Annotated in this window: 190 protein-coding genes, 1 tRNA gene and 1 pseudogene (1 of these 192 only partly in view); 108 read left to right on the top strand and 84 right to left on the bottom strand. The window is 40.6% G+C overall.

The features are described 5' to 3' along the window. Window positions 1-980: the 5' portion of a S1C family serine protease gene (locus tag QJ048_RS18430; RefSeq protein WP_282335883.1), read on the bottom strand. It extends 109 nt beyond the left edge of the window; 980 of the gene's 1,089 nt are visible here — the first part of the coding sequence; the start codon lies at window positions 978-980; its stop codon lies beyond the left edge, outside the window. Between the two features lie 2 nt (window positions 981-982). Further along, entirely contained in the window at window positions 983-1,549 is a 567-nt protein-coding gene (locus QJ048_RS18425; RefSeq protein WP_282335882.1) for an RNA polymerase sigma factor, read from the bottom strand. Window positions 1,550-1,692: 143 nt separating this feature from the next. Here QJ048_RS18425 and QJ048_RS18420 point away from each other — a divergent pair, with 143 nt between their 5' ends. After that, a complete protein-coding gene (locus QJ048_RS18420; protein WP_282335881.1) occupies window positions 1,693-1,914 on the top strand; it encodes a hypothetical protein in 222 nt (73 codons plus the stop codon). A 268-nt stretch (window positions 1,915-2,182) separates the two neighbouring features. Here the strand turns inward: QJ048_RS18420 and mgtE are convergent, their stop codons facing one another. Continuing rightward, window positions 2,183-3,574, bottom strand: coding sequence for a magnesium transporter (gene mgtE, locus QJ048_RS18415; RefSeq protein WP_282335880.1), 1,392 nt, complete (start codon window positions 3,572-3,574; stop codon window positions 2,183-2,185). Between the two features lie 109 nt (window positions 3,575-3,683). Between mgtE and QJ048_RS18410 the strand changes: the two genes are divergently transcribed. Then, complete coding sequence (locus QJ048_RS18410; protein ID WP_282335879.1) at window positions 3,684-4,067, top strand: SET domain-containing protein; 384 nt, start codon at window positions 3,684-3,686, stop codon at window positions 4,065-4,067. A 158-nt stretch (window positions 4,068-4,225) separates the two neighbouring features. On the opposite strand, the gene fmt is transcribed toward QJ048_RS18410, so the two are convergent. Together fmt and QJ048_RS18400 are read right to left on the bottom strand one after the other, a co-directional pair. After that, complete coding sequence (gene fmt, locus QJ048_RS18405; protein ID WP_282335878.1) at window positions 4,226-5,143, bottom strand: methionyl-tRNA formyltransferase; 918 nt, start codon at window positions 5,141-5,143, stop codon at window positions 4,226-4,228. Window positions 5,144-5,283: 140 nt separating this feature from the next. After that, the gene (locus QJ048_RS18400; protein WP_282335877.1) at window positions 5,284-6,480 is read right to left on the bottom strand and encodes an exo-beta-N-acetylmuramidase NamZ family protein; all 1,197 of its coding nucleotides are present in this window, start codon (window positions 6,478-6,480) and stop codon (window positions 5,284-5,286) included. Between the two features lie 334 nt (window positions 6,481-6,814). Here QJ048_RS18400 and QJ048_RS18395 point away from each other — a divergent pair, with 334 nt between their 5' ends. Both QJ048_RS18395 and QJ048_RS18390 read left to right on the top strand, forming a co-directional pair. Continuing rightward, window positions 6,815-7,270 carry an FKBP-type peptidyl-prolyl cis-trans isomerase gene (locus QJ048_RS18395; RefSeq protein ID WP_282335876.1) on the top strand — a complete coding sequence of 152 codons (456 nt, stop codon included), beginning with the start codon at window positions 6,815-6,817 and terminating at the stop codon, window positions 7,268-7,270. A gap of 99 nt (window positions 7,271-7,369) precedes the next feature. Then, window positions 7,370-7,978, top strand: coding sequence for a hypothetical protein (locus tag QJ048_RS18390; protein WP_282335875.1), 609 nt, complete (start codon window positions 7,370-7,372; stop codon window positions 7,976-7,978). Between the two features lie 83 nt (window positions 7,979-8,061). On the opposite strand, the gene QJ048_RS18385 is transcribed toward QJ048_RS18390, so the two are convergent. Next, a complete protein-coding gene (locus QJ048_RS18385) occupies window positions 8,062-8,970 on the bottom strand; it encodes a CPBP family intramembrane glutamic endopeptidase (protein ID WP_282335874.1) in 909 nt (302 codons plus the stop codon). A 32-nt stretch (window positions 8,971-9,002) separates the two neighbouring features. Here QJ048_RS18385 and pepT point away from each other — a divergent pair, with 32 nt between their 5' ends. Next, a complete protein-coding gene (pepT, locus tag QJ048_RS18380) occupies window positions 9,003-10,250 on the top strand; it encodes a peptidase T (protein ID WP_282335873.1) in 1,248 nt (415 codons plus the stop codon). A 199-nt stretch (window positions 10,251-10,449) separates the two neighbouring features. On the opposite strand, the gene QJ048_RS18375 is transcribed toward pepT, so the two are convergent. Then, on the bottom strand, window positions 10,450-11,439 hold the full coding sequence (locus QJ048_RS18375) for a YpdA family putative bacillithiol disulfide reductase (RefSeq protein ID WP_282335872.1): 990 nt from the start codon (window positions 11,437-11,439) through the stop codon (window positions 10,450-10,452). Between the two features lie 210 nt (window positions 11,440-11,649). Between QJ048_RS18375 and QJ048_RS18370 the strand changes: the two genes are divergently transcribed. From QJ048_RS18370 to QJ048_RS18360, 3 genes are all read left to right on the top strand, one after another. Then, window positions 11,650-12,579, top strand: coding sequence for an SPFH domain-containing protein (locus QJ048_RS18370; RefSeq protein ID WP_282335871.1), 930 nt, complete (start codon window positions 11,650-11,652; stop codon window positions 12,577-12,579). 214 nt (window positions 12,580-12,793) lie between these two features. Further along, window positions 12,794-13,501, top strand: coding sequence for a MotA/TolQ/ExbB proton channel family protein (locus tag QJ048_RS18365; protein WP_282335870.1), 708 nt, complete (start codon window positions 12,794-12,796; stop codon window positions 13,499-13,501). A 63-nt stretch (window positions 13,502-13,564) separates the two neighbouring features. Continuing rightward, window positions 13,565-13,966 carry an ExbD/TolR family protein gene (locus tag QJ048_RS18360; RefSeq protein WP_282335869.1) on the top strand — a complete coding sequence of 134 codons (402 nt, stop codon included), beginning with the start codon at window positions 13,565-13,567 and terminating at the stop codon, window positions 13,964-13,966. 136 nt (window positions 13,967-14,102) lie between these two features. Here QJ048_RS18360 and QJ048_RS18355 read toward each other — a convergent pair whose 3' ends face one another. The 12 genes from QJ048_RS18355 to QJ048_RS18300 form a co-directional block, all read right to left on the bottom strand. Beyond that, complete coding sequence (locus QJ048_RS18355) at window positions 14,103-14,708, bottom strand: thioredoxin family protein (protein WP_282335868.1); 606 nt, start codon at window positions 14,706-14,708, stop codon at window positions 14,103-14,105. 183 nt (window positions 14,709-14,891) lie between these two features. Next, a complete protein-coding gene (locus QJ048_RS18350; RefSeq protein ID WP_282335867.1) occupies window positions 14,892-15,869 on the bottom strand; it encodes a YihY/virulence factor BrkB family protein in 978 nt (325 codons plus the stop codon). A 78-nt stretch (window positions 15,870-15,947) separates the two neighbouring features. Next, entirely contained in the window at window positions 15,948-16,991 is a 1,044-nt protein-coding gene (gene mltG / locus QJ048_RS18345; RefSeq protein ID WP_282335866.1) for an endolytic transglycosylase MltG, read from the bottom strand. 86 nt (window positions 16,992-17,077) lie between these two features. Continuing rightward, on the bottom strand, window positions 17,078-17,413 hold the full coding sequence (secG, locus tag QJ048_RS18340; protein ID WP_282335865.1) for a preprotein translocase subunit SecG: 336 nt from the start codon (window positions 17,411-17,413) through the stop codon (window positions 17,078-17,080). 1 nt (window position 17,414) lies between these two features. Next, complete coding sequence (locus QJ048_RS18335; protein WP_282335864.1) at window positions 17,415-18,278, bottom strand: hypothetical protein; 864 nt, start codon at window positions 18,276-18,278, stop codon at window positions 17,415-17,417. Window positions 18,279-18,304: 26 nt separating this feature from the next. Then, complete coding sequence (gene lptE, locus QJ048_RS18330) at window positions 18,305-18,808, bottom strand: LPS assembly lipoprotein LptE (RefSeq protein ID WP_282335863.1); 504 nt, start codon at window positions 18,806-18,808, stop codon at window positions 18,305-18,307. Window positions 18,809-18,981: 173 nt separating this feature from the next. Next, entirely contained in the window at window positions 18,982-20,262 is a 1,281-nt protein-coding gene (locus QJ048_RS18325; RefSeq protein WP_282335862.1) for a sigma-54 interaction domain-containing protein, read from the bottom strand. Window positions 20,263-20,390: 128 nt separating this feature from the next. After that, window positions 20,391-21,833, bottom strand: a complete 1,443-nt coding sequence (gene miaB, locus QJ048_RS18320) for a tRNA (N6-isopentenyl adenosine(37)-C2)-methylthiotransferase MiaB (protein ID WP_282335861.1) — start codon at window positions 21,831-21,833, stop codon at window positions 20,391-20,393. Window positions 21,834-22,265: 432 nt separating this feature from the next. Further along, entirely contained in the window at window positions 22,266-23,567 is a 1,302-nt protein-coding gene (locus tag QJ048_RS18315) for a hemolysin family protein (RefSeq protein WP_282335860.1), read from the bottom strand. A 112-nt stretch (window positions 23,568-23,679) separates the two neighbouring features. Continuing rightward, entirely contained in the window at window positions 23,680-25,359 is a 1,680-nt protein-coding gene (locus QJ048_RS18310) for an ArnT family glycosyltransferase (protein ID WP_282335859.1), read from the bottom strand. 69 nt (window positions 25,360-25,428) lie between these two features. After that, window positions 25,429-26,031 (bottom strand): phosphatase PAP2 family protein, encoded by a 603-nt coding sequence (locus QJ048_RS18305; protein ID WP_282335858.1) that lies wholly within the window; start codon window positions 26,029-26,031, stop codon window positions 25,429-25,431. Window positions 26,032-26,180: 149 nt separating this feature from the next. Continuing rightward, complete coding sequence (locus QJ048_RS18300; RefSeq protein WP_282335857.1) at window positions 26,181-26,930, bottom strand: class I SAM-dependent methyltransferase; 750 nt, start codon at window positions 26,928-26,930, stop codon at window positions 26,181-26,183. Window positions 26,931-27,399: 469 nt separating this feature from the next. Here QJ048_RS18300 and glmM point away from each other — a divergent pair, with 469 nt between their 5' ends. The 3 genes from glmM to QJ048_RS18285 all read left to right on the top strand — a co-directional run bounded on the left by glmM (window position 27,400) and on the right by QJ048_RS18285 (window position 30,670). Further along, window positions 27,400-28,782 carry a phosphoglucosamine mutase gene (glmM, locus tag QJ048_RS18295; protein WP_282335856.1) on the top strand — a complete coding sequence of 461 codons (1,383 nt, stop codon included), beginning with the start codon at window positions 27,400-27,402 and terminating at the stop codon, window positions 28,780-28,782. A gap of 167 nt (window positions 28,783-28,949) precedes the next feature. After that, complete coding sequence (locus QJ048_RS18290; protein ID WP_282335855.1) at window positions 28,950-30,077, top strand: cysteine desulfurase family protein; 1,128 nt, start codon at window positions 28,950-28,952, stop codon at window positions 30,075-30,077. Between the two features lie 188 nt (window positions 30,078-30,265). Next, on the top strand, window positions 30,266-30,670 hold the full coding sequence (locus QJ048_RS18285) for a hypothetical protein (RefSeq protein WP_282335854.1): 405 nt from the start codon (window positions 30,266-30,268) through the stop codon (window positions 30,668-30,670). A gap of 179 nt (window positions 30,671-30,849) precedes the next feature. Here QJ048_RS18285 and mutS read toward each other — a convergent pair whose 3' ends face one another. Continuing rightward, window positions 30,850-33,453: a DNA mismatch repair protein MutS gene (mutS, locus tag QJ048_RS18280; protein ID WP_282335853.1), complete on the bottom strand. Its 2,604-nt coding sequence runs from the start codon at window positions 33,451-33,453 to the stop codon at window positions 30,850-30,852. A gap of 259 nt (window positions 33,454-33,712) precedes the next feature. On the opposite strand from mutS, the gene QJ048_RS18275 reads away from it, so the two are divergent. The 14 genes from QJ048_RS18275 to QJ048_RS18210 all read left to right on the top strand — a co-directional run bounded on the left by QJ048_RS18275 (window position 33,713) and on the right by QJ048_RS18210 (window position 51,464). After that, on the top strand, window positions 33,713-34,258 hold the full coding sequence (locus QJ048_RS18275) for an RNA methyltransferase (protein ID WP_282335852.1): 546 nt from the start codon (window positions 33,713-33,715) through the stop codon (window positions 34,256-34,258). A gap of 121 nt (window positions 34,259-34,379) precedes the next feature. Then, window positions 34,380-35,312 carry a UbiA-like polyprenyltransferase gene (locus QJ048_RS18270; RefSeq protein ID WP_282335851.1) on the top strand — a complete coding sequence of 311 codons (933 nt, stop codon included), beginning with the start codon at window positions 34,380-34,382 and terminating at the stop codon, window positions 35,310-35,312. A gap of 95 nt (window positions 35,313-35,407) precedes the next feature. Next, window positions 35,408-35,818: a Holliday junction resolvase RuvX gene (ruvX, locus tag QJ048_RS18265; RefSeq protein WP_282335850.1), complete on the top strand. Its 411-nt coding sequence runs from the start codon at window positions 35,408-35,410 to the stop codon at window positions 35,816-35,818. Window positions 35,819-35,982: 164 nt separating this feature from the next. Next, window positions 35,983-36,561, top strand: coding sequence for a peptide deformylase (gene def / locus QJ048_RS18260; RefSeq protein WP_282335849.1), 579 nt, complete (start codon window positions 35,983-35,985; stop codon window positions 36,559-36,561). Window positions 36,562-36,632: 71 nt separating this feature from the next. Next, window positions 36,633-37,577: a hypothetical protein gene (locus QJ048_RS18255; RefSeq protein ID WP_282335848.1), complete on the top strand. Its 945-nt coding sequence runs from the start codon at window positions 36,633-36,635 to the stop codon at window positions 37,575-37,577. Between the two features lie 434 nt (window positions 37,578-38,011). Continuing rightward, on the top strand, window positions 38,012-38,587 hold the full coding sequence (locus QJ048_RS18250) for an RNA polymerase sigma factor (RefSeq protein WP_282335847.1): 576 nt from the start codon (window positions 38,012-38,014) through the stop codon (window positions 38,585-38,587). Between the two features lie 96 nt (window positions 38,588-38,683). Then, entirely contained in the window at window positions 38,684-39,706 is a 1,023-nt protein-coding gene (locus tag QJ048_RS18245) for a FecR family protein (RefSeq protein WP_282335846.1), read from the top strand. A 35-nt stretch (window positions 39,707-39,741) separates the two neighbouring features. After that, complete coding sequence (locus QJ048_RS18240; RefSeq protein WP_282335845.1) at window positions 39,742-43,293, top strand: SusC/RagA family TonB-linked outer membrane protein; 3,552 nt, start codon at window positions 39,742-39,744, stop codon at window positions 43,291-43,293. 35 nt (window positions 43,294-43,328) lie between these two features. Then, a complete protein-coding gene (locus QJ048_RS18235) occupies window positions 43,329-45,029 on the top strand; it encodes a RagB/SusD family nutrient uptake outer membrane protein (RefSeq protein ID WP_282335844.1) in 1,701 nt (566 codons plus the stop codon). Between the two features lie 67 nt (window positions 45,030-45,096). After that, window positions 45,097-46,581 carry a leucine-rich repeat domain-containing protein gene (locus QJ048_RS18230; RefSeq protein ID WP_282335843.1) on the top strand — a complete coding sequence of 495 codons (1,485 nt, stop codon included), beginning with the start codon at window positions 45,097-45,099 and terminating at the stop codon, window positions 46,579-46,581. A gap of 127 nt (window positions 46,582-46,708) precedes the next feature. Further along, window positions 46,709-47,629: a TlpA family protein disulfide reductase gene (locus QJ048_RS18225; RefSeq protein WP_282335842.1), complete on the top strand. Its 921-nt coding sequence runs from the start codon at window positions 46,709-46,711 to the stop codon at window positions 47,627-47,629. 106 nt (window positions 47,630-47,735) lie between these two features. Beyond that, entirely contained in the window at window positions 47,736-48,605 is an 870-nt protein-coding gene (locus QJ048_RS18220; protein WP_282335841.1) for a TlpA family protein disulfide reductase, read from the top strand. 96 nt (window positions 48,606-48,701) lie between these two features. Continuing rightward, window positions 48,702-49,922 (top strand): thioredoxin family protein, encoded by a 1,221-nt coding sequence (locus QJ048_RS18215; RefSeq protein WP_282335840.1) that lies wholly within the window; start codon window positions 48,702-48,704, stop codon window positions 49,920-49,922. A gap of 387 nt (window positions 49,923-50,309) precedes the next feature. Beyond that, window positions 50,310-51,464: an acyl-CoA dehydrogenase family protein gene (locus tag QJ048_RS18210; RefSeq protein WP_282335839.1), complete on the top strand. Its 1,155-nt coding sequence runs from the start codon at window positions 50,310-50,312 to the stop codon at window positions 51,462-51,464. Between the two features lie 153 nt (window positions 51,465-51,617). On the opposite strand, the gene QJ048_RS18205 is transcribed toward QJ048_RS18210, so the two are convergent. Beyond that, window positions 51,618-52,100, bottom strand: a complete 483-nt coding sequence (locus QJ048_RS18205; protein WP_282335838.1) for a YkgJ family cysteine cluster protein — start codon at window positions 52,098-52,100, stop codon at window positions 51,618-51,620. A gap of 125 nt (window positions 52,101-52,225) precedes the next feature. Between QJ048_RS18205 and QJ048_RS18200 the strand changes: the two genes are divergently transcribed. The 5 genes from QJ048_RS18200 to QJ048_RS18180 all read left to right on the top strand — a co-directional run bounded on the left by QJ048_RS18200 (window position 52,226) and on the right by QJ048_RS18180 (window position 58,063). After that, window positions 52,226-53,128 carry a sterol desaturase family protein gene (locus QJ048_RS18200; RefSeq protein WP_282335837.1) on the top strand — a complete coding sequence of 301 codons (903 nt, stop codon included), beginning with the start codon at window positions 52,226-52,228 and terminating at the stop codon, window positions 53,126-53,128. Between the two features lie 128 nt (window positions 53,129-53,256). Next, window positions 53,257-54,135 carry an OmpA family protein gene (locus tag QJ048_RS18195; protein ID WP_282335836.1) on the top strand — a complete coding sequence of 293 codons (879 nt, stop codon included), beginning with the start codon at window positions 53,257-53,259 and terminating at the stop codon, window positions 54,133-54,135. 320 nt (window positions 54,136-54,455) lie between these two features. Beyond that, window positions 54,456-55,667, top strand: a complete 1,212-nt coding sequence (sucC, locus tag QJ048_RS18190) for an ADP-forming succinate--CoA ligase subunit beta (RefSeq protein ID WP_282335835.1) — start codon at window positions 54,456-54,458, stop codon at window positions 55,665-55,667. Window positions 55,668-55,782: 115 nt separating this feature from the next. Next, window positions 55,783-57,030, top strand: a complete 1,248-nt coding sequence (locus tag QJ048_RS18185; RefSeq protein WP_282335834.1) for a serine hydrolase — start codon at window positions 55,783-55,785, stop codon at window positions 57,028-57,030. A 271-nt stretch (window positions 57,031-57,301) separates the two neighbouring features. Next, window positions 57,302-58,063, top strand: a complete 762-nt coding sequence (locus tag QJ048_RS18180) for a hypothetical protein (RefSeq protein ID WP_282335833.1) — start codon at window positions 57,302-57,304, stop codon at window positions 58,061-58,063. Window positions 58,064-58,159: 96 nt separating this feature from the next. On the opposite strand, the gene QJ048_RS18175 is transcribed toward QJ048_RS18180, so the two are convergent. The 5 genes from QJ048_RS18175 to QJ048_RS18155 all read right to left on the bottom strand — a co-directional run bounded on the left by QJ048_RS18175 (window position 58,160) and on the right by QJ048_RS18155 (window position 64,433). Continuing rightward, window positions 58,160-58,774 carry a peptidylprolyl isomerase gene (locus tag QJ048_RS18175; RefSeq protein ID WP_282335832.1) on the bottom strand — a complete coding sequence of 205 codons (615 nt, stop codon included), beginning with the start codon at window positions 58,772-58,774 and terminating at the stop codon, window positions 58,160-58,162. A 255-nt stretch (window positions 58,775-59,029) separates the two neighbouring features. Beyond that, entirely contained in the window at window positions 59,030-60,709 is a 1,680-nt protein-coding gene (locus tag QJ048_RS18170; protein ID WP_282335831.1) for a glutamine--tRNA ligase/YqeY domain fusion protein, read from the bottom strand. Window positions 60,710-60,988: 279 nt separating this feature from the next. Then, the gene (locus QJ048_RS18165) at window positions 60,989-61,654 is read right to left on the bottom strand and encodes a YggS family pyridoxal phosphate-dependent enzyme (protein WP_282335830.1); all 666 of its coding nucleotides are present in this window, start codon (window positions 61,652-61,654) and stop codon (window positions 60,989-60,991) included. Window positions 61,655-61,768: 114 nt separating this feature from the next. After that, window positions 61,769-63,385, bottom strand: coding sequence for a hypothetical protein (locus tag QJ048_RS18160; protein ID WP_282335829.1), 1,617 nt, complete (start codon window positions 63,383-63,385; stop codon window positions 61,769-61,771). Window positions 63,386-63,665: 280 nt separating this feature from the next. Beyond that, the gene (locus tag QJ048_RS18155) at window positions 63,666-64,433 is read right to left on the bottom strand and encodes an ABC transporter ATP-binding protein (RefSeq protein ID WP_282335828.1); all 768 of its coding nucleotides are present in this window, start codon (window positions 64,431-64,433) and stop codon (window positions 63,666-63,668) included. A 267-nt stretch (window positions 64,434-64,700) separates the two neighbouring features. Here QJ048_RS18155 and QJ048_RS18150 point away from each other — a divergent pair, with 267 nt between their 5' ends. Further along, window positions 64,701-66,917 carry a monovalent cation:proton antiporter family protein gene (locus tag QJ048_RS18150; protein WP_282335827.1) on the top strand — a complete coding sequence of 739 codons (2,217 nt, stop codon included), beginning with the start codon at window positions 64,701-64,703 and terminating at the stop codon, window positions 66,915-66,917. 170 nt (window positions 66,918-67,087) lie between these two features. Here the strand turns inward: QJ048_RS18150 and QJ048_RS18145 are convergent, their stop codons facing one another. The 3 genes from QJ048_RS18145 to folK all read right to left on the bottom strand — a co-directional run bounded on the left by QJ048_RS18145 (window position 67,088) and on the right by folK (window position 69,964). Further along, window positions 67,088-68,335, bottom strand: coding sequence for an MFS transporter (locus QJ048_RS18145; RefSeq protein WP_282335826.1), 1,248 nt, complete (start codon window positions 68,333-68,335; stop codon window positions 67,088-67,090). A 339-nt stretch (window positions 68,336-68,674) separates the two neighbouring features. Then, window positions 68,675-69,307 carry a deoxynucleoside kinase gene (locus QJ048_RS18140; RefSeq protein WP_282335825.1) on the bottom strand — a complete coding sequence of 211 codons (633 nt, stop codon included), beginning with the start codon at window positions 69,305-69,307 and terminating at the stop codon, window positions 68,675-68,677. Window positions 69,308-69,481: 174 nt separating this feature from the next. Continuing rightward, the gene (gene folK / locus QJ048_RS18135; RefSeq protein ID WP_282335824.1) at window positions 69,482-69,964 is read right to left on the bottom strand and encodes a 2-amino-4-hydroxy-6-hydroxymethyldihydropteridine diphosphokinase; all 483 of its coding nucleotides are present in this window, start codon (window positions 69,962-69,964) and stop codon (window positions 69,482-69,484) included. Window positions 69,965-70,033: 69 nt separating this feature from the next. On the opposite strand from folK, the gene sppA reads away from it, so the two are divergent. The 4 genes from sppA (at window position 70,034) to QJ048_RS18115 (ending at window position 74,535) form a co-directional block, all read left to right on the top strand. After that, window positions 70,034-71,806, top strand: a complete 1,773-nt coding sequence (gene sppA, locus QJ048_RS18130; RefSeq protein WP_282335823.1) for a signal peptide peptidase SppA — start codon at window positions 70,034-70,036, stop codon at window positions 71,804-71,806. 228 nt (window positions 71,807-72,034) lie between these two features. Continuing rightward, window positions 72,035-73,141, top strand: a complete 1,107-nt coding sequence (locus tag QJ048_RS18125) for an ABC transporter permease (protein WP_282335822.1) — start codon at window positions 72,035-72,037, stop codon at window positions 73,139-73,141. A gap of 132 nt (window positions 73,142-73,273) precedes the next feature. Next, complete coding sequence (locus QJ048_RS18120) at window positions 73,274-73,759, top strand: SRPBCC family protein (RefSeq protein ID WP_282335821.1); 486 nt, start codon at window positions 73,274-73,276, stop codon at window positions 73,757-73,759. A gap of 278 nt (window positions 73,760-74,037) precedes the next feature. After that, window positions 74,038-74,535: a DUF2911 domain-containing protein gene (locus QJ048_RS18115; protein WP_282335820.1), complete on the top strand. Its 498-nt coding sequence runs from the start codon at window positions 74,038-74,040 to the stop codon at window positions 74,533-74,535. Window positions 74,536-74,651: 116 nt separating this feature from the next. Here QJ048_RS18115 and bioA read toward each other — a convergent pair whose 3' ends face one another. The 9 genes from bioA to QJ048_RS18070 all read right to left on the bottom strand — a co-directional run bounded on the left by bioA (window position 74,652) and on the right by QJ048_RS18070 (window position 88,255). After that, complete coding sequence (gene bioA, locus QJ048_RS18110; RefSeq protein ID WP_282335819.1) at window positions 74,652-75,941, bottom strand: adenosylmethionine--8-amino-7-oxononanoate transaminase; 1,290 nt, start codon at window positions 75,939-75,941, stop codon at window positions 74,652-74,654. 165 nt (window positions 75,942-76,106) lie between these two features. Next, window positions 76,107-77,828, bottom strand: coding sequence for an amino acid permease (locus tag QJ048_RS18105; RefSeq protein WP_282335818.1), 1,722 nt, complete (start codon window positions 77,826-77,828; stop codon window positions 76,107-76,109). 382 nt (window positions 77,829-78,210) lie between these two features. Then, complete coding sequence (locus QJ048_RS18100; protein ID WP_282335817.1) at window positions 78,211-79,623, bottom strand: TolC family protein; 1,413 nt, start codon at window positions 79,621-79,623, stop codon at window positions 78,211-78,213. A gap of 31 nt (window positions 79,624-79,654) precedes the next feature. After that, on the bottom strand, window positions 79,655-80,335 hold the full coding sequence (locus QJ048_RS18095) for an ABC transporter ATP-binding protein (protein WP_282335816.1): 681 nt from the start codon (window positions 80,333-80,335) through the stop codon (window positions 79,655-79,657). Between the two features lie 488 nt (window positions 80,336-80,823). Beyond that, window positions 80,824-83,205 (bottom strand): ABC transporter permease, encoded by a 2,382-nt coding sequence (locus QJ048_RS18090; protein WP_282335815.1) that lies wholly within the window; start codon window positions 83,203-83,205, stop codon window positions 80,824-80,826. Between the two features lie 175 nt (window positions 83,206-83,380). Then, window positions 83,381-85,780, bottom strand: coding sequence for an ABC transporter permease (locus QJ048_RS18085; protein WP_282335814.1), 2,400 nt, complete (start codon window positions 85,778-85,780; stop codon window positions 83,381-83,383). A 181-nt stretch (window positions 85,781-85,961) separates the two neighbouring features. Further along, complete coding sequence (locus tag QJ048_RS18080) at window positions 85,962-86,639, bottom strand: ABC transporter ATP-binding protein (protein WP_282335813.1); 678 nt, start codon at window positions 86,637-86,639, stop codon at window positions 85,962-85,964. A gap of 146 nt (window positions 86,640-86,785) precedes the next feature. Further along, window positions 86,786-88,045: an efflux RND transporter periplasmic adaptor subunit gene (locus tag QJ048_RS18075; protein WP_282335812.1), complete on the bottom strand. Its 1,260-nt coding sequence runs from the start codon at window positions 88,043-88,045 to the stop codon at window positions 86,786-86,788. A gap of 12 nt (window positions 88,046-88,057) precedes the next feature. Then, window positions 88,058-88,255, bottom strand: a complete 198-nt coding sequence (locus tag QJ048_RS18070) for a hypothetical protein (RefSeq protein ID WP_282335811.1) — start codon at window positions 88,253-88,255, stop codon at window positions 88,058-88,060. A 352-nt stretch (window positions 88,256-88,607) separates the two neighbouring features. Between QJ048_RS18070 and QJ048_RS18065 the strand changes: the two genes are divergently transcribed. Further along, window positions 88,608-89,969: a sigma-54-dependent transcriptional regulator gene (locus tag QJ048_RS18065; RefSeq protein WP_282335810.1), complete on the top strand. Its 1,362-nt coding sequence runs from the start codon at window positions 88,608-88,610 to the stop codon at window positions 89,967-89,969. After that, entirely contained in the window at window positions 89,959-91,296 is a 1,338-nt protein-coding gene (locus tag QJ048_RS18060; protein ID WP_282335809.1) for a sensor histidine kinase, read from the top strand. The genes QJ048_RS18065 and QJ048_RS18060 overlap by 11 nt, the downstream gene beginning before the upstream one ends. Window positions 91,297-91,377: 81 nt before the next feature. Here QJ048_RS18060 and QJ048_RS18055 read toward each other — a convergent pair whose 3' ends face one another. The 6 genes from QJ048_RS18055 to QJ048_RS18030 form a co-directional block, all read right to left on the bottom strand. Next, window positions 91,378-92,187 (bottom strand): hypothetical protein, encoded by an 810-nt coding sequence (locus QJ048_RS18055; protein ID WP_282335808.1) that lies wholly within the window; start codon window positions 92,185-92,187, stop codon window positions 91,378-91,380. Window positions 92,188-92,235: 48 nt separating this feature from the next. Continuing rightward, window positions 92,236-93,051, bottom strand: coding sequence for a hypothetical protein (locus tag QJ048_RS18050; protein WP_282335807.1), 816 nt, complete (start codon window positions 93,049-93,051; stop codon window positions 92,236-92,238). A 572-nt stretch (window positions 93,052-93,623) separates the two neighbouring features. Next, window positions 93,624-94,133: a hypothetical protein gene (locus QJ048_RS18045; RefSeq protein WP_282335806.1), complete on the bottom strand. Its 510-nt coding sequence runs from the start codon at window positions 94,131-94,133 to the stop codon at window positions 93,624-93,626. 156 nt (window positions 94,134-94,289) lie between these two features. Further along, entirely contained in the window at window positions 94,290-94,925 is a 636-nt protein-coding gene (locus QJ048_RS18040) for an alpha/beta fold hydrolase (protein ID WP_282335805.1), read from the bottom strand. Between the two features lie 156 nt (window positions 94,926-95,081). Further along, window positions 95,082-95,858, bottom strand: coding sequence for a (Fe-S)-binding protein (locus tag QJ048_RS18035; RefSeq protein ID WP_282335804.1), 777 nt, complete (start codon window positions 95,856-95,858; stop codon window positions 95,082-95,084). A 115-nt stretch (window positions 95,859-95,973) separates the two neighbouring features. Continuing rightward, window positions 95,974-96,588: a MiaE family protein gene (locus tag QJ048_RS18030; RefSeq protein WP_282335803.1), complete on the bottom strand. Its 615-nt coding sequence runs from the start codon at window positions 96,586-96,588 to the stop codon at window positions 95,974-95,976. 165 nt (window positions 96,589-96,753) lie between these two features. Between QJ048_RS18030 and QJ048_RS18025 the strand changes: the two genes are divergently transcribed. The 7 genes from QJ048_RS18025 (at window position 96,754) to truB (ending at window position 103,650) form a co-directional block, all read left to right on the top strand. After that, window positions 96,754-97,839 carry an aminotransferase class I/II-fold pyridoxal phosphate-dependent enzyme gene (locus QJ048_RS18025; RefSeq protein WP_282335802.1) on the top strand — a complete coding sequence of 362 codons (1,086 nt, stop codon included), beginning with the start codon at window positions 96,754-96,756 and terminating at the stop codon, window positions 97,837-97,839. 214 nt (window positions 97,840-98,053) lie between these two features. After that, window positions 98,054-100,528, top strand: a complete 2,475-nt coding sequence (locus QJ048_RS18020; protein WP_282335801.1) for a DUF5686 and carboxypeptidase regulatory-like domain-containing protein — start codon at window positions 98,054-98,056, stop codon at window positions 100,526-100,528. Window positions 100,529-100,799: 271 nt separating this feature from the next. Further along, a complete protein-coding gene (locus QJ048_RS18015) occupies window positions 100,800-101,138 on the top strand; it encodes a TM2 domain-containing protein (protein WP_282335800.1) in 339 nt (112 codons plus the stop codon). A gap of 8 nt (window positions 101,139-101,146) precedes the next feature. Continuing rightward, window positions 101,147-101,560: a DUF2752 domain-containing protein gene (locus QJ048_RS18010; RefSeq protein WP_282335799.1), complete on the top strand. Its 414-nt coding sequence runs from the start codon at window positions 101,147-101,149 to the stop codon at window positions 101,558-101,560. Window positions 101,561-101,566: 6 nt separating this feature from the next. Continuing rightward, complete coding sequence (locus QJ048_RS18005) at window positions 101,567-102,013, top strand: magnetosome magnetite crystal formation protein family (RefSeq protein ID WP_282335798.1); 447 nt, start codon at window positions 101,567-101,569, stop codon at window positions 102,011-102,013. Window position 102,014: 1 nt separating this feature from the next. Further along, window positions 102,015-102,803, top strand: coding sequence for a M48 family metallopeptidase (locus tag QJ048_RS18000; protein WP_282335797.1), 789 nt, complete (start codon window positions 102,015-102,017; stop codon window positions 102,801-102,803). Window positions 102,804-102,969: 166 nt separating this feature from the next. Further along, window positions 102,970-103,650, top strand: coding sequence for a tRNA pseudouridine(55) synthase TruB (gene truB, locus QJ048_RS17995; RefSeq protein ID WP_282335796.1), 681 nt, complete (start codon window positions 102,970-102,972; stop codon window positions 103,648-103,650). 145 nt (window positions 103,651-103,795) lie between these two features. On the opposite strand, the gene QJ048_RS17990 is transcribed toward truB, so the two are convergent. Continuing rightward, window positions 103,796-106,162 carry a BamA/TamA family outer membrane protein gene (locus QJ048_RS17990; RefSeq protein WP_282335795.1) on the bottom strand — a complete coding sequence of 789 codons (2,367 nt, stop codon included), beginning with the start codon at window positions 106,160-106,162 and terminating at the stop codon, window positions 103,796-103,798. 24 nt (window positions 106,163-106,186) lie between these two features. On the opposite strand from QJ048_RS17990, the gene QJ048_RS17985 reads away from it, so the two are divergent. Continuing rightward, the gene (locus tag QJ048_RS17985) at window positions 106,187-106,921 is read left to right on the top strand and encodes an RNA methyltransferase (protein ID WP_282335794.1); all 735 of its coding nucleotides are present in this window, start codon (window positions 106,187-106,189) and stop codon (window positions 106,919-106,921) included. Between the two features lie 337 nt (window positions 106,922-107,258). Here QJ048_RS17985 and QJ048_RS17980 read toward each other — a convergent pair whose 3' ends face one another. From QJ048_RS17980 to QJ048_RS17950, 7 genes are all read right to left on the bottom strand, one after another. Then, entirely contained in the window at window positions 107,259-108,947 is a 1,689-nt protein-coding gene (locus QJ048_RS17980) for a DEAD/DEAH box helicase (RefSeq protein WP_282335793.1), read from the bottom strand. A gap of 206 nt (window positions 108,948-109,153) precedes the next feature. Continuing rightward, window positions 109,154-109,372, bottom strand: coding sequence for a hypothetical protein (locus QJ048_RS17975; protein ID WP_282335792.1), 219 nt, complete (start codon window positions 109,370-109,372; stop codon window positions 109,154-109,156). Between the two features lie 86 nt (window positions 109,373-109,458). Continuing rightward, on the bottom strand, window positions 109,459-110,175 hold the full coding sequence (locus tag QJ048_RS17970; protein ID WP_282335791.1) for a head GIN domain-containing protein: 717 nt from the start codon (window positions 110,173-110,175) through the stop codon (window positions 109,459-109,461). Window positions 110,176-110,429: 254 nt separating this feature from the next. Further along, a complete protein-coding gene (locus QJ048_RS17965) occupies window positions 110,430-112,787 on the bottom strand; it encodes a TonB-dependent receptor (RefSeq protein WP_282335790.1) in 2,358 nt (785 codons plus the stop codon). A 295-nt stretch (window positions 112,788-113,082) separates the two neighbouring features. Continuing rightward, window positions 113,083-115,008, bottom strand: a complete 1,926-nt coding sequence (locus QJ048_RS17960; RefSeq protein ID WP_282335789.1) for an STN and carboxypeptidase regulatory-like domain-containing protein — start codon at window positions 115,006-115,008, stop codon at window positions 113,083-113,085. A gap of 73 nt (window positions 115,009-115,081) precedes the next feature. Further along, window positions 115,082-116,068 carry a FecR domain-containing protein gene (locus QJ048_RS17955; protein WP_282335788.1) on the bottom strand — a complete coding sequence of 329 codons (987 nt, stop codon included), beginning with the start codon at window positions 116,066-116,068 and terminating at the stop codon, window positions 115,082-115,084. A 3-nt stretch (window positions 116,069-116,071) separates the two neighbouring features. Then, complete coding sequence (locus QJ048_RS17950; protein ID WP_282335787.1) at window positions 116,072-116,653, bottom strand: RNA polymerase sigma-70 factor; 582 nt, start codon at window positions 116,651-116,653, stop codon at window positions 116,072-116,074. Between the two features lie 285 nt (window positions 116,654-116,938). Between QJ048_RS17950 and QJ048_RS17945 the strand changes: the two genes are divergently transcribed. After that, complete coding sequence (locus QJ048_RS17945) at window positions 116,939-118,159, top strand: LA_2272 family surface repeat-containing protein (RefSeq protein WP_282335786.1); 1,221 nt, start codon at window positions 116,939-116,941, stop codon at window positions 118,157-118,159. Between the two features lie 118 nt (window positions 118,160-118,277). Here QJ048_RS17945 and QJ048_RS17940 read toward each other — a convergent pair whose 3' ends face one another. Next, window positions 118,278-119,150 (bottom strand): AraC family transcriptional regulator, encoded by an 873-nt coding sequence (locus QJ048_RS17940; RefSeq protein WP_282335785.1) that lies wholly within the window; start codon window positions 119,148-119,150, stop codon window positions 118,278-118,280. Between the two features lie 263 nt (window positions 119,151-119,413). On the opposite strand from QJ048_RS17940, the gene fucP reads away from it, so the two are divergent. From fucP to QJ048_RS17910, 6 genes are all read left to right on the top strand, one after another. Continuing rightward, window positions 119,414-120,664: an L-fucose:H+ symporter permease gene (gene fucP / locus QJ048_RS17935; protein WP_282335784.1), complete on the top strand. Its 1,251-nt coding sequence runs from the start codon at window positions 119,414-119,416 to the stop codon at window positions 120,662-120,664. 6 nt (window positions 120,665-120,670) lie between these two features. Further along, window positions 120,671-121,003: an L-rhamnose mutarotase gene (locus tag QJ048_RS17930; RefSeq protein ID WP_282335783.1), complete on the top strand. Its 333-nt coding sequence runs from the start codon at window positions 120,671-120,673 to the stop codon at window positions 121,001-121,003. Window positions 121,004-121,072: 69 nt separating this feature from the next. Next, window positions 121,073-121,906 carry an amidohydrolase family protein gene (locus QJ048_RS17925; protein WP_282335782.1) on the top strand — a complete coding sequence of 278 codons (834 nt, stop codon included), beginning with the start codon at window positions 121,073-121,075 and terminating at the stop codon, window positions 121,904-121,906. A 103-nt stretch (window positions 121,907-122,009) separates the two neighbouring features. Beyond that, complete coding sequence (locus QJ048_RS17920; RefSeq protein ID WP_282335781.1) at window positions 122,010-123,044, top strand: sugar kinase; 1,035 nt, start codon at window positions 122,010-122,012, stop codon at window positions 123,042-123,044. Window positions 123,045-123,149: 105 nt separating this feature from the next. Then, window positions 123,150-123,809, top strand: coding sequence for a beta/alpha barrel domain-containing protein (locus tag QJ048_RS17915; protein WP_282335780.1), 660 nt, complete (start codon window positions 123,150-123,152; stop codon window positions 123,807-123,809). A 154-nt stretch (window positions 123,810-123,963) separates the two neighbouring features. Next, the gene (locus QJ048_RS17910) at window positions 123,964-125,616 is read left to right on the top strand and encodes a UxaA family hydrolase (protein ID WP_282335779.1); all 1,653 of its coding nucleotides are present in this window, start codon (window positions 123,964-123,966) and stop codon (window positions 125,614-125,616) included. Window positions 125,617-125,842: 226 nt separating this feature from the next. On the opposite strand, the gene QJ048_RS17905 is transcribed toward QJ048_RS17910, so the two are convergent. After that, a complete protein-coding gene (locus QJ048_RS17905) occupies window positions 125,843-126,310 on the bottom strand; it encodes a DinB family protein (protein ID WP_282335778.1) in 468 nt (155 codons plus the stop codon). Between the two features lie 241 nt (window positions 126,311-126,551). Between QJ048_RS17905 and QJ048_RS17900 the strand changes: the two genes are divergently transcribed. Next, window positions 126,552-130,220, top strand: a complete 3,669-nt coding sequence (locus QJ048_RS17900) for a cache domain-containing protein (protein WP_282335777.1) — start codon at window positions 126,552-126,554, stop codon at window positions 130,218-130,220. Window positions 130,221-130,416: 196 nt separating this feature from the next. Here QJ048_RS17900 and QJ048_RS17895 read toward each other — a convergent pair whose 3' ends face one another. The 3 genes from QJ048_RS17895 to QJ048_RS17885 all read right to left on the bottom strand — a co-directional run bounded on the left by QJ048_RS17895 (window position 130,417) and on the right by QJ048_RS17885 (window position 133,086). Next, a complete protein-coding gene (locus tag QJ048_RS17895; protein ID WP_282335776.1) occupies window positions 130,417-131,841 on the bottom strand; it encodes an L-serine ammonia-lyase in 1,425 nt (474 codons plus the stop codon). A 144-nt stretch (window positions 131,842-131,985) separates the two neighbouring features. Then, window positions 131,986-132,471: an FKBP-type peptidyl-prolyl cis-trans isomerase gene (locus tag QJ048_RS17890; protein WP_282335775.1), complete on the bottom strand. Its 486-nt coding sequence runs from the start codon at window positions 132,469-132,471 to the stop codon at window positions 131,986-131,988. Window positions 132,472-132,756: 285 nt separating this feature from the next. Then, window positions 132,757-133,086 carry a hypothetical protein gene (locus tag QJ048_RS17885; protein WP_282335774.1) on the bottom strand — a complete coding sequence of 110 codons (330 nt, stop codon included), beginning with the start codon at window positions 133,084-133,086 and terminating at the stop codon, window positions 132,757-132,759. Window positions 133,087-133,341: 255 nt separating this feature from the next. On the opposite strand from QJ048_RS17885, the gene QJ048_RS17880 reads away from it, so the two are divergent. The 3 genes and pseudogenes from QJ048_RS17880 to QJ048_RS17875 all read left to right on the top strand — a co-directional run bounded on the left by QJ048_RS17880 (window position 133,342) and on the right by QJ048_RS17875 (window position 134,821). Further along, a complete protein-coding gene (locus QJ048_RS17880) occupies window positions 133,342-134,307 on the top strand; it encodes a hypothetical protein (protein ID WP_282335773.1) in 966 nt (321 codons plus the stop codon). After that, window positions 134,307-134,384: pseudogene (locus QJ048_RS23480) on the top strand (hypothetical protein); the annotation flags it as partial. The gene QJ048_RS17880 and the pseudogene QJ048_RS23480, both read left to right, overlap by 1 nt. 41 nt (window positions 134,385-134,425) lie before the next feature. Beyond that, complete coding sequence (locus QJ048_RS17875) at window positions 134,426-134,821, top strand: cupin domain-containing protein (RefSeq protein ID WP_282335772.1); 396 nt, start codon at window positions 134,426-134,428, stop codon at window positions 134,819-134,821. Window positions 134,822-135,098: 277 nt separating this feature from the next. On the opposite strand, the gene QJ048_RS17870 is transcribed toward QJ048_RS17875, so the two are convergent. Beyond that, window positions 135,099-135,299 carry a hypothetical protein gene (locus QJ048_RS17870; protein WP_282335771.1) on the bottom strand — a complete coding sequence of 67 codons (201 nt, stop codon included), beginning with the start codon at window positions 135,297-135,299 and terminating at the stop codon, window positions 135,099-135,101. A gap of 261 nt (window positions 135,300-135,560) precedes the next feature. Here QJ048_RS17870 and QJ048_RS17865 point away from each other — a divergent pair, with 261 nt between their 5' ends. The 5 genes from QJ048_RS17865 to dnaK all read left to right on the top strand — a co-directional run bounded on the left by QJ048_RS17865 (window position 135,561) and on the right by dnaK (window position 145,856). After that, window positions 135,561-140,630, top strand: a complete 5,070-nt coding sequence (locus tag QJ048_RS17865) for a translocation/assembly module TamB domain-containing protein (RefSeq protein ID WP_282335770.1) — start codon at window positions 135,561-135,563, stop codon at window positions 140,628-140,630. Between the two features lie 138 nt (window positions 140,631-140,768). Further along, window positions 140,769-143,072 carry a translocation and assembly module lipoprotein TamL gene (tamL, locus tag QJ048_RS17860; RefSeq protein ID WP_282335769.1) on the top strand — a complete coding sequence of 768 codons (2,304 nt, stop codon included), beginning with the start codon at window positions 140,769-140,771 and terminating at the stop codon, window positions 143,070-143,072. Window positions 143,073-143,216: 144 nt separating this feature from the next. Next, window positions 143,217-143,474, top strand: a complete 258-nt coding sequence (locus tag QJ048_RS17855) for an AbrB/MazE/SpoVT family DNA-binding domain-containing protein (RefSeq protein ID WP_282335768.1) — start codon at window positions 143,217-143,219, stop codon at window positions 143,472-143,474. Continuing rightward, the gene (locus QJ048_RS17850) at window positions 143,453-143,773 is read left to right on the top strand and encodes a type II toxin-antitoxin system PemK/MazF family toxin (RefSeq protein ID WP_282335767.1); all 321 of its coding nucleotides are present in this window, start codon (window positions 143,453-143,455) and stop codon (window positions 143,771-143,773) included. The genes QJ048_RS17855 and QJ048_RS17850 overlap by 22 nt, the downstream gene beginning before the upstream one ends. 175 nt (window positions 143,774-143,948) lie before the next feature. Beyond that, entirely contained in the window at window positions 143,949-145,856 is a 1,908-nt protein-coding gene (gene dnaK, locus QJ048_RS17845; RefSeq protein ID WP_282335766.1) for a molecular chaperone DnaK, read from the top strand. A gap of 257 nt (window positions 145,857-146,113) precedes the next feature. Here dnaK and QJ048_RS17840 read toward each other — a convergent pair whose 3' ends face one another. Beyond that, on the bottom strand, window positions 146,114-152,890 hold the full coding sequence (locus QJ048_RS17840; protein ID WP_282335765.1) for an Ig-like domain-containing protein: 6,777 nt from the start codon (window positions 152,888-152,890) through the stop codon (window positions 146,114-146,116). Window positions 152,891-153,181: 291 nt separating this feature from the next. Between QJ048_RS17840 and rfbF the strand changes: the two genes are divergently transcribed. From rfbF to QJ048_RS17795, 9 genes are read left to right on the top strand one after another with little or no spacing between them, the layout of a single operon-like run. Next, on the top strand, window positions 153,182-153,958 hold the full coding sequence (rfbF, locus tag QJ048_RS17835) for a glucose-1-phosphate cytidylyltransferase (protein ID WP_282335764.1): 777 nt from the start codon (window positions 153,182-153,184) through the stop codon (window positions 153,956-153,958). Further along, window positions 153,943-155,031, top strand: a complete 1,089-nt coding sequence (rfbG, locus tag QJ048_RS17830) for a CDP-glucose 4,6-dehydratase (RefSeq protein WP_282335763.1) — start codon at window positions 153,943-153,945, stop codon at window positions 155,029-155,031. Before rfbF ends, rfbG begins: the two co-directional genes overlap by 16 nt. Further along, window positions 155,028-155,573: a dTDP-4-dehydrorhamnose 3,5-epimerase gene (gene rfbC / locus QJ048_RS17825; protein WP_282335762.1), complete on the top strand. Its 546-nt coding sequence runs from the start codon at window positions 155,028-155,030 to the stop codon at window positions 155,571-155,573. Before rfbG ends, rfbC begins: the two co-directional genes overlap by 4 nt. 15 nt (window positions 155,574-155,588) lie before the next feature. Next, the gene (locus tag QJ048_RS17820) at window positions 155,589-156,815 is read left to right on the top strand and encodes a class I SAM-dependent methyltransferase (RefSeq protein ID WP_282335761.1); all 1,227 of its coding nucleotides are present in this window, start codon (window positions 155,589-155,591) and stop codon (window positions 156,813-156,815) included. Between the two features lies 1 nt (window position 156,816). Further along, entirely contained in the window at window positions 156,817-157,677 is an 861-nt protein-coding gene (locus tag QJ048_RS17815; RefSeq protein ID WP_282335760.1) for an NAD-dependent epimerase/dehydratase family protein, read from the top strand. Then, complete coding sequence (locus QJ048_RS17810) at window positions 157,677-158,405, top strand: class I SAM-dependent methyltransferase (protein ID WP_282335759.1); 729 nt, start codon at window positions 157,677-157,679, stop codon at window positions 158,403-158,405. Before QJ048_RS17815 ends, QJ048_RS17810 begins: the two co-directional genes overlap by 1 nt. Window positions 158,406-158,433: 28 nt before the next feature. Beyond that, window positions 158,434-159,303 carry a glycosyltransferase gene (locus QJ048_RS17805; RefSeq protein ID WP_282335758.1) on the top strand — a complete coding sequence of 290 codons (870 nt, stop codon included), beginning with the start codon at window positions 158,434-158,436 and terminating at the stop codon, window positions 159,301-159,303. Window positions 159,304-159,333: 30 nt separating this feature from the next. Further along, a complete protein-coding gene (locus tag QJ048_RS17800) occupies window positions 159,334-160,062 on the top strand; it encodes a class I SAM-dependent methyltransferase (protein WP_282335757.1) in 729 nt (242 codons plus the stop codon). A 24-nt stretch (window positions 160,063-160,086) separates the two neighbouring features. Next, the gene (locus tag QJ048_RS17795) at window positions 160,087-161,097 is read left to right on the top strand and encodes a glycosyltransferase family 2 protein (RefSeq protein WP_282335756.1); all 1,011 of its coding nucleotides are present in this window, start codon (window positions 160,087-160,089) and stop codon (window positions 161,095-161,097) included. 10 nt (window positions 161,098-161,107) lie between these two features. On the opposite strand, the gene QJ048_RS17790 is transcribed toward QJ048_RS17795, so the two are convergent. From QJ048_RS17790 to QJ048_RS17780, 3 genes are read right to left on the bottom strand one after another with little or no spacing between them, the layout of a single operon-like run. Further along, window positions 161,108-161,965 carry a glycosyltransferase family 2 protein gene (locus tag QJ048_RS17790; protein ID WP_282335755.1) on the bottom strand — a complete coding sequence of 286 codons (858 nt, stop codon included), beginning with the start codon at window positions 161,963-161,965 and terminating at the stop codon, window positions 161,108-161,110. After that, window positions 161,965-162,978 (bottom strand): glycosyltransferase family 2 protein, encoded by a 1,014-nt coding sequence (locus QJ048_RS17785; protein WP_282335754.1) that lies wholly within the window; start codon window positions 162,976-162,978, stop codon window positions 161,965-161,967. The genes QJ048_RS17790 and QJ048_RS17785 overlap by 1 nt, the downstream gene beginning before the upstream one ends. Window positions 162,979-162,980: 2 nt before the next feature. Continuing rightward, window positions 162,981-165,629: a YfhO family protein gene (locus QJ048_RS17780; RefSeq protein ID WP_282335753.1), complete on the bottom strand. Its 2,649-nt coding sequence runs from the start codon at window positions 165,627-165,629 to the stop codon at window positions 162,981-162,983. Window positions 165,630-165,789: 160 nt separating this feature from the next. Here QJ048_RS17780 and QJ048_RS17775 point away from each other — a divergent pair, with 160 nt between their 5' ends. Then, complete coding sequence (locus QJ048_RS17775; protein ID WP_282335752.1) at window positions 165,790-166,071, top strand: hypothetical protein; 282 nt, start codon at window positions 165,790-165,792, stop codon at window positions 166,069-166,071. 81 nt (window positions 166,072-166,152) lie between these two features. Further along, entirely contained in the window at window positions 166,153-166,956 is an 804-nt protein-coding gene (locus tag QJ048_RS17770; protein ID WP_282335751.1) for a queuosine precursor transporter, read from the top strand. Between the two features lie 163 nt (window positions 166,957-167,119). On the opposite strand, the gene QJ048_RS17765 is transcribed toward QJ048_RS17770, so the two are convergent. Continuing rightward, a complete protein-coding gene (locus tag QJ048_RS17765; RefSeq protein ID WP_282335750.1) occupies window positions 167,120-167,620 on the bottom strand; it encodes a GNAT family N-acetyltransferase in 501 nt (166 codons plus the stop codon). Between the two features lie 229 nt (window positions 167,621-167,849). Between QJ048_RS17765 and QJ048_RS17760 the strand changes: the two genes are divergently transcribed. Further along, window positions 167,850-170,771 carry a TolB family protein gene (locus tag QJ048_RS17760; RefSeq protein ID WP_282335749.1) on the top strand — a complete coding sequence of 974 codons (2,922 nt, stop codon included), beginning with the start codon at window positions 167,850-167,852 and terminating at the stop codon, window positions 170,769-170,771. Between the two features lie 143 nt (window positions 170,772-170,914). Here the strand turns inward: QJ048_RS17760 and QJ048_RS17755 are convergent, their stop codons facing one another. Further along, window positions 170,915-171,388 carry an META domain-containing protein gene (locus QJ048_RS17755; protein WP_282335748.1) on the bottom strand — a complete coding sequence of 158 codons (474 nt, stop codon included), beginning with the start codon at window positions 171,386-171,388 and terminating at the stop codon, window positions 170,915-170,917. Window positions 171,389-171,606: 218 nt separating this feature from the next. Between QJ048_RS17755 and QJ048_RS17750 the strand changes: the two genes are divergently transcribed. Both QJ048_RS17750 and QJ048_RS17745 read left to right on the top strand, forming a co-directional pair. Next, a complete protein-coding gene (locus QJ048_RS17750; RefSeq protein ID WP_282335747.1) occupies window positions 171,607-173,136 on the top strand; it encodes a T9SS type A sorting domain-containing protein in 1,530 nt (509 codons plus the stop codon). A 48-nt stretch (window positions 173,137-173,184) separates the two neighbouring features. After that, window positions 173,185-175,182: a tail fiber domain-containing protein gene (locus QJ048_RS17745; protein WP_282335746.1), complete on the top strand. Its 1,998-nt coding sequence runs from the start codon at window positions 173,185-173,187 to the stop codon at window positions 175,180-175,182. A gap of 237 nt (window positions 175,183-175,419) precedes the next feature. On the opposite strand, the gene QJ048_RS17740 is transcribed toward QJ048_RS17745, so the two are convergent. The 4 genes from QJ048_RS17740 to QJ048_RS17725 all read right to left on the bottom strand — a co-directional run bounded on the left by QJ048_RS17740 (window position 175,420) and on the right by QJ048_RS17725 (window position 179,349). Continuing rightward, window positions 175,420-176,721: a radical SAM family protein gene (locus QJ048_RS17740; RefSeq protein ID WP_282335745.1), complete on the bottom strand. Its 1,302-nt coding sequence runs from the start codon at window positions 176,719-176,721 to the stop codon at window positions 175,420-175,422. A 112-nt stretch (window positions 176,722-176,833) separates the two neighbouring features. Continuing rightward, window positions 176,834-177,445 carry a hypothetical protein gene (locus QJ048_RS17735; RefSeq protein WP_282335744.1) on the bottom strand — a complete coding sequence of 204 codons (612 nt, stop codon included), beginning with the start codon at window positions 177,443-177,445 and terminating at the stop codon, window positions 176,834-176,836. 186 nt (window positions 177,446-177,631) lie between these two features. After that, window positions 177,632-178,213: a hypothetical protein gene (locus QJ048_RS17730; protein ID WP_282335743.1), complete on the bottom strand. Its 582-nt coding sequence runs from the start codon at window positions 178,211-178,213 to the stop codon at window positions 177,632-177,634. Between the two features lie 95 nt (window positions 178,214-178,308). Next, on the bottom strand, window positions 178,309-179,349 hold the full coding sequence (locus QJ048_RS17725) for an agmatinase family protein (RefSeq protein ID WP_282335742.1): 1,041 nt from the start codon (window positions 179,347-179,349) through the stop codon (window positions 178,309-178,311). A gap of 341 nt (window positions 179,350-179,690) precedes the next feature. On the opposite strand from QJ048_RS17725, the gene QJ048_RS17720 reads away from it, so the two are divergent. The 3 genes from QJ048_RS17720 to QJ048_RS17710 all read left to right on the top strand — a co-directional run bounded on the left by QJ048_RS17720 (window position 179,691) and on the right by QJ048_RS17710 (window position 183,917). Next, entirely contained in the window at window positions 179,691-180,095 is a 405-nt protein-coding gene (locus tag QJ048_RS17720) for a cytochrome c maturation protein CcmE domain-containing protein (RefSeq protein WP_282335741.1), read from the top strand. Between the two features lie 11 nt (window positions 180,096-180,106). Beyond that, entirely contained in the window at window positions 180,107-182,557 is a 2,451-nt protein-coding gene (gene ccsA / locus QJ048_RS17715; RefSeq protein WP_282335740.1) for a cytochrome c biogenesis protein CcsA, read from the top strand. A gap of 178 nt (window positions 182,558-182,735) precedes the next feature. Next, a complete protein-coding gene (locus tag QJ048_RS17710) occupies window positions 182,736-183,917 on the top strand; it encodes an AIR synthase related protein (protein ID WP_282335739.1) in 1,182 nt (393 codons plus the stop codon). Window positions 183,918-184,008: 91 nt separating this feature from the next. Here QJ048_RS17710 and QJ048_RS17705 read toward each other — a convergent pair whose 3' ends face one another. Next, window positions 184,009-184,413: an OsmC family protein gene (locus tag QJ048_RS17705; RefSeq protein WP_282335738.1), complete on the bottom strand. Its 405-nt coding sequence runs from the start codon at window positions 184,411-184,413 to the stop codon at window positions 184,009-184,011. A 214-nt stretch (window positions 184,414-184,627) separates the two neighbouring features. Here QJ048_RS17705 and QJ048_RS17700 point away from each other — a divergent pair, with 214 nt between their 5' ends. From QJ048_RS17700 to QJ048_RS17685, 4 genes are all read left to right on the top strand, one after another. Beyond that, a complete protein-coding gene (locus QJ048_RS17700; RefSeq protein WP_282335737.1) occupies window positions 184,628-185,443 on the top strand; it encodes a hypothetical protein in 816 nt (271 codons plus the stop codon). A gap of 119 nt (window positions 185,444-185,562) precedes the next feature. Next, on the top strand, window positions 185,563-186,516 hold the full coding sequence (gene lipA / locus QJ048_RS17695; protein WP_282335736.1) for a lipoyl synthase: 954 nt from the start codon (window positions 185,563-185,565) through the stop codon (window positions 186,514-186,516). 323 nt (window positions 186,517-186,839) lie between these two features. Further along, window positions 186,840-188,741 (top strand): transglutaminase domain-containing protein, encoded by a 1,902-nt coding sequence (locus QJ048_RS17690; protein WP_282335735.1) that lies wholly within the window; start codon window positions 186,840-186,842, stop codon window positions 188,739-188,741. 4 nt (window positions 188,742-188,745) lie between these two features. Next, a complete protein-coding gene (locus QJ048_RS17685; RefSeq protein WP_282335734.1) occupies window positions 188,746-190,791 on the top strand; it encodes a DUF3857 domain-containing protein in 2,046 nt (681 codons plus the stop codon). A 119-nt stretch (window positions 190,792-190,910) separates the two neighbouring features. Here the strand turns inward: QJ048_RS17685 and QJ048_RS17680 are convergent, their stop codons facing one another. Continuing rightward, the gene (locus QJ048_RS17680; protein WP_282335733.1) at window positions 190,911-191,852 is read right to left on the bottom strand and encodes a bifunctional riboflavin kinase/FAD synthetase; all 942 of its coding nucleotides are present in this window, start codon (window positions 191,850-191,852) and stop codon (window positions 190,911-190,913) included. Between the two features lie 183 nt (window positions 191,853-192,035). Here QJ048_RS17680 and QJ048_RS17675 point away from each other — a divergent pair, with 183 nt between their 5' ends. The 3 genes from QJ048_RS17675 (at window position 192,036) to QJ048_RS17665 (ending at window position 195,074) form a co-directional block, all read left to right on the top strand. Then, a complete protein-coding gene (locus QJ048_RS17675; RefSeq protein WP_282335732.1) occupies window positions 192,036-192,686 on the top strand; it encodes a DUF4294 domain-containing protein in 651 nt (216 codons plus the stop codon). Between the two features lie 302 nt (window positions 192,687-192,988). After that, the gene (locus QJ048_RS17670) at window positions 192,989-194,020 is read left to right on the top strand and encodes a Smr/MutS family protein (protein WP_282335731.1); all 1,032 of its coding nucleotides are present in this window, start codon (window positions 192,989-192,991) and stop codon (window positions 194,018-194,020) included. Between the two features lie 118 nt (window positions 194,021-194,138). Further along, window positions 194,139-195,074 (top strand): NAD(P)H-dependent flavin oxidoreductase, encoded by a 936-nt coding sequence (locus QJ048_RS17665; RefSeq protein WP_282335730.1) that lies wholly within the window; start codon window positions 194,139-194,141, stop codon window positions 195,072-195,074. A gap of 186 nt (window positions 195,075-195,260) precedes the next feature. On the opposite strand, the gene ligD is transcribed toward QJ048_RS17665, so the two are convergent. The 3 genes from ligD to QJ048_RS17650 form a co-directional block, all read right to left on the bottom strand. Further along, window positions 195,261-196,169 carry a non-homologous end-joining DNA ligase gene (gene ligD / locus QJ048_RS17660; RefSeq protein ID WP_282335729.1) on the bottom strand — a complete coding sequence of 303 codons (909 nt, stop codon included), beginning with the start codon at window positions 196,167-196,169 and terminating at the stop codon, window positions 195,261-195,263. A 173-nt stretch (window positions 196,170-196,342) separates the two neighbouring features. Next, window positions 196,343-197,116, bottom strand: coding sequence for a non-homologous end joining protein Ku (ku, locus tag QJ048_RS17655; RefSeq protein ID WP_282335728.1), 774 nt, complete (start codon window positions 197,114-197,116; stop codon window positions 196,343-196,345). A gap of 104 nt (window positions 197,117-197,220) precedes the next feature. Then, a complete protein-coding gene (locus QJ048_RS17650) occupies window positions 197,221-197,418 on the bottom strand; it encodes a hypothetical protein (protein ID WP_282335727.1) in 198 nt (65 codons plus the stop codon). A 165-nt stretch (window positions 197,419-197,583) separates the two neighbouring features. On the opposite strand from QJ048_RS17650, the gene QJ048_RS17645 reads away from it, so the two are divergent. From QJ048_RS17645 to QJ048_RS17620, 6 genes are all read left to right on the top strand, one after another. Beyond that, on the top strand, window positions 197,584-198,129 hold the full coding sequence (locus QJ048_RS17645) for a YceD family protein (RefSeq protein ID WP_282335726.1): 546 nt from the start codon (window positions 197,584-197,586) through the stop codon (window positions 198,127-198,129). 26 nt (window positions 198,130-198,155) lie between these two features. Further along, the gene (gene rpmF, locus QJ048_RS17640; RefSeq protein WP_282335725.1) at window positions 198,156-198,350 is read left to right on the top strand and encodes a 50S ribosomal protein L32; all 195 of its coding nucleotides are present in this window, start codon (window positions 198,156-198,158) and stop codon (window positions 198,348-198,350) included. Window positions 198,351-198,388: 38 nt separating this feature from the next. Continuing rightward, window positions 198,389-199,330 (top strand): phosphate acyltransferase PlsX, encoded by a 942-nt coding sequence (gene plsX / locus QJ048_RS17635; RefSeq protein WP_282335724.1) that lies wholly within the window; start codon window positions 198,389-198,391, stop codon window positions 199,328-199,330. A 224-nt stretch (window positions 199,331-199,554) separates the two neighbouring features. After that, window positions 199,555-200,481: a CPBP family intramembrane glutamic endopeptidase gene (locus QJ048_RS17630; RefSeq protein WP_282335723.1), complete on the top strand. Its 927-nt coding sequence runs from the start codon at window positions 199,555-199,557 to the stop codon at window positions 200,479-200,481. Between the two features lie 117 nt (window positions 200,482-200,598). Continuing rightward, window positions 200,599-201,105 (top strand): hypothetical protein, encoded by a 507-nt coding sequence (locus tag QJ048_RS17625; RefSeq protein WP_282335722.1) that lies wholly within the window; start codon window positions 200,599-200,601, stop codon window positions 201,103-201,105. A 204-nt stretch (window positions 201,106-201,309) separates the two neighbouring features. Then, the gene (locus QJ048_RS17620; protein WP_282335721.1) at window positions 201,310-202,959 is read left to right on the top strand and encodes an ABC-F family ATP-binding cassette domain-containing protein; all 1,650 of its coding nucleotides are present in this window, start codon (window positions 201,310-201,312) and stop codon (window positions 202,957-202,959) included. A gap of 180 nt (window positions 202,960-203,139) precedes the next feature. Here QJ048_RS17620 and QJ048_RS17615 read toward each other — a convergent pair whose 3' ends face one another. The 3 genes from QJ048_RS17615 to QJ048_RS17605 form a co-directional block, all read right to left on the bottom strand. Continuing rightward, entirely contained in the window at window positions 203,140-203,709 is a 570-nt protein-coding gene (locus QJ048_RS17615; protein ID WP_282335720.1) for an FUSC family protein, read from the bottom strand. Window positions 203,710-203,712: 3 nt separating this feature from the next. After that, window positions 203,713-204,747: a hypothetical protein gene (locus tag QJ048_RS17610; RefSeq protein WP_282335719.1), complete on the bottom strand. Its 1,035-nt coding sequence runs from the start codon at window positions 204,745-204,747 to the stop codon at window positions 203,713-203,715. Window positions 204,748-205,126: 379 nt separating this feature from the next. Continuing rightward, window positions 205,127-205,214: transfer RNA gene (locus QJ048_RS17605), tRNA-Ser, on the bottom strand. Between the two features lie 606 nt (window positions 205,215-205,820). Here QJ048_RS17605 and QJ048_RS17600 point away from each other — a divergent pair. Then, window positions 205,821-206,318, top strand: a complete 498-nt coding sequence (locus tag QJ048_RS17600; RefSeq protein ID WP_282335718.1) for an RNA polymerase sigma factor — start codon at window positions 205,821-205,823, stop codon at window positions 206,316-206,318. 226 nt (window positions 206,319-206,544) lie between these two features. Beyond that, window positions 206,545-207,552, top strand: a complete 1,008-nt coding sequence (locus QJ048_RS17595; RefSeq protein WP_282335717.1) for an aldo/keto reductase — start codon at window positions 206,545-206,547, stop codon at window positions 207,550-207,552. A 168-nt stretch (window positions 207,553-207,720) separates the two neighbouring features. Here the strand turns inward: QJ048_RS17595 and QJ048_RS17590 are convergent, their stop codons facing one another. After that, window positions 207,721-208,482 (bottom strand): peptidase associated/transthyretin-like domain-containing protein, encoded by a 762-nt coding sequence (locus QJ048_RS17590; RefSeq protein ID WP_282335716.1) that lies wholly within the window; start codon window positions 208,480-208,482, stop codon window positions 207,721-207,723. Window positions 208,483-208,690: 208 nt separating this feature from the next. Between QJ048_RS17590 and QJ048_RS17585 the strand changes: the two genes are divergently transcribed. After that, window positions 208,691-209,215 (top strand): phosphatase domain-containing putative toxin, encoded by a 525-nt coding sequence (locus QJ048_RS17585; protein WP_282335715.1) that lies wholly within the window; start codon window positions 208,691-208,693, stop codon window positions 209,213-209,215. Between the two features lie 247 nt (window positions 209,216-209,462). On the opposite strand, the gene QJ048_RS17580 is transcribed toward QJ048_RS17585, so the two are convergent. Beyond that, on the bottom strand, window positions 209,463-210,017 hold the full coding sequence (locus QJ048_RS17580) for a dihydrofolate reductase family protein (protein ID WP_282335714.1): 555 nt from the start codon (window positions 210,015-210,017) through the stop codon (window positions 209,463-209,465). 257 nt (window positions 210,018-210,274) lie between these two features. Further along, window positions 210,275-210,694, bottom strand: a complete 420-nt coding sequence (locus tag QJ048_RS17575; protein ID WP_282335713.1) for a CBS domain-containing protein — start codon at window positions 210,692-210,694, stop codon at window positions 210,275-210,277. 155 nt (window positions 210,695-210,849) lie between these two features. Between QJ048_RS17575 and QJ048_RS17570 the strand changes: the two genes are divergently transcribed. The 4 genes from QJ048_RS17570 (at window position 210,850) to QJ048_RS17555 (ending at window position 217,397) form a co-directional block, all read left to right on the top strand. Further along, a complete protein-coding gene (locus tag QJ048_RS17570; protein ID WP_282335712.1) occupies window positions 210,850-212,679 on the top strand; it encodes an ABC transporter ATP-binding protein in 1,830 nt (609 codons plus the stop codon). Between the two features lie 132 nt (window positions 212,680-212,811). Beyond that, window positions 212,812-213,225 (top strand): DUF3276 family protein, encoded by a 414-nt coding sequence (locus tag QJ048_RS17565; protein ID WP_282335711.1) that lies wholly within the window; start codon window positions 212,812-212,814, stop codon window positions 213,223-213,225. A gap of 239 nt (window positions 213,226-213,464) precedes the next feature. Further along, entirely contained in the window at window positions 213,465-215,612 is a 2,148-nt protein-coding gene (locus QJ048_RS17560) for a zinc-dependent metalloprotease (protein WP_282335710.1), read from the top strand. Between the two features lie 300 nt (window positions 215,613-215,912). Beyond that, entirely contained in the window at window positions 215,913-217,397 is a 1,485-nt protein-coding gene (locus tag QJ048_RS17555) for an aldehyde dehydrogenase (NADP(+)) (protein WP_282335709.1), read from the top strand. A gap of 114 nt (window positions 217,398-217,511) precedes the next feature. On the opposite strand, the gene QJ048_RS17550 is transcribed toward QJ048_RS17555, so the two are convergent. The 3 genes from QJ048_RS17550 to QJ048_RS17540 form a co-directional block, all read right to left on the bottom strand. Further along, the gene (locus QJ048_RS17550) at window positions 217,512-220,001 is read right to left on the bottom strand and encodes a TonB-dependent receptor (RefSeq protein WP_282335708.1); all 2,490 of its coding nucleotides are present in this window, start codon (window positions 219,999-220,001) and stop codon (window positions 217,512-217,514) included. Between the two features lie 359 nt (window positions 220,002-220,360). Then, window positions 220,361-221,008: a ribulose-phosphate 3-epimerase gene (gene rpe / locus QJ048_RS17545; protein ID WP_282335707.1), complete on the bottom strand. Its 648-nt coding sequence runs from the start codon at window positions 221,006-221,008 to the stop codon at window positions 220,361-220,363. A 107-nt stretch (window positions 221,009-221,115) separates the two neighbouring features. After that, on the bottom strand, window positions 221,116-222,126 hold the full coding sequence (locus QJ048_RS17540; protein ID WP_282335706.1) for a tetratricopeptide repeat protein: 1,011 nt from the start codon (window positions 222,124-222,126) through the stop codon (window positions 221,116-221,118). A 205-nt stretch (window positions 222,127-222,331) separates the two neighbouring features. Between QJ048_RS17540 and QJ048_RS17535 the strand changes: the two genes are divergently transcribed. Then, window positions 222,332-222,778, top strand: coding sequence for a hypothetical protein (locus QJ048_RS17535; protein WP_282335705.1), 447 nt, complete (start codon window positions 222,332-222,334; stop codon window positions 222,776-222,778). Between the two features lie 152 nt (window positions 222,779-222,930). Here QJ048_RS17535 and QJ048_RS17530 read toward each other — a convergent pair whose 3' ends face one another. Continuing rightward, a complete protein-coding gene (locus QJ048_RS17530; protein ID WP_282335704.1) occupies window positions 222,931-224,034 on the bottom strand; it encodes a pyridoxal phosphate-dependent aminotransferase in 1,104 nt (367 codons plus the stop codon). Window positions 224,035-224,081: 47 nt separating this feature from the next. Continuing rightward, complete coding sequence (locus tag QJ048_RS17525) at window positions 224,082-224,579, bottom strand: metallophosphoesterase family protein (RefSeq protein ID WP_282335703.1); 498 nt, start codon at window positions 224,577-224,579, stop codon at window positions 224,082-224,084. 224 nt (window positions 224,580-224,803) lie between these two features. Between QJ048_RS17525 and QJ048_RS17520 the strand changes: the two genes are divergently transcribed. The 9 genes from QJ048_RS17520 to carA form a co-directional block, all read left to right on the top strand. Then, complete coding sequence (locus tag QJ048_RS17520) at window positions 224,804-225,193, top strand: hypothetical protein (RefSeq protein ID WP_282335702.1); 390 nt, start codon at window positions 224,804-224,806, stop codon at window positions 225,191-225,193. A gap of 276 nt (window positions 225,194-225,469) precedes the next feature. Further along, window positions 225,470-225,688, top strand: a complete 219-nt coding sequence (infA, locus tag QJ048_RS17515) for a translation initiation factor IF-1 (protein ID WP_217793501.1) — start codon at window positions 225,470-225,472, stop codon at window positions 225,686-225,688. 37 nt (window positions 225,689-225,725) lie between these two features. Then, window positions 225,726-225,842, top strand: a complete 117-nt coding sequence (ykgO, locus tag QJ048_RS17510) for a type B 50S ribosomal protein L36 (RefSeq protein ID WP_046369371.1) — start codon at window positions 225,726-225,728, stop codon at window positions 225,840-225,842. A gap of 49 nt (window positions 225,843-225,891) precedes the next feature. Further along, a complete protein-coding gene (gene rpsM, locus QJ048_RS17505) occupies window positions 225,892-226,272 on the top strand; it encodes a 30S ribosomal protein S13 (RefSeq protein WP_282335700.1) in 381 nt (126 codons plus the stop codon). 154 nt (window positions 226,273-226,426) lie between these two features. Further along, a complete protein-coding gene (gene rpsK, locus QJ048_RS17500; protein WP_282335699.1) occupies window positions 226,427-226,831 on the top strand; it encodes a 30S ribosomal protein S11 in 405 nt (134 codons plus the stop codon). 143 nt (window positions 226,832-226,974) lie between these two features. Further along, on the top strand, window positions 226,975-227,580 hold the full coding sequence (gene rpsD / locus QJ048_RS17495) for a 30S ribosomal protein S4 (RefSeq protein WP_282335698.1): 606 nt from the start codon (window positions 226,975-226,977) through the stop codon (window positions 227,578-227,580). Between the two features lie 102 nt (window positions 227,581-227,682). Then, entirely contained in the window at window positions 227,683-228,684 is a 1,002-nt protein-coding gene (locus QJ048_RS17490; protein ID WP_217793492.1) for a DNA-directed RNA polymerase subunit alpha, read from the top strand. A gap of 111 nt (window positions 228,685-228,795) precedes the next feature. Beyond that, window positions 228,796-229,281: a 50S ribosomal protein L17 gene (gene rplQ / locus QJ048_RS17485; RefSeq protein ID WP_282335697.1), complete on the top strand. Its 486-nt coding sequence runs from the start codon at window positions 228,796-228,798 to the stop codon at window positions 229,279-229,281. Window positions 229,282-229,609: 328 nt separating this feature from the next. Beyond that, window positions 229,610-230,686: glutamine-hydrolyzing carbamoyl-phosphate synthase small subunit (gene carA, locus QJ048_RS17480; protein ID WP_282335696.1), on the top strand; the 1,077-nt coding region annotated here is incomplete at its 3' end.

Raw genomic sequence — 230,686 nt, 5'->3', positions numbered from 1 at the left:
TCAGCTTTTTTAGCTTCTTCCAATATTTTGGTAATATTTTTCGCTCTACTGCTGAATACAACACCTTCCGCAGTGGTTTGCTTACCGCTCAATACACCGATTACTTCGCCGGCTTCGTTGAAGATTGGCCCGCCGGAGTTACCAGGGTTTACAGAAATCGTAATCTGGTAAGCAGAAGAATCGCCTTTATAACCGGTCTTTGCACTTAAGTAACCTTGGTTATATACCATTTCAGTTCTTGGGAAACCTAGTGTAAAAATAGATTCACCCAAATCTGAACTTCCTTTGTGAATAGCATAAGGAAGGTTTTTATAAGGCTGGAAACGGCCATCAATGATCTTCAGGATCGCGATATCTGTGTTTTCGTCAGCTATTACGATTGCCGCTTTGTAATAATTGTCCTTGCTAAGAACATACACAGAGTCAGACTTTGCTACAACATGCGCGCTGGTTACGATGTAACCTTTGCCATCAATAAGAAATCCAGTACCACCAAATCCGCTAGCCGGCGGTCTGAAGGAGCCATTTTTAAAACTATTGATCTCGTTCTGGGTTTGTTTTTGAGAAACTTTAACGGAATATAGTTCTCTTTTCAGTTGCTCAATTTCGCTAATCGTTCTTTTTGGAGTTAAGTAAGCTACTAGGCCGCTGATTGATAAGGCTATGACGCCTGCAATACATGCTGCAGCTGCCAATACCTTGCGATATTTCTTTAAGAAACTCACCACTTTTGCTTTTGGCTGCACTTCTTTAATGTCGCCGTTTTGCAATAATTGCTGGTGAATATTATGGAGATTGTGTTTCAGTGATCTATTTTCACCAAAACCGGTAAGCTGATGCAGAAACATTGAGTGCTGCACCACCATTTGATCTACGCTTGGGTCGCTTTTACGGAGTTGCTCAAAGTTTCTCACTTCTTCCGGCGTCATTTCCCCGGAGAGATACCTTTCAACAGCTTCCAATAATTGGAGTTCTTCCATTATTAGTCCTCGTTTTTATATTGTGCAAAAAATATCTTTTTCAAACGCATCAGGCATTTATACTTCTGATTTTTTGCATTGTTTGCATTTGTATATCCAAAGTTTCCTGCTATTTCCTCCATATTTCTCTTTTGGAGATAATACGCTTCAAGTAAACTTTTGCAGGGTTCGCCAAGGCCATTCAGCGCTTTTTCCATCATTTCAAATTCCTGTGCTTTCTGATTGTGTCTTTCGAGTTCATCCTCCACAGGAACTACTTCCGCAACGTGGCTGATCTCGCCGCTGAACCTTTGTTGTGACTGCAATTTTTTTAACCAGAGACGTCTTGTAACAGAATATAAATAGGTTTTTATCTGGCAACTAAGTTCAAAATCGTCTCTTTTTGCCTTTTCATATAATACTATAATGGCTTCCTGGAAAAGGTCCCTTGCGTCATCCACGGAACCGTTATTATTCAGTACAAAAGCCTGGATGGTATTATAATTCTGTTTATAAATCGTTTCAATGGCCGTTTTGTCGTCTTTCGCCAGTCCTTCAAGCAATAATTTTTCGTTGGAATCTGTAATCACACGCTTAACTCAATTTTAATACTCAAAATAACAAATAGTCACCCACAAAAAATCATAAAAAAAAATTTTCCGGTTAGGGGTTACCTTTTTCAAATCCGCGTATAAACATGAAATCATTCATTAAACAAAACAAAGAAACTCACATGAAAAAGTTATTCGTAGTTTTAGCTATCGGTGCATTCGCAGCTTGTAACAACTCCGCTTCTACAGAAACTAAATCTGCTGATTCAACTAAAGTTGATTCTACAGTTGCTGCTACTGCTGCTGCTACTGATTCTACAGTGAAAGCTGCTGATTCTACAGTGAAAGCTGCTGATTCTACAGTAAAAGCTGCTGAAAAGAAAGTTGATTCTTTGAAAAAATAGTATCTGTTTTTTATAAGGCAAGCAATCGTTAGAGGCCATCCTGCTTAAGTCGGATGGCCTTCTCAATAGAAAAGCTCCTTGAAACAGTGATTATTACTATAAGAAACTAAACGCCCAATGCCGGATGTATCAAACATTCTGCATTGGGCGTTCTGATTTTAGGCCTTAACGCTCAACGCCTAATGCTGAACGCTAGTGCACTATAGATTGGAAGGCCTGCACCACAGGACCCACGTTAAGTGTTATGTGTTGATTTTTAAGCGTTTATTTACAAAAGAACGCCTTTTAAGACCATAAAGGCTACTGAGAAATAAATAACTATACCGGTAACGTCGACCAGGGTGGCAACGAACGGTGCCGAAGATGTAGCAGGGTCAAGCCTACATCTTTTTAGAACGATCGGTAGCATGGAGCCCATCAGGCTTCCCCAAAGAACGATGCCTATTAAAGAAAAGAAAATGGTAACTGCCACGAGATGCCAGTGAATGCCATAGTCAAACACGTGAAGGTTTTGCCACAGGATAATACGCAGATAACCAATGCTTCCGAGGACAACTCCGAGCAACAGACCCGAGATAATCTCCCTACGCATTACCCTCCACCAATCTCCAATCGTAATTTCTCCCAGTGCCATTGCCTGAATAATAAGGGTAGAGGCTTGTGAGCCGCTGTTTCCTCCACTACTCATAATCAATGGAATAAACAAAGAAAGAACGAGCGCTTTGCTGATCTCATCTTGAAAATGCTGCATCGCGGTTGCGGTCAACATTTCGCCCAGGAAAAGGATGATCAACCAGCCTGCTCTTTTCTTTACCAGTTTTATAATGGGAATATCGAGGTATGGTTCATCCAACGCTTCTGTACCCCCGATTTTTTGTATATCCTCGCTATACTCTTCGTTGGCCACCCAAAGCATATCATCTATGGTTACGATGCCCAGCAAAACATTATTGTCATCTACTACCGGAAGCGCCACGCGGTTGTTCATTTTAAACACCTGGCTGGCATGCTCTTGGTCATCGGTAGCCTTAAGAGCTACAATACGACCGTCCAATATTTCGTTTACGCGTTGGTCAGGTGTCGCAAGAATGATGTCACGGATCTTAATATCATCAACCAATTCCCCTTTTTCATTGATCACATAAATGACATCGACCGTTTCACTGTTTTTTCCGTGCTTCCTGATGGTCGAAAGAACCTGCTCTACCGTAAAATATTCGTAAATGTAGACGTAGTCCGGTGTCATCAGCCTTCCTACACTGTCTTCAGGATAACCTAATAAGGAAAGAGTGATTTTGATTTCTTCCGGGTCCAGTAGTTTAATCAGGTCGCGGATCGCACTTTTAGGAAGTTCTTCTAAAAAGTCGGTGCGGTCATCGGCGGGTAGCTCGTTCAGCAGTTCGGCTGTCTTTGAAGGAGGAAGTTCTTTAATGATCGTCTTTTGCACACCCAGATCCAGGATTTTGAAAACGCTGGCTGCGCGGTGCACGCTCATGCCCCCGATAATTTTTTCCGAATAGTCCTCATATTCATACACCAGATCAGCTACATCACTAATTTTTTGCTTATTCAGGAAGTCTTTGATCTGCAGTTTATCTTCAGTTTGAATAATTTGCTCAAACTGTTCTCGGATGCTTTGTGTTTCTAGCTCTAAAGACATGCTACTGCTGGTTTATCGTTCTCGTTAATAACTTGGCCCGTACATTTCTCCGGAAAAATACGGGCAAATTTCTGCAAATTGCAGCAGAAAAAATATTTTAATTATAATCATGATCCTTCCTTGTTTATTTATTTCTCTCACTGAAAATATGGGAAAAGGTGTTTTTACTTCTGAGCGGCTTGAAGCGAAAACAATTATTGAAGTGGCGCCCGTGATTGTGATGGATGCAAATGACAGAAAACTACTTGATCAAACCCTGCTGCACGATTATATTTTTGAATGGGGTACGGAAAGAAATCAATGCTGTATGGCGCTTGGCTACGTGCCGATGTACAATCACAGCTTCATAAGCAATTGCGAATATGAAATGGATTTCGACGAGCACCTCATTTACATAAAAACCGTCCGCGACATAGAGCAGGGCGAGGAGCTTTTCATTAATTACAATGGTGATTGGAATGATGAGAAACCGCTGTGGTTTGAAGCCACCTGAAAATGTGGAAATGTGAAAATATGAAAATGTGAAAATTCTTTTAGTATAATTTTCAAAACAACTAATTAAGTCACAGACATTCGAAAAGATTATCTAATCGCTTTTGAAGACAGCCTCTTCATTTCCACATTTCCATATTTTCACATTTCCACATTCTCTTATCTGTAGCCGCGCAAAAAATCTTCCACACCCATCCGCTTTTTTCCTTCTAACTGAATTTCTTGTACGGAAATGTAACCATCTGCGGTGGCGAATTTCAGGAATGTTTTTTTATCGGTGCAAATGGTGCCGGGTGTGTCGGGATGTTTGCTATGTTCTTTTTTTGCTGAATATATTTTCAGAGTTTTGCCATCCAATTGCGTGAAGGCAGCGGGATACGGACACAGGCCGCGGATTTGGTTGTACACGGCGTCCGCAGACTTCGACCAATCTATTTTACATGTTTCGGTAAATATTTTCGGTGCGTGTTTAAGCTCGGTTGTATTGTCCTGCTCAATTTCTTTGAGGCTATCGTTAACAAGGCCATCAACCGTTTTTACCAAAAGCTGAGCACCGATTTCTTTCATGCGGTCATGCACTTCACCCGCAGTATCATTTTCAGCAATAGTAAAACGGTCCTGCAGAAGAATATTGCCGGTATCAATTTCATGCTGCAACTTGAAAGTAGTAACGCCGGTTTCTTTTTCTCCATTGATCACAGCCCAATTGATAGGAGCCGCGCCGCGATACTGAGGCAGTAAGGAACCATGGACATTTATAGTGCCCATTGGTGGCATGTTCCAAACGATTTCAGGCAACATACGAAATGCCACGACGACTTGCAGATCTGCGTTTAGACTACGCAGTTGTTCAAGGAATTCAGGATTTTTCAACTTTTCAGGTTGAAGGATATGTAATCCTTTTTCTACTGCATATTTTTTTACCGCACTTTCTGTTAGTTTCATGCCGCGGCCGGCTGGCTTATCAGGTGCTGTAACAACGCCAACAATATTGTAACCGGCATTAACAAGCGCATCCAAAGAAGCGACTGCAAATTCCGGAGTCCCCATAAAAACGATTCGTATGTTTTTCCGCATGGAACAAAAGTAAATGATAATTGAAAATTGAAAGTTGAAAGTTGAAAGTTGAAAATGAAGGGAACGCAGATTTTCAAGATTTTGATGACAATCATGAAAATCTGCGTTCCCATTTTCAATCTTCAATTTTTAATTCCCTATTATTCGCTATAAAGCAGATATTTTTTTCTTATAGATTTAAACTTGTTCAGTTCCTCCTGCCAGCTTTCGCGAATTTGTTTTTCCGTTTTGCCTTCTTTTATCTGCTGCATCAACACATCGTTGCCGGCGAGTTTGTTGAAGAAATTATTGGCGAGAAAAAAGTTGTCTTTGTCTTTGTACAATGAGTAGGCCTTGAGCAACCATTTCAGTTGAAGTTTGCCGTCAATTTCCTTTAGCGCATCGATTTTGCTAAGATCATACCCATAGCATTTCTGATTTAGCAAAGGCGGATTTTTTGCGCCTTCTACGCTTTGCGGTGTAAATGAAAAAAGATCAGTTGGGAATTCAGGACTGCCGAAAATCTGAAAAGGCTTGTCTGTACCGCGTCCCAGGCTTACCTGCGTGCCTTCGAAAAAACAAAGGGACGGGTAGAGGTAAACAGATTGAGCATTTGGTAAATTAGGCGATGGCTTTACAGGCAAGGTGTAGTGACTTTTATGTGTATAGTTTTTACAAGTGATGATAGTAAGCTTGAATGAAGATATCTTCTGATTGACTGCGGCGTCAAACCATTTTTCTCCCACCAGCATTTTTGCATATTCACCAATGGTCATTCCGTATACTAACGGAACGGATTGCATGCCCACAAATGATTTGAACTTTTTATCAAGCACAGGTCCATCTACGTAAAAGCCATTGGGGTTTGGCCTGTCGAGAACAATCAAAGGTTTGTTGTATACAACAGCACTTTCCATAAGATCCTGCAAAGAAGAAATGAATGTGTAAAATCTTACTCCAACATCCTGTATGTCGAACAAAATAATGTCTACATCCTGTAGCTGATCCGCAGTAGGTTTTGTTTTGCTTCCATATAAAGAAATTACCGGAATGCCTGTTTGCTGATCGACAGAGTTTTGCACTTTCTCGCCTGCATCCGCATTGCCGCGAAAGCCGTGTTCAGGAGCGAATATTTTTTTGATTACCACGCCTTTTGATAATAATGTATCAATCAAATGCGTATGGCCAATAATGGATGTTTGATTCGCAAAAACGGCAACGGACTTGCCCTTCAGCAGCGGAAGATATTCCTCCATTGTTTCCGCGCCGGTAACAATGCTTGTTTTTTGCGCAGCTATAGAAAATGTTATTGTCAAGAACAATAAAAAGAGGAAAATTTTTGAAAAAGGTTTTCTCATAATAATTGTTAGAAAGTGAAGTGTTGATTTGAAGATTTGAAAATATGAAAATTTGAAAATTCTTTCTATGCAACTTTCATTTTTGGAATTTAGCTCACTAAATGGGTTGGGAAATTCAAAAATGACACACCCAAAGAATTTTCAAATTTTCAAATCCTCAAATTTTCAAATTGGACATAAACGCCTTACCTTGCCGATATTTCGCATCCTTTTGTTTTCACTGTTTCGCTGTGTAAGCTCATGAATCTGGAACTTTCCTTGTTTTTAGGGCGCATTGCTATCACGTTGAGAAGAAATGAGAGGCCGATAACTATAAATTTTTAAAAAATATTTTATGCAACAAGTGAAAAGTGGCGATACAGTTAAAGTACATTATCATGGCCGTCTTACAAACGGAGAAACTTTTGATAGCTCAGAAGGACGCGAACCTTTGGAGTTTGAAGTGGGCGGTGGAATGGTGATCAAGGGTTTTGATGATGGCGTAACTGGTATGGCTGTTGGTGAGAAAAAAACGATCAACATTCCCGTTGACAATGCATATGGTCCGAAAAATCCGGAGATGATCATTGAATTTCCACGCAATCAGTTTCCAGAAGGAATGACTCCAGAAAAAGGCATGCGTTTGAATCTGAATAACGCGGAGGGACATGTGTTTCCCGTTGTTATTGCAGAAGTAAAAGATGACGTTGTGATCCTTGATGCGAACCATCCTTTGGCTGGTGAAGATCTTATCTTCGACCTTGAATTGGTGGAGATCGTAGGCAGCAAGTCCCGCATTATTATGCCATAGTTTCTTTTGAACAAATAGATAAATTACTGCTGAAAGTTGAGTGTAAATACTATACTTTTCTTTCAGCAGTTTTTTTATTTTGTGTTCAAATTCGATCCGATGAAAACAATATGTACCCGAGTATTAGTTCTTCTCTTTCTATGCCCTCTTATGTCCAACGCGCAGGAACTCGACAGCGCATTTATTAAGCAGAGAGCTGCGTATTTTGCAGACAGCCTGGACAAAGCTTATCAAAACAAATTGTGGGATCAGTATGTGTCGCTAACTCAACCCGGACTTATAAAGTTCTTAGGCGGTAAAGCCGGCGTTATTGATTATGCAGAACGCCTGTGGATGGTACTTAACCAGGATATTGGCGAAAAAGTTTCCACCCAGCATGTGTTGCAAATTGTTTCCAAGGACAATGCCTGGCAGTGTGTGGTGGAGAAAATAAAAGAAGTGTATTACAATGAACGCAAAGCCTGGGTTACAACGTATGTTGTTGGTAAATCCGAAGACGAAGGTGTCTCCTGGAAGTTTGTTGAAATTTCCGAAGGGATGCTCATTAATGCAAGAGAAGTAATGCGCGATATTTCTGATGAATTAATTATCCCAAAACGTACTGTTGTTTACGAAGATGACTTAAAAAAACAGCAGGAGGCAGAAGCAGCAGCTGCAGTGAAAAAACAGCAGCAACAGCAGTCGAAGAAGCGAGTTGCGAAAAAATAATTTTGGGTTTTGAGTAGTGAGTTATGAGTGATGAGTTGTTTGTTTATAGTTGTTGGCAATTTCAGCCATCCATAACTCATTACTCATAACTCAACACTCACTACTTTCTCAGTTTTCGATACATACAACCACTCCAGCAAAATTGCTGTAATTAGCGTCATTACTGTGCAAAGGGTAGAACCCTCAAATCCAAACTTCCCTCCGGTTAACAATGCAGGTCCCTGTAAATCCTGTTCTAAAATGCTTCCGAAAACTTTGCCGCTCACTTTGTAGCCTAAGACAGGTCCCTGGAAAAAATTCCATGCAAAATGAAAAGCTATTCCAAACCACAGGTTTCGGGTATGACTATAGTTTACACCCAGCAACAATCCTGCAAGAAATACATTTATCAATGGTAATATGTTTGCACCAGGACTTCCCATATGAAAAGTTGCAAATAACAATGCGCTGGTGAGCAAGGCAACACGTCTTTTTTGTGACTGCATCAGATTATTAAGTACGTAACCCCTGAAAATAAGTTCTTCTCCAAATGCTACCAAAAGCATTAAAACTACATTAATAAAAAACAGTGTTCCATCGAAATGAATGTCTGTCCACGTGAGATATTTTGAATAAGACAAGATCAGCGTGCCAATGCCGAGTAAAATAAAAGGTAGTGAAAAGCCTACGCCCGCCTGGCTTGCATAGCCTTGCCATTGAAATCCCAGCGAATAAACGGAACGTTTATCAAAGAATTTGGTGAAGAGCCAAACCAACACGAAGCCGATAATAGTAACGGCAAGCAATGTGAGCGGGCGGAACAATGGGCCTGACAAGGCATCCTGCAAATCGAAGGTTTTATTTTTGATTTCTTCAGCATGCTCAGCCATCACGTAGCTCGCGAAAATAAGCCCAACCACAATATTCATCAATAAAAAAGCAGCCAGTAAACCGATGGCTCTAACCCAGCCCTGCTTAAAGAAACTCCTCTTTTGTTGATTGACAGATTCCATAGATGCGTTAATTTGCCCAAAAATATCCAATTATGTTCCAAAATTATCAATATACAGTTACGGAAAGATTTTTACGGTACGTGCAAATAGACACACAGAGCGATCCGCATTCTAAAACACAACCATCAACTGAAAAGCAGAAAGATCTCAGCCGTATATTGGTAACGGAATTGAAAGCCATTGGTGTTGAGGATGCGCATCTTGATGAGTTTGGATATGTGTACGCAACGATACCTTCTAATACGGACAAAAAGGTTCCTGTTATTTGTTTCTGCTCCCATGTAGATACAGCGCCGGATTGCAGTGGCAAAGATGTAAAGCCAATCGTGCATAAAAATTACGATGGCAGTGATATTATTTTGCCAGACGACAATACACAAGTGATCACCACAAAAGAACATCCTTATTTGAAAACCAAAATAGGAGACGATATCATCACCGCATCCGGAAATACTTTGCTGGGTGCAGATGATAAGGCTGGTGTTGCGATCATCATGGATCTGGCGAATTTCCTGATTACTCATCCGGAAATTAAACACGGAGAAATTAAAATTCTCTTTACACCTGATGAAGAGATAGGTCGTGGTGTTGATAAAGTAGATATGAAAAAACTTGGCGCTGATTTCGGGTACACACTTGATGGCGGCGAGTTGGGATCATTGGAAGATGAAAACTTTTCTGCTGATGGTGTTACGATTAATATCTACGGGATTATTGCACATCCGGGAACAGCGAAAGATAAACTGGTCAATGCTTTAAAAGTTGCATCAAGCTTTTTGGATTCGTTGCCTAAAGATGCGTTGTCTCCTGAAACTACAGACGGTAGATTAGGATTTGTTCATCCAATACATATTGAAGGTATTGCGGAAAAAGTTACCGTAAGTTTCATTATTCGCGATTTTGTTACGGCGAAATTGAAAGAATACGAAAGCTTTTTGCAACAACAATTGGAAGCTACCGTGAAAAAATTTCCTGGCGCAAAAGCAGATTTTGTTGTGAAAGAGCAATACCGAAATATGAAAGAAGTGTTAGATCAAAACCCTCAGGTGACGCAGTTTGCAGAGGATGCAATCAAAAGAGCGGGAATTGACTTTGCAAAACTGATTATACGTGGCGGCACAGATGGCTCACGTTTTTCATACATGGGTTTACCTTGCCCTAATTTGTTTACGGGCGAAATGGCGCTGCACAGCAAACACGAATATGTGAGCATACAAGACATGCAAAAAAGTGTTGAGACTTTGGTGCATTTGGCGAGATTGTGGGAGGAAAGAAGTTAAAAGCTTCGCTTTTGGATTTGCCACAGAAGCACAGATAGTACAGAGTTATTGCTAGCGGAAAAACTATGATACATGAGGACTGAACTATAAACTGTTTATCATTTGACCGATAAACTTCTTTATACCTTTCATAGACATTCTTGGTAAAACTCAGTGCCTTCTGTGCCTCAGTGGCAAAGAAAAATAGGCGCAGCCTCTCTTAAGCGTCCTCCAGCTTGCTGTTCTTCACCACAATATCCTTCACTACCTTCTCTGCGTGCACCCTTGAGTTTTCAATGAACCACACGTGTGTATTCATGCCTCCGCACACAACACCTGCGAGATAAATGCCTGGCAAATTTGTTTCCATTGTATCCGGATTGTAAGTGGGGCACAAATCGGCATCGTCTGATAATTCGATGCCAATATTTTTCAGGAACTCAAAATTTGGTTGATAGCCCGTCATTGCGATGACATAATCATTCGGGACGGTTACAATTCCATCAGTCGTTTGAATGTCCACATCCTTTCCGCGAATAGCCGTGACCGTTGAATTGAAATATGCTTTGATGCTGCCTTCCTTAATCCTGTTTTCAATATCTGGTTTCACCCAATATTTCACCCTTTCGCCAATGGCTGGGCCTTTGACAACCATAGTCACTTCAGCGCCTTTGCGGAAGGTTTCCAATGCAGCATCCACAGCAGAGTTTGCCGCACCTACTACCAGTACTTTTTGCATCGCATAAAAGTGTGGATCCTTATAGTAATGTGCAACTTTAGGTAAATCTTCGCCGGAGATGTTCATTAAGTTGGGAATGTCGTAAAACCCTGTTGCGATGATCACATTCTGGGCGTAGTAGAAATTTTTTGATGTAACAACTTCGTAATTGTGCTTAGCCGTTTGCTTCACTCTTTCTACCTTTTCCTGCAGGTTAATTTTTAATTGATTGGACGTTGCCACGCGTCTGTAATATTCGAGTGCCTCGGGTCTCGTTGGTTTTATATTGTTGGAGACAAAAGGTATTTCTCCAATTTCAATTTTCTCAGAGGTAGAGAAAAAGGTCATGTTCATGGGATAGTTATACAGCGAATTTACCAGGCAACCTTTTTCAATAATAAGGTAATTAAGTCCTGCCTTTTTTGCTTCTAGTGCACAAGCAAGCCCGATCGGGCCGCCGCCAATAATTATGATGTTGTAATGGTTGTTCATTTTTCAAATTTAACACGTGAAAGGTGAATGGTGAAACGTGAATTGGGAGACCCAAGCTGTGGTTTTTTCTTCCCCGTGTTGTAACTTCTTTATTTTTTAGAAAAAAGCACTGCCGGATTTTGTTTTGCTGCTGCACTCAAGATTCATGATTCACGTTTCTCGATTGACCATTCACGCTAAAGCTGTATTTTCAATCCTAAATTCTAAATTATGGTCTCAACCCCCTTAATTATTTTGGCCGTTGTCCTGTTGATTATTCTAATGGGCCTTAAAACGATTGCCCAGGGAACGGTTGGCGTAGTTACCCGTTTTGGTAAATACCAGCGTGTATTACATCCCGGTCTTAACGTTATTATTCCTTTCCTTGATCAGATCTCCAAACGAGTTTCCATACAAAATCGTTCCGTGGAAATGGAGTTCCAGGCAGTAACAGCAGATCAGGCGAATGTTTATTTTAAAAGCATGTTGCTGTATGCTGTTCAAAACGAACAAGACGAAACAATAAAAAAGGTAGCCTTTAAATTTATCAGTGAAAGGGATTTGATGCAGGCGCTTTCCAGAACCATCGAAGGAACGATCCGTTCTTTTGTTGCCACGAAAAGGCAAGCAGAGATCCTTGCATTGAGAAGAGAGATCGTTGAATACGTAAAAGAGCAGATCGATCTTTTATTGGAAGAGTGGGGTTATCACCTGATCGATTTGCAGATAAACGACATCACATTTGATAAAGCGATTCTGGAAAGTATGAGCAAAGTGGTGGCAAGCAACAACCTGAAAGCTGCTGCTGAAAATGAGGGGCAGGCAATGCTGATCACAAAAACCAAAGCTGCAGAAGCAGAAGGTAATGCGATCAAAATTGCTGCAGAAGCAGAACGCGAAGCGGCAAGATTGCGCGGGCAGGGTGTGGCGCTTTTCCGTGAAGAAGTGGCAAAGGGTATGAGCCAGGCCGCTGCTGAAATGAAACAAGCAAATCTTGACACGAACGTAATCCTGTTCAGCATGTGGACAGAAGCTGTCAAAAACTTCGCTGAATACGGCAAAGGAAACGTCATTTTCCTGGATGGTAGTGCAGATGGTATGGAGAAAACGATGAAACAGATACAGGCGATGATGGTGAGGCAAGCGGGAACGGGGAATTAAAAAGTAAAAAGTAAAAAATCAAAAGTCAAAAATTGGGAAAGTTGCAACCAGGAGGCCATTTTTGACTTTTGATTTTTTACTTTTTACTTTGAATTGTTAAAAGCCTGCCAATACACAATTTTATCAACAATTAACCATGTTTTTTCACGTTGAGCATAGAATTGGAGCATCGTTTGCTTAGTTCTTTTATTTTTGTTCAAATAAACAGCCTTACATGAATATTTTCTTATTGCAGATCACAGATTCCGCAAAACGATTGATTGATTCTACACACACAGCCACAACGGCAGCTACTCCTGCGCCTCAGATGAACTTATGGGGCCTGCTAATGCAGGGTGGTATTTTGATGATTCCGCTGTTTTTACTTTTGGTACTGGCTATTTATTTTTTCTTCGAAAGATGGATCGCTATTAATAAAGCAAGCAAAGTAGATCCGAATTTTATTAACATTATTCGCGATAATATTTTGGCGGGAAATATTTCTTCGGCAAGGGCATTGGCAAAAAATACCGATAACCCTGTTGCAAGAATGATCGATAAAGGCTTACAGCGCATAGGCAAACCAATTGACGCTATTGAAAAAAGCATGGAAAATGTTGGGAAACTTGAGATGTACAAAATGGAGAAAAACCTTTCTGCATTGTCTTTGATCGCCGGTATTGCTCCCATGTTTGGGTTTTTGGGAACAATCGTAGGTATGGTGCAATTGTTTTATGGAATTTCGTCCACAGGAGAATATACTTTGAGCACCATCGCCGGTGGTATTTATGTGAAGATGATCACTTCTGCAAGCGGGCTTATCATCGGTTTGATCGCTTATGTTGGCTACAGCTTTTTGAACGCGCAAATCGATAAAAATGCTAACAAAATGGAAGCTGCAAGCGCAGAGTTTATTGATATATTGCAGGAACCGACGAGATAATGATAAATGATGGGTACTGTAGAGACGCATTGAACGCGTCTCCCACTAATCAAAATTTGAATAATGAATTTAAAAAGAAGATTAAGATCGCATGCAGAGGTGCACACAGGTGCGCTCAACGATATATTGTTCATACTCTTGTTGTTCTTCCTTATTGTGTCAACGTTGGCAAATCCCAATGTGATCAAGCTTTCGCAGCCAAAGGCCAAAAGTGATACAAAGGCAAAGCAAACGGTGGTTGTTTCTATTGATGTAAACAATAACTTTTATGTTGGTACAACCAAGGTGACGCTGGAAGAATTAAAACAAAAATTGCAACCAATTCTGGCAAAAGAAACAGATCAACCTTCTATTGTGATCAATGCGGATAAAGTGGTGCCCGTAGAAAACGTAGTGGCTGTAATGCGTGTAGCACGTGAGCTTGGCGCGAGAACGGTACTGGCGGTTGATAAGGCTGGCCAGTAGAAATAATTTGAGAATTTGAAGATTTGAAAATTTGATAATGAAAAAGGGTCGAACATTTTAATAATGTTCGACCCTTTTTCATTATTGAAATTAGTAGAGAAGTTAAGACCCAAAGCTTCTCATTTTCAAATTGGGCTTACCCCTTCCTCTTAATCACACACCCCACAGATCTTGTTTCTTTCACTGTAACCGGTTTGTCGGCGAGGGTTTCGTTCATGGCTTCCTGTAAATGATGACGGCTTACTTTGGTTTCGTCGGAAGGGCTGTCGTCGATGGCGCCGTGATAAACGAGTTTGCCATTTTTATCAAATAAAAAACATTCAGGCGTTCTGTTAGCACCAAATGCATCTGCGAGATCATTGTTGCTGTCCACTGCATAAAACCATTTATAGTTCTGCGCTTTTGCGTATTCTTTCATTGAAGCAAAAGAGTCTTCATTTGCTCTGTTGCCTTCGTTTGCATTCAGAATAATAACACCAATGTTTTTGCTTTTAGCATATTCGCAGATATCTTTTGTGCGTTGTTGATTTTTGATAACGTATGGACAGGTATTGCAGCTGAACATTACAAGTAATCCGTTTGATTCTTTTGCATCGTCAAGGCAAACAACTTTGCCTGATACGTCCTTCATTTTAATTGTTGCTTTTGGCAAAGCAGATCCTATTGCAAGGCCATTTTGCGCATGGACCGATGAGCTAAGGGCAAATATACCGAGCAACAGGGTGATCAATTTTGTTTTCATATAAGTGAATTTTAAGGCTTAATAAAGTTATACAAAAAATAGAATATAAGAGCTGGGATACGGTTTATATGTGTATTATAAATATTTATAAATCAACGCATAAGAGCAAACGCTTATTTCCAATGATAAGACTATTAAATGCATATAAAAGCTGCATGTAAGGTAAGTACGGAGGGAGGAAATTTACCTTGCTTTCTGCAATTCCTGCTCGTGATCTTGCTTTCTATTGGCTGCTATTATCTTCAGGGATTGAATGCTCACATTCAATTCGTATCCGATCAATAGTACAAGAGAATTTAAGAATATAAGCACCATTAGGATAATAATGGTACCAATGGAACCATAGATCTTGTTGTAGTTACCAAACTTGTTAACCCAGTATGAGAAAGCAAGAGTGAGCAAAACCGTTAGAAATGTTGCCAGAATACTGCCCGGTGTATTCAATTTTTGCCTGTTTTTTACTGCAGGGGCATATTTATACATAAACGAAATGCCGTAAAAGAACAATGCCACGATAATAATAAAGCGGATGAATTTAATAAAGAACATCGTCCAGGCATCCGTTCTGTGCATGTGCATTGCTTTCAGGATCCATTTTAGCGCCGCACCTTGGGTTACCAACAGCATAACGGTTGCAATGATCAGGAAAATAAGTAGCACTGTAAGTTTGAGCGCCACCCATCTTTTCTGAAAGAAATTACGTTTCGTTGAGTGCATCAATGATCTGTTGAAGGAACGCATGACACCGATCATTGCATTGGAAGAAGTGAACATCACCAACACGAAACCCAATGACAGCAAGCCTTCCCGCGGGGTGTCAAGGAAGTCGACAAGGAAATCTTTTACCAGCAAATAAGTGTTAAGGTTAGGCGTAATGTCTCTTGTTAGCAGAAGTAACTCACGTGTAATCAGTTTTGACACCGGCATGTAAGGAATAAGCGTGCAAAGGAAAATCGTCGCCGCTGGAATCGCCATCAATAAATTAAAGGAAATTGCTGCTGCTCTTTCACTCAAACCAACTTCTTTAACACGTGTTCCAAAAAACGACACCACATCATACAAACACAAACCCTGAAAGCCCGGTAGTTCCCACACCTTGCTTTTCTCTATTAAATAATTAATAGGGCCAGTTGAAATTAAGATGCGTTGCAACTTTGTCATGCGTTTAGTAGTTGAAAATTGAAAGTTGAAAGTTGAAAATTAACCTAAGAGTGTACTCTCATTTTCAATTTTCAACTTTCAATTAGTTTCCAAGCTGTCCTTCGCAGCTTTTTTCTCCATCCATTTATCCAGTGCCAGCTGGTATTCTTTTGCATACTTTAAATGCTCCTCGTATGTAGCAGCAAAGTTATGATGACCTGAGAAATCACTTTTGGCTACAAAGAACATATAATCAGTTTTCGGGGCATCCAAAACCGCGTCTATCGTTACTTCGGAAGGTGTACAGATTGGGCCGGGAGGCAAGCCATACACGCGGTAAGTATTGTACGGTGATTCTACCGCAAGGTGCTTATTGTAGATTCTCTTCAGTGAAAAATCCTTCAAAGCAAACTTAACAGTCGGGTCCGCACCCAGTCGCATGCCTTTAGCCATTCTGTTCATGTATACACTCGCAATATTTCCTTTTTCGTCGTTTTTGTTGGTTTCCTCTTCGACAATAGAAGCAAGAATAGTTGCCTTTTGCGGGTCCAAGCCTTTTTGTCCGGCCTTCTGTTTTCTTTCAGAGGTCCAAAAGTTCGCATAACTGTCGAATATTTTTGTAAACACTTTTGCCGGCGTAATGTTCCAGTAATAGGTATAAGTGTTTGGCAAAACTGCCGTCATGATGGTATTTGTGTCCAAACCATATTTTTTCAGGGAGTCCTGGTTGTTCAGGAAACTGATAAAAGCAAGAGAATCGCACTCAAACTTTCTTCCTACCAAACCTGCAAAATCTTCCTTGGTTCTCAATTTGGTTATAACAAGATTAACGGGAGACTGTTTTCCGTTTTTCAACATTCTTAAAATGGAAAAAACACTCATTCCTTTTTTAATCTCATAGTGTCCCGCCTTTATTTTTTGCGGATAGTCTATTCTTTTTGCGAGGAAATTAAAAATGGCAGTAGAACTGATGATCTTTTCCGTTTCTATTTGCTTCAACACAGTGGAATAACCGCTGCCGGTTTTGATATTGAGGAAATATCTTTTTTCAGTGAAAGAAGTAGCCGGCCCAAAAACAAGCCAGGCGATGATAGCACCTATTAATACAATAGCTCCAAGGGTGATGAATAACGTTTTGCGCATGGATGTAAAATCTCTTTAAATTAAATAAAAAACCCTGTTCATTAAACAATTTAAAGAACAGGGAAGTATTTGAAATTTAAAAAATGCTATTTCGTAGTACCCGGAGTCACAGGTTGCGCTGCAGGTTGGGTAGGAGCCTGTTGTGTCGGTACAGAGTTGCCCACTTCATTAATCAATCCTTTATTTTTTACAGAGGTTGAAGGAATGAAAACTGCAGAAAAAATGCACAATAATGCGATAACTGTGGCGAAGATCCATGTACCTTTTTCCAAAACATCAGTTGTTTGTTTAACACCCATAAACTGGTTGCTGATGCCACCGATATTTCCGGCAAGGCCACCGCCTTTTGGATTTTGTACCAATACCACGAAACCAAGCACCACACATGCAAGAATGATTAGTATAACGAAAAGAATAACCATATTAATTTTGTTTTAAAGCTTCTATTTTGGCTGCAAAATAATGGGATTTGTCGGGATTAAGCAAACTTAATTTATTGTACATTTCGATCGCTGTTTCTTTTTTTCCCTGTTTCAACAGAACTTCAGCCATTGATTCTGTTAAAGTTTCTTTTTCTTTTATCGAAACCTCCGCCATGGCCTCAACTCGGGCATCTGGCATAGGTAAATGATCTTCGGCTTCCTGGGCTGCTAATGCGCTGTCTGGCAATCGCTTAAGTGTCTTTAACCACTCTGTAAAACTCTTCAGTTGTTTGCCAAGTTTATCGTTCAAAGGCACATTTTTGCCCACTTTTATACCTAAAGAAGCAAAATAGTCAATTGTATGATAAGGCTCAAAAACTAAACTGTCATCCAGAGCAGGTTGTTTTTCCGCTGGCGCAACAGGTTCCAGTTTAATGGCCTCGTTACTATGTGCATCAATTACTTCGCTATCGTCATTTACCGCATCTTTTTGCAAAACTTCTTCTTCCTGGACCGAGGAAGTAATTTCTGGTTTAAACTCAACAACCGGCTCTTTTGCAGCTTCTGGTTGCCCTACAGGAATATGCGCAGACTGAACGTTTCCGTGTTTTATTTCTGCAACCGATTCGGGAATAGCTGGTTGCAAAAGATATTGCAGCCACAAAGGGTTCCCGAAATAAAGGACCGTTTTATGCAATTGGCTTTCAAATCCGGGATCTGCTGTCTCTTGCAACTTTTTCAAGAGCAGGAAATGCCCGGCAGCAAAATAAGGTTCTTCATCAGCAAGCATTTGAAGCTGTTCCAACGAAACGTCTTCAAGTCTTTTCTGGTGAAAAAGTTCTTGTATGATATTAGATATATTCATTTCTGGAATAGCAAGATAGCGGCATTTTACCAGTTTGAAAAAATTCGGTTGAAAATTTCGTCGGTAAGGTTTTTGAGAATGTCAGACATCAATTGAGATTCCGCCTGTTGTAAGCTCAGGTTGGCATTGAAGTCAAAATTGCGGGTTACATCGGCTTCGAAATTTTTCTTTTCGTCCTTCCTGTTTTTAAATATAATGTGAACAGAAACGTTCAGGCGGTTACTTGCTGCCTGTTGATTAGCGATACCGGAAGTTGTTACACTGTAGTCGCTTATAAAACCGCTGATATCGTAATCCGCTTCATCGCCCGTTATGAGTGTTAGCCTTGTTTGGTTGTTGATCTTTTGGCGCAATGCATCCGTTAACTGCGGACTCATCTGCGGGTTAATATAACGGGCGTGGTTTTCCAAATAATTTACACGGGCCGTTTTTATCTCAGGCGGAATTGAAATGTCTTTAAAAGTATAACATGCGCTAAACAAAAAGGCGCACACCAACAGCGAAGTAAGTACCAAGCCTGTTTGTTTCATTATTCCTGCGAGCGATTTATTCATGTAAAATTCGATAGTAAAGTAAATGTATGAAAATAGTTGAGAGTGGAGAGTTGAAAGTTGAGAGAGGAGAATGGTTCACTGTTAGACAAAATGTTAAATCTAAATAACTCTCCATTTTCCATTTTCAATTTTCAACTCTCAATTCTCAATTAATCATCAATGTCGTATTCCTTCAGCTTCCTGTACAAGGTTCTTTCACTGATGCCCAAATCAAGCGCGGCATCTTTACGTTTGCCTTTGTGTTTTTTCAACGCTTTTATGATCAGCTCTTTTTCCTTGTCCATTATGTTCAGCGATTCTTCCACCTCTTCATGTTCGTGGATGTCTTCATGCTCCATGATAACGGGTTGTGCAGCGTGTGCAGCTGGCGCCTGAACCTGTACATATGGTTGAGCCTGGATAGAAGTGTTGGGTTGCAATTCTCCAATAGGAGTATAATCATTCATCAAATTGTCGTGCGCATACGCAGCAGCAACAGCTGCACTGGAAGGATTTTTGATGATTTCCGCAAACATCTTTTTCAGTTCCGTTACATCTTTTTTCATGTCGAAAAACAGCTTGTATAGAATTTCTCTTTCGTTTGAGAAATCATTGCCGTTTGCATTTTGTGTGTTGGATGCCACCAGCATTGGCAAACGGTTGCTATTATTATTCTGCGGAAGAAATATTTGCAGTTCCCTACCGGTAATATTTTTATCAACCGAAAGAACGGAGATTTGTTCAGCGATATTTTTTAGCTCACGCACGTTCCCCGGCCAGCCGTAGTTGACCAGTACATTTCTCGCATCTTCATCCAATTGAACAGGAGCGGTTTTATAGCGCTCGGCAAAATCCACACTGAATTTTCTGAACAATAAAGGAATGTCTTCCTTTCTGTCACGCAAGGCCGGAACGCGGATAGGCACTGTGTTTAAACGATAATATAAGTCCTCACGAAATTTTCCTTTGTAAGTAAATTCCAGCAGATCTTTATTGGTAGCCGCGATTACACGCACATCCGTTTTCTGAACTTTGGAGGAACCCACGCGAATGTATTCGCCGGTTTCCAGGACACGCAACAATCTCGCTTGCGTACCTAACGGCATTTCACCTATTTCATCAAGAAAAATAGTCCCGCCGTTCACCGTTTCAAAATAACCTTTACGACTATCAACTGCACCCGTAAATGAACCTTTTTCGTGACCGAACAATTCAGAATCGATGGTGCCTTCCGGAATAGCGCCGCAGTTTACCGCAATAAAAGGATTGTGTTTTCTTGCAGACAACGCATGAATGATCTGCGAAAAAACTTCTTTACCTACACCACTTTCTCCATTGATCAATACGCTCAAATCGGTATTTGCCACCTGCACAGCCACGTTCAACGCATGGTTAAGTGCCGGTGAATTACCAATGATACCAAACCTGTTTTTTATACTTTGTGTGTCCATTCAGTGTAATTGAAAATTGAAAGTTGAAAATTGAAAATGGGTCGAAAATTGAAAGTTGAAAATAATGTTATGGCATTATGAAAGTCCATTTTTAATAAACAAACTTCTGCCTAGAGAATTTTCAATTTTCAACTTTCAATTTTCAATGATTCAATGATTTGTCCTATCAGCGTACCTCCGGTTGACTCAACTACTTTCACTATCACATAATCGCCTGGTTTATGTTGCCCTTCTCCTTTAGGAACAACCACAACTTTGCTTTGTGTGTTGCGGCCCATCCAGTCTTTGTCGCTGCGTTTGCTATCTCCTTCAATCAATATTTTGAAAATCTTACCAACATCTGCCGCATTGGCTCCTTCTGAGAGACGTCTTTGTACGGCTACAATTTCTGCAAGTCTTCTTTTCTTAATATCTTCAGGAATATCGTCTTCATATCTTCTTGCTGCCAATGTTCCCGGACGTTCACTGTAGTAGAACATGTAAGCAAAATCATACTTGCAGTATTCCATAATCTCTATTGTGTCCTGATGATCTTCTTCAGTTTCTGTGCAAAAACCTGCGATGATATCTGCAGTGATTGCGCAATCGGGCATCACTTCGCGGATGCGGTCAACCTTTGCTTTGTACCATTCACGGGTGTAAGTGCGATTCATCAATTGCAACACACGGTTGGAACCGCTTTGAATAGGAAGGTGAATACATTTGCAAATGTTTTCGTGCTTAGCCATCATTTGCAAAACATCTTCTGTAATATCTTTCGGATGTGATGAGCTAAAGCGTACACGCAGATCTGGCGAAATCAATGCCACCATTTCCAACAAGTCGGCAAATGTCACCACCTTATTTGAACTAATATCGGCTGTATAGTAGTAAGAGTCTACGTTTTGTCCAAGTAGTGTTACTTCCTTGTAACCTCTTTCAAAAAGGTCTCGGCACTCGGCAACAATACTGGCTGCATCTCGGCTTCTTTCACGGCCTCTTGTAAAGGGTACTACACAGAATGAACACATATTGTTACAACCACGCATGATGCTTACAAACGCCATTACGCCGTTGCTGTTTAGGCGGATAGGAGAGATGTCAGCGTAGGTTTCATCGCGGCTAAGCAATACATTTACTGCTTTTTGGCCGCCATCTGCTTCTTCGATCAGGGCAGGAAGGCTTCTGTAAGCGTCTGGTCCCACGACAATATCCACAAGCTTTTCTTCTTCCAGCAATTTTGCTTTCAATCGCTCGGCCATACATCCCAAAACGCCTACCAACATACCGGGTTTTGCTTGTTTCAATTTGCGAAACTCGGTAAGACGTTTTCTTACTGTCTGCTCCGCCTTTTCGCGGATAGAGCAGGTGTTCAGGAAAATGAGGTCGGCTTCTTCGCAGTTGCGGGTGGCTCCAAAACCATCATTGTTCAAAATAGAGGCGACGATCTCGCTATCGGCAAAGTTCATGGCACAGCCATAACTCTCTATGAAGAATTTCTTCTTGTATTGATTGGGGTCCTCAGCGAACGGTGCAAACGCTTCACCCTGCCTTGCTTCATCATGCGCTTTTTCTGCTACAACATCCAGCATTTTTCAATTTTTTGTAAGTGTGCAAAAATAGCTAAAAAGAGGGATATAAATGACAGGATGGCAGGAATAGTTGGGAATTGAAAATTGAAAGTGGAAAGTTGAAAATGGAGGATGATCGTTTGATACTGAATACGAAGTTTCCGCAGACTTGCTCTACCTTTAATGTTCTTTTTTAAACCGAATTCCATGAATACTAGTCCAAAACAGCCGGTTGAAAATATTGGAAATCAAATTGATTTACCCAATGGCAAAAACATTTAATCGACAAACGGGTCGCTGAATTTCAAAAACATCCAGAAAATATTATAGAATGGAGTCAAATTGTGGAAGAATTGGATACAGAAGATAGATCAATTAAAGAAAATGGTTAGTCTGTTAAGTTTTGTACCTTAACAGACTAACCATTTTCCATTTTCAACTTTCCATTTTCAATTATTCTTCTGGTACTTCCGAAGCAGGCGTTTGCGGCCCGGTTACCAAAATTTTGTCAATTCGCAAGGCGTCCATGTCAATAATCTCGAACTTAAAGCCTTGCCAATTAACTGTTTCTCCCGTGTGTGGAATGTGTTCCAGTATGTGAAGGATAAATCCGGCAAGCGTATTGAATTCCTGTTCGCCTTCATTCATTAGGTCGGTCATGTCGAAACGGTGAAGGAAATCGTAGAAAGGAATTTGCCCGTCCACGAGATACGTTCCATCTCCGCGGTCGGTGATTTCATAGTCTTCCATGTCCGGTTGAGGCATGTCGCCGACTATGGCTTCCAGAATATCGTTTAAAGTGATCATTCCCTGAACGCTACCGTACTCATCCACAATGAAACAGCTATGGTTCTTTGATTGCTTGAACTTCTCCAGCACTTTATACGCGGAGTTATTTTCAGGAACAAACATTGCCGGCTGCATAATGTGCTTAAAAAGCACTTTATCATTCGAAGTATAAAGGTCCTTTATGGAAACGATACCTTTCATATTATCCAGCTCACCTTCGCAAATTGGGTAAACAGAGTGCGGTTCTCTTAAAATTTTCTCTTTTATAGATTCCTCATTATCATTAAGATCGAACCAGATGATATCACTTCTATGCGTCATCAGCGACGTAATGGTTCTATCGCCAAGGTGGAAAACTCTTTCGATGATTTCCTGTTCAGCTTCGTCAATGGTACCCTGCTCTGTTCCTTCACTGATGATCGCTTTGATTTCCTCTTCTGTTACCTGGCTGTCACTTGATTGAAGATTGAATATTTTGGTGATAAAGTTGGTGGATTTGGACAATAGCCAGATAAAAGGGTGCGTAATAACGCTTACCGCCCTCATAGGGCGAGCAACGAGTTTGGCAATTCTTTCCGGATTTGCCATGCCAATTCTTTTGGGTACCAGTTCTCCCAGTACCAATGAGAAATAAGTCAAAATGATCAGCACGATTACCGTAGCGACGCCGCTAACAAGGGAGGGCTTAATGAATCCGAGCCCGTTTAGAAAATCTACAAGACCAGATTTTACCTTGTCGCCTGAATAAATACCGGTCAAAATGCCTATTAGTGTGATTCCTATTTGGACAGTAGAAAGAAAAGTATCAGGATTGCTGGAAAGTTTTAAAGCTTCTTTCGCACGGATATCACCTTTGCTCGCCTGAAGCTCAAGTTTTGATTTGCGTGCCGAGACAAGGGCAATTTCTGCCATCGAAAAAAGCCCGTTCAACAAAATCAATCCAAGTATTATTAAAATTTCCGTCATGTCTTATTAAGTTGGATATCAGATGGGTTAGTCTAATTTAGAAGTGAAGATAATGGCAAATAGGCGAATTAATAATTAATAATGAATAATTAATAGGTGCAAATCAGGGAGATTAATTGCCTATTCTTGCTACCACCATTTTCTTCGTTGCTTCGCTTCGTGTTTTATAGTTTACAAATTTTCCCGTTAACATTGCCACCCGAAAATCTTCAAATGGCGCCAATACCTCCGTTTTCAATCCTGCATTGTTAAGAGAATCCAGTTTTGAGCGTTCTGTCAACACCAGTACAGGTTGTTGTTTCACTTCCATTTTCAATTCATCAATACTCCATTGGTAATTCGGTTGGTTCAAATAAAATGCATAGTGGTACGACTGTGTATCAAATTCCCCCGCTTTTAAATGCTGCGGATTATTTTCATTAATATACAATGCAGCTTTCATACCACCCTGGTATTCCATCAGCGGGCCGTAAAAAAAAGCGTTGAGAAAAATATTTATCAGCACACTCGTCGCGAAGCCAATGCCAATTGCAGAGGACATCGATCTTTTCCCAAACCAGTAAACGGACAGAACAACGACAATTGTTATCCAGAAAGCAGCTAAAATATAATGCGGTGGTCGGAAAAAAATCAACAGGATAACCGGCAGCAAAACGGCAATGATCCCTATAACAGCTTGAATGATATAAACAGCTTTGATTGATTTTGGCATTTTTAATGTACAAAGGAAATGAGCCGTTAAAATGCCGAGGAACGGAAAGACGATATTGGAATAATGTGGCAATTGGAATTTGGACAAAGAGAAAAGTAGCAACGTTAAGATAGAGGCGCCCAGCGAAATGTATTCATTCGCATAGTTATCTTTTTTAAAAATGCTCTTGATATTTCTGTATAAAGATGCGTACATGACCAGCGACCAGGGTAAAAAGGCCCAAAGAAGTGTATGCAAAAAAAATGCTTTGTCGCCGCTTCCTTTGATTGGACCGGTATTGAAAAAACGTCCGAATTGGCTGTCCCAAAGGAAAAATTTAATACCTGATTTTACGGAAGGGTCGGGTCTGTCGCCAACAATAATTGTTTTTTCAGGATGCAAATCAACCTGGTGGTACAATGCATATAGTTCCGGTGTTATGAAAATGAAAGTAAGGATGATCGCTAATATCCAGCGGAACTGAAAAAATTGGTTCCATTCTTTTTTAATGATCCAGTGAACGATGAAGCCGCCACCAATTGGCAGCAAAATAAAAAGCCCTTTCGTCATCACTGCAAAGCCTGCCAGCAAAGAACCCAGCATCAAATCAACGCTGAATGTTTTGCCATACGATTTATAAAAATGATAAACACTGCCTATAACCATACCCGTTAGGAATGGCTCTGCACGAACATCATTATTGGATAATACCAAATGTTCCGCTGTTAAGTAAATGATCACCGCCACTTTCGCGGTAGTGTCATTATAAAACAGTTTGGTAAAACTGTATGTATAAAAAATACCAAGCGCCCAGAAAAGCAGTCCCGGCAATTTGTAGGCAAATGAATTGATACCGAAAATTTTGAAAAATATTGCAGTAACCCAAAATGGGAAGTGCGGTTTATCCAGCCAATCTTTTCCCTCAACATATAAATTATTGAAGTTGTTATTCAGTGACATTGTTTTCGCCACATGCGCATATAAAGCGCCGTCTGTGCCGAGGATAGGCAGAAATAAGCCACTTGCATTTACAGCAATTCCTATAATTACAATTACGGGGAACCATTTATTGAGCCAGGATTGTAAATCGGGTTGTTGCATATTGTGAAATTCAAAAGTTAAAATTCAAAATTCAAAAAGTAAAATCCAAAAGCGAATGTAGCACTGAAGCTATTTTTGACTTTTGATTTTTGACTTTTGACGCTCGTCCTGCCGTTTTATAGCGTACTCAAATAATTTACTTACTGCGAAGCCTATGAGTATGCCTAAAGCCGTTCCTGCAATGACATCAAACGGATAGTGCTTGCCCACATACACTTGTGCATACGCCACCAGCGCGGCCCAGAACCAAAGCCAGTACCATTTTCTTCCTCTAAGTTTTTTTATTACTAGAAACCAGAAAGTAGCTAAAGCAAAATGATTGGTCGCATGTGATGATGGCATTGAGTAACCGCCGCAGCCAATTATATGTCGGATATAAGGTGCGAGGCTCTCGGCATCGCAGGGACGCGGACGTGCAACAAGATTTTTGATAATGCCTGAACTGATGTAATCACCCAAGGCGAAAGTGATGAGCGTGCAGGCTATAAAAATAATAGTATACGGCTTTCCAAACTTAATGCACCAAAACAGCATAAAAGCGTACAACGGAATCCACGTATTTGCGTTCCGCATCAAAAGCATAAAATTATCCAGGAATGGAGCACTGGCCGTATTATGAATGAATATGAACACGGTTTCATCTATATGTTGCAGCCATTGAAGGAGAGACATTTGAATAGAAATTAGGAATTAGAAATTAGGAATTAGAGCGCTTGATACAATTAAGAATTAAGAATTGTTTCTGTGCAATATCGTTTGTTTTTGCAAGAGAGATTTATGCTCAGTCGACTAACTCAAAACTCATAACTCGATACTCAAAACTAGCCCACAACTTTCTTTGCAATCATGATCAGTCTGGGTGATTTCCTCACATCGTACGCTCCAAAATGATAATCGCCATACACTTCCTGAATTTGCAGGTTGTAATAAGCAAACATATCATTAAAATCGCCCAGTGTAAACTTTGCAACTTTTTCAGTGTATTCAAGTGGCTCGGTGAGGTCATCGTCTTCTACCACGATCTTTTTATAGAAATGCGTTTCGTCGAACCATTTAGTAATAAAGAAGTTGATGCCGTCAATTTCTTTGTCAGCCTTGTGTATAAGATGATCTTCCGCGTAATGCACATTCAGATAATCTACTATCAACGTCCCGTTTGCTTTGAGCGATTGAGCAATTGATCTGATTGCATTGTAATGCTCACGCTCAGATTTGAAGTAACCGAAGCTTGTAAAAAAGTTAAACGCATAGTCAAAGTAGTTGATCATAAACGGCAGGCGCATGTCCTGTACAAAAAAATGCAGATGTTCATCTTCTGATTCTTTTGCTTCTGCGATGCTGTCAGGAGAAATATCAATGCCGGTAATGTCGAAGCCGTGGTTAGCCAATATTTTCGAATGCCTGCCTTTTCCGCAGGCCACGTCCAGCATAAGGCTATCGGCTGGCGGGTTTAATTTTTCGATTAGCAAGTGGATAAACTCCGCAGCTTCCTTTTCATCTCTCTTAAAATATAACTGATGATAATATTGTGAATTAAACCAATCTTTAAACCAATTAGCCTGTAGGTCCATAATTTTTTGTAATAAACGCTGTAAAAGTAGTCAATACAGATTTGAAATTTATTACTCTACAAAATAAATAAATTCAAATTTGTATTATGTTGATAGATCGGCCGGACAGACTTGAGTGTTAAGTTTAAATTAATTTAATTTGAGCCCAATTGCGTGACCCATTTGTATTAGCAAAGATTTGAAAGCACAGCGACACGAAATAAAAAAAAATAATACTTACGGTATATATTTTGCTACAATAAGCTCCTTGGGGGAAACATATTGCCGACAGATAACATCTACTTAATGATTATTAACAGTTTATTTTCAATGAATTGATTTTTAAAAATGGAATGTTACTAATTAACTGTAGAAATGGTCGGTAGAATTCTTAAATTTGTCCTCCTTGCAATCTCTCATCCTATAAAAGCGCTGGTCATTCGATTGGACTTGAAATTTATTTAGATACAAAATTTAAACCGTTAGATCTGTGGCATTGATTAAAAGTATTTCCGGCATCAGAGGAACTGTTGGGGGCAACCCGTCTGAAAATTTGACTCCACTTGATGTGGTAAAATTTACAGCTGCGTATGGGACCTGGCTAATAGAAAAAAACAATGGTAAGAAAGTGGTTATTGGCCGTGATGGAAGAATAAGCGGAGAAATGGTAAGCCAACTTGCAGTAAACACCTTAATGGGGCTGGGCCTCAACGTTGTAGACCTTGGTCTTTCTACTACACCTACAGTTGAAATGGCTGTAAAATGGGAGGGAGCCGACGGCGGTATTATTATAACTGCAAGTCACAATCCTAGAGAATGGAACGCACTGAAACTGTTGAACAGCGAAGGTGAATTCATCAGTGCTGAGGCAGGCGCTACAATTCTTGAACTGGCTGCAAAAGATTCCTACAAATTTGCTCCTGTAGATAAATTGGGTAGCTATACAGTTAACGATACTTATTTGCAAAAACATATTGAGGCTATTGTAAATTATCCTTTGGTAAATAAAGAAGCCATTGCCGCTAAAGGATACAAAGTTGTTGTTGATGCGATCAACTCGACTGGCGCAACTGCAATACCAAAGCTGCTCGAAGCTTTGGGCGTTCAGGAAGTTGTTGTGATCAATAGTGAGATTACTGGAAAATTTGCTCATAACCCTGAGCCATTACCGGAAAATCTAACCAGCCTTAGCGCTGAAGTTAAAAAACACGGAGCGTCATTTGGTATAGCAGTTGATCCTGATGTTGACCGCCTTTGCTTTGTATGCGAAGATGGCAGCATGTTTGGCGAAGAGTTCACACTCGTTGCTGTTGCAGATTATGTTTTAAGCAAAAAGAAAGGCAACACAGTTTCCAACATGTCTTCTACAAAAGCTTTGAAGGAAATTACGTTGCACCACGGCGGAGAATATTTCCCTTCTGCCGTAGGTGAAGTGAATGTAGTAAACAGAATGAAAGAAATGAATGCAGTTATCGGCGGTGAAGGAAACGGCGGCATTATCGTTCCTGATCTTCACTACGGTCGTGATGCGCTGATTGGCATCGGTTTGTTCCTTAGTTCATTGGCTCAGCACAAAAATGGCATGAAGTCTTTCAGAGCAAAATACCCTGACTATTTCATTTCTAAAAACAAAATGGAACTGAATAATGGTGTAGATGTAAAGGATATTTTCGAGAAAATTAAAGCGAAATACAAAAAGCAACCTGTTAATACAGAAGACGGTTTGAAGATTGAATTTGACCAGGATTGGGTGCATTTACGCACTTCCAACACGGAGCCGATTATTCGTATTTACGCAGAAAGCAATTTCGAAACTACTGCTAATAATATCGCACTGCGCTTGATGCATGATATAAAAGAGTTTATGGCATAGGCCGAAATTTATTTATTTTTCGTAACGCAGATTATGACGATCGTCATGTTTTAAAGAGGGTTTGTAAAAATCTTCTTGTTAACGGCGGTCAGAATAAGCTGCGTTCGTTTTTAATACCCGTTCTTTTGTAAATTTGCACCTTCTTTGAAACCTAAATTAAACAGATCGTGCAAAGAATATATTTCGATAATGCCGCTACCACTTCACTGGACCCTTCGGTTCTTGAAGCAATGATGCCTTACCTGACTGAAAAATTTGGTAACCCATCTTCTATATACTCCTATGGCCGCGAAAGCAGGCTTGCTATTGAAAACGCACGCAAGTCCGTTGCAAAAATCCTGAATGCACATCCCGCTGAAATCTTTTTCACTTCCGGCGGAACGGAAAGCAGCAACACGATTATCACTGCTGCGATCAGAGATCTCGGTTGCAAACACATTATTTCTTCTCCAATAGAGCATCACGCCACATTACATTCTGTAGAATACTTACATCACAACGATGAGATAAAGCTCAGCTTTGTAAAGGTGTTGCCAAGTGGTCACATTGATCTCGAAGATCTGGAAAAATTGTTGGCAGATAGCGAAGAAAGATCGTTGGTGACGTTGATGCATGCCAATAACGAAATTGGTAATTTACTTGATTTGCACGCGGTAGGTGATCTTTGTCAAAAGTATAATGCAATATTCCATTCAGATACGGTACAAACGGTAGGACACTACCCATTTGATTTGCGTAATACACCGGTACACTTTATAACCGGCGCCGGTCACAAATTCCATGGCCCTAAAGGCGTTGGTATTTTGTACATAAATGAAAATGTAAAGATTAAACCTTACATACACGGCGGTTCGCAAGAGCGTAATATGCGTGCCGGTACTGAAAATCTTTACGGCATTGTTGGTTTTGCAAAAGCATTGGAAATCGCAACAGCTAACTACGAAAAAGACAGCGCTTACATCAAAGACCTTAAGACTTACATGAAGGAACAATTGCAAAAGAATTTTTCCGGTCTGAGTTTTAATGGTGATGTGGACGGAAGAAGTTTGTATACAGTTTTGAACGTTTCATTTCCTAAGAATGAAAAGTCTGAAATGATCTTGTTCAATCTGGATATTAATCATATTTGCGTATCAGGCGGAAGTGCCTGTACAAGTGGCGTAGACATTGGCTCGCACGTAATACGCGCCATCAACAACAATCCTAACCAGGTTCCTGTTCGTTTCTCCTTCAGCAAACACAATACGAAGGAAGAGGTGGATGCAGTGGTGGAGAAATTGAAAGGGCTGGTATAAGGCTCAACGCTCAACGCCTAATGCCTAACGCAGTTCTGGTGCAACACCTTGCGTTAAGCGTTAGGCGTTTTGCATTGAGCTTTCAGCATCCTTGGTTCGCTTTTTGCATAATTATTTACGCGACGATTAAACATTTGTCGTTTTAAATCTTCCTATAGATAGATAATTTTTGTAAAAAACATCCAGTTATGAAACTATCGATCATCGCTTTATCACTATTCTCAATATTTGCGTTTAGTGCATGTACGAAAACAGAAGTGCAACAAGTAAAGCAGGCGTATTCCGTTTTATTTACGTTACAGCCTAATGCCTGGACCTTAAGCAGTGACAATAAAACAGCTTCCATTAATATTCCAGTACCCGAGCTTGATGCTTATATGAATACAAACGGCGGAGTGTTAGCTTACATTCAATTTGATGGAACCAACTATGATGCACTACCTGAAACATACGACGCATTTTCATATGTGGTAACGCATAGAACCGGAAATGTTACCATTTCAATATCGGATGTTTTTGGCGGCACATTGACGCCGCCGAATGCACCCCTAAATGCTAAAATTGTCTTAATAGATGCTGATCCATTGCATTAGATAATCAATCATATCAAATAATAAAGAGAAAAGCAGCCAAATAATTAGCTGCTTTTCTCTTTATTTAAAATCATCAACAATTATCAAAATCATAAAAATCCGGGTTCTTTGTTTCTCAATGAGGGCAAATGCGATTCGCCCCTACAATTTTCAAATTTTCAAATTCCCACATTTTCAAATTATTTCACTCTCTCCTTAATCTCTTGCAACTTCAGCAACGCTTCTACCGGAGTCAATCTGTTAATATCAATGTTATTCAGCAAACCGCGAATTTCTTCAAATGTTTGTGAATGTGCATCGAAAATAGAAAGCTGCATTTTAGGCATTGCAATCTGTTTCACCTGATCTTCTATGCTTTCATCGACGTGCTTTGATTCCAGTTGCTTCAACACATCATTTGCACGATCAATAAGCGCAGGCGGCATGCCAGCCATTTTTGCCACATGAATACCGAAGCTGTGCGTACTGCCGCCCGGAGCCAGTTTGCGAAGGAAGATAATTTTATTGCCGACCTCTTTATTGGTAACGTGATAATTTTTTACGCTGTTTAATTTGTTCTCCAGCTCATTCAATTCATGATAGTGGGTGGCAAATAAAGTCTTTGGCTGACAAGGCGACTTTTGTAAAAATTCTACAATGCTCCATGCAATTGAAATACCATCATACGTGGATGTTCCGCGGCCGATTTCATCTAGCAGGATCAGACTTCTGTCTGTAATGTTGTTGATAATGCTGGCAGTTTCATTCATTTCCACCATGAAAGTAGACTCACCACCACTCAAATTATCAGAGGCTCCTACACGTGTGAATATCTTATCTGTCAACGGAACAAATGCATCTGAAGCAGGAACAAAACTTCCGATATGCGCCATCAATGTAATAAGTGCCGTTTGGCGAAGCAACGCACTCTTACCACTCATGTTTGGCCCAGTTAGGATAATGATCTGCTGCTCGGTTTTATTCAGCTCAATATCATTGGCGATGTAAGTTTCACCTGTTCCCAAATTTCGTTCAATCACCGGATGACGCCCCTCTTTAATTACCAGTTCGTGGCCTTCATGCAGCAATGGTTTTTTGTAATTAAAATGATTCGCATTGTATGCAAAACAAAGCAAACAATCGATAATAGCAAGTATGTTACCGTTCGTTTGAATAGGAGCAAGGTAGGTTTGCAATTCATTCAGCAACGCTTCGTACAAAGACATTTCGAGCTGATAAATTTTATCCTCAGCACCTGTAATTTTTTCTTCGTACTCCTTTAGTTCCGGAGTGATGTAGCGCTCAGCATTTGCAAGTGTTTGCTTGCGCGTCCAGGTTGCAGGCACTTTATCTTTGTGAGTATTCGTTACTTCGAGGAAATAGCCAAACACGTTATTGAAGCCGATCTTCAAAGAAGAAATGCTCGTTTCTTCGGCTTCCTTTTGCTGCAGTTGCGTAAGATATTGTTTGCCGTTAGAAGCGATGTTGCGCAAATCATCCAGTTCGTTGCTAATACCACTTGCTATCATGCCACCTTTAACGGCAGTCGCAGGTGGATTCTCAGTAATCTCTTTCTGAATTTTTTCTTCAATATAATGACATGGGTTCAGCGCATCACCCAATCTTTTCAAATAACTATTTTCACTTTCCGCACACAACTTTTTGATCGTATCTACTTGTTGGAGCCCTCTTCCGATCTGAGCCACTTCACGTGGGTTGATCTTCTTCAAAGGAATTTTGCTCACCAATCTTTCAACATCACCGCACTGTTTGATGAGCTGCGAAAGTTTGGTTCTGGCATCTACGTCTTTGATCAAATACTCAACAAGATCAAGACGCTCATTTATTTTGGTAATATCTTTTAAAGGAAAAACAAGCCAGCGTTTCAGCAGCCTTGCGCCCATGGGCGAAACCGTGTTATCGAGCGTACGCAAAAGCGTTTGCCCGTTTTCCACGCCGCTGCCAAGCAATTCAAGATTGCGAATCGTAAAGCGGTCCATCCATAAAAAATCATCACGATCAATGCGTTGCATGCTCGCAATGTGTTGCAGGTTTGGATGCTCCGTATCTCTCAAATAATGCAAAACAGCACCCGCTGCAATCAATCCGCCAGACAGTTCTTCAACGCCAAAACCTTTTAAGGAATGCGTTTGGAAATGTTTTAGCAAAGTTTCCTGCGCATACACGTCCTGGAAGATCCATTCATCGAGCGTGTAGGTATAAAATTTACTTCCAAAAAATTCTTTGAATTGTTTTTGTCTGTGGCGCTGAAAAATGACCTCAGCAGGTTTGAAACTCTGCAGGAGTTTGTCTGCATACTCGCGATCACCTTCTGCAAGAAAAAACTCACCCGTAGAAATATCCAGGAAAGCAATGCCGTATTTATCTTCGTCAACAAAATGAAGTGCGGCCAAAAAGTTATTGCTGTTGTGCTCAAGTAATTTATCGTTTGTCGCCGTACCTGGCGTCACCATTTCAGTAACACCACGTTTTACAATACCTTTTACAGTTTTGGGATCTTCCAGCTGGTCACAAACGGCAACGCGATAGCCGGCTTTCACCAGTTTATGCAAATAGGTATCCATCGCGTGGTGAGGAAAGCCCGCCAATTCGCTGGAAGAAGGCGAACCGTTGTTCCGTTTGGTAAGCGTAATACCGAGCACTTGAGAGGCAATAATGGCATCTCCGCCAAAGGTTTCGTAAAAGTCACCCACACGAAACAACAAAACTGCGTCAGGGTAGCGCTTTTTAATTGCATTGTGCTGTTGCATTAACGGAGTTTCAGTGCCAGTTGCTTTTGCCATAGCTGGCAAATTTAGCAATTGGCGGCAAGTTGCAGGTTGCGAACAGCAGGTTGTCAGGGGCTAATTTTTGACAAGTTATCAACAGGGGAATAGAATTTCACGCGGCGAACGCGGCGAAAAAGCGACACAGCGGTTTGCGAAAGTCGGACTTCTACTGCGTCCTGAAAAGGGTGACGATGGAACGCTGCACCGCTGCTTCGTTGCGTTCGCTGCGTGAAACCTTCGTTGTTTTTACGTGAAACTGCCTAATTTTGCCGCTATGCGTAAACTGAGCATGGACGAACTGAACCGTAAGTCGGTGGAGGAGTTCAAAGAATCTGAGAAAGTTCCCTTAATTGTTGTTTTGGAAAATATTAGGAGCGCTTACAATATCGGAAGCGTTTTCCGTACAGCAGATGCTTTTTTGCTGGAAGCGGTTTATATATGTGGCTATTCCGCAAAACCACCCCATAAAGAAATCAAGAAAACAGCACTTGGCGCAGAAGATTCCGTTCATTGGAAAGGCTTTGCAAATGCAGGTGAAGCAGTAGAAGAACTGAAGCAAAATGGTTACAAAGTTTTTGCGATCGAGCAAGTAGAAAATAGCCGGAAATTACATGAATGCAATTTTGATACAAATGAAAAAATCGCCATTGTTTTGGGAAACGAAGTGACAGGAGTGGAGCAGTCGACCATTGCATTATGCGACGGTACGATTGAAATTCCGCAACTTGGCATGAAGCATTCGCTGAATATCGCAACGGCTGCCGGCGTTGTGATCTGGGAAATAGTAAGGAACTTTGTTCCGAAGTTTATTGAAAAGTAAAAAGTAAAAAATCAAAAGTAAAAAATAGAGCCTGACAATTATAGATTCAAAAGGTGTGATTACAAGCGGTTTGAATTTTAACTTACAACCATCCGCCAACTTCCAACTAACAACAATATTAATGAGTACAGTAAAAAATTACCTAAGCCTAATAAAATTTTCACATACCATTTTCGCAATGCCATTTGCGATGATTGGTTTCTTTCTTGGCATTACAACTACTGATTTCAATCCCGAAATGGGTAATAGTTTGAATAGATCAATAGGCTGGCCAAACGACACTACCAATTTTGCGATATGGCAGATCTATTTGATAAAATTTATCTTAGTAGTTATTTGCATGGTAACAGCACGCAGTGCAGCCATGGCTTTCAACCGCTATTTGGACAGGACTTTTGATGCTAAAAATCCACGCACTGCTATTCGTGAAATTCCTGCTGGAATTATTTCTGCAGACAGTGCGTTACGTTTCACAATTATCTGTTGCGTTATTTTCATGGCAGCTTGTTTTTTCATCAATACACTTTGCTTCTTCCTTTCCCCTGTTGCATTGTTTGTAATTCTGTTTTACAGCTATACAAAAAGATTTACACCGCTTTGCCATTTGGTATTAGGGCTGGGTTTGTCGCTGGCGCCAATCGGAGCATATTTAGCGGTTACCGGAAAATTTGAATTGTTGCCAATTTTATTCTCACTCGCTGTAATCTTCTGGGTGAGCGGGTTTGACGTCATCTATGCTTTGCAGGATGTCGATTTTGATCAATCACAAAATTTGTATTCCATACCTTCTGTTTTAGGCAAAACCAAAGCATTGAGAGTATCGGAATTGTTGCATTTGTGCAGTGCTATTTGCGTGGTAACAGCAGGTGTTTATGGACATTTTCATTGGTTGTACTGGGTCGGAATTGCGGTATTCATTGGTATGCTGTTGTATCAACACTCCATTGTAAAACCCAATGACTTAAGCAAAGTGAATATTGCCTTCATGACGGCGAATGGGATAGCTAGCGTGGTGTTTGCAGTGTTTGTAATCAGCGACTTGTTCATTCGATAATCATTGAATAATTGAATCATTGATAAGAGAACATGACAAATCATGACAATCATGAAAATCTGCGTTCCCTTCTCTCCAAATTTTCAAATTAGCCCATGGCTCGAATCCTCTCCATAGACTACGGCGGTCGCCGCACAGGAATTGCTGTTACAGATCCTCTGCAGATCATTGCAACGGGGTTAACTACCGTTGATACAAAAGAGCTTATGCCATTTCTCAAGAAATATTTTCAGCAGGAGCAGGTGGAACTGGTAATTATTGGTGAACCCAAAAACTGGGACGATTCCGATACGCACGCGACTCCGCTTGTGAATGCATTTGTAAAACAATTTGCCAAGGATTTCCCAGCGCTTCCCTACAAAATGGTGGACGAACGCTATACCTCTAAAATGGCCAAACAAAGTATGATCGACAGCGGCATGAAGAAAAAGGATCGCCGAAACAAGAAACTGGTAGATGAAATTGCCGCGACCATTATGCTGCAAGAGTACTTGCAGCAAATTTGAAAATTTGAAAATGCTCTAGGCGTAACCTTGCTTATATTCTTTCCAACTTACTGAAAGTCAATGATATTATTAGTGTTCTCAGTCATTGAACACAATTTTCAAATTTTCAAATTCCCACATTTTCAAATTGTCCCTACCTTTGCCAATTAATAAATAATCGAAAGATGATACTTCCAATTGTAGCATACGGACATCCGGTATTGAGAAAAGTGGCACAGGATATAACGCCGGATTATCCGAATTTAAAGGAGTTTATTGCGGATATGTGGGAAACAATGTACTACAGCAATGGCGTTGGGATTGCAGCTCCCCAGGTGAATCGAGATGTTAGGCTTTTTGTGGTTGATAGCGAGCAAATTATCAATAACCTTGACGACGATGAGAAGAATGAATATCCAAACGATAAAGGCGTTAAACAGGTTTTTATCAATGCACACGTAACAGAGCTGAACGGTGAAGAATGGGCGTATAATGAAGGTTGTCTAAGCATACCAAAAATCCGCGAAGATGTTTATAGGGCAGAATCTGTTACCATTGAATACCAGGATGAAAACTTTGAACACCACGAAAAAACTTTCAATGGCATCACTGCAAGAGTTATCCTGCACGAATATGATCACATTGAAGGAAAATTGTTCATTGACTACCTGAAGCCGTTGAAAAAGAAATTGTTGAAAGGTAAATTGGACGATATTTCTAAAGGAAAAATCAGAGTGGATTACAAAATGATGTTCGCTAAGTAGAGACGCATGACAATGCGTCTTTTCAAAAACAATGTTCGCAGAATAGAAACGAAACACAAACCCGTCCTTATATGAGAAAGAATAAAAAATATACAATCGTTTTATTCTTTCTCTTTTTTTGTGCCTTCACCGTGCTCGCCCAAGATAGCACGGTCACGATCGACAAAAAAGTGGTTACCCTAAAGGAGGTGATTGTCCGCAGCAACTTCGATGTAGCTTCTTTTATCCGCAGAATTCAAACTGATACTACTTTCTACAAAGCATTCCGTAATTTGAAAGTATTGGGATTTATCTCTCTCAATGACGTTCGCATGCTTGATAAGAACGGTGAGCTCGAAGCTATGCTCGACAGTAAAACTGAGCAGGTTGTAAAGAATGGTTGCCGCAGCATGAACATATTGCAGCAAACCACACACGGGGATATATATGATCGTGATAGCTCCTGGAATTATTACACATTGGAATTGTACGCCGGGCTAATGTTTACGCAAGGAACTGTTTGCGGTGAAACCAATATTGTAAAAGATGTTGACAGGAACTTAAGCGATAAAAAGGGAATTGAAAAACATAAGGAGCAGTTGAAAATGCTTTTCTTCAATCCAGGAAGAAGAATCCCCGGTGTTCCTTTCATTGGCAATAAAGTCGCGCTATTCGATGATGACGTTGCAAAGCTTTACGATTTTACAATTGATATGGAACCATATCTTGGCAAGAATTCTTATGTATTTAAAATAAAAGCCCGTAGCGATCTTAGCAGAAGCGAAAGAAACGATATTGTCATCAATGAAATGACGACATGGTTCGATAACAACACCATGGAAATCGTTGGTCGCAAGTATGATCTCAGTTATGATGCGGGTGTTTATGATTTTGACGTGCATATGGAGGTCCAGCTTACTAAGTTTGGGGAGTATCTTGTGCCTAAGATTATCCGCTATAATGGCAACTGGCATGTCGCATTTAAGAAGCGGGAGCGGGGCGTTTTCACTGCGACTTTGTTTGACTATAAACAGTAGAGGTTAAAAAAAACAAATAAGTATTTATACTTCATTTTGAGCTGCTTCTTTTAACTTTCACTAGCTACAATTATATTTATTCTATAATCTGATGGTAATTTATTTTGTTGTTTAGGTAGTTTTTTTATTTACTTTAATCATATATTTGATTTGCTAAAGACGAAAAAACTAACCTGCTTTTAAGAAAACGATGATGCATTAACAATACCTCAGAGTAATAATTAAACTTTGGGGTGGCCTTCAAAAGAAAGCCCCAATACTTTTAAAAACGGTAATTAACGAAAGTAATCAACCTGAATTGTTAGTGTTTCTATGCAAGATTTGTTATCGCCATATGAAATGTCCGCTCATCTTCACGATCGCACAATTCCAACTTTAACAAGCTACGATAGTAATAAACATATTTTAAGTTCTAATACCGGTGCTCTGAGAAAATGATCAAAGAATTTGAAATATGGTCAGAATTTCAGTCAGGTAATGGTGATGCGTACGCTCAGTTGTACAAATCGTTCGTTTCTCAGCTGTATAGTTATGGTATGAAATTTACCAATGATGTAACATTGGTTGAAGATTGTATTCAGGATCTTTTTTGCACATTGTGGGCCAGCAAAGAGCGCCTGAGTGTTCCCGGTTCGGTTAAAAACTATTTGTTCAAGTCATTAAGAAACAATCTTTATAAAAAAATAAATGCCCTTCCCGTTATAGTGGAAGATGACCATGCTCTCGATTTTCATTTTGAATTGTCGCTGGATGAAAAACTTACCCAAAACGAAAATTTCCAGCAGATCAAACGACAGATAGAGCAGGCATTGGAAAAGCTTACCCCTCGCCAGCGTGAAATCATTTATTACAGATTTTACCAAAACATGGGGTTTGATGAAATCGCCGATATTATGAATATGCAGGTACGTGCCACTTACAAGCTTACCGCAAGGGCGCTTGAAACACTTCGCATGCTGATTCCAACAACACACCTTTTCGTTTTATTGTTCCTTTTACGCACCCGTTAAACTTTTTTACACACCAGGAGAAAATCTTAATAAAAAAATAATTTTTTATGGGGCACTTTATTGAGTCGTCCTCTATTCTATAGTATATACCAACCTATGGACGAAAGAATAGAAAAATATGGACACTATGAACTTCGGGATTTTTTGCTGGATGACGATTTTGTCGCCTGGTGCAAAAATCTGCCTGAAGCAGACAATGAACTATGGGAACGTGTGCTGAAAACTTATCCTGACCTGGCTGATAAAATAGTCAATGCAAAAGAGTTTTTGTTACACAGTGTTACAAGAGATCAACTGCCAACAGACGACCAGATACAGAAAATGTGGCGGGTCATAAATGCCGAAACATTTGAAACGAAGTCATCTGGAATTGTAAGAAAGCTGAGCAGGTTAAGAGTTGCAGCAATTGTATTATTAGTAGTAGGAGCGGGTGTATTTTCTTATCTGGCTTATACGAAGGATACGAAGGTTAGTACCCTATATGCTGAAATAAAGCAATTGGAGTTGCCCGATCATTCAAAGGTTACTCTGAATGCAAATTCTGAAATCAGATATTCTGAAAAATGGAACACCATTAAACCTCGAGAAGTTTGGCTAACGGGTGAAGCGTACTTTGACGTAACTCACTTACACAAAGGAGCGACACCTGCAAAGCCAGGCGAACGGTTTATTGTTCACATAAATGGGCTGGATGTTGAAGTGCTGGGGACCTCGTTTAACGTTAATAATCGCCATGATGCAGCGCAGATCACGCTTACATCGGGCAGTATCGAATTGAGGTTTCCTGATAACAAGCATTCCGCAATGATCATGAAGCCGGGCGAAATAGTAAAATATTCAAAAGGCTCACTAACAATTGAGAATGAGGAAGAGAAGTCATCAGCAGCAAGTGCATGGAAGGAACATCGGTGGGAATTTGATGATGCTTCGCTGAAAGATGTATTGCAATTGCTGAAAGATAATTATGGGCTTGATGCTAAAGTGGAAAATGAAAAGTTGTGGAACAAGAAAATATCCGGAGCCATTTCATCCGACAATAAAGAGATACTGCTTAGCGGACTTTCAATTCTGTTGGATATAAAAATTGAACAAAAAAACGGAACGATTATATTAAAGTAATAACTGCTTAACAACTACACGCTAAACCAAAAAGCATGAGAAAATTGACTGCAGCTTTGGTCCTGCTTCTGGGACTTAATGTATTTTTTTGTCAGGGACAAGAAAGAAGCCTTTCTGATTTGACGTTGCAGAATGAATCAGACACGCCCAGAAAGCAACTGAAAGATATTCTGAAACAAATTCAGGATGTTTACAAGGTAAACCTGTTGTTTGAAACAAAAGTAGAAGGTCTGACTACTTCATATCAGATCAATCCCGCCAAAGATGTCAATCATGTTCTGAAAGAATTGTTGACTCCTTTTCAGTTAACCTATGTGCGGCTGAATAGTAAAAATTACGTGATAAAAGGCGCTCAGGCAGCTTCGGGTTCTTCTTCTGCTTCATTGGTGGCACAAGACGCTGTAGCCGTAGTGGATTCATCAGAACCTCACCCTGCTTTAATTGAAAAAATTGGAACACAGTCTGTCGATCCTCCTACTGAAGTGAAAGGTTTTGTGGTAGATGAAAATGGTAAACCTGTAGTAGGTGCGACAGTAATCATCAAAGGAACCAGCATTGGTTGTCAGACGGATGCTACCGGCGGATTTTCGATTAGAATTGCTGAGGCACATAACCATGTATTAATGGTTAGTTATATTGGCATGAAAGCGCAGGAAATCAATGTAAAAAACAAGGCTTCGATTCGTGTTTACATGGAAAAAGCCGAGCGTCAAACCGATGAAATCGTAATAGTAGGATACGGAAGGCAAGCGAAGAAGGATGTGGTTACCGCAGTTTCAACAATCCAGGCTGATGAGATCATGCAGATGCCTTCAGTAAATGTTGGAGATGCTTTGCAGGGCAAGGTAAACGGAGCAATTATTGCTGCGGTTGGCGGCGCTCCTGGCAGCAGACCTGTTATTATGATTCGCGGTAATGATCCAAATCCAAAGCATTCGCCTTTAATTGTATTGGATGGAGTGCCTCTTTATAGAGATCATCCAAATGCTCCTGATGATATTATTAAAAATTCTAATCAATTTGCTTTAAGTACCGGCGGTAGTGTTGGAATGTCACTAAGTGATATAAACCCCGACGACGTTGAGAGTATTACGGTCCTGAAAGACAATGCGGCAACAGCTGTTTACGGTATGCAGGGTGCTTATGGTGTTCTTGTCATCACCACCAAACGGGGCAAAATGGGTAAGCCTCAGTTTTCTTATACTGCTAATTTTGGTTGGGATAAACCGTCCAAATTCCCCAAAATGCTTAGTGGCGTTGATTATGCTAAAGCATCTAATGAAATGTATCAAAATGATGGTTACGGAACGTACTATTCACCCGGAGCAATCGATTCAATACAAAGTGGGAAGTATCCGTGGGTTTATAGTCCAATAAGCCTTTATGAGAGCGACATTCAACGTACTGCGATGGCCCAGACACACTCACTTGGAGCGTCGGGAGGCACTGAGGCGGTTCGTTACTATGTGAATGGTTCAATAGCTGACCAGAAAGGCATTCTTACTGCGTATGACTATAGACGTTATTCGATCCTTTCTAATTTGGATATTAAGCTTCATCGCGATTTGAAACTGGGATTAAATATGCAATATGTTAGCTCCAACCAGTCAAGTCCAATTACCTCCCAATCGGGTGTATTCCTGGATATCCTGACAGCCAATCCTCTTACGCCTCTTTTCAATAAGGATGGTTCGTTATATGGCAACGGTTCTAATAAATGGGCAAATACACAGCCGGATCTATCAGGATACATACATAACCAAAGTAGCAATATGAATGTACAGGCTAACTTCACTTACACACCTATTGCTATTAAAGGGCTAACGATCAAAATGAATAACAGTCTTAGCTCTAATAATTTACAATACAAAAAGCTGCAAAAATTTTACAAGACGTTTGTGCCTGACACAACATCACCGACAGGCTACAGACAAACCGGTGGATTTCAAAACTCACCTACAAACAGCAATTCACTCACAGAGGATCTTGGAAGTGTTAGTTCTTATAACACAGACTTTGGTTTTGACTACTCCAAATCATTTGCGAGGCATAGTTTGGGCCTGACAGCATTAGGAACATACTACTATTCAACCACTACATATCTGCAGGCTTTCCGCTACGGACTTATTGATGGTGTTGAGATTATTAATGGCGGTATGGCCACTGGACAGACGAATGGAGGAGTGGAAACGCATGATGGTAGAATTGGCGGTGTTTTGCGCTTAAATTACAATTTTGCAAAAAAATACTATCTGGAGTATAGTATGCGTGCTGATGCCTCTAACCATTATGCTCCGGATAAGAGATGGGGTTATTTTCCGGGTGGCGCTGTATCCTGGCGCATAAGCGAAGAAAAGTTTATGAAAAATAACGTGAAGTTTATTAATGACTTGAAACTACGAGCATCTATAGGCCTTACGGGAATTGATCAAACCAATCCCTACAGTTACTACTACAATTACAATATCGTTAATTCCGGTCCTGGCGGCGGTGGCGGTGGCTACGCTTTTGGAGGCAACGGAACGACAAGCAGTGCTTATCAGCCTGGTTTCGTGTTGGCCAATTCTGTATTGCCTAATCCAAATATACTCTGGGCAAAAAGCCTGATGCGCAATATAGGCCTTGATTTCTCATTATGGAGAAACTTCATTAGCGGAACTTTTGATATCTATGATAAACATGTCACCGGGCTTCAGGTAAGTAAATCGTTCAGTACTCCGGCAACATTGGGAATTAGTGCCCCATACACCAATTCAGGGGAACAGCACTTTAACGGATTCGAAGTCTCTCTTACAAATAATGCGAAATTAAACAGGAACATGTCCTTACAAACTATGTTTAATTTCAGTTATACCAATAGCCGTGCTATTGATGCTGGCTACTCCACACTTTATCCCGCTTACGGAAGATACCAGGAACATGGCATCCAATACAAGGCGTATTATAAATCCCTTGGTTTGTTTCAAACGCAGAAAGATATTGACAACTATGCCGTTAATCAGGACGGGTATGGAAACACAATCTTAAAGCCAGGAGATATAAAATACGCAGATCTTAATCACGATGGAAAAATTGATAGAGAAGATATGGTCATATTTAACAATACCAATCTTCCTCCTTATTCTTTCGGATTGAATCTTACGTTCCAATGGAAAAATTTTACTGTTAACACCTTCCTCCAGGGAGCAGGCGGCAATGTGGCACAATTCCAACCGGGAAATCAGACAGAGTATGGCTATGAAAATGCATGGAGACCGGAAAGCAGAGATGCACGCTATCCCCGTTATTCCAATCCCGCTTTTTCAACCAATAACTCAGCGTCTGGTCATCCAAGCACATTCTGGTTGGTTAAAGGAGATTACATAAGATTTAAAAACCTCAAAGTATCGTATCATTTGCCAGCTCATACCGTGAAAAAAATTGGACTAAACAATGTGATGTTCTCTGCAGGAGCAACCAATTTGTGGTCATGGGCCAAATCAGGAATAAATGTTGTCGATCCTGAAATGCTAAATGTGAATTTGGAAAGCGGTGGCTATTATCCAATTCAACGTTCACTGAATTTGGGTCTTAATGTTGGATTTTAACAAATACAAGTAATCTAATTTTAAAAAGAAGAAAGATGAGAGCTAAAGCTTTTTTGACACTAATAATAACCTGGAGTATTTTTCTTTTTGCAAGTTGTCACAAGGTCCTGGACCAGAAACCTCTGGACCAGATCACTGACCCTCAATTATGGGGAAATCAGAGTAACGTAGTTTTATACACTAATAATTTTTATTCTCAGCTAACAACCGGGTTCGGTGGTTCCAATATTATTACAGGAGGTGCATGGTTAATGAGCTGTCTTACGGATGATGCAGTTACCGCAAATGCAAATAGTACTGCTCAGAAATATTATTCTACTTCCTCCTACGATGCCTATTACAGGACGATTTCTCCAATATGGACTTCACGTTATACATACATACGCAGAGCCAACATCTATCTTTCAAAAATTGACGGCGTACCCGGCGATCCACAATTGAATAAAAGATTAAAGGCAGAAGTAAGATTTTTGCGTGCATATTATTATTATGACTTAGTTCAATACTACGGGGCTGTTCCTATTATTACAGTTGCTCAGGATCCACGTGATTCAACTTTATTTCCTGTTCGGAATACACTTGATTCATGCCAAAGGTTTATTGCAAATGAGCTTGATCTGGCAGCAAATGACCTGCCTGCTCAATACTCAACTGCCGATCTTGGCAGGATAACAAAACAAGCTGCGTGGGGTTTAAAGTGTAGGATACAAATGATGAAGGCGTCATCAACGCAGTCACCACAGGATTGGGCAGCAGCAGCAGCTACCGCTAAGGGTATTATGGATTTGAAAGCAAACTCATTATTGACTATTGCCAGCACGGATTCATCAGTTCTTGCAAAAAATTATAGTAGTATTTTCTCTACTCCGAACAATGCAGAAATGATTTTGTCGGTACAACATAATTTTAATAATACAGAATTGGCGACCTATTTTGATTATAATAACCAATCTCCTTACTATGGCGGATTGGGCAGCACTTGCCCCACTCAAAATTTAGTTGATGACTATGAGATGATGAAAACAGGTTTGGCAACTAGCGCTTCCGGTTCAGGTTATAATGCTGCAAATCCTTATGCAGGCAGGGACCCGAGGTTTTATGCAACAATTTTATATGATGGAGTAGCATTTAGAAACCGGAATATGCAAATGTATAGCGGTGGCCAGGACATGGTCAATTCATCAGGACAGGCATACTCTAACGCTACCACTCCAACCGGTTATTATTTAAGGAAGTTTATCAATGAAAGTATTACCCCAAGCGGTTCTGTTGCTGCAAGTGGCTATAATTGGCCATTGATCCGCTATGCTGAGGTGCTGTTGAACTATGCAGAGTCGCAGAATAAAGCAGTTGGCCCGGACGCTTCCGTTCAGGCTGCGATAAACCAGGTTCGCACCCGTGCGGGCATGCCACAGGTAGCAACTAATTTAACACAGGTGGGAATGGATACAGTCATACGACATGAGCGTCGTGTTGAACTGGCGTTCGAAGATCAACGTTACTGGGATGCGAAAAGATGGGGCATGGCAGCTACCTGGTTTAACAGTGCTACCGGATTCACTCCGACCCGGAAAGTAACTATTACTTATAATGCTACAACAGGTGTTAAAACTTACTCCTATGGTACGAATTTCAACAATTCAAAAACTTTTGCAGCAAGAAACTATCTGTTTCCTATTCCTCAATCGGAAATAGATATACCAGGGAATAAATTAACTCAAAACCCAGGATGGTAGAGAGAATTATCATTTAGAGCCAGCAGGCGTTAAATGAAATTTTGTTTAAAAAATAAAATATTAGCAGATGAATAAAATTACATCATTGCTCATAGCTATAATCAGCACATCAATAATTTTTTTCTCTTGTAAAAAGTTTAATATAAACAGTCCACAGGATCCTCCTTATGCTCCGTTGGCGGACCATTCAATAACAATGCAACTTGCACAGCTTGCGCAAGTTGGGTCATTTACCAGCAGTAATAAAGGAGATTTTTCTGTTGCTACTCCAGCATTTAATCTGAACGGAAAAAATATTAAAGTGAGTTGGGGTGACGGAGTCGATTCTTTATACCCGGGAGGATCAGGTGTTACGGTAGTGGCCTATCATACATATCCACGTTTAGGTGATTATACGGTTACAATAACCGGTGATTCTTTAAGTGCCTTAGATTGTACCGGAAATAGAAATATGAACACTTCAACCAGCTGGTATAATCCAAGTAACTCTTTTATGGAAGCTGGCGTTGGACATATTGTTTCATTGTATATTACTAAAGTGCCTGAGATGACATCCCTAAACTGTAGTTACAACGATATACAAGTATTGTCAACCAGTGTAGCTGAACTTCCAAATTTGTCGAACCTCGTATGTTCTCACAACTATAGAGTTGGCTTATTGCCTTTGACAAATTGCACAAAATTGACAAATGTTGATTGCAGCTCCACGAGCATATCTAAATTGGATGTTTCGAATTGTCCACTGTTAACCAACTTAGCTTGCAATGAACCAACAAACGGAGGTAAATCTTTATGGGGAGGAATTAATTTACGGTCATTGAAATTAAACAACCCGGTTTTAACTAAAATAAATTGCTCCAACAATCAGATCGATTCACTGGATGTAACACAATGTCCCGCATTAACATCTTTGGATTGCTCAACCAATTATGCCCTTGTTTATTTGAAATTGAATAATCCGAATTTAACTACATTATCGTGTGGTGGAGGATCCGCTAATTTTGGGGGGCCTTCTAATCTAACCTCAGTTGATTTTTCACAAACTCCGGCTTTGACCTCATTAACATACGCTTATACAAATGCTCAAACATTGCCGGCAAGTATTGCAACACTGACAAATTTAACAACTTTGTCATGCACTAATAACGCACTCACATCACTACCAGACCTTACGGCACTTACAAAGCTGGCTACTTTGAAATTTTCTTTCAATTTTATCACTTCGGTAGATGCTTCAAAACTTCCAAATGCAACGCCTGCCAGTGGAAGCTACTTTTTATATCTTGATAATAATGCCCTGACATCATTTACGCTGCCATGGACGCCAACGGCGGCAACATTCAGGCTATACCTCCTGACTAATCCATTTGATGATGCAGCGGGTATCAGTGGCGCAGCTGTTGATCTTTCGCAATGTAAAAAAACTACTTATACAGTAGACGTTAGTTCCAGCTCTACTTCGGGGTCAAAATTTAAGACGGTAAATGCATCAACGCTTTCCACTGCATTAACGCTTTTTAAAGATGCAGGGGTAAATCTTGTAAAGAAATAATGACAGCATAAAATTTGCATAAATCACTATTAAAAGAAAATTGTTTCGATCCGTTAAATCTTTTATCAGAATACAGGTCAAAACAATAGAGTAAAATGTAACATCACTTTAGTAAAAAAAAATAAAAATGAAAATCTCTCGTAAACAGTTATTGGTTTGTGCGCTGGGCTTGGGCTTATATGCGCAGAGTAGCTTTGCTCAGTCTGCAAAGTTTGTGGACATCGATTCAACAGCTCCGTCCTTCAAAAATGCTGATTCAATTGCAGCGAGAAAGGCGGTCGTGTTGAATGGTTTGACAAATCTGGCCACAGCTACGCCAGAATTTAAGAAGGCACTTAATGAAGCTGCTGCAGATAAGAATTACAAGATGACAGATCAGAAGTATTACACAGCTGAGTTCATTAGTGTGCCATTCGAACAATATAGAAAATTGTTGTTCGATCCCACAGGAATATGGGTTGACGACATGTATGGCGACATCAACTACAGCAGAAAAGCAATTGTACTTCGCAGGGCAACGCCTGAAGAACAGGAGAAGAAAGTAGCTTCACTTAAGGGATTCTACGCACCTAAAAAGGGTACTTCTATTGCTCAAAATGATGTGGAGGTGAGTAAGCTTGTTGGTAATGCAGCTCCTGATTTTACAGTTACCACCCTTGATGGAAAGAAAGTAAGCATTAAAAGTCTAAAAGGAAAAGTGATTGTGCTGAACTTCTGGTTCACGCAATGCCCTCCTTGCAGAGAAGAAATGCCTACACTCAACACATTTGTTGACAAGTATAAAGGCAACAAAAATGTTGTGTTCCTCGCACCGGAGGTGGTTCCTGCAACAACAGCGGCTGACGTACAGAAATTCCTGAAAAGAGTGCCGTTTACTTATCAGGTTGGTTTAGGTGGTAAGGCAGCCGCCGATTTGTACCAGGTAAAAGTGTTCCCAGCCAATTTCGTGATCGACAAAAAAGGTATCGTTCGCATGGGATACGTAGGATACAATCCTTTCAGTCTTGAAGAATTAGGAAAAACGATTCCAAAACTTATTGCAGAATAATAATCGGAAAACGCTAATCGTAAACAGGAAATCGTGAAAGTAGTTCACGCTGTGAATGAAACTCGCGATCGCGGTTGGTGTTTCACGACTTAATAAAAATCAAATCATGTTAGGTAAGAAAGTATTTTGTTTATCGGCTCTGGCTATTTTGTCTTCAATCGGTGTGTTGCGAGCACAGACAGCAGTTGATAGCGTAAGCCAGGTGGAAGCAAGAAAAGTGAAGTATTTGTCAGGATTGCAAAAAGTAAATTCTGTTAAAGAATTGCATTACGCAGATTCGATTACAAATGCAAAAAACGTTTCAGAGGCTGATATTATTTGCCTGTCAAAGGAATACCAAAAAGTGCACCGTTACGAATTTGCGAATCTGATTGATCAAAGTGACTATAAACTGACAACAGATACTTATGTTGACTCCAACTCTGTGATCAGAGTTAAAGTTGCCAGAGCGGCCACAAAAGAAGAGCAAACGAAAGCCATCGAAGAATTTAGAAAAGTGGTATTTGCTGTAACTCCTGAAAGCATCGAGCGTGAGAAAATAATTGCATCGCAAATGAACAAGCCGGCTCCATCGTTTTCAGTAGTAGATGTAGATGGTGTAAAATATGATCTGCAAGAATTGAAAGGAAAAGTAGTGGTGTTGAATTTCTGGTTCATTGGTTGTGCACCTTGCAAAAAAGAAATGCCTGAACTGAATAAACTGGTAGAAAAATACAAATCCAAAAATGTAGTGTTTTTAGCTTTTGAAGTTAACGACAACACACCCGGAAAAATCAAAGCTGTTACAGAGGGTCATTTCAATTATACCATGATACCCGCTAAAAGAAACGGTATTTCGGTTCAGTACAAAATAAAAACATATCCTACTTCATACGTAATTGATCAATCGGGTATAATAAGATTTGGACTGGCTGCTTACAATCCGTTCAGACTACCGGAGATGGATAAAACAATTGAAACACTTTTAAGTCATTAAAGTCGTGAATGGTGAATGGTCATGCGTGAAGAAATTACAGCTATGATCGCTACTTCACGTTTTGACAATTCATCATTCTCGTTTCACAAATAGAACATGAAACATCTTGTTTTTTGCATAATTAGCCTTCTTACCTGTGTAGCATTGCATGCGCAGGACAGGTCCATCGCCTTTGAGCATAACAGTTCCTGGGCCGACATTAAAGCCAAGGCAGCCAAAGAAAAAAAAGCAATTTTTCTCGACTGTTATACCAGCTGGTGCGGTCCATGTAAAAAGCTTGCAAAGGAAGTGTTTACAAGAAATGAAATAGCTGATTACTACAACGCCAATTTCATTAATGCATCAATTGACATGGAAAAAGGCGAAGGTCCGCAATTGGCGAAACAGTATAACGTTCACGCTTATCCAACACTGTTGTTTATTAATGCCGAGGGTAAATTGATTAGTCAGCAGATAGGGGCCGTGGACAGCAAGGTGTTTCTGCGTGTTGGAAAAATGTCGGTGGGAGGACAATCACTTGAATCGTTGATGGCTCAATATAAAAAGGGTGACAGGAGTCCGGGTTTCATGAAAACATTCATGACCCGTATGGAAGGGCTTCATGAAAACACTTCTTCAATTATTGAAGAATATTTCAGCAAAACGCCACAAACAAAATGGCAAACGCAAGAAAACTGGTACTTCATAAATCGCTATGTCAGAAAAGAAGAATCACCAGTTTTTCAATACGTGCGTAAAAATCAAAAAAACTACGAACAAAAATTTTCGGCCGATTCTGTGTCAGATTATTTTGTAGAAGTTTATCGCAATTCAATTCAAAAAGCGGCCAACACTATTTTTCCTGCTGAAGATTTAAAAGATCTGAAAGATAGTCTCAATCAAATGAATTTTGCAGGTAAACACCTGCTCGCACTTGAATGCGATGCCGCCGCAGCAGATCGTAGCAATGATTGGAAGGCCTATGTTGATGCAATGGAAGCTATTCTTACTAAATATCCCAAAAAAGATACAGCAACCCAAATAGAGTGGTTGAATGCAACATGCTGGAAGCTGCTTCAGAAATCTTCTGATCCGTATGTGTTGCAAAAAGCAATAAAACTTGCCGAAACGTCAATGCAGTATAAGAAACCCGTTTTCATGGATACTTACGCAAGCCTCCTTGTTGAGACCGGCAATTTCGATAAAGGAATAGAGATAGAGCAACAAATTATGGCGATGCTGAAAATGAAGGCTGATCCCGATTTTTCAATATCGGATTGCGATACGCAACTTGAAAAATTTAACCGCAGAAAACTGGCGGTGTCAAATAGTAAATAAACCTTAAGACTACCACGAAATGTCACCGTGGTCAGAGCCCTAAAATCTTTTTCTCACGGTGATTTGGTTTTTATTAACCTGAGTCCCTAAAGGTCCTCATTCCTGAGGAGCTGGGGACTCTTTTCTTTTGGGAAGGAACGCAGATTTTCATGATTTTCATGATTGGTCATGATTTTTTGTTTCGTCGGCTTCCTCAACAAAAAACGACCAGAATAGCTGAAGTCTATCTCGATATCCATTCCTCGCCCTGGTTCAAAAATTCTATCTGGATCTTGATAAATCATGACAATCATGAAAATTCGTGTTCCACTCATAAAAAAATACTAACGATCATTAGTTAGTGAAGCAACTTTCCATATATTTGGCAATAAATTTCAAAACGCCTATATGGATTTTCAATTGAACGAAGAGCACCTGATGATACAAAAAGCAGCCAGGGATTTTGCTCAAACGGAGTGTTTACCAGGTGTAATCGAAAGAGATGAATTGCAAAAATTTCCTAAGCAACAAATAGAGAAACTCGCCGACCTCGGTTTCATGGGCATGATGGTGGATCCGAAATACGGCGGCGCCGGCATGGACGCTATCAGTTATGTATTGGCAATGGAAGAAGTGAGTAAAGTGGATGCCAGTGTAAGTGTAGCAATGAGCGTAAACAACAGTCTTGTTTGTTGGGGGTTGGAAACGTATTGCAACGAAGAACAAAAACAACAATACCTCGTTCCTCTTGCACAAGGCAAAAAGGACGGAGAACTATATATCGGCGCCTTTCTTTTAAGTGAGCCCGAAGCGGGAAGCGATGCAACATCGCAGCGTACCACCGCAGAAGACATGGGCGACCATTATCTTTTAAACGGTACCAAGAACTGGATTACAAACGGAAACTCAGCTTCTGTTTACCTCGTAATTGCGCAAACCGATCCTGCTAAAGGAAGTCACGGAATCAACGCATTTATTGTTGAAAAGAATTGGCCGGGCGTTGTCGTAGGTGCAAAAGAAAACAAGATGGGGATACGTGGTAGTGATACTCACAGTATTTTGTTCAACGATGTAAAAGTGCCAAAAGAAAACAGGATTGGTGCAGATGGTTTTGGGTTCACATTCGCGATGAAAACATTGGCCGGTGGCCGGATTGGTATTGCATCCCAGGCGTTAGGTATCGCCAGCGGCGCTTACGAACTGGCATTGAAATATTCTAAAGAAAGAAAAGCTTTCGGTAAAGAGATTATGCATCACCAGGCAATACAATTCAAGCTTGCTGATATGGCTACAAAAGTAGAAGCCGCGAGGCTGCTTTGCCTGAAAGCTGCATGGGAAAAAGATCAGAAGAAAGATTATACACTGAGTTCCTCCATGGCAAAAGTATTCGCTTCAGAAGCGGCCATGTGGATCAGCACCGAAGCCGTTCAGGTACATGGCGGTTACGGCTTTGTAAAAGAATATCACGTAGAGAGATTAATGCGCGACGCAAAAATTACCCAGATCTACGAAGGCACCAGCGAGGTGCAAAGAATAGTGATCAGCAGGGCGATTCTTAAATAAACATGGAGAAAAAAGCAAAAAAAGTGCAACGAAAGTTGCACTTTTTAGTTGAAAATTGAAAGTTGAAAATGATTGATTCAAAATTTGACATTTATTGAGGATAACTTTTAATTCTCAGTTCTCCGGTCAAAACCATTTTCAATTTTCAATTAGCTAACAACTTTTCATCAGTTTCTCCAGAACATAAAAAACCGCCGGACAAAAAGTGGAATTCTTTAGTGTAATGTTCATTCGTTTTAAAATCACATCCTCATCCGTGTAAGGGAAACGTTCACAATCGGAGGGCCGCACTTCATAAATACTGCAATAATTATCGCTGCCAAGAAAAGGACAGGGCGATTGTTTTACCACGTAATCACCGTCACTATCAAGGCGAAGATATTTTTCAATAAAATCCCCTTCCTTTAGTTTCAGGTGTTTGCTAATGCGTTTAATATCAGGCGTTTTGAAACGTGGAGAATAAGTTTTGCAACAATTGGCACATTGAAGGCAATCAACATGCGTAAATGCTTCTTCGTGCAGATCAGGAAGCTGTTTCAGCACTTTGTTCTTATCTGCCCGCTGCAAAAAACTTTTATATTGTTTTTGCTTTTCCGCTGATTTCTTTTCCCAATTATGAAGAAGCTCTTTGCTCATGATAACTATTGAAATACAAGTTATTATAAAATAAATGACTGGTTAATAAGGAGAAATGGTTTGTTTCGTTGGCGATTAAACTGCAAATTTGCAGTTTATTTTCCTAACTATTAAAAACCTCAGTAGTGCATTTTCGGGAACAATTGCTTTTATTGATCAGTACTCCGCTATACATATTCATTATCGGGCTGGAAATTGTATTGAGTAATCTTCGCAAACAGGAAACCTACACTGTAAAGGACACCTTTCAAAATGTTTATATGATGCTGCTGAACGGCGGTATCGACTTGATTTTCAGGGCGGTTTATGTTGGGGTACTTGTATGGTGCTACACCCACAGGATTGTAGAGATTCATCAAGTGGTGGCATACTGGCTCATCCTCGTTTTGTTTGAAGACTTTATGTATTACTGGCTGCACCGTATGGATCATACATTGCGCTTTTTGTGGGCAGTGCATGTAACCCACCACTCATCTCAAAAATATAATTTTACTACAGGTTTCAGATCATCGGTATTTGAGCCGTTATACCGATTCATTTTCTTTTTGCCACTGGCGTTTTGTGGGTTCAAACCTCTTGATATTGTGTTTATCTACTCGGCCACACAGATATGGGGTATTATGGTACACACTGAAAAAGTGGGCAAGCTCGGCTTGCTTGAATATATTCTTGTCACCCCTTCGCATCATAAAGTACACCACGCCTCAAATCCCAAATATCTTGACAAGAACATGGGAATGTTACTCATTTTCTGGGACAAACTTTTTGGAACATTTCAGCAGGAGTTGTCGGTGGAAGAGTATCAGCCGATTCGTTTTGGGTTAACATCCCCGCTTGAGAAACAAAGTCCTTTATACCTTGTTTTTCATGAATGGGTGAGCATTTGGAAAGATGCTACGCAAAAAGACATTTCGCTAAAGGCGCGAATGGGATATTTATTCGGAGCGCCGGGATGGAGCCATGATGGATCACGCCACACCAGTGAAGATATGCGCAAAGAGGAAGACAGGTTACAGTCAAAAAAATAAGGTCACGCATCTTGTGGATCTAAATATTTTATGTCCTTTTTTGATACAGTCAAATAAGGAATACTTATAATTTTGCGATCCGTATAAGTATAAACACTTACGTGTTTTAATTGATGAAGACCAATTGTATGAAAAAAAACCTAACCGTAGCCGCATTAGTATTTGTTGCGCTGACAAGTTGTATAAGTAACAAAAAGGCAAGCAGTCTCCAAAGGCAGATTGAACAACAAAAAAATGAGCAAACAGCTCTCTTGCAAAAGCTCGATTCGATCGATGCCAGGCGAATTTCAAAAAAGAATAATGGAGAAATAGATGAAATGACTGATTCAGTCACGTATCAGTACATCAAACAGTTGCGTGATAGTATTCAAAGTCATATTCAGCAATATGATGCAATCGCCTCTACCGGATATAAGAACAAGAGAAAAAATAGAAGGACACAGGAATATTTCAGTCATGTGAGCTCTTTGTACAAAGCTGATCTTGAAAACGTGCTGTTTTTTGACGAACTCCTTGCCGCAAACACATTTGCCAAATTGAACACAGCAGTGTTCTTCGGTTCAGGTCAATATAAAATTGAAAGCAATGCCGAGGCAGAGAAAATGCTTGGGAGTGTAACCGATGAAGTGTTGAGTTTCGCGGCAAAACATTCTGATCGGGCATTGCACGCTTCGTTTATTGTACTGGGTTATGCCGATGAGGAAAATTTCACGTCAGGAAGCGAGTTGTACAAGGACCTGGCAAAAGATATGCCTGGGTCGTCCCCAGGCAGAATTCAGCTGAATGTTGAAATGTCCAACAGAAGGGCTAACTCTATCACAAACATTTTGCGTAATCAATACAGGCTGCAACGCAGCAAATATCCGGTTACAAATCTTTCTGAGTCATTCTTTTCAATAGGCAAAGGAGAACAACTGCCAGCAGGGAAAATTAATGATTATAAGCCCATCGATGAACGCAGAAGAGTGGTGTTGATCTATTGGAGCGTATTGCCAAGAATGAAATAGATCGTGAATTGAAAATTGAAAATTGAAAGTTGAAAATGACGTAGGGGCGAATCGCATTCGCCCTCCCAAACAGAAATGGAATGCAAATAAAAAATGATTGAAAAGTAGAATCGTGAGCTTTAAAAACGGGTCTCCTTTTTTTTATTCGGTGAGGCTATGCGATATTATTTTAATGTTAATTCAATAGTTCTGTTTACAACTCCTCTTACAAGCAGGTTTTACACTTCACTTCCACCCATTTTCACTTTCTAATTCCTAATTTCTAATTCCTAATTCCTGTTTAATCATTTTACCCTAAATTCGCACTCAAATATTCTGATATGAATCTTCATGAGTATCAAGCCAAAGAACTACTAAAGAAATATAATGTGCCGGTGCAGGAAGGTATTGCCTGCGACACTCCCGGCGAAGCAGAAGAAGCTTACAAACAAATCAAAACTCAGTATGGTGGTCCTTTTGCAGTTGTAAAAGCGCAGATCCATGCGGGTGGCCGTGGCAAAGGAAAAATTCGTGGGACAGAGCAACGTGGTGTAGCGATTGGCAAAAATGCAGAAGCTATTAAGGAGATCGCTCAAAATATTTTGGGTGGCACTTTGGTAACTATTCAAACTGGCGAAGCCGGTAAACTGGTTAACAAAGTATTGGTAGCACAAGACGTATATTATGAAGGCACCAATCCGGTAAAAGAATTTTACCTGAGCATCCTGTTGGATCGTGCAAAAGGACAAAACGTAATCATGTACAGCACCGAAGGTGGTATGGACATTGAAGAAGTTGCACACAACACTCCCGACAAAATCTTCAAAGAATGGGTTCACCCGGGCGGCGGTTTACAAGCGTTCCAGGCTCGCAAAATAGCTTTCAACCTCGGTTTGAGCGGTGAAGCTTTCAAAAATTGCGTGAAATTTGTAACCAATCTTTACAATGCATATGTAGGTTTGGATTGCGGCATGCTTGAGATCAATCCTTTGTTCAAAACAAGTGACGAAAAGATCATAGCAGTTGACTGTAAAATGAACCTGGACGATAACGCTTTGACTCGTCATCCAGACCTGGCTGCAATGCGCGACATCAGCGAAGAAGATCCTACTGAAGTAGAAGCAGGTAAATTCAACCTGAACTTCGTGAAATTGGATGGTAACGTAGGTTGTATGGTAAATGGTGCCGGCCTTGCGATGGCAACTATGGATATGATCAAATTGAGTGGTGGTGAGCCCGCAAACTTCCTTGACGTAGGTGGTACTGCAAATGCTCAAACTGTAGAAGCAGGTTTCCGCATCATTTTGAAAGATCCTAAAGTAAAAGCGATCCTTATCAACATCTTTGGTGGTATCGTACGTTGCGACCGCGTTGCACAAGGTGTTATCGATGCTTACAGCAAAATGGGCAACATTACTGTTCCAATCATCGTTCGTTTGCAAGGTACAAACGCTGAAGAAGCTAAAAAGCTGATCGACGAGAGCGGCCTGAAAGTACAAAGCGCTATCTTGCTGAGTGAAGCGGCAGCACTTGTAAACAAAGCAGTGGCTTAATTAAACAAAGAATCAATTTGTATATAGATCCCCCGTATTTCGGGGGATTTTTTATTATATTAAAGTTGTATTCTATTTAGATTACGATTCTGTTTGTTGTTTAAATGACAAAACAATGAAGTATCTACTGACCGGAATTTTAATTTTCGCTTTTTCTCAATCCCTGCATGCACAAGTTAATGCAGACGACTTCCTCCAAAAACTATTAATAGAAAAAGGCTCTTCGTTACTATTGAATATCCTTGACAAACCTGATAGCTTTCGATACCAAATCATCTATACACAAATTAGCAGAAGCAAACACAACAAACCGACCTTCACCAGCTATTATTTACACGTAGACAAAGAACAATATTTCAACCCTGCGTCAACGGTTAAATTACCGATCGCTTTACTGGCCTTGGAAAAGCTACACAAGCTGCATGTTCCAATGGTTGATAAATACACAACGATGTTGCTCGATAGTTCTTACAACAAGCAGACAGATGCCTGGATCGATTCTACAAGCGAGAATAAATTACCTTCTATTGCACACTATGTTCGCAAGATATTTTTGATAAGCGATAACGAAGCCTACAACAGATTGTACGAGTTTGACGGACAACAATACATCAATGAAACGTTGCAGAAAAAAGGTTACAAGAACACTGTTATAACCCGTTCATTTGCCCAAATGAACGAAGATGAGAACCGCCACACGAGCCAGGTGAGATTTGTAAATGGCGATCACCTGCTTTACACACAGCCGGCTGCTTACAGCAGTTTCAAATTTGATTTTTCTAAACAGATCAAAATCGGCAACGGCCATTTGGATCGAAATGATAGCCTGATCAAGGCGCCAATGGATTTTACCGCGCACAACAAATTTGCATTAGCAGACATGCAACAAATGTTGCAAGCCGTTTTGTTTCCTTCATCGGTAAACAGCGCCAAACGTTTTGATCTTTCAGAAGATGATTATCGGTTTCTGTATAAATACATGTCGCAATATCCTTCCGAAACAAGTTCTCCCAAATACGATACCACAGAATATATCGACAGTTACACAAAGTTCTTTTTCTTCAAAGCGGGCAAACAAAAAATTCCACCTTATATAAGAGTGTTTAACAAGGCAGGATGGAGCTATGGTTTTCTCACCGACGCGGCCTACATTGTCGACTTTTTAAATGGCGTAGAGTTCATGCTTACTGCAACCATTTACACGAACAGCGATGGTATTTTAAACGACGACAAATACGACTACGACACCATCGGCTACCCCTTTTTCGAAGAGGTCGGCAGGATCATTTACAACTACGAATTACAGCGTCAGAGAAAGAATGCGCCGGATCTGAGCAGGTTCGTCATTCAGTATGACAAATGATTGAATAACTGAGTAACTGAATAACTGAAGGTTTGTATTCGATTATTCACTTTGACTTTCAACATTCAATTATTCTTCATTCCCGGCACATGGGAAATGTTTTTTTGCCGCTCACCATGGCTTTAACAGGTACAAAATAAATCGTGGCTTCCAGCTTGCGTTTTTGAGCCGGATAGTCTAGTTTTATACTACTCCGTACAGCCTTCAATGTCCTGTATACAGCTTCCCTTCAAAGGCCTATTTTCAATTGAACATTTTTAAACACTCTATTATGAAAAAGAATTCATTGTTTTCAATGGTGCTTGCTGCGCTATTTCTGACGTTTTTCGTTAGCTGTAAAAAGGATGAGATTGATCTGAAACGCATTCCTGCAGATTTGGCTAACACTAAAATTTACCGGTATTATGGCAACATGTTTACTGATACACTAACGTTAATGGGTACTGTAAATTATAACAAATTTGGAGATCCGGTTTCAATAATAAAGCCGCCGCAGTTTGTAGGGACCGGTAATCCGAACTACACTTTTTGGTATGACAAAAAGGGAAGGCTATCCGATTTTATTGGCCTATACAGTGGTGGAATAGGTTTTGAGGGCTGGCGACATTATTATTATGATAAAAATGACAGAATTGTTCGGGATTCAGCGTACATCTTCGGCAGTATGGTAGACGGAAAGCCAAATGTTGCCGCATCGTATGCAAGTACGTATGAGTACGACGCTTTTGACAGAGTAATAAGGACCACTTTGGTAGACAGGTTTGGCCACAGTCCTTTGGTACAGGATTTTGTGTACGACGAAAGGGGAAATTTAGATGGGAGTACAACAAACTACGATAACAATTTTAACCCTCATTTATTGAACAAAGTGTGGCAATTTATTGAGTTGGATTACAGTATAAATAATGTGATCAGCGGCCCCATACAATACAACAATAAAAGGTTGCCCATCGACATGGCTATTTACGAATATAATCCTTATTTTTTGGGTCAAATAACCGGCTCTCGTGTTAAAATTGAATACAGTAAATAGAATAGTGAGCTACGAATTATAAGTTTTGAATGCCTTAAAATAAAATTCCCGCTTCATCACTAGCGGGAATTTTGTTTTAGCAAATTGTTGCTCTTGTTATCGGCCGTTTGCGCGAAGAATAGTCATTTCTTTTTTAAGATCGTCATCATACGTTTTCTTTACAATGTAGTGCCATTGTTTATCCGGAACATCAACATAAAATACCTCTCCTGTTTTATGTTTGGAAACGGCATCCTGGAACTCCTTAGGCATCATTTCTTCACCAAAGAACCAGCCTGTGTCACCGTGTGTGGTGTTGCCATCCATTGTGTATTGATCCGATAATGCATCGAATGATTGTCCTGCGTCGACCTTTTTTGTAATGATCTTTTTCATGCTGTCAATTTCTGCAGGTGTGAGACTTCCACCATCCAGGAAAATGTAGCTGGCGCGGTATTTAACTGATTCGTTTGATTCCAGCACTTTGTAGGTCGTATAACCGACATTGAACACATTACCCTTTGTTTGACGCAGAAGGCGTTTTGCAATCATAGTAGTGTCCTTACCTGCCACTACATTAAAGATAACAGGCTTAAGCGGTGCATTGGCATCAATGAATTTTTGAGCCTGCTCCATTGTAGTGATCTTTTGAAATTGTTCTGTAACGGTCGCCTGCGCAAAAACCGCAGCGGCAGAAAAAGACAGGAATACGGCGAAAAAGAGTTTTTTCATATATTTTTCTTTTGTTCTGAGATGTAAAAAGGTGCGGTACTAACGGGTAGGCGGTCATCTGAAGATAATGAATTTTTTCTGTTACTGTGTTAGGGTTTTGCTAATTAGCTAACAGATAGTTATAACAAAAAGGGGAAGCAAAAGGTTGAGGAATTTTCTAATAATTGGAGGACTCCGAATGTCAAACGCCTAACGCTAAACGCAGAGACTTTGCGTTAGGCATTAGGCGTTTGGCTTTATGCTACAAAAAGAAGATTATCCTTTCTTTACTTCTTTTGCCCAGGTATCTTTTAGCGTCACTGTTCTGTTGAAAATCAACTTTTCCTCAGACGTATCTTTGTCAAGGCAGAAATAACCTTTTCTCAAAAACTGGTAGCGGTCTTCAAATTTCGAATGTGCCAATGCAGGCTCGGCATAAACGGTTTCGACTACTTCCAAAGAATTCGGGTTGATGTAATCTTTGAAATCGCCTTCTTCGCTGGATGGATCTTCAACTCTGAAAAGCCTGTCGTACAAGCGAACTTCCGCGTGAATAGCGTCAGGCGCACTTACCCAATGCAGGGTGCCCTTCACGTTAATGCCGCTGGTGTCGCTACCACTTTTACTTTCAGGAATATAAGTGCAATGCAGTTCTGTAATATTACCATCGGCATCTTTTACAAAATCGTCGCACTTAATGATGTACGCACTTTTCAGGCGAACCATTTGTCCCGGTGCCAAGCGGAAATACTTTTTTGGAGCTACCTCCATAAAGTCTTCTCTTTCGATATACAACTCACGGGAAAAAGGAATATCGCGGTAAGTTGTATTTGGATCTTCCGGATTGTCTTCGCCTTTTAGTATTTCAGTCTTGCCTTCTTCGTAGTTGGTAATGATCACTTTCAACGGATCAAAAACCACCATTCTGCGGTGCGCCATTTTGTTCAAATCTTCGCGGATGCAGAATTCCAGCAATGATACATCGATCAGGTTCTCACGTTTTGCAACGCCTATTTTTTCTGCAAATGTGCGGATGCTTTGCGGTGTATAGCCACGGCGGCGAAACCCGCTGATGGTTGACATACGCGGATCATCCCATCCGGTAACATGCTTTTCTTCCACCAGTTGTTTCAGTTTGCGCTTACTCATTACCGTATAGGTAAGGTTGAGGCGGGAAAATTCATACTGGTGAGAAGGGAAAATGGCCAGGTTTTCAATGAACCAGTCGTATAGCGGACGGTGCGGAATGAACTCCAGCGTACAAACGGAGTGCGTAATGTTTTCAATGCTATCACTTTGGCCGTGTGCAAAATCATACATCGGGTAGATGCACCATTTGTCGCCAGTGCGGTGGTGATGTGCATGCTTAATTCGATACATAATTGGGTCACGCATATGCATGTTTGGCGAAGCCAGGTCAATTTTTGCACGCAAAACTTTCTCGCCGTCTTTGTACTTGCCGGCACGCATATCCGCAAAAAGTTGAAGGTTTTCTTCGCCGCTTCTTGAGCGGTATTGGTTGGCAACGCCCGGTTCTGTAGGCGTACCTTTTTGTTTGGCTATTTCTTCAGCAGAACTGTCATCCACATAAGCAAACCCTTTTTTGATCAGCTCCACTGCAAAATTGTAAAGCTGTTCGAAATAATCTGACGCATACAACTCATCGGCCCATTCAAAGCCGAGCCAGCGAACGTCATCTTTTATGCTGTCTACGTATTCTGTATCTTCTGTAACAGGGTTGGTATCATCGAAACGAAGATTGGTTTTGCCGCCGTATTTCTGCGCCAGACCGAAGTTCAGGCAAATACTTTTGGCGTGGCCAATGTGCAGATAACCATTGGGTTCCGGAGGAAAACGTGTTAAAATACTTTTGTAACGACCGTTCTTTAGATCCTCTTCCACAATTTCTTCAAGAAAATTGAGTGATTTTTCTTCTTCTTTCTTAATCTCGCTCATATTTAAAAAATGCCTTTTGGGCCTGCGAATTTAAGCAAATGTGAGGAAGTAGCACGCAGATGACACAGATTAGACTGATTTACACGGATTTTGAAGAAAGGACGCATCGATGGCACACAGATGATACTGATCGGACGGATGTGCACGGATTTCTTTGTAAATGTTTTGTCTGCTTGGAACCGATAAATCTTTCTTTGGAAAGGCTCTCTGATAGAGTTTAACTAGATAATCAAAAAAAATCAGTGCAAATCAGTCCAATCAGTGTCATCTGCGTGCTCTCTACTTCCTTGCGCCGAACAACAAACTTCCGATTCTCACCATTGTGCTGCCTTCTTCAACAGCAACCTGGTAATCCCCGCTCATGCCCATGGACAGAATGGAGGGTTGGCAATTGGCAGGTAATTCCTGCGATTTTAATTTATCGAAGATCGATTTCAGGTTGTGAAACTCATTCCGCACTTTTGAAAGATCATCGGAGAAGGAAGCCATTCCCATTAGTCCCGTAACACGCACGCTCGTCAGTGATGAAAGATTGGCAATGATTTCCTGCAACTCATTTTCATCCAATCCAAATTTTGATTCTTCCTGTGCGATATAAACTTGCAAAAGACAATCAATGACGCGATTGTTTTTTGAAGCTTGTTTATTGATTTCCTGCAGCAATTTTAAACTGTCAACTCCGTGAATGAGATAGACGAAAGGAGCGATGTATTTTACTTTATTGCTCTGTAAATGACCGATGAAGTGCCAATGAATGTCTGCTGGTAGAGCCGGTTGTTTTTCAGTGATTTCCTGTACATAATTTTCTCCAAAATCTCTTTGTCCCGCATTGTACAACGCCTTGATATCTTCCATCGGTTTTGTTTTAGAAACCGCAACCAGTTGTACACTTTTAGATTTCAGTTCTTCAATTATGCTATTGTACGCTTCGATGTTTACAGCCATGGAGCGAAATTAATTTGAAAATTTGGGAATTTGAAAATTTGAAAATTCTGCGAATGCGAGCTGTCGTTATCAATAGTTAACAGGCTACACAGAAAGCATTTTAAAATTTTAAAATTAGGCAGCAATTCGCCTCCATGGCAATTTTTGCAGGTTCTTGAGTATGGCGATAATGCCTGCAACAAGAAAAGGAATTACTGCGTAGAAAATTGTTGGGAATTTCAAGAGCACATAATGAATGCCAATCAGTGCGCCGATCATAACCATTTGTACAAGTACGATGACAATTCTGCCCGTTTGTTGCTGTGTGCTTGGCTGCCTCGAAAATGGCAGATAGTGTGGTGTGAGTGCTGCGATGATGAAAAAGGAAAGCAGGTTGTTGCAAAGTCCAAAAAGAAAATCATCAACAATCGGCCAATGCCAGATATACAATGCCAATGCAAACATGATCAGGTAGGCAGGCAAAAAATATTTCATCAACAATGCTTTCAGCGAGCCGGTGAGTAGTTCGCCGGGTTTATTAACCGGCGTGCTGTAAAATATCCATGAGGCCTGGAAGTTTTCATTGAAGGCCATTATCAAAATTCCTGTAGAAATGGTAAATAACGGAACATATATCAGCACGAGAAAATTGGAACTGGATGGCAGGTTTTCCCAGCTTTCGCCGATACTTTGGTTGCTTCTGAAAACAAATACAAACACAAAAATGAGAATATAAGCAAGGCTGGGGTAGAACTGTAAACGAAACTGTTTATCCCGTCCTGTTATTTTCCAGGTCATTTCAAAAGCGCTGCGTTCAAAACCTTTCTTGCAAACGAGAGTAGAAAGTTTCTGTGAAATGGAAGGTTTTTGAATATTGCTTTTTGTTCGCTTTGAGCCTTCAACTGCGTCATTGTTAAGTACCGCCAGTTTTTTGGAAAAATATGGCGCAAGATATTTGTTCAACACCCAAAAAGTGATCACTGGTATTCCGATGGCAAGTGCCGCCATCGCGATGTGTAAGCGATCAACTGAAAGAGTGTGCAGGCCATCCACTAAAAGAGCCATCCATACCGGCGGAAGAAAATAAGCGTACCAATGCAACTCAAACGACCCTGCCAATGATTTCAGATTGATAATACGCGGAATAATTTGATAACCTACAGCAAAGAAGATCGTCATGAATATCTGGAAATACGTAACGATTTCTTTTATTTTTTGCTCATTGCTAAAGCGAAGCATGACGAGGTAAAAAAGATAAGTAGTAAATACCGCAAGCAATACTGTAAGAAAAGTAGTAACGCAAAAGCCAATGCCGGTAAGTATTCCATACTTAAAAAATGTAAAAATAACCGGGAAAAAACTAAGTGCAATGGTGAATTGTAAAAGGTAGATCATGATATGCACCAGTCGCGCCATGAAAATTGTTTTGCTGGAAATTGGACGCGGAAGTATGATTTGGTTATCTGCAGTGTCGAGTAAAACAGTAGAGAAATCGGTGATCAGCGTCATCGCCATCATGAATAGCACATAAGTATGGAATATAATCATGCATAGCAGAAAGGAAGGCAGTGCGAAAACAAGAACGCCAATCATCAACCCGAAGAAACCATAGATCAGCAGCACGGTATTGAGATGATTGCGGTTTTCATTTTGCTTTGCATTCTTATAATTCAAATACACACGACGTGTATCCATCGTAAGTTTTGCATTTACAATGATCATCATTTTGTCGAAGTCTATCTCGGTGGGCATTAGACGACGGAAAAGGTAGACTAGTTTTAAGAGCAGTTTATTCAAGGCTGTTGGTAATTAATAATTAAGAATTAATAGGGGACTCGCTAATGAGATCAATTAAGAATTAAGAATTAGGAATTAAGAATTCATTCTGTGTAACGCTATAACTTTTATTCATGGGCTTACTCTGTTTGTCAGATTTGATAGTGCCTTTCAAAAAAAAATCCGTGTAAATCAGTCTAGTCAGCGTCATCTGCGTGCCCTCATTTTCAAATTTTCAAATCCCCACATTTTCAAATTATTTCAACGCTTCCACGAACTCGCCGGCCGTTAACTGGTGTTGCTCGTTGCCTGTGAGCGAAGTGAAGATCGTTTCCAGCGAACCTTTGTGTGCTTCGGAGCGAAGCGTTTCAAAGCTGCCATCCGCAATCACTTCGCCTTTGTTAATGATAACAATGCGATCGCTTATTTTCTCCACCACATCCATAATATGCGATGAATAAAAAATGGTTTTGCCCGCCAATTTTAATTGCAATAAAATTTCCTTCACCAATATCACGGCGTTTGCATCAAGTCCGCTTAGAGGTTCATCAAGAAAAATAATGTCAGGATTGTGGATGAGTCCGGAGATAAGCAACACTTTCTGGCGCATGCCTTTACTAAAATTATTCATACGCACATTTGCCTTATCATGCAGATCAAATAAACGCAATAATTCAATTGTTTTGCGATCGATAGTAGCTTCATTCAATTGGTACAAACCGCCTACAAAGCGCAAATATTCCACTGGAGTAAGCACTTCATACAGCACAGCATTTTCAGGAATATAACCGATGCGTTGTTTTACATCGATTGCATTTTTACGAATGTCCATGCCGAGCACATTTATATCGCCTTCGAAATCTTGTATAATGCCGGTGAGAATTTTTATGGTTGTGCTTTTTCCTGCGCCATTCGGGCCTATGTAACCAATGATTTGCCCGCTGTCAAAATTAAGATTGATATTTTTCAATACGTAATTGCCACTGTATTCCTTTTTCAAATTGCTGATATGAATAACGCTCATAGCAAAATTTTAGAGCTGAAATTTACCAAATAGATAATTAAGCCGTTTGTTTTTTGTTTATATGGTAAAAATTAAGTTTTATTGCATAAACCGCTTCTGCTTATTCGTGAAAGGTGAATGGTGAATCGTGAATGATTCCCTCAACCTTATTCACGGTTCACTTTTGACGATTCACGATCGCAATTCCAACCTTATCACAGCGCAATCGTAATCCGACACCTTGCTGATATTTTTTACAGACGATAATAATTTAAACTGAGAGGCCAAATGAATCATCTACCGACACTTATTACAGACTTAGCTTTAATACTTGCATCAGCCGGTATGGTTACTTTAATCTTTAAGAAATTAAAGCAACCCGTTGTGCTTGGATATATTATTGCCGGTTTGCTCGTAGGGCCCAAAATGACGCTTTATCCCACCATTGGTGATATGGAAGGCGTAAAGTCGTGGGGGGAAATAGGAGTGGTTTTTTTGCTATTTGCACTTGGTCTTGAATTTAGTTTTAAAAAAATTGCGAAAGGCGGCGGTTCATCGGCAATTGCCGGGATTTTTGAAGTTGCCTGTATGACCATATTAGGCTATGTAACCGGCAGATTTCTTGGCTGGCCGAAAATGGATTGCATGTTTCTGGGCGGCATCATCGCCATTTCGTCTACTACCATTGTCTTCCGTGCATTCGATGAACTTGGTTTAAAGACGAAACGCTTTGCAGGGGTTGTAATGGGAATTCTGATCATCGAAGATCTTGCTGCAGTATTGTTGCTCGTGCTGCTAAGCACGTTGAGCGTGAGCCGTGATTTTCAAGGAACACAACTGCTATTTTCCATAGGTAAATTATTTTTCTTCCTTTGCCTTTGGTTTTTGGCGGGAATATTTTTGTTGCCATCCTTTTTCAAGAGGGTTCGCAATCTGATGACTGATGAAACACTGCTGGTAGTGTCTTGCGGGCTATGTTTGGTAATGGTTGTAATTGCTGCCAGCGTTGGGTTTTCCGCTGCACTTGGTGCTTTCATAATGGGTTCAATATTGGCGGAAACTACCGTGGCAGAGCAGATTGATAAACTTGTTCAATCGGTAAAGAACCTTTTTGGCGCAGTGTTCTTTGTTTCGGTAGGGATGTTGATCGATCCTAAATTATTGGTGCAATATGCGGGACCTGTTTTACTCATAACTGTGGTGGTGATTATTGGCAAAACGTTGAACGTAACAGTCGGTGCATTGTTATCGGGACAGCCATTAAAACAGTCCGTACAAAGTGGCGTTAGCTTATCGCAAATAGGTGAGTTCTCTTTTATTATTGCTACGCTGGGCTTGGATTTGAAAGTGACCAGCAGTTATTTGTATCCCATTGCAGTGGGTGTTTCCGTGATCACTACATTTACAACGCCTTATATGATGAAGCTCGCAAACCCGCTCTACAACTGGCTTGTAAAAGTTTTGCCAAATGGCTGGCTCAGAGCAATTGATCGCTATAGTGCAGGTACACAGACTATCCAGGCTGAGAGCGATTGGAAAAAAGTTTTAAGAGCTTATGGAAGCATCATCATCGTAAATGGTGTAATGACAGTGGCTGTAGTGTTGTTAACCTCATATTATATAGCACCTTTTATAAGTCGCGAAATAAACAATGCAGCGCTTGCTACTGCTATTTCTATCATTATCGCTTTTGCAATCATGTCGCCTTTCTTGTGGGCGTTAATGGTAAAGCAAGTGCGAAGTGAGCACTCGAGATCATTGTGGCTGGATAACAAATACAACCGCGGTCCGCTGCTAATGCTTGAAGTTTCGAGAAATGTAATTGCAGTGCTATTGGTTGGATTTTTGTTCAGACAATTCTTGTCTTTTTGGCTCTCCATCGGCATTGCAGCAGTGATCATGGCCATTGTGTTACTTATTTTTTCGAAGAAATTACAAACATTCTATCAGCGTATTGAAAAGCGTTTTATTACCAACCTGAATGATCGTGAAACGATTGATTACGTGGATGGCAAAGAAGATCTTTCTCCGTGGGATGCACACCTTGCTTATTTTGATGTTAGCCCGAATCTTGATTTCATAGGCAAACGGTTGATTGATCTTGCATGGCGCGAAAAGTACGGCATCAACATCGCTTCTATTGAACGTGGTGACAACTTTATAAGAACACCCACCCGCGAAGAAGTTATTTATCCGTACGATAAAATTGCAGTGATTGGAACCGATCAGCAAATGCAAAATTTCAGACCGGTAATTGAAGCGCATAAATCAGAATTACCTACGCAGGAAGATGAAATGGTGCTCGATAAAATTATTGTAGGCAGCCACAATCACTTAACAGGCAAAACAATACGCAACTCGGGCCTTCGGGAGAAAACAAACGGTCTTGTAGTGGGCATCGAAAGAAACGGCGAACGCATTCTAAACCCTCATTCAGATACAGAATTTGCATGGGATGATATTGTGTGGATAGTGGGAGACAAGAGGAAGATACAGGGATTTTAAAATTCCTGTAATGTGTAAATTTGAAGATTTGAAAATTTGAAAATGCTTCTGGCGCGACTGTCATTTCTTAATTGAAACATCTTGGTTTTTCGAGAGTAGAAGAATTCGGTTAAGAAGTCGCACAGCTCCATTTTCAAATCTTCAAATTTTCAAATTGCCACATTGGCTCTCTAGTACTCCATCTTCCGCAAACTCGGCGCCTTGAACCATGTAAAGATTACAACTCCCAAAGTCATGCAGCCGCCGAAGATTACGGAAGGAACAACTCCTAGTAATTTTGCGGCAACGCCGCTTTCAAACAATCCCAATTCATTACTGGAGCTGATGAACATAGAGCTCACAGAAGATACGCGACCGCGTAATTCATCCGGTGTCTTTAATTGAAGAATAGTTCCCCTTACTACAACGCTGATGCCATCAAGGGTTCCGCTAACTAGCAATGCAGCAAACGACAACCAGAATACCTGCGATAAACCAAACGTGATGATACACAAACCAAAGCCTGCAACAGCAAAGAGCAATATTTTTCCTTGTTTACCTTTCAGCGGGAATATGGTCATTGTAAGAATGCTGGCCACGGAACCTATATCTGTAGCGGCGTTCAGCCAACCGAAGCCTATTGGTCCCACTTTAAGAATATCCGACGCGAAAACTGGAATCAATGCAACTGCGCCGCCAAACAACACCGCAAACAAGTCTAGTGACATGGCGCCCAATAATTCTTTTGTTTTGAAAACATAACGCAACCCTTCCTTCACACTTTCCCATGTACGTTTGTTCACGTCGAGGCTTACAATTGGTTTTGGTTTGATCAATGCCACTGCAATTGATGCAATGGATACATACAAACAAACTATTGAAAGCGTAATGGCAGAACCTACATAAGCAATGAAAAAACCCGCTGAGGCGTGTCCCAAGATGCTAGCAGTGAGGTAAGTACTTTGTCCCATGGTAATGGCGCCTGGCAACTTCTCACGTGGTACGATCTGTGCCACGATAGCGTTGGAGGTAGGGCCGGCAAATGCACGCACCACACCTGTGAAGAAAATGATCACATAAAATAACGAAAGAATAATGTTCTTATGAATATGTGCCTCCGAGAAGCCTGTTGACAAAAAAACAAGGCAGCAAGCCAACGAGAGGTAACTTACGATGCAACGAAGCAGAACCGTTCGCTTATCATTTTTGTCGATATAATGTCCGGCATAAAGTGCAAGACCAACCGCAGGTATTACTTCCGATAAACCGATCAAACCCAGTGCAAAAGGGCTCTTTGTGAGTTGGTACATGTGCCAGCCAACCACCGTGGTGACCATGCGAAGAGCCATGGTGTAAAAAAGACGCTGAACTATATAAAATCTGAACTCTTTAATTGATAAAACTTCAAAAGGAGATGGTTTTCGCTGCTGACTTTCCATTATAGTATTAGAATATTAAACGACGCGAAATTAATTTGAAAATTTGAAGATTTGAAAATTTGAAAATGGAGAGGGCACGCAGATGACGCTGATCTAACTGATTTTCGCTGATTTTTACCCAAAAAATATTAGTCAGTCTTGAGTTGAAACAGATGGCACGCGCCCGCCAAGCTGAAACCGTTCGGACGGGGATGACACTGATTAGACGGATTAACACGGATCCGTTGTTGACAAGGCCATCAACGATACAATTTGATGAACCGAAAAATATCAGCCATCAGTCTAAATGCTACACAGAAAGCATTCTTAATTCCCAATTCTTAATTCTTAATTCGCTGCTTAAGGCAGCGTTAAATAGTGTTGCCCGTCGTCATAATCTTTGCTCAGTGCATCAAGAATGACATTGATGTGAATATCATTACTCAGGAAATCTGCATTGGACGCATCGATGAAAAGCGTTTTAATATCATGCTGTTTGATGTAGTGCGTATAGGTTTCCTGGATATTGAACAGATATTCGTTAGGAATTCCCTGCTCGTAAGGGCGGTTGCGGCGACGGATATTTTCCTGTAGTTTTTTTACAGGCGCATGCAAATAGATGAGAAGGTCCGGTTGAATAAGTTGTTGATGTATAATGTCAAACAAACGCTGATACAAACGGAACTCATCATCTGGCAGGTTTACTTTTGCAAACAGTAAACATTTGGTGAACAGGTAGTCGGAAATGGTAACGGTTTGGAAAAGATCCTTTTGCTGCAGCAGCTCTTTCAGCTGTTTGAATCTTTCCGCCATGAAGAAAAGTTCCAGCGGAAAAGCATACTGCTGAGGGTTTTCATAAAATTTGGGCAAAAATGGATTGTCTGCAAATTCCTCCAAAATGAGCCTTGCATTGAAACGTTTTGCCAATAAATGCGCCAGCGTCGTTTTCCCGGCACCAATATTCCCTTCTATTGTAATAAAGTTGTACTTCATAAAAATTATTTCACGCAAAGGAGCAAAGGCGTAAAACAGTTATAGTTTGAGTTTACGGAGTGTGTAGACTTATGGATGGTTTTTAATAAAAAAATCAGTGTAAATCCGTCCAATCCGAGTCATCTGTGTGCCAATTCCTCGAAGCCGCAAATATATATTTCAGTCTCCGAGATGTTATCCATATTTATTCACATCTAGTTTGTCCGGGCATTCTTCCAATAATTGCTGAATGGTTTTGTGCAAAACCGGATGCATATACGAAGAAGCTATTTCGTTGAGCGGCACCAGGGCAAAGCGCCTTGCGGGCAGTGCCGGATGTGGAACGGTTATGTGTGATGAAGCATGTATCTCGTTGTTGAACAGAAGAATATCCATATCAATAATTCGCGGACCATATTTTTCCATCCGTTTTCTCCCCATTTCTTCCTCGCACCACAGCAGACGGCTCATCAGTTCGGATGCACCAAGGGAAGTCTCCAGTTCCAGCGCCTGGTTCAAAAAAGCCGGCTGATCCTCGATACCCCAGGCCGACGTTTCATAAACCGAAGAAAAACGAGTGATTTTTCCGCAGTTTTCTGCGATGATTTTAGCCGCTCTGGCGAGATTTTGCAACCGGTTTCCGACATTGCCGCCTATCAGCAAATATGCCTTATTCATGTATTGAAAATATTGATCGCTTCAAATATCTTTATTTTTGAATAGTTTCACACAAACACCTGAGTATTAATGAGACAATTTTTGAAATTTTTTCTTGCTTCACTGCTTGCCCTGATCGTTTTTGCAGTTGTAGGAGTTTTTATTTTGGCCGGAGTAGTAGGCAGCGTTACTGCAAAAAAAGATGTTCAGGTTGGCGAAAAGGCAGTTTTATTCATCGATCTCAGCAAACCCATCCGTGAACAAAAACAGGAGAATCCAATCGCAGATCTTTCTTCCGAAGAGCAATATGATGCGCCCGGTTTGTACGACATGGTCCGCCTGATCAAGTATGCAGAAACCGACTCCTCCATAAAAGGCATTTACCTGAAATGTAACGACAATCCCAACGGATTTGCGACATGCGAAGAAGTTAGAAACGCATTGCTCGAGTTTAAGAAAACGAAGAAATTTATTTATGCTTACGGCGACATGATGAGCCAGAAAGCTTACTACGTGGGCAATATAGCGGATAAAATTTATTGCAATCCTAAAGGAGGATTGGAGTGGAAGGGTTTTTCCATTCAGTATATGTTCTTTAAAAATGCACTGGACAAACTGGAAATCGATCCGCAGATATTTTACGCAGGCAAATTTAAAAGTGCCACAGAGCCTTTCAGAGCTGATAAAATGACAGATGCCAACCGCCTGCAATCACAGGAACTATTGAATGATCTTTATGAGCGTTTCCTGCTAAACACTGCAGAGCAAAGAAGCGTTGATACAGCGTCGCTGCATAAACTCGCCAATGATCTGGCTATTCAATCTACCAATGATGCGGTAAAATATAAATTGCTTGATGCAGGAAAATATGACGACGAAGTAAAGGCTGAATTAAAAGAAAAGCTTGGCGTAAAGCAGGAAAATAAAATCAATTTTGTGCCTATCGGCAAATACGAAGCAGCCGTGAATTTCAAAGATGGCAGCGGTTCCGACAGAATTGCTTTGATATATGCACAAGGCGATATTGTGGATGGGAAAGGAGGCGAAGGCCAAATTGGCGGCGAAAAATTTCGTATGTACCTACGCAAAGTTCGTTATGATAATTCGGTAAAAGCTGTGGTTTTTCGCATCAACTCTGGCGGGGGAAGCGCATTGGCGAGTGAAAATATCTGGCGTGAAATTTCGCTGGTGAGAAAAGTAAAGCCAGTGATACTAAGCTTTGGCGATTATGCAGCTTCTGGCGGTTATTACCTTTCATGCGATGCAGATAGCATTTTTGCAGAACCCAATACCATCACGGGTTCTATTGGTGTGTTCAGTATGATGCCTAATCTCTCAGGATTTTTCAAAAACAAACTCGGCGTAACTTTCGACGGCGTAAAAACTGCAGAGCACGCATCGGTCCCAAGCATTTCACAGCCTCTATCAGATATTGAAAGAAGATTCATTCAGAACGATGTCGACAGCATTTATTTTACTTTCCTTACACGTGTCTCTGATGGAAGAGGCTTGTCATTTGCATATACCGACAGCATTGCGCAGGGCCGTGTGTGGACAGGCTCAAAAGGTAAAGAGCTTGGTCTTGTTGACAGACTTGGCAATATTCAGGATGCGGTTGATTGTGCTGCAAGAATGGCGAAACTAAAAGAATACCGGGTGAAAGAGTATCCTGAGCCTGTGAGCTTCCTCGACAAACTATTAAGTGGGTTCCAAAAAGTTACAAAAGCCAACACTGTAAAAGAAGACATGATTAAGGAGGAAGTAGGTGAAGAAGGATACCGTGCCTACAACAGCCTGAAAGGTATAAAAGCTATGATGGGCATGGCACAGGCGAAACTGCCTTTTGAAATGATCGTAGAATAATTTGAAAATGATACAGGAACGCAGATTATCATGATTATCATGATTGTCATGATTTTTTATGATTAATATTTCTGATTTATCAGAAAATATCAGTTTTTATCATAACGGTTACTACGACTTGGGTTCCAAGGGCAAAAAAAATAAAATCTTGTTTAATCATGACAATCATGAAAATCTGCGTTCTGATTTTTCAAAATGCCTAGCTTTGCACGAATTTAACCATACAGAATGCAGCAATCATATAGCCAGGGCAGGGCAATGCTGGCGATTACAAGAGCGAGTTTAAAGGCAATATTAAGAAGTCCGACCTCCGTTGTTTTCAGCATTTTTTTTCCACTCATTTTCATTTTGGTATTTGGTTTCATAGGCAATAGTTCAGGGCCATCATTTAAGATAGTATTGGATAAAAACAGTGATACCAATAATGTTCTGCTTGATTCCATAAAGCACTACCCCAACATAAAATTCATAACAGGCAAAACCGATCAGGAGATTCGCTCAGACCTTGAGAAAGGAAGGATTACCGGGATTCTCTCCATAGAAAAAGTAAACGAGCCAAACAGCAATGTTGAATATCTGGCGAAATTCAAATCAACTACGGCGAGTGCAGATAAGTTCTCGGCGTTTTTGCCCCTACTGGAAAATGTCATTTCCAAGATCGATAAGATAAAATTCTCCGAAAGGCAATCTGTAGCGCATATTGTTCCTGAAATTGAAACCGTACGTGAATACAAACCTATCGACTTTATTTTGCCCGGTCAGTTGGGTTTCTCGTTGTTAAGTGCAGGTGTGTTTGGAGTAGCATTTTTATTCTATAATATGCGCCAGCAATTGGTACTCAAGCGTTTTTTTGCAACGCCAATAAATCGCACTTCGATCATATTGGGTGAGGGCCTGGCGAGAGTAATTTTTCAATTGATCACCGCAGTGGTAATTGTAGCGCTGGGTCACTACGCTTTTGGCTTCACACTGGTTCATGGTCTGTTAACATTCGTTGAGATTTTGATCCTAAGTTTTCTTGCATTACTTGTATTTATGGGATTTGGTTTTATCGTAAGTGGTCTTGCTCCAAACGAGAGCATTATCCCTTTACTCTCTAATATTATTACCTTGCCGCAATTTTTACTGGCAGGAACTTTCTTTTCTATAGACGCTTTTCCAGCGTGGTTGCAACCCCTTTGTCGCATCTTGCCATTAACACATTTCAATGACGCCATGCGTAAAATAGCGTTCGAAGGCGCTCATCTAACAGACTGCTGGCAACAAATCGGCATTCTTGGTATCTGGGGAGTAGTGGTTTATGCGGCTGCCGTGAAAACGTTTAAATGGGAGTAGAGAATGGAACGCAGATTATCATGATTTTGATGATTTGTTAGGATTTTGACATTTGGCGAACGGCTTCATCCATGCGCCTTTCATTTGGATTATTAGCCCAAGACCTTCAGCCCTAAACCTTACTTTTGCAGCATGAAAATTTTAAAACTGGCCATCATCAGTTCCGTGGTGCTTTTCGGATTAGTATTTATCATTTCCTCCTTCATGCCCTCTTCGGTAAAAGTCTCAAGAGCAACGGATATTGATGCTCCTTATGACTCGGTGTATAAATATCTTTCCGACATCCGTAACTGGGAAAAATGGAACTTGTATGTTGATACGTTCACTAACAGGCAATATCCTTCACCAACATCGTTAACTTCTGATCAAGTGAATATCAATATCACGTCCGTTTCAGATAGTACGATTAAAGCCGAATGGCACCAGAAAAATACAGTATTTACTTCCGGTTATTATTTGGTTGCCCATGACAATATTACAACGGTTCAATGGTTCTTTGATTTTAAGGTGAAATGGTACCCGTGGGAAAAACTAGCCAGCATGGTATACGACCAGCAATTAGGCCCGGTGATGGAAAAAAGCCTGGCGAAATTGAAAGAACAAGGTTTGAGAAAATAGAGAAAGAACCCAGATTTTCATGATTGTCACGACTTGCACTGATTTTTTTGTTGGAATGCAAGGTTAGAACTGGTTTCAGCTACTGTTGCGTCGCACACTTCAGCATTTGGAATTCTTATCGGCGAATAGAGAATACAAAATCATAATAAATCGTGACAATCATGAAAATCTGCGTTCTATCTCTTAAACCATTCATCCTTCTTCATTAATAATTCATCAATCATTCTCTGGCATAATTTGTGAATTGATCGTACTTTGGCTTACATAAAATTTATAAAATGAAACACCTGTTATTCTTATTCCTTGCTTCAGCTTTTGTGCTTCCGGTATTTGCTCAGCAAAAACAAAGAGCCAGTCCTCATGACACAGTTAGTGCAAAGAACATTGAGATTACTTATGGCAGACCTTATAAAAAGAACAGAGAGATTTTTGGCAGTCTTGTGAAATACGGCGAAGTATGGAGAACCGGTGCGGATGAAGCAACTCAAATCACCTTCAAAAAAGACGCAACTTTTGGCGGAAAACCTGTTAAAGCCGGCACTTATACATTGTTCACCATTCCTACAGAAGGAGAATGGACAATCATTTTGAACGGCCAGTTGAAACAGTGGGGTGCTTACGATTACGCCAAGAACAAAGACAAAGATGTGCTACAAGTTAAAGTGCCATCTAAAAAGATCGACAGCTCTGTTGAGCAGCTGACTATAAAAGTGGAAGGAAGTGATATTTTGATCACATGGGATAAAACGCAAGTGGCAATTCCGGTGAAAAGTTAATCAATTTGAAAATATAGTAATTTGAAAATTTGAAAATGAAAGGTGCCTCATCTAACACTGGATGCGGCACCTTTCATTTTCAAATTAGCATATTTTCAAATTTTCAAATTGCGCCGTCAGCTCTCAATTAATGAAATCCAACCTAACAACGCACTATACACTTTCTGCAGCTCTTCCGTAGTAATGCAATATGGTGACATGATATAAACGGTATTTCCAAGGGGCCTTAGGTAAACGCCTTGTTGCATCATCAGTCTACTGAAGTCCTTGTTTACGGTATTCAGATATTCATCCTTGCCAATGCTGATTTCAAATGCTATGATAGTGCCTGTTTGACGAATGTTTTTTACGACTGGGCTATGCTTTTGTTCAAGTACTCTCATAAAGTTTGAATGCTGCTCGCAAATGTTTTTTATAGCAGCAAGACATTCTTCTCTTTGCAAAAGATCAAGGCTCGCTAATGCTGCAGAACATGCCAAAGGATTGGCAGTAAAAGAGTGACCGTGAAAGAAAGTTTTCAATCTGTCGTCAGTAGTAAAAGCCTCCACTATTTTGTCGTTGCACGCTGTAATGCCAAGTGCCATAGTGCCTCCCGTCAAGCCTTTGGACATGCAAACGATATCAGGCTTTACCTGCATGTGCTCACTTGCGAAAATTTTTCCCGTGCGTCCAAAGCCTGTCATTACTTCATCGGCGATGCAAATGATATTATGTTGTTGAACCGTTTCCAGCAATATGTTCATCAGTGCAGGATCGTACATGCGCATGCCACCGGAGCCTTGTATCAATGGCTCGTAAATGAAACCTGCAATTTCATGACCGTTGGCTTCAATGAAGGACGTCAGTTGGTCAATGTTATCTGTAGTTGGCGTATCGATAAAAACAACGTCAAACAAATAATTATGAAATGCTTTAGTGAAAATACCGCGTTCGCTCACACTCATGGCGCCGAATGTATCGCCGTGATAGGAGTGCTCAAATGCTAGTATTTTCTTTCTTTGCGTCGCTTCATTGTCGCTTTGGTTCCACCAATATTGAATCGCCATTTTAATAGCAACTTCCGTGGCGGTAGAACCATTGTCTGAATAAAATATTTTAGAAAATTTGCCGGGTAAAATCGGCAATAATCTTTCTGCCAGTTCAACTGCGGGATAATGTGTGAAGCCCGCAAAGATCACATGCTCCAGCTGCAGCGCCTGCTTGTAAATTTTTTCAGCAATATAAGGATGTGCATGCCCATGAATATTTACCCACCAGCTGCTAATGCCATCAATATATTTATTGCCCGACTCGTCAATGATATACACACCTTCACCCTTTACAATAGGTATAGGCTCAGGCATATTCTTAAGCGGAGAAAAAGGATGCCAGATGACGGACTGGTCACGTTTCTGTAGTGTCTGCATGGGAGCAAAGATAAAACTGATGCTTGAATTGAAAATTTGAAAATATGGTAATTGAAAATTCTTTCTGTGCGACGTTCCGCATAAAAAAAGGAGCCATTCTTTTGTGAATGTCTCCTTTCAATTATGAATGTTGAGCTAGCTAGGCATTTTCAAATTACCATATTTTCAAATTTTCAAATTGCCCTGCTGCGAAGCGGCAAGGCGGCTTTTCCTATATCCATAAAAGAAATAAATCACCAGCCCGACAGCCATCCAGATGAAGAACCAAACCCATGAAATGGCTGGGATTTCGATAAGTAAATAGGCGCATGATAACACGCCCAGGATCGGGATCATTGAATAGGAACGGATAAATGTTAATACGGAAAGGATTGTGCCTATCAGCATATAAACAAGGAACAACACTTCCTGCAAATTATCCTTACCAAGATTTTGCGCAGAAGTAATGATCCTGTCTTTCATGAGATAAATGAAAATGATAAACAATACAGGAACGATGAAGCGTCCATTGATATAAGGCAAACGGAAGCCCCCATGTCTGTTTTCATTTTTTGGTAATAACAAAACACCGGCGGATACCAACACAAATGCAAACAAAGTACCGATGCTGGTAAGATCGGTCATCATATCCATAGGCATGAACAGCGTTGGTACGCCTACCACAATACCTGTAATGATTGTTGCGTAAGAAGGCGTTTTATATTTTTTATGAACTTCTGAAAATCTTTTTGGCAGCAAACCATCGCGGCTCATGCTCATCCAAATGCGCGGTTGACCCACCTGGAACACCAGCATAACGCTGGTTGTAGCCACTACTGCACTGATTGAGATAATGTAGCTGATCCACTTTTGATCGATCTTATGAAAAACGTAAGCCAAAGGATCAGGTACTTTTAGTTCCGAATAATTTACCATGCCGGTAAGTACCAAAGCGATGAGAATATATAAAACTGTACAGATAACAAGAGAATAGATCATGCCGCGTGGAAGATCGCGTTGCGGGTTGCGGCATTCTTCTGCGGTTGTTGAAATGGCGTCAAAACCAATATAGGCGTAGAACACTGCCGATACGCCTGCCAGTACGCCGCCAAATCCGTTCGGCAGGAAAGGATGCCAGTTAGCAGGTTTCACGTAAAAGAAACCAAGAATGATCACAAAAATGATCACAAGTATTTTAAAGATCACCATGAAGTTAGTGGTCTTCTTGCTTTCCTTAATGCCAATGTAGGCAAGGGTTGTAATCAATACAACAATAATGAACGCAGGCAAATTGATGAAGAAATGTTTGCCCCCAACAATAGGGGCGTTATTCCATGAGCTAATGTAACTTTGAAACATTTGTCGTGCATCATCTGTCAAAGTTTTACCGGAAGCGAGTTCTGCAGTTGCGTTGGTGAAATTTTTAAAAGCTGTAGAAGGATCGTTCAATAGCCAACCGGGCAGATGAATGCCTAAACCCATCAAAAGATTATTAAAATAACCACTCCATGAAATGGCCACTACGATATTTCCTATGGCATATTCCAGGATCAGGGCCCAACCAATGATCCACGCGATCAGTTCGCCGAATGACACGTAGGCATATGTATAAGCACTTCCCGCGATCGGTACGCGACTCGCAAACTCTGCATAGCAAAGCGCCGAAAATCCGCAGGTGACAGCTGTAATAATAAATAGGAGAGAAATGCCCGGGCCGCCATTAAATGCTGCCGTTCCGATGGTAGAAAAGATACCCGCGCCTACCACAGCGGCGATGCCCATAAACGTTAAATCCCTTACAGTGAGAATCTTTTGCAAACCGCTGGCGTCGTGGCCATCGCCAAAACCTTGTTCGGCATCCTTAACTATTTTAGCTATCGATTTCTTACGGAACAAAGAATTGGACATGCAGTATGTTTAATTTGGCGGTCAAATTATGGAAAAAAAGCGAAAAAGACGTGGATGGCGTAAAGCGGTATTAGGATGCGTCGCGCAAATTGCCGATCCCAGTTCATGAATCCCTGTAGAGACGCCTTGAATGCGTCTCAGTAACACCTGCAACGTGTAACCCAAAATGTGGGGATTTCGTTTTTAATGTATCATGTTTCGGGTGATACGGAGACGCGTTCAACGCGTCTCTACTACGGACGGCTGCATTTCAATGTAGATATACTGCTGAAGGGTGCGACGCAACAGTTGCATAATAGTAGTACAATTGTCCGGCCCATAAAAAAACTTAGACTTTCTTGAAGCACAGGAACCTGACCATCAGTTGTCCGCGATTGATAACCTAATACAACTGTTTGCCCTGATAATAATCCAACACCTTCGTTCTGAAAATATATTCGTACTTCGCAGTGGTCAAATTAATATTTGCTCTGTCAATGTTATTTTTTGCTGTGAGGTAATCAACAGATGTGCCGACGCCAGCATTAAAACGTACTTCAGCTGCTCCGAATGATTCTTTAAACGCAGCTACCTGTTTGGTAGAAATGCCGTAACGATCGTAAGCGGAAGTCATGTTCAGGTGCGCCTGGTCAACGGCCTGGCGCAAAAGCAAAAGTGTATTTTGTTCTTGTAAGCCTGCATTCTTTTCCTGGATCTTTGCAATCTTCACTTTGTTGCGAACAGAAAGATTGTTGAAAATGGGGATGTTCAAACCCAATGTAAACGTACTGCCGTAATTGTTTTTAAGCTGATCAAAATATTGATAATCTTCGTACTGCTGTTGCGGTGAATAGACATTTGATTTGTTGCCATTAACGAAAACATAGTTCGGGGTAGACACATCTACAACCTTGCCCGCAATCGGTTTATAAAAAATGCTTGAGAAGTTTGTTGCATACACACCACTCAGGGACAGCTGCGGATACAAATATCCTTGTGCCACTTTAACTGCTTTGTTATAACTCTGTGTACGCAGGTTCGCGGCTTTCACCATTGGTAAATTGTTTTCGGCTGTTTCATAAACTTGTTGCGCGGTGTAATCGTATTTCGCAGGAACTGTTTCTGTGCCGCTGCGTTCAAGTTCGAGTTTCGAATTGTAAGGAAGGTTCATCAACTGGCACAAATTAAGCTTGGCAGTTTCTACGGAAGTTTTAGCATTTACAATTGTAAGCTCATCGTTTGCGAGTTGTCCCTTCAAATCAGTAAGTAGAGAAGGAGCGATGGCGCCATCGTTGTTTAATATTTCCAATCGATCAACCTGGCTCTTAGTAAGCGATGCCTGGTTTTGTGCGATCACATACAAGTCTTCATTTGCGAGCACCTGCAGGTAGGAGGTTACAACATTTAGCGCCGTGTTGTCTTTCTTTTGTTGCAAGTCTTTTTTGCTCGCATCAAACAACAAATTGTTTTGCTTAACAGAATTCAACAATGACAAGCCATTGAACAAAATCAAATTACCATTCAAACTGTAATTTGCAGAAGTGAATTGTTGATCGATGTAACTGTTTGTACCCGGATCAATGCTGCGGCCTTTGTTGTTGCTATGCCCAACGTATCCTGAAATAGAAGGCAGCAAATTCATTTTTGCCTGTTGATGATAAACATCTGCAGTTTGTACATCCAGTTCAGACTGTTGAACCTCTATGTTGTTCTTAATTGCGGTTTCAATGCATTGCTGCAATGTCATAACCTGTGCGTGTGTTGTAAACGATCCGATTACCAAAGCCAGTCCGCAAATAATTTTTTTGTATCGCATTGCTCTTTGCTCTTTTGAAATATGAATTTTGCTAGTGTACACTTGCCGGTTGAACTTCTATCCTCCCATCCAGCAGATTGATGATCCTGCTTCCATATGCGGCATTTTTTTCTGAGTGTGTAACCTGTATGATGGTGACGCCTTCTTTATTAAGTTCTGTGAACAACTTCATGATTTCTTCACCTTGTTTAGAGTTCAGGTTGCCAGTAGGTTCATCTGCCAAAATCAATTGTGGATTGCTGATCAGGGCTCTTGCAATACCCACAAGTTGCTGCTGACCCCCTGATAATTGTGTAGGGAAAAGGTCCTTCTTGCCAACTATATTAAAGCGATCAAGTATATCCGATACCCGCGCTTTTCTTTCGGAGTTTTTTATGTCCTGGTAAATAAGCGGTGTCTCGATGTTTTCATAAATAGTAAGCTCGTCAATCAGGTGGTATGCCTGAAACACGAAGCCAATATGCCTCTTGTACAATGCTGAGCGCTGTTTTTCTTTCAGTGCATTCATCGGTTGGTCCATAAAAATGTAATCTCCTTCAGATGGTTCGTCCAGCATGCCAATAACATTGAGCAGCGTTGATTTACCCGAACCCGATGGCCCCATAATTGAAACGAACTCACCCGCATTGATCTGCAAATCGATATCCTTTAGAACGAAGGCTCTTATTCCGCCAACGTTGTACCACTTGGAAATATGTCGAAGTGTAATCATTTCTTTAATTGAAAATTGAAAGTTGAAAATTGAAAATGAGTCGATAATTAGAAATTGAAAGTAAGATTTGACAAAAAGAAACGCGATATTTTTACTTTGCCAGACCGCTAAAGCATTTTCAATTTTCAACTTTCAATTTTCAATTAACCAGCTCCATGCCAGTTCAACCAAATATGCCGCCAAAAGCGTTTGTGCTTGAAAGACAGATTGTTGTGAAGTGGTCGTATTAAGTGCTGTTCGTTTTTGATACAATTGATGTACGATTTTCTTTAATTGAAAATTGAAAGTTGAAAATGGTTTTTATTAAGTTATACGCTGTTGGTTTATCTTTTATTTTGAACTGAGCTGTATTACTACTATCGACATCGTTGCGTCGCACACTTCAGCATTTGTTCTTTATTGAACAATGAATGATTAACGTTTTTAAACAAACTTCAATCCAATGCATTTTCAATTTTCAATTAACATCACTATTCTTAATTGAGCATCTACTCTGTTCTCAAACTTTTAACCGGATTCGCCACCGCAGCTTTGATCGCCTGAAAGCTAACCGTAAACAACGCAATGAATATCGCGGTTATTGCTGCCAGTAAAAATACCCACCAGCTTACGGATGTTCGATAAGCAAAACCTTCCAGCCATTTGTGCATGCCAATGTAAGCGAGAGGCGATGCAATAAGAATGGATATCAAAACAAGTTTGATAAAGTCGCTTGAAAGTAAAGTGGTGATGTTTGCAACAGATGCGCCCAAAACTTTTCTCACACCAATTTCTTTGGTGCGCTGCATTGTGCTGTAAGATGCAAGCCCCAAAAGGCCGAGGCAGGAAATGAAGATCGCAAGAATCGCAAAGTTCAGGAAAAGATTGCCAAATCGCTCTTCCCCGCGATATTGCCTGTCGAAAAATTCATCCATGAAGAAATAGCTGAACGGACGATTGGGAATCATTTCTTTCCACTTCTTCTCAATGCTTGCCAATGTAGCAGGAACGTTGCCCCCTGTGATGTTTACTGACAGCAGATCACAGCCATCTGGTTCAATACGCATCGTGAGTGGTTTGATTGGTTGCTGCAATGAGCGGAAATGGAAATCCTGCATTACGCCGATGATCTTTCCTTCGCGCCCCCATTGTTTGAATTTTCTGCCCACTGCTTCCTGCGGGTTTGAGTAGCCCAGTAATTTCGTAACCGATTCATTTACGACCATCGCCTGGGTGGTATCGGTGCCAAACTCTTTAGAGAAAGATCGTCCAGCCACCATTTTAATTTTGTATTGCGGAATGTAATTCCAATCAACAAAGTAAAGGTCGAGATTGGCAATCTGCAGGTCGCCTTTTTTGTTTTCTATTTCAGAATATGCCCCCGGATTTCCACTTCCCGGAACGCTTGATGACAAAGCAGTTGACTTTACATTGGGCAAACCACCTACTGCATTTTGCAGAGCAAATCTAGCAGGATCGCCCTGCGTACTCACTACCACCATTTGATCTTTTGAAAAGCCGAGATCACGTTTGCGCATGTAATTCATTTGCAAATACACCACAAGTGTTGCAATAATAAGCACCACCGAAATAGAGAACTGAGCTACTACCAAACCCTTGCGTAATAAAATGCCTTTTGTGCCGGTTGCAAATCTTCCTTTCAAAACAACGACAGGTTTGAATGATGATAATATTAATGCAGGATATGCTCCGGCCAATACACCAATACTAATAGCTGCGCTAAACAATAGTAAAAGATATTGCCAGTTCGTGAAGATGCCATGGCTCACAACTTTCCCCGCAAGTTTATTAAAAAGAGGCAACAACAATACTGATAACAATACCGTAAGCATGAATGCAATGATGCAAAGTATTACAGACTCTCCGATGAATTGCCTTGCTACTTGTGATTTTGCGGCACCCACCACTTTTCTGATGCCTACTTCTTTCGCTCTTTCGGATGAACGTGCTGTTGTTAAATTAATGAAGTTGATGCAGGCAATTAATAGAATGAATACAGCAATGATCGAGAAAATATAAACGTTGTTCATATTGCCTGACTTATTACCATCTCTTGTGGAGTATAAGTAAATGTCTTTTAAAGGTTGGAGCGTAAAGGTGTAAAACATCTGGCTCTCTTTTCTTTCCTTGCCATTGTTGCGCTCAATAAAGTCCGGGAATTTCTTTTCCATCGCACGGGGATCAGCGCCGGGTTTCAGCAGCAAAAATGATGTAGCACCAAAGTTGCCCCATTGCTGGTCGATATTTTTGTTCAGGCGTTGTGTAAATGTGGTCATCGATACCAGCATGTCGCCTTTAAGAATAGAGTTTTCGGGAATGTTTTGAATAATGCCGGTAACCGTTGCAGGAATTCCGTCACCCGTTAGAAGCACTTGCTTGCCAATCGGATTTTCGTTGCCGAAATATTTTTTCGCAGCGTCTTCTGTAAACACAACGCTGAACATGTCTTTCAATGCGGTCTTGGGATCTCCCTTGAGCATTTTAATATCGAAGACGTCGAAGAAAGTTGAATCTGCAAAGAGTGTGTTGTCTTCCTGAAATTTTGCATCTCCTTTTCTTACCAGGAAACTTCCGTTGTTAACTCTTGTAAATGTCTCCACTTCAGGAAACTCACGTTTAATGTTTGGTGCAAACGGCCACGCAGTAACGCTCGTGTTGATCGTTTCACTTGGTGTTTTGATATCCGTATTTAGTCGATAAATATTTGCAGCCTTTGAATTGAATTTGTCATAGCTCAACTCAAATTTTACATACAGGAAAATAAGAAAGCACGCAGTCATGCCCACTGTTAATCCCAGTATATTTATAAATGAAAAAACGCGATGCCGCCATAAGTTGCGGAAAGCGATTTTGAGATAGTTTTTTATCATGGTGTGGTTGTTAGTTGATTGTTGGTAGTTGTTAGGTTTTCAATTAAGAATTAGGAATTAAGAATTAAGAATGCTTTGTGTGCAGCATTTCTTATTTTTTACAGACTTCTTGTGTTCAACATTAGTAGCGCATAGTCGCTGATTAAGCATTCTTAATTCCTAATTCGTAGTCGTATTATTCGGTTCTCAAGCTCGTCGCCGGATTGGCCAGCGCTGCTCTTGCTGAACGATATCCTACAGTAATGGCAGCGATGATAAGTGTTGCCAGTATGGAGAGTATAAAAATGCCGGCACCAATATTTATTCGATATACAAAGTCATCAAGATATTTATGCATTGCCCACCAGCCGATTGGTGCAGCGATTACAAAAGCGATTAACAATAATTTTGAGAACTCTTTTCCGAAGATCCAGAGAATGTTTGGAACGCTTGCACCCAATACTTTTCTTACGCCAATCTCTTTGGTTTTTCTAACAGCCATAAAAGATACCAGGCCGTACAGTCCAAGGCAACCAATGAATACAGCAATGCCTGTAAATATTTGTATGAGGCGCAGCATCATTACATCTGTTTCGTAGAAACTGTTTACCTTGTCGTCAACAAATTCATGGCTGTAAACATAATCGGGATATTCTTCGTTCCATATTTTTTCAATAGCGGGCAATATCGTTTTAATATTGTTCATATTGATTTTAATAGCACTTGCAATGTATCGGCCATAGTCCGGATAAATAACAAGCGGCTCGATCTTGTTATGAAAAGAGTGGTTGTAAAAATCTTTCACTACGCCAACAACAGGGAACTTGTGGTTCGGTCCGTTCACGCTAATGTTTTTTCCAATGATGTCTTTCGGTTGCAGACCTAAATTCTTCACGAATGTTTCGTTTACTACATATTCTCTTGTAGTGTCTGAGGGCATAAAGTTTCTGCCCGCAATCAATTTCAAACCGAATGTGCTTAAATAATTTTCGTCTGCATTTTTTTGATTGGCAGACCAATGTTCAGGTTCAGGATTATTATTGAAGAATGCGGCGGATGAGTTGTTGCGATCAGCGGCAGGAGGTTGAAAGCAATAACTGATTTTTTCTACACCCGCCAACGATGAGAGCCTGTCGCGCATATTGCTCATTTTGATCTTAGTGGTGTCTGGCACAGGAACAACAACTATCGCGTCTTTTGTAAATCCCATATCAGCGTTTTGTGAGTAGTGCATTTGGCTTGCTATCACAATGGCTCCGATGATCAGCATTTGTGAAATGGCAAACTGTGTGATCACCAGAATGCGGCGCAAAGAAAAGCCTCCGATATGTTTTTGTGAAAGTTTGCTCTTCAATGCAAGCGCTGGCTGGAATCTTGCCAGAACAAGGCCGGGATAGGAGCCGGACAGGAAAACAACGATCAGCAACAGCAACGGTAAAAACAACAACAGTTTGTAGTTGTTGAAAAAAGTTAGTTCCATTTCTACATGAAGCAGATTGTTTAGATAAGGAACTGTCGTTTTCGCGATCCAGTACGCAAGGCAAAAAGCAAACAAAGTGATGATAAGCGTTTCTACAATGAACTGCCAGAAAAGTTGTGAACGCATGCTGCCCAACACTTTTCTGATGCCTATTTCCTTTGCGCGGTTTAGTGCCTGCGCAGTCGCAAGATTGATGAAGTTAACGCAAGCCGTTGTGATCAGAAATACAGCAATGAGTGCCAATGCCCACAAGTATTTTTTATCAGTATTGGCATCGTACTTTGTGTCGAAGTGAATGTCTGCCAATGGCTGCACTGTAAATTTTCTTGCTTTGGCTTCACGCCCGTTGTAATGGTTTGCAACTATTCCTGCCAATGCTGCATTTGCTACAGCGGGCGTTATACCTTTCTTTAATAACACAAAACAATGGCACTCACTATATGTGCCCTGCCATGAATTTGCATCATCAGCCATCCACTCGCTATAGTCTTTCAGGTTGGCATAGGAAACATAAATCTCCTGATGCCTGTCCGTGTTGTTTGGAAGATCCTTTAAAATGCCTGTGATAATGAAGTCTGTTTTGTTCTCAATGCGGATGGTTTTATTCATCGCAGCTTCTTCAGAGCCAAAATATTTCTTTGCCAGTTTTTGAGTGATGACCGCAGCGTTAGGGCTGCTTAATATTGTGTTCTGGTTACCCATCACCAAAGGGTAATTAAGAATCGAAAAGAATGATGGCTCTGCAAATGCGATACCTCTGGGTTCCTGGAACTTTTTTACTTCTTTTTCTTTGGGTAGTGAAATCAACTCATTGTCAAAACTGATCACTCTTGCTACCTGTTCAGCAAAGGTGGTTGTGTTGCGAATGGCTTTACCAACGGGAGAGGTCAAACCTTGATTATATCCTGATTCGTCACCATCATGGTACTCGCTGACCACACGATAAATTCTATCCTTATTATTATGAAAATTATCAAAACTTAAATGGTGCATGATCAGTGTATAGATCAGTATACAACATGCAACACCAAGTGTAAGACCGAGAACATTAATGATGGTGAATGCTCTGTTCCTGGTGAGATTGCGCCAGGCTATTTTGAAGTAGTTTTTTAACACCGCAGAGTAATTAAGAATTAAGAATTAGGAATTAAGAATTGTTCAATGTTGATCAGCTACATTGGTAGGTACGGCATTAAAAGAGAGATGAAATCTTTTCTTTTACTAGAAATTCATGACAATAGCTAATTAGGAATGTTGCGCACACAGAATTCTTAATTCCTAATTAACTAGGGTGTAATTAAATCAAAATATTCTCCGTAACAGTCGTACCATCCAGCATGCGAATGATGCGATGACTGAAGCGTGCATCGTGTTCGCTGTGGGTAACCATTATGATGGTAGTGCCTTGTTCGTTGAGGTCGGTTAAAAGTTCCATTACTTCATTGCCGTTTGATGAATCGAGGTTACCCGTAGGTTCATCGGCAAGAATCAGTTTAGGATTGTTCACCACTGCTCTTGCAACAGCCACGCGTTGTTGCTGACCTCCTGAAAGCTGCTGCGGGTAGTGGTTGCGGCGGTGCATGATCTGCATCTTGTCAAGTACCTGTTCTACGCGTTTCTTGCGATCTGCAGGTTTAACACCGGTATATATGAGAGGGAGTTCAACGTTTTCAAAAACTGTCAATTCATCAATAAGGTTAAAGCTTTGGAACACAAAACCAATATTGTGTTTGCGCATATCGGCTCTCTTTCTTTCATTAAAATGTGCTACTTCAACACCATTGAAAATAAAGCTGCCACCATCCGGGTCATCCAGCAATCCCAGTATGTTTAACAGTGTCGATTTGCCACAACCCGACGGGCCCATGATGGCAACAAATTCTCCTTCTTTCACATCAATTGTTAGCTTGTTAAGCGCAATCGTTTCGACTTCTTCGGTCCGGTAAATTTTTTCAAGGTTGGTGATCTTGATCATATTTGATAGTTGTGAGTTTGATAGTTGTTAGATACTTCGAATTAATAATTAATAATTAAAAATCAATAGGAGCGACATGTAATTCTTTTGCAATCGTTCACTATGTTCGAAAATTTGGTGACTGATGCACTGTTAATTATTAATTCTTAATTCTTCTTCAACACCAGCTCCTGCATCGTACCATAATTCTCATAGCTGGAAGTAATCACTTTATCGCCGGGGTTCAGGCCCTGCAACACTTCGTAATAGTCTGTGTTTTGGCTGCCCAGCTGAATGTTGTTTACTCTGTAGGCGGTTTTACCATCATCACTTACTTTAAATATCCAGCTTCCTCCTGTTTGCTGATAGAAGCCACCTCGTGGCACAAGCAACGCCTGACGTTCATCACTAAGTGCCAATAATATTTGTAAAGTTTGTCCGCGACGGATACCTTGCGGTACTTCACCTACAAATTCCATGTCCACCTGGAAACGCCCGTTTGTTACTTGTGTAAATATCTTTTTAATCTGAAGTGTGTATGATTTATTGGCAAAAGTAAAAGTTCCCCGTAATCCTGTAAAGATCCTTGAAATGTAGTGTTCATCAACATCTACACGAACTTTGTAGCCACTCAATACATCTATTTGTCCAAGCCTTTCACCTTTGTTTTTATTTTGACCAATTTCTACATCAAGAGAAGTTAGTTGTCCGTCAACCGGCGCACGCACCACAAGATCGCCTACTTTTTTTCTCGTTAGGTCAAGTGCATTTTGCGAACCATTGTACAGTTGTTTCGCTTGCGTAACACCTTGCCTGGTGGAAATAGAATCCTGTTTTAAAATTTCTTCAGAGAGTTTCTTTTTTTGCAACTGATAGTTGTAAGCGTTTTCGGACTGACGAAACTCCTGCGCGCCGATCGCTTTTTGTTCGTATAAATGTTTGTTTAGTTTATACACACGTTCAGCTTCTTTCAATGAATTGTCAACGTCGGTCATTTGATTGAGCTTAGTTACAGTGTTTTGCTGAGCAGCGTTCTGTGCAATTTGCATTTGTGTCAACAGGTTATACACTTGTGTTTCCTGGTTCACGAGGCTCAAGGCAAGATCTGTATTTGAAAGACGTAGAATTGGCTGTCCTTTCTTCATCACTGCTCCATCCTCCACATACTTTTCCTCTACACGTCCGCCCTCGGCGGCATCAAGATAAATTGTAGTGATGGGAAGTACAACGCCATTCACCGGAATTGATTCCTGGAACGGTCCTTTCTTTACTTCACTAATAGTTATGCGTTCCGAATCTACATTCAACTTCGAATTGCCTGACGTATAATAAACGCTGGCGCCCACCAATAGTACTATGCCTGTAATTGATCCGATCGTTAATATTTTTTTCGAGGTCCACTTCTTTTTTTCTATTAGTCTATCCACCGTTTTGTCGTTTTATAAGTAAAGCAAAATCAATTCGTGAAACTTTCCGATCACTATATCATCTTGTTCTGTTTGCTGCGCTTGTACCTTTTGTACGCCGTCAGCACATCTGTTAGAACAGTTGCCAGCAACCACGAAAATTGGAATGAATGCTATGATCATGACGATGATCGTGATTGCAGGCAAACTGTTTTTAGTGACAAGGTTCATGGCTGAAAATTTTCTTGTCGAATTTTGTGTACACCAATTTCACGGAAACCTGTGCCAAATCGTAAGTTGCTTTTTTTCAATTAATTATAATTCATTTTTAGGAAGCACTGTTCGATAATGATACATTTTCCGTACGCTTTTGAAATACAGGACAGCTGAATAACTGAATGACTGAATAACTGAAAGGTTGAATCATTGAATTATTGGATAATAGAAACGTTGGAACAGGGGTGTATGTTACACACAAACTTCAGTTACTCAGTTATTTTCAAACCTCAAATTTCAAATCCCAAATTCAAATCTTACATTTGAAGAGACAAATACTCTACTACTTTAATCTGCTTTGTTTCCCATGTTACTGAAAAACGCCAACGTACTAGTGATTGATGATGATACTGACGTGCTTACCGCTGTGAGGCTCTTGTTGAAGACAGAGGCTAAGAGCATCATTACAGAAAAGAATCCCGAAAACATACGGTCATTGATGACTTCAAATTCATTTGATGTTATCCTGCTTGATATGAACTTTAATAGTTCTATTAATACAGGCAATGAAGGAATTTTCTGGTTGAAGAAAATTCGTGAAATGAAATTTACGGGTGCAGTTATTATGATTACTGCTTACGGTGACATTGATCTGGCAGTGCGTTGTTTGAAAGAAGGAGCAACAGATTTTGTAGTGAAGCCATGGCACAATGAAAGATTGGTCAATGCGATTAGAGATGCATTGAAAAAGAGTTTGGGCGGCAACGGGAACAATGGAGATAAAGACAAAACGGCTTCTGTGATAGGGAAGGAGCTGCTTGGCAAGTCAGAGCTGATGCAGGACATCTTTTATAAGATCGAAAAGATCGCTCCAACAGATGCCAATATTTTGATTCTTGGCGAAAACGGTACGGGTAAGGATTTGATAGCAAAAGCGGTGCATCAGCGTTCACTTCGCGCAGATAAGCCTTTTGTAAAAGTAGATGTTGGTGCCTTGACAGAATCGCTTTTTGAGAGTGAATTGTTTGGCCACAAAAAAGGTGCGTTTACTGATGCACGTGAGGATAGGCAGGGAAGGTTTGAAGCTGCTAATACCGGTTCGCTTTTTTTAGATGAAATTGGAAATATATCATTGCAACAGCAAGCAAAACTGTTGACAGTATTGCAAAACAGGCAGGTTACAAAACTTGGAACTAACCAGCCTTCGCCAATAGATATTCGCCTGATCTGCGCTACCAACGTTTCCATGCAGGAGCTTAGCAACGAGCAGCGTTTCAGAAAAGATCTTATCTATCGCATTAACACAGTTGAAATTACGGTGCCTCCTCTCCGTAAAAGAAGAGAAGATATTCCAATGCTGGCCGAGCATTTCATGAACATGTACGCCAATAAATATCTGAAACCAAAGATGGAGTTTTCGGAAAAAGCGATCGACAAACTGATCAATTACCATTATCCAGGCAACGTACGTGAGCTGCAATACACAATAGAACGTGCATTGATCATGGCTGAGGATGCATTGCTGCAGGATAAAGATCTGTTGTTTTCACCAATCGAAAATGCAAGTGTGCAGCATGATGAGAAGGATGAAAATTTATTGAGTGAGGTTGAAAAGAATACCATTCTTCGTGTGATAGAAAAGCACAATGGCAACATTACAAAAGCATCCAAAGAGCTTGGCCTTACAAGAACCGCATTATACCGCCGATTAAGTAAATATGACATTTAGACGTTACAAATGGGGAATCCTTTTGCAGGTGCTCCTTCTTTTTATTGTGCTTTGCGCAGAAGCTTACTTTGTAAACAACCAGCAATATTTGTTTGCAGTTGTTTGTTTGCCAGTTATTATCTACCTGGTCTGGAGTTTTTATCGTTTTCATAAAAAAGCAGAAACAGAGGTTTCGCAATTTGTTGAGTCTGTACGGTATCGCGACTTTTCGAGGTACTTTGATGAAAAGCACGCTCCGTCTGAGTTTCAGATTTTGCGTAAAGGGTTCAACGAGATCAATTCAACTTTTAAGATCATTACAAAGGAGAGGGAAACGCAGTATCAATATTTGCAGAAAATATTAGAGCTGGTTGATACCGGAATTTTGTCCTACGAATTGAATACAGGTGAAATTGGCTGGATCAATGAGTCATTCAAGAAAATGTTTGGCATTCCTTATTTAAAGACGGTTCATTCGTTGGAGAAACGTGATGAGAATCTGTACATGCACTTGATCAGGCTAAACACCAATGAGCATGAAGTGGTAACGATCAACAAGGAGCAAAGCTCGTTAAAGATATTATTGTCTGCAACGTTATTTCAAACCGATGGAAAGATATTCAAACTTATCGCTTTTCAAAACGTGAGTGAAGCTTTGGATGAAACGGAAAGCAAGGCATGGCAGCGGCTACTAAGTGTGATGACGCACGAGATCATGAACTCTATTGCGCCAATTTCTTCTTTAGCAGAAACTTTGAAAAATCGTTTGGAGGTTTATGGAAAAGAAAATGGCAACATAGTACCAGAAGACTTTACGCTGGGCGTCGAAACAATAAAAAAACGCAGTGAAGGTTTGCTGAAGTTTGCCGAAGCTTATCGCAACTTCAATAAGATAACCACTCCCAATTTGCAGAAGGTTTATATCCGCGATCTTTTCGAAAATCTGCACACCTTAATGCAGCCGACACTTTTGCATAAGAATATTGAATTGAATATTGTGTTGAAGGATCCTTCACTAATGATAGATGTTGATACGAGTTTGATAGAACAATTGCTTATTAATTTATTGGTGAATGCCATTGACGCGGTAAAAGAAATTTCCCATCCATCGATCATTTTATCCGGTTATATTCAACCCAACAACAGGCCAGTTTTAAAGATTGCCGACAACGGGTCCGGCATGTCTCCCGAAGTGGCCGATAAGATTTTCATTCCTTTCTTCAGTACAAAGAAAACGGGTAGTGGCATAGGTTTGAGCCTGTGCAAACAAATCATGTTGCTACACAAAGGCAACATTCAAGTGCAGTCGAGAGAGGGCGAGGGTACTGTGTTTACGTTGTATTTTTGAGGTAGTGTAATAACTGAGTACCTGAACAACTGATTTGAACAGCACGTTCAAGTTCAGTTATTCAGGTATTAATTTCTAACCCTAATATCCAACTTTCGAGATGTCGCAGTCGTACTTTATCTCCAGCGTATCAAATCCAAAGCCGAACCTGCCTCCATTATAGCGGAACCCATCATAGGCCACGTATTTTGTCGGCAAGCCGTAGGAATTGTAGCTCACAATTTTTGCAAGGGAGTAATCGGGAGGCGCCAGGTGTAGAATTGGATTGTTAGCGCTGTAGTCCCAGAAAACCTGCTGCCACACTGGATTCGTTCTGTAAGGATTTATTTTATCGTCGTATGTAGCCGGGAAAGTGCGGATGAGATTTTCTTGGTCGTTATATTGGAAGGAGCCACTGTAGTTGTTGCTCGCGGTGAAACTTACGATTCTTCCAAAGTTATCCGTTGTGATGTTGTAATAAGCTTTGGCACTTGCAGGCGCATTGACCGGAGGCTTAGTGTCAGACAGATTGCCGCTATTTTGATAGACAGAATCGATGATCTTGTTGTGGGCATATTGATAAGAGTGCCAGGTAATTGGAACGGAATACCCATGATAGGCAATGATCTGGTCCGTTAGTTGATTGTGTTTGTCGTACCTGTAGTACTGATCGAAGTTCATGTAAACACGATAACCTTCTCTGGCCACAACACTAATCATGTTTCCTTTTTTGTCGTATGTAACATCGAAAATAACAGTTAATCCATCTTCAGAAACTGTAAACTGTGTGATCTTGCATGCGTCGGAGGTAGCTGTGGGATGGTGTTCTACATAGTCATATACTTTTTTACAGCTGCTTAATATAAATAGCACAATGGCAAATGTCGCGGCGATGTGGGTTTTAACTTTCATACATTTTAAGTTTAGTGGTTAATGAAAAAGTCGTGTAGCGCACGGATCCTAATAATTTATTTTGGACAAATCGCAATCGTACTTCACTTCCAGCGAATCGTAGAAAAAGCCAAACGTTGTCTGGAAATTGCCAGTGTAACGATTTGCTCTATATTTAGTAGGAAGTCCGTAGGAGTTGTAGCTGACAATTTCCGGATAGTACTGTTCAGCTATCGCCGGATTGTCGATAGCGTTATTGGCGCTGAAATCTCTCATCGTTATTTGCCACATGTTGTTGGTGCGGTATGGATTGATTTTATTGTCATAAAGTGATACAGGGTCGTGCAAAAGGTTTGAATAGAGGTCATATTTGTAAATGGTGGATTGATTTGGATTTTCTGGCTCCAGTATCCATGTGCCCTTGGTGATTCTTCCCAAAGCGTCTTGCTGAAATACCATGTAAGCCTTATTGACATAATCATTTACCGGAGGCGCAGGGTCGTGATAGTTTCCTGAATATTGATAAAAGGTATCAACGATCTTGTCCTTGAAATATCTGTAAGATTCCCATGATATAGCGCCGCCAAGAGAGCCGCTGTACACTGATATCCGTTCTGCTATTCTGTTTTTGTTATCGTAACGGAAGTAATAGTCATAGTTGGGAACATTCCAGGTTTGCGCAACTATGCTGATGATGTTTCCCTTTTTATCATAGCTAACATCGCGTACCGTTTTAAAGGAACTGTAGTAAGTAGTAAATTGTGTGATCTTACACGCATCACAGGTTGCGGTCGGGTTTTTGTCAATGTAGTCATACACTTTTTTACAGCCCATGCTGTAGATGACAATCAGTGTTAAAGCAATAGTTGAAATTCGCACTTTCATAAATTCGTTTTTAGGTTTGTATTAATAGATAGATGCTCCGTTGTGAAAACAGTTTTATTGAGTACGGACAAATGTTTTGATGTCTGTCTTTAAATAACAGACTCTTTCTCTCAGAATCATTAAAGAAGAAAATTGGTCCCTGACATCAAGGGGCCGTTACTGATAATGGTTGACAATATGTAGTTGCAACAGGAATACCTTGCAAACAGGTGTGCAGTAAGTTTCATAAAAAGAGGTTTAGGTGCAAAAAAGGGGTTGATAACCTGAATGTTATTGCTGATCTTCAATGGGTGAAAATCTTTGTGAAATCTTTGATGTAAGCTAGATGGGAATAGTTGGATTGGGGCGGACGGCGAGGTAAAAGTAAAGACTTAGAAAGGCTATGTCAAGAGTAAAGAGTGGTATTTAATACAGAAATAATAGATTAGTTTGAAAATTTGAAAATGTGCTGATTTGAAAATTCACTATGTATGACGTGCACGAGCTGTGCATACGAAACGACCGTGCCAACCGAGGATGTTACACCTGAACCCAATTTTCAAATTATCAAATCAGCGCATTTTCAAATTGCTCTATGCTGTTTTAGCGATCTTCTTCGCAAGCCAGCTATCTTTTACCGGAATGATCCATTTGTTTTCCAGCTCTTCTTTGTTTAGCACCATATTGTTGAAATACAATGTGCCTGGCGTTACAAAATTATTTTCAATAGCGTGGTTCAAGTGCGCAAGTGGCAACATTTGAATTTTATCCTTCACCACAAATGCCAGCATTTGCCTGTCGAACATATTTACCTGGTAGGTTTGCTCAATTTGTTTTATCACACGAACGGAACTATCTGTGCTGCACCCGCTTACGCCGGCCGCAGTTTCATCTGCCATCAAAATGATAAACTGACCGAAAAACAATGCGCCAAAACCTTTCACGGGTGTTCCGTGTGTGTTCCAGCCACTTACGAAATCTTCCAGCATACCTTCTATTTGCAACGCTTCATTTATTGAAAACAAACGGCTAGCCTGGTACACCCACACTCTTGATGATGCCGCAAAACCTTCCGGTAGTAAACTTTTGTATTCGAGATTCATAGAACGAAGGTAGGTAATTTGAAAATTTGAAGATTTGAAAATTTGAAGATTGGGTTCAGGTATGGCATCCCCGTTTGGCACTATCTTGTAGTATGTGTTGCAAGAGAATGCTGCACACAAAGAATTTTCAAATTAGCACATTTTCAAATTTTCAAATTATTGCAGTTCGGTAAGCAAACTATTAATAATCTCTCCATGCGTGTACACCATAAAATGTCCGCCACCATCGATGTAGCAGTGGGCGTGGGAGTTCCAGAAGATCTTGTCTTTTTTTCCGTGTAATTGTAAGAGGTTTTCGGGTTTTGTATCATTTTTCCAGCGGACGATCTGGCTGATGGCCCATGTGAAAAAGCGATGGTCGGTTTCCCGGATGATATTTCCCAGCAGCACCCTCGCTTCGTTCGTTAACGGCCCAAAGAGCCAGAAGAGGGCAGGGGTTGCTTTAAGCATGTAATTGTAGGGCAGATATTTATCAAGATTGTATTTACCGGCTAGTCTATAAACGTAAGGAATCTCTGTGTGAGTAGTAACGCTGGAAATGATGATCACTTTTTGCGGACGAGTAATTTTCGCCAGCTCGCACGCAATGATGCCGCCAAAAGAAAGCCCGATCAATATAAATGGCTCAGAATCATCAATTGCGCTGGAAAGTCTTTTCGTATATGCCTGGATATTTTCCTGCTTGACGGGCTGGATCCAATCAATGTGAACGGCTTGATATTTATCAGGAACTTTAATGTACTTAAACGCTCGTTTATCGGCGCCCAGCCCGGAAATGAAGTAAGCTTTCATGAGGACAAATCAATTTGAAAATTTGAAAATGTACTAATTTGAAAATTGGGTTTCCAGTTTGATCATTGTTAGTTAAGCTCGGCTTACTGCATTTTCAAAAAAGAAGAATGCTGTACTTATTGAATTTTCAAATTAGCACATTTTCAAATTTTCAAATTAAATAGACATTGCCACTAACTCCGCAATGTCCAGCACCGCAACATCGTTCTCCTTTTCCTGGTTTTTAACGCCGTCTGTCAGCATGGTGTTGCAGAACGGACAAGCGGAAGCAACTATAGAAGCGCCTGTTTCCAAGGCCTCATTGGTGCGTTCAATATTTATGCGGATGTCGCCTTTTTCTTCTTCCTTAAACATTTGGGCCCCGCCGGCTCCACAACACAAACCTTTGCTGCGGCAGCGTTTCATTTCCACCAGTTCAGCATCCAGGGCTTCCAGTACTTTGCGCGGAGCTTCGTAAATATTATTGGAGCGGCCAAGATAGCAGCTATCGTGATAGGTGATTTTTTTGCCTTTGTAAACACCGCCTTCCTGCATTTTTATTTTTCCTTCGTCAATCAGTTGCTGCAGAAAAGTAGCATGGTGAATAACCTCATAATTACCTCCAAGATCAGGGTATTCGTTTTTGAGTGTATTAAAACAGTGAGGACAGGCGGTTACAATTTTTTTGATGCCGTAGTTGTTGAGAATCTGAATGTTTTGATACGCCATCATCTGAAACATAAATTCGTTTCCGGCGCGGCGAACAGGATCTCCTGTGCACATTTCCTCTTTTCCCAGAATGGCGTAATTAACTCCTACTTTATTAAGAATGGTAGCAAAAGCTTTGGTTATTTTCTGAGCCCTTTGATCGAAACTTCCCGAACATCCAACCCAAAATAGTACGTCTGGTGATTGTCCGTTCGCAAACATTTCCGCCATTACAGGAACCTGCATCGTTGATAGTTTTTTTTGGTTGGGTGTAAAACTAAGAAAAAGTTGTTAGTAGAGACGCATTGAATGCGTCTCTGTTGCATTCGTTTGGTGCGGAGACGCGTTCAACGCGTCTCTACTAATGTATCCGGTCGCCGCGCACTTCCATGCTCTCCATCAGGCCGGCTTCAAAATCGAGCCATTCTTTCCAGCGTTTGCGCACCCGTTCTTTATCAATGTACATTTCTGCAAGCTCTATAAACAGTTTGTAGTGTCCTGCTTCGCTTTCCATAAAGCGGCGATAAAAGTTTTGCAAATATGGGTCTTCGAGGCCCTCGCTCAGACGTTTGAAGCGTTCACAGCTGCGGGCCTCAATAAGGGCCATGGTTAGCAACCTGTCGAGAAAAGTGTCATCCACACTGCCGCCCTTCACCTGGAATTCCAGCAATGCATTTACGTAGAGGTCCTTGCGTTGCTTGCCCAGCTTAAGACCTCTTTTTTTAAGTTCCGCCAGAACCAACCGGAAATGTCCCCATTCTTCCGTAACGATTGGGGCAAGTTCCTCTACCAGCTCCACTCTGTCAGAATATCGCTGGATAAGCGAAATACAGGTGGTGGCCGCTTTTTGCTCACAATAAGCGTGATCGGTTAAAACCGCTTCCAGCGAAATCTCCGCCAGGTTCACCCAACGCGGATCTGTGGGCAATTGCAGGCCCAATATGTTTTTAACGTTTATTGATTCTGTGGATTCCATGTGAATGATTGAGATGGAGCAAAAATAGTTATAAGTTTTAAGTTGTAAGTTATAAGTCGTTGAGTGCAGCTTTTCGATATATGGATGTCAGTAAAATTTACAAAGAGCAACACATAGAGACTTAAAACTTAAAACTTACTACTTAAAACTTATAACTTGCCTTTCATGAAAGAAGATTTTCTGCATAAAAAACTGGAAGAGCGAAAAGCAGCGGGAGCTTACAGATCGTTGAAGCTAACGGAAGGCATGGTTGATTTTTGTTCCAATGATTATTTAGGTATTGCAACAAATAACCTGATCAAACCTGATCAAAATTTGAAGCACGGTTCTGCGGGATCACGTTTGCTGGCAGGAAATTATGCTTTAATAGAAAATGCAGAAAAGCAGTTAGCAACATTTCATGAAGCAGAAGCCGCATTGATTTTTAATTCGGGATTTGATGCCAATCTTGGCTTGCTAAGTTCCATCGCACAAAAAGGCGATACTATTATTTACGATGCGTTATCACATGCAAGCATACGCGATGGGCTGAGGTTAAGTTTCGCCAATTCATTTTCATTTGCACACAACGATATGGCTGATCTTGAAAAGAAGCTGAGCCTCGCAAAAGGAAATATTTTTATGGTAACGGAAACGGTTTTTTCAATGGATGGCGACTTAGCGCCGATGCATACTTTGGTTAGTTTGTGTGACCGTTTCAATGCAAATCTTATTGTGGATGAAGCACACGCTATTGGTGTTATCGGCGATCGGGGAGAGGGGTTGTCGCAGCACACGCAATTGCACCAGCATTGTTTTGCACGCGTCTATACTTTCGGAAAAGCGATGGGCATACATGGATCGGCCATCGTTGGTTCCGAAGCATTGAAAAATTATCTTGTCAATTATGCAAGGTCATTAATATATACCACAGCGTTACCCGAAGCGGCAGTAAATGCGATTCAAAAAAGTTATGAGTTGATCCCTTCCTTGCATAAAGAACGGATGCATTTAAAAGAGCTGATCGCACAATTTCAACATGCTCCTATTCGCTATACAAAAATGCAATCCGCGACCGCAATACAAGGAGTAATTGTTCCGGGCAATGAAGCTGTGAAAGAAGTAGCTGCGCAATTGCAGCAAAATAATTTTGACATTCGCCCTATATTATATCCAACGGTACCAAAAGGAGAGGAGCGGCTGCGCATTGTGCTACATGCATTTAATACCAGGGAAGAAGTGGAGAAGCTGGTTGAATGTCTGAGCGACTAGTGAGCACGCAGATGACGCTGATTGGACTGATTTACACAGATGAGAAGATTTGAAGGAACGAAATCTTTATGATTTTGATTATTGGCTAAGATTTGAAAATAGTATGCCAATCAAATCAAAGAAAATCTTGAACTTTCGACAATCAGAAAAAGATCAGCGTAAATCAGTCTAATCAGCGTCATCTGCGTGCTCACTAAAATTCTTATATTTAACTATGAACCATACCATACGCTTCATTACAAGCTTATTGCTTTTGCATATTTCTTTCTTCACCTATGCTGGTAGAATAAGCGGAATCATTACGGATGATAAAGGTGCTATTTTGCCCTTCGCTTCTATACTTATCAAGAACTCCACACATGGCACCACAGCCAATAATGAAGGAAAATATTTCCTGCAATTATCGCCCGGCATTTACACCATTGTTTGCCAGTATGTGGGTTATGAAAGAAAAGAAAGAGAAATTACGATAGGCAATGAAGATATTGTTTTGAACTTTCAATTATCGCGACAGCAGCTTTCATTGGCAGAAGTGGTGGTAAGGCCCGGCGGCGAAGATCCTGCGTATGAAATAATACGAAATGCTATAAAGAAGCGTCCTTTTTATTTAAAACAACTCGATACGTTTCAATGTGAAGTGTACATTAAGGGGCAAATGCAATTACGTGATTATCCCAACAAATTCATGGGACAGAAAATAGATTTTGAGGATGGCGACACGAGTAAAAAGAAAATGATGTACCTCTCAGAATCTGTAATGAAATATTCTTCGCAAACCGATAAAATAAAAGTGGAGGTTTTATCAACCAAAGTAAGCGGACAAAGAGACGGTTTTGGATTCAGCTTGCCGCAGTTTGTAACCTTTTATAAGAACAATGTGGACCTTGGTCCCAACTTAAATCCGCGTGGCTTTATTTCTCCAATTGCTGATAATGCACTCAATTTTTACAAGTACAAATTCGAAGGAAGTTTTATTGAAGATGGCCGCGAGATCAATCGCATAAAGGTAATACCTAAACGAAAGTACGAACCGTTGTTCAGTGGTTATATCAATATCACAGATGATGACTGGCGCATTCACAGTGTGGAGTTGCAAATTACAAAGGAGTCGCAAATGCAGTTCCTTGATACTTTACGCATCAATCAATTGTATGTGCCATTTGATAAAAATGTGTGGGTGATAAAAACGCAGGTGGTATATCCCGCCATTAAAGTTTTTGGATTTGATGTGTACGGCAATTTTGTGAATATCTATTCAAAGTTTGACGTGCATCCGGAGTTTCAGAAAAAATTCTTCGACAACACTGTTTTGAAATATGAAGAAGGAAGTAACAAAAAAGACAGTCTGTATTGGGATACAACCAGACCGGTTCCGTTGCAGACAGAAGAACAAAGAGACTACCATAAAAAAGATAGTTTAGAAAAGTTGCGTGAAGACCCGCGGTACCTGGATTCTATTGACAGGATCCGCAACAAGCCTTCTGTGCCCGGTATTTTGTTTTTGGGGCAAACGATTTCCAAACAAAAAGACAGATCAACGCTTACTATTTTCCCGCTGGCACAATCAGTTAGCTTTAATACAGTTGAAGGATGGGTGATCAATGCCCGGGTCAGCTATACGAAAAGGCTCGACTCAACAGGTTTTAGCAGATCGGTTTCCATTTCACCGCTTATACGCTATGGCTTTAGCAACGGGCATTTGAATGCCTATCTCACGGCTTCCTATGACGTGGGCAAAAAACGGCCATCAAGCCTTTCGGCAGGCGGCGGTAAAAACGTTTATCAATTCAACAACAACAATCCGATCGATCCACTTTTCAATAGCTTCTCCTCGCTCATCTGGATGCACAACTACATGAAGATATATGAGGCATGGAGCGGCAGGATCGATTATTCAAAAGGCATTGCAGACGGCCTTACGGCGAGGATCGGGTTCCAGTACCAGGATAGAATACCGCTGGAAAATACAACCGATCAATCATGGAAAGCATGGGATACCAGAAGTTATACGCCCAATTATCCAACGGATCTTATGTCTGAAAACTTTAAGCGTCACCAGGCTTCCATGTTGTCGTTAGGCATTAGCTGGAGACCCGGCAGCCGCTACATTGAGTTTCCGGACAGACGATTTGAAATCAGTTCAAAATATCCAACGTTTACCGCCGGCATAACCATGGGGATAAAAGGATTGTTCGGCAGCGACGTAGATTATGGAAAATGGCGCATAGGCATCAACGATGATCTGAATCTGAAACTGGCGGGAACTTTCAAATACAATATTTCTGCCGGCGGTTTCTATAAAGCAAAACAGGTACAAGTGCAGGATTACAAGCATTTCAATGGTAACCAGATCACTATGGTGACCAATTACTTCAATGGGTTCCTTTTGCTGCCTTACTACAAATTCAGCAACACTGCCACGTTATATGGGGAAGCGCATATCGAACATCATTTCAATGGTTTTCTCACCAATAAAATTCCTGTGTTCAGAAAATTGAACTGGCAACTAGTGGGCAGCATGAACACATTTTACATCAATGATCACAGCAATTACATTGAAGCTGGTGTGGGACTGGAAAATGTGTTCCGCATCCTCCGCGCAGATTTTGTATGGGGATTTGAATATGGACAGAAAGCGTATACGGGATTCAGGCTGGGGATTAATCTTTTGGCGCCGCCGAGGCAATAAGAATGATGTGCGACGTACAGTGTAGATCATTCTTTTGAGAGTTGCATTGCGACGACTATCGGACACCGTATATCTACTTCTTACATTTTTTCTAAGCGTTTCTATTTATACGCTGTTTTATTTTTCAACAATTGCAATAAAAAAGTACTGGTTAATTTTAAGCTGTATTCAATTTTTAAACTAGCTTCACACATTAACCAATTGTTATTTTGAATAACGGCGCATCCGAAAAGCCTAACGAGTAGGAATAACCTAAACCCTTTAAACACCAATGGACGCTCAGAAAGTAGACATGTACATTTTGACGAACGCCAAGTTTTTTGAAAGTCATGTTATCCCAACTATCAGAGAAAGACTACTAGAACTACCTGACGAAAAATGGATATTGTTACAAACCATTTCTTTAAAAGATCCTACTACAAGCCTTATCGTTTCTATACTTGCGGGGCAGCTTGGCATCGACAGGTTTATTATTGGAGATACAGGTATAGGTATTGGTAAATTACTTACCTGTGGCGGCTTTGGTATCTGGACAATTGTTGACTGGTTCCTTATCCAGGGTGCAACAAGAGAAAAGAACCTGCAATTACTTCAAACCGTTTTTTATTAAGTAGAATAATGACAAGAAGAAAACTATATACCTTAATTCTTGTCATTTCCAGTGCGGGATATGCCTGGCTTGGTTGGAACTTGTTTAATCATGCAATGCACAGTGAGGAACACTACACTCTTTGCATATTCAAGTGGCTAACAGGCATTCCCTGCCCTGCATGCGGTGCAACGAGATCTGTAATGTCGCTTCTACATGCAGATTTCTTAAATGCGTTTCTTATTAATCCATTGGGTTTTTTGCTTTTGGCGGCATTGATCGTTTTGCCTTTATGGGTTGCAACGGACTTGCTTAAAAAGCAAAATAGTTTTTTTTGCTTTTATGCATTTGCAGAAACAAAACTTACTCAAAAAGCGGTAGCGCTTCCTGCTATTGCATTAATAAGTGCCAATTGGATCTGGAATATTTACAAACACTTATAAGTAGTTATGACAACGGAAAATTTACGTCGTGCAGACAACACATACGTTGTCTCTTCCGATCATGAAGCGGAGAGGGCGTCAAACAGTTATTTGATGTCGCTCATTGCCATAATGGCCGGCCTGCCTTTACCGATCATAAACCTGGTGGCAACCCTTATTTTTTATCTGGGCAACAGAAAGGGTACTTACTTTACCCGCTGGCATTGTACGCAGGCTTTTATTTCGCAATTTTCATTGTTGTTTATTAATAGTGCGAGCTTTTACTGGACAATGTCAATTGTATTTGGTACCAGGGAAATTTCGAACCCTTATATTGCCTACATCATCACCGTTATTATTTTTAACCTCTCTGATTTTATTGCCACCGTTAACACTGCTATCAAAACCCGCAAGGGTATTCATGTGCAGTGGTGGTTCTATGGTCCTTTAACGAACTTAATCTGCAAGCCCTGATATGAAAAAGATCGTTCCCCAATTTTTAATATTGTTATTATCTTTTTTTGGAATTTGGTTCATGCTTTCAAAAGTTGATTTTGTTCGCCTGTTACACATCAAACAGATCAAGCGACAGAGCGTCGATCAAATTGGCAAACAAGTCTGGAAAGCATTTGAAACAACCAATACAGTTATTGAAAATGATACACTCACCAATGCCTTGAACAAGATCAGAGATAAGATATGCAACAGCAATCATCTCTCTATTCCTGCCGATTCAATAAAGATCCATGTGCTTGAAAACAAGGAGATCAATGCATTTGCACTGCCCGGAAATCATTTGGTGATCTACTCTGCATTGATTAAAGATTGTAAAAATCCTGAAGAGCTTGCGGGAGTGATGTCGCATGAAATAGCGCACATGACACGAAATCATGTTGCTAAGAAATTACTGAAAGAATTTGGATTGTCTGTTATCCTTTCGTCCACGGGAAGTAGTGGAGGGGCAGTGTTAAAACAGATTAGCAAATTATTGTCTTCAACTGCTTACGACCGCACACTTGAAAGCGAGGCGGATGAATACGCTGTTCAATACATGACGAATGCTAATATAGATCCCGTCAATCTTGCCCGGTTCCTGGAACGAATGGATAAAGAAAGCGCACTTCCCAGCGCTGCTTATCTGATTAGCACACATCCTAATGCAAAAGCCCGCTCAGAAGCCATTATAGCCCAAACAAAAACGTCGAAAATGGTTGCGATGCCAGTGCTGGATGGAAAGGAGTGGGAGAGTGTGAAGGGACAATGAATAATTAATAAAGAATAATTAATAGGATAGTGAGCGAAATTATATCAAGCTACATTAAAGTGTAATGGTCAATAGGTTACTACAAACTGTTGCGACTCTTACCCTATTAATTATCCTTTATTAATTATTAATTACTTTCAACATCTTACTTTCGCAAAAAAAGCACTTGGAACGCATCTATAAAAACAAGTACGACGAGGGGCAGGTGATCTTGATTGACAAGCCTTTGGAGTGGACCTCTTTTGATGTGATCAGGAAAATTCGCAACCTGATCAAGATTAAGAAGGTGGGGCATGCGGGTACACTCGATCCGCTGGCAACCGGCCTGCTGATCGTATGCACGGGAAGGTTTACCAAGAAGATCAACGAATACATGGCGAGGGAAAAGGAATACACGGGTACTATTACCATTGGCGCCGTTACGCCAACCTACGACCTCGAGAGCGATCCAATCGACTTTAAAGAATATGCTCACATTACACCGGAGCAGATTCGCGCAGCGACTGAACAGTTTACTGGCGAAATTATGCAGGTGCCTCCAATACATTCCGCTATTAAAGTAGATGGTAAAAGAGTGTATGAATTAGCGAGAAAAGGAAAAGAGGTAAAACTCGATGCTCGTCTAATAACCATCAAAGAATTTGAGATTACATCCATTGATCTTCCCAAAATTGATTTCAGAGTAGTTTGTTCCACTGGCACCTACATACGTAGCCTGGCCAATGATTTCGGTGCAGCGCTCGGTTGCGGCGGCTACTTAAGTAAACTGTGCCGAACACGCATTGGAGAGTTTACCCTTGATCTGGCGGAGAGCCTGTCAAGTTTTGAACAAAACTTGGCAATTTGAAAATTTGAGGATTTGAAAATTTGTAAATGCTTTGTGTGTGACTTTCTTTGGGGCGCTTAATCTCTAAATAGCGAGAAGATAAAATCAATTGTTTCGCTGCGGCACCCTACATTTTCAAATTAGCACATTTTTCAAATTCTCAAATTTAAAAGGGGTAATTGATCCCCAGCTGAAACTGTCCGTCCCAGAATTTGATTTGCTGGAACCAGCCGTAGTGGTAGTCGGCGTATAGTGGATTTTTGATTTGGTAGGCCCAGTCAAGGCGTATAAGGAAATAATCAAAATCGAAACGCAAGCTGGTACCGGCGCCGACTGCGAGGTCCTTGTATAATCTGTTCAATTTAAAAACACCATTATTCAAACCCTCCTGGCCCTGGTTATTACGCAGCCAGATATTCCCCATATCCAGGAAAAGGGCGCTCTTGATCTTTAAGCTGCCTATATTAAATAAATTGTAACGATACTCCGCGTTTCCTTCCAGTTGAATGTCTCCAAAACGATCGAGGTTTGGGGTGGGGAGTTCTTCGTAGAATTTTGAGGAGCCCGGACCTAACTGCCTTGCACGCCAGGCACGCATGCTGTTTGGGCCACCCGCAGTAAATCCACGGGTTACCGGCAATGCCTGTTCAGGTATAACATTACCCAAACTGTCTTTGGTATCGCCATAGGAAAAACCGAAACCTCCATAAGCATGAAAGGCAAGTGCCGTTTTTTTGTAAGTAATATTGTGACTATAATCTAAAAAAGTTTTTACAAAACGAAAGAGTTTAGCATCTACATCGAGCGTTTTTATTAGACCAAGTAGTCCGCCACTTTCCTCCAAACCTGTTTTTACAGATGTTGTGTGTTTGCCCTTTGTGGTAATGACCTGAAACCTGAAGTTCTGGCTTACAATAAACCCGTCCTGGAATGTATAGTAGAGATTGGGGGCATCACGAATGAGAATTCTTAAACTGTCTGTTGGGATAACGTGCTGATATTCAACATTTATTGGGCTATAGTTGAAAAGGTATATTTTATTTCTCCTTGTAATCTCGCGGCCCTTTGTCCAATCGTACGACCATGAAATATTGGCATTTTGTAAAGTATAGAAATCCTTTCTCAAAGTGTTTGAGGCGTTGATACTAAGGTTTGTCCCTTCAGTGCTGATTTTTCCCTTCACGCGGCTGCTGTCTTTAAACGGCAGGATGAACTTGGGGAAATGCAGCGTGTAGTTGATGGAAGTCTGAATGGTTTGCAGCAATTCTTGTCCCAATTCCACACCGAAACGCGTGTTAAGGCTACTTTGTACAGATTGTTTCGCAATGTTTTTATCGGTAATGCCAAATGTAACACCCAGGCCAAACAAGTTGGTGGCAACAACGTCGCTTTCGTTCCTGCTCGCTTCCAAACCAATGTTCAGGTTACGTCTTACTGCCGGGTAAAGACGGACATCCATGTTTAGCTTGCCAAGAGAATCATTTGAAAAAATATCAATGGCAGTTTGCTGCCATGCGCCAAGCTGGTTATAGCTGTTTATCGTTCTTATATAGTTGCGTTGGCTGTAAAGGGCGCCGGGTTTCAGGTAGTTGTGAGCTTCAACGAATTTGGGTTTAAAGAGATTGTATTTGGAAATAATCGTTACGTTTCTGATCGTGTCTTTCCTGGAAACCGTTTCCACGGTGTCGTCTCTAATGGTAAGGTCGGGGTAAATGGTAACCTTGTCAATGTAGAATTTCTTTAGATGCGAAGGGTTCTCTTTCGCCCGCTGTTTAAATACGATATCTACAGTTGGGTTCTGTCCTCTTTTTTGCAATTCAGCCAACAAACGTGCTCTTTCAAAGATGTCAATGTTTGGGTTAATGAGCCGGGCCTCTACTGTGTCGACTTCTGCGTAAATATCTTCACGACTGATTTTGTAATAACCGTTGTTTTTAAACTGGTCGATCAACCTGTCCAGCTCGGCAGAGATCGCCTCTTTTTTGTATGCATCGCCTTTTTTAAGATCTGAGCGCCGTAAGCTGCGCATAACAAGGGCCTGCAAAGATGTATCTCTAAAATTATAGCTGATTGAGTCAATTTTGGTCAGTATCCCCGGTGTAACGGTAAACGTTGTTATAACACGGAGTTGTTGCTTTTTCTTCTTCTTTTTAACGATCAGGGTAGAGTCCCAGGTGACGGTTCCGCTCATGTAACCCTGGCTTTTTAAGAGGGCCTTCATGAAGGTTGCGCTCCGAACAGCGTACGAAGTATCAAAAACAGGTGGTTTATCGAGTTTTTGCCTGATAAGTAATTTGGTGACAATGCGGTTCTTAATGCTGTCGTCGAGCTGGATAAGCAGTTTTTCCTTTAGTTCATCCTTTTGGTTAATTGGCTGCTTACTCTCAATTTTTATATTTGATTTGAAGACGAATGGTTTGTTTGGCGGAAAGTTTTTTACCGTAAGGCACGATCCCAAAAAGAAAACGAGTACCAATGCCAGGCAAGTGCTGTAAATGAAGGTGGATGAATTAACTTGCCGCTTAAATATCATAAAGAAAGTAAACGCTAATAATAAATGTTGGTAAAATCGAAGGCCAAATATATTCAAAGTTTAAGCCAGAAAAAACTAAGAGACGAAGAAAACGTATTTGTAGCAGAAGGCCCAAAAATTGTTCATGAACTTTTACTTTGTAAAAATATACAACCTGTTGAAGTTTTTGCGGTGCAGGAATGGCTGGATACCAATGGTGGCCTGGTTTCTGGGCTGAAACAGGATCAGGTAAATGTTATTAGCGAATCAGAACTTGAACGCATTTCGTTTCTTTCTACTCCCAATAAAGTGCTTTGTCTTTTTAAGAAACCAACATTTGTTGACAAGGATCATCAGATTATACTTGCGCTTGATGGCATCCAGGACCCGGGAAACCTTGGAACTCTGGTGAGGATCGCTGACTGGTTCGGAATTGAGCAAGTTGTTTGTAGCAAAGAATCTGCAGATGTTTTCAATCCAAAAGTGGTGCAGTCAACCATGGCCAGCATTGCGAGGGTAGAAGTCGTTTATACCGACCTTCCTGATTTTATTAAAGATCATGCTTCGCTGGGAGTATATGCCACGCTGCTTAATGGTCAGCCCATCGAAAAAGTCGGGAAAATAAAAAGCGGAATCATCGTTACTGGCAACGAATCGAAAGGTATTAGTGAAGCGATTCAGCAACTCGCTACACATAAAATTACCATCAAAAGAATAGGCGAGGCAGAATCGCTGAATGCGGCGGTTGCAACGGGCATTGTGCTTTCGCATGTGCTTTGAGAGGGCACGCAGATGACGCTGATCAGACTGATTTGTACTCATCTTTTGCCGCAGGTGACATCAACTTTATTAAATCTCTTTTTTAACAAGTACCAAATCTGTTCCAGTCATTCTCCATTTAGGGTAAAATCCGTGTAGATCAGTCTAATCAGCGTCATCCGTGTGCTCCCTCTTCGCTCACTAGAAATAAAAAAGCTGAAGTGTGCGACGCAACTTCAGCTTAATAGTACCACAAATGCTCAGTACCTAATTATATTTCCAACTTTCGAAGTGATAAAAGGAATTGAAGAATCTTGCACCTCACATTTTCAAATCTTCAAATCTTCAAATTCTCAAATTATCTGCTATTCGCATCGTTCATACGAATGCGTCTGCCTTTGAAAGTTTTGCCGTCGATTGATTTGATCATTTTGCCGGCTGCGTTTTTATCGATTTCAACCCAGCTATTCATTTCTTTCATGTCAATGCGTCCAAGAACTTCTTTCTTAAGGTCGCTCATGTCAAGAATGAACTGAAGGAAACTTGCTTTGTAAAATCCGTCTTTGGTACCGAGGTTTACAAACAAGCGCATGTAGTTACCATTGCCGTTACCGCCAAACTCACGTCCTGCTGTGTCACGTCTTCTGTTACCCTGATCACGTCCGCCCTGTTCGCGTCCACCGGGTTCACGTCTATCTCCGCGAGCCGCCCTTCTTTCCTCACGGATGTTAAGGTCCTCAGCGTTTTCGTAATATTTAAGGAAACGGTCAAACTCCATCGCAGCAACACGTTTCAATACATCTTCTTTGGAAACATCTGCAAATTTCTCTTCCAGCATTGGCACATACGTTTCGTAGTCGCCGTGGCTGATATCTGCCTGCAGTAATTTCTCCATAAAAGAGAAGAACTGTTTGCGGCAAACATCTTTACCGGAAGGAATATCAAGACGGTTAAATTTAGCCTGAACGATATTTTCGATCTGGCGAAGTTTAAAACCTTCACGATTGTGGATGATGGAGATACAAATACCGGTGTTACCTGCACGACCGGTACGGCCACTTCTGTGCGTGTATACCTCAACGTCATCAGGTAATTCGTAGTTGATAACGTGGGTGATACCCTGAACGTCGATACCGCGGGCCGCAACGTCTGTAGCGATCAACAGCTGTAACGTTTTTTCGCGGAAAGCTTTCATCACCTTGTCACGCTGAACCTGTGTAAGGTCGCCGTGCAAAGCATCGATGTCATAACCTTCGCGGGTAAGGCGCTCAGCAATTTCCTGCGCATCCATTTTGGTACGCGTGAAAATAATACCGTAGATGCCCGGGTTAAAGTCGATGATCCTTTTTAATGTTTCATAACGGTTAGGAGCTGCCGCAATATAGTATTGGTGATCGATGTTTTTATTGCCGGTGTTTACTTTACCCACAGTAACTTCAACAGGCTCCTTCATATAGCGTTTGCTCACGCGGCGGATTTCCGGTGGCATGGTAGCGCTGAAAAGCCATGTGCTGTTACGGTTTGGAGTGTTTTGTAAAATAAACTCGATATCATCCTGGAAACCCATGTTCAGCATTTCATCTGCTTCATCAAGTACAACGTACTCGATTTTGTCAAGCTGAATGGCTTTTCTTTCGATAAGATCGATAAGGCGACCCGGAGTGGCTACAACAATTTGTACGCCGCGTCTAAGGTCGCGAATTTGTGTGCTGATAGATGTTCCGCCGTATACAGCGACTACCTGCACGCCTGTCATGAATTTTTTGAACAATTCAATTTCGTTCACAATTTGCATGCACAGTTCTCTTGTTGGGCATACCACTAGCGCCTGGGGGTGTTTCTCTGCAGCATTAATAACTTGCAATAATGGAATACCAAATGCGGCAGTTTTACCTGTACCAGTTTGCGCAAGACCTATAAAGTCTTTAGTGCCGCTAAGCAAAACAGGGATCGCTTTTTCCTGTATTTGCGTGGGATTCACAAATCCTAATGCTGATGTAGCTTTTACCAATCGCTCGTCAATACCCAACTCTTCAAATGTCATCATATAAAAATAAAAATTTGCGCAAAGGTACACTAAAAAAAGCAAGAAAGAAAGGGCATATAAGTAGCTGTATTAAATGTAATTATATATAAGAGCCGGGGCGGAACGCTTAACGCAGAAAGCCTAACACCCAACGCTGAATGTGCAGCGCCTAATGCGTTAGGCGTTAAGCGTTAAGCATTGGGCCTTAAGCGTTAGGCATTAGGCGTTCACATAAATGATCGCACCAGCTCACCCTCTGAGTTGATCGGATATTCGCCCCAGCAAACGATTTGAGCGGGTTTGCTCTTTTGCAGAACGAAACCGTTTGATTGTTGTTTTAGTTCTTTGTTGCTTTCGTGCAGAAGTGCCTGCCAGTCCTGCATGTTTAAGAAAACACCTGTGGCTTCGCCGGTTTCGCTGTACGTGAATTGTGGATGAATTGTCATTGTTAAAAGCTTTGTAAGGTTAAAAAAAAGCGAATGTTTAAAAATGCAGCGAAGCAGAATCGCACTTCGCTGCTGACTTGACTTGATTAATAAGGAGTAACTCTCCCTGATCCTGAAATATTTGCATTGACGCGAGGATTGCCGCGATACCAAACAGTGCCGCTGCCGGAGATCCTGCTATCAAGATTGTCTGTTACATATACTTTGATGCCTCCTGAACCACTCGTTGTGGTAGATGCATTTTTGCTCAGCACATTGATCAGGTCAATATTACCGCTGCCGCTAATGTCTGCGGTCATTTTGCTTGCAGTACCCTGGGCGACTTGTATGTTTCCTGAACCACTGATGTGTGAATAGATTTGATCACTTTCTACTTTGCTTATTTTGATGTTTCCTGAACCGCTTATTTGTAAGTTCAAATTGTCAACCGTTAAATCATTTTGCACATTCACGGTGCCAGATCCACTTTGTGTAAAGCTTTTCACTTCCGGAGCAGTAACATACACTTTGACTGCTTCATGGGATTTAATATTCACATCATTTCGAAATTTTATCTGCAATTCACTGCCGCTAATGATTGTCTCCATCACATCAATGATGTTTTGCTGTGCTTCGATCTTTACCTTGTATTCGTTTCCATTGCTAAAGAAAACATCGCCAGATAATTTAGAATGCAATGCAGTAAATGCAGATGTTGTTCTTTCCTGCGTTACCACAGGTCCTTCACCGACAACCTTCTTACATGCGTTCATCGAAAAGAGAATCGCAATAGAGGCAATAATCACACTAATCTGTTTCATCATTTGGGCTTTAAAAATTTAAAATTGATTTATTAATGTTGGTTGTTTTAAGGGTTGTGTTATGAGTTGTGAGTTTTAAGTAATGAGTTGTGTTTTTTGAAGGCACGCAGATGACGCTGATTTAGCTGATTTACACAGATTGTATTAGGTTGAACATTCACCAGTAATTTTTCACCATTCTTGATAATCAGTTTCAATATCGCATGTGACACTGAAAGAATTCTTAATTTTTAATTCCTAATTGCGCCTTCGGCGTTCTACCATTCCACTTTATAATTTAAAATAGGTATCAATCCTGTTTGGTAAGCGGTTTGTACAGTGCCTTTTGTAGGGTCAAAATATTGGCCGTAATAGTTTTGTCTGTTGGTAAGATTTTGCAGATCGAGCGATAGCGTGTTGGTATGTTTTGTTCTGTTCCATTTCATGCTCAAGCGTAGATCGGTTCTAAAGTATGCGGGATTTTGCAGGCTGTATGCCTCCTTGTCGATGTAGTAAGTGTAGCCGTAAGCCTTTGATTTTTCTACATCGATTGGTGTGTCCCTGAAACCTCCTGTATAGATCACTTTTATGTTTACACCAAACGTTCTGCGACCATTGCCTGAGACAAAGTCCTTACCGCCTGTAAAGTTTGCTGCATAGTTGCTGTTGAAACGTGTGTTTCTTTCAATGCCGTCTGATGCAGTGTATTTCGATTGAAACAAAGAGCCGCTCGCAAGAAAATAGAAATAGTTGCACATGTATTTTTCTAATGAAATTTCAACGCCGTAGTTTTTACCTTTGCCATTGTTCACCATCGGATCGGTGGTGTAATCGCCCATTAAGTTCAATGTTGACAAGGTGTTGGTATCACTTGTACTAACTGGTACGTTTAATAATTGCTGATAATAAAATTCTGTTTTGAAACGAAGGTTCCTTGAGAACAGATGACTGTACGAGAACACATAGTGGTTTGCTTTGGTGAAACCCAGGTCTTTGTTGGGATGATATATCTTACCAGTGTTGTCAGTTGTTTCCGCAAAGTAAACACCCAAAGCCTGCATTTGACTGTGACGGCCGTAGGCAAGTCCGATCGTGTTTGTTTTTGTTACATCCCATTTGATGGCTGCCCGCGGCTCTATGGATTTTGAATCATTGTAGAGTAATTGCAAATAATGCAAACCGGCATCGACAGTTACGTTGTTTACAGGTTTGTACTGCCATTCCGCAAAGCCTTGAATGGTTTGGGTTTTGTCGGCTGTGTTTATTTTTTGGGTAACAGGCTCCGTTGGATTTTCTCTAGAACGCTGATAATAATTAAAATTGTAAAAGTTCGCAATCATGCCTGCACGAAGTGTTTGTTGGTAATTTATTTTGTGATTCAGTGTTGTTGTAACAGAGAGTTTTTTAGTGGTGTATTTATCGTCGTAAGTGTTCACAATGCTGTCTGGGTTTTCTGCGTAGTTCTCATTGTATTTTGCTCCAACAATGGAATAGCCAACACCGGAAGTAAGACGTGTGCTGCGGGATAAAGCAATGTTATGTTTAATGCCGGCGAACCCTGTGTTTGATGTAAAAGTTGATCTTACTCTGTCGTAGTCATCTTCCCATTTTGATGAATCCTTTTCTCCATTGTAATCCTGATTGCTTAGTCCTCCAAAACCGAAGATGGTAAAGTCTCCTGCTTTCTTCGTAGGAAGGAAAATATTGTAAGAAAGGTCCTGGAAGTTTGTAGTGCCATCGCCTACATTCACACCCACTTTGTCCAATATGCTTAAAGTAGAATAACGATAGTTTACCAAGTAAGAGCCTTTGTAGTTTTTTGAGAAAGGTCCTTCTGCTGCCAGGTTCAAGCCAAGCACGCCAGCCTGTGCAGTGTATTCTCTTTTTTCATTGTTGCCTTGTCTTAGATGAATGTCAAACACGCCGCTCAATGCGTTGCCGTAATCTGCCGCAAATGCGCCGGTTATGAAATCCGAATTAGAAAGCAATTGCGCACTCAATATACTAATGCCACCGCCACTACTCGCAGGATTGCTGAAGTGATTAGGATTTGGAATATCCATGCCTTCCATTTTCCATAGCAATCCGGTAGGAGAATTACCGCGGATGACAATGTCATTGCGGCCATCATCTGCTCCTATGACACCCGGAAAGCTTGTCGCCATGCGCAGCGGATCATTTACTGCTGCAGCATACTTTTGAGTTTCTTCAACGGTGAAAGCTCTTGCACTAACCAGGCTCATTTCGTTAAGCGGCCTGTTTCTTTTGCTCTTTGCTTTCACTATAACTTCTTCCTGCGCCTTTGGATCTACATCAAGAGAAATTGATACGACGTATTCTTTACCAGAATTTAACGTTATGTTTTCAATAGTTGCGTCCTTATAGCCTATGTGTGTTACATGCACGTGATGCAGTCCCACAGGTACGTTTGCGAACCTGAAGCTTCCGTCTGCTGCGGTTGTTGTTGTTCTGTTGAGATCAGTAATGGTAACTGTTACACCATCTAATGATTTTTGTAACAATTGATCCGTTACAGTGCCACGAATGGTTTGAGTAAGTTGTGCATTTGTAACGTAAGAGAAGGTTAGTAGTAAAGCTGTTGTTAAAAACAAGTGCCTTAAAGTCTTTGCTGTCATACTTTGTAAGGTTTATGGAAGTGAGACAATTGATGAAAGACATACCCCTATGAGGAATTAATAATTAATAAAGAATAATTAATAAGAGGTGTGCGAGAGGGGAATTAATTAAGAATTAAGAATTAAGAATTAGGAATTAAGAATTGTTTCGGTGCAACAAGCATTATTGAAAAGGAATTTCAGGAATGGTAAAAATAATTGAGCCATATTGCCGTTGAATTCAGTCAACGGACGACAAATGAAGCCAAGTTGAACACAAAGCCTAACAACCAAAAACTATCAACTAACAACTTTCTTAAAACAACGCTATGCCCACATTCCAGCCAATCCATCCTGTAAGGTGATTGTCAAAACTGCGCACGCTATAACCTTCTGAAGGGATGACGGTTGCGTAGCCAGGATTTTTTGTTATTTGTTTAGAATAGTACAAGCTGTACGCCGGTCCTCCGAAAATAGAAAAATGTTTGGTGATGTTGTAATGAACATTCAGATTGAAACGAGATAGAATATTGGCATTATCAAAATCGCCTAAATAGATCAAACTACCGGTAAGTTCGGGGTTGATACCAAATCGTGGAGTAAAGGAAATATCTGTACCTAGCCCGTAGCCTGCACTGTATGCTTTTTGGTTTTTATCGAGTTTTGCTCCGGCGGTTAAAATTGAATACAGATATTTTGTGCCGGATTTGAACGCGATGTTAACATCAGTGACTTCATTGTTGTACAAGGCAAGTTTGTGATAACCTTTAAGAATTATATTGATCAATCCAAGGCTCACACCTTCTGAAGTATCGGCAATATTGATCAATCCGATTTGAAGGCCCTTCATTTTTTTTGCGTAGTTAACAATCCCGGCTATCTGAACACCTTGTAAATTATTTGTAACGTTGGCAATACCCGCAAGTTGGAATCCGTTCATGTAACGGTTTGAATAGTTGGTGATGCCTGCGATCTGTGCACCTTGTGTTCCGGAATTTACGTGATTGTAAATGCCGCCAAGTTGCATTCCCTGCAAGTCATTTCTCAGATAGTTTGCAATGCCGCCAACTTGTAAACCAGTTGCACTTTTGCCGATGTGATTATAGATGCCGCCCAACTGAACGCCGTGAAAACTATTTTTCACGTAGTTGGTAATTCCACCCACCTGCATACCTACAACGCTGTCCATCACTGTGTTGTTAATGCCGCCAATCTGAACGCCGGTTACGCTTTGACCAACACTGTTGAATAAACCGCCGATCTGAAAATACTTCACATCTTTCTTATCAATGTTGAACAAACCACCCATTTCAAATCCGTTTACCCCGCCGGAATAACCGCCGAGAATGTTGACAGAGAAATTGTTAACCACCTGCGAGTTCAGCTTCCCGTTCGTGCTCACTTTGGGAAGTACTGAAACCTGTACGGGACGCACAGTGAAGAATTTGTTCAGGTTAACAGATTGGATTTTCAATCTTGATGAAAGCAGCAAGCGGCCCAGCCTGGTAGTTTCTACCAATGATGAGTCAAGCTTCTTATACGTGTACAACCAGATACTGCTATCTGGTTGTTGAACGGCAACGTAAATGGAGTCCGGCGCGTACAAGCTTTGCGGCGTTATAATAATTGATCGGCTGGAAATATCGATGGGCACAATGGCTATACGTATCTGCTGGTTGTAGTTGGGTTGAATGTTCACCGTCGTGTCCTGGTAATTTTCTTTGCTGACCGTTAGCGCAATGCTCTTGTACTTGTTTTTGATTTTCAATTTAAAATAACCCTTGTCATCACTGGTGGCTATGAGTAGTTTTTGTTTTTCATAAATACTTGCATCCCTGACTCTTTCGCCTGTTTGCTCGTCGATGATGTAGCCTGTCACGGTGAAAAAATTATCTTCACTCACTGCCTGGTTCGTTACCAAAGTCAGCTTTATCGGTGTGCGGCGGATAATGATATAATTGCCGCTTTCCTTAAACTCAAAGCCCGATTTAAAGATGAGATCAAGAATTTGTTTGATCGTTTTGTTCGGCGCCGATATGGTTACAAGGCTATCTCTGTTAATGATATTGCTATTGTAAGAAAAATAAAAATCGCCTTTGTTGCTGATGATCTCCAGTACATCCTCCACTCGTTGACGGGTTACTTCTACAGAAATGGTTTTGTTTAGAATGCTTTGTGCACCTGCGTTTTTGTGAAATAGAAAAGTTGTGAATACAAGTATAATCAGGGTTAATCGCTGCATGATCTCTTTTTTTATGCCATGAACAAATTCTTTTTCTACCTGTAAATTTGTCCATCGCTCGTCGTCATTGTTTTTACTTCAGTGTAATGTTGTTTCCATTTCTTTCCACTTTAACATCCAAAGTTTCTGAAATGATTTTTAAAACATTATCTAAAGATTCGTCATTAAATGTGGTGGTAAGTGGTAAAGATTTTACAGACGGATTCTCAATTGTGATGTTCACATCGTAAGCCTCATTCAGTTTTTCAACAAGCTTCCACAGTGGCGTTTTGTCGCAAACAAATTGCCTGCTGCTATAATAATTGTACAATTTATCTGTGGAGGACTCTTTTTGTAAAGCCGCGTTGCTACTACTGATAACAGCTTTTTCATTTGGTTTTAAATCTACTTTCTTACCCAAATGCTCCACGCGAACAAGGCCGCTCTCGACAATCACTTCTGTTTCTCCATTGTTATTTTTTACATTGAAAGAAGTTCCTAATACAGTGATGGTGACATCATTTACATTTACAATAAACGGTTTGTCTTTGTCTGTCGCAACTTTAAAGAAAGCTTCTCCCTGCAGTTTTAGGTTTCTTGTTTTGCCTTTGAAATGATCAGCGTAGGAAATCTTTGTGTTCTTGTTCAGTGTAACCATCGAACCGTCTGGCAGTGTATCGTTAAGAGTAGCACTGGTAGATGCTATATTTATCTGTGCCGCCGGTTTATTTTCCTGCCAAATGAAATAACTAATCGCGCCGGTAATAACTACGAACACAATTGCGGCAACTCTCAGCCAATTATTTTTTCCGGTAATAGGTACAACTGGTGCTTTGGCAGATTCTTCCTTTGCCGCAATCATTTGCTGAAACCTTTGCCAGGCAGCATTTTCATCAACAGTGCTTTTGGAAGCAAGTTCCAGGCTGTTATCCCAGATCAGTTTGAAGTCGTTGAAATATTTTTCATTATCGGCAGAGGTGGCGATCCATTGAGAAATGCTCGTGCTTTCTGCCGGAGATGCTTCTCCCAGCAGGAATTTTACCAGTAGTTCATCGTTTATATCGTGTAGATCTGTGTTCATTGTTTACTGGATTAGGAGGTTGGGTAAGATGATTAGAATGATAGGCAGGTAGTCGACAAGCTTCACTCTCAGGAGCTTCAATGCCTTGCCCATTTGGTTTTCAACGGTTTTGGGAGAAATGCCGAGACGCTGTGCGATCTCACTGTATTTCAATTCCTCGAAGCGGCTCATTTGGAAAATGGTGCGGCATTGTTCCGGCAATTCACTAAGCGCCACACTGATTTTCTGCTGCAGCTCTGTAAGCAGCACTTTCTTTTCTGCGTTATCGGTATTGTTTTTCATGTGGTGAACGGTATGTGCCTGGTAGGCCTGTTTCACTTTCTCATGTTTTAAATGATTGAGGCTGTGGTTATACACTGTTTTGTATAGATAGGCGGTGAGAGAAGTGTCAATATTCAGTTGATCCTTTTTTTCCCATATCTTAAAAAATGTCTGCTGTACGATTTCTTCTGCGATGGTGGAGTCTTTTACAACCGTAAATGCATAGGCATGCAAGCCTTTAAAATGCGTTTTAAAGGCTGATTCGAAGTTGTTTTTCCAGTCGCTCGTAAGCAAGGCATTACTTTGCGGATGGCTGATTTCCATTCTTATACATTGATAACTTGGTTCAAATATAATAGCTTCTGCCAATTTTTTCTTTCCAGTATGACAAGCGGAGAGGCGTTTACCCCTACGGAGAATTAATAATTAATAATTAAGAATTAAGAATGCTTTGTGTGTTGCGGAAAAATAGAGAGTAAACTTGCTGCTTGCCTAACAGCAAAGACTGGGCAAGTCCCAAGCTGTAGCACCTATTAATTTTTAATTATTAATTATTAATTCCCCATAGGGGTCGAGTTCCACTTCGTTGTCTCACCCTAAAGAATCAATATGAGAACAATTAAACAATGTATAGTGGTAATGGTTTGTATGAATTTTTTGACATTGGCAAACGCACAGGAAAAAGATACAACGCAAAGGAAAGCATGGCCATTCGGCCCGGTAGTCCCGGCGCAAATATCATTTGCTCCGGGAGTAGGAACGAATGGCAGGCAAGTGCTTGACATAAGAGGCGTTTCATTCAATGTACTCGGAGGAAAAAATAACAGTGTAACCGGATTTGAATTTGCCGGTTTGTTCAATGTCGATCAAAAAAATGTTGCATACACGCAGGTAGCTGGCCTTTTTAACACTGTCGGCGGAAACGTTATGGGAGCACAGGTTGCAGGCTTGTTCAATACAGTTGGCGATAGTGTGATAGGTGCACAGGTGGGAGGATTGTTTAATACAGTTAATAAAAAAGTAAGGGGTGCGCAAGTCGCTGGACTCTTTAATATGGTGGGCGATAGTGTTATCGGCATACAGGTTGCCGGCCTGTATAACAATGTTGCCAAAAGTGTTATTGGCTCGCAGGTTGGAGGATTGACAAATATTGTGAATGGTAATGTAGCAGGGTTTCAAGTCGGAGGACTTGTTAATAAGGTGCAAGGAAAGGTGACAGGTATGACGGTAGCAGGTTTATTTAATAGTACGAAAGAAGTGGAAGGGCTCCAGGTTGCGGGACTTGTGAATCACACAAAAAAACTGAAAGGAGTGCAAATCGGGCTTATCAATATTGCAGATACTTCCGAAGGTTGTAGCATTGGTTTGATCAATATTGCTAAGAATGGTTTTTATCAATTCTCTCTTTATGCCAATGAGAGTAACAGCGTGAACGTTGCCTTCCGCTCCGGTACTAAGAATTTTTATGGCATTCTGTTAGGCGGTGCCAACCCAAGTGACAATAAAAAGCTGTACACCTTTGGTGCAGGTTTTGGAGGTGCAGTAAAGCTTGCACACAACATTAGCATTAATCCTGAAATCACCTCGCAGTACATGTATACAGGTGATTGGCAGTACACAAATCTTCTGCAAAAACTTTCGGCCAATTTCAATTTCACTGTTGCAAAAGGTCTTACGTTGTATGCAGGCCCATCGTTTTCACTGTACTACACCGATCAGCACACAGACGTGAAAGATTACAAACAAGCAATGCCTTCCTATGGTGTGATGCATTGGTGGGACAATACTTATGCGTGGTTTGGCTGGACAGTGGGAGTGAGCTTTTTTTAATGATTGAATAACTGAGTAACTTAATAACTGAAAGGTCAAATAACTGAATAATTGAATTATTGATGACAAGCTGTTTTTCAAGGTCAGTTATTCAGTTACTCAGTTATTAAGCCATTCGTCACTCCTTCTCCAAATATTCGTTCAAATACTGCTGCGGCGTTTTGCCTGTATTCGCTTTGAAGTATTTATGAAAACAGGTGAAATTATTAAAGCCGCTATCGTAGCAGATCTGCTTAATCGTTTTCCGGTTTTCTATCAATAGTTTGCAGGCATAGCCAACACGAAGCTCTATAAGAAAACCTGTAAACGTTTTGCCAGTGCGGCTTTTAAAGTATCGACAAAATGAATTGGTTACGAGGCCCGCTTCTGCAGCGATGTCGTCAAGCGAGATTTTTTGTCTGAAATTTTTGAATGCGTAATCGTAAATGGCGGTCATGCGTTCATTTTCCTGCAATTGAAAATCGTTGCGGTAGCCGATAGATGAAAGCGTTGTGATCTTCTCCATCTTTGAAAACGCTGTCAGGCATTCCAGCAATGCAATGATCCGTTCTGCGCCTTCGGTTGTCCTTATTTTTTTAATAGTCGCGCTGATCTGTTCGCTGTATTTTTTTTCTACCACAACACCATATCTCGCTTTTTCAAGAAAGACCTTTATCGACGCGTTCTCCGGTAGTGAAAGGAATTGTTCTCCCCAAAAGTTTTCGGTGAAATGTATAACGGTAGCAAAAGGCGTTTTGCTTTCTGTAACCCTTAAATAAGGATCGTCGTACCGGATGTAATGCGGTAAATTAGAGCCGAGCAGTACAATGTCTCCGGGCGCAAAGTGTTTAATGTCATCGCCTACGAAACGCGTACCTGTACCTTTGTGCACCTGGATGATTTCTACCTCGGGATGGTAATGCCACTTGTTGATCACATTCGGGACAAGATCTTCCCGCACGTTAAAAGAACGGGTTGGCGTGACCAATACTTTAAGCAATTTCGCTTTCATCCGGATATTTTTTGTTTGCCGCTAACGCTGCGATTATTTTTAGTTGGATGCCCGCCTGAATGGCCTTGGTCGGGCAGGGAACTCCGCAGATGCATTCTTATGCGCGAAAATTTGTTCCGCTCCGTTTCATAATTTATCTCCCAAAACCACAATTTAGGCAAAATGATGTTAAAATAGCTTAATAGTTGGATAAATAGGGGAAAACCCGAACGCGGGAAAAATAGTTTCTTTGTTTTCATAACATAACGAATTGCTTTTTTATCATGCCTACAAACAAAAACAAGCTCGCGATTATTCTAATTACCTCATTGTTTTTTCTATGGGGATTTGCGCTGAATCTTAATCCTATATTGATTCCGCACCTGAAAAAGGCTTGTCAGCTTTCCGACACACAATCTGCATTTATTGATTCTGCGTCATACATCGCCTATTTTTTATTGGCCATTCCTGCTGGTCTGTTCATGAAGAGATATGGTTATAAAGGAGGCATCATTTTCGGATTGATGTTATTTGCCTTGGGCGCATTTTTATTTTATCCTGCAGCCATTACAAGGTCCTATGGATTTTTCCTTGGTGCATTGTTCATTATAGCAAGTGGGTTAGCATTTCTGGAAACAGCGGCCAATCCTTACATTACGGTGTTGGGCGATCCTGAGAGCGCAACACAACGTATCAATTTTGCCCAATCGTTCAATGGTTTGGCAGCGTTCCTTGCACCACTACTCGGGGGAACGTTTATTCTTTCAGGAAAGTCATTGACAGAGCAGCAAAAGGGTGCGATGTCTGCGACAGACTTAAGTGCGTACCTGGATCACGAAGCTGCATCAGTTAAGTTGCCTTACATTATAATAGGACTGGTTGTGCTATGTGTGGCGTTGTTATTATGGAAAACAGCGTTGCCTGAAATAAAAGAACAGGATGATTCGCTTGAGGTGGAAGGTTCTATTCTCAAGGAAAAGAATTTGATGTTTGGCGTGTTGGCGCAGTTCTTCTATGTTGGGGCACAAGTTTGTGTGAGCAGTTTTTTTATCCGTTTCTCAGAAAGAACCGCCGGGCTGGAAGAAAAGGTTGCAGCGGGGTTGCTGGCCGGTGCGATGGTTGGTTTTATGATCGGCAGATTCGTTGGCACATTCTTAATGCGTTTCATCGCTCCTCCAAAATTGTTGGCTACCTACAGCATCCTGAATATACTATTGCTTGTATTTGCGGTGATGAGCAAAGGAATGGTTTCTGTGTATGCGATCACAGGTGTAGAGTTCTTCATGTCGATCATGTTCCCTACAATATTTTCTCTCGGCATTCGCGGACTTGGTTCCAAAACAAAAGAAGGATCATCTCTGATCATTATGTCAATTGTAGGAGGCGCTATATTCCCTGTAATTATGGGCCAGGTTTCTGATCATACGAATATTCAGACAGCGTACCTTGTACCTGCTGCTTGTTTCATAGTAGTAATGTTGTTCGCATTTAAAAATATTAAAGTGCAGCAAATTAAACTTGCCGCATCTCACTAAATGATGATGAAAAAATATTGTCTTGCACTCGACCTGAAAAATGATCCGGCGTTGATCGAAGAATATGAAGCTTATCACAAATCTGTGTGGCCCGAAATATTGGAAAGCATTAAAGGAAGCGGCATTGAGCATATGGAAATATACAGAACCGGCAACCGCCTGTTTATGATAATGGAAACAAACGATTCATTCAGCTTCGAAGCTAAGGGAGCCGCTGATGCAGGCAACGAAAAAGTGCAGGAATGGGAAAAATTGATGTGGAAATTTCAGCAGCCTTTGCCTTGGGCGAAGGAAGGAGAGAAGTGGATTATTATGGATAAAATATTTGAGACGAACTAGAACGAGAAATTAGGAATTAGAATAGTGCGTCATCCAAAAACTCATAACTCACAACTCAAAACTCACAACTTGAATTTAAAAATAGACGCTCATCAACACTTCTGGAAATTTGATCCTGTTCGCGATAGCTGGATCAATGAGGAGATGAGTGCGATACAACGCGATTTTTTGCCTGAGCATTTGGAAGTAATATTAAAAGAAAATGGACTTGACGGATGTGTTGTTGTGCAGTCAGATCAATCCGAAGTAGAAAATGAATTTCAATTGCATAATGCAGCTGCAAATGATTTTATTAAAGGCGTTGTTGGCTGGATAGATTTAAAAGCAGCGAATGTAGAAGAAAGATTGGCGCATTATAAACAGTTTGAAAAACTAAAAGGCTTCAGACATGTGCTGCAGGGTGAGCCGCAGCGTGACCATATGTTGGGCGAAGCGTTTTTGAACGGAATTTCATTGCTGCAAAAGTTTGGCTATACCTATGATATTTTGATTTTCACAGATCAACTGCAATATTCACTTGAGTTCGCAAAGAAATTTCCTGACCAGCCTTTTGTAATAGACCACCTAGCGAAGCCCTTGATCAAAGCGCAGGAAATTGCCGATTGGAAAAAAGATATCAGTGCTTTTAAAGATCACAAGCACGTTTCCTGTAAAATTTCAGGCATGGTCACAGAGGCAGATTGGAAAAACTGGAAAAAGGAAGATTTTTACCCTTACATGGATGTGGTGGTGGAAACATTTGGCATGAAAAGGCTGATGTTTGGTTCAGATTGGCCGGTGTGCAATGTTGCTGCATCGTATAATGTGATGAAGAGTATTGTGGATGATTATTTTGCGTCGTTTTCGGAAAGTGAAAAAGAAGCATTTTACGGAGGTAACGCGGTGAGTTTCTATAACCTCTGAACAGAAATAAGTTGATTGTTGTTAGTTCAAGGTTGTTGTAATTTTGGGTTATTACTTTTGGCCAGAAAACTAACAATAAACAATTTTCCATAAAAGATTGACAATGAAAAAAGGAAAAGTTCTATCATTTGGAGAAATCCTGTTGCGCATTTGTCCTGATACAAATGGCGAATGGTTGCAGGACAATAGTTTGCCATTTTATGTGGGCGGTGCAGAAGGCAACGTAGCAACGGCGTTGGCTCTTTGGGATGTGCCATCTGCTTACATGTCTGCCATGCCGGATAACATGATGGCAAAACAGATCGCCGCATATCTTGAAAGCAACAGAGTAGATGTTTCTAAAATGTTGTACAACGGCGAACGCATCGGTTTGTATTATTTGCCGAAAGGAAAAGATCTAAAAAATGCCGGAGTTATTTACGACAGAAATTATTCTTCTTTCTCCAATTTGAAAACGGGAACAATTGATTGGGATGAAGTATTGAAAGATGTGAGTTGGTTCAACTTCAGTGCCATTTCACCGGCGCTGAATCAAAATGTTGCCGATGTATGTAAAGAAGCTGCTGAAGCCGCATCAAGAAAAAACATTACAGTTTCTATCGACTTAAACTACCGTGCAAAGCTTTGGCAGTATGGCAAGCAGCCGCATGATGTCGTTCCTGAACTCGTAAAGTATTGTAATGTAGTAATGGGTAATATTTGGGCAGCAGAAAAAATGCTTGGTATTCCGGTTGATGCTTCAATCATTAATGAGAACAGCACTAAAGAACATTATTTGCTGCAAGCAGAAAATACAAGCAAAGCGATCTTGCAACAGTTTGACAAAGTAAAAACGGTTGCGAATACTTTCCGCTTCGATCATGCAGAGCAGGGAATTAATTATTACACCGCGTTGTTTAACGATAATAAACTGTTTGTTTCACACGAATATTTCGCAAAGAAAATAGTGGACAAGGTGGGAAGCGGTGACTGCTTTATGGGCGGAATTATTTATGGTTTGTACAACGAACTCTCTTCACAGGAAACGCTGGAATTTGCGACGGCTGCGGCATATCAGAAGCTGTTTATCGAAAGCGATGCGACAAAAATGAGCGCGGAAGAAATTAAAGATAAATTGAAAATTGAGAAAAGTTTATAGTTGATGGTTGTTAGTTGAAGATGTGAAGCATGAAGGCTAACAACAAAGTACTATCAGCAAAGAACGGATCTAACAATTATTAATTAATAACAAACAACTTATCATATGGCTTCAAAAAAGGAAATACTTCAAAGCATATTGGATCAGGGCATGTTGCCATTGTTTTATTGGGACGATGCGACAGTGAGTCTTGAAATAATCAGATCATTATACAAAGCAGGTGTGCGTGTGCTGGAATATACTAATCGCGGACCAAAGGCGTTGGATAATTTTTCTTTCTTAAAAGAGAAATTAAAAACCGAAGCGCCGGATCTGTATCTCGGTATTGGTACGGTTAAAAGCCCTGAAGAGGCAAATGCATTTATTGAAAGAGGGGCCGACTTTTTGGTTTCTCCTATTGTAAATCCAGAGGTGGCTGCTATTGCCAAATCAAAAGATATGCTGTGGATCCCGGGCTGTATGACGCCTACGGAGATTTACACTGCGCAGCAAAACAACGCCATGTTGATCAAACTGTTTCCTGCAAACATTCTTGGACCGGAGTTTATGAGTTCTATCAAAGAACTTTTCCAGGGACAATTATTCATTCCCACAGGTGGTGTTGAAATTGTGAAAGAAAACATTGCAACATGGTTCAAAGCAGGTGTTTGCGCAGTAGGTATGGGCAGCAAATTGATTAGTAAAGCGGTGTTGGAAAATAAGAGTTATGATTTGCTGGAAAAAGAGACCAAACGTGCATTGGATTTGATTAAAGAAAGCAAGTAAAAAAAGCGCCAAGCGCCCCGGTTCGTGTCTTCACGAACCGGGGCGCTTGGCGGTAGACTTTTTTTGCAGGATTTCGGTTCGTGAGGACACGAACCGAGGCTGTGAGAAATAAAAATATTGTTTGTGAAAACAAACAAATTATAAATACAACGTAATGAAGCAACGCGTATTAAAAGTGCACCCGGATGATAACGTACTGGTTGCGCTTACAGACTTGAAAAAGGGTGAGCAAATTGACTATAACGGAAATAGCTATACGCTGCATGATGATGTTGCAGCAAAACATAAATTTCTTACAGAAGATTTGAACCCGGGTGATCCCATTCATATGTATGGCGTGTTGGTGGGTAAAGCGCAGGAGCCATTGCAAAAGGGAAACCTGATCAGCATAGGAAATGTAAAACACGCAGCAAGTGATTTTACAACGGGTGAGAGAAAAACGAATTGGGTAAAACCTGATGTTTCAAAATTTGCCAACCGTACATTCAACGGTTATCATCGCAATGATGGAAGTGTGGGTACAGGCAACTATTGGTTGGTAATACCAATGGTGTTTTGCGAAAACCGAAATCTAAAAGTACTGCAGCAGGCACTGGTAGAAGATTTGGGCTACGGGCGCAATGTCACTTACCAGAATCAGGCAAAGCAATTGATCGAACTGTATAAAGCGGGTAAAAGCGTTGAAGATATTTTACAGGCAGATATCAGCGCAGATTATAGCAAGAACAATAAACAGCGTTTGTTTGAAAATGTAACAGGCGTAAAATTCCTTACACACGATGGAGGTTGCGGTGGTACAAGAGATGATTCAGATGCATTGTGTGCGTTGCTGGCGGGTTATATCACGCATCCAAATGTTGCGGGTGCGACGGTGATGAGCCTCGGTTGTCAGCATGCGCAGGTTGATATCTTGCAGGAAGAAATTAAGAAACGTGTTCCAAATTTTGATAAGCCATTGTTTATTTTGGAGCAACAGAAAATTGGAAAAGAATCTGACTTTTTATCTGAAGCGATCAAGCAAACTTTTGCAGGATTGATACTGGCCAACAAGAATGAAAGAAAACCTGCGCCGTTGAGCAAGTTGGTCATCGGTTTGGAGTGTGGTGGTTCAGACGGATTTTCCGGTATCTCTGCAAATCCGGCGATTGGGTATACCTCCGATCTGTTGGTGGCTTTGGGCGGTTCGGTCATATTATCTGAGTTTCCTGAATTATGCGGTGTTGAACAAAATCTGAGTGACAGATGTGTTAGCGTTGATATCGCTGAACGCTTCTCGCACCTAATGCATACTTATGATAGCAGGGCGAAAGCAGTAGGTTCAGGATTTGATATGAATCCCTCTCCGGGCAATATTAAAGACGGATTGATCACTGATGCGATCAAGTCTGCAGGCGCAGCGAAGAAGGGTGGTACATCGCCTGTTGTAGATGTGTTGGACTATCCTGAAAAGGTTTCAAAGCCTGGATTGAATTTATTGTGTACTCCGGGTAACGACGTGGAATCTACCACTGCGGAAGTTGCTTCCGGTGCTACAGTCGTATTGTTCACAACTGGTTTGGGAACGCCAACCGGTAACCCGATCACGCCTGTTGCGAAATTGGCGAGTAATACAAAGCTATACAACAAAATGCGCGACATCATCGATATCAACACGGGAACGATCATCGAAGGTGAAGAAACCATTCAGCAAGCGGGCGAAAGAATTCTGGAATATGTGATTGGCATTGCCAGCGGCGAAATTGAAGTGGCTGCAGTACGTCACGGTCAGGACGATTTTATTCCGTGGAAACGCGGTGTTTCGCTATAGCAGAGAAGAATGGAACACAGATTTTCATGATTGTCATGATCTGTTATGATTTTTATATAAAGAAGCCCTTGTTGTAAATTCAACAAGGGCTTCTTCTTTTATTAAACCCAGACGGTTGTCTCAATGCCCTGACTATTGTTTTATATCGAAACTCAAAAAGACATCAGGCGTTCTATTTCAAATTTTAAAATCATAACAAATCATGACAATCATGAAAAACTGCGTTCTATTTTCCCTGGATCAGATTTTTCAACAGCACTATTTGCCCCAGATGATAGTGTGCATGTTCTGCAATACCGTGTAACGATTTGTAGGTTTGAGAATAACCGGGCAAAATAGGTTCAAATAATTTCTCATCAGGAATAGTTTGTATGGCTTCAGCAAGCGCATTTGCAGAAGTTATATTTTTTTGTTTAAGCTCCTGCCAGGCTGCTTCATCATGTAGTGGAGGCATGTCAAAACCATTAGCATCGTTAATTACAGGAGGATGCCCCTCGAGTCTTTTTAACATTACATCGTTGTAGAAAGTCACATGATACAATAAAGAAGCTATGGTGTTTTTCGAAGCTTTTGTTTGCGTAACAGCCATTTTAAACGACACATCTTTTAACACATCTGCAATGTTAACCTCAGTCCAGTTAGTGCCATTATGAACGTCAAGGATATGCTGAGCGATCAATTGTTGCAGTTTCATTGTAGTAAAAATTAGTGAAGAGATACGAACAAATGAAGCGGTCTGTTTGTTTGCGTGGCGTTAAAAAGAATGCACATTGATGAATAACTTTCCTGAAACCCGCTTGCATATTACGTTTCCGAGTGTTAATTTTTGAAAAGTAAAGTTTTTACTGCTTCTCAGGCTACATGATCCATCCCTTACAGCAGAAGACAATAGCGGTTTTTCAATCCTTACATCTTTTTTACTAACCACATTATTTATGCCTAAGGATAACTCAAAAGGTCCTTTGCTTCGCAATACGTATATCCTGCTTTCAATCATTGCATTGTTGAGCGCCTTTATTGCATTGAACTATCTCGTGTTTATTCCCCGCCAGCAAAGTGAGTTTAACAGGAAAGCCTTTCGCATTATGCACGAAGAAGCTGATGATTTTATACAGCGGGTAAAAGGCTATGCGGACTATTTTCAAAAGAACCACGATGAAACAAAAAAGTTTAAGCTCGACACAACAAAGTGGAGCCTGTATATGCATGATCCGGAGTCTGCAGGAAACCGAATCCGTAGCCTTATCACCGTGAATGGACTCTCCAACTCAATAAAGAAAGATACCTGCACTATAGACTTTATCACGGATTCAGTGATCTTTCGCTATGCAAAAGACGCGGCAGATACCGGTCGGGGCAATGCTCAAGACGTACTGGTAAAATCGATAGATGAGATCATACAACCAATACAGGCAATGCATCAGCAAACTTTTGATTACATTTTGCTGATCAACAAAGTAAGGGACACCGCCGCCGTTCCGGGAAAACGTCGTTCGGAAAGGTTGATCTATAAGTCTCCCGGACTTGCCATCGACAATAGCATCTACATTGATTCATTAATGAAGAAGGATGCTTTTCGGTTTGCTACCATTCACGATATGGAAGTGGAAGGAGCGAAGTATAAAGTTTTTTTAATGCCATTTGCTTTCAATAATCAACACTTTTATTTAACGGGCTTTATAGAAGATCAGGGATATAAGATAGGCGTAACCTCTTCTTCGTCGTGGGCGTATTTGGTAATCATAGTGCTGTTGTTGTCTATAATGATTAATCTCCCCACGCTAAAACTTTTTTTGCTCGGCAAGCAGGAAAATATTGTTATTACTGATGTTCGCATGCTAATGGTATCACTTACCGTTGCACCTGTTTTCTTTGTAATGGCATTGCTGATCATAAAATCGTACAGCATCAGTGATAACATCTCCAATAAAATAATGCTTGATCTGCATGCGCAGATAAAGAGAAATTTTTCGCGTGAACTCGACAGTATGGTTGCTCAGCTGAAAGAGTACGATCAAAATATCGACGGAAATAATTTTGGGCTAATGGATACCGCCATAAAACCACCGTCTGACGCGTTCTTTTATCCACGCACCTATAAGTTGTTTGACAATGTGAGCTGGGTGGAAAAAAGCGGTACCCAAATTGGCAAGTGGAGTTTTCTCAAAAACAACGCGATTAGTTTCCTCAATGTGTCAGGGCGCGACTACTTCAAAGCCATCAGGTTTGGAAAAGGGTTCGTGATGAAGAAAGACTCCATTTTTATTCAGCCAACGTTATCGTGGTCAAGCGGCGATTATTCTGTTAGCGTTGCAATACCAAGCCATAAAGAGTTTGATGTGGGCAATGAGAAAAAACGTGCTATCCTTGTAACGCTTGGCAGTATTATTTATTCCACTTACAATCCTGTGTTGCCGCGGCCGTACAGCTTCGCCATTATTGATAAAGATGGAGATGTATTGTTTCATTCCCAGTCGGCCAGAGCTTTGCATGAAAACCTGTTTGACGAGTGCGACAACAACCCTGAAGTGCTAAATGCGGTGCAACACAACGATAGCGTACTTGTTTCATCGGTAAACATGTATGACAACGATGTTAAAATGTTGATCACGCCTATAAAGGGATTGCCATTTTATCTTGCCGGCTTTTATAACAAGCGTGAGCAAAACTATTTTGTTTATCACATATCAGCATTTTCATTTGTATGTATAAGTGTCGTGCTGATTTCGTTGTTGTTCTTTTTGTATTTGTATTATCTGGTGGGAAGAAAAGTATCGCCGTTGTTATTTTCGCCAGGCGAATCTGACTGGATGAAGCCTGCAATAAGAAAAGAGTTATACTATAAAAAACTGGTAGTGTTTTTTGTAATGCTTATTGCATTGATAATAATCGTATCGATCGTTATTTTCGAGTTTTGCAATGCCCATTGGTTAATACTTGATATGGCAGTTCTCTCTTGCTTCCTTGCTGTTACCGGTTATTATATTATGAAAAAAGGAGTGCCGACGAACAGGCGTGCTGAGCAAATAAGCTATCGCAAACTTTTATATCCACATAGAAAGATACTGTTATTTTTTGCGTTGATTTTGTTTTTGATTTCGCTTATAATTGTTTTCTATACGGAAAGTTTGTGGTGGCTAACCATACCATGGATATTTTCCATCATTGTATTGGGGGCCGTTTTCAAGATAGGCAGCATGCCGCATTTCAGATTTATGGAGAGAGATTATTTGCAGCATTATGTATGGGCGATTTTTCTTTCTATCATTTTGATAAGTGTACTTCCCACTTTTATCTTTTTCAAATATGCATTGGAGCATGAAAAATATTTGCAGGTAAAATCGCGGCAGATATATTTGGCAGAACGAATCGTACAGCGTAGTTCTTTTATTGATTCAGCATTCAGTCTAACTAAAATTTCAAAATATCACCAACCGGAAGATTCAACGTTTATAAACAATGTAAAATACAAAATGGGCTATGGCATTTATTCGGCGTTTAGTAACGTGCTGGATACTGTCGTGCCATCATTTCCAAAGCGGCCAAACAGTGTAGATAGTTTTTATAAAGTGGTCACGCAGTTTCTTTTTCTGCCAAGCGATCACTCCGATTTTTTTAATAACACTCCTTATTATGGCTGGTCAGATAAAGTGAGTAAGAATACCGTCAACTTCTATTACAAAAAAGATATCAACAGCAACGACAATAGAGCTTTGTTGATTGAAACAAGCTTGCTGGGTCTCGATTTTAGTCTGATAACAGATCTCTATAAAAGTTTCCTTGGATGGATATTGCTGTCAGTACTTGTAACTTCCCTCATTGTTCATTTTCGAGTGATCAAAGCATTAGCTAGACGTGTGTTTTTGAATGAGTTCCCCGGAATTGACATCAGCGATCATACTGATAAGAACTGGATCGACAGACATGTAAATCTTAAGACGGTTGCTGAACATGATATGGGATTGCTGGAAGAAGTGGAGCGTTCGCATCGTAAACGAAAAGTTGATGCAGCCGGAGATGATGATTTGGATGATCCGGGCGCAAATGGCGACAAGTTATTGAGGCATGAAAAATTCACCATCTCACACAGTCATATTTATGGCTACGAGTCGGAGGAAATGGAGAAAAGCAACTATGCAAATGTCCTAAGGATGCAGTCCATTCTTACGTCAACATATGATGATATCTGGAAAGAATTATCGGAAAAAGAAAAGTTCATTCTTTTTGACTTTGCACTGGATGGCTTTACTAACTACAAAAATCCTGACACACTGTATGGTTTGTTTAAAAAAGGATTGCTTCGCCAGGACAGAGAAAATGGAGGGTTGATATTGATGACCTATAGTTTCAGAAATTATCTTATCAGTAAATCAGACACGGCAGAGATTGAAAGATTGCGAAGAATTGTAAACCGTGGCGGCACATGGAAATTGATTCAAAATATTTTCTTCGTAACACTGCTGATGGTCTTTGCATATCTCATTATCACACGCCAGGAAGTCTCTACAAAAATTGCAGCGATCATTTCAGGTCTTGTGTCATTGGTACCTGCATTGATAAAATTGTTTGACAGGAAAACGGCGGAAAGCACGGAGAAAGCATAATGTGGAAATTTGAAAATATGAAAATTTGAAAATGCTTTTTGTGCGGCATTTCTTGTGTGGTTGCTGAATTGCACTATCTGTAAAGTTCAATTCTTTTCAAAATGCTTTTGGACAATTGATGAGGCATACATTCCTTACGCTGACGCACGCGTTCATTTTCAAATTTTCAAATTTTCAAATTCCCACATTATGTATTTTAGCATTCACTCAAGCTCAACGGTATATGTACCGCCAGGCCGCCGTCAGCAGTTTCTTTGTATTTGCTGTCCATGTCGAGAGCGGTTTCCCACATGGTTTTTACAACAGTGTCGAGAGATACTTTTGCGAAGTCCGGGGCGCTTTGCAATGCCAGTGATGATGCTGTGATCGCTTTGATGGCGCCCATTGTATTTCTTTCAATGCATGGCACTTGCACAAGACCACCGATAGGATCACAGGTTAGTCCGAGGTGATGCTCCATGGCGATCTCTGCGGCCATCAATGCTTGTCGTTGTGTGCCACCGCGGCTTTCTGTAAGCGCAGCAGCAGCCATTGCAGATGAAACACCGATCTCCGCCTGGCATCCGCCCATTGCTGCAGAAATAGTAGCACCCTTCTTAAAGATGCTTCCCACTTCAGAAGCGGTTAACATAAACTGAATGATCTTATCGTCATTCAAAGCATTATCTGTAATAATAAAATATTGCAAAACGGCAGGAATAACGCCCGCTGCGCCGTTTGTAGGCGCTGTTACCACACGACCAAACGATGCGTTCTCTTCATTCACCGCGAGCGCAAAACAACTTACCCAATCAAGTATATACTTGAAATCATTTCCACCGGCGCGGATCGCTTCTACCCAACTTTCGTAATCGTTGTAAGGGCGGCCGGCAATCAGTTTTTTATTCAGATCAGCGGCTCTTCTTCTTACCAATAAACCACCGGGCAATATGCCCTGTTGGTGACAGCCACGATAAATGGATTCGCGCATGGCTTTCCATATTTGCAAAATGCCTTTGCGTGTTTCAGCTTCACTGCGCCATGCGTTTTCATTCTCCATTACTACTTCATGAATAGCAAGCCCGGTCTTCATGCACCAGTGCGACAAGTCTTCGCTTTTGTCGATAGGGAAAGGCAATTGAACGATGTCTTTTGAAGCGATCGATTCATTTTCCTTCACTACAAAACCCCCACCGATAGAGTAGTAGGTTTCGCAAATGTTATTGCCATCCTCAAACGTTGCGAGAAAACTTAAAGCGTTTGGGTGATAGGGAAGCGACTCGTTAAAAAGAAATGTAAGATCATCAGCAACGATAAAATCGATTTTATGCGAACCATCGAGTGTTAAGCTGCAATCATTTTTTATCGCGAGTATTTTGTTGTTGATCTCATTTACGTCAATCGTTACAGGATCCTCTCCGCAAAGTCCAAGCAATACTGCAACATCGGTTCCGTGGCCCTTGCCGGTCTTGGCAAGCGAGCCGTATAGCAATACTTTCAACGATTTTACCGTATCCAGTTTGCCCTGGTTTTTCAGTGATTGAAGGAATTGCAATGCAGCCTTCCATGGTCCTAAAGTATGCGAACTGGAAGGCCCCACGCCAATTTTAAATATGTCAAATACGGATATTGCCTCTCTCAATGTTTAATTTTTTTGCAAAATAAGAAAGTGTGATGAATACACATTTTTCAAATATACATACATTACAATAAAACAGGCAAACACCGGTATTTTGATCACAAAAAAGCCCCGCATTGCGGAGCGAAATCAATTAAAATAGAAAATCTATTGAACGTTTAATAATTCTATGTCGAAAACCAGGATTGAGTTTGCAGGTACCCTCACGTTGTTGCTTGCATCTAAAATGGGAGTGCAGCCATAGCCATAAGAAGATGGAAGAATAAGTTTTATTTTGCCACCTTTCTTAATAAGCGGTAAGCCAATCTGAAAGCCTGTAACAAGGCTGGTCACGGGCCATTCCTTATTTGACGCACTGTCGCAAACAACATTGCTAAGTAATTTGCCGATATAATTGATAGTTACTTTTGAAGTATTGCTGGGAGAAATTCCGGTGCCGGGAGTAATGATCTGGTAATAAATGCCTGAATTATCGCGACTCGCAGTAATGCCATTTTCAGAAATATATTTTAAAATGTCCGGTTCCTCTTTTGCAACAGGAACGGGATCACAGGATTTGCTTTTTTTCGAACAGCCGGTAGCAACTATCGTTAAAAGGGCCAGGATCGACAAACACAGAACAATTCTCTTCATTTATAGTAAGTATTGGAATAGGAAGATACAACAATATGACAAATGAGAGGGGAGGAAAGCTGCGCGTAGTTAATTGAAAATTGAAAGTTGAAGTGCAGGATGTGGCAATTTGAAAATTTGAAAATGATTTCTGTGCAATATTCCTTATGCGGTAGCTAAATTGCATAATGTGTAAAATTCAATATTTTAAAAATCCTTATTGGCATCGACGTGATGCGTAATCCTCACGCTGACGCAGCCGCTCATTTTCAAATTTTCAAATTGCCACATTTTGCATTCTCCTTTTCAATTTTCAATTTTTCGCTTCTCTTCTAAAGTTCTTTTCGCAATAAACTCCTTATACCTCTGCTCGTTCATATCCCACTGATGACGCTTGTAAAAAATAGCGATGAATGTAATGATGATGAGAAGTGCGATCACGAGTACCATCGGGTTAAATTCTGCCATGGCGGTCATTTGTGCTCTTTTGTACCAGCCCGACGAAAAGTTGATGGCGATGGGAACGGCAAATGCAAGTCCGATTGGTAAACCTATGTACCATTGCTTTGTTATCTTCCTTTCTTTATCCCTGTTTTTCTCCCAGTATTCTATGAATCGCAGCTCGTGATCAGTCATCGGATTTTTTTGCAAAGATACCTGGTGTTAAGTCAAAAGGAAAAAGGAAAAAGTCAAAAGCTCATTATACAGTCGAGCTAAGTTTGCATTGAACCCACTGTCCGGTTAAGCGGTCGTTTTTACTTTTGAATTTTTACTTTTTCCTTTTGACTTTGCCCCAGATGCAGCAAAATCAAGGATTTTCTTTTTATTGATCTGTTATAAATCAATCTCTTAACGTATTTTTACTTTAAATTGTACACAAAAGCCAATACTTTGAAACTAGACATATTATTTTCCCAATACTTGTACCAGCACAAAAAGCTGGTTTTGCCGGGCATCGGCACATTCACTCTTGATCCGGCGGCCGCTATCCCTGATGATACTGAAAAACAACGCAGTGCGGTTACTGGCATCACATACGATTCAAAATCGGCCCCTAAAATAGAAGAAGAACTGATTGAATTTATCCGCAGTCATACGGGCAAAATACGTCCGTTGGCCGTATCAGATATTGAGTCTTATATTTCTTTAAGTTCCCAATTACTCAATATTGGTAATCCGCTATACGTTGATGGCATCGGCACTTTGATAAAAGGGAAGGATGGCAGATTGAACTTCACTCCAGGCAGTTATGTCTCCGCCAAATTGGAGGATATTACAGTGATCAGAGAATCCACTGAGCCAAGAAGACACGAAGAAACGTTCTCCAGGCGTGAATCTTCCGGCAACAATGCCCGCCAGCTTTTGATAGGTGTTGCGGCTTTGATAACACTTGTTATTGTTGGTGGCGGCGCCTATTATTTGTATCAAAGCAACGCTCACAAAAAAGCTACAGAAACCGAAGTGTCAGATACGGTTGCAAATGCAGTGGTGACCGATCTGCCAAACAGGCAAAGCGGCAATGCTTACATGCCTGACAGCAACCTGATCGCAAGAGACAGTGCAGCAATGAAAAGAAAAGCTGATAGTTTAGCAGCTTTGCAAAATGGTTCACAACAGCTGGATTCAACAGGCAAAATGCCTTTAAAATATGTGCTTGAAGTGACTGCCAACAAATACAGGGCATTAAAAAGATTTACGCAGTTGAGGGAAAATGGAAACAAAGTACAAATGGACGTTGCACCGGATTCTTCCAGCTTCAAGCTATATTTTTTAATTCCTTCTGTGTACAGTGATACGACCCATATTAAAGATTCACTGACACGCTTTTTTCTCAACAAAGTGCGAATTGAAAAATAATGAGTAACAACCAGCTCAGGTCCGCCGCATATTGGATAGAAAAACTGCACCTGCAGGAACATATTGAAGGTGGTGCTTTCAAAGAAGTTTACAGATCGGAGATGGTATTCCTCAAACCGTGTTGTCAGAAGATTTTAAAGGAAATCGCAACGCAGGAACGAGTATATATTTTTTGTTACAACAGGGCCAGTTTTCAGCGTTGCATAAAATTGCATCAGATGAGATCTGGCATTTTTATTACGGCGATCCTCTTATTGTGTTTGAGATTACAACGACCGGTGAGTTGATCGAACATGAGCTGGGCGCTAACTTCGAAGCCGGTGAACGATTTCAATGTGTTGTAAAAGCAGGCAGCTGGTTTGGTGCAATGCCTGCAAAAGAAAGTTCTTATTCGTTAGTTGGCTGTACAGTGGCCCCAGGCTTCGATTTCGCCGATTTTGAATTAGCCCGAAAGGAGAGTTTGCTCCTCCAATATCCCCATTTAAGTAATGTGATCAGGATGCTTTGCAGATAATTAAGAATTAAGAATTAATGAGGTGTAGCATATGGACAGAAGGCAGCATTCCATTGGTCGATATTTACGATGTCATTATGTGCAATGAATGGCCCTCTATTAATTATTAATTGTTAATTATTAATTCGCCAGTTAGCGAGTTATACAATAAAAAAAGCCGATCAAACGACCGGCAATTTTTCAAGAATAGGTTAATGGAAAAATGGTTTTCGAAAAGTAATTTGAAGTAAGCCAGAGATAAGTTTTAGGAAGATCAAGGTATAATGGCAATGAGTATTTAAAATAGAACAACATCTTTATATGCCAGGTTATTACACTCCGGCAAATTCGGGTGTTTCAATTTTAATACCTCAAGCATTTTTGACTGCTCCTTCATTGGTCTCACTGTGGCTCGCTTCCCAGGATACATAATTACTTTCAGTACCGTATTACCTTTTGGAGGCAGGTAGTCGTTAATTTTAATGACGTTTGACTTCATGCCTTTTTAAGCTAAAATTCTATGCCCAAAAGCTGCCCTTGAAATGTGGCGTTACTGAGCATTATTTTCTACAAACAAATTTTACTCACGGGTAAAAAATCTTGTAACAACGGCAGAAACCTTTTGAGTAAATAATTGTAGAAATAAATGCACAGGTTTTTCCTGAGCTTATGCAACCATTTGCGAAAAGCTTTGTGTTTAGGCGGTCTGTTAATTGCTTTGTTTCAACAATAAAGAACTATTTTTTATAATAATATGGTTTTGAAGAAACTCAATTTTAATGCTGCTTTTATTAAAAAAACGATCCGTATTATTTTAAAAATAGTCGTAGGGCTTATACTCTTTTTTATTCTCATTGTAGTACTTATCCTCACACCTCCTGTTCAGCAATTCATTAAAGGGAAAGCAGAGACATATCTGCAGCAAAAATTAAAAACAAAGGTTACAGTTGGCCGTATTTTTATAGGATTGCCCAAAAGCGTGGTGCTGGAAAATATTTATCTTGAAGATCGCTCAAAAGATACTTTACTGTACGGAGGGAAAATAAGTGTAGACATAGCGTTGTTTAAATTACTCAAAAGCGACGTTGAGGTAAACAATATCGAACTGGACAACATTACCGCAAAAGTAAAACGCACACTGCCCGATACGACTTTCAATTTCCAGTTTATTATAAATGCGTTCGCCAGTAAAGATCCAGCGAAGCCAAAAGATACAACGTCATCTTCAATCAATATTTCCTTAAACAAAATTGCTCTCAATAAAATTCGCGTCGTGTATAAAGATGCGGTAACCGGCAATGATGTGGAGCTTTGGTTAAACCACTTCGATACGAAGATTGACAAATTTGATCTGGATAAAAAAGCCTTCGACATTCCCCGCATCAATCTTGATGGTTTATCCGGAAAAATTTATCAAAACAAACCGTTGGTGAAATCTGAGCCTTCGGAAAAAGACATTCAGGATGCACAGAAACCTTCCGCTATTTCTATTGCTTTAAAAAATATAGATCTCACGAAAATAAATGTTGATTTCAGAAATGATGTGTCAGCATTTTATACAAATCTTAATCTTACAAAACTCGGAGTAGGTGTAGAGAAAATTGATTTGCAAAAAAAGATCATCCAGTTAAAAGAAGTGACGCTTCAGCAGACAACTGCAGATATACGGTTAGGAAAGAAAGAAGAGGCAAAAGTGGTAGCGAAAGAGGCAAAACAGGAGGTAGTTGCCCAAAAGGAAGCAGGCTGGAATGTAAGCGTGGCGAACATTTCACTGGATCAAAACAATATTAAGTTTGACAACGATAATAGTCCTCATCAAAAATATGGCATGGACTACGGCCACATAAAAGCAGACTCACTCACGCTTCATGTGGATGACTTTGTGTACAACGATGATAAAATTGCCGGCACCGTTACGAAAGGAAGTGTGAAAGAACAAAGTGGTTTTGTGTTGCAGCAATTGCAAACAGAATTTTTATATGGTTCCAAAGAATCTCATCTCAAAGGTCTGTACCTTAAAACGCCGGGAACGGAACTTCGAAGAGAAGCTACTATATACTATTCATCAATCGATGCGCTGGCAAAAGACTTGAAAAATTTGCAACTCGAGCTAAACCTCCAAAACAGCCGTGTGCAGGTAAAAGATATTCTCACTTTTGTGCCGGATTTGCGTAAGCAGCCTGCATTTGCTGATCCTTCAAAAACATGGTTCCTAAACGGAATAGTAAGAGGAAAATTGTCAAGCCTCATCATTCCCAAATTGCAGGTGAGTGGTTTAAATGAAACATCTGTTGACGTAAGCGGCACATTAAAAGGTTTGCCTGATGTAAAAAAAATCGAAGCAAATCTTACCATCAATAAAATAGCAACCGGTAAAAAAGATCTTGATCTTTTTTTGCCACCGAATACTTTGCCTAAGAATATCACACTGCCTGACAAGATCGCATTGCAGGGAAAATTTTCCGGCGGCATGACCGCAGCAAACGCTGATCTGTTGCTAACTACCAATCTTGGTACAGCAAAAGTGAAAGGGAGCGGAAAAAATTTCACTGACAAAAATAAAACAGTGTATGATGTAGCGCTAGAAACAAGATCGCTTGATCTCGGCACTATTTTGCAGAATAAAGAAATGCTCGGCAAATTCACGCTCACAGCGAGTGCGAAAGGAAAAGGCTACAATCCGAAAACTGCAAACGCTGTAGTGAAAGGAACTTTGAAAAGTGGTGTAATAAAAAAGTATGAGTACAGAAACTTCAACTTCAACGCAGCGATTGCAGAGCAGTTGCTAAAGGCTGATGCCTCTATTCATGACCAAAATATTGACATCAGTTTAGAAGGTGAAGGAAATTTTGCGGCCAAAGATCCATCTGCAAAATTTCATATTATGGTTGACAGTGTGAAAACAGCGCAGTTGCATTTTACAACAGATTCAATTATTTACAGAGGCGAGATTACTGGCGATTTTCCAAGAGTAAACATTGATAGTTTGGAAGGCGAGGCTTCCATTGCAAAATCATTGCTCGTCCTGAACGGCAGGCGTGTGCAAATGGACAGCATTATTTTGGCTTCCGGAAAAACAGACAGCGGCCAGTTTATAACATTGCGCAGTGATATTGCAGATCTGCATTTGCGTGGACAATATTATTTATCCGAAGTAGCAACTGTTTTTCAGCAGGCCATTCAACCGTATTTTGCCATCATGCATGACACGGCGATGAAAAAACTGCGACCCTATGATTTTACTTTAACAGGCACGATAAGAAACAATAAAACATTACAGGCCTTCGAGCCGAATCTTAAGGACCTGAGCGACATAACTCTTCTTAGCCATTTCTCCGAACCTGAATGGAGAGTGCATATGGAAGCGCCGTCGATTATTTACTCAACGGATACAATTCAAAACTTTGTATTAAAAGCTGGGAATATTGACAGTGCCGCATTGGTAACGATTGGGGTGCAAAAAGTAATGATCGGTAAAAGCGTTTCCATGCATGGTATCACGATCAACAGTAAATTGGAGGACAATAAGATCAATGCAAGGATTGGTATAAAGGATAAAGTTGGAAAACAAAAATATTTCTTCGATCTCGACTTTCAGCAACCACAAAAAGATGATTATGTTTTTTCTTTGAGAAAAGATTCGCTGGTGCTGAATTACGCCAAATGGAACACGACTGACAGTAATCGTATTTCTTATGGCAAAACCGGCATTAATGTAAAAGATTTCGAACTAAGCAACGGTAACCAAAAGCTGAGTATCAAAAGCGAATCAGAGGAGAAAAATGCGCCGCTGCTGATTGATTTCAACAACTTCCGCATTGCCACCTTAACGGGCTTTGTACAGGCCGATTCTTTGTTTGCAGACGGTGTGTTAAATGGAAATTTGAAAGTGGATGACCTTACGGGAAAAATGAAATTTGCCAGCGATCTTACCATTACAGATTTCCAGATGCGCAAGGATACCATTGGTAACATCGCCATTAAAGTAAACAACACAACTGATGATGCTCTTGATGCAGATGTTGCGATAACTGGAAAGGGAAATGACGTTACGTTAAAAGGGCAATATTATTTGACGCCCGTCAACAACAATGACTTTCATTTTAACTTGTTGATGAACAAATTGCAACTCAACACTATAGAAGGTGCGACAATGGGAGCGATCAGCAAATCCTCCGGGACGTTGTCTGGGAAGTTCGATGTGTCCGGAACCGCCAGCCAGCCTGCTATTGACGGTGACCTGGTTTTTGATAAAGCTGCGTTCAACTTATCCATGTTGAATAACTATTTCATGATTCCGCAAGACACCGTAATGGTTGACAAAGAAGGAATTCATTTAGACACGTTTACTATACAGGATTCTGCAAGCAACAAATTTGTCATGGATGGCGATGCGCTTACTTCAAATCTGCGCAACTACAATTTTGATATGACAATCCGTTCGCGCAACTTCCGTGCGTTGAACACCACCAGGAAAGACAACAAGCTTTATTACGGGCAGGTTTATCTTACTACAAACCTGAATGTAAAAGGTACGGAGAGTTCGCCTAAGGTTGATGGAACACTTACTATCGACGACAAGACAAAGCTGACAGTTGTGCTTCCGCAAAACGAGCCGGGCGTTGAGAAAAGAGATGGTGTTGTGAATTTCATAGATATGGATGCTCCCGAGAGCGATTCTTTATTTATGCAAAAAATGGATACGCTGAACATGTCATCCCTGCGTGATTTTGATGTTAACGTAAATATCCAGATAAAGAAAGATGCTGAGCTAAGCCTGATCATTGACGAAGGCAACGGCGACTTCCTGAGTCTTAAAGGCGAAGCCACACTCAACGGAGGTATTGACAAAAGCGGAAAGATTACGCTTTCGGGTTCTTACGAATTGGATGCAGGCTCGTATGAGCTAACATTCAATATGATTCACCGCAAGTTTGATATACAGAAAGGCAGCCGTCTCACATGGACTGGTGAACCCACCAGCGCGGATGTGGACATTACCGCCTTATATGTATCCCGCGCTGCGCCTATTGATCTTGTTCAGCAGCAGATATCGGACATGGATTCCAGGCAGCAAGCTGTATACAGACAAAAGCTTCCCTTTAAGGTCTTATTGAACATGAAAGGAGAGTTGATGAAGCCATTGATCACTTTTGATATTCAATTGCCGGAAAACGACAACTATGGGGTTGGCAGAGATGTGATAACAACAGTTAACAACAAGCTGTTTATTTTGAGACAGGATCCTTCGGAAATAAATAAACAGGTTTTTGCATTGCTGTTGCTCAACAGGTTTGTACAGGATAATCCCTTTGAGTCCAGTGCCGGCGGCGTGACTGCTGAAGGTTTTGCAAGACAAAGTGTGAGTAAGTTGATTACGGATCAGTTGAATCAATTTGCCTCTGATCTTATAAATTTTGTTGACATCAATTTCGATGTGCAGTCGGAAGCGGATTATTCTACCGGAACCGAGCAACAGAAGACAGATTTGAATGTGAACGTGTCAAAGCGTTTGTTGAATGACCGGTTAGTAGTTTCTGTTGGCAGCAACTTCCAGCTGGAAGGTCCACAGGCAGCAACGCAAAATGCTGCGTCGATGCTTAGCAATATTTCAGCTGCATACAAACTAAGTAAAGACGGCAGGTACATGGTACGTGTGTACCAGCGAAGTGATTACCAGGGCGTGCTTGAGGGTTATGTAGTTGAGACGGGTGTTGGTTTTATCATCACAATTGATTACAATAATTTCAAAAATATTTTTAAAAAGAAAAAACAAAGGCAGGATGATTTGGAAAAGTCGACAAGGAAGAAAAAGAAAACGAGTAGTTAGGATGCTTTGCATCTTAGAGGCTGACATAGAAAAACAGAAGAACAGAGAAAGTTCGGATCTATAGAAGCGATGGCTATTTTCTGTTCCTCTGTTTTTCTGTGGCTAACTTTCTCAGTAAGCTGAGATAAAAAAAAGAACATGAAGTTTTTCTCATTATACATTATTCTATTTGGTGTTTTCATCATCTCATCATGCAGCAATACAAAGTATTTGCCGGAAGGTGAAGCTTTGTATACAGGCTCGAAGATAAAGGTGGTGGATTCTGTTTACTCGAAGAAAAAGAAAAAGGCAATTAAGGAGCAGGTTGAAGATCTTACAAGACCTAAGCCCAACAAAAAAATATTAGGACTGCGTGTAAAATTATACGCCTATAACATTGCCGGAAAAAATCGCACGAGCACCAAAGGGTTGTTTGGCTGGTTAAAGTTTAAGTTTGGCGAACCGCCAGTGTTGATGAGCAGTGTGAATCCAGGCATCAATGAACAAATACTGGCAAATCACCTACAGAACAAAGGTTTTTTCCAGGCAGCTGTAAAAGGCGACACTGTTATAAAAAGGAAAAAAGGGGAAGCTATTTATACAGTGGTTCCCAGTGTACAATACACGATCAACGAAGTCAAATTTGATCTTGATAGCAGCGATTTAAAAAAAGCAATCGCCCGCACTACGCGAAGGACTTTGCTACAAAAGGGAGACCCTTACGATCTGGATATAATAAAGGCAGAAAGGGAGCGCATTGATTCGCGTTTGAAGAACAGAGGCTTTTATTATTTTAACCAGGACTTTATCATCGTTGACGTCGATAGTACTATCGGCAAAAATCAGGTGAACATGTACGTGAGGGTGAAGAGTGGAACGCCTCCCGCAGCAAAAGATATTTACCGTATCAACGATATTTTCATCTATCCTGGTTATAGATTGAATAATGTAAATGCCGCCGATACTTCCACGAAGAATGCATTTTACTACAAAGGTTACTATGTGGTAGACAGAAAGCATTTGTACAAGCCGCAGATGTTTGAGAGAGCAATGCTTTTCAAAACCGATAGTGTTTATAATAGAAGAGCTCATAACCAAACACTGCAGCGATTAACAAGTCTTGGCCTGTTCAAATTTGTAAAGAATCGATTTGAAGATGTTCCAAATGTTGATTCGCCAAAGTTGAACACTTACTACTATCTGACTCCATATCCAAAGAAATCTGTCAATACAGAAATAGCAGGAACTACAAAATCAAACGATCTCACAGGTTCTCAAATTACCATTGCATGGAAAAACAGGAACACTTTTAAAGGAGGTGAACTGTTGACGATAAAAACATATGGTGGCTTTGAAATTCAATACGGCGGACAGTTTAACGGATACAATACGTTCCGGTATGGCATAGAAGGAACATTGTCCTTCCCGCAATTTATTGTGCCGGTATTCAAGCTGAACACCAGTGGTGGCTATGTGCCAAAAACAAATATTACACTGGGCTATGACTGGTTAAATAAACAAAAACAATACACTCTGAATTCGTTCCGTGTGGCTTACGGTTATGTTTGGAAAGAAACACTGGCAAAGGAGCACCAGCTCTATCCAATCAGTGTAAACTATGTACAGCCCATAAACGTAACTGATCAATATCGTGACAGTGCTAGCAGAAATGTAACCCTTCAAAAAGCAATAGAAAAGCAGTTTATTCTCGGTTCTACTTATTCTTACACTTATAATACTTTGCTGACGTCAAGGCGGAAGGACGGACTTTATTTCAGGGGCGGAGTTGATCTTTCAGGAAATATTGTTGGACTGTTTACAAAGAATGATGTAAAAAATGGCGACACTGCAAAAATCTTCAACGCACCGTTTTCACAGTACGCTCGTTTTGATGCGGATTTCAGGGTATATCATAAAATTGGAAAGACCACGATTTGGGCCAACCGCATATTTGCCGGGGTAGGGTTCCCTTATAAGAACTCCTATTCATTGCCTTATGTAAAACAATTTTTCGCTGGCGGTAATAACAGCTTGCGAGGATTCAGAAGCCGCTCCATCGGTCCGGGATCATATATTTATCCTGATACACTGACCGGTTTCTACCCAGATCAAAGTGGTGATATAAGACTGGAACTTAATACTGAACTGCGGGCCAAACTCTTCAGTATCGTGTACGGCGCGGTGTTTGTTGATGCGGGAAATATTTGGCTCTACAATGAAAATCCTGCCCAACCCGGCGGAAAGTTCACCAAGCATTTTTTAGATGATATTGCTGTGAATACCGGATTCGGTTTGCGGTTCGACGTGTCTATTCTCGTGTTGCGGCTTGACCTGGGTATTCCGCTTCGCAAGCCATGGTATCCCGAAGGGCACAAATGGGTGCTGGATCAGGTTGATCTGGGCAATTCGCAGTGGCGAAAAGACAATTTGGTACTGAATATCGCGATCGGGTATCCGTTTTAGGAGGTGAATAACTGAGTAACTGAAAGAAAGTCAATTAATTATAATAGCAATTCCTTAGTTTTGTGATGCAGCAACCCGGCTTCAAATTCATTTGGATGTTTTGATGAAATGTAATTACTTTGTAATTACTTAATTTTGTGAGTTATGCAAGTAGCTGTAGTTTCAATTGGAAATAGTAGAGGAATCAGGTTACCCAAAAAGGTACTTGAAAAATATAACATTACCGATTCGCTGGAAATAATTCTGGAAGATGAGCGCATTGTGCTAGTGCCACAAAAAACGCCTCGTGCTGGTTGGGGGAAATTTGCAAAAGAATTACATGAAAGCGGAGACGACCAATTGCTTATACCTGACGTTTTTGAAGACGAAAATTTCGATGAATGGCAAAGCAATATCAAGTAGTACTAGTAGACTTAGACCCAACAATGGGTAGTGAAATAAACAAAACCAGACCTTGTGTTATAATTTCGCCAGATGATTTAAATAACAATCTAAATACTGTTGTGGTGGCACCATTGACTTCTACCATTAAAGAAGTGCCATTTAGGGCGAAGGTTATCATTAATTACCAGCCTGGAAGTGTTGTTCTCGATCAAATAAGGGCAATAGATAAAAGGCGCATCAAAAAAATATATTCTACGCTTTCTCTCGGGGACATAGCGCTGATAAAGGGTATTATAAAGGAAATGTATGTTGACTGATTGCATTGGACGGGTATTAAGCTGACAATTTAAGAAGCTTCTCCGTTCCTTTATTCCCACTCTGACAACTCCCTCATTCCCAAACTGTCAATTTTTCACATACGCTGCCATTGGCATAAGGATTGCCAATTACTATGCGATATATTAAAACACAAACCTAAAAGGAATCAATTATATGGGAAAAATTATAGGTATTGACCTGGGAACCACGAATAGTTGCGTAGCTGTAATGGAAGGCAACGAACCGGTGGTGATTGCCAATGATGAAGGACGTCGCACAACGCCTTCCGTAGTGGCATTTTTGAAAAATGGTGAAAGAAAAGTGGGTGATCCTGCAAAACGTCAGGCCATCACTAACCCACAAAATACTATCAGTTCAGTGAAAAGGTTTATGGGTCGTCGTCACGACGAAGTGACCGAGGAAATAAGCCACTGGGCATATAAAGTAGCAAAAGGTGACAATAATACCGTTCGTATTGACATTGACGGACGCCTATATACTCCGCAGGAAATTTCTGCAATGGTTCTTCAGAAAATGAAGAAAACCGCTGAAGATTATCTGGGACAGGAAGTAAACGAAGCGGTTATTACCGTTCCGGCTTACTTTAACGACGCTCAGCGCCAGGCTACAAAAGAAGCAGGTGAAATTGCTGGTTTAAACGTACGCCGTATTGTAAACGAACCTACAGCCGCTGCGTTGGCGTATGGTTTGGATAAAAAACACGCTGATCAAAAGATCGCTGTATTTGATCTTGGTGGCGGTACATTCGATATCTCTGTATTAGAGCTGGGTGATGGTGTATTTGAAGTAAAATCTACCAATGGTGATACTCACTTAGGTGGTGATGACTTCGATAAAATCATCATGGACTGGTTAGCTGATGAGTTTAAAGCTGACGAAGCTGTTGATCTGCGCAAAGACCCTATGGCTTTGCAACGTTTGAAAGAAGCTGCTGAAAAAGCAAAGATCGAATTGTCTTCTTCAAGCGAAACAGAAATCAACCTTCCATATATCACAGCAGTTGACGGAGTGCCTAAACACCTTGTAAAAAAACTGACTCGTGCCAAATTTGAACAACTGGCAGACAGACTGTTTGAACGTTGTTTGAAACCTTGTGAATCTGCGTTGAAAGATGCTGGCTTGTCTGCATCTCAAATCGACGAAGTGATTCTGGTGGGTGGTTCTACACGTATTCCTAAAGTACAGGAAATGGTGGAAAAATTCTTCGGTAAAAAACCACATAAAGGTGTTAACCCTGATGAAGTGGTAGCTATCGGTGCTGCAATTCAAGGTGCTGTTTTGACCGGAGAAGTGAAAGATGTATTGTTGCTTGACGTTACTCCATTGAGCCTTGGTATTGAAACTATGGGCGGTGTAATGACAACAATGATCGGGTCCAACACAACGATCCCAACTAAGAAATCTGAAACATTCTCTACAGCCAGCGACAATCAACCAGGCGTACAGATACATGTATTGCAAGGTGAGCGTCCAATGGCAAATCAAAATAAGAGCTTAGGTATCTTCAACCTTGATGGTATTCCTCCGGCTCCAAGAGGCGTTCCTCAAATCGAAGTAATATTTGATATCGATGCTAACGGTATCTTACACGTTACTGCAAAAGATAAAGGAACTGGTAAAGAACAAAAGATCCGTATCGAAGCAGGTAGTGGTTTAAGCAAGGAAGAAATTGAAAAAATGAAAGCCGAAGCGAAAGCCAATGAAGCAACCGATAAAGAAGCAAAAGAAAAAGTTGAAAAGATCAACCAGGCAGATAGCTTAATATTCCAGACAGAAAAACAACTAAAAGAATATGGCGACAAAGTGCCTGCAGATAAAAAAGCGCCTATCGAATCAGCTTTAACCAAGTTGAAAGAAGCGCACAAAACTCAGGATATTGCTCAGATCGATACAGCAGTGAATGAACTGAACGCTGCATGGACAGCTGCAAGCGAAGAGATCTACAAAGCGACTCAAGCAGAAGGTGGTGCACAACCGCAAGACGGCGGTGCTCAGCAAGGAAACGGTCATCACGATGCAGGTGAAAACGTAACTGATGCAGAATTCGAAGAAGTGAAATAATCACGGATTACAGTAAAATACAAAGCCAGTCTGAGTTATCAGGCTGGCTTTTTTTGATAGAGAATAGCACGCAGATGACACGGATTAGACGGATTTACACAGATTTTTTTGATAATTAGACAGAGCCACGGAGTGTTAGCTTGAATCTGTCAAAGTCTTTGCAAATAAAAAAGCCAGCCTGATAATTCAAGCTGGCTTCATACTTGCAAAAAAAACTGTGTAAATCCGTCTAATCAGCGTCATCTGCGTTCTCACTTCTACCTCACCAACATCACCATGCCTTTTCTTACGATATCCCCGCAAATAGTTTTAGCGTGAATGATATACACGAATCCGCCTCCCGGTTCAGGTTGTCCTTTGAATGTTCCATCCCAGCAATCTGCAATGTTTGAAGTTGCCCACACTTTTGTGCCCCATCTATCATAAATACTAAAGTCGATCAGCTTGTTGTTTACGCCCCAATGTCGGATATTGAAGCAGTCGTTCTGACCGTCTCCATTTGGAGTGAATGCATTAGGCACAACGAAGAGGTTTTCTCCATCGTGTGTAACGTTCACCATTATACTATCGGTGTTTGAGCAGGTGTTTTTGTCGGTCACTTCTACATAAAATTCTGTGTTTTGGAGCACGCTCGCCACTGGACTGATGGCTGTCGGATCGTTGAGGTATTCAGCCGGCCACCATTTGTATTCTATACCTCCTGAAGCAGCAATGTTTGTGCTCGGGTTGATACAATCAATATCGTTTGATTTGCGCATACTGATCGTTGGCAATGGATTTACTTTTATGTGTGCCGTTAAAACATCTGTTACATTACAAACTTTATTGGTGATGGTAACTACGTAGTCAGTTGTTGCATTCGGGAACACTGTCGCTGCCGCATTATTTGTGTTCAAGATATTTGTCGCTGGCGTCCATTGATAAACATCACCGCCGCTTGCCGTTACGAGTAGCGAGTCATTAATACACAGAGCAGGATTTCCGGGATCAATTGCGAATACTGGTTTCGGCAAAACTTTTACTAAAACAGAATCCAGCTTACTACAATTGTTTGCGTCAGTAACCTGCACTTTATAATAAGTACTGTTGTTGGTTGTTGCAACCGGGTTGGCAATAAGCGCATTGCTCAGTCCCAATACCGGGTACCATTTGTAAGACACGCCACCTGAAGCTTTGAGTTGTGCGCTGCCGGGAATACAAATTGTGGTGTCATTACTTTTGACAATCGTTGGCAGCGGCAAAATATCTATGGTTACCTGCCCATTCGCAGCGCAACCCTCATTACTTGCTTTGACGGTATAGGTTGTTTTTGCGGCAGGCTTAGCTGTTGGATTTGCAATAGACGGGTTGTCAAGCGTCGTTGCAGGCGACCAGTCATATTTGTTTGTAGAGGTTGCCTGTGTTTTTAGAACGATGGATGAGCCAGAACATATTGCGGTATCCTTCGACATGGCTACAGTTGGCACTGCGACCACATTAACCGTTATAGAATCTTTATTCGAACAGTTATTGGCGTCGGTCACTTTTAAGTAATATTTAGTTGTGTCTGTGGGTGTGGCAATAGGATTCGAAATATTGATAGCTGACAGTGTAGGAGATGAAGACCACACATAGATTGTTCCTGTTGCAGAGGATGCATTTATTTGCGCAGCACTTCCGATACAAATGGTCGTGTTATCTGCAAGTGTTATTACCGGTAACTGTAGTATAGAAAGTGCTGTGGTGTCTTTGTTTGTACAATTGTTCCCATCAGTAACTGCTACAACATAATTTCCTCCTTGTTTGGCCCAAATTGTTTGCTGTGAAGAACCGTCTTGCCATAAATACTTTACGCCATTAGTGCCGGCGTCAAGCAAAAGCGAATCATTTTTACAAATAGATGCATTGCTTGCAAGGTTCACTACCGGAAGCTGCAATGTGCTAACTGTCAAAGAGTCTTTATTACTGCAGCCGTATCTGTCTGTAATGATAACTTTATAAAACCCAGCTTGCTTTACTTTGAAAGTATTTTTTAAAGAACCGTCCTGCCATGCATACTTCACTGCGTTTGTTCCCGCATCTAGCAACAACGAATCGTTTTTACAAATGGAAGTATCCTCGATCAAATCAATTAAAGGCAAAGCTCTTTCACTGATATAGCTGGTGTCTTTATTGATGCAGCCATTTGCATCGGTAACTTTTACAATGTAGTTGCCAACACTTTTTGCCCAGATGGTTTGCGTAGCGGCACCATTATCCCACGAATAGATAATCGCGTTCTTTCCTGCATCCAGTTGCAGTGAGTCATATTTACAGTAATAGCTGCTGTCTGGTAAGCCTATGTTTGGCAAAGCGAATATGCCAACGGCGACGGTATCTTTTTGAACACAACCAAATGCATCGGTAACTTTTACATTGTAGCTTCCCGCTGTTTTAGCCCAATAGACACTATCTATCTTTTTATCTTGCCATAAGAATTTAGCTCCAAGATTTTTCGGATCCAGCAACAACGAATCATTTTTACAAATGCTTGTATCAACGCCAAGATTAACAAGCGGAAGTTCTTTTATAGTAGTCGTGTAGTCGTCTTTTCCTTTACAACCATAGTAATCATATTCTACAGAGAAATTACCTGCGGTTTTAACAAAGATTGCTGAATCAGTAGCGCCATTACTCCACAGATATTTGCCGTATTTGAAGTTAGCCTGCAGTTTTAAGCTATCGCCGCGACACAGGAATGTGTCAAGCAGCGGTTGAACGTCAGGTGCTGCGAGTACAACTACAGACTTACAAAATGAAGTCTGCGTAGAAAGGCCCTCATCTACCGCAAGGTTAATATTGTATACGCCGGGAATAGAATAGGTAACTGATGGAGGATCTTTCAATGTTGAATTTGGGATACTTGAATTCGTGCAGCCGGGAAACCTCAGTCTTGTGATGGTGTTATTGTTTACATTCATCACAAACGAAAACAAATCTGATCCTACTCTGAATATTTTAGAAAGACAGTGCGGGAAATTTTGATTACCAACATTGGCAAAAGTTACAGCGGTAGGGTTGTTGTTGAGCAAACTTCCGCCAAAGTTGAGTTTGGTTAAAGTGCCGTCGGAAGAGTTACTTACAAATGCAACAATGCTGTCGCAAAAGTTCATCACATAAATATCCCATGGATTTTTGAATTGGCCGCCTACATTGCCCAGGTTATAACCAGTAGGTGTATTCAGTAACGAGCTTCCAAAATCAAGTCTTGTTATCGATTGGCTGTTAACGTTAGTCGCAAATACAAACCAGCGCCCATTGTCCTTTATTGCGTGCAAACCTGTTGGATTAGTCAATTGCCCTACATTACCAAGGTTTACACCTGTTGGTATATTGGAAAAACTGGTGCCAAAGTCGAGGCGGGTAATCGTGCTATTTGAAGTGTTGGCAGTCATTCCATACCAATGTCCATTGTCGTTAAACACAAATAGGTCGTGCGGATAATTAAGGCCGCCGATATTTCCCCAGTTAGTTCCTGTAGGAGCGTTGTTCGTGATGTTTGTACCGAGCTCAATTTTTGCAACAAAAGGTTGGAAGTTAAATGCGGGGTCACCACCAACTATTATCACGTACCACTTGTCTTCATTTTTTACAATTTGTACACCTTCCGTTGATGCGGAAGGAAGCACACCTCCTGGATTACCAAGATTGACTGCCGTAGGTGTATTGAGCAGACTGTTACCGAAGTCCAAACGAATAAGACTGGATGAGCTGTTATTGGTTACGAAGCCGTAATAATTGCCATTGTCTAAAACGTAATCGATATAAACCGGTCTGTTAAAAGAACCGCCGATAGTCCCCATATTATCTCCCAGTGGTGGTTGGCCAACATTGGCAACACAAAAGTTCCAGTAAAAAATTGACCCCAATGTAGAGGTGTTGGTGATGGTTACGGGAGTATTCACGCATACTGTGTCCGGTGCCGCAAAGCTCGCAACAACGCATTGGGTGAAAGTGATATTGATTGTATCTCTCGCAGGGCAAGGTGTATTTGTTGTAACCTCTACCCAGTAGTCGCCTGACTGGTTAACCGTAATTGTTGGTGTGGTTGCACCATTGCTCCATAGATAGCTTTTGGCATTTGGTCTTGTTCCATCGATTGTGTAGGTCTTGTCGCAAGTGGAAACATCGCTTCCAAGGAAGGCTGTTTCCGGAGCAACTACAACGATAGATTTACAAAAAGAACTTTGCGTTGGCAAACCCTCATCCATTAATAAATTGACGTTGTAAATGCCGGGTTTGGAATAGGTAATTGTAGGAGGAGTTTTCAATGGGGAATTAGGAATGTTAACGTCATTACTTCCTGCAAACTTCAAACGGCTAAGCGTGTTGTTTTGTACGTTTGGAATAAATGTGTAAAGATCAGAACCTTCACGGAACAGCCTTGACAAAGAGTGCGGAAACTGGAAATTGGCAATATTGCCCAATGAAGTGCCTGTTGGTACGTTCGTGATCAGGTCATTAAAGTCCAGTTTTGTAAGATCATTTGATGATGGGCGATTGGGATCCTTGCCGTTTGCCACAAACCCAATCAGCTGACCGCAAAAGCGCATGATGATCAGGTCTCTTGGTTGGTTCAATGCATTGCTTGGGTTGCCAAGGTTTACTGCTGTGGGTGTATTGTTTAATGAGTTGCCGAAATCAAGTCTCGTGATCGTTGAACTGGTAGCATTTGTTATGAACACATACCAGTTATTATTTTCGTGGATAGCATTAATACCTGTAGGGTAGTTTAGCAAGCCAAAACCTCCAAGATTGGTTGCCACCGGAGGATTACTAACATTGTTGCCGAAAGAAAACTTGGTAACGGTGTTGTTATCTGCATTTACGGTAAAGCCGTACCAATTTCCGTTTTCTTCAAACATGTTCAAATCGATTGGTTGTTCCATGCCTCCGAGGTTGCCCCAATTGGTTGCTGTAGGAGCGTTGTTGGCAATATTGGTCCCGAAATCTATCTTAACTATTCTGGCGCTGTTTCCCGCAATCGCACCGCCTCCCACGATAATTGCATACCATTTGCCATTATTTTTTACAACCTGTATGCCCTCCACACCAATGGGAGTGGGCAGCATTCCAAAATTGCCAAGATCCGTCGCGGCAGGTGTGTTAAGCATACTGTTACCAAAATCAAATCTTATAAGATGCCCGCCGACATAATTGGTTTGGAAGCCATAGTAGTTGCCGTTGTCTGAAACTACATCAATAAAGACGGGACTTGAAAGCATTCCTCCAATGTTGCCTATGTTTTGACCGATGGGCGTTTTGTTTATGTCAGCTACAGAAAAATTCCAATAAAATGAATTGCCGAGAACGGAAGTGTTGGTAATGTTTACAGGCGTGTTTACGCAAACAGTATCCGGTGCTGTGAAACTTGCAGATGGGGTACCACAGTCTTTTACTTCTACTAAAGTTTTTTCATTTACAGGCACTATTCCTGTAAATGAAATGTCGTCAATTGCAAAGTCATTGCCCTGAACTATATTGTTTTGATTTATCAAACTAATAACGGCAGTGGTGTTATTGCCAGAGTTCCAGGTTGTATAAAACTGTTGCCACAAACACGTTGTGGAGGATGCCTGGAAAACATTTCCAAGCTGAGTACCATTTATAGAAAACTGCAGCATTGCCGGATTGTTGGGGGAAATAGATTCGATCCAGGCTGAGAAGACATAATTGGTGTTCGGAGTTACTGTAATAGTCTGTTTCCAAACACCCACATTTACCGTGGGTGCGCCATTCACAAGCATCATATTTCCGCTTCCGCTCGTGTGGTCAAAACATTGAGCAGTGTGCGGATTCCAAACGTAGGAGTTTGACCCCACATAATATTCGCCTTCCGTAACATTGTTCGAGGTATAATGATAGGAAGATGTGAAACCTGTATTGCCTTGCGAGAAATCTCCATTTGCTATAAGATTGCTTCCTCCGCTGGTTGTTGACACATTGCTGCTACAACCGTTTGCATCTTTAATGTTTAAGAGCGTATAGTAAGTGTTGTTTTGAATAGTTTCCGGAACTGTAAAAGCTACGCCACTAATTACATTGGTTTGCGTGAAGGTTTGCGTGCCATTTGTATAGGTTATAGTATAAGGGGCCTGTCCTGCTAATGAAGTAAAGGTCAGTGACGGTTGAGCGTTTCTGCATGTAGGTGTTCCTGTTAGCGTACCTGAAAGAATAGGGCAGCAGGATTCTTGTTTAACATCAGCGCAATTTGGATTTGTATTGTTGATCGACGCATTGCCAGACAAAGTTCCGTTCCATTGTGTGTTCCCCTGCTTGTTCAAAAGATTGTCAAATGTATAGTAAGCTACGAGGCCCGTTTGGGTTGTTGGCGACGGCAGGCTACCGTTCATGTATGTTTGTATATCCGCCTGGGTTCTTGCCACTTTCCAAATACGCACTTCATTGATGTAGCCAATAAAATTTTCTCCTGGGTTATTACCATCCATATATCCAATCTGCGTCATTAGATCGTTTTGATATAGATTTCCGGTAGCAGCTACCGAGCTCATCAGTTGCCCGTTTCTATAAAATTTTAACGTAGCCCCATCATATACGAGTGCAACATGGTAGGTTTTGTTTAACTGGATGTCGCAGATCTGGGGTGTTGCAAAATAGCCATTGGTTGTGGTTATTTCGGCGGTGCTGGGCCGCAGAAGATAGTTCGTATTGTTAGGGCCGGTATGCTTTGAAACCACATCTCCGGCGTAGAATCTACCGCCGCTCCAAGGTGTGGTCCTGTTAATAAGTGCTTCTACAGTTACTGTATTTCCAGAAACGTCAATGTCTCCAAGTTTGACAAAAGAGGGTTCAGAGCCTATTTTCAACCAATTGTTGCAGGATATCGATGCAGGTGAGTTTTCGGTAGATGAGTTTTCTTTTAATCTGTTGTGTGTATTTGCAGCGTTCCTCTTCGCCAGCGATTTTCTGCCATCATTAGCAGAGCTCACAGAGACAAGAATACAGAAATATAAAAAACACAATAGGATAGGCTTAAGTTCTTTTTCTAACAACATAAGGGTTTACCGGGAGTTTAGAGTTATGCAAAAAAAATACTTTTTTCTGACGGTGGTAAATTTTCGTGTTATTAAGTTGTAAATGAATGACGCAACCAACGCCAAGTTCCTAAATGATTTATAACAAACGTTTTGCTTCAATTTGGAAACAAATAAAAAAAATGGCAAAAAATACGGCTACTGATGATAGTATTCCATAAAGTATTAGTTTTACCCCACTTATATTAAATAAAGTGCTGTTTTTTGTAATGTGTAGTTTGGTGATTTTGCGATCTTAGAAAAATATTTTTAATGAAAGTTGTCATATTTGCCGGCGGCTTAGGCACGCGGATTTCCGAAGAAACTGATATCAGACCAAAACCAATGGTTGAGATAGGTGGTAAACCTATTTTGTGGCATATCATGAAAATATATAGCCATTATGGCTTTAACGATTTTATAGTCTGTCTCGGTTATAAAGGTTATGTTATTAAAGAGTATTTTATGCACTACTTTTTGCATAATTCGGACATAACCATAGACGTTGCCAGCAATAAAATGGAAGTGCTGGGAACGCAAAGTGAAAATTTCAAAATAACCCTGGTAGAAACAGGTCTTAATACAAAAACAGCCGGCAGACTTCAACAAGTGCAAAAATATATTGGCGACGAAGATTTTATGTTGACCTACGGAGACGGCGTATGCAACGTGGATATCAATGACTTGATTGCCTTTCACAAATCTCATAATAAAATTGCCACTGTTACTGCAGTGCAGCTCGAGGCTCGTTTTGGAGGGATGGATCTAGCCGCTAATGGCGAAGTTGAATCGTTCAGAGAAAAAGCAAAAGATGAAGGAAAATGGATCAATGCTGGCTTTTTCATATTGAAACCAGAAGTTTTTAAATACCTGCAAACAGATATGAGCCAGATGATGTGGGAAGATGAGCCTTTGGAAAAACTTACCGAGGATAACGAACTCGTAGCTTATCAGCATAAAGGATTTTGGAAATGCATGGATGCGCTAAGGGATAAGATTGAACTGGAGAACCTTTGGAAAAATAATCAGGCAAAATGGAAAGTTTGGTAACGATGAACAATCTTGAAAACGCATATCGTCGAAAAAAGGTTTTTGTAACCGGCCACACTGGGTTTAAAGGCAGTTGGTTCGTCTCTGTTTTGCGCATATTGGGTGCTCACGTAAAAGGCTATGCACTCGAGCCGGAGTACGAGGGCAGTCTGTTCGCTCACCTTACAGAGCAAAACTTAATCGAACAAACCATTATTGCAGATATAAGGGACAAGCAAAAGTTGAATGCTGAAATAGAAAGCTTTCAGCCAGACTTTGTTTTCCATTTGGCTGCACAACCGCTGGTTAGAAGATCATATAAAATTCCTGCGGAAACATTTGAAGTAAATGTAGTCGGCACGGCGAATGTGCTTGAAGCCGTAACTGCTTTACAGAAAAAATGTACTGTGGTGGTGATTACCACCGACAAGGTATACGAGAATAAAGAAAACGGAACATTATATAAAGAGCATGATGTGCTTGGCGGTTACGATCCGTATAGTGCAAGCAAAGCTTGTACTGAACTCGTGGTGAATTCGTTTAGAAATTCATTTTTTAATATACAAAAATACGCTTCGCATCAAAAAGCACTGGCAAGTGCCAGGGCAGGGAACGTAATAGGTGGCGGAGATTGGAGCCAGGACAGAATTGTTCCGGATATTGTGCGTTCGCTCGTTGCAGAACTTGCAATTGACGTTCGCAGTCCGCATGCCGTACGTCCATGGCAACATGTGCTGGAGCCGCTGGCAGGATATTTAATACTTGGAGCTTTGCTCGATGCCGCACCTGAAAAATACAGCGGAGCCTACAATTTTGGCCCTCAGCCAAAAGACCATTTATCTGTTAAAGAATTGGTAGAAGTTTCCATCAAAGCCTGGGGAGAAGGAAGTTGGAACGATATTTCTGATAAAAACCAGCCACACGAGGCAAATTTGTTGCAGCTGGATATCACAAAAGCAATGACAGAACTGGAATGGCAACCTAAACTAGACGCTGCACAGGCAATAGAATGGACGCTGAATTGGTATAAGCAACCCGATGCAAACAAACTGGATTTTACTTTTGAGCAAATAAAAAAATACCTTGCGCTATGACCTTTACATCAACATCGCTGCAGGCTAGCTTTGTAGTAGATCTGAATGTTTTTAAGGATGACAGAGGGTGGTTTGCGCGTACATATTGCAAAGACGAGTTTGCGCAAATTGGACACGATGCTGAGTGGGTGCAAATGAATCATTCTTTTACCAGCAAGAAAGGAACGATCCGCGGAATGCACTTTCAATTACCGCCGTTTGAGGAAATAAAGATGGTCCGTTGCATCAGTGGTGCTGTGTATGATGTGATAATTGATTTGAGGAAAGATTCGGCAACCTTCCTGCAATATTTTGGAACAGAGCTTTCTGCAGGAAACAGAAGGATGCTTTACATTCCAAAAGGATTTGCTCACGGGTTTCAAACACTAAGCGATGACGCAGAATTGATATACCATCATAGCCAGTTTTATAAGCCGGGTGTGGAAAGCGGGATAAGATATGATGATCCTGTAATTGGTATACAGTGGCCGTTGCAGGCCGTGAATGTGTCAGAAAGAGATTTGAATCATTCATTAATAGACAACAATTTTAAAGGAATATAATAAGCGAAATATAATATGCATTGCAGGTTTTGTAAAAGAGAATTAACCGACACTTTTATTGATCTCATCAATTCACCGGCGTCTAACTCATTTTTAACGAAGGAGCAATTGAATGAGCCGGAGGCTTACTATCCATTGAAAGTTTACACTTGCCCAAAATGTTTCCTGGTGCAGGTTGATGAGTACAAAAAATCTGATGCTATTTTCAATAGCGACTATGTGTATTTTTCTTCATACTCCACAAGCTGGTTGCAGCATGCGAAAAAATATGCTGATAAAATGTGCGACCGTTTTGGGTTCAACAATAATTCACTTGTAATTGAAATAGCTTCAAACGACGGTTATCTTCTTCAATATTTCAAGGAAAAAAATGTTCCTGTTTTGGGTATTGAGCCAACTTCAAACACAGCTGAAGTGGCAAAAGGGAAAGGCGTAGAAACAGTGGTGGATTTTTTCGGAACAACGCTTGCTAGAAACCTTGCTGATAAAGGAACCAAAGCTGATCTCCTGTTGGGTAATAACGTGCTTGCTCACGTTCCGGACATCGTGGATTTTGTAAAGGGTATGAAGACGATTTTGAAAGATGATGGCGTTATCACAATGGAGTTTCCGCACCTGATGCAACTGGTAGAAAACAATCAGTTTGATACCATTTATCACGAGCATTTCTCCTATTTATCATTCTATACCGTAAAAGAAATTTTTGCAGCACAGGGACTGGAAATGTTTGACGTGGAAGAAATTCCAACACATGGTGGATCGCTGAGAATTTATGCAAAGCATAAAGAGGATGGCTCGAAAGCTATTTCTCCAAATGTGGAAGCGCTTCTTTTGAAAGAAAAGAATAAAGGCATGACGTCAATGGAGTACTACAATAACTTCCAGGACAAGGCCCTTAAAATAAAATTGGATTTGCTCGGCTTTTTATTGGAACAAAAAAGAAACAATAAAAGTGTAGCCGGATATGGCGCCGCAGCAAAGGGAAATACATTGATGAACTATTGCGGTATTAAAAACGATTTGATTGATTTTGTAGTTGATGCCAACCCGCACAAACAGAATAAGTTTTTGCCGGCAAGTCATATACCGGTGGTGAACGAAGCATATTTGAAAGCGCAAAAGCCGGAATTTGTCATCATATTTCCATGGAACTTGAAAGAAGAGATAGTGAACCAGCTGGCTTATATTAAGGATTGGGGTGGAAAGTTTGTAATTCCAATACCTCAACTGCAAATACTGTAAAATGAAAAAGGTCCTTGTAACCGGTGCCACCGGCTTTATTGGAAATTATGTGGTAAATGAGTTGTTGAAGAATGAATGCATGGTGATCGCTTCATCATCAAACATTAATAAAGCAAAGGAGTTTACCTGGTTTTCGCAAGTGATCTATAAGGCTTTTGATTTTACGCTCTTTGACGATACAATAAATTACTTCGATTTCTTTGGCAAACCGGATGTTATAATTCATCTTGCCTGGGAAGGTTTGCCTTTTTATAAAGAAGCTTATCATTACGAAGTTAATCTGCCAAGGCATTTTCAATTTATAAGCAACTTGGTTAGGAATGGAGCAACGGACATAAGCATAACAGGTACTTGCTTTGAATACGGCATGCAGGAAGGCAAACTAAGCGAGGATATGCCAACTCACCCAGACAACTTTTATGCAAAAGCAAAAGACGAATTGAGAAAACAGGTAGAGGCTTTGCAAAATAGTTTCTCATTCTCATTCAAATGGCTCCGGTTGTTTTACATGTACGGAAAGGGACAGAACCCCAAATCCTTGCTATCACAACTGGACAAGGCATTAGACGCAGGGGAGAAGGTGTTTAACATGAGTGGGGGAGAGCAGGTGCGGGATTATTTGCCGGTGACAAAGGTTGCCGGATATATAGTAAAAGTTGCCTTGCAAAAAGAAGTAACAGGCGTTATTAACTGTTGCAGTGGTGTGCCCATCACAGTTAAAGAGCTGGTTCAAAATTATTTGAAAGAAAAAAACAAAGACATAAAACTTAATCTTGGATTTTATCCATATCCCGACTATGAACCGATGGCTTTCTGGGGAGATGATACAAAGATTAGTCAAGTAGAAAATAAAACACGATAATGAAACCTAATTTGAAGTCTATTCCTTCTCAATTTAACCCTGGAATACATCTGACTGCTTATCTGATTCGAAAAGTTTTGTTGAAAGCTGTTATAAAACATGTACATCAATTAAGTGGCTCGATTATGGATTTTGGGTGTGGGTCCAAGCCGTATAAAAGTCTGTTTACCGTTGACGAGTATGTAGGAGTTGACTACAATGGAGAAGGACATTCTCACGTAAATGAATCCATTGACGTATTCTATGATGGCGTGCATATACCTTTTGACGACAATAGGTTTGATGGAATATTTTCTACTGAAGTATTTGAACACGTTTTTAATCTTGAAGATATTTTGAAGGAACTCAACAGGGTATTGAAAACAGGAGGCAAAATGCTGATAACCTGTCCTTTTGCTATTTGCGAACATGAGCAGCCGGTAGACTTTGCACGCTACACTTCTTTTGGATTAAAGGCGCTGCTGGAGCGTAATGGATTTAAGGTTATCGAATTTGATAAAGCCGGATCTGCCTTTCAAACGATCAGTCAGTTATTCATCAGTTATTTTCAAACCCATATAATAAGAAGACTGTTTGGAAAAATTCCCGGAGTTCGAACTGCAGTCAGCTATGCTTTTATGACTGTATTTAACATATTGGCTGTAGTTGGTAATTTATTTTGGCCCAAAGGAGATGATTTGTATATGAATAATGTGGTGGTAGTGGTGAAGGAAAAGAACTTAAATTAAAAAGTTCGAAAATCGAAGATGCGTTTTTATGAAACCAATAAAAGGACTGGCAGGGGTTGTTATTCTTTATAATCCTGATACAGATGTTGTCGATAACATTAGAAGTTATGCCCCGGTTTTGGAAAAGCTTTGGATAATTGATAACTCCGAGAAAAGCCATGAGGCGCTGGTGGACCTTCAATCATTGCCAACAGATGTTGAAGTGCTGAGCGATGGCGTAAACAGGGGTATTGGCAACAGGATAAATCTTGCATTGAAAGCTTCTTTGCAGCATGGCTTCAAATGGTTGCTTACAATGGACCAGGATTCAAATTTTTCGGCTGCTAACTTGGAAGCTTATGTAGCGAAGCTCAACGAACATGCAGAACAGGACAGTGATATAGGTCAAATAGGTGTGCAGTATAAAAGGGATGGACAACAGCCGGATGAAAACGTTGTTTGCGAACCTGTAACATTATTGATAACTTCAGGAACATTTGTAAATGTGCAGATTGCTTTTAAAGTGGGATTGATGGATGAGGACCTGTTTATTGATGAAGTGGATTCTGATTTTTCCTACAAAATAGCTTTGAAGGGTTTTAAATCCCTGTTGTGTAAAGGGATTTATATGACACACAGTCTGGGGCAAAACATAGCAGCACGATCAATAATAAACTGGAAAAAAACAGACCGTTTTTTGCATGTTCCAATTAGGCTCTATTACATGACGCGTAATTACTTAATTATGCGGAAAAGATACAAACAATATTTTCCTGCAGACTTTAAGAAGAAGGATGTGGATATTCTACATGTTTTTAAAAACAACCTTTTGTACAATAAAAATAAATGGATATCCCTGTGTATGATTGTCAGGGGATATATCGACTATCGAAGAAATTATGTTGGCAAATTGCGATAATTAATATGATCATTTAGTAACCATACAACCATGAAAAGTCTTAGAGAAATTTTTAATGAACATTCAGGCAACTTAATTCATAAGCTTGACCACTACTTTGAAATTTACGAACGATACTTTGAGAAGTATAGAGATAAAGAGCTCGTTATTTTGGAGATTGGTATTTCGCACGGCGGCTCTTTTCAGATTTGGAAAAAGTATTTTGGTTCTAAAGTCAAAATCTATGCTGTAGATATCAATCCGGATTGCAAAAAACTTGAAGAGGAAAATGTTACGATATTTATCGGATCCCAGGAGGATAAAAATTTTTTATCGGATATTATAAAGCAAATACCGGCTCCTGACCTTATCATTGATGACGGCGGACACACCATGAAACAACAGATTGTTACATTTGAAGCGTTATATCAGCATTTGAAAGACGACGGCGTTTATGTGTGTGAAGATACATGTACTTCATACTGGTATGAATATGGTGGGGGCCTTCATAGAAGAGGCTCTTTTATTGAGTATTCCAAGAAACTGATTGACTCTTTGTATGCCTGGCATAGTGAAAGTAAAAAGTTTAAAGTAAACGATATTACACGTTCTACAAATGCCATTCACTTTTATGATAGCATGGTGATTTTTGAGAAGCTTCGCAGAAAAGCTCCGGAGCATGTAACCAAAGGTGAAAAAACAATAGCACATAATGAGGATCCAATGGCTTCCCAAAGGACTTTGTTACATAAAATAATCAAGAAAGTAAAGTCTGTTTAACTTATTTAGTTTGGAAACGGAATCATGCATTATAGATTTAGCATCATACTACCCGTTCGCAATGGCGGAGAATATGTAAAGGAGTGTGCTAAAAGCATTCTTTCGCAAACGTATTCGGACTTCAATTTCATTGTACTTGATAACTGCAGCACAGACGGTACGGCTGAATGGCTTGAAAGCCTGAATGATCCAAGGATCGTTATTTACCGTTCCGATAAATCATTGTCAATTGAAGAAAATTGGGCGAGGGCTGTAGCCGTTCCCAAAAATGAGTATATTACATTGATCGGGCATGATGATGTGCTGGAAAGTAATTACCTCGAAGTGATGAATAAGCTGATCAGCAAATATCCCGGTGCAAGTTTGTTTCAAACTCACTTTAATCTGATCGACTCTCAAAGTAAAGTCATACGATCCGCGAGGCCAATGCAGGCTGTCGAAAACGCGGAGTCTTTTTTGACGAGCATAATGACAAAAAAGTTTGATATTGTTGGAACAGGCTTTTTGATGCGCAGTGCGGATTATGACAAGCTCGGCGGCATTCCTGATTATCCGGGATTGCTGTTTGCCGATTACGAACTGTGGCTGAATCTCACGAGGCTTGGCTATAAAGTAACGGCAGAAGAGAATTGTTTTTCTTTTAGAATTCATCAAAGCGCAACTACTACATCATCTGATAAAAAGATCCAGGATGCTTTCGAAAGGTTTGTAAAATATCTTGAGGATGTTCAAGCCTCCGGAGCTGAGTATGCTAAAGTGATTGCTGAAAACGGTGAAGCATTTTTACTAAGCGAATGCAAGGCGATGTGCCATCGGTTGTTAAGGACGCCGAGGCAAAATGGAGGCTCTGAATTAAGCGTTAAAAATACTATTGAGACATTTGTGGGGTATGCAAAGAGATTAATTCCTCGTAAATCATTTGATCCGATGAGGGAGCAAAGTATTAAGCTCGCAGCTATGATTGACAGAAGCACGCTTGGACGAAGCTTGTTCCTTATGTTCAAGAAAATGTACAGGAAACCTGTTTTGAAATAAAATGGAATGACTATTTACCCAATAGTCTTGTGGCCGTCAGTGCTGCATATTGTTTAGTATAATAAATAGCCGCAAAAACATACCAGCGCCAATTTGGGTAAAATTTATGCATGAAAGCTGCATGGTTTTTAATGCCCGTTTTTCTAACCTGAAGGTGCTTTTCTTTACTTGAACTTCCCTTGTGTATATGCATTACCTTAGCCTGCGGCAAGAAGTGAATCTTATAACCCAATTGCCTGAATTCCCAGCACCAGAGCGTGTCTTCACTATACATGAAGAAAATGTTTGAAAGTTCTTTATTGGGAAGTTGATCGATTATTCTTTTAGGAAACATCATGTATGTGCCCCACACCCAATCACAATCCATCTCTCTCTCATGATCGAAGTAATGGTGCAGCATTAAAGATTCCCTTTTTTCCTTCGGCATTAGTTTGTACAACGGAAAGATTTCGAGGAGCTCCCAGCCAATAGTGCGAAACCGGCGGGCATTGTATTGCTTTCTTCCATCAGGATACAACAGCTGGCAAGTGGTCATGCCGGTATCCGGATGTTCGATCAAATAATCGTAAGTGATTTTAGGCGCGTTGTTGATGAGTTCTGTGTCACTATTGAGTAAAAGGATGTACTCACCTGAAGCGTGCTTTAATCCAATATTATTACCCCCTGTAAAGCCGGTGTTTTCTTTGCTGGCCACCAAAACAATATCAGGAAACTGTGCCTTAAATTCAGTTGGATCTCGCTCAACGGATGCATTATCTACCAATACAATTTCATAAGAAAGACCCGTTAGCTTTTCGTGTATGGAACGGATACAATTACACGTTAACGTAAAAGTATTGTAGTTGATAATGATGATAGATAGTTGCATTACTTCACTTTATAAAAAAAAGGTTTGTTGCGTAGCATTTTGAAAAAGTACCCTAGCAACACGCCAATGTTTTTAGTGTATTCAATAAAATTTTGCCAGCTGTACCGGGCTTCCTTTCCCTTGAATAATTTTTCAATAATTAATCCAAATAAGAAAACAGGCACATCAATCACATAAAAGAATGTAAGCACAAGGAACCAACCAATGCCAAACTCTTTGCGGATGCGTAGTTGCGTCGACACAATTACCTGGCGGCCGCGACGGTTCCACAAATTTTTGCCATTGTTCCATTCCTTTTCATCATAGAAATCACTGCTCGTACCGCCCCCGATATGAATAACTTTCGGTTCTTCAAACAAGCAAAGCTTGCCCTGTTTCTTTAATCTTGCGCACCATTCTATTTCTTCTGCGTACATGAAAAAATCGGGATCGAGTAAGCCTGAATTCGAGAGAACATCTTTTCTTACCATAACAAAAGCACCGATCACCCAGTCTACATCAGTAATGGCGGCAACAGTTGTTACGCTCGGAATTTTGGCATTGAGTTTATAGCCCCAGTATCTTACAAACGAGCCTAGATAAGGCAGTGGAAGCAGTGTATTCAAACCGCCTTTCATAACATGCGCTCCGGATATCTGATGTGTGCCGTCTGTATTCAGCAATTGAACACCACACGCAACATATTCCTTATGCTCTTCAAACAGCGCTACTGTTTTGTACAAGGCATTTTCCTGGATAATAGTATCGGTATTTAAGAGAAGAATGTTTCGTCCGGTAGCATGTGGAATGCCGGCGTTATTGCCGCGGGCAAAGCCGGCATTGTAATCAAGTTGTATCCATTTTAAATTTGGATACAACCTGGTTACTTTTTCCTGACTATTATCTTCAGAGTTATTGTCTACTACAATTATTTCGAAGGAAATGCCCGTCGTTTCTTTATAAATACTATCCAGGCAATCAATTAATAATCCGGCCGATTTATAATTTACAAATATGATCGATAGATCTGTCATTACTAAGCCTTCTTTTGCGCCGGTGCCGGTTGCGTTGATTTTCTACTGTTCAAAAATTCTTTTACCAACCAGCCAAGCGCCAGTATGGAAATTAACCAACCTGCTATTGTATCTATTGTAAAGCTTCTTAAATATACTTTAGGCTCGAATTTAAAGTCGATAGTATGTTTGCCTGCAGGCACGATCATTCCGCGCAATACATAGTTGGCTTTGATTACGTCAGTCTTTTTGCCGTCTACATATGCGTTCCAGTCTTTGTAGTATATTTCACTGAATATCGCCAGTTGTGCAGTCGCAGCGTTGCTTTCGTAAGTGATGGCATCGTTGTCAAACTTGGTGAGTTTGATAGACGCAGTACTGTCAAATGTAAATTGTCCATTTACTACTTGCTTGTATTTCTCATCTACGATCGCCGTGTCTTTAGGTGAAAACTGATCAAGCGCTTTCATTTCCTGTGCAGGTCCATTTACAAACTGAACGGCTTTCACGAACCACGCGTTGCCAAGCGCTTCCGGATTTGGAATCGCAATCGGTTTGTTGGTTTGCGGATTTGACTGAATCAAATATTTTGTATTCAGCATATTCAAAACCGATGGATTCAATTTGCCTGATAATTGATAGCTAACCAGATCATCGTAAATGCTAAGTTTAGCAGCATGGTAACCTCCCACTGATTTGTGGTAATAAGATGGTTTTGCATCCTGGAAAGGATCTGCACGTTCTGCAAGGTTTAAAACTCTGTAATCAGGATCTTTATCCTGTAAGATCGCTTTATCAGCATCGGTTAAAGGAAATGCATCTTCCTGGAATTTTTCCTTAGAATCGAAGTTGTAATTGTTTAAATACTTAGTGTTGATAGTAAACAACTCAATAGCCATCACTAATCCAATACCAACAAGTAGAACGGTGCAGTTTACTTTCTTTGTTATGAATGCATACAGCAATCCAAATACGAGCAATGAATATACCAACGCGATCAAAATATCTTTCTTCAGGAAATTCGCTCTGTCTTCGCGAACAGCTCTCACCACGCCACTTGCTATATCTTCTTTTCCTCCTGTATTAAGCATGAGCTGCTCAAAAAGCTGGTTATCTGTTTTAGGCTGGTATTTCTGATTCAATGCGTTGTATGCGGCTTGCATATGTGTGGAATCAGTTTTCAGCATATCTACAAATGCCGCTTTTCTTTCTTTATTTTCTTTACTGAAATCGCTTGTAAAATAAAACCCGCCAACAATTACAAAAATGGCGCCTGTTACATACGCAGCATTTTTGATTTTGTTCCATGTCGCTTTTTCGTCAGTAGCAGCTAAGATTTGCTGAATGCCTAAAACGGCACCCAACGGGAATAATAATTGCGGAATAACGAGCGTCATGGATGGCGCACGGAACTTATTGTACAAGGGCAAATACTTAAACAGAATATCATTAATAGCTGCAAAATTGTTGCCCCATGCCATTACAATTGCAACAAGGCTCGCAGCGAGGAGCCACCATTTGTATTCTTTGTCAATAAAGAACATGCTAATGATAAACAGAACACAAACCACTGCACCTAAAAAGACAGGACCATCAGTAGATGGTTGCGGTCCCCAGTAAAGACTTTGGCTCATTGAAACAGCATAGTTCGTAGCCTGATCTTCCGGGACATTTAATTTTTCAGAAAAATATTTGGCTGTTTTTGAATTCTCGTCCAGTTTTGGGAACATCCACTGGTCGCCATCTTTTTGAGCGTAGTGGAAACCATAACCTTGAATCGCCGGAAACATTAAAGAGAATGTTTCCATTTTGCCATAGCTCCACATGAAGGCGTATTCAGAAGTAAGGCCCTCGCTTTTATGCGAAGCTTCACCTTTTTGGTCCATTACCAATACGCCGCCTCTCTTTGTATCTTTTGTATAATCTGCAATGGTCAACAGGTTACAGGAGTTAGCGGCAAGACCAAGCAAACCTGCAATGGCAATAAGACCAAGTGATTTCAACATTGGTTTTACTTCTCCTTTTCTAACAGAGAAAATAATAAAGCTCAATGATGCTATCGCAATAACGATAAAGATGTAATAACTTATCTGTTGGTGGTTTTGCGCTAGATGCAACGCCGTAAACAATGTAGTTAAAACGAAACCGGCAATGTATTTTTTTCGATATAATAAAAGAACACCTCCTAACAATGCCGGCATATATGCCATGGCCAGCATCTTGGTTGTGTGCCCAGCTGCAACAATAATAGGATCGTAGGTGCAATACGCAAAAGCAATGCTACCAATAATAGCAACACCGGCTTGCCGGATCCCGACGCACAAACAGAGTATGTAAAAGCAAACGCAAGCCAGGAAAAAGAAGCTCATTGGCTGTGGCAGCCACAAATGCATTGCACTGTCTATTACATTTAATGGAGATGTAGGCAGCGGATATAAAATATTAAAGTTCGGCATTCCGCTAAATGCATTCGTATTCCAGAGCGGTGCAACACCGGTGGCTTTTTGATGCTCTTTTATCTGATGTGTCATTCCTTCAACGCCGGTATTGTCATACTGTACCATTGTCACTCCACTTTCAAGAGCCGGTCTGCAATAAATAAGGGTAATAACAAGAAAGACCAATATTGCTATTACGTGAGGTAGAACCTTCTTAAGCCAGGTTGGTTGCATTGCTAAAAAAATTTTGGTTGGCAAAATAAACTATTTTACTGATTCTTATGAAGGATTAGGAATTAGAAAGCAGGAATTAGGAATTAGAGGGGAAAATGCAATCATATCCAGCTAATTTCTAACTCCTAATTCCTGAACCCTTGCTATCTTCACGCCCATTATGAAGATCTCGTTATTGGCAAAAGTTGCTTTTATCTTCAATCTTTGCCTTTTGTTGTTGATACTTACTAAATATTTCCATTTTTTACCGGATGGCAATTTTAAAAATGCACTGGCAATTCCGGGATATATACTCTCTTTTGTGACAAACGCTGTGGTGAATGTTTGGGTAATATTACTCCTGCTTTTCAAAAAGCAAAACGTATTACCCCGCTGGTTGCTTTTGATAAACGGACTTTTCTTTATTTTACAGATCTATTTAGTAGTAAGTGGTAAGTTATAAGTTTTAAGTGGGATGGTCTTTTTGACAGCTTAAAACCGAAACTTATACTTATACTTATAACGTATAACTTATAACTCACTCATGATACACCAGATACTTAAAGATAAACCTACCAAACTGTTCGTAGCTTTTGCCGCGTTTTTTGTTGCAAATGCCCTGATAGCAGAATGTATAGGTGGAAAGATATTTTCACTGGAAAGCTTTCTGGGCATGAAGCCTTCATCTTTTACATTGTTTGGGCAATCCGGATTGTCATTTAACCTGACCTGTGGCGTTATACTGTGGCCACTTGAATTTGTGCTGACAGATATTGTGAATGAATATTACGGCCCCAAAGCAGTCAGAAGAATTTCTTACATAGCTGTTGCGTTGATCAGCTATGCATTTGTTATGTTTTATTTCGCGATCCATTTGCCGGGCGCAAATTTTTGGCTGGGGAGCAAGCAGGACCAAGGCGTGCCGGATATGCAGGGCGCTTTTAATGCAATTTTCGGACAGGGTATGTGGATCATTCTCGGAAGTTTGTGCGCATTTCTTGTGAGTCAGATTGTTGACGTGACGGTGTTTCACCGTATCAAAAGAGCAACAGGAGATAAATGGATCTGGTTAAGAGCAACCGGTTCGACCGTTATCTCACAGTTCGTAGATAGTTTTATCGTTTTGTTCATTGCTTTTAAAATTGGTAATAACTGGAGCTGGCAGTTGGTGCTGGCGATATGTATAGTGAACTACACCTACAAATTCACCATGGCAATTGTTTTAACGCCATTGATCTATTTAATGGAAAGAATGATAGAACGATACCTTGGTCACGAAACCGCTCACAGGATGAAAGCCGCTGCAATGGGGGCTCCGGTGGTGGATGAGCCGGTGGTTGCCGGCTAGCAGCAACCAATTTGAAAATTTGAAAATATGGTAATTTGAAAATGCTTTGAGTGCTGGCTCCAGAAGTGCGTGACTAAAATCTCCAAGGTTTAGAGAATAGATGTTTTGTAATGAATGGTGCACTCAGCGAATTTTCAAATTACCACATTACCACATTTTCAAATTAAATGTCTTTTTCCATCACGAAATCGTTCATAAAATATCCATTCCCGATATCAATATTTTCTTCTTTGATGATTTTAAAACCGCTGCGTTCGTAGAAGCTGATGGCTTTGTTGTTACGATTTACATTTAGCTGGATTTTTTTTGCGCCGTGTTCTCTTCCTTCTTCAATAATCGTATCCATCAACGCCTTGCCAACACCTTTGCCTTGCAGACCGGGCAGTACATATATTTTGTGAATTTTGAAAGTGTCAGGCTCTGTTTCTGAATATGAAGTAAACCCTACCTCATTTTCGTCGATTTCTGCGATATAGAAGTGATGGTGCTTTTGCAGCATTTGTTCCTGAAGTGCGGCCGGACTGTACATCATTTGTAGCATGTATTGCAATTGATCAAGCGTGAGAATCTCCTTGTAAGTGGAGGGCCATGTTTGGTAAGCGAGGAAACCAATAGCATTAACATCTTCAATGTCCGCGGAACGAATAACGAGCGTGTCTTCCATGTATGCAAATTACAATGTTAGCTGTCAATTTGAAAATTTGAAAATTTGAAAATGCTTTGGTGAGCCTTCGAATTTTTTTTATTTACTCCGGGGTATTGGGAGTATTTGCTCTAAAAGTGATAAGCCGCTCAGAATGAATTTTCAAATTTTCAAATTCTCACATTTTCTATGCTTCAATTGCATGTTATTCAATGTCAATCCCTATTTTGTAACCCAAATTGATAGTAGGTTGACAAAGAATTATAACACATCGATGAATAGCATTACTACTGTTGATCCGCCTTCGGCGGACGCAACAAAGGTCGCTCACTGTTCTACTGTTCGTCCCAAGAAATTTAAGAAGATTCTCATATTGAACGCCGTTCTACTCTTGTTGATTGCAAATAACCTTCTGGCCCAGGTTTTTGGTGGCAATCCTTCTTCAATGCAGTGGCGGCAGGTAAATAATAAAACTGCCCGTGTTATTTATCCGGTAGGTCTCGACAGCGTCGCGCAACGTGTGGCAAATGTTGTGGCTTGTTTTCAGCCATCAATTGCGAAAACAATAGGCGACCGATATAAGCCAGTGAGTATTGTTTTGCAAAATCAATCTTTGATTTCAAACGCCTTTGTTCAGCTTGGGCCATATCGAAGCGAGTTTTATATGACACCTTCGCAAAATAGTTTTGAGCTGGGAAGCTTGCCATGGGTGGATCAGTTGGCGATACATGAATTCAGACACGTGGAGCAATACAACAATTTTAATGTCGGATTGTCGAAGGTCTTCCGCATTTTATTTGGCCAGCAGGGACAGGAACTTGCGAATAGCCTCGTAGTGCCAAACTGGTTCTGGGAGGGCGACGCCGTGTTTAATGAAACACAAACGAGCCTTCAGGGCAGGGGAAGACTACCGTACTTTTTCAATGCTTACCGTTCGCTATGGCAGGAGCAAAAGAATTATTCGTGGATGAAATTAAGGAACGGTTCTTTCCGCGATTTTGTGCCGGATCATTATGCACTTGGCTACATGCTTACGGCGTATGGCAGAGAAAAATACGGAGATGATTTCTGGAAAAATGTTACACACGATGCCGCATCGTTTAAGGGTGTGTTCTATCCATTTCAATTAGCGGTAAAAAAATATTCATCAACATCTTATGAAGTTTTCAGGAATGATGCGATTTCGTTCATGCAGCGGCAACTGACAAATGGTGCAAGCATTTCTACAACAGAGCATTTTCTCGGCGATCAGGAGTTTCCTAATTATTTACCGGACGGAAGGTTGTTGTATATGAGCAGCAGCTACAAACAGATACCACGTTTTGTGATCAATAATAATGGTGTTGAAAAGAAATTGAGGGTGAGAGATATTTCGCTGGACAATTATTATTCAATTCGCAATAATAAACTAGTATACACAGCCTATAGGTCCGATGTGCGTTGGGGTTACAGGGATTACAATGAAATTAAGTTGCTCGATATAAACACAGGTGCCCAGCGCACAGTAACGCATCGATCAAAATATTTCTCTCCGGACATAAATGAAGGAGGCTCGCAAATAGTTGCCGTTGCTGTGTTTCCTGATCAAAGAAATGAATTGCACATCCTCAGTGCCGATTCTGGAAACGTTTTAAAAAGAATTCCAAATAAAGATAAACTGTTTTATACCTATCCAAAGTTTTACAAAAACAATGAGGTTATTGCTGCTGTGAGAGATAGTAAGGGTGAGATGTCTCTGATGATGATCAACACTGACAACAACCAGCACAAAGTATTAATTCCTTTTTCGTGGCACATTATAGGGTTCCCGCAAATAACTGGCGATACTGTTTTCTTCAGTGCTTCTGCGAAAGACAAAGACGAGTTGTTTGCACTTGTGCTTCCCGACGCGAAGCTTTACAAGCTTCAAAGTCCCTTATTGAAAGGCGTTACAGGCAACTATCAATTGGTTTCCGGTAACGGCAAAATGGCATGGGCAAACTTCTCCGCTGTAGGGATGCGGTTGAAAGAAACATCTACGACAAGTGTCACATGGGTAAGTGTAGATGATTTTAATGCACCGAATAGATATGATTTTGGCGTTAATGCCCTGAGCAATAAACAAACAAGCGATCTGCTGGATAAAGTGGGAGATAGCAGTTACCCGGAAAACAAATATTCAAAAGGATATAAGCTCTTTAATTTTCACAGTTGGCGTCCCGCTTTCGAAGATCCTGATTATTACTATTCATTATTCGGAGAAAATGTGCTGAATACCTTTCAATCGGAGATATATGTTGACTATAACCGGAACGAGAAGTATAAGAAAATTGGGTTTAATGCCATTTACGGAGACTTGTTTCCCTATCTATCGGCTGGGGTGGCTTATACGTTTGACAGAAATGGCCTCGGCAAATATCACCGTATTTATTGGAACGAATTGGAAGCAAGCGCAGGGTTAAGTGTGCCGCTGAATTTAAGTAGAGGAAGAAATATTACAAGACTTAGCATAGGAAGTTTTTACAATTACAACAGCTCGTATTTTCAGGGAAGCTACAAAGATTCAATCGGAACAATTGACTATGGATATTTGAATAACACGATCAGTTTTTCAAATCAAATACAAAGTGCGAGGCAGAATATCTATCCGCGATTTGCACAAACGCTGACGCTCAATTACAAAACAGCGATACAGAAATATACAGCCAATCAATTTCTTGCGTCTGCGAATCTGTACTGGCCGGGCCTTTTCATCAATCACAGCTTTGTAATCAACCTTGCGTTCCAGGGGCACGATACGTTGCGTCATCCGTTTACTTTTTCCAATGGCTTTCCTTTTTCCAGAGGTTACCAGGCGGAGAATTTATACCGGATGTATAAATGGGGAGTCAACTATCATTTGCCATTGTTCTATCCTGATTGGGGTTTTGCAAGCATTGTTTACTTTCAGCGTGTTCGGGCCAATTTGTTTTTTGACTACACAAATGCGCAGGACTTCTATAGTAATCGCTCAAAATTTGATCAAAATTTCAGAAGCACAGGAACAGAGATTTTCTTTGATACAAAATGGTGGAATCAGTTACCGGTAAGTTTCGGTATTCGCTATAGTTATCTGTTAGATGATGATAAATTTGGCGGAACAGGTCATAACAGGTGGGATTTTGTGTTGCCAATTAATTTGATAAGCAGATAAACAATTAAGAATTAAGAATTAAGAATGCTTTGTGCCACTGGTATTATTTTCTTCACATTGGTTTCATGCTCAAGAGTAATAAGGCATAATTGCCGGTAAGGAATTCTTAATTCTTAATTTTTAATTTTTAATTCTTAATTAATTTACATCGTTTCCTTCTGCAAAACCTGGCTCATATTCTTCCGGCTCCATTTGGAAAGAACAGTTTTTCCGTTCATCAGGCTCAGTGTGCTGCCTTCAATTTTATAATTACTTGTCAGAAGGAAATTGTGTAGAAAAGCTTTCTCGTCGTAACCCTTACATTCGATTTTGGTGCCTTTTATATTATCGCTGAAACTGAGCTTGTCTTCGGCGGTTGCAAATGTGCCCGAGATATCATTGCATCCATCGTTGCCGCTAAATTGTTTTTTCTTAAGGTTAATGACGAGAAAAGGAAGCTTGCCGGCCGCAGTGTCTGAAGCAAGCACAGGAATCAGATACCAGGCTCCATTCAGTGAAGAGTCAGTAGTTATGCGCATTTCTTTGGCGTATTCATACTGCGTATGTATAACTACGTTAGTCTTGGTGCCATATGGAATTGCCGCAAAAAGTGCAATCAACAAAAATGAGCTGAACATAGTAGTTTTACTATATTACTTCAATTTTCTTGCCACGGATTGATCCTGATCAGCGCAAAAGTTTTGAAATTGAGTTAAATATTAGCGAAAAATATTTTTTGCCCGGCACAATTCCGTTGTAGATTCTACGTTTTATGGTCTAAAGAAAAAATAGTAAGGGCAGCTAATGAAAAACCCTTAGTATTTTATTCTGATTGACCCACGAACCAAATACCAAAATGAAAACCAATACCAAAACTTACCTCGTAAGTGGTCTGGCCCTGTTGCTGCATTTTGTAAGCGCCCATGCACAAGACGCATCATTAATGATAGGCTCAGGCGCCTACTATGTAGGAGGAAACAGTTCTTATAGCGTCATAGCCGGCGATATAAGAACCGATGGTAACATAAATTCCACCGCGGGTAACAACTTCTCTTTCATCGGCACATCTCAACAAAAAATCACTTGTCTCGCCGGCGGCGGTTGTAGCAATGTTTTTAATACTTCCATTTATAATACTGTATTCGGTAACGTTAATCAGAACAACAGTTCCGGTATTCGAATTGAATCTAACGCAAAAGTGTTGGGCTTACACACGTTCAACAATGGTGCCACAGAAATCAGTGAAGGCAACTATTGGCTGGCTAACACATCAGCTACACCATTTGTCAATAACAATAGTATTAGCCGGTTCTTTGTTACCACCGCTCACGGCTTACTCAAACGTAGCAACATTGGCGGTTACGCGCTTTTTCCGGTGGGCACAGCAGCCAACTTAAGCAGCTACACCCCGTTGTCTTTGGCATATAGTGGAACTGCTGACAACTTTGCCGTGCGAGTTATGGATGATATTTATTATGGCTATAATAATATGGTCAATGGAGATCCTATTGGTTTGAAGGTATATAATCTAAGCACTGCTTTCGTTAAGAAAACATGGATTGTAAATAAAGAAACACCTGTAACAGTTTTATCAGACGGATTTCTGGCAAAGGCAGAATGGAACGCTGTAAATGAGGATGTAAATTTTAATCATGCCGCTGCGGGCATTGATAGAAATCATGACAGAACATGGTTCCCTCAAAACGCTCTGTCGGCAACAACCGGAACAGGTCCATATGCATATAACGCAGTTCAGGTTGTTAGCTACGATAACAAATTTTATCCATACTATCCCATAACTGTGAGTTCGATAATTAGTCCACTTCTTGTAACGGGTTTAAAACTTACAGCTTCGCTTAGCAATAATAACAGTGTGACACTTAACTGGCAGACACTTACAGAAGTAAACAGCAATTATTTTATTGTGGAAAAAAGTGTGGATGGTATTAATTATTCAGGCGTCGCAAAAGTAAATGCCACAGGAAACAGCACCTCTTCAAGAAACTATGCAGCTGTAGACAACAACATAAATGCTATCGCAGAAAATATCTTATATCGCATTCGCGAAGTGGATTTAGATGGAAAAATTTCTTACAGTAATGTAGTGTCTGTGAAATTGACCAATGACGCCCGCAGATTGATTTCTATCTATCCAAATCCTGCATTAACAGATATAGCAGTACACTTTAAAAATGCGCCGGGTAATTATGTAGTAAGTGTATTGGATAATAGTGGCCGCGCTATTTCTCAGCAAAGTGTTAGTGTTAGCGGGGTGTTAGAGAAGATTTCAATTGGTAGAAAAGGTTTGGCCGCAGGTGTATATTTTATATCAATAATAAACAAAGCAAACGGAAACGTTCAAACGATAATGGTGAACGTTCTGTAATCCAACATCTATTTAAAACACATAATCTAACCCAAACAATACCACCGTATGAGGAAGTCGTTTTACTATGCATGTGTATTAGCCTCTGCACTATCTGTCGGAAAGGCCCATGCACAAACAGGCATCGCCATTAATGACAATAATGCCACTGCTGATGCAAGTGCCATGCTTGACGTAAGTGTGAACGCAACGGCAAAAAAAGGCTTTTTATTACCGCGCATGACCTCAACACAAAGAGATGCGATTGCATCTCCCGCAAAAGGTCTTTTGATCTACGTGACAACAGTAGATAGTCTTGAGATGAACGTTGGTACCTCAGCTAGTCCAAGATGGGTCGCTTTCGGCAACGGCAGCGGCTGGTTGTTGAAAGGCAATAGCGGAACCAATATCAATACAGATTTTGTAGGAACTACAGATAACCTAGATCTCGCTTTCAGAACAAATAATTTTGAAAGATTGCGTATATCGAATACCGGTAACGTCGGGATAGGCACGATAGCGCCCGGTTACAAGCTTACAGTTGTTGGCGGGGCGGCTAACCCGCTGGCATTGTATGGTGTGCAGGCAGGCACGACAACAACGAATGACAGTGTACTAACTATCAGCAACGGTATTGTAAAAAAAGTTGGTATGAGTTCCTTTGCAACGACAACAACTCCAACCGGTTGGAGCTTGACAGGCAATGCAGGAACATCATCATCAACAAATTTTTTAGGAACAACAGACGACAATTCTTTAGTGTTTAAGGTAAATAACACCCAATCCGGATTTATTGGTAATTCAGCGAACGGTTATGCTGTATCTTTGGGAAGCGGAGCTTCCGTTGCTACTTGGAGCGGTACATATGCAACAGCCATTGGCGCCGGTTCGAGAGTTGCAAATTCCCAAGGAACTGCTATCGGCGGTAATGCGCTAGCTGTTTTAAGTTCAACCGCTGTTGGATACAATGCTTTAACCGAACAAGAAGGAGTCGCTTTAGGTGTAAATACCTACGCCGCAATGGATGGATCTGCGGTGGGTCTATCCGCAATCGCCGGCTATCAATCTATTGCAATAGGTTATAGAGCAGTGTCCCCCAGCCAACAAGGAACAACTGTGGGCGCAGCTGCATCGGCAAGCCAATATCAAACAACAGCAATAGGAGCTAATTCAACAGCTACTGTACAAAGTGGTTCTGCTTTTGGAGCAAATTCCCAAGCAACTGCTTACCAGGCAACTGCACTGGGTTTTGGAGCTTCTGCGGCAGGTTCTGGTTCTATTGCTGCAGGCATCAACGCCTCTGCAGGAGGTAATAACGCTATTGCAATTGGTAACGGTGCTAGTGTTAATGGCTCTGCTTCAAACTCTACTGTAATTGGTTATGGAACATCTGTTTCTAACAACGTTTCAACTGCCACTTTGATTGGTTATGGAGCATCCGCATCTAACAATGCTACAAATGTCACTGTACTTGGAAATGGAGCAGCTGCTTCTAACAACGTTACAAATGTCACTGTAGTTGGAAATGGAGCGACTACTTCTAATAATGTGACAAATGGCATGGCATTAGGTAATGGAGCCATAGTTGGCAGCGATAATACAGTTGTTATCGGAAACGGGACAAATGCTGTTCTTTTAAATAATGGTGCTTACAGTAATTCGAGAGCTCTCGTTGTAGGCAACGGCAATACTAACGGTAACGGCGCTTACCTGACAACAGGTGGTGTATGGACAAACGCTTCTGATAGAAATCTGAAAGAAAGCTTTTCTAAAGTAAACGGTGCAGAAGTGCTTGCTAAGATCATGGCACTTGATGTTACAAAATGGAAATATAAAGGAACAAATGAATACCACATCGGGCCAATGGCGCAAGATTTCTTTGCTGCATTTAGCTTAGGTACTGATGATAAGCACATCAGTTCATTAGATCCTGCCGGTGTTGCTTTGGTAGCAATCAAGGAATTGAAAAAAGAAAATGAAGCGTTAACTAAAAAAGTTGATGATCAACAAAAAATGCTTGAGCAACTGCTGAAAGAAGTAAACGAACTCAAAGCAAAAGTAAAATAAGTTAGATAGTTACTGATATGGATTAGATTGTGCAAGGCCCGCAGTGATGCGGGCTTTTTTAATAATTGAATAACTAAAGGACGGAATTCAAGAGCTTGATTCCTTTAGTTAATCAAATTAAAAAGAAAGCCAGATCTGACTCGATCTGGCTTTTTTATGGGTAAACAAAAGAGTATTTGAGCTTCGAAAGCGCTGTTCAAACCCTAAGTACTCAGTTATTCAATATTCAGTTATTTGTTAATGTGCAAAATCAGCTTCATAATTTCCTTTAATTCTTTCCATTGAAGGATTAAAGTAGCCGAATTTTACTTTAGGAAATTCTTCGTGAATCAGCTCCATTAGCTGTTTTACGCCCAGTATTTCACCTGTTTCATGAACTCCGATCTTACCCATGTACCAATCAGGGTCAATGTTGAAATTGCGCCACTGGATCATACTGAGATCAGTATCGATGATAAGTTTGCGGAGCGCTTCATATTCTTCCACACTGTCGGTCATGCCGGGAAAAACAAAGTAATTGATGGACGTCCAGCCACCAAAACTGCGCACTACTTTCAGGCTCTCAATAATATCTTCAAACTTGTAGTTATTAGGGCGGTAGTATGGTGTGTAGATATGTTCTCTCGCGGAGTTTGTACTTACGCGAATACTATTCAGACCTGCTTCACATAACGCTCTTACCGCATTAGGTTTAGATCCGTTTGTGTTAATGTTAATGCTTCCGCGTTCCGTATGTTTTCTGATTTCAATAATTGATTCACGAATGGTTTCCCACATCAATAAAGGTTCGCCTTCACATCCCTGTCCAAAGCTGATCAATGGATAAGGAGCTGTTTGCAAATGTGGGACGGTAAATTCTACAATCTCTTCTGCAGTAGGTTTGAATGTTAGTCGGTCCTGCGTGGAAACGATTGTTTCATCTTCAGGTTGGAAAGAAATACAGCCAATGCAATTCGCATTACAAGCAGGAGAGGACGGCACGGGGCATTCCCATCTGCTCAGGAAGAAATTTCTGGCAGCAGGGCAATGATAAGTTTGACAACAATTTTCCGCAAGATGTTTGATCAATCTGTTGTGAGGATAAGCCTTCATAATATGCTCCACTCCATACTCGATTTTTCCCTGATCGTAACCGGCACATTCCTGGCGAATGTCTTTTTCAATTCTTACTGCAGGAACATAGAATTTTTCGTTGTGCCAGCCTGCAGCTGTATAACAAAACAGCGGCAGTGTGGGCGCGTCCGGCATCGTTTCGTATGCAGCGATATAAAGACCAGTATGTGCCGGCGGAATAAATGCAGCAACAGCCCAGCCTTTTTCGCAAAGACGCATTTCGCCCGTTTTTACATCTATACCAATACCGCGACGCCCCGGAAGTTCGTATAAATTTCCTCCCTCCGGTAATTCGATCCACTCTTCCACAGGAACGGCAAATGCATCCCAACCGCTTCTTCCTACAACGTACAAAGAAGTGTCTTCAAAAATATTTCCCTTTCCATCACTGTATAAAATGTAAGGCGACGATTGCAACTGCGACATAATCTGTTTTAAATAATTAATGGCAACCGCTAACTCATGCTGATTGGTCAAACAATATGGACCAATCGCAACTATCGTCACATTGTTCTATTTGTTTGATCCATCAGCATTATCAGCCGTTGACCTGTTGTCCTAAATAATAGCGGCAAAATTCGTGAATTTGTTCCAGTTCTTCGAATTCAAGTTTATGTCTTAACGAAAAAACAAGGGTTTTGTTAAACGAGGTTTCTATTGAAATGCTGTCGTATCGCGCATTTATGCGGTCTATTTGCGACCATAAAAAGAATTTTCCTTCAGGAATACCTGAAATAGCGACGCCCGAATGATGAAATGCAAGTCGTTCTGTTTCAGCCGCTTTCTTCTCACAATAAGAAATGTAGCAGTATGCAATGCCGATAGCGAGCGAAGACGCCCCTAAAAACCATTTTCCGTCAAGAAGAAGGAGCGTAGCTACTCCCATAAAAATAATGCATTCAATTATGCGGAAAATGAGATTGATTTTCGGAAGATCCTGCGCAAGATTGCGGCAAGTAAATAAAAGCAGTAAAATATCGGCTGCAATAATGATCTGGCACCAGAGAAAAATGGCATTGCCTCCTAATTTGTTATAAAGCGTTACCGCATTTATAATAATGAGCAACGCCGCAAAAAGGTGAAATCCGCGGCCTGTTTTTTTGAGTGTTTCGAACTCCGGATGAATGATATCAATAGCAAGAGCGTTCATAAGAGGGTAGTTTCCTATTAAGATACGCTTTTGCTAAAATTCCATAAAGTTTTAGTTAATTGAAAATTGAAAGTTGAAAACGAAGTGCTAAGTCATAGACTTAACGATCAAAATTGAAAATGCGAAAGGTCGGGTATTTTAAACTATGTTCCACCTTTCGCATTTTCAATTTTCACCTTTCAATTTTCAATTATTTCTTGCCAACTGCACTCTACAAAACTCATTAAACTCGTCCTCATCTGCTTCCGGATCGTCGTCGTCGAGCACTTCTTTTTGAATGAAATGGTTGTTATGAAAATCGAGTGTAAGAAGATTATCTTTTAAAACAACGTTGCTAAGATCTTGCCAGTAATAGATTTTATTGAATAGTGAGTTTATAACAATTCTGTCTTCACTAAAACCTATTTCCTGTGGTCTTTTAGCCTGGTGTTCCAGGAAGAACATCGCCACCAACAAAATAGCCATCCAATGCAGGTAAGGCATGCTGACCCATGTAATCGCAGCCAAAATAAAACCAGGTTTGAACCAGGCCTTTTTTTGTCTTTTCTGTTGTACCAGGTTCCACACAATTACAGAAGCAACAGCCGCTGCACCAATAAGCCAGGCAATGTTTCTATCTGGAACGATAAAATAACTAAGGACAAAGAAAAAGATGGAAATCAAGCTGACAAATAATCCCGTAAGATTAGCATAACGGGCATTATCACTTTTTAGAATTACAACGTAAGGAAATACTTCGCCGCTACTATTTTGTGTGTCTATTGACATTGAAAAGAGTTTAATGCTTTATGCTTAACGCTGAATGCCTAACGCCTAACGCTTAACGCAACACGTCTAAATGTGCCAAGTGCTTGCTGTTTTCGTTAGTTGCTTGCCAATAAAACGTTGCAAAGCTTGTACAAAACACGTGCTCCAACATTGGAATCCCATTCGTATTCTCCAACGCCTATTTCATTAAGGTCAAAGCCGATTATTTTGCGTCCGCTTTCTTTGATTTTTTTAATCAGGTAGAATATTTGTTCTGTCTCAAAACCACCCTGAACCGGAGTGCCGGTGTTAGGACAAAGTTTTGGATCGAGACCATCAATGTCAAAGCTAATAAAAATCTGTTGAGGCAAATGATGGATCAGTTCATCAACAATTTGTTTCCATGTTTGCCCCTCGTATAAGCGCTCTTTAATGTCTTTGTCTAAATATGTAACAATGCGATAGTTGCTGTTGCAAACATAGTCCCACTCTTCGTCGCAGAAGTCTCTAACACCCAGCTGAACCAGTTTTGTTATCTCAGGAATTTCTGTCAACGCATTGTACATTACGCTGGCATGAGAATATTTGAAGCCTTCATAAGATTTGCGCAGATCGCAATGCGCATCAATTTGCAGCATTCCGAAATCGCCATGTTTCTCAGCAATGGCTTTAAAAAAGCCGAGAGGAGTGCTGTGATCTCCGCCTAGCAAGCCAACCAGTTTATTTTTATCAAGCAATTGTTTTGTGTGCTGATAAACCCAGTCATTTAGAAAAATCCCCCCCTCGTTAATATCTTTAAGTGACTTGCACATAAAGCTGTTTTTTTCCACAATACCGCCCTTGGTAATATAATCTATGTACAGTTCAGCTTCTTTTCTCAGATAATCACTTTTGATCAGGATTTTTTTATCCATTGGGCGCATGTAGATGCCTTTCTTCCACATGTCCTTATAATCGAAATCAAAAAGGTCGACCTGCAGGCTGGCCTTGAAAACATGTTCAGATGATCTTGCAGTGCCCGCTGCGCAGCTTACCGTTACCTCCCACGGAATGGGTAAAATAACAAGCTGGGCATCATCTTCCGTAAAGGGAAGTCCGAAAATATTATTATTGGGGTTGCCCGGACTGTTGGGATCAAAGTTTGAAAGGTCTGTCATGATTTTATTAAAATGCTGCGCAAGTTACAGTAGTCTTACTAAGTGCCAAAATGAATAAATCGTATTTTTCATACATTGGCTTGCAACAGTCAACCCTAATGCTTCTAATAGTCAATGTTTTATAATGAAAATAAAAATATTTTAAATTTCTATACATGATTTGGTTCAATTTTATTTTAACATTTATCATCCGTAGCTTGTTGATTATTCACTTATTTACACAGGTGAAAAATGTTGACATTGACTACTATAGCAGAAAATCGTTAAAAAAAGCATCAACTTTCAAACTAAACGTTAACACATGGCTTTTTGAACTAATTTTGCGGACGAAATTGGCGCTCATGAAAAAAACTCACATTATCATCCTCATTCTAATTGCCGTAGCAATCGCTGTTTTGGTTAGTTATATGGGAGATTTGACGACCTATGACACAATCGCATCAGCTAATCAAAAAGAAGGCAAGTTCGTACATCTTATAGCAAAATTGGATTTGAAACAGCCGGTGCAGTACGACCCAGTTAAAAATCCTAATTACATGACCTTCACCGTATTGGATTCACTAGGGGGAAGCGCCAAAGTAGTTTATCATAACTCTAAGCCAACTGATTTCGAGAAGAGTGAACGATTGGTTTTAAAGGGTAAAATGCAAAGCGGACAATTTGAATGCAGCGAAATTGTAATGAAATGTCCTTCGAAATATAAAGATGATCCTAACGCCGCGAAGAAAAATCTTACTTCTAATTAATCCGCAATTACATGCAATACATTGGTGAAAATTTGTTGCCCGGTCAGCTTGGGCACTTTTTTGTTGTGCTTTCCTTGATCGCTTCTTTGGTTGCAGCTATTGCATACTTAAAAGCTTCTAATGCACTCATACCCGAGGAGCATAACAGTTGGAGAAAACTGGCGCGTGTTAGCTTTTTCATTGAAGCCGGTTCTGTATTCGGAACCTTCATCGTCATATATTATATCGTTTCCTCTCATTCATTTGAATATTTCTATGCATGGAACCATAGTAGCACGTCGCTAAGTGTTAACTATCTCCTGAGTTGTATCTGGGAAGGACAGGAGGGAAGTTTCCTTTTATGGGCCATCTGGCATTCTATAATTGGATTGATACTTATTTCCAAAGGTGGTAAATGGGAAGCTCCTGTAATGACAGTGATCAGTTTTGCGCAGGTCTGCCTCGCCACAATGATCATCGGTATTTATCTGGGAGACGCAAAAATCGGCAGCAATCCATTCTTACTAGTGCGCCAGCACTTTCAGGATGCGCCAATCTTTCAGCGTGCAGATTATTTGAGCATTCCTCAAATGAAAGATGGGCAAGGCCTGAACCAGTTGCTACAAAACTATTGGATGGTAATTCACCCGCCGATTTTGTTCCTTGGTTTCGCATCTACGATCGTTCCGTTTGCATTTGTCATTGCGGGTCTCTGGAAAAAAGATTACAGCGGTTGGACAAAAATCGCATTGCCATGGACCTTGTTCTCCGGTGTTATTTTGGGAACCGGTATCATGATGGGTGCGGCCTGGGCATATGAATCACTGACATTTGGTGGTTTCTGGGCCTGGGATCCTGTGGAGAATGCTTCGCTTGTACCATGGCTGGTAATGATAGCAGGTTTGCATACCCACGTTATCTTCAATGCTACCGGACACTCTCTCAGAGCTACTTACATTTTCTATATTCTAAGTTTTGTATTGGTTCTATACTCTACGTTCCTAACAAGGAGTGGCGTATTGGGAGACAGCTCCGTGCATGCATTCACCGACTCTGGAATGAACCTCCAACTGATGTTATTTATTGTGGTGTTCTTTGTGCCTGCGATTTATCTGATGGCAAGAAATTATACAAAGATTCCGCACGTTGCAAAAGAGGAAAGTTCCTATTCCCGTGAGTTTTGGATGTTTATTGGTGCGCTGGTCCTGTTTTTATCAGCAATGGTAATTACATGGCAAACATCATTCACGCCTATCTATAATAAGATTACCGGCAAAACAACTGCAATGCCCGAGGACCCTGAGTTTGCATTCAACAAGATCCAGGTTTTTGTTGCCATTGTGATTGGTGTGTTGACAGCCATTACCCAATATCTCAAATACAAAGACACTCCGCGTGGTACAATTTTGAAAAAGATTGCCGTTCCTACTTTGATAGCGGCAGTGCTTTCACTTTGCATCAGCATTTTCAGCGGCATAGAATATAACAAACAGGGCATCGGATTTTTAGGTTCTATTCACGTTGCATTGTTTGCAGCTTTATATGCAATAGTTGCAAACATGAGTTATATCTGGAGCGGGTTGCATGGAAAAGTAAAAGCAGCGGGTGCTTCAGTTGCGCATATCGGTTTCGGCCTGATGCTGGTTGGTATTATAATCGCTTCTTCCAATAGGAAAGTTTTGTCCATCAATACAACAGGTATCAATTTGGCATTTGACCCTAAGTCGAAAGAAAAATCTTTGGAGAATCTCACATTGGTCAAAGGGTTACCAACAGACATGGGCAAATACATGGCGACGTACGAGAGCAACGACTCCACAAGCCGTCACGGAACTGTGATGTACTTCAAAGTAAACTTTAAGGATAAGAAAAGTAACGAGGAATTCAATCTTTATCCAAACCTGATCCGCAATACAAAGGGGCAGCAAGGATTTTCTAACAACCCGGATTCTAAACATTACTTTGGAAAAGACATCTTCACATACATCAGCTACGCAGATGATATGGATAGCGAGAAGGACACAACATCGTTTAGAAAGTATCCTGTAAACGTTAGTGATACTGTGTTTTACTCCAATGGTTTCTTTGTAGTGAATAAAGTTGTTCCAAATCCCAACAACGATAAATACAAATTCACTTCCGGTGATACGGCTGTGATGGCAGACATAACTGTGTTTTCGAAAGATGGCCGTCAATACAAGGCCCGCCCTGCATTTTACGTAAAAAACAACCAGGCTAATTATACACTTGATACCGTATTTGCACAAAACCTTGCAATAGGTTTTGGCAGAATCCTGGAAGGGGGTAAAATAGAACTGGAAGTAAAAGAATCAACCCGCATGGTACCGTTTGTAGCACTGAAAGTGTATGAGTTCCCGCACATCAACATACTGTGGATCGGAACGTTCGTCATGATCATCGGCTTCGTAATGAGTATGGTTTTCAGGCTTAAGCAGAGCAACCGATTGAAAGTGGCGAAGTAATTGAAAATTGAAAATGTTCAATAAGTTGATGGCAGTCCTCCAAAGGCTGCCATTTTCATTTGCAATTAATCACCGCAAATCATGACAATAATGAAAATCTGCGTTCTCTCTCATTTTCAACTTTCAATTTTCAATTTTCCATTGAAAAAAAACTAGTTTTGCCGCTCAAATCGAATTCATGTCTTTATACAATCAGCGCGGCGTATCTGCCCAAAAAGAAGAAGTACACAAAGCAACAGAAAAGTTAGATAAGGGTTTGTATGCCAATGCTTTTTGTAAAATTTATCCGGATTTTTTGGGTAACGATGCCAACTGGGTGAACCTTATGCACGCGGATGGCGCCGGTACCAAGAGCATTCTTGCGTACTTGTATTGGAAAGAAACAGGCGATTTGTCTGTGTGGAAAGGTATCGCACAGGATGCGATCGTGATGAATATTGACGACCTGCTTTGCGTGGGTATTCACGATAACCTTCTTTTTTCTTCTACGATTGATAGAAATAAACGCATCATTCCCGGTGAAGTGCTGGAAACCATCATTAACGGTACACAAGAGTTTTTCGACGAAATGAAAAACTACGGAGTGAACATCCATTACCTTGGCGGCGAAACTGCAGATGTTGGAGATGTGGTAAGAACAATCGCTGTAAATGGTACCATGACTGCACGCTGGCCAAAAGATAAACTGGTTACCAACGATAAAATTCAAGCTGGTGACGTAATCGTAGGCGTTGCAAGTTTTGGTAAAGCGAACTTCGAAACAGCATACAACAGTGGTTTGGGAAGTAATGGTTTGACAAGTGCACGTCATGATTCTTTACATAAAACATATGGTGCACGTTTCCCTGAATCCTATGACACAATGCTGGATGAAAGTGTTGTGTACATCGGGCCACACAGAATGACCGACGAGATAGAAGTGGAAGGTTTTGGTAAAATGGACATCGGGCATTTGTTGTTAAGCCCTACTCGTACCTATGCGCCTTTCCTTAAAAAGCTGCTGACAGAAAATTTGGAAGCGGTTCACGGCCTGATCCATTGTAGTGGCGGAGGACAAACAAAATGCATGAAATATCTTCCTGACAATTTCAGGATTATTAAGGATAATTTATTCGAAGCGCCGCTTATTTTCAAACTCATCCAGGAAGCTTCGCATAGCGATAACCGTGAAATGTACCAGGTTTTCAACATGGGCCACCGTCTTGAAATCTTTACCCCGGGCGCCAGTGCAGAAAGCATGATAGAAATGGCCGCATCATTCGGCATGGAAGCTAAAATTGTAGGAAGAGTAGAGTGGAATGATAAGAAGGAATTAGTGATTAAGTTGCCGCAGACGGAAGAACTTATCTATAATTTCTAGTTGAAAATGGAGAGTGGAGAGTTGAGAGTTAAAAATGCATAATTGCATCTAAAGAATTCTCTATTCTCCATTCTCTATTCTCAACTTTCAACTACCACTCATACACAATATTCTGTTCAAGCTCCCCGCTCAAACTCTTCGCTACCGGGCAATTGTTTCCCGTTCTCTCCAGGATTGTTATATCTTTTTCAGATAAATTCAGCGTTTTAGGAAATTTCAAGGTCACATCTATTTTGCCGATGCGACGCGGATCTGCCAGCATGTATTTTTGAATGTCAATGGTAGTGCCATCCAGCACAATGCCCATTTCATTGGCTTTGATCCCTATTGTCGTAATTATACAGGTTGCCAGCGCCACACAAACAGTATCCGTAGGCGAAAAACGTTCTCCTTTGCCCTTATTATCGGTAGGAGCGTCGGTTTCTATTACTGTGCCACTTTGGTTATGGGTTACTTTGCAACGCAAATTTCCCTCGTAAATAACAGATGCAGTCATTATCAATTTTTGCCCTAAATTTACCTACATAAACGCTTAAGACTTATCTTGCTACGATAATTTTTTTATAAGGAAATATTGTGCGAGATTGTAGGTAAGTTGTAAGTAATGAGTATTAAGTAATAAGTATGAAATGGGTTTGTCAAAAAAACGGCACTGCGTATAACTTATAACTCAAAACTTATAACTCAAAACTCATAAAATAATTCACCGGATGAAAAAAATACTGTTGCTACCACTGGGCTTGTTAGTATGCTTGTGTACCATGGCGCAAAACCAACCGACACAACCCGCAAAACAAAGCGCTAAAGCAAGCAAGAAAGCAAAGGAAAACAGTAAGGCGCGACTGCATGAAGAAGATGAAATTATTTTTAATAAACATAGCGCCTTTGGAATAAAACTATGTACCGATGGTTACGGGATTTCTTTTGAAAAAGGCAAATATAAAACGCCACGCAAAACTACCCTTTTGCAATTCGAGTTTAACGAGAAGAAGCATCCGAAGGAAGAAAAGCAGTCTATTGGTGTTGATGCGTTCGGACAGTTGAACCAGGCGATCTACGGCAAAATCAATAATTTTTATCAGTTCAAAGTAGGCATGGGTCAGCAATATCTTATTGGAGGCAAAGGCAATAAAAATGGTGTTGCAGTTACTGCGATAGGTGCGGGTGGTGTTTCCGTAGGATTGATGAAGCCTTATTATCTCGACGTTGTAGATGCTTCTACCAGGCAAACAGTGAGCGTACCATCCAAAGATTTTTACACAGATACATCTGGTGTATATGAAAATGTGGTGCTGGGAAGTTCAGGACCTTTTAAAGGTTGGGGAAAAACGAAATTTGCTCCGGGGTTACATGCCAAAGCCGCATTGAGATTTGACTACGCGAAATTCAATCCCACTATAGCCGCAATCGAAGCCGGCGTAAACGCAGAATATTATTTCACTGATATCGAACAGATGCTGGCGGTAAAGGAAAAAAAGTTCTTTTTCAACGCTTATTTAACAATACTGTTTGGAAGGCGTAAGTAACGTACTTTTGCAAAATGAATTTGCCTTTGGTTCAAGGGTAAATTTCCCATTTATCGATTGTTTGTTGCATTAAGTCATTGAAATTGAATTAAATAGTCCCGATCGCAGATCGGGAGATCATGGAAAAAGGAAAAGCTATGCAGGAATTACCTATTGTCTCAAATATAGTTGAAACTGAATCTAAGATTAAAAAGCCCAATTGGCTGCGCGTAAAACTTCCTACAGGAGAAAGCTACAAACACGTACGCGGCCTTGTTGATACCCACAAACTTCATACAATTTGCGAAAGCGGAAACTGCCCTAACATGGGAGAGTGCTGGGGGGAAGGAACGGCAACCTTTATGATTTTGGGTAACGTTTGCACCCGCAGCTGCGGATTCTGTGCTGTTGCCACCGGACGCCCGGATCCAATTGATTGGGACGAACCACAGCGAGTGGCAGAAGCAATTCACCTCATGAAAGTGAAGCATGCCGTTATTACTTCCGTTGACAGAGACGAGGTAAAGGATGGTGGTTCTATCATTTGGTACAATACCATTAAAGCAGTGAAATTATTGAATCCGGATACAACGTTGGAAACTTTGATCCCGGATTTTAAAGGAGAAACAGAAAACATTCAACGCATTATAGACGCCGCTCCCGAAGTGGTTTCCCACAACATCGAAACGGTTGAACGTCTCACGCGGAAAGTGCGCATACAGGCTAAATACTGGCGCAGTATGGAAGTGTTGCGTACCTTGAAAGAAGGAAGCATGCGTACCAAAAGCGGCATCATGCTTGGTCTGGGCGAAACAAAAGAAGAAGTTATCCAAACAATAAAAGATCTTGCGGCAAGCAATGTAGATGTTATTACAATTGGTCAATATTTGCAACCAACTAAAAAGCATTTGCCTGTTCAGCGCTTTGTGCACCCCGATGAATTTAAAGAGTACAGGGAAATAGGCTACGGACTGGGCATTGACTATGTAGAAAGCGGTCCGTTGGTTCGCTCAAGTTACCATAGCGAAAAGCATATTGTTCCAGGCTATGGCAGACAAAAATGGGAAGAAGAAAAAGCTATGCTGATCGCATAAAAAATATGATCTTATTTAAATGGGCCGCAAAATATTTTGCGGCTTTTTTTATCATTAAAGGATTCATAGAGTTACGCTTTAATTATTTAATAATGTTCAAATAGTAACCGGCATTATTGTTTTAATAGCCAATACATTTTATTTTGCCATACTAAAAGCTGTTTAACCAAAGCCTTGACTGCAATGACCCTTACTCGCCGAAATTGATCGTTTTTCACGACGAAGAACTAAATATTCCCGCCTGTATATTGTTGCACAACAGTAAGTGATTAAATGCGTTAAATAGCAGATCAATTTTCGAACATCGTAAACCTTTAGAACCAGTGAACTTACTGAATACCGCTTTAAAGAAAACAGCTATTCTTTCCCTAAGCTGTTTGCCACTTATAGCTTTTTGCCAGGATTACCCCAAAATGGCAAAAGACCTGCAACAACAATTCAAAGAGGATAAAGTATATGTCATTGGCACAGCCACAACCTATGAATTTTCAAAAGACAGTAAAGTAGGAGCAAAAGTGGAGATAACCGGCGATGAAGATTTGCTGTCATTGCGATACAATGATGGAATAAACATTCTGCAGGTTTATGACGGTAACTCAAAAATTGAAAAGTTCTACGCGGAAAGCAACCTGCATCAAAAAGCGCCGGATGATAAAAAAGTTTGTGGCACTTATACCAGCGATGGATTATTTTTCGATGATAGCAAATTCTGCGGTCATCAGCTAAGGTTAAAAGAAGTGGGAGAGGTATGGCATTCGCATTTTGAAAAGAAGATTTACGATGCAAAATATTTGAGCACCATTTTTTTCCCGTCTTCATATCCAACTGCGGAAAAAAAGATAAAGCTAATTATACCCCGGGAGCTGGATATAGAGATTAAAGAATTCAATTTCGAAGGCTATTCCATAAAAAAGTCTGAAACAGCTGATGGCAGCGACAGGATTATTGAATACACTGCTAAAAAGTTGACGGGAATGAAAACGGAGCGGGCGGAACGCGGTATGCAATATACTTATCCGCATTTGCTCATACTTCCAAAGTCTGCCAATGTTTCGGGAAAGCAAATGATGATACTGTCTTCAAATGCCGATCTGTATAGTTGGTACAGCGGACTTGCAAGTCAGCTGCAGCCCGACAGGCAAGCGCTTCAGTCAACCGTTAATCAGCTTGTAAAAGATAAAAAAACGGACGAAGAAAAAGTAAAGGCCATTTACTATTGGGTGCAGGACAACATTCGTTACATCGCTTTTGAAGATGGTGTGGCTGCGTTCAAACCGGATGAGGCGCAACATGTATTTGAAAAGAAATATGGTGATTGTAAAGGCATGGCAAATTTAACCAGGGAGATGCTCAAAGCTGCAGGTTATGATGCAAGGCTAACATGGATAGGCACACGACATATTATGTATGAATCAATCCCTACACTTGCTGCCAACAATCACATGATTTGCACTTTGTTCCTGAAAGGAAAAGAATATTTCCTCGATGGAACAGAGAAATATGTTCCGTTTGGAGAAAACGCTTTGCGCATACAGGGGCGTCCTGCAATGATTGAAGATGGAAATAAATTTATCGTTGAAAAAATTCCGGTTGCTGACGAAGATGCAGATGTAAGAAATATTACTGCAACCATTAACGGCGAAGCGCTTGAAGGAAAATGTACCGTGACTTTAAAAGGAGAATCAAAAAAGAATTTCCTTTATCAATATCATTACACAAAGAACGACGATAAATCGGAATGGGTGAGCAGTTTCGCTTCCGATGGCAATGACAAGATCAAAATCACCAATCTGAAGCTGCCCGATCTTGATCAAAGAGAAGGGATGCTTACATTTGATTGCAACTACTCTTATCCAGGTGCTGTAAGTTCTTTTAACAATGAATATTATATTGATCTTGATCCTTCAAAAAGTTTTCAAAGCTGGGTGATCAAAGATGACCGGCAAAGCGATGTTGATTTTAAAGAAAGAATTCACGAGAAAATAATAGTAGTATTAACCATTCCACAGGGTTACAAAGCGGCAACACTTCCTGATAACATCAACATTAAAGAACCGGAATTTTCTTTTAGTGTTCAGTATAAACAAGAAGGTGATAAAGTGATTTACACAAAAGAACTGAACATACCCGAAGGGGTAATTCAGAAAAAGAATTTTGCTAAATGGAACAACGCTGTTAAAGAACTCACTAAATCTTATGATAACCAAATAGTCCTTAAAAAGTAACTCTATGAAGAATGTATTGCTTACGTTAGGTTGTAGCGTGATGTTAAGCTATGCTCTTTTTTCCCAAACCGAAAAAAAAGTAAAGGAACAAATGTGGGACGAGGCACCTGCTGAGTTTAAAGTAACCAAAGTGCCGGAAAAGTGGAAGAATGAATCTGCTGTATTGATAGCAGTTTTGCGTGAGCATTCATGGGAAACCGCAAAGGCTGGTTACAAGGAAACGTTTAATTCGCACTACCGAATAAAGCTGCAGGATAAAGCAGCGGTTAAGGAGTTTTCCGAGTTGTCGTTCAATAACAACACCGTTAAAACAAATTTATTCGGGAAGACCCTTCGATACAGAATTCTCGGCATCAAAGTAATCAAAGCAAACGGAGGCGAAAAAGAAATTGATCTGAAAGATGCTGTGAAAGATGATGCAGGTAGCGGCAAAGAATTGAAGATTCCTATTCCGAATCTTGAGCCAGGTGACATTATCGATTATTTCGCAGCACTGAAAGATGAGAACAGTTCTTCTTTAAGCGATGAAGAATTATTGGAAATGAAATATCCGGTAATAAAACAAACACTGCGTTTTAATCTGTACGATAAACTGGAGCTTACTTATAAAAGCTTCAACGGTGCTCCGGAGTTCCAGCGATCGTTTGGCGATGGATGTGTGGTGTATACACTGGAAGATAATATGCGTGAAAAATCTCCCGACCTTTTGTGGGACTATGATTACAGAACTGCGCCGAACTTCAGGTACCGCATTAAAGCCAGGCAGGTATCTCCCGATGCAAAAACGTTGGCTGTAAATACCTTGAACGATATCAGCAGATTTCCCGGCATTGACATCGGCGTTGTTGTTGATTACATGAAAGGAAATTTCAAAGGTGAAACTGATCAAAAAAAGATCACGTACGAATTGTATAACCTTCTCCGCAACCCACTTTACCTAAAAGCCTATTTTGGAATTCAGCAGGGAAATCCATTGCGACTGGACAATTTGCCAATGGAGTTTTTCCTGGTAATGAGTCAATGCCTTAATAAATACAAGATCAGCCACGATCTTATGCTGGCGCCTTCGCGCAGCTATGGGCCATTCCCAAATCTCGTGAATCTCTCGTCTTGTGATATGGTGATTCGTGTAAATACAACGCCCAAAATTTATATCACAAGGCCAACGCCATTTTCTATTGCAGATGAAACAGGTTATCAATATGAAGGAACTAACGCTGCTGTGAAAAATACAATCGATAATCTTGACACGGTTGGTACATCTTCAAAGGAGCAAAATATCACCAACATGCAAATAAAAGTTTCTTTGGATGATGCTGATAAAACTAAAATCAACATTCAAAGAGACGTTGTGGCGAAGGGTCACACAAAAGAATATCATCAGGGATTGGTGGTTACAAACTATGATTATCTTAAAGCGTATGATTTGCCTAAATACCAGGTGGAGAGATCTCGATTGATGGGCGGCATCATAAAAGAATACAACAAAGAAAAAGACAAATACGAGCAGCGCCTTACAACCGATTACAACGAAAGAGACAAAAGGATAAAGGACGAGATTGAATCTGAAATGGACGTAAAGATCTCCAACTTTAAACTCAACTTAAAAAGCATAGGCATGTGGGAAACGCAGCCAACGACTGAATATTCGGAATCTTTTACCATTGAAAATCTGACCAAAAAAGCAGGCCCGAATACAATCATTGAACTTGGAAAAGTGATAGAAAAACAATTGGAAATTAAAGATGATCAGTTGAAAAGAACAAGGGACATTTACATGGCTTATCCAAGAACTTTTTCTAATGACATCGAGTTCGCGATTCCCGATGGTTACTCTGTTGAAGGTGTAGAAAATTTCAACATCAAAATCGAGAACGCCGCCGGTGCCTTTGTTTCAACAGCCAAAGTAGAAGGAAAAAATCTCGTAATACATACAACGAAATATTACATCAACAACTTTTATCCCGCGTCTGACTGGACAAAAATAACAGCGTTTACTAAATCAGCGCAAGGGTTCTATAATGCGAAAATATTGTTGAAGAAAAATTAATAATTAATAAAGAATAATTAATAATGCCGCATTCGTTTTTGAATGCGGCATTATATCGTAGTTTGAACAGAGTTGAATTTGATTCTTATTTCTCAGCCACAGCTATTAATTATTCTTTATTAATTGTTAATTAAAAACGCCTCTGCATTCCGCTTATCATTCGCCAACTGTTCCTTCAATGCCTCAAGTCCATTAAACTTTTGTTCATGACGAAGGAATTGGTGAATTGAAACACGCAATGTTTGTCCGTAAATGTCTTCGTTGAAATCAAAAATATTTACTTCTATAACCCTGTTCGTTCCATTAATAGTAGGACGAATACCAATATTCATCATGCCGCGATAAGCATGAATGGTGGAATGCTCAATCACAACATTAACGGCATACACACCATTGCCCGGAATAAGTTTTTCCTCATTTAAAATTTGAAGATTAGCCGTCGGATAGCCGATGGTGCGGCCAAGTTTATTTCCTTCAATAACTTTTCCTTCAAAAGAATAAGTGTAACCTAACAGCAAATTTGCTTCATTGATTTGTCCGGCTTTTAAATCCTGGCGAATGCGCGTAGAACTCACCGTTACCTCATTCAAAAGGTGTTCAGGAATTTCTATCAAACGAAAGCCCAGCTCTGGTGCATATTTTTCAAGCAGGTGATAATCGCCGCTTCTGTTTTTGCCAAACTTATGATCGTAACCGATTATAAGCGTATGAGGTTTGAATTTTTGCCAAAGGAAATTTTCGATGTATTCTGTAGCCGTCTGGCTTGCAAAGGCTTCTGTAAAGGGAATGATCACGACGTGATGAATACCTTGTTTTTCGAGCAGTGCAATTTTTTCTTCCGGGGTGTTTAGTAGATAAACCGGATCGGCGCCCGATGTTACCACTTTTTTAGGGTGAGGATGAAAAGTAATCACAACCGTTTCGCCATCAACAAGTTTTGCTTCTTGTTTCAGCTGATTAAGTATTTTTTGATGCCCGATATGTACGCCGTCAAATGTGCCTATAGTAACAACCGCATTCCTGAATGATGGAAGCGATTCGATATTTGTATGAACCTGCATAATTGCGGACGAAGTTAATACTAAATCAGTTAGAGTGATTTTCGCAAAATTTTGCGGTTGCAATTGAAAATCAATCAGGTTTACGAAGGCAAAAAACTTGTCTAAATTTTATAGTATTTAAGACAGCTTTTAAGGTTAGTTTTTTGTCATTATTGGAATAATATTTAGATTGTAGTCGTAAACATGACCCTGACGCGTAAATATCATTTTGTTGCATTGCTTCTTTTAGGTGTTTTCCTTTCCGTATTCCGTGCCGAGGCACAGGAAACAAAGGATACATTAGGGGATGTGAAGCGTCCTGAACTCGGTCCCAATGATACGATACCAGTTCCTGCCAAAATCGCCGACGGTGAACTTTATCCTGCAAACACACTGGAATGGACATGGGTGCAAGCTCCAATGCCTCCTGAAATGCGTAGACGACTCGAAGCATGGACGAGATTGCGCAACGCTGTTTATGTAACATATCCATATGCCAGGAAGGCCGGCATCATCCTGAATGACATCAATAGCAAAGTGACAAAAATGGATGAAGGCGATCGGAAAAAATACATTCAGTCAAGAGAAAAAGAGCTCAGAAAAGATTTTACCGAGCCCCTTACCAACCTGTCTGTTTACCAGGGAAAAGTGTTGATGAAATTAATCAACCGCCAAACAGGCAACAACTGCTACGATATCATCAAAGAATACAAAGGCGGACTCACCGCACGTGTTTATCAAACAGTTGCCTTCTTCTTCAATAGCAGTTTAAAACAACCCTACGACGCCTCTGGTGATGACAAACAGATCGAAAGCATCGTGCTGGAAGTGGAAAGAATGTATCCGAAAATGTGATGGGTGAATTGCATTCGTCCTGCGCTCAAGATTGTAGCACAAAAAGTTAAGGCCGGTTTTGAACTAAGCATTTGTATTTCAATTAAACATTCTTGCGTCGCACTCTTCAACTGAATAATACTATTGAACAAAAAATATTTTTGTACAAAAAGCAATCTCTTTGCGTTCTTTGCTTCTTTACGCCTTTGCGTGAATTGTCTTTGCGTCGCCGCTCATCTGTGTTCTCTGCGTGAAACAAAAAGCGTCGCATGAAAATTGTACCTTTGCGCTACTTTTTTAACTTAGATTAGAATTAATTCCGCATGAAATTTGAAGTTGGCGATAAAGTATTGGTAAAGCTTACCAACGAAGAAGGAGAGGTGATTGATATTATTAACGACACAATGGTAATGGTTGAAATAAAAGGCGTGAAATTTCCCGCTTATAACGATCAGCTTGATTACCCATACTTTAAAAGATTTACAGAAAAAAAGCTGGGAACACCACCCGCCAAAAAGCCGAAACAATACATCGATCAGTTGCCGAAAGAGAAACCAAAAGCCATTGGCAAAAAAGTTTCAAATGGCGTTTGGTTAAGTTTTCTGCCAAAATTCGAAACAGATGAATTTGGCGATGAAGTAGTAGAACTTTTCAAAATACACCTCATCAATCAAACTGAAACCGGTTACAATTTCGAATATAAAGTCAACTACTTTGGCAAGTCTGAATTTGGTTTGAAAAACCAGGTACACGCATTTGAAGATTTCTATTTGCACGACGTGCCATTTTCCGATTTGAGTGACAGTCCCAATTTTGAATTTGAATTTTCCCTGATCACTCCCGAAAAAGATAAAGCTTCACATTTCGAAAGCAATCTCAAACTGAAACCCAAACAGCTTTTTACAAAGATTGAAGAGTTGAAGGAAAAAGGCGAACCTACGTTTTCGTATCAGCTGTTTGATGTCTATCCACAAAAAGCGGTCGAAGCAGATACATTTGAATTAGGTAAACTGGCAGCAAAAGGCTTCAAGGTTTATGACGCGTCCAAAGTGCGCCAGAACCTGCCGCCAGCACGTACAGTGATCGATCTGCACATGGAAAAGATCACCGACAACTGGAAGCACATGAGCAACTTCGAAATTTTGTCGCTTCAGTTAAGCGAGTTCGAAAAGTATTACGAACTGGCATTGCAGCACAGGCAACCAAGCCTCACCGTAATTCATGGTGTAGGTAGCGGCAAGCTTCGCGACGAAATACACGATCTGTTAAAGCACCGTAAAGAAGTAAGATTTTTCGTTAACCAGTACCAACCTTCGTATGGTTACGGAGCGACGGAAATTTATTTTCAATACTAATCACTAATAACTGAATAACTGAATGACTGAATAACTGAGTGGTTGATAGTTATCGACCAAAATCGAAAAAGAACCATTCAGTTATTCAGTCATTCAGTTATTCAGTCACGTCAGCCATATGAACATCACCAATCTCTTCAACACGAAGTACCCCATTGTACAAGCCGGCATGATCTGGGCCAGCGGATGGCGCTTAGCCAGTGCCGTTAGTAATGCCGGAGGTTTAGGGATGATAGGCAGCGGCAGCATGTATCCCGATGTGTTGCGTTATCACATTCAACAATGCAAAGCCGCAACTGATAAGCCTTTTGCAGTAAATGTCCCTTTATTATATCCTGATATTGACAAGCACATACAAACAATTATTGACGAAGAAGTAAAGATTGTTTTCACTTCCGCCGGCAATCCTAAAACATGGACAAGCGTCTTAAAGGAAAAAGGAATTACGGTTGTGCATGTTGTAAGCAGCAGCAAGTTTGCATTAAAGGCACAGCAAGCGGGTTGCGACGCTGTAGTTGCAGAAGGCTTTGAAGCTGGCGGACACAATGGGAGAGAAGAAACTACTTCAATGGTGCTCATTCCCGCAGTTGTTGATGCGGTTCAAATTCCGGTGATTGCTGCTGGTGGTTTTGCAACGGGCAGGCAAATGCTCGCCGCGATGGTGCTTGGCGCCCAAGGTATACAAGTGGGAACCCGTTTCGTGGCTACTCATGAAGCATCTTCTCACATCAACTTCAAGAATGCTGTTATCAACAGCGAAGAAGGAGATACGTTGTTAAGTATGAAAAAGTTAGCACCGGTTCGTCTCCTGAGAAATCATTTTTTTGAAGCAGTAAAACAAGCTGAACTCTCCGGCGCTACGGAAGAAGAAATGAAAACATTACTTGGCCGTGGCCGTGCCAAAAAAGGCATGTTCGAAGGCGACCTCGATGAAGGCGAATTAGAAATAGGACAAGTAAGTGCGTTGGTTAAAGATATTCTTCCTGCTGGTGAAGTGGTTGAAAATATTTGGAGGGAGTACAACGAGTGCCTGAGTAAATTGGCACACGAATGACACGGATTGGACGGATTTACACGGATCTTTTTATAGCAAGCAGATAATATGATTTGAGAATTTTTCTCAGATATATTTTTTTAAGCACTTCAAACATGTGTCGAAAATAAATCCGTCCAATCCGTGTCATCCGTGTGCAATCAAATTTGTGTTAATCAGCTAAATCAGTGTCATCTGCGTGCCCTCTCACACGCCCAGGTTCTTCAACGCTTTCTTCAAATCAATTCCTTTCTCCAACACGGGCGCAAATAAATCTCCCTTTTTTTCAACCCTCTTGAAGATGTTTTTAAAATCAAATTGTGCAGGCGTCAAACCTTTTTTGACTTCTTTCCATTCCAAAGGAGTGGATACGGTGGCTCCGGGCTTAGGGCGAATGCTGTATGCACAAGCTAGTGTTTGTCCCCTTCTGTTTTGCAAAAAATCAATATAAATATTGTTCTTGCCGCGCTTTGATAATGAACGTTCAAGCGTTGTGAAATCTGGTAATAATTCAACGGTAAGAGAAGCGATCACATGCGCGAAATCCCTCGCCTGATCGTAATTGTATTTTGCTCCAAAAGGAATATATATATGCAATCCGGATGCTCCCGACGTTTTGCAATAACCATCAATTCCCGCTTTGTCTAAAACTTCTTTCACCGCCAAACCCGTTTCCACCACCTGGTCAAAAGTGTTTCCGTCAGAAGGATCAATATCAATAACAATGTAATCAGGATTGTCAGGTTTTTTGATAGTAGAGTTCCACGGGTTGATTTCAATGCTGCCGAGGTTTGCGACGTACAATAATGTCGCTTTGTTGTTGCATACAATGTAATTGATATCCTTGTTGGCAGACTCGGAAAATATCTCAAATTTCGTCATCCACTGCGGTGCATTATCGCCCGCATCTTTATGGAAAAATGCGGGCTGTTCAATACCATTTGGGTGACGCAAAAGTGATAAAGGCCTGTTCTTTAAATAAGGCAAAATGTAAGGAGCGATCTTTTCATAATAGAGAATCACATCGCCTTTGGTAAATTTTTCCTTTGGCCAATAGATCTTATCCAGGTTTGTAAACTCCAAAGTGTGCTTATCGACGGTGACTGTATTTTCCATAAAATGATTTTGTTGTTTTTTGAGTGAATTTCACGCAAAGGCGCAAAGAGAAAACAAAGGCCGGAAAGGGATTGGTTTCTACACAGCTTTCGTTATCGTTTATTGCAACATCTGTAAGGCCGTAGGACGAATGCAACTCGCCCCTGCATTTTCAACTTTCAACTTTCAATTAATTAAGAAGCTTTCTTTTTTCTTCCTTCTAAACTCGCTTTCAATTGCGACATCAGATCTTGCGATTTTGAATGCACCAATTTAAGCGGAGCAGGCGTGATGACCTTTCCTTTTGCTTTCGCTTTGATCAGTTTCATCAGCTCGTCAGAATAAGTGTCATGATATTTCGACATATCAAACTTCTCCGTAAGCTGGTCGATCAGCGCCATCGCCATTTTTAGCTCTGTCGCTTTGGGATTGGCTTCAGGAAGGTTCAATTCCTTTGACGAACGTATTTCTTCTCCAAACCTCATTTTGTTCAACACTAGTGCGTCGCCCGATACTTTAATCAAGCCGATATTTTCCTTGTTTCTCAAAACATATGTGCCCACGCCTGCCTTACCTGATTTCTGTAATGCGTCCCGCAAAAGGGCATAAGCTTTAGTGCCCGTTTTTTCCGGCGCCAGGTAATAAGGCGACTCATAATACATTGAATCAACCTCTGCTTGTTCCACAAACTGCAGGATCTCAATATGTTTGGTCTTTTCCGGACTGGCTTTTTGGAAATCTTCATCCGTCAGTATCACGTATTTGCCATCGAGGTCATAGCCTTTTACAATGTTTTCCCACTTCACTTCTTTGCCGGTTTTTTCATTCACCCGCATAAATTTTATGTGCGAATGATCCTTTTTGTCCAGCATATCAAGATCTAAATTGCTGTCTTCCACAGCACTATACAATTTAACAGGGATGTTAACCAGGCCGAAGCCCAGTGATCCGGTCCAAATTGCTCTCATGGTTTGAAGTTTTTAGTTTTTATTGCATTACTACAGAACGCCAAATGCTTAACGCAAAAAGCAGTACCAACATGCGTTAAACGTTAGGCATTTGGCATTTAGCTTTAACCATCATGCTTGTCTTCATTCGATGTTTTCTCAGCTCCCGGAGTATTGCCGGTCGTTTGCTCATTGTACCCTTTTTTGTTCGTTCTTTTGTGTAGTTCTGCCTGGTGCTTTGGGTCACTGCTAAGTTTTTTCGGATCGGGTTTGCCCGAATGCTTGTTCTGATCAGGTTGATTTATAATGGATTTCTTAGCCATGTCATTTATTTTGAACACGTTAAAAAATTATTCCATTTTCGGGACGGTGAGCTGTGGAAAAAATTGGACAGTGAGAATATTAACTAGTTGATTAAATTTGTTTTAAGAGAAAGATATTTTTCCAAAAATATCCCTTACCTTTGCAAACTCTTTAAAAGGGCATTCATGAGTCATCGTAGGGAATTTGATATAGCATTTGTGGGTTTAAAGCCTGGTGTTCATGAATATAACTATGAAATTAAAGATAAATTCTTTGAAGCGTACCAGGCGCAGGATTTTTCAAATGTAGACGCCACTGTAAAGTTAAGTCTTGATAAGAAGACCGGCTTTATGTTGTTGAAATTTGAAATTGGTGGCAGGCTGGAAGTAGTTTGCGACAGGTGTGGAAATCCGCTCCCATTTAATTTGTGGGACGAATTTAACATAGTCGTAAAACTGGTGGAAAACCCGGAAGAAATGAATGAACAAGAGGAAGATCCCGATGTTTATTATATTTCCAGAACCGAGAGCCATTTACATGTATCCGATTGGATCTATGAGTTTATTAACCTTAGCATCCCGATGCAGAAAATGTGCAGTGAAGATGAAATGGGCGGACCAAAATGTAACAAAGAGGTTCTTGATATGTTGAAGAAGATGGATACCGGGAACAATGAAACCCAAAACCCCATCTGGAAAGGGTTAGAGAAATTTAAAGATTTAGATAATTGATTATTTGTATTATAAATTGTTGAGTTATGCCAAATCCCAAACGACGTCATTCACAGCAACGTTCTGCTAAAAGAAGAACACACTACAAAGCTGAAACAACAACTTTGAGTGTAGACAGCACAACTGGTGAAACACACGTACGTCATCGTGCACACGTGAGCGAAGGTAAATTGTTCTACAAAGGTAAATTGGTAGCTGAAAAATCGCCCATCAAGAAATAGTCCTTAGTTAAAAGATTTATTTAATAGCTTGGCCGGAGATGAACATTGGATTAGACATAATGGGTGGAGACTTTGCACCGCTGGAAGCTGTGAAGGGCCTTCATCTATTCATGAATGAACATGTTTCTCCGGCTAATTTTGTGCTTTTCGGTGACGAAGAAAAAGTTCGTCCGCTTTTGGAGCAGTTTAATTTAAACGCTCCAAATATTTCCGTGGTGCACGCTCCTCAGGTAATTGAGATGAACGAGCACCCCACGAAAGCCCTTAAGGAAAAACAACAGTCCTCTATAGCTGTTGGTTTTTACGCTTTGGCAAAAGGAAAGATCGATGCCTTTATCAGTGCAGGCAACACCGGCGCCATGCTGGTAGGAGCCATGTACAGCATCAAAGCTATTGAAGGTATTTTGCGCCCCACTATTTCTACAATTATTCCAAAGCAAGACGGTACCGCTGGTTTGTTATTAGATGTAGGCCTCAATGCAGATTGCAAGCCGGAACATCTGAATCAATTTGCTATTCTTGGATCGCTTTATTCCAAATACATTTTGGGCATTGAAAATCCTAAAGTGGGATTGGTAAACATAGGCGAAGAAGAAGGAAAAGGTAATATTCTTGCGCAAGGAACATATCCTTTGTTGAAAGAAAATAACCAGATCAACTTTGTAGGAAACATAGAGGGCCGGGATATTTTCATTGACAAAGCAGACGTAATGGTTTGCGAAGGATTTACCGGAAATGTGATTCTCAAAATGGCTGAATCTTTTTACGAGATCACCCATCAAAAAGGCATTCGCCACGAATACCTTGAGCAATTCAACTTCGAAAATTACGGAGGAACGCCCGTTCTTGGGGTTTCCAAACCTGTAATTATCGGCCACGGCATTTCCCACGCCAAGGCATTCATGAACATGATTAAACTTGCTGCAAAAATGATCGACTCGAATTTCCTGGATAAAATGCAGGAGAGCTTTAAGAGCTGAGAGAAGCACGCAGATGACGCAGATTTGTCATGATTTCCACTGATTTTTATAGGTTAATCTTCCTTTTGTTTGTTGCTTCCAGTCTTCAACGGAGTTTGTTTATCTCCCTGTCTTAATTATTAGGGTCAAAGTTTTGATTTTTTAATTTTGATTTTGAGTGTCGACTTGTCAAATCATAACATATCTTCACGATCATCAAAATCTGCGTTCCATAAAATCATCGTTTGAAAACAATTTTCACCTACATAAAGTATTCCTTTTCTATTATTGATAAGCGCATATTGCTATGTGTTATTCCAGTTGTAGCAATGCTCATCACTTTGAATTACACTTATCATATAGAAACAGAAGTTATTTACGGTTATAGAGGTGTAAAGCAATTTTGGGGGTTTTATTTTATCTATTTAACAGCCTTCATCATTCCTTATCTAATTATTTTTCTTTTCAAAAAAGAACTACTGACAAAAGATAAATTTTTTTGGGTGTTGGTCTTTGTTGCGCCGGCAATATTTGCTGTCAAGGTAAGTGCAGGCGGCTGGAAACCCTTGCTCAATCAGGTTTTGGTGTCACCATGGTCGCAATACGTGAGTATTATTGTTGACTTGCCACTTCGATTATGCATTACAGTTTGTTTGTTGTGGCTGGCAAGAAAAATATGGCAAAACGATGAAAGTTTTTGGGGCCTAACAACAAAAGGTTTTGTATGGCAACCTTATGCTGTCATGCTCTTATGCATGATCCCGCTGATAACTTTCGCTTCTACGCAGCATGATTTTTTGAACGCTTATCCAAAAATGAAGAACATCTATTTCATCGATGAACATACTTCAAACAACTGGTTTTATCATTTGCTTTATGAGATTTCTTACGGACTTGACTTTGTAAGTATCGAACTTTTTTTTCGAGGCTTTTTAGTGATAGCATTTGCGAGATACGTTGGTCCCGATGCCATTTTGCCAATGGCCGCATTTTACTGCAGCATTCATTTTGGCAAGCCTTTGCTGGAATGTATTTCGAGTTTCTTCGGCGGATTTTTATTGGGCTGTATCACCTACAGAACCCGTTCCATCCTTGGTGGTTTAATGGTGCATCTTGGCATCGCGTGGATGATGGAAGTGGGAGGGTATCTGGGCAATCTTTGGGGGCATTAACGTGTACGATGTACGAAGTACGCAGTACGAAATGCCTTAGAATGATGCACCCTAACGAATGTCGTACACCGTACATCTTGAGGAACAGTTTTTTTGCAGATCCCTCAAAGTTTTCTCATGAAAAGCACATTGATCCTAATTGCCTGTCTTGTAGTTGTTTCCTGCAACAATAATGGTTCAAAATCTCCTGTCACCGAGGGGCATGCAGATAGTTTGACGCAGGAGCGGATCGAAAAACACACTGAGGATGCCGCCACTTCGCCTGCCAAATCTCCGGAAAACGGTGCCGTGCAAACTGACTCCGTTTTGAACCTGGAACTGCCGCAAAATGGTGATAGTTTAACAGTAAGAATTCTTAAGATATCAGCGCCTGTAACTTGTAATTTCCAGGTTAGAAATAAGTGCGTTCTCTTCGGAAGAATCATAACTCCTGGTGACAAGGGCAATATCCGGTTCAACCAGATATTTATGCCAGACAAATCTTCTGATGGCCCATTTGGAAAGGAGCTTAATTATGACATTAAGAAGACAGGACTTTACAAATTGTTAATAGGCGAGGATTTGATGGCGGAAAAACCCTATAGAGGTGAGTTTACGCTGGAATTGAAAATAAGTCAAAAGTAAAAATTAAAAAGTCAAAAAGGTAAGGTATTGATTATGCATGTGTTATTTCAAGCTAGAGAACCTTTGCGGTCTTCGCTTCTTTGCGCCTTTGCGTGAAACTGTAAAGGCCGAACCTTAACGTTTTTGCCTTTTTACTTTTGCCTTTTTACTTTTTCTCCTGCCTGTATTATCGTACCTTTGCAACTCGAAAAATTTAGCAATTACATGATTACGGTTAATAATGTTTCTCTATCATTTGGAAAAAGGGTATTGTTTGACGAAGTGAACTTAACGTTTAACAAAGGCAACTGTTATGGCGTTATCGGAGCGAACGGTGCAGGTAAGTCTACATTCTTGAAGATCTTATCTGGTGAAATAGAACCAAGTAAAGGTTCTGTAAGCATTACTCCCGGTGAGCGTATGGCCGTGTTGAAACAAAACCACTTTGAATTTGACGAAATTACTGTATTGAATACTGTGTTGATGGGCCACAAGAAAATGTGGGAAGTGTCGCAGGAACGTGACACTATTTACGCGAAAGCAGATTTCACCGAAGAAGACGGTATCCGTGCGGGCGAATTGGAAGGTGAGTTTGGCGAAATGGGCGGTTACACTGCAGAAAGTGATGCAGGAAGTTTACTGAGCGAATTGGGTGTAAAAGAAGAACATCATGGCTCTTTGATGAAAGATGTAAGTGGTAGTTTGAAAGTGCGTGTTTTGTTAGCGCAGGCATTGTTTGGTAATCCGGACGCACTGATCCTGGATGAGCCTACGAACCACCTTGACGTGGAAACAATCAGCTGGTTGGAGAACTTCCTGGCAGAATATGAGAACATCGTAATTGTTGTATCGCACGACCGTCACTTTTTGGATGCGGTTTGTACACACGTAGCAGACGTTGATCGTCAGAAAATCAAAATTTACACTGGTAACTATACATTCTGGTATGAGTCAAGCCAATTGGCTGCGCGTCAAATGACCGACAAGAACAAGAAGATGGAAGAAAAGCGTAAAGACTTGCTTGACTTCATCGCACGATTCAGTGCGAATGCTTCTAAAAGTAAACAGGCTACCAGCCGTAAGAAAGCATTGGAGAAATTGGTTATTGAAGATATCGAGCCTTCTAACCGTAAATATCCAGGTATTATTTTCAAACAGGATAGGGAAGTTGGTAACCAGATTTTGAACGTTGAGAAACTAACCAAGAAAGCTGATGATGGACGTATTCTTTTCAAAGACATCAGTTTCTCAGTAAGTAAAAATGATAAGATCGCTTTCTTCTCGAAAGATCCTTTAGCATTGACTTCTTTCTTTGAAATCATTGACAATAAAATACAAGCTGACGGCGGTAAATTTGAGTGGGGTACAACCATTACAGCCGCTTATTTGCCTAACGACAACACTGAGTTTTTTGAGAACAGCAAAGATCTTAACCTGATGGATTGGTTGCGTCAATATGTGCCACCAACAGTTACAGACGTGGATGAGCCGTTCCTTCGTGGATTTCTTGGAAAGATGTTGTTCAGCGGAGATGAGATCATGAAGAAAGTAGGTGTATTAAGTGGAGGTGAAAAAGTACGTTGTATGGTGAGCCGTATGATGTTGCAAAATCCTAACGTGGTTGTTCTTGATGAACCAACGAACCACCTTGATTTGGAAAGCATCCAAAGCTTCAACGAAAGCATGACAACGTTTAAAGGCATTGTGTTATTGACATCACATGACCATACGTTCATGCAGTCGGTTGCAAATCGTGTAATAGAAATTACACCAAACGGCGCTATCGACAGGCTGATGACATTTGATGAATATCTTGAAGACGATAGAGTAAAACAATTGCGTGCAGAAATGTACGGCGATAAAGTTTTAGCATAAGATAGTTTTAGATTTTTTTGAACGCCCGTCTGATTGACTTCAGCCGGGCTTCTTTTTTGGAGGTAGCACGCAGATGACGCTGATTATATTGATTTGCGCTGATTTGTTTTCTGCTTAGTGCGGTTTCGTTGCAAGCTTTTGAATTTTGATTTTTTACTTTTTACTTCTTCCGGGTATAGCTTACTTCGATAAGATTTTTGTTTCTTCCGGCGTGCGTTGAATGAACCAGACTCTTGACATGGCCAGACTTACCAAAAAGCCAACGAGACAGCCGAAAATAACTTCAGCGACTTTATGCAGACCGTATTCAATACCTACTCTTGTTGAAGCTCCGTGTGTAATACTTGCTGCTATCACTACTGCCGCCGTAATTGGAGCCTGCCGCCACATTGTTTTAATACGAACGACGTAGGATGAAACGAGCACAGTTGTGCCAAGCGCAACGGGCAACAACCATTCTTTTGCGCCACCTATAAGCAGAAATACAAGGCCGACTGCGCAGCCAACCAATACGTTGATAAGCCTTGCGCGAAACATTTTACGCGCCTCTGTGGGTTGAGGATCTGATGCTGCCACCATTGATGCGATCGCCCAAATGGGATTGGTATCGGCAAGATATCGCAGCGTAGTCCATGTGATCCATGTGGCAATAGCAACGTTCACTGCAAACCTCATTGCAAGAATATGATCGAATGAAAGGCCGAGTCTTTTCATCAGCGCTTCAGCCCTTTGTGATGATCGTCGCGCCATATATTACTCGTTGGATTTAGGAGGGTTGCCGAGCAATCTGTACACAATGCCCGTTTTCGTAGCATTCAAAGCCATCCAATCTTTTGCTGAATACTGCAGCGAAAGGAAAAATGCTTCGGCACGTTGCATTGCTTCGCGGGTTAGTTGCTTTCTGTCTCTAAACTTGATCTGGTAAGCAAATTCACCAATGAGCGGACGATGCTCTCCACGGGTGCGCCAGATGCCAACATTCGCTTTTGCGGTAAGGCCATCTCCGAAATCCAGCATGCAAATATCTTGCAGCACTTCTTCTACAATGGCGCCATTTACCAGGTTTATTCTTTCTCCCTCTTTCTGTTTTAGCGACTGTAAAGCTGGGAATACCTCCGATATAACATCAAATGAAAGCACATCACTCTGTGTTACATTTTTGCGCGGGAACTGCACATTGTTGGAATACAGAATGCGTATGCCGCCGAGTTTTTCTTTCAGCGGCAATACCTGGCATTTGAATTTTACCTGGTAATCTCCCTGTATTTGCGGCCGTACATCTGTTTCTGCCGTCTTTTGCAGGTCCGCATTTCTAAACTTGAAGACAATCTCCGGATCGCCTTCGGGGAATCCATTTACGTATGTTATGCGGCGACGCAAAATGAAAGAGTTGTTGTACAACCTGAAATCATCTGTGTCTATAAAAATGATCTCGCGAATTTTTGTGGGAGCGTCAATATAGTTACTGATGTTATAACTAACACCGTGTTCTGCAGCCGGCGCTTTAATCACTTTTGCGAAGTCGAACATGCTGTCTCTTGAAATGAACCGGTTGGGTTTAAGAATCAGCTTAAACGCGAGATAATTAAAGTCGGGATAGGGCAGGCCATCAGCGTATACGCCGGGCTCTATGTGTGGTATTCTTCCCACCCAGGATTTGTTTTCCGGCTCTCCGTTATCTGTTGCTGTTCCCAGGGAAGTTGCCTTTGCAGATGTGGGATTTACCTTCCCATTGGGTTTAATACTTTTTTTCTTGGCCGGCTTTACCGGTGCATGTGATTTTTGCATAATGGAGTTGTTATAAGAATGCGTTACGGGTGTTACACTAGCAGAATCTACAGTCTCTTAAGATACAATTCTTTTCGCGTATTCGAAAGCGTTTAACAGTAAACTGCCCCTTGTACATAGCAGCAGATTTTTAGTGTTTTTTTTGAAGCGATGAAGCCATTGTGTAGCACATAATTTCATTGTTTGTTTGCGGGAAGAAGCCTGAAATTCGGTTTGCTTTGCTTGTAGAGGATGATAGTTGCCAGGGAATTGCGCTGTGTCTATTGCAGATAGTTTTTGGGGTTTATGAGGATCACTCAAACTAATCTGATCACGACGGATAGGTACAACAAAAAAGCGCTAAAAAATAGCGCTTTTAAATTCCTTTTTTGAAGGGTTTTGGCGGAGAGAGAGGGATTCGAACCCCCGGACCTGTGACAGTCAACGGTTTTCAAGACCGCCGCATTCGACCGCTCTGCCATCTCTCCGGGTGCAAAATAAAGGTGCCGGGATTTATTTGCCAAAAAAGATTTCAAAAAATTGAAAATATTTTTTTCAACTATATGATTGATAGGCTGAAACTCAATAATAACAAGGGTTTTGGAGAATCGATGGTTGAAGAAAAGTTTTAACGATAAAACATGAATGTAGTGAAACATGCACCGGAACAAGCATAGCGACAATCAGCTGCAGCTATGCTCCCTAAGAAGAGTATGGTTTGCAAACCATAGCCGGTTCGCTTTGTCCATCTGTTTTTTTGAAAAACATAATGAGATGTTTCCAAAAAAAATCATTCGATAAACTATTAACTATCGCGTCGAATTTTTGCAAAAAGAATGTTCAGAATGATAATGTCGAATACCTGATAGTTAAATTAAACAGATAAAAATACACACAGAAATAATGCTTTCAATGCTGTCTTTTCACATATCCATTTAACTGTTAAGCCCCTCCGGCTTGTATAAAAGAAACTATTTTGGGAGGAATTCAAAGTGCTATTTGCCTGATGCTGTTTCATAAGCAATTGACCTGTGCGATGGCTTTTGAAAAGGTTCATGAATTTTAACCCAATACTTATTCTATAATCGTAATCTATGTCAGCAGAAATTGATACACTGATAACAGCCAATACTGAAGATTTGAAATCATTCGCGTTGAAGTTTACAAATCACCGGGAATCAGCAGAAGATCTGGTACAGGACACAATTTATAAAGCTCTGGCAAACAAGCAAAGATTTTCAGCCAATTCCAATGTGAGAGCGTGGTTGTACACGATCATGCGCAATATATTTATTAACAACTATCGCAGAAAAGAAACCTATCAAACTGTACTGCTTAAGTGTTACAGAAAACCGGAAGCAGGTAATGTGGAATTCACACTCAGAAATATATTGCCAATCGAATTAGAGATAAAAGAGATTAAGGAAAGAATTCATGCACTTCCTATTGTTTTCAGAGAAAGTTTTTTACTGCACCTTGAAGGCTTTAAGTACGACGAAATTGCTGAGATGCTAAATGAACCCATTGGTACGATCAAAAGTCGCATCCATTTTGCGCGGAAGATTTTGAAATCAAGGATAGAGAGATGTTAGGAGAAAAGGAACGCAGATTTTTATGATTGTGATGATTTGCTATGATTTTTTAATTTGAGATTACTTATCATAGAAGTAAAGTCGTTCGCAACTTTGAATTTCAAATTTCAAATCTCATAAGAATCTGCGTAAATCATCACAATATAAAAATCTGCGCTCCTCTCTCATGCTAATATAATACGCAAATTTGATTTTTCTGCGAACTGAAATGTGGCTATTTTCGGTCATGCACGTTAATTTACCGAAGGCCATTTTAGGAACCAGTACATTGGGTAACCTCTACAATGCACTTTCGCAGGAAGAAAAGACTGCGTTGATTGAGGCATATGTTTCCCTGTCTGATAAGCCATATTTTTTTGATACTGCCGGCAAATACGGCGCGGGTCTTGCGCTTGAAGCATTGGGCAAGGGCCTGAAAGAACTTTCGATCTCACCAGAAGACGTTATCATCAGTAATAAATTGGGTTGGTATCGCGTGCCGTTAACCACAGGCGAGCCTACATTTGAGAAAGGTATCTGGAAGGATATCAAGAACGATGCTGTGCAGAAGCTGGGTTACGATGGCATCCTGGCGTGCTTCGAACAAGGCAACCAATTGTTGGGTGGACACGACTCACGTTTTGTATCGGTACATGATCCGGACGAATATTTAGCTGTGGCGACGGATGCAACAGATGAAGAAAAGAGATACAAAGAAATTTTAGAGGCTTATCGTGCACTCTTCGAATTGAAGAAAAATGGTAAAGCAGACGCGGTGGGTGTTGGTGCAAAGAACTGGCGATCGATTGAACGCTTAAGCCATGATATAGATTTTGATTGGGTAATGATCGCAAACAGTATGAGCATTCATAGCCATCCGAAAGAGCTGGCGCATTTTATGAAGTCACTAGCGGATAAAAATGTTACTGTTATTAACTCAGCGGTATTCAACGGCGGGTTCTTAACGGGCGGCAATTTTTATAACTACCAAATGGTAGATGAGACCACAAAACGCGGGCAGGAGTTGCTTAGCTGGCGCGAACGTTTTTATGAGCTTTGCAAAAAGCATAGTCTTTCGCATGTGGCTGTGGCCTTGCAATTTGGGTTGACCGCCCCCGGAGTGAACAGTATTGCGGTCGCGGCTTCTAAACCAGAAAGGTTGAGAGCAACTGTCAATATGGTTAATCAACCGGTACCTGCAGATTTTTGGAAAGCAATGGTAGAGGCGGGTTTGTTGGAGGACGGATGGTTTTGAGTTATGAGTTTGATTCCACTCTTTAAGTTTCAAATAAGTTATAAGCAATAAAAAAGAGGCTGCCTCAAATTGTATGAGTCAGCCTCTTTTTATTCAGGTCTCTAACGGAGCGTTGTAGTCGTTTACGCGATTCTCAGGAGTCATTTTTATTTTTGATACAACTTTTTTTTATTGCTTTTTTTGAGGTTGTTGCTTCGCCTCCAAATCTTTTTTCTCCTGGAAATATTCGTTATATATTTTTCGTTCAGCAATCTCTAAGCCATTACCTAAAATGACTTTGTCACCATTTACAAAAGCGATGCCGATGCCGGTTATTTTTCTATCAAGAAGATCGGATTTATTCGTTGCCGGATTGTTATAAAAATTTTCTGTAGCTAATACGATCATGGAGCTGTCGGCGGTCTCAAATCGAAGACCCCTCATATTGCCAATATCCGTCGGGTAGGAGAAGAGCTTCGTTTGGCTTATACTGACTTTATATTTTTGAAGTGCCTTTTCAACTGTGAGCGACAAGTCTTTTTTGTCAATCTTTCTGGTATCGAAATAATGCTGCTTCCGGCTAAGCAATTTTACTGGTTCATCAGCTATTTGCCAGTATGATTTATTGGGCAGATAAATGCTTGAAGGAAGACAGTCTTTTGCTTTGAAGTATAAGTGATTTGAGAATTGTCCGCTGTTCAAGGCTGCAACATATTTGCCTTCTGTGTTTGTGTAAAAAGTGTCCTGCTCATACCAGGTAACATCGAATTTTTCTGTATAAAATGGATAAACAAGCACCATCACATTTTCCATCGGCTTGCCGGATTCATCTACAACCTTGCCGGAAATATAAACTGAATCCCTGCCAGGAAAAGGAGTGCTTTTGTTTGGCTGTTGCGCGAACGCAAACTGAAAGGCAATGGCTAGCAATGTAACAAGCAAGGTTTTCATACAGGCATCGTTAAATGATATAACCGAAAGACGCAATCGTTGGGTGTTACTTTAAATATACAAAGGTTTGGGGGCTTTTAAAATAGGCGAATGGTTTCTTTTGCCGCTGCCATTTTCGGTTTATTATATTTGTGGTAAACAACCGCAACCAGTATGGACGGTTCTTTATTGTGAAGGAATGCCATTGTAATTCGTAACTAGGACAATTATGTTCACAAAGATTTATTGGATATATCATAGCGACAATGCTGGGAGATTGGGCATCATGGCAAGGCCTCGGGGAGGCGATTGGCTTGCTGATGAAATAGCCAGCATAAAAAAACAAAAAGTAGAACTTCTGGTTTCCCTATTGGAAAGTGAAGAAGTTAATGAGCTTGGGTTGCGACAAGAGGAGACCTTTTGCAAAGACAATTCGATTGAGTTTATTAGTTTTCCAATAGCGGATCGCGAAGTACCTAAAGCAACCGACAAAGTCGATTGGCTTACGACCTATCTTGCAGGAGTTATTCAGAATGGAAGTTCTGTGGTGATTCATTGCAGAATGGGAATAGGACGGTCGTCGCTCATTGCTGCATGTATCCTTTTATTGTTTGGTCAACGATCAGATGCAATTTTTGTCGATATTAGCAAGGTCAGAGGATTAAAAGTTCCGGATACGGATAGCCAGGTGCAATGGCTTAAAACAAGAGAACAAAAACTCCGCTTAATTTCTAATTGCAAGAATGAAACCTGATTTTTAATGAACATAACCCCAGCAGTAATTGCACATTGCACGAAACACTTCAGTGGTCAGAGTTTGAGAGTCTATAAGCTAGAATTGATCTAAGGCACGCAGAGGACACGGATTAAACTGATTTACATTGATCTTTTCATAAGATGTAATCGAACAGTTCGTTATTCAACGTTCAGTTATTCTCTTATTCAATTATTAGCACAAAAATCAGCGCAAATCAGTCCAATCAGCGTCATCTGCGTGCTCCCTACGCCGGCACATAGTTCATCACTATGATTCCGCTATTGAAGACCTTGTGTTCTTTTAATTTCAGGTTGAGTTGCTTTTGAATATTTTGGAAGATAGACGAGCCTTTTCCAATCGCGACCGGGTCGAGCATGATTATAAATTCGTCCACCAAACCATGGTTGGCGAATTGAGCAAGAATACTTCCGCTGCCGAGGATCGTCATATCCTTCTCACTCGTTTTTTTCAGGTGCTTCATTTCACCAATAATATCGTTCGTAATGATTCTTGTTTTTTCCCAGGTTGCGTTCGTAAGCGTTTTGGAGAAAACAATTTTTTCTGCTTTGTTCATTCCTTCGGCCACTTCAGGAAAACTTTCCTTTGCCATTGGAGTGGGCCAAAAGCCGGCCATCATTTCGTATGTTAAGCGTCCAAAAACTAGGGTGTTTTCTCCCTGCGATTTTTGAGCTGCATATTCCGCTGCATCTCCACCATGCGGATGCCAGCTGATGTCATTGCCGGCACCTTTATAATAGCCGTCAAGTGTTATGAAAGTGAATGAATTTAATTTGCCCATGGGTAAAGTTTTAAATACAACAATCGGGATCGGTAAAGTTGGACAAGCGAAGGAAGTTTTTTTAATTGAAGTTGAAAGTTGAAAATTATTTCAACGACCGTCGTTTCTTTATTTTCAATTTTCCACTAAATTAAGAACCCCGCCTGCGGAGGCGGGGCCAGATTGAAACATACCCTTTGTAAACAAAACACCATGTGATTTCAGGTAATTTCATTTATCGGATATTGGATATTGCTTTTCTCCTGTTGGTTGTGAGCCTATTCATATTGATCAACCAGGTACCGGATGACGTCAGTTGTTGTTACGATGCCCAGCAGTTTGCCATCTTCCACTACAGGCAAAGCGTGAAATTCTGCCTTTGTCAAAAACTCAGCTACATCTTTAATACTTTCTGTCGGGGCGACGGTTTTTGGATTAGAGACCATTATTTGCTCCAATTTAAGCATGTCAAAAATGGCCTCGTCAGAAGACTCCTGACCATCGAAAAGTGAACCAAAGCTCAATCGCATAATATCGGTATGGCTGATGATGCCTGCAAGTTTACCATGCGATATTACCGGCAGGTGACGGATGTGTCTGTCATGCATTATTTTTTCCACCTTCTTCAGGCTTTCACATATGTCGACAGATATTACGTCAGACGTCATGATCTTGGCAACCGGAGTTCTCTTTTTCATATCGATCATTTTTGTAAGCATTCAAAAATAACCGTAGATATTTTGCTAAATGCTGATTTGTAAAAGGTTACGGCATGATTTGTATCATTAATGAATCGTTGTCTTTATACAAGCGGAAAATTTGCCTTGTAACAATTTCCTACCTTCGTGAGAAGATGAAGCACCTAAAGGCAGTCAATAAGTATTTCTGGAAATATCGTTGGAGATTTTTGCTCGGGTTTATTTTCATTATCCTTTCCAACTATTTTAAGATCATACAACCGCAAATAACAAGATTTGTAGTAGATGCGGTAGAAAGCAGCCTGCCTGGTTACAAACCTAAAAATGTTTCCTTTAACTATGATCCGCTTGTTGCACAAATGTTCCACTCTGCAGCATCATTTACATTCAATCAAAAAATAGTATTGTGCGGCGTTGTATTGCTGATAACGGCACTGGTTAGTGGGTTCTTTCTTTTCCTCACGAGGCAAACGATCATTGTAATGAGCAGGCTGATCGAGTATGATCAGAAGAATGAGGTCTACAGTCATTATCAAATGCTGGACTCGGCTTTCTATAAAAGAAACAGCACCGGAGATTTGATGAATCGCATAACCGAAGACGTTAGCCGTGTGCGAATGTACACCGGTCCGGCATTGATGTATTTTATCAACCTTGCTGCTACGATCGGTTTTTGTGTTTCTTATATGGTCAGAGAAAATCCGCGACTTACTTTGTATGTGCTGGCGCCCCTGCCATTACTTGCTGCAATCATCTATTTCATCAACAATATTATTCACAGGAAAAGCGAAAGGATCCAGGCGCTGTTATCAGATCTTACCACTGCGGCACAGGAATCTTACTCGGGTATTCGTGTCATAAAATCCTTTGTGCAGGAAAAAGCCATGCTTGGTTTTTTCGATAAGAAAAGTGAGGAATACCGCACCAACGCTATAGGGTTGGCGAAACTGGAAGCCGTTTATTTTCCTTCCATGTCATTGATCATTGGTTTGAGCACTTTGTTAACAATCATGATCGGTGGTTTTTATTCGCTTACTCCGGGTTCTGGCGTAACAACAGGAACCATCGCTGAGTTTGTGATGTATGTGAATATGCTCACATTCCCGGTGAGTGCCATCGGTTGGACAGCCAGTATGGTACAGAGGGCATCGGCTTCGCAAAAAAGACTCAATGAATTTTTGCAAACGGAACCCGTTATCGCAAATTCACCAAAGGCTGTAGATCCGGTGTTGACAGGCCACATACACTTCGACAATGTCAATTTTGTATATCCTGACACAGGTATCCACGCATTAAAGGATTTTTCTCTTGATATTAAAAAGGGAGAAAAAGTTGCGATCATTGGAAGAACGGGAAGTGGCAAGACGACACTTGCGCAATTGCTTTTACGCATGTACGACCCTGGTAGCGGCACTATTTCCATCGATGGAACTAATCTAAAGGAAATGGAACTACACAGACTTCGTGAACAAATAAGTTATGTGCCACAGGATGTGTTTTTGTTCAGCGACACCGTTACCGGAAATATCCGTTTCGGAGCTGTGAAAGCTTCTTTTGAAGACGTTATAAAAGCGACGCAATTTGCCAGCGTGGAAAAAGAGATCAACCAGTTTTCCGGTAAGTTTGATACGATGATAGGAGAGCGTGGTGTAACATTGAGTGGAGGACAAAAACAGCGCATATCTATTGCCAGAGCATTGATCAAGAACCCGCAAATGGTAGTGTTCGATGATTGTTTAAGTGCCGTTGATGCCAGCACAGAAAAAGAGATTATATCAAACCTATATGCGTTTTTGCGTCATAAAACAGCGATTATTATTACGCATAGAATATTCTCGTTATTTGATTTTGACAAGATCGTTGTTTTGGAAAACGGGCGCATTGTGGAAATGGGAAAACATCAGGACTTGATCGCACGCAATGGTTATTATGCTTATTTATATGAGCAACAACAGTTGCAGGAACACTCCGAGAAAGAATCTTGAAAAAATAAGTGGATACACTTACAAAAATCAGTAGATTCAATGGTTTCAAATTTTGCCAATTCGAAAACAATATTATATTTGTAGCTTATTGAACAATAATTAAAAAATTCCTAACTGTAAAAAATTATTACCGTGGCGTACGAAAGTAATGAAAAAAGAATGGAGAGCGTTTACAGTAAGCGCATCAGAGCCGGAAAGAGAAGAACTTATTTCTTTGACGTAAGAGCAACCCGCAGCAACGATTATTATCTTACAATTACTGAAAGCCGTAAGAAATTCAACGAAGATGGTTATGACAGGCACAAGGTTTTCCTTTACAAAGAGGATTTCAACAAGTTCTTAAAAGCATTGACAGAAGCGGTAGATTACGTGAAAACAGAATTGATGCCCGACTTTGATTTTGACGCGTACAACCACGATAATTACGACAGCGAAGGGGAAGTTGCAACAAGCGAAAATATCGTTGCTGAATCCACTACAGTTGCTCCATCACCTGCCGCAGCTCCGGTTGCAGATACTCTTGGTGAAGATGTTGACAAATGGTAAAATTTTTTCCGATAAATGAAGAGCCGCCCCACAATATTGTTGGGGCGGTTTTTTTTAGGGCAAAACTGGCACAATATTTTCGCTGTTGTAAAGCTTACAACCTCCAATCCGCACACTGAAAACCATAATTATCAAAATGCTCACCGCTGAATTATGGAGATATCTGGAAATCACACACTTGTAAATTGCAATACAGCCTGCCAAAGGAAATCGGTAACTTACGATAACAAACCTTGCATATGAGGGGCCTGTTCCTGTGGGTTGTCATTCTTCCGGCTTTATGTATTCCATTTAGCCGCATTGCTGCACAAAATACTTGTGGTTTCGACGAAGTAAACCGCAAGCTCCAGAAAGATAATTCTCAATATAAAAAAGTAAACGAAAAATTTAAAACCCAAAGTGGTTCCAAAACACTTGGCTCTGTTGGTGGTGGGGGAACTCCCGGCGTTATCTACAAAATTCCCGTAGTAGTACACGTTATCCATAACGGAGAGGCAGTTGGTGTTGGTTCCAATATTTCTGATGCGCAAGTCATAAGCGCCATCACCTATCTCACAAAATATTACCGGGCACAACTGGGCAATAGTACGGATGCCGGAATTGAATTTGAGCTGGCAAAAATCGATCCGTCCTGCCAGGCCACCACAGGAATTGACCGGCTAGACGGATCTTCCGTAAATGGATATCTTCAAAACGGCATAACAAATAGCGCATTTCCGGGATACCAAAACGAACTTGATGTAAAGAAGCTTGGAAACTGGAACAATGCAAACTATTGCAACATTTGGGTCGTAAGTGAAATAAACGGAAACGATGGAGGTGCAGGAACGCAGGGATTTACCTACCTGCCAGGCGCTCCTTCGGGCATAGATGGTTTAGTTATTGTGTGTACCGCATTTGGCTACGATCCCGATGGGACGCTTGGATTTAATTTGAAGGCCGGCACCCGGCAAAACAAGATCGTTACTCACGAAATGGGGCACGAGCTGGGTCTGTACCACAGCTTTGAAGGCGATGACGCAAACTTTGACGGTATTCCCGACCGATGCCCGCCAAATGTAGACTGCACAGTAGATGGCGATGGTGTGTGCGACACATGGCCACATGAAAGAAGCCGCTCGGATTGTCCTTATGTTCCTTACGGTAATTGTTCTCCTGATAATAGCGTTGTGAAGAATTACATGGATTATTCTGCCGAGGATTGCCAGGATAGATTTACTCCCGGACAGGTTGCCAAAATGCGCGCAGCCATTCTCGAATTCCGCCCCACCTTAGTTCAGTCAAGAGCATTGAATCCCATTATATTCCCCGGCGGCGCTGTGCCCATTACAGGAGCCCGGTGTACGCCGGCTACCAACACAATTGGTTTGAGTGGTTATTATGCTGGTATAACAAACGTCACCATCAACGACAGGTGTTTTATATCCGGATCGGCGAAGGACGATAATCCGCTAAGTGGATATTTAAACGCCGCAAGCGGATGTCTTAATATAATTTCTCTTACCAAAGGAAGCACCAATACATTTTCAATTACTGTTCTTGGTGAAGAAGAGGAACAGGTAAGAGCATGGATCGATTTTAATAACGACGGCATTTTTGATAATGAATCAGAACAGATTTGTATCGATACAAGAATTGATATTGCGCCAAACAGTATTGTATCCGGTACTTTTACAGTGCCGCAACAAGCCATAGAAAATGTTGTTGTGCGCATGCGTGTGATGGATGATCTTTCAAGTTATTCTGGTTTTCCGGTGCGGGATATTAACTCCGCATGTAACGATCCTGTGTATGGTCAGGCTGAAGATTATCCTGTAATGATCACATCTGTTTTGCCTGTACAGTTATTAAGTTTTGCTGCTAAGGAAAAAGGTAATGATGTTGTTGTAACCTGGACGACAACCAGGGAAATCGACAACAAAGGATTTGAACTCCAAAGATCTTTTGATGGCACTAATTTTACTGCAGTCGGATTTGTGAAAGCAACTCAACAAAACGCGGAACAGCACCACTATTCTTTTACAGATTTCAATATAGCACAACGTGAGTTGTATTACAGGCTTAACCAAATTGATATTGACGGAGAATCAACGTTAAGCAATGTTGTTGTCTTGAAACGAAGCGAAGTGAATGTACAAAACGGATTTGCTTTGCTGGGAAATCCTGTTAGTGATAATGTTGCTTTTGCTATAAAAGGCAGGGCGCAAAGTGTGCTGACAGCAACGCTTCTAGATATATCCGGCAGGCAGGTCGCACAGTGGAAATCGAAGCAATCAGGCGGCAGCTATCAATTCGATATTCGTGACAAAAATTTGCAATCAGGAATGTACATTTTAGTGGTGCATACAAAAGATCAGCAATATGTAACGAAGATTTTGAAGCAATGAGAAAGAACGCAGCCTGGGCAGACAGATGACACTGATTAGACTAATTGACACGGATCTTGGTTGAGTAAATAAGTCTCAGATAATATTGAAATTCAGATGATGCAAATAGTTTTTAACCGAAAAGAACACAAGGTCCCGCAAAGAAATGAAGGATTGTCTTTGGCGAATTCTTCGTTTCCGTTGCGATAACTTCGCGCACTTTGTGGTTAAAAAATCTGTGTAGATCAGTTTAATCAGTGTCATCTGTGTGCTAAAAAAAGAAAATCTGCGTTCCATTTTCTAATCAAAAAAGAATCAACGATGAAATTTAAAGACGCAACAACTGAAGATATAAATGCAGCAATGGAGAAATCATGGGATGCATTTTTGACCTACAGAAAATTGCCGTTGCAAAGAAGAGTTGAATTCATGTATGCGATAGCGAATGAATTGGATAACATTGCCACACCATTGATTGAGATAGCAAGCCAGGAAACAAATTTGCCGAAGGGCAGACTGGAATCAGAAAGAAAAAGAACCGTATTTCAATTGAAAAGCTACGCCGATGCCTGCAAACGCGGCGATTGGCTTGATGCTAGAATTGATACCGCCATTCCTGATAAAACTCCACCAAAGCCAGACATACGTAAAATGATGGTGCCGCTGGGACCTGTAGTTGTATTTGGTGCCAGTAATTTCCCTTTCGCATATTCAACAGCAGGCGGCGATACAGCTTGTGCATTTGCTGCCGGTTGTCCTGTCGTAGTGAAAGCACATCCTGCACATGCCGAAACTTCTGAGATGGTCGCCAACGCGATCTTCACAGCAGCAAAAAAATCTCAAATGCCAGACGGCATTTTTGCGCATATACATGGCGAAGGTTTTGAAACAGGCAAAGCGCTGGTGTTGCATCCACGCACAAAAGCAGTTGGTTTTACCGGATCCTTTGCCGGAGGAAAAGCTTTGTTTGATGTGGCAAATCAACGCAAAGAACCTATTCCCGTTTTTTCTGAAATGGGAAGTGTAAATCCTGTTTTTTTACTCCCTGAAAAATTGCAACAGTCTGCAGAGCAAACCGCTAGAATGTATGCTGCATCCATCACGGCAAGCGTTGGGCAATTTTGTACGAATCCCGGAATTTTAATCGGCATCAAAAGTGAAGCATTGGATCGGTTTCTCAAAAGTTTATCGGAGGAAATAAAAAATGTTGCCCCTGGCACAATGCTGCATCCAGGAATAGCAAAGGCATTTGTGGAAAAAAGACAAAAAGCATTATCGCAAAACGATGTGCATGTTGCCGCAGTGTCTTCGCAGCAGCCGCAAGAAAATCAAGGTCAACCAACGATAGCAACGGTTAGTGCCAATGAATTTTTGAAGAACGCAATACTGCATCAGGAAGTGTTTGGGCCTTATTCAATCTTGGTTATTTGTGAAAATGATCAGCAAATGGAGCAGGTTGCATTGCATCTTGAAGGTCAATTAACTTCTTCCATCATCGCAACGGAAAATGATGTGCAACAACACGAATCACTCATAGAAGCTATCAAAAATATTTGCGGTCGGTTCATTATGAATGGCGTGCCAACAGGAGTGGAAGTATGTTTAAGTATGAACCACGGAGGCCCTTATCCGGCCACTACCGATAGTCGCTTTACTTCAGTAGGAGCAGATGGCATCAAGCGCTTCGTTCGTCCCATGGCATTTCAAAACTGGCCGGATAGTTTGTTGCCAGATGAGTTGAAAAACGGGAATCCTTTGGGCCTGTGGAGAACAGTAAATGATGAGTTTACTCGAGAGGGTATTTGAAAATATGCTAATTCTTTCTGTGTAACATTTTTGATTTTTCGCCAACAGCGTTCGGTGTTGCACAATTCATTTTCAAATTTTCATATTTTCAATTTTCAAATTGCATTCCGGCGCTTACCACCGCGCAACCACTTTAATGTTCAATAACCGCGGTGTTAATCGATTCGGGATTGCGTAAGTGGTATTTGAGTAATCCTTGATGAACTGATAAGAAATAACATTATCTCTGTCAAGTAGATTGAAAACCTCAAGTGTCGCCCATATGTTTTCAAAACCTTTGAAGGGGCTGTGGCTGCGGCGTTTGCTGCGGTCGCTGTCGAGCAATAGAGCGCTGAAGCCAATGTCCACGCGAATATATGGATCGATGGTTAACGCATTGCGGTACTTCACACTTCCGGGAACATTGTATGGAAGGTTAGTTCCGTAAAGCGTATTCAGATAAACCTTGAAGTTTTTATTTGTCGACAAATAATCCTGGAAAAATAAACCAAAAGTAATCAGGCGATCAGTCGGCCTGCGGAACCAACCGCCCTCATGCTTAGTGCTGTCAACAGGCTGATTCAGCGAATCAAGTTTGTAGTCATAATAATAATCGCCTTCAATATTTTCCCTTGTGCGCATAAAGCCAAGGCTCACCCAGCTTTCGGCGTCTTTTACAATGTCACCAAACAAGCGCATCTCAAGTCCTGTTGCATATGCTTTCGCGTTATTTTGTCCATAGTAACGAAGATTTACATTGTCGATGTCGTAAGGAACAACATCCCACATGCCTTTGTAATATGCCTCTGCTGTAAAGCGCAATGCCCGATCGTTAAGTCCCACGAAATTATAATCCATCCCTGCCGTTACCTGCCAGCTTTTCTGGGATTTCAGATCAGTATTGAGCGTGCCATCATAACGCCTCATTTCACGATAAAACGGTGGTTGCTGGTACAATCCAAGAGCTCCTTTAAAAACAATATCTCTTTTCCAGGTAGTAGGTGTCCATGACAAACCAACCCGTGGAGAAACTAAAAATTCTTTATTAAGGGTGTTGTAGTTCAGTCTTGCTCCTGCCTGCAATGTAAATCCCGATGAATCGTGAAAGCTGATATTGTCCTGTATGTAGCCTGAAAACCTGTTGATGTCGAGATCTGCTGCAGAATGCAAATAGCTCGACATATTCAGCTGTGAAGGGTTGTAAGGCAATGTATAGCCGGCGGAGTCCTGCAGTTCCCATTCATGTAATTTATCGTGAACAAGTTGCTTCTCTGCCGTAGCTCCCCATTGCCAAAAGTTCCTGTTTTTGCGAAGTGTACCTTTATGACTGATGTTCCAAACGTCGATGTTCAGACGGTCGCGGGTGTATTGCTGGTACTGACCAACGCCAAGTGGATTTGTTATTTGCCCGTAATCACTTTGTGTTTTATCAAAACTTCTTTCACCAAAAATGTAGGCACCGATTATATCGACCGTTTCTTTTTCATTGTCCTGGAAATAACTGGCCATCCACTTTAATCTTAAATTGCTGCGCGGTTGCTGGATTACACTTAGGCCGACAAAATTGGTTTTGTATTCGTCTTTTTCGCGGCCTTCAAAATAAGTATCAAGACCTAGATTGGAAGTATAATATGCCGAAAAAACAGAAGCCGTTTGACTGCTGAATTCTGGTATAAGTGTGAATTTGGTTTTGGAAAAGTTGGTTAATAGTTCTGCAGACAATTTATTGGTAAATTGATAAGTAAACAATCCCTGAAAATCAGCGGATGAAGGAATATAGCTTCCCTTTGTTTCCTGACTGCTTAAAAGATTCTGGTTGCTTTTGTTTCTTACGCCAAGCAAATAAGTGAACTTGTTTTTCTTATCAGTTCCTTCCACATTAAAACCCTGTTCCAGTAAACTGATATATGCAGAGCCTCCAAAACGTTTTGGTTTTTTGTATTGAATATCCAAAACGGAAGACATTTTGTCTCCGTACTTCGCCTGAAATCCGCCATTATAAAAACTCACGGTACGTGTCAGTTCCGGATTGATAAAACTCAAACCTTCCTGTTGCCCGCTTTTTACGAGATATGGGCGAAATATTTCGAAGTCATTTACGTAAATAAGATTCTCATCATAGTTGCCTCCGCGAACAGAATAATTCGATGTAAGCTCATTGTTGCTGCCGACAAACACTTTGATCATACTTTCTATGCCACCAGTAGGAGAGGGAATATTGATAACCTGTTTTGGATTGATAAGCATCAAGCCCGCTTCTTCGCGTTGCTTGCGATCGTTTGTAATGATCACTTCTTCGAGTTCCTTCGCTTTTTTTTCCATGCGGATAACAACCATTTCATTTTCGTTTTCATTCAAAATGAAATTGCGTTGCTCTTGTTTGTAACCTGTATAAGTAAATACGATGGCGAACGCTTTATTAGCCGGGACTTTCAGTTTAAAAGTGCCTGAATCGCTTGTGGAGATACCATTTGTTTGACCCAAAACAACAACAGAAACACGTGCTACCGGATTTTCATTTTCGTCCAGAACCCTGCCGGAAATAACAGCCGTTTTTTTCTGTGCAGACACAAATTGGATAAGGAAAAGGAGGAATAATACTGCAAATGATCTTCTTAAAGTCATTACCGGCAATGGTTTGTTCGCAGCAATATTACCTTTTTAATTCGAGAAAGGGGAGAGATATTGAACGCAGATTTTCATGATTATCACGATGATCATGATTTGAGATATAGTGAGCCCGCAGATGACACTGATTAGACGGATTTGCACGGATTTTTTCTTATGCGCAGCTATGCTGAAACTGATGTGTTTTTTTAATGAATTATGATTCTAGAAATTGAAATCTAAGTTTTGTCAGCGTCTCACTAAAGGTTAAGTTAAGATCAGTGCTAATCCGTCTAATCTGTGTCATTTGTGTGCCATAATCAAATAAAAAAAATCATCACAAATCATGACAATCATGAAAATCTGCGTTCCGTCTCTTAAATGCTTTTCAACTCGTGTATCGTCTGCTTAGGATCTTTTGATTTGAAAACGGTACTTCCTGCAACGAGTACGTGTGCGCCTGCATCGATAATCGATTTTGCATTGGCTAAAGTTACGCCGCCGTCCACTTCAATTTTTGTATTGAGGCCAAGTGTGTCGATTCTTTCGCGGAGCAATTTGATTTTTTTAAGCGTATGGGGAATGAATTTTTGCCCGCCAAAACCAGGATTTACACTCATGATGAGGATTAGATCAATGTCTTGCATAACATCCTGTAACAGTTGCACAGGCGTGTGCGGATTAAGCGCTACACCCGCAAGCATACCAAGATCTTTTATTTGCTGAATATTTCTGTGTAAATGCCGGCATGCTTCATAATGAACCGTCAAAATATCTGCGCCTGCATTTTTAAAATCCTGCGCATATTTTTCTGGCTCTTCAATCATTAAATGCACATCACAAATTTTTGAGGTCGCTGTGCGAATTTGTTCAATCACCGGCAATCCATAACTAATGTTGGGAACAAAACGACCGTCCATCACATCGAGGTGAAACCAATCGGCCTCACTCTCATTAAGCATTTTACATTCATCAGCAAGGTGTAAAAAATCAGAAGCCAGTAGTGATGGTGCGATGATGGGCATGGCATGAATTGTTTGTTTGTGAAGATAGGTAGAAATTGAAAATTGAAAGTTGAAAATTGAAAATGGAATACAGATTTCTGATTTGAAATTGGTGCCATCATTTTCCATTAACTCCTCATTCTCTTAATTCCTTCTTTCGCTTCTGCAAAATTGCGGTCGAGTTGACTAGCTCTGATATAATTATTTAACGCTTCTTCTTTATTGCCGGCAGCTTCATAAGCGCGGCCGAGCCAGTAGTACACGTCCGCATCCGTATTGGAAACGGTTGTGGCCAGTTGAAGAGTAGTGATTGCTTCTTGTGGCCTATTCTGTTCAATAAAAAGAATTCCTTTTTCAATATAGGCATCAGTGAACTTCCAATCCATTTTTATGCATTGGTCAAATTGCGCAATAGCGTTCTGACCGTCGTTTGTGTTGGAATAGTAAACACCTTTCAGGAAAACGGCATCTATCAATTCGCCGGTAGAATCTGCCTTGAGCAAAGCATCGCAAAGCGAAAGCGTTTTCTTGTTTTTTGTTTCGGCATACAAATTAGCAAGCGCAAGGCCTGAAAGCTGCAAAGGCTGGATAGAATACGATTTTTCCAGATCAGCAACTGCCTGCGTTGTATCGGCAAGAGCGGCAAGTAGCGTTCCTTTCTCATACCACGCTTCAAAATCGTTGCTGTCTTTCTTGATCATTTCATCATATAATGCCAACGCATCTTCTCTTTTACCCTCACTTACATATATTTCAGCAATCTTCCTTTTGAAATCTGTATTGGCAGGATACATCTTCATGCATTGATGCAGGAGGTCTATTGCGTCATTAAGTTTTCCTGTAATCATTAAGTTAGAAGCATAGGATGTGGCAGTAATCTCATCAGGCTGCATGCTCCATGCTTTTATGAAATCTTCAGTTGCCAGCTCATGAAATCCTTTTTGGGACAGAAGTCCCGCTCTTTGTTTGTACAGATCTGCGTTGTCGGGCAATAACCTGATACTATCTGTCAATACATCAAAAGGAGGGGATTTAAGTATTTTCTCGTTCTCCGATTTTCCTTTCTTATCGAAAAAATTACAGCCGATCAAAACAATTGCCAACATGAAAAAAGTGAAGATGTAGAAGTTGCGTTCCATGGAGGCAAGTTAGGTAATTTGAAAATGTGCTAATTTGAAAATATGAAAATTTGAAAATGCTTCAGGTTTAACTCACAAAACGAATTGTTTAATTGTCGAATATCAGAGGGTTAAGATTCATTATGGGGCTGCACCCCTCATTTTCAAATTTTCAAATCTTCAAATTTTCAAATTATTCTTTAGTTTAGCGCCCAAACTACACATTATGTACACTGGTCTTTTACACTTGCATAGCTTTTTACGTTGGGTTATCCTGATTTTATTATTGATTGGCTTGGTTCAGTCGTTTACTGCTAAAAGTAATCCTGAAGCGGGCGCAAAACTTAAGAAGACAAGTTTATTTTTATTGATTTCTGCACATACAACTTTCCTGATTGGTTTATACCAGTGGATCGTTGGTCCTTGGGGATTGAAAAACATTACCAACCTTGGTATGAGCGCAGTAATGAAAGATGATGTATACCGATTTTTCGCAGTAGAGCATATAACAGGGATGCTTATCGCAATCGTGTTAATTACCATTGCCCGCGGTAAAGTGAAAAAAGCTGCTTACGGCGCGGCATTCTGGTTGTATCTCATTGCGCTTGTAATAATCCTCGTAAGCATTCCTTGGCCGGGAAGAATGGCTGGCGCTGGAAGAGGCTGGATTTAGGCAATTTGAAAATTAGATAATTTGAAAATTTGAAAATGAAAGGAGCGGCATTCATCAGAGACATTATTTCTCCAAAATTTCAAGTAGATATATTCGTTTAGAATTTTGCACCTAAAGCATTTTCAAATTTTCAAATTTCCACATTTTCAAATTCAAATAGCTTCAGCCACTTTGCCCATTTCCTCCACTGTTCCCACAGTAAGCCTGCACCACCTGGTGTTTTTCTCATACGTTCTGATGCCTGCAATACCCTTTGCTTCTAATTGGGCAACAATATCTTTCGAATAATTTTCGCAATTGAAATACACAAAGTTTGTACTGGAAGGTATGTATGAAATGTTCGCTTTTTTAAGCGCATTATAGAAGATATCTTTTGCCTTTGCATTTTCCGTTTTACAATAAATCACAAAGCTCTTATCGTCCAGAGAGGCCAACGCGCCTGCAAGTGATACCGCACTCGCACTGGCATTTGCCCATGGCTGCAGCGAAGTTATTTCACTAATGGTTTGTGGATGAGCAAGAACGTAGCCAAGCCTTGCACCCGCCATGCCGTACACTTTTGAGAAGGTTTTTGCAATCAGCAAATTCGGAAATTCATTTACCAGTTTAGCCATGCTCGGAGTGTCGTTAAACTCCGTATATGCCTCGTCAAGTAAAATGGTGCAAGTAGGAGCCACATTGCGTATAAACGCTTCCAGTTCATTCGGCGGCAACACAGTTCCTGTTGGGTTATTGGGGTTGCACAAATAAACGAGCTTCGTGTTTGATTCAATGCCATTCTTCATTCCGCTCAGGTCGATGACTCTTGAACCAGTTAGCCGCACCGTCTTGATATCCAGCCCGATCTTTTTTGCAGCCGGTGTCCAGGAAAGAAAACTTACTTCCGGCACAATGGCCGTCCCTTTCTTCATAACCGTCCATGCACCTACAATGCCAAGCAATTCGGACGACCCTGCGCCAATCACAACATTAGACGCGTTAAGATTGTACTCTTTTCCTATTCTGTTTCTCAATTGATCGACAGCATCGATTGGATAACGATTAGATCCGTTTATAGCATCCATCATTGCTTTGCGGGCCATTGGCGACGGACCGTAGGGATTTTCATTAAACCCCAATCTTATCATGGGTTTTGAAGGAGGGAAGTTGTTGATAATGCGGGACTCTATCTTTCTCGCAAAAGAATCTCTGCTAAATGCAAAAGCTGCGGCGGCCAAAGCTGTGTTGCGCAGCATTTCACGGCGTTGCATGGTCATGTTTAGTAGTGTTGGTTTTGGTCTTTGTAAGGTAAGAAAAACTTTTCTCAAACCCTTTTCCCAAGCTCTATTACTTCGCAGTTTTTTATGTCTTTTCCATCAATATCAAATCGAATAAGTGTGCGTACCTGGTGCCAGCCTTGCTTTCCCGCTGCTCCCGGATTGATGTGCAGGCATTTTAATTTTTCATCGTATATAACCTTTAAAATGTGGGAGTGGCCGCTAATAAACAAGCCGGCATGAGTTTCCATAATTCTCTGTTTAACGCCGGGAGCGTACTTATTTGGATAACCGCCAATATGTTTCATGTAGACTGTAACCTCCTCGCAATTGAAAACAAGTTCTTCAGGATATGAATATCTGATGTCAGGCCCGTCAATGTTGCCGTACACGCCTTTCAGTGGTTTGAATGCTTTTAGTTTGTCAGCAATTTCAGCAGTGCCAAAATCGCCGGCGTGCCATATTTCATCGCATTTATCAAAATAATTGAACACAGCATCATCAAGAAAATTATGCGTATCGGAGATCAATCCAATTTTAGTCATGGTAAAAATTCAAAAGTAAAAAGTAAAAAGTAAAAAGTCAAAAAATGCGAAGACCCCCGTTTTTGATTTTTGCCTTTTGAATTTTGACTTCAATCCTGCCGTGAGCAACAAAATCTTGTTCGTTGATGTTATTTCCATTTTAAATATATATGATGATTAAAATAACCCATTGCAGCTATGATATCATTTTAGTATATTTAGAGTAAACAAAAAACTTGCTCATTATGATAAAAATCAATGAATTAAAAGAAGGCGATTATGTAATGGCCGACTTTGAGGGCCAGGTAAAAGAAGGAGTGGTGACAGAATTGAATCATGAAGACAAAGAAATTTGTGTAAGGACAGATGTGCAGACGTTCTGGTTCAAGCCGGAAAATCTTTTTCCCATACCTTTAGATGAAAATCAATTAGTTAAACTTGGTTTTGAAAAAGAAGCGTACGAAAATAATTATACGAAGTATAAAAAGGGGCCTTTCAGGGTGTTACTGAATTCCCAAGGCTTCCATGATTTTGAAATATGGTATCGTGAGGACCACCGGCAAATAAAGATGCCGATTGCGGTTCACCAGCTTCAGAATCACTATTTACAAATGACAAAAGTTGAACTGGTTTAATAAGTAAGGAAAAGGGGCAAAGCGATTTGCTCCTTTTTAGTAACTGAATAACAGAGCAATTGAGTAAAAGATTGAAATTCAGGACTCTTTCGGTTATTCAGTTGATCAGTTATTCAGTTACTGAAAAATATCTTAATTTAAGCTTTTCTAGGTATATTCAAATTATTTGCTATTTTTAATGCCGTATTTAAGAATAATATGCATAAAAAGGAATTTTTTCTCCATTTATTTTATTATTAATTTCTAAACTCCTATCTTTGCGCTCCCAAAAATAGTATGGCGAAACAAGCATTAATCAAACAGGATGGAATCATTTTAGAAGCATTGTCAAACGCGATGTTCAAGGTGAAGTTGGAAAATGGGCATGAAATTCTGGCGACAATCTCAGGAAAAATGAGAATGCACTATATCAGAATTTTACCAGGTGATAAGGTGGGTGTGGAGATGAGTCCATACGATCTATCAAGGGGAAGGATTATTTTCAGATACAAATAATCCGCATTAAAGGGTAAACGTTTTAAATTAAATAACAATGAAAGTTCGTGCATCAATCAAGAAGCGCAGCGCAGATTGTAAGATCGTGAGGAGAAAAGGAAAGCTGTATGTAATTAACAAGAAAAATCCTCGTTACAAACAAAGACAAGGATAATCTTAAGATTACCGTTTGAAACATTAAAATCGAAAATTAAAATAGAATTATGGCTCGTATTGCCGGTGTTGATTTACCAAAAAACAAGAGAGGCGAAATAGGTTTAACCTATATTTACGGAATTGGCCGTTCATCAGCCCAGTACATTTTGGAGAAAGCAGGTATTTCCTTAGACAAAAAAGTTCATACTTGGAATGACGAAGAGCAAGCTGCTATTCGTAACATCATCAATGATGAATTTAAAGTAGAAGGTGCTTTGCGCTCTGAAGTATCAATGAGCATTAAACGCTTACTTGATATCGCATGTTACCGTGGCTTACGTCATCGTAAAGGTTTGCCTGTTCGTGGTCAACGCACCAAAACAAATAGCCGTACTCGTAAAGGTAAACGTAAGACAGTTGCCGGTAAGAAAAAGGCCGCTAAGAAATAATTAATAGCTGTTGATGAGCTCAATCGCTTATTGACAGCCGTTTTTTTATGCACCTGTTAATAAGAACCAGTTACAGATGTCAGGGTGCGACGGAGTGTTGGTTCGATTCCGGTCACGGAATATTTAATTAAAACAAGATTACCTTTAAAAAGTCATGGCGAAAGCACAACAAAACAGCGCTAAAGTCGCTGCTAAAAAAAGAATTGTAAAAGTTGACGCATATGGTGATGCACACATCGTAGCAAGCTTCAACAATATCATTATCAGCTTAACTAACAAGCACGGTCAGGTTATTTCCTGGTCTTCTGCTGGTAAAATGGGCTTCAGAGGTTCTAAAAAGAACACTCCATATGCAGCTCAAATGGCCGCAGCTGACGCAGCAAAAGTAGCGCTGGATGCTGGTTTGAAAAGAGTGGACGTTTACGTGAAAGGACCTGGTTCTGGACGTGAAGGAGCTATTCGCTCTTTGTCTAACTCAGGCATCGAAATAGTACAGATTAAAGACGTGACGCCGCTTCCACACAACGGATGCCGTCCTCCGAAGAAAAGAAGAGTTTAATCTTTATAAAGAGTTTATGTACGGTGAAACCCACCGTACATTTTTGCTTTTCATATATTTTGTATTTTACAAGGATGTGCGATTGATTTTTTAAGATTTTTACTGATCGTACATCGTAACCAAAAAAATCTACAATTACAATTATGGCACGTTACACAGGTCCCAAGACCAAAATTTCCAGAATTTTCGGTGAGCCAATTTTAGGCAATGGCAAATGGTTAAACAAAAACAGCAACCCTCCAGGTCAGCATGGTGCTTCTCGCAAACGTAAAAGCCTTGGTGAGTATGCTTTGCAATTGCGTGAAAAACAAAAAGCTAAATATACTTACGGTGTATTGGAGCGTCAATTCCGCAAAACTTTCGATGAGGCTGCTCGTCGTCGTGGTGTAACAGGTGAAAACCTGATCAAATTGCTGGAAGCACGTTTGGATAACACTGTATTCCGTTTAGGTTTGTCAGCTTCTCGTCCTGGTGCTCGTCAGTTGGTATCTCACAAACACGTTACCGTTAACGGTGAAGTGGTGAACGTACCTTCTTTCCAATTGAAACCAGGTGATATCATCGGTTTGAAACCAGCATCTGGCGTTAACTCTAGCATCACTAGCCAATTCCGTGGTAAAAATGCTAAATTCAACTGGTTAGACTGGAACGAAACTGAGCAAAAAGGAACTTTCATTGCGTACCCTGAAAGAGAAAGCGTTCCTGAGAACATCAAGGAACAACTGATTGTAGAGTTGTACTCTAAATAATGATCAGCGCAGTTAGTGGCCGGAAGATTTTTCTTCTAGTGCTAATTGCAGAACAGTAAGGCTAAACAAAGAAAATATAAAACTAAAATCTGAAACAGATATATGGCCATTTTAAATTTCCAGAAACCTGACAAAATTGTTTTGCAAAAAGCAACCGATTTTGAAGCACAATTTGAATTCCGCCCTTTGGAACCTGGCTTTGGCGTAACTATCGGAAACGCATTGCGCCGCGTATTGCTGAGTTCATTGGAAGGATATGCTATCACGGGAATTAGGATTGAAGGGGCTGAGCATGAATTTGCTACTATCAAGGGTATAACAGAAGACGCTACCGAAATTATCCTGAATCTGAAACAAGTAAGATTTAAGAAAATCGTAGATAGCGAAGCGGTGAATGAAAAAATTACCCTGCACATTAAAGGTAAGAACGAATTTACTGCGGGCATGATCCAGGAAGGCACTCAGTCTTTCCAGATCATGAATCCGGAACTGCTGATCTGTACTATGGACCCTTCTGCAAAGTTGGACATAGAACTTACAATCGGAAAAGGTCGTGGTTATGTACCTTCTGAAGAGAACAAATTGAAAGACGCGCCTGTAGGTTATATTCCTATCGACTCTGTGTACACTCCGATCAAGAATGTTAAATACAGCATCGAAAATACACGTGTGGAACAACGTACCGACTATGAAAAGTTGGTAATGGAAGTTAGCACAGACGGTACTATTCATCCTGAAGAAGCTGTTAAGCAAGCTTCTCGTATTCTGATTCAACACCTGATGATCATTACTGATGAAAACATCACTTTTGATAATAAGGAAGAGAAAAAAGAAGACCTGGTAGACGAACAAACTTTACAATTGCGTAAAGTATTGAAAACACCTTTGGAAGATCTTGATCTTTCAGTGCGTGCCTTCAACTGCTTGAAAGCTGCTAAAATTAACAGCTTGAGCGAGTTGGTTGGTTACGAACAAGAAGACCTGATGAAATTCCGTAATTTCGGTCAAAAATCTTTGAGCGAAATCGAACAAGTGTTGAACGAAAGAGGTTTGCACTTCGGAATGGATCTTGCGAAATTGGGTGTGGATAAAGATGATATCTAAATAACTTAAGGCTTATGCTTGTGTGAAAACCTTGCATGAGCCTTATTTATACATTGTAAACTGTAGGCTGTAATTCCTGACACGGTACAGCCGAATCTAAAAATTAACGTCATGCGTCACGGAGACAAAATCAAAAATTTAAGTCGTACAAAAGCACACAGAGATGCTTTGTTGAGCAATCTTACTTGTCAATTGATTCAGCACAAGAGAATTGTAACTACACTTGCTAAAGCTAAAGCTTTGAGAGTGTACGCTGAGCCTTTGATCACAAAAGCTAAAGAAAACAGCACACACCAACGTCGTATTGTTTTCGGCTATTTGCAAGATAAAGAAGCTATCAAAGAACTTTTCGGTGCGGTTGCTGAAAAAGTTGCTGGTCGTCCAGGTGGTTACACTCGTATCATCAAATTGGGTGCTCGTGTGGGTGATAACGCTGAAACTGCGATGATCGAACTTGTAGACTTTAACGAAATCTACGGTAAAACAGCAGAAAGTAAAGCTGAGCCAGCTAAAAGAACTCGTCGTGCTGGTGGAGCTAAAAAGAAAGCTTCTGATGAAGCGCCTGCAGCTGGTGAAGAAACTAAAGCAGCAGAATAAGGAAATGATCATTCATTCTTTATATAGAAGCTCCGATATTATTATCGGAGCTTTTTTTTAACCAATTCAAAAGTAAAAAGTCAAAATTCAAAAGGGCGGCGTAAATTTTGGCGACTTGCATTGTAGCTGAATAGAATTACTACTGTACAAGTGTGCGACGCAACAAAAGTTGAATCAGGGATACTCAGTTGATTACATAATTGCCAGCGTAAAACTCGGTCTGTACCGATTATTGAGGCCAGTTTGCACAAACGGACAAATTTTTGACTTTTGATTTTTGAATTTTGACTTCAATATCAACTATTTTTGCAGCGAATTAAAAATCTCCATGTCTAATACTACTCAACAACAAGCGATTTTGGTGCTGGAAGATGGCACAGTACATTATGGTAAAGCATTTGGCGTTATTGGCACTACAACAGGTGAATTGTGCTTTAACACTGGTATGACAGGTTACCAGGAAGTATTTACAGATCCTAGTTATTATGGCCAGGTTTTGATTATGAACAACGTTCACGTTGGAAACTATGGCGTTAAAGATGGAGATGTAGAAAGTAGTTCTGTAAAGATCCGCGGATTGATTGGGCGTAACCTTGAAGAAACGTATTCACGCCGCCAGGCGCAAGGTTCTTTGAACGATTATTTGAAAGCAAACAATCTTGTTGCAATCGAAGACGTTGACACGCGTTCACTTGTTGAGCATGTGCGTACGAAAGGTGCGATGAACTGCATCATTTCTTCTGAAATTTTAGATGTAGAGCAACTGAAAGCCGAGTTGGCCAAAGTACCATCAATGGACGGTTTGGAGCTTGCTTCTCTTGTTAGCACTGATAAGACTTATGAAATGGGTGATCCTAATTCTGAGATTCGTGTGGCGGTGATTGATTTTGGTGTAAAGCAAAATATTCTTAATTGCCTGGTAGAGAGAGGCGCGTATGTAAAAGTACATCCTGCAAAAACTCCGGCAGCAGAATTGAAAGCGTTTAACCCTCACGGTTATTTCATATCAAACGGTCCGGGCGATCCGGCGGCAATGCCTTACGCTATTGAGACGGTGAAAGAAATATTGAAGGAAGAGAAACCTGTTTTTGGGATTTGTTTGGGTCACCAATTGCTGGCTTTGGCAAACGGTATTCCTACTTTCAAAATGCACCACGGTCACAGAGGGTTGAACCATCCGGTAAAAAATCTTGTAACAGGTTTGTGCGAGATCACTACGCAGAATCACGGTTTTGGTGTAGACCCTGAAGCGGTTAAAAAAGCAGATCACATCGAGGTTACGCATGTTAACCTTAACGATAAATCAATTGAAGGTATCAGATTGAAAGGCAAGCCTGCATTTTCTGTGCAATACCATCCAGAAGCAACTCCGGGTCCGCACGACAGCAGATACTTGTTTGATGAC

The organism is Pinibacter soli, assembly GCF_029961145.1.
GTDB lineage: Bacteria > Bacteroidota > Bacteroidia > Chitinophagales > Chitinophagaceae > Pinibacter > Pinibacter soli.
The sequence above is the reverse complement of the archived record's forward strand: the minus strand, read 5'-3'. Positions and strand labels throughout refer to the sequence as shown.

Bases quoted from the DNA above. Each gene is read 5' to 3' on its own strand.
- QJ048_RS18420 (WP_282335881.1), top strand. From the start codon at position 1,693: ATGAAAAAGTTATTCGTAGTTTTAGCTATCGGTGCATTCGCAGCTTGT.
- mgtE (WP_282335880.1), bottom strand. From the start codon at position 3,574: ATGTCTTTAGAGCTAGAAACACAAAGCATCCGAGAACAGTTTGAGCAA.
- QJ048_RS18410 (WP_282335879.1), top strand. From the start codon at position 3,684: ATGATCCTTCCTTGTTTATTTATTTCTCTCACTGAAAATATGGGAAAA.
- fmt (WP_282335878.1), bottom strand. From the start codon at position 5,143: ATGCGGAAAAACATACGAATCGTTTTTATGGGGACTCCGGAATTTGCA.
- QJ048_RS18400 (WP_282335877.1), bottom strand. From the start codon at position 6,480: ATGAGAAAACCTTTTTCAAAAATTTTCCTCTTTTTATTGTTCTTGACA.
- QJ048_RS18395 (WP_282335876.1), top strand. From the start codon at position 6,815: ATGCAACAAGTGAAAAGTGGCGATACAGTTAAAGTACATTATCATGGC.
- QJ048_RS18390 (WP_282335875.1), top strand. From the start codon at position 7,370: ATGAAAACAATATGTACCCGAGTATTAGTTCTTCTCTTTCTATGCCCT.
- QJ048_RS18385 (WP_282335874.1), bottom strand. From the start codon at position 8,970: ATGGAATCTGTCAATCAACAAAAGAGGAGTTTCTTTAAGCAGGGCTGG.
- pepT (WP_282335873.1), top strand. From the start codon at position 9,003: ATGTTCCAAAATTATCAATATACAGTTACGGAAAGATTTTTACGGTAC.
- QJ048_RS18375 (WP_282335872.1), bottom strand. From the start codon at position 11,439: ATGAACAACCATTACAACATCATAATTATTGGCGGCGGCCCGATCGGG.
- QJ048_RS18370 (WP_282335871.1), top strand. From the start codon at position 11,650: ATGGTCTCAACCCCCTTAATTATTTTGGCCGTTGTCCTGTTGATTATT.
- QJ048_RS18365 (WP_282335870.1), top strand. From the start codon at position 12,794: ATGAATATTTTCTTATTGCAGATCACAGATTCCGCAAAACGATTGATT.
- QJ048_RS18360 (WP_282335869.1), top strand. From the start codon at position 13,565: ATGAATTTAAAAAGAAGATTAAGATCGCATGCAGAGGTGCACACAGGT.
- QJ048_RS18355 (WP_282335868.1), bottom strand. From the start codon at position 14,708: ATGAAAACAAAATTGATCACCCTGTTGCTCGGTATATTTGCCCTTAGC.
- QJ048_RS18350 (WP_282335867.1), bottom strand. From the start codon at position 15,869: ATGACAAAGTTGCAACGCATCTTAATTTCAACTGGCCCTATTAATTAT.
- mltG (WP_282335866.1), bottom strand. From the start codon at position 16,991: ATGCGCAAAACGTTATTCATCACCCTTGGAGCTATTGTATTAATAGGT.
- secG (WP_282335865.1), bottom strand. From the start codon at position 17,413: ATGGTTATTCTTTTCGTTATACTAATCATTCTTGCATGTGTGGTGCTT.
- QJ048_RS18335 (WP_282335864.1), bottom strand. From the start codon at position 18,278: ATGAATATATCTAATATCATACAAGAACTTTTTCACCAGAAAAGACTT.
- lptE (WP_282335863.1), bottom strand. From the start codon at position 18,808: ATGAAACAAACAGGCTTGGTACTTACTTCGCTGTTGGTGTGCGCCTTT.
- QJ048_RS18325 (WP_282335862.1), bottom strand. From the start codon at position 20,262: ATGGACACACAAAGTATAAAAAACAGGTTTGGTATCATTGGTAATTCA.
- miaB (WP_282335861.1), bottom strand. From the start codon at position 21,833: ATGCTGGATGTTGTAGCAGAAAAAGCGCATGATGAAGCAAGGCAGGGT.
- QJ048_RS18315 (WP_282335860.1), bottom strand. From the start codon at position 23,567: ATGACGGAAATTTTAATAATACTTGGATTGATTTTGTTGAACGGGCTT.
- QJ048_RS18310 (WP_282335859.1), bottom strand. From the start codon at position 25,359: ATGCAACAACCCGATTTACAATCCTGGCTCAATAAATGGTTCCCCGTA.
- QJ048_RS18305 (WP_282335858.1), bottom strand. From the start codon at position 26,031: ATGTCTCTCCTTCAATGGCTGCAACATATAGATGAAACCGTGTTCATA.
- QJ048_RS18300 (WP_282335857.1), bottom strand. From the start codon at position 26,930: ATGGACCTACAGGCTAATTGGTTTAAAGATTGGTTTAATTCACAATAT.
- QJ048_RS18285 (WP_282335854.1), top strand. From the start codon at position 30,266: ATGAAACTATCGATCATCGCTTTATCACTATTCTCAATATTTGCGTTT.
- mutS (WP_282335853.1), bottom strand. From the start codon at position 33,453: ATGGCAAAAGCAACTGGCACTGAAACTCCGTTAATGCAACAGCACAAT.
- QJ048_RS18275 (WP_282335852.1), top strand. From the start codon at position 33,713: ATGCGTAAACTGAGCATGGACGAACTGAACCGTAAGTCGGTGGAGGAG.
- QJ048_RS18270 (WP_282335851.1), top strand. From the start codon at position 34,380: ATGAGTACAGTAAAAAATTACCTAAGCCTAATAAAATTTTCACATACC.
- ruvX (WP_282335850.1), top strand. From the start codon at position 35,408: ATGGCTCGAATCCTCTCCATAGACTACGGCGGTCGCCGCACAGGAATT.
- def (WP_282335849.1), top strand. From the start codon at position 35,983: ATGATACTTCCAATTGTAGCATACGGACATCCGGTATTGAGAAAAGTG.
- QJ048_RS18255 (WP_282335848.1), top strand. From the start codon at position 36,633: ATGAGAAAGAATAAAAAATATACAATCGTTTTATTCTTTCTCTTTTTT.
- QJ048_RS18250 (WP_282335847.1), top strand. From the start codon at position 38,012: ATGATCAAAGAATTTGAAATATGGTCAGAATTTCAGTCAGGTAATGGT.
- QJ048_RS18245 (WP_282335846.1), top strand. From the start codon at position 38,684: ATGGACGAAAGAATAGAAAAATATGGACACTATGAACTTCGGGATTTT.
- QJ048_RS18240 (WP_282335845.1), top strand. From the start codon at position 39,742: ATGAGAAAATTGACTGCAGCTTTGGTCCTGCTTCTGGGACTTAATGTA.
- QJ048_RS18235 (WP_282335844.1), top strand. From the start codon at position 43,329: ATGAGAGCTAAAGCTTTTTTGACACTAATAATAACCTGGAGTATTTTT.
- QJ048_RS18230 (WP_282335843.1), top strand. From the start codon at position 45,097: ATGAATAAAATTACATCATTGCTCATAGCTATAATCAGCACATCAATA.
- QJ048_RS18225 (WP_282335842.1), top strand. From the start codon at position 46,709: ATGAAAATCTCTCGTAAACAGTTATTGGTTTGTGCGCTGGGCTTGGGC.
- QJ048_RS18220 (WP_282335841.1), top strand. From the start codon at position 47,736: ATGTTAGGTAAGAAAGTATTTTGTTTATCGGCTCTGGCTATTTTGTCT.
- QJ048_RS18215 (WP_282335840.1), top strand. From the start codon at position 48,702: ATGAAACATCTTGTTTTTTGCATAATTAGCCTTCTTACCTGTGTAGCA.
- QJ048_RS18210 (WP_282335839.1), top strand. From the start codon at position 50,310: ATGGATTTTCAATTGAACGAAGAGCACCTGATGATACAAAAAGCAGCC.
- QJ048_RS18205 (WP_282335838.1), bottom strand. From the start codon at position 52,100: ATGAGCAAAGAGCTTCTTCATAATTGGGAAAAGAAATCAGCGGAAAAG.
- QJ048_RS18195 (WP_282335836.1), top strand. From the start codon at position 53,257: ATGAAAAAAAACCTAACCGTAGCCGCATTAGTATTTGTTGCGCTGACA.
- sucC (WP_282335835.1), top strand. From the start codon at position 54,456: ATGAATCTTCATGAGTATCAAGCCAAAGAACTACTAAAGAAATATAAT.
- QJ048_RS18185 (WP_282335834.1), top strand. From the start codon at position 55,783: ATGAAGTATCTACTGACCGGAATTTTAATTTTCGCTTTTTCTCAATCC.
- QJ048_RS18180 (WP_282335833.1), top strand. From the start codon at position 57,302: ATGAAAAAGAATTCATTGTTTTCAATGGTGCTTGCTGCGCTATTTCTG.
- QJ048_RS18175 (WP_282335832.1), bottom strand. From the start codon at position 58,774: ATGAAAAAACTCTTTTTCGCCGTATTCCTGTCTTTTTCTGCCGCTGCG.
- QJ048_RS18170 (WP_282335831.1), bottom strand. From the start codon at position 60,709: ATGAGCGAGATTAAGAAAGAAGAAGAAAAATCACTCAATTTTCTTGAA.
- QJ048_RS18165 (WP_282335830.1), bottom strand. From the start codon at position 61,654: ATGGCTGTAAACATCGAAGCGTACAATAGCATAATTGAAGAACTGAAA.
- QJ048_RS18160 (WP_282335829.1), bottom strand. From the start codon at position 63,385: ATGCCCACCGAGATAGACTTCGACAAAATGATGATCATTGTAAATGCA.
- QJ048_RS18155 (WP_282335828.1), bottom strand. From the start codon at position 64,433: ATGAGCGTTATTCATATCAGCAATTTGAAAAAGGAATACAGTGGCAAT.
- QJ048_RS18150 (WP_282335827.1), top strand. From the start codon at position 64,701: ATGAATCATCTACCGACACTTATTACAGACTTAGCTTTAATACTTGCA.
- QJ048_RS18145 (WP_282335826.1), bottom strand. From the start codon at position 68,335: ATGGAAAGTCAGCAGCGAAAACCATCTCCTTTTGAAGTTTTATCAATT.
- QJ048_RS18140 (WP_282335825.1), bottom strand. From the start codon at position 69,307: ATGAAGTACAACTTTATTACAATAGAAGGGAATATTGGTGCCGGGAAA.
- folK (WP_282335824.1), bottom strand. From the start codon at position 69,964: ATGAATAAGGCATATTTGCTGATAGGCGGCAATGTCGGAAACCGGTTG.
- sppA (WP_282335823.1), top strand. From the start codon at position 70,034: ATGAGACAATTTTTGAAATTTTTTCTTGCTTCACTGCTTGCCCTGATC.
- QJ048_RS18125 (WP_282335822.1), top strand. From the start codon at position 72,035: ATGCAGCAATCATATAGCCAGGGCAGGGCAATGCTGGCGATTACAAGA.
- QJ048_RS18120 (WP_282335821.1), top strand. From the start codon at position 73,274: ATGAAAATTTTAAAACTGGCCATCATCAGTTCCGTGGTGCTTTTCGGA.
- QJ048_RS18115 (WP_282335820.1), top strand. From the start codon at position 74,038: ATGAAACACCTGTTATTCTTATTCCTTGCTTCAGCTTTTGTGCTTCCG.
- bioA (WP_282335819.1), bottom strand. From the start codon at position 75,941: ATGCAGACACTACAGAAACGTGACCAGTCCGTCATCTGGCATCCTTTT.
- QJ048_RS18105 (WP_282335818.1), bottom strand. From the start codon at position 77,828: ATGTCCAATTCTTTGTTCCGTAAGAAATCGATAGCTAAAATAGTTAAG.
- QJ048_RS18100 (WP_282335817.1), bottom strand. From the start codon at position 79,623: ATGCGATACAAAAAAATTATTTGCGGACTGGCTTTGGTAATCGGATCG.
- QJ048_RS18095 (WP_282335816.1), bottom strand. From the start codon at position 80,335: ATGATTACACTTCGACATATTTCCAAGTGGTACAACGTTGGCGGAATA.
- QJ048_RS18090 (WP_282335815.1), bottom strand. From the start codon at position 83,205: ATGATAAAAAACTATCTCAAAATCGCTTTCCGCAACTTATGGCGGCAT.
- QJ048_RS18080 (WP_282335813.1), bottom strand. From the start codon at position 86,639: ATGATCAAGATCACCAACCTTGAAAAAATTTACCGGACCGAAGAAGTC.
- QJ048_RS18070 (WP_282335811.1), bottom strand. From the start codon at position 88,255: ATGAACCTTGTCACTAAAAACAGTTTGCCTGCAATCACGATCATCGTC.
- QJ048_RS18065 (WP_282335810.1), top strand. From the start codon at position 88,608: ATGTTACTGAAAAACGCCAACGTACTAGTGATTGATGATGATACTGAC.
- QJ048_RS18060 (WP_282335809.1), top strand. From the start codon at position 89,959: ATGACATTTAGACGTTACAAATGGGGAATCCTTTTGCAGGTGCTCCTT.
- QJ048_RS18055 (WP_282335808.1), bottom strand. From the start codon at position 92,187: ATGAAAGTTAAAACCCACATCGCCGCGACATTTGCCATTGTGCTATTT.
- QJ048_RS18050 (WP_282335807.1), bottom strand. From the start codon at position 93,051: ATGAAAGTGCGAATTTCAACTATTGCTTTAACACTGATTGTCATCTAC.
- QJ048_RS18045 (WP_282335806.1), bottom strand. From the start codon at position 94,133: ATGAATCTCGAATACAAAAGTTTACTACCGGAAGGTTTTGCGGCATCA.
- QJ048_RS18040 (WP_282335805.1), bottom strand. From the start codon at position 94,925: ATGAAAGCTTACTTCATTTCCGGGCTGGGCGCCGATAAACGAGCGTTT.
- QJ048_RS18035 (WP_282335804.1), bottom strand. From the start codon at position 95,858: ATGCAGGTTCCTGTAATGGCGGAAATGTTTGCGAACGGACAATCACCA.
- QJ048_RS18030 (WP_282335803.1), bottom strand. From the start codon at position 96,588: ATGGAATCCACAGAATCAATAAACGTTAAAAACATATTGGGCCTGCAA.
- QJ048_RS18025 (WP_282335802.1), top strand. From the start codon at position 96,754: ATGAAAGAAGATTTTCTGCATAAAAAACTGGAAGAGCGAAAAGCAGCG.
- QJ048_RS18020 (WP_282335801.1), top strand. From the start codon at position 98,054: ATGAACCATACCATACGCTTCATTACAAGCTTATTGCTTTTGCATATT.
- QJ048_RS18015 (WP_282335800.1), top strand. From the start codon at position 100,800: ATGGACGCTCAGAAAGTAGACATGTACATTTTGACGAACGCCAAGTTT.
- QJ048_RS18010 (WP_282335799.1), top strand. From the start codon at position 101,147: ATGACAAGAAGAAAACTATATACCTTAATTCTTGTCATTTCCAGTGCG.
- QJ048_RS18005 (WP_282335798.1), top strand. From the start codon at position 101,567: ATGACAACGGAAAATTTACGTCGTGCAGACAACACATACGTTGTCTCT.
- QJ048_RS18000 (WP_282335797.1), top strand. From the start codon at position 102,015: ATGAAAAAGATCGTTCCCCAATTTTTAATATTGTTATTATCTTTTTTT.
- QJ048_RS17990 (WP_282335795.1), bottom strand. From the start codon at position 106,162: ATGATATTTAAGCGGCAAGTTAATTCATCCACCTTCATTTACAGCACT.
- QJ048_RS17985 (WP_282335794.1), top strand. From the start codon at position 106,187: ATGTTGGTAAAATCGAAGGCCAAATATATTCAAAGTTTAAGCCAGAAA.
- QJ048_RS17980 (WP_282335793.1), bottom strand. From the start codon at position 108,947: ATGATGACATTTGAAGAGTTGGGTATTGACGAGCGATTGGTAAAAGCT.
- QJ048_RS17975 (WP_282335792.1), bottom strand. From the start codon at position 109,372: ATGACAATTCATCCACAATTCACGTACAGCGAAACCGGCGAAGCCACA.
- QJ048_RS17970 (WP_282335791.1), bottom strand. From the start codon at position 110,175: ATGATGAAACAGATTAGTGTGATTATTGCCTCTATTGCGATTCTCTTT.
- QJ048_RS17965 (WP_282335790.1), bottom strand. From the start codon at position 112,787: ATGACAGCAAAGACTTTAAGGCACTTGTTTTTAACAACAGCTTTACTA.
- QJ048_RS17960 (WP_282335789.1), bottom strand. From the start codon at position 115,008: ATGCAGCGATTAACCCTGATTATACTTGTATTCACAACTTTTCTATTT.
- QJ048_RS17955 (WP_282335788.1), bottom strand. From the start codon at position 116,068: ATGAACACAGATCTACACGATATAAACGATGAACTACTGGTAAAATTC.
- QJ048_RS17950 (WP_282335787.1), bottom strand. From the start codon at position 116,653: ATGGAAATCAGCCATCCGCAAAGTAATGCCTTGCTTACGAGCGACTGG.
- QJ048_RS17945 (WP_282335786.1), top strand. From the start codon at position 116,939: ATGAGAACAATTAAACAATGTATAGTGGTAATGGTTTGTATGAATTTT.
- QJ048_RS17940 (WP_282335785.1), bottom strand. From the start codon at position 119,150: ATGAAAGCGAAATTGCTTAAAGTATTGGTCACGCCAACCCGTTCTTTT.
- fucP (WP_282335784.1), top strand. From the start codon at position 119,414: ATGCCTACAAACAAAAACAAGCTCGCGATTATTCTAATTACCTCATTG.
- QJ048_RS17930 (WP_282335783.1), top strand. From the start codon at position 120,671: ATGAAAAAATATTGTCTTGCACTCGACCTGAAAAATGATCCGGCGTTG.
- QJ048_RS17920 (WP_282335781.1), top strand. From the start codon at position 122,010: ATGAAAAAAGGAAAAGTTCTATCATTTGGAGAAATCCTGTTGCGCATT.
- QJ048_RS17915 (WP_282335780.1), top strand. From the start codon at position 123,150: ATGGCTTCAAAAAAGGAAATACTTCAAAGCATATTGGATCAGGGCATG.
- QJ048_RS17910 (WP_282335779.1), top strand. From the start codon at position 123,964: ATGAAGCAACGCGTATTAAAAGTGCACCCGGATGATAACGTACTGGTT.
- QJ048_RS17905 (WP_282335778.1), bottom strand. From the start codon at position 126,310: ATGAAACTGCAACAATTGATCGCTCAGCATATCCTTGACGTTCATAAT.
- QJ048_RS17900 (WP_282335777.1), top strand. From the start codon at position 126,552: ATGCCTAAGGATAACTCAAAAGGTCCTTTGCTTCGCAATACGTATATC.
- QJ048_RS17890 (WP_282335775.1), bottom strand. From the start codon at position 132,471: ATGAAGAGAATTGTTCTGTGTTTGTCGATCCTGGCCCTTTTAACGATA.
- QJ048_RS17885 (WP_282335774.1), bottom strand. From the start codon at position 133,086: ATGACTGATCACGAGCTGCGATTCATAGAATACTGGGAGAAAAACAGG.
- QJ048_RS17870 (WP_282335771.1), bottom strand. From the start codon at position 135,299: ATGAAGTCAAACGTCATTAAAATTAACGACTACCTGCCTCCAAAAGGT.
- tamL (WP_282335769.1), top strand. From the start codon at position 140,769: ATGAAGTTTTTCTCATTATACATTATTCTATTTGGTGTTTTCATCATC.
- QJ048_RS17855 (WP_282335768.1), top strand. From the start codon at position 143,217: ATGCAAGTAGCTGTAGTTTCAATTGGAAATAGTAGAGGAATCAGGTTA.
- QJ048_RS17850 (WP_282335767.1), top strand. From the start codon at position 143,453: ATGGCAAAGCAATATCAAGTAGTACTAGTAGACTTAGACCCAACAATG.
- dnaK (WP_282335766.1), top strand. From the start codon at position 143,949: ATGGGAAAAATTATAGGTATTGACCTGGGAACCACGAATAGTTGCGTA.
- QJ048_RS17840 (WP_282335765.1), bottom strand. From the start codon at position 152,890: ATGTTGTTAGAAAAAGAACTTAAGCCTATCCTATTGTGTTTTTTATAT.
- rfbF (WP_282335764.1), top strand. From the start codon at position 153,182: ATGAAAGTTGTCATATTTGCCGGCGGCTTAGGCACGCGGATTTCCGAA.
- rfbG (WP_282335763.1), top strand. From the start codon at position 153,943: ATGGAAAGTTTGGTAACGATGAACAATCTTGAAAACGCATATCGTCGA.
- rfbC (WP_282335762.1), top strand. From the start codon at position 155,028: ATGACCTTTACATCAACATCGCTGCAGGCTAGCTTTGTAGTAGATCTG.
- QJ048_RS17820 (WP_282335761.1), top strand. From the start codon at position 155,589: ATGCATTGCAGGTTTTGTAAAAGAGAATTAACCGACACTTTTATTGAT.
- QJ048_RS17815 (WP_282335760.1), top strand. From the start codon at position 156,817: ATGAAAAAGGTCCTTGTAACCGGTGCCACCGGCTTTATTGGAAATTAT.
- QJ048_RS17810 (WP_282335759.1), top strand. From the start codon at position 157,677: ATGAAACCTAATTTGAAGTCTATTCCTTCTCAATTTAACCCTGGAATA.
- QJ048_RS17805 (WP_282335758.1), top strand. From the start codon at position 158,434: ATGAAACCAATAAAAGGACTGGCAGGGGTTGTTATTCTTTATAATCCT.
- QJ048_RS17800 (WP_282335757.1), top strand. From the start codon at position 159,334: ATGAAAAGTCTTAGAGAAATTTTTAATGAACATTCAGGCAACTTAATT.
- QJ048_RS17795 (WP_282335756.1), top strand. From the start codon at position 160,087: ATGCATTATAGATTTAGCATCATACTACCCGTTCGCAATGGCGGAGAA.
- QJ048_RS17790 (WP_282335755.1), bottom strand. From the start codon at position 161,965: ATGCAACTATCTATCATCATTATCAACTACAATACTTTTACGTTAACG.
- QJ048_RS17785 (WP_282335754.1), bottom strand. From the start codon at position 162,978: ATGACAGATCTATCGATCATATTTGTAAATTATAAATCGGCCGGATTA.
- QJ048_RS17780 (WP_282335753.1), bottom strand. From the start codon at position 165,629: ATGCAACCAACCTGGCTTAAGAAGGTTCTACCTCACGTAATAGCAATA.
- QJ048_RS17775 (WP_282335752.1), top strand. From the start codon at position 165,790: ATGAAGATCTCGTTATTGGCAAAAGTTGCTTTTATCTTCAATCTTTGC.
- QJ048_RS17770 (WP_282335751.1), top strand. From the start codon at position 166,153: ATGATACACCAGATACTTAAAGATAAACCTACCAAACTGTTCGTAGCT.
- QJ048_RS17765 (WP_282335750.1), bottom strand. From the start codon at position 167,620: ATGGAAGACACGCTCGTTATTCGTTCCGCGGACATTGAAGATGTTAAT.
- QJ048_RS17755 (WP_282335748.1), bottom strand. From the start codon at position 171,388: ATGTTCAGCTCATTTTTGTTGATTGCACTTTTTGCGGCAATTCCATAT.
- QJ048_RS17750 (WP_282335747.1), top strand. From the start codon at position 171,607: ATGAAAACCAATACCAAAACTTACCTCGTAAGTGGTCTGGCCCTGTTG.
- QJ048_RS17745 (WP_282335746.1), top strand. From the start codon at position 173,185: ATGAGGAAGTCGTTTTACTATGCATGTGTATTAGCCTCTGCACTATCT.
- QJ048_RS17740 (WP_282335745.1), bottom strand. From the start codon at position 176,721: ATGTCGCAGTTGCAATCGTCGCCTTACATTTTATACAGTGATGGAAAG.
- QJ048_RS17735 (WP_282335744.1), bottom strand. From the start codon at position 177,445: ATGAACGCTCTTGCTATTGATATCATTCATCCGGAGTTCGAAACACTC.
- QJ048_RS17730 (WP_282335743.1), bottom strand. From the start codon at position 178,213: ATGTCAATAGACACACAAAATAGTAGCGGCGAAGTATTTCCTTACGTT.
- QJ048_RS17725 (WP_282335742.1), bottom strand. From the start codon at position 179,349: ATGACAGACCTTTCAAACTTTGATCCCAACAGTCCGGGCAACCCCAAT.
- QJ048_RS17720 (WP_282335741.1), top strand. From the start codon at position 179,691: ATGAAAAAAACTCACATTATCATCCTCATTCTAATTGCCGTAGCAATC.
- ccsA (WP_282335740.1), top strand. From the start codon at position 180,107: ATGCAATACATTGGTGAAAATTTGTTGCCCGGTCAGCTTGGGCACTTT.
- QJ048_RS17710 (WP_282335739.1), top strand. From the start codon at position 182,736: ATGTCTTTATACAATCAGCGCGGCGTATCTGCCCAAAAAGAAGAAGTA.
- QJ048_RS17705 (WP_282335738.1), bottom strand. From the start codon at position 184,413: ATGACTGCATCTGTTATTTACGAGGGAAATTTGCGTTGCAAAGTAACC.
- QJ048_RS17700 (WP_282335737.1), top strand. From the start codon at position 184,628: ATGAAAAAAATACTGTTGCTACCACTGGGCTTGTTAGTATGCTTGTGT.
- lipA (WP_282335736.1), top strand. From the start codon at position 185,563: ATGGAAAAAGGAAAAGCTATGCAGGAATTACCTATTGTCTCAAATATA.
- QJ048_RS17685 (WP_282335734.1), top strand. From the start codon at position 188,746: ATGAAGAATGTATTGCTTACGTTAGGTTGTAGCGTGATGTTAAGCTAT.
- QJ048_RS17680 (WP_282335733.1), bottom strand. From the start codon at position 191,852: ATGCAGGTTCATACAAATATCGAATCGCTTCCATCATTCAGGAATGCG.
- QJ048_RS17675 (WP_282335732.1), top strand. From the start codon at position 192,036: ATGACCCTGACGCGTAAATATCATTTTGTTGCATTGCTTCTTTTAGGT.
- QJ048_RS17670 (WP_282335731.1), top strand. From the start codon at position 192,989: ATGAAATTTGAAGTTGGCGATAAAGTATTGGTAAAGCTTACCAACGAA.
- QJ048_RS17665 (WP_282335730.1), top strand. From the start codon at position 194,139: ATGAACATCACCAATCTCTTCAACACGAAGTACCCCATTGTACAAGCC.
- ligD (WP_282335729.1), bottom strand. From the start codon at position 196,169: ATGGAAAATACAGTCACCGTCGATAAGCACACTTTGGAGTTTACAAAC.
- ku (WP_282335728.1), bottom strand. From the start codon at position 197,116: ATGAGAGCAATTTGGACCGGATCACTGGGCTTCGGCCTGGTTAACATC.
- QJ048_RS17650 (WP_282335727.1), bottom strand. From the start codon at position 197,418: ATGGCTAAGAAATCCATTATAAATCAACCTGATCAGAACAAGCATTCG.
- QJ048_RS17645 (WP_282335726.1), top strand. From the start codon at position 197,584: ATGAGTCATCGTAGGGAATTTGATATAGCATTTGTGGGTTTAAAGCCT.
- rpmF (WP_282335725.1), top strand. From the start codon at position 198,156: ATGCCAAATCCCAAACGACGTCATTCACAGCAACGTTCTGCTAAAAGA.
- plsX (WP_282335724.1), top strand. From the start codon at position 198,389: ATGAACATTGGATTAGACATAATGGGTGGAGACTTTGCACCGCTGGAA.
- QJ048_RS17625 (WP_282335722.1), top strand. From the start codon at position 200,599: ATGAAAAGCACATTGATCCTAATTGCCTGTCTTGTAGTTGTTTCCTGC.
- QJ048_RS17620 (WP_282335721.1), top strand. From the start codon at position 201,310: ATGATTACGGTTAATAATGTTTCTCTATCATTTGGAAAAAGGGTATTG.
- QJ048_RS17615 (WP_282335720.1), bottom strand. From the start codon at position 203,709: ATGGCGCGACGATCATCACAAAGGGCTGAAGCGCTGATGAAAAGACTC.
- QJ048_RS17610 (WP_282335719.1), bottom strand. From the start codon at position 204,747: ATGCAAAAATCACATGCACCGGTAAAGCCGGCCAAGAAAAAAAGTATT.
- QJ048_RS17600 (WP_282335718.1), top strand. From the start codon at position 205,821: ATGTCAGCAGAAATTGATACACTGATAACAGCCAATACTGAAGATTTG.
- QJ048_RS17595 (WP_282335717.1), top strand. From the start codon at position 206,545: ATGCACGTTAATTTACCGAAGGCCATTTTAGGAACCAGTACATTGGGT.
- QJ048_RS17590 (WP_282335716.1), bottom strand. From the start codon at position 208,482: ATGAAAACCTTGCTTGTTACATTGCTAGCCATTGCCTTTCAGTTTGCG.
- QJ048_RS17585 (WP_282335715.1), top strand. From the start codon at position 208,691: ATGTTCACAAAGATTTATTGGATATATCATAGCGACAATGCTGGGAGA.
- QJ048_RS17580 (WP_282335714.1), bottom strand. From the start codon at position 210,017: ATGGGCAAATTAAATTCATTCACTTTCATAACACTTGACGGCTATTAT.
- QJ048_RS17575 (WP_282335713.1), bottom strand. From the start codon at position 210,694: ATGAAAAAGAGAACTCCGGTTGCCAAGATCATGACGTCTGACGTAATA.
- QJ048_RS17570 (WP_282335712.1), top strand. From the start codon at position 210,850: ATGAAGCACCTAAAGGCAGTCAATAAGTATTTCTGGAAATATCGTTGG.
- QJ048_RS17560 (WP_282335710.1), top strand. From the start codon at position 213,465: ATGAGGGGCCTGTTCCTGTGGGTTGTCATTCTTCCGGCTTTATGTATT.
- QJ048_RS17555 (WP_282335709.1), top strand. From the start codon at position 215,913: ATGAAATTTAAAGACGCAACAACTGAAGATATAAATGCAGCAATGGAG.
- QJ048_RS17550 (WP_282335708.1), bottom strand. From the start codon at position 220,001: ATGACTTTAAGAAGATCATTTGCAGTATTATTCCTCCTTTTCCTTATC.
- rpe (WP_282335707.1), bottom strand. From the start codon at position 221,008: ATGCCCATCATCGCACCATCACTACTGGCTTCTGATTTTTTACACCTT.
- QJ048_RS17540 (WP_282335706.1), bottom strand. From the start codon at position 222,126: ATGGAACGCAACTTCTACATCTTCACTTTTTTCATGTTGGCAATTGTT.
- QJ048_RS17535 (WP_282335705.1), top strand. From the start codon at position 222,332: ATGTACACTGGTCTTTTACACTTGCATAGCTTTTTACGTTGGGTTATC.
- QJ048_RS17530 (WP_282335704.1), bottom strand. From the start codon at position 224,034: ATGACCATGCAACGCCGTGAAATGCTGCGCAACACAGCTTTGGCCGCC.
- QJ048_RS17525 (WP_282335703.1), bottom strand. From the start codon at position 224,579: ATGACTAAAATTGGATTGATCTCCGATACGCATAATTTTCTTGATGAT.
- QJ048_RS17520 (WP_282335702.1), top strand. From the start codon at position 224,804: ATGATAAAAATCAATGAATTAAAAGAAGGCGATTATGTAATGGCCGAC.
- infA (WP_217793501.1), top strand. From the start codon at position 225,470: ATGGCGAAACAAGCATTAATCAAACAGGATGGAATCATTTTAGAAGCA.
- ykgO (WP_046369371.1), top strand. From the start codon at position 225,726: ATGAAAGTTCGTGCATCAATCAAGAAGCGCAGCGCAGATTGTAAGATC.
- rpsM (WP_282335700.1), top strand. From the start codon at position 225,892: ATGGCTCGTATTGCCGGTGTTGATTTACCAAAAAACAAGAGAGGCGAA.
- rpsK (WP_282335699.1), top strand. From the start codon at position 226,427: ATGGCGAAAGCACAACAAAACAGCGCTAAAGTCGCTGCTAAAAAAAGA.
- rpsD (WP_282335698.1), top strand. From the start codon at position 226,975: ATGGCACGTTACACAGGTCCCAAGACCAAAATTTCCAGAATTTTCGGT.
- QJ048_RS17490 (WP_217793492.1), top strand. From the start codon at position 227,683: ATGGCCATTTTAAATTTCCAGAAACCTGACAAAATTGTTTTGCAAAAA.
- rplQ (WP_282335697.1), top strand. From the start codon at position 228,796: ATGCGTCACGGAGACAAAATCAAAAATTTAAGTCGTACAAAAGCACAC.